Here is a 227,410-nt window from a genome sequence, read left to right as displayed (position 1 = left end):
GCGGGGACGAGACCGATGCCTGCGGTGTTGACGTAGATCCCGTCGCCGTGTCCGGCCTCCACCACCTTGGTGTCGCCGGTGGCCACCTCCACACCGGCGGTGCGCGCGGCCGCGCCCAGCGCCTCGGACACCCGCCTGACCACGTCCAGCTCGACGCCCTCCTCCAGGATGAATCCGCAGGAGAGGTAGGCGGCGCGGGCGCCGCTCATGGCGAGGTCGTTGACGGTGCCGTTGACCGCCAGATCGCCGATGCTGCCGCCGGGGAAGAACAGCGGCCGCACCACGTAGGAGTCGGTGGAGAACGCCAGCCGGGCACCGCCGAGGGAGAGGACGGCGGCGTCACCGAGCTGGGCGAGGAGCTCGCCTCCGAAGGCCGGGGCGAAGATCTGCTGGACCAGTTCGGCGGAGAGGACTCCGCCGCCTCCGTGGCCCATGACGACGCGGGGCCGGTCGCGTACCGGCGCCGGACACGTCCACCCTTCGATGTCCAGAGCGGGGACGGGGAGATCGGTGGTGTCAGACAACGGGGCTCGCCTCCCGGGCCGTCGTGGTGGTGGGCACGTCCAGACGTCGGTAGAGGTAGTAGGCGGCACAGGCGCCCTCGCTGGAGACCATGGTGGCTCCGAGGGGGGTGCGGGGGGTGCACAGGGTGCCGAAGGCCTCGCACTCGTGCGGCTTGAGAAGCCCCTGCAGAACCTCTCCGCTGCGGCACTCGGCGGGTTCCTCCGTCCGGATCCCGCCGACCGAGAAGCGGTGTTCGGCATCGTGGTCGCGGTACTTCGACGACAGCCGCCAGCCGCTGCCGGGAATCACGCCGATACCGCGCCAGGCCCGGTCGGTGACCTCGAAGACGTCCTCCAGCATGGCCCGGGCGGCCGGGTTGCCCTCCGGGCGGACGGCACGGGCGTAGGCGTTGTCGACGGTGTGCTCACCGCGTTCCAGCTGGCGGACGGCGCGGCGTACGCCTTCGAGGATGTCCAGTGGCTCGAAGCCCGTCACGACGATCGGGACACGGAAGCGTTCCGCCAGTTCCGGGTACTCCTCCACGCCCATCACGCTGCACACGTGCCCGGCGGCGAGGAAACCCTGTACCCGGCAGATCGGCGACGACATGATCGCCTCGATGGCGGGCGGTACCCGGACGTGGGACACCAGCATGCTGAAGTTGCGGATGCCCAGCTTCCGGGCCTGGTGGACCGTCAGGGCGTTGGGGGGCGCCGTCGTCTCGAAGCCGATGCCGAAGAACACCACCTCGCGGTCCGGGTTCTGGCGCGCGAGCCGCAGCGCGTCGAGCGGCGAGTAGACGACGCGCACGTCGCCGCCTTCCCCGCGGACCTGGAACAGATCCCGACCGGTGCCCGGCACGCGCAGCATGTCACCGAAGGAGCAGAAGATCACCCCCGGTCGGGAGGCGATCTCCAGCGCCTTGTCGATGACCTCCAGCGGGGTCACGCACACCGGGCAGCCCGGACCGTGGATCAGTTCGACCTCATCCGGAAGGAGTTGGTCGATGCCGTGGCGGATGATGCTGTGGGTCTGCCCCCCGCACACCTCCATCAGGGCCCACGGCCTGGTCACCGTGGCGTGGATGTCGTCAAGGAGCCGGCGTGCCAGCTCCGGGTCCTGGAACTCGTCGATGTACTTCACTTCCGCGCCTCCTGCACAGCGTCCTCGCCCGCCTCCACTGCCGCCGCCGCTTCCCAGGGGTCGCCGAACTCCTCCTGCAACATGCCGAGTTCGGCGAAGAGTTCGAGCGTCTGTCGCGCCGACTCCTCGTCCAGCCGTTGCAGCGCGAAGCCGACGTGGACGATGGCGTACTCGCCGACCTGGAGGTCGGGCAGGTACTCCAGGCACACCTCCTTGACCACTCCGCCGAAGTCGACGGTGGCCATCCGGGTACCGTCCCGGTCCTCGATGTCCAGCACTCTGCCGGGTACCGCCAGGCACATGGGCCTCTCCTCGCTGTGGGTCGCGCGTTGCTCAGTCGGTGGGAGTGGTGGCCCGGGCGGCCACCATCAGCTGGCCCAGCGCCAGGCCGCCGTCGTTCGGCGGCACCAGGTGGTGCCGCAGGACCGTGAAGCCGTCCTCGCGCAGGGTGGCGGCACAGGCCGAGGAGAGCAGCGTGTTGGCGAACACGCCGCCCGTCAGGGCGACCGTGTCCAGCCGGTGCCGCTCTCGCGCCAGTACGCAGATCCGGTGCACCAGGCCGGTCACGCCCCGGTGGAAGCGAGCCGCGACCGGGGCGGGCCCGACGCCCGCGCGCAGGTCGTCGACGATCGCCGCGAGTACGGGTGCCGGATCCGCCCGTACGGCGCCACCCCCGCCCGCCCGCACGTGGTGCAGGGCGAAGTCGTACGTGGTGGTGTCCTCGGCGGGTGCGCGCAGAGCGGCACCCTCCAGCTCGACGGCGGCCTGTGCCTCGTATCCGGCGCGGTGGCACACCCCGGCGAGAGACGACACGGCGTCGAAGAGCCGACCCATGCTGGAGGTGGGGACACAGTGCAGATTCCGCTCCAACTGCCGTTTCAGCAGGCGTAGTTCGTCGGGCGGGCAGGCGGCCGTACAGGCGAGGTCGGCCGACCAGTCGATCCCGGCCGCCATCAGGTGGGCCAGTGCCATGCGGTACGGACGGCGCACCGCGGCGTCGCCCCCGGGCAGCGGGACGTATGCAAGGTGCCCGAACCGGGTGAAGCCGTCATAGTCGGCGAGCAGGAACTCCCCGCCCCACACGGCTCCGTCGTCGCCGTGGCCGGTGCCGTCGAAGGCGACGCCGATCACCGTCCGGGTGCCGTCCATCCCGTGCTCGGCCATCGCGGAGGCGACGTGCGCGTGATGGTGCTGCACGCGTACGACGGGCCGGTGCGCCGCGTTCCGGTCGGCCCATCGGGCGGAGCGGTAGCCGGGATGCCGGTCGGACGCCAGGGTTTCGGGCTGTACCCCCGTGATGAACTCAAGCTGCTCCACGGCCCGTTGGAAGGCTCGCTGCGTGCCCAGGTCGTCCATGTCGCCGATGTGCGCCGACAGCCAGGCCCGGCGGCCCGCCCCCAGGCAGAAGGCGTTCTTCAGGTCTCCGCCGACGCCGAGAGCCGGCCGCACGGGCAGCGGCAGCGGAAGCGGAAGCGGGGCGTAGCCACGGGAGCGGCGGATCACCAGCGGCTGTCCGTCGCAGACGCGGACCACGGAGTCGTCGCACGGGACATGGATCGGCCGGTCGTGCGTCAGCCAGGCGTCGGCCAGGTGCGCGAGCCGTTCCAGGGCCTCGGTGTCGTCGGTGACGATCGGTTCGCCGGACACGTTGCCGCTGGTCATGACGAGGAGCCGGGGGCCGTCCGGGTCGCCGGGCAGACCGAGCAGCAGGTGGTGCAGGGGTGTGTACGGCAGCAGCACGCCGAGGTCGGGACTGCCGGGCGCGACGGCCTCGGCGGGCCGCGGGCCGCCGGCCGTGCACGACGCGTTCGTACGCCGCCTCATGAGGACGACCGGCCTGGCCCTGCCTTCGAGCAGGCTCCGCTCCTCGGGGCTCAGCCTCACGAGGTGGCGGACGTCGTCCGCGGTCCTGGCCATGACGGCGAACGGCTTGTCCCCGCGCGCCTTGCGGCGTCGCAGGAGTGCGACTGCCCCTTGGTTCGTGGCATCGCAGGCCAGGTGGTAGCCGCCCAGGCCCTTCACGGCGAGAATCGCGCCCCGGGCCAGCAAGGCGCGCGCCTCGGTGACCGGGTCCACCCCGTCGACCATCCGGGGGCCGGGCCGCCGGGCGACGAGCAGCCGCAGCCGCGGCCCGCAGACCGGGCAGGCGACCGGCTGCGCGTGGAAACGGCGGTCGGCCGGATCGGCGTACTCGCGGGCGCAGTCGGGGCACATCGGGAAGCCGGCCATGGTGGTGTGGGCACGGTCGTACGGCACGCCGGTGACGATCGTGAACCGCGGGCCGCAGTGGGTGCAGTTGACGAACGGGTGGCGGTGGCGCCGGTCCGCGGGGTCGGCCAGCTCGGCGAGACAGTCGGCACAGGTGGCGGAGTCCGGTGAGACCAGGGTGCGGGCCGGCCCGTCGGCGCGGGAGGTGAGGATCGTGAACCCGGTGCCGCCGACCGGAGGCGTCTCCCGGTGGTGGACGGACTCGACGCGGGCGAGCGGGGGGGCCTGGGCGGCGATCCGGTCGCAGAACCGGGCCACGGCCGAGGCGGTGCCCTCGACCTCCACGACGACGCCCTCCGGGGTGTTGGTCACGTGCCCGGCCAGGGCGAGTTCGGTGGCGAGGCCGTACAGGTAGGGCCGGAAGCCCACGCCCTGCACCACTCCCCGGACGGTGACCACGCGGCGTCGTGGGGTGTCCGCGGCGACGGCGGCCGGGGCCTGTGGAGCGCTCACGGGTGGGTGTGGGCCATCGTGCCGGTGGCCTCCGGGTGCGCGTGGGTGTGACCGTGGTGGGAGTGGGACCGGGCCATGACCGGTGCGTGGACGGGCGCGCCGTCCGCGGCCGCCATCGCCCGGTCGAGCAGCGCGCCGACTCCCTGTCCCCGGCGTGCCGAGGTCAGGATCACCTCGACTCCGGGGTTGACCTGCTCGATATTGGCGCGGAACGCGGCCTCGTCGAACTCGACGGCCTCCGCGAGGTCGCTCTTGGTGATCACGACGAGGTGGGCGAGGCCGAAGGCGGTGGGGTACTTGAGCGGCTTGTCCTCGCCCTCCGTCACGGAGGCGAGCGTGACCCTCAGCGCCTCCCCCAGGTCGTAGGAGGCCGGGCAGACCAGGTTGCCGACGTTCTCCACGAACAGCAGCCGGGTGTCGTCGGGCAACCACCCGTCCAGATGCCCGGCGAGCATCCCCGCCTCCAGATGACACAGTCCGTCGGTGAGGACCTGCTTGACCGGGACACCCGAACGCGCCAGGCGCGCCGCGTCGTTCTCGGTGGCGAGATCGGCGCTCAGCGCCGCGACGGGCACGGACTGCTCCCGCGCCCGCAGCAGTTCACGTTCCAGCAGCGCGGTCTTGCCGCTGCCCGGACTGGACAGCAGGTTGACGACCGCGGTGCCCCGGCCGGCGAGGTGAGCGCGCAGTTCGTGGGCGCTCGCGTCGTTCTTCGCGAGTACGGCCTGGCGCAGGTCGACGACACGACACATGGTTCAGCGCTCCTCGGAGATCGGTTCGCGGGTGGGTGCGTGCGTGGGCCCGCCGTCCACCCAGTGCACGTCGACGATCTGCAGTTCCCGGCCCGCGAGCAGCTCGGTGCCTGTCCCGTCGCAGACGGGACAGGTCAGCCGGGGTGGCATGCCGGCGGCCCATTCGTGTGCGCAGGGCGTGCAGCGGGCCCGCCCCGGCACCGCTTCGGTGACCAGTTCGGCGCCTTCCAGCAGGGTTCCGGCGCAGACCAGTTCGAAGCAGAAGGCGAGCGCGTCGGGTACGACGCCGGCCAGTTCGCCCACCTGCAGCCGTACCGATCGCACCGCCGTGACGTCACCGGCCCGCGCGGCGGCCTCTGCCACCTGGTCGACGACGGCGAGCGCGACGGACATCTCGTGCATGGGTCTCCGTCCTTCCGCGTCCTGCCTCAGGTCGGCCTTCATTAGAGGCGCGCGCCACCCGCTCGCCCGGCCAGGCACGCCGTCACCGGTCGGCAGGTACGCCGTTCGACGCAACCGCACGGCACACCGGTGGCGCCCGCGGTTCACATCCGTCGGATACGCAGGTAGCGCCTCAGGTCGGGGAACAGCTCAGCGCCGAGGGCTACCAGGGCCGCCAGGGCCGCTCCGCCGATGACGATCTTCTTCATCCTGTCTCTCCTCATGTCGAGATCCCACCGGCCGTGGCCCGCGGCGCGGACTCTCCCGGCTCCTCGTCGTGCAGCAGCTCCTCGATCAGCCGGACGGCCTCCGGTACGGCGTCGGACACCGGCGCGCTGAGCCCGATGCCCTCGTCCACCGAGGCCGGTTCGCAGCCGACGACCAGGACGCGGCGCGGTGGCTCGCCGCCGGTCCCGGCGCACAGGGTGCCCAGCAGCGTCAGGACGGCGTCGGGGGTCATCCGGTGGCCGTCCAGCGCGGGCGTGCCGGGCGAGGGGCTCCCGACGCCGACGTCGTGTTCGATCACGTAGAGCGTGCCGGGGGCTTCGCCGCGTGCCGTGGCGTCCACCAGGACGAGGGTGTCGTAGCCGTCCAGGAGCTGGTAGGCGAGATGCACTCCGCGCACCCCGATGTCCACGACCTCGACGTGCCCGGGCAGGTCGCGCCCGGCGAGCCGGCGGGTGGTCTCCACGCCGAAGCCGTCGTCCGACAGGAAGATGTTGCCGATGCCCGCCACGAGCGTCCTGGGGCCTGCCGGTGAGGAGGGGTTCATGCGTCGTCCTCCGCCAGGGTGACCTCGTCGGGCTGGAAGTACAGGAACCGTCCCTGCTCGCGGCGGATGTCGGCGCCCGGGTCGCCGTCGACGGTGACCGCCAGGTGCACCGCGCCGTCGACGTCGTGCAGCACCGCCTCGACCGTCGCGGTGCGGCCGTGCAGGAAGATGTCCTGCGCGTCGGTGCGGCGGCGGCCCGGGCGCAACTCGACGCGGTCGCCCTTGCCCACCCGTCGGCCGTCCACGACCACGTGGTCCCGCGCCGGGTCGAAGCCCGCCTCGCTCGCCGGGTCCCACCAGGGTGTGTCCGGCCGCTGCACGCCGTACTCGTCGGGGAAGCCGTCGTCCGGGGCGGCGGGGCCCCGGCCGGTCGCCTCGCGCAGACCGCGCACCGCCCCGTGCAGCCGCTCCAGGACCTCGGCCGGCATCGAGTCCGCCAGCTCGATCACGGCGGCCGCCCGCTCGTCGGTGCCCCGGGCCTCGCGCTTCTCCTCGTCGGTGAGGGCCGCGGTGCGCAGGGCGAGGATCTCGTCGATCTCGGTGGCGTCGTAGAGCGCGCCGGGACTCTCCGGCGCGATGGCCGGATGGTCCTCCAGGATGATCGGCGAGGACAGCACGAGGTCGGCGCTGCCTGTCTCGCCGGCGAGCACGGGCCAGGTGTGCAGGTTGCGGCAGGCGGCGACCGCGCCCTTCGCCCACTCCGGGGGATCGGTCATAGACAGGAACGATCCGGAGCTGAGGGCCATGAGGAGGTGGGTGGCCACCAGGGAGTGCGGCAGCGCCGCGTCCCGGTCGGCGCCACGGCCGTCGGACGGTGTCCAGTCGCTGGTGTTCTCGACGACGGCGGTCAGCCGCATGGCCCGGTAGGGGCCGTCGAGCTCGCGGGCGGACAGCCGGATCGTCCCGCTGATCTCCTCTGATCGCCGCAGGAGCCGGCCGACGGTGCGGCCGGCCGTGTCCAGGACCGGTTCGGTGTCCTCCCGGGCGGGGCGCCGGAAGGGATGCGTGACGCCGTCGCCGAGGAGGTCGTCCACCGAGGCGACCACCTCGACGCGCTCCTCGGCCCCCTCGTCCCAGGGCATCAGCACCCGGTCGTCGAGGTGGAGTTCGGCAACCGTGTCGAAGCCGCCGTCCGTGCGGGCCCGCTGCACCGTGCGCCGTCGGGCGTGCAGGAAGCGCACCTCGACCGACAGGGTCGCGCCGGCCCTCGGCTCCATCAGGCATTCGGTGTGCTGGAATTCGTGCTCCTCGCACTCGGCGCCCCAACCGGGGGGCACCAGCACCCCGAACTGCCAGCGCAGCCGGTTCTTGGCCGCCGAGGCGCGGTACGGGTAGAGCACGTAGCCCTCGAAGAGGACGGCGTCGGCCACCTGCCGGGCGAGGGCGAATCGCTCCTCCGTCTCGGACGCGAACGCGGTCACGGTCACGGATCCGTCCTTCCGGTGGTGCCGGTGAGCGCGCGCAGCGGGTCGCTCCGGGGCGGGTCCGCGCCGCCGCTGTCGTCGAGCAGGGCCTTGAGGGTCGCCTCCCAGGAGGGCAGCGCGCGCCGGGAGCGGTAGGCGAGGAGGGCGTCCATGGTGTCGCGCGGCAGCCTGATCCAGCCGCATCCGGGGAAGTGCTGCTCGACCATCTCCCGCCAGGTCGCGACCGGCATCCGGAAGACCGCCTCCCGGTCCCACGGGACCGGCTCGACCCGGAAACCGCCGGCTCCGGTGAACGCCGTACCGGAGAACAGCATCAGCAGCGGAACCTCGCCGCCGGTGAGGGCGGCGAGGTAACGGGTGGCGGCGATGTCCATGTCGTAGGTGCAGGGCACGACGAGGTCGGCTTCGGTCTCTCCGGTGAAGCCGGGGACCATGAGCGAGATCTGGGCGAACTGCACCGGCTGGAGTGTGCTGCCCCAGCGGGAGCGCTCGCCGAAGAGGTCCCCCAGCCCGTCGGCCTCGGCGGACTCGTAGCTGCGGCGGGCGGGTTCGATGCGGATCTGGCAGCGCAGCGCGAGGGCGTGCACGGGTGCGTGCACGGGCGTGTCCCCGGATGCGGTGACGCGCAGCCGGAAGACGAGGGTCGGTCCGGCGGCGTAGCGGTCGGCGCGGACGCCGGTGCAGGCGAAGGAGAACTCCGTCACGGGCGCACCGCCTCGCCCACCGGTCGGGCGCGTCGCATGACGTCCGCGAAGAACGCGTCCAGAGCGGCGCGGGCCTCGGCCCCGCCGTCGAAGCCCTGCCACAACAGGCGCATGCGGCCGACGAGTTCGTAGCAGATGTCGATAGGTACGAGGTGGCACTCGAAGCGGCCCTCGGTGCGGCGCAGCAGCAGCGCCTCCACGTCGGGTTCGAGCAGTTCGGCAAGGGGGCTGCGGCCGAGGACCGCCGTCCAGGTGGCCGGTTCGAGTTCGCTCTCGGTGGCTCCGGCCGGGCTCGGGTAGAGGGCGACGAGCCGGTCGAGCGCCGCGTTGCGGAACAGGAAGGCGACGCCGACCGGGATCTGCAACGCGTCCCACGCGCTCTCGTCGAGGCGGTGCCCGGGGTCGGTGAGGTAGCGGGACGGGACCGTGCGGAAGCGGCCCGCGGCGGCGCCGGGCTGTTCCATCAGCAGCGCACAGGCGGCGCAGGCGCAGACGAGGGCGCGTTTCTCGGTGTCGACCAGGTGGCGGTGGTCCGCCTCGGGCACAGCCACCGCGCACAGTTCACATCGCTCGGGCCGGGGCGCGCGCTCGGTGCGGAACTTTCGCAGGCCGGCGGGGCGCTCGTGCCGGGCGGGTGCCGGGGACGCGCTCATCGGGTCCTCGTCGGCGCCGGCCCGGTACCGATCTGGAGGAGGGCGGGCCCGGCGGGCTCGGTCTGTACGTCGACGGCCGTGACCTCCGGTGCGAAGCAGGCAAGGGCTGCCTGCGCGGCTTCCCGGGCGCCCGCGCCGGAGCCGCAACCACAGCCGCCGGCCTCCCGGGTCCGCAGGGTGAGGACGCCGCTCTCCTCGTCGAAGTCCACGAGGTCCAGGGCGTGTTCCTGGACGCTGTCCAGGGCCCTGGCGATGCGGGTGTCGCGGTCCTCGGGGTGCAGGTCGTGCAGGACGAGGAGGCTCGCGACGAGTTCGTCGCCGAGGAGGCCGGCGAGGGGGTCGTCGCCCGGGGCGGTGGACAGCAGGTGGAGGACGCGGGCCAGGCCGGAGCCGTAGAAGTCCATGAGGGAGCGGACGAGTTCCTCGGCGGCCGCCGCGGCGGCCGGGTCGCCGCTCGCGGTCAGCCGTTCCAGCACCTCCTCGACCCGGCGCCCGGTCTGTTCCGCGTCGACGGGGCGTGCCGCCGCCGGCGCGCTCATCCGCCCAGTCCGCTCAGGCCGGTGGGTACGTGCATCGACTTCACCGTCTTGCCGCCGCCGACATACATGTGGACGCCGCAGGGCAGGCAGGGGTCGAAGCTGCGGACGGCGCGCATGATGTCGATGCCCTTGAAGTTCTCCGGGGTGTTCTCCTCGAAGATCGGGGTGTTCTGCACGGCGTCCTCGTACGGGCCCGGGGTGCCGTAGGAGTCGCGGACGCTGGCGTTCCAGGGGGTGGGCGGGTACGGGTGGTAGTTGGCGATCTTGCCGTCCCGGATCACCATGTGGTGGGAGAGGACGCCGCGGACCGCCTCGGTGAAACCGACGCCGATGCCCTCCTGCGGCACCTCGAACTTCTCCCAGGTCTGGGTGCGTCCGGCGCGGACCTCCTCAAGGCCCTTCTCGGCGCAGTGCAGGGCGACTGCGGCGGCGTACGCCTGGAAGTAGGTGCGGGCGCGGTTGCGCTCCAGCGCGTTGGACCACTTCGGGATCTTCCACTCGAAGGTGGTCTCCGGCTTGGTCATCGTGCGCGGCAGGTTGATGACCACGCTGTGGCCGGTGGCCTTGACGTACCCGATGTCGACGAGCCCGGACAGGGCCGTGGACCACAGGCGGGCGATGGGGCCGCCGCCGGTGTCCAGGGCGAGGTGGTCCTTGCCGTCGAACCAGCGCGGGGACATGACCCAGCTGTACTTGTCGTCGAAGTCCCGCTTCTGCGGGGCGGGGATGGTGTGCTGGTTCCACGGGTGGCGCGGGTCCACCGGGTTGCCGAGCGGGTCGTGGGTGACGAACTGCTCCTGGCCCTGCCAGTCCTCGTAGTAGGAGCTGCCCAGCAGGATGCGGATGCCGAGGTTGATCTCGGTGAGGTCGTTGGTGACCAGCTTGCCGTCGACGATGATGCCGGGCGTGACGAACATCCGCCGGCCCCAGTCCGTCATGTTGGCGTAGGTGAAGTCGCAGTACTCGGGGTCGTTGAGCGCGCCCCAGCAGCCGAGCAGGACCCGCCTGCGGCCGACCTCCTCGTACCCGGGCAGTGCCTCGTAGAAGAAGTCGAACAGGTCGTCGTGCAGGGGCACGACGCGCTTCATGAACTCCACGTAGCGCATCAGGCGGCTGAGGTAGTCGGTGAAGAGCTGCACGGAGGCGACGGTGCCGACACCGCCGGGGTAGAGCGTGGAGGGGTGCACATGGCGGCCCTCCATCAGGCAGAACATCTCGCGCGTGTAGCGGCTGACCTGGAGGGCCTCGCGGTAGAACTCCCCTTCGAGGGGGTTCAGCGAGCGCATGATGTCAGCGATGGTGCGGTAGCCGTGCTCGGCCGCGTGCGGGGCCTCGGTGCGCTCGGCGAGTTCGAGGACGCCCGGGTTGGTCTCCCGGACCATCTTCTCGCAGTAGTCCACCCCGACCAGGTTCTCCTGGAAGATGTTGTGGTCGAACATGTACTCCGCGGACTCGCCGAGGTTGATGATCCACTCGCCGAGGTTCGGGGGCTTCACGCCGTACGCCATGTTCTGCGCGTACACCGAGCAGGTGGCGTGGTTGTCGCCGCAGATCCCGCAGATGCGGCTGGTGATGAAGTGGGCGTCGCGGGGGTCCTTCCCGCGCATGAAGACGCTGTAGCCGCGGAAGACCGACGAGGTGCTGTAGCACTCCGCGACCCGCTTCTGCTTGAAGTCGATCTTCGTGTGGATGCCCAGGCTGCCCACGATCCGGGTGATCGGGTCCCAGGCCATCTCCACCAGGCCGCTGCCGTCGCCGGCCGCCTTCGTCCTTGCCATCGTCTTTGCCGTGCCCTTCGTTGCGCGGGGGGTTCGGTTGTGGGGGGTGCACGAAGCAGAAGCGGGTCATTCGTAGTGGTGCGTCACCAGGGGGGCCGGTAACCGGTGGTGATCTTCCCTCCGGTACGGCGCCACTTGGGCTCCTTGTCCACCGTCTTCGCCGTGATCGAGCGCAGCCTGCGGACCACGGCTCCGTAGGCGCCGCTGGCCGTGCTGGAGACCTTGGCGCCGGGGGGCTCGTCCATGAACGGCATGAACTTGTCGGGGAACCCGGGCATGGTGCAGGCGATGCAGATGCCGCCGACGTTCGGGCAGCCGCCGATCCCGTTCATCCACCCGCGCTTGGGCACGTTGCACTTGACGACCGGACCCCAGCAGCCCAGCTTGACCAGGCACTTCGGGGAGTCGTACGACAGGGCGAACTCACCCTGTTCGTAGTAGCCCGCACGGTCGCATCCTTCGTGGACGGTGGCCCCGAACAGCCAGGTGGGCCGCAGCTTGTCGTCGAGCGGGATCATCGGAGCGGCGCCGGTCGCCTGGTAGAGCAGATACGTGAGCGTCTCGGAGAAGTTGTCGGGCTGGATCGGGCAGCCGGGGACGCACACGATGGGGATGCCGGCGTGGGACTTCCAGTCCCAGCCGAGGTAGTCCGGCACGCCCATCGCGCCGGTCGGGTTGCCCGCCATGGCGTGGATGCCGCCGTAGGTGGCACAGGTGCCGATCGCGACGACCGCCAGGGCCTTCGGGGCGAGCCGGTCGATCCACTCGCTGGTGGTGATCGGCTGGCCGGTCTCCGGGTTGTCGCCGAAGCCGCACCAGTAGCCCTCGGGCTTGATCGCCTCATTGGGGATGGAACCCTCGACGACCAGCACGAACGGGTCGATCTCGCCTCGCTCTCCCTTGAAGAACCACTCGATGAACGTGTCCGAGCCGCCGACCGGACCGCATTCGAAGTCGATGAGCGGCCAGTGGACAGCGATCTTCGGAAGCCCCGGCAGCGCGCCGAGGACGATCTCCTCGATGCTGGGCTGCATGGCCGCCGTCAGCGCGACCGAGTCGCCGTCGCAGCTGAGCCCCGCGTTGATCCAGAGAATGTGGATCGTGGGTGTCTCGTCGGCGGGCGCAGCGCCGTCGGTCTTCGCCGTCGCCTCAGTCATGGGACCGCCTCCTGGGGAGGTAAGGGATGAAAGCCTGCATTTCGGCCGTCGACCTTCTTCGTAGCAGCCGTCAGGCCGTGATGAGACGGCAGCGAGGGCCGTTCAGGTGACGTACTCGGCAGTGGGGACCAGGCCGGTTTTCGCAACCGCGGCCGGGCCGAGGTGCGGCGGGGTGCACGGTGGCCGCTCCTTGTGGACGAAGGAACGACGCAGAGCGTGATACGGGGCGTCGGGATCGTCGAAGGTCCGGCGCATCCGGGCGAGCTCCCGCTCACGGAAGCCGGCCAGCGGGGTCGCGCTCTGCAGCCGGTCCAGCTCGGTCTTCTTGGCGGCGATCCGTGACGCCGTCGCCGGCAGATCCGCCAGCCTGGCCGCCAGGCCGCCGACCTCTCGCGCGAAATCGTCGGGACCGCTGCCGACCAGGCGGTCGACGAGCCCGAGGCGCAGTGCGCCCGCCGAGCTCACCGGCAGAGCGTCACGCATGAGCCGTTCGGCCGTCTCGGGACCCACCCTGCGCGGCAGGGTGTGGGTCCAGTACTCCGAGCCGTGCAGGCCCATCAGGCGGTAGTGCGGGTTCAGCACGGCGCCCGTGCGGCACCACACCTCGTCGGCCGCCAGGGCGAGCATGACCCCGCCCGCCGCGGCGTTGCCCGCGATGGCCGAGACCACCAGCCGGTCCGTCGTCGTCAGGACCGCCTCGACCAGATCGTCGATGGCGTTGATGTTCGCCCAGGACTCGGCGGCCGGGTCGTCGGCCGCCTCGATGACGTTGAGGTGGATCCCGTTGGAGAAGAAGTCCCGTTCGCCGCCCAGCACGAGCACCGACGTGGGGCGCCCGCACGCTTCCCGGTAGGCGTCCAGCAGCCGTCGGCACTGCTCGGTGCTCATGGCGCCGCCGGGGAAGGAGAACGAGAGGAAGCCCACGTTCCCCTCCTCCCGGTAGCGGATGTCCGCCCAGGTACGGTGCCGCGCCCCGGGCAACAGGGGCGGGGCCTTCTCGGGCAGCGGCGGCAGCCGGTCACCCAGGGCCCGGACGGCCGGCAGTTTGAACGTGGGCGGCCGGCCGGGCCCGCGCCGGGGCCGCAGTTCGGGGATCCACACGGCGCCGTCCCGGGTGGCCCGGCAGACCGCCCCGGTCCGGGTCGCCAGCAACTCCCCGGGACGGCCGCGCAGCACGCTCTCGGGGTGACCGCCGTGCAGGTACCACTCGCCGCCGAGCAGCGTGTCCAGCACACCGGGCTGCGAGTCCGCCGCCCTCAGCTTGCGCAGGACGGTCCGCGTGGAGTCCTCGGCCCAGTCGATCCGCCGGACACTCTGGTCGAGGTAGGGACGCGGGCGCAGGCGCGCGTCGGCCGTGCCTGTCCTGTCCTGCTTGAGCGGTACGTGGGCGCCCCCGGCGAAACGCTCCACCGCGAGCAGGACGGCCTCGATCGCGGCGTCGGCGATCTCGCCCCGGTACAGATCGCTCTTGGACACCTCGGGAAGCCGGCACGGCACGGTGGCCCACACGTCACCGGCGTCCATCTCCTCGTCGGCCTGGAGGACGGTGACGCCCCATTCGTCGATGCCCTCGTGGATCGCCCAGTCCAGGGAGGACGGTCCGCGGTCGCCCACGGGCCCAGGGTGGACGACGAGGCAGGTGTGCGCCGCCCAGACCTCCCGGGGAATCGCCGACTTCAGCATCGGCGCCACGATGAGCTGCGGCGCATGCCGCCGCACGGCATCCGGCAGCGAGACGCCCGGCAGGGCGAGTTCCACCGCCACCCGGTGTCCACGGTCGCGCAGCTCGGCGTGGGCGCGCTGGGTCAGGCTGTTGAACGCACTGGCCAGGATCAGGATGTGCACGGCTGCCTCCGGGCGGACGAACGGCAGGCAGCGATGGCCGCCGACGCGATCCTCGGCCACGGCGGACCGCCGGGGCCGACGGCAGGCGGCGCGGTCATCCGAAAGCGGGTGCCGCTCCGCCGTCCGGCCTCACCGGCCACCGCCCGCGGCGGCACAGGCGGCCCCGCGACACCGAGTCAGCGGTGCTGAATGATCACCGTCGTCGCAGGCCGCTGGTGATGCGCTCCCACGGGGAGCGGGTGGCACCGAAATGGGTCTCGTGCGCCCAGATGTGCGTGCACGACCGGCACTGGAGGTGGAGCAGGCTGCCGACGTTGGAGAGGAGGTAGCGCCAGTGTTCGGTGCAGGTGCGTCCCTGCTCGCAGGTGGCGCACCCGCGACGGTCGTCGCAGTTCGGGCAGGCCACCCAGGCGCGACGCCCCACGTCTGCCTGCGGGTCAAGCGGCAGCATGGCCGTCCCCTCTCCGCGGCAGCACGCCGGCCGCGACCAGTTCGTCGTACACACGCTGCTGCTCCTCGCCGAGGCCGGAGTAGAGCAGCTCGTACGCCGCCTCCTCGCCGCGCAGTGCGGCGACGGGGTCCCAGTCGGGGCCGAGAGCGTCCAGGACATGAGCGCGCCGGAGCATTTCGTGTGAGCTCAGGTCGACGGCCAGGTCGACCGTGGGGAGGGCGTCGGGCCGGTCCGCCGCAGGCCTGCTCACCGCGGCGGGTTCGTCCGGGTCGCCGGGAAGGGCGCGGTCGTGGGTGGACATGGGACCGAACGTAGGTAAGCGATCCTCGCCCCGGCAAGAGCAGGTGGGGGACGTCACAACAGGCACGGGCGTCCGGGACACCCGGAGGCGGACCACCTCGGCCGGGTGGAGTGCGGCGAATTCCTCGCACCGCGGGGGTACGCCCCCGGGAGAGCGGCCCACGGCCGACCCCGACGAGGCCCGGTCGACGCACGACGGCGGTCGGCACCTCGTCGGACGACGCCCGCGGCGCCGAAGCCGGGGTGGGGGGTGTGGTCGCCCTCGACGGCATCGACGTCCAGCAGCACCGAGGACGCCACCTGCTCACCGCTGTCACCTGCTCACCGCTGTCGTCTGCCCACCGTGAGCAGGTGTCCGCTCGCGCCCAGCAGCGTCGGCTCCGACTCGATGCGGCGGGTCGCCGCAAGGACGGCCTCGCGGCGTTCCGGGTCGTCCAGCCAGCCCTCGACACCACCCATCAGCCAGGCGAGGCCCTCCAGGCCGTACTGGCCCTCCGGTACGAGACCGGCGTCGGTGAACTCGCCGGGCACCTCTGCGGGTTGGGCGAAGTAGGCGACGGTGAAGGGGCCATCGCCGCCGTGCCGGCCGTCGCTGCTCGCCGCGTCGGTGCGAACCCGCTGTTCCGGGTCGAAGTAGCGCTCCTCGCGGAGCAGGTCGTGCAGCCCCGCGTACCGGTTGATGGTGGCCGCCACGACCGGCCCGCCCGGCCGCACCACCCGACGCGCCTCGGCCAACGCCCTTACTCGGTCGGCCCGTTCGAGCAGGTGGTACAGGGGGCCGAGCAGCAGCACCGCGTCGTACGAGGCGTCCTCGTCCGGCAGCGACCGCGCGTCCCCGGACCGCGCGCTCACCCCGGGCAGCCGGGCGGCCTGTTCGACGTGCAGCGGCACCGGGTCGAGGAGGTGGACCTCGTACCCGTCCCGGGCCAGCCACTCCGCGTGCACCCCGCTGCCGCCGCCGACGTCCAGCAGCCGCGCGGGGGCCGGAGGCAGAACCCGTCGCAGCACGTCCTGCGTACGCCAGAACTCCAGCCGGCCGGCGGGTGCGCCGCCTTGTCTGAGGCGGGCGTCCTCCTTGCCGCGTGCGTAGTAGCCGAGGATGGCCTCGTGGAGGGCGGGGCTCTGCGGGCGCGTCGTCTCCGTCATCGCCCCAGGCTGCTGAACCGTGCGCGCGGCGTGCAACCGGTTATGCCCGGCGCGGGGCCACCAGCCCCGACTCGTAGGCGAGCACGACCAGTTGGGGAGGCCCGGCCCCGAGTCCGTCCACGAGTCCGCCGCGGCGCTCAAGGCCATGCCGTCCCGCTCCGGCACCGACCCCGACCGCGTCCGGGCGGTCCTGGAGGGCCGGGAGAACGCCGAGATCGAGCCGGTCACCGTGGAGACGGCATGGGCCGGGACGCGGCGGACGCGGTCGGCTTCGTCCTGTCCCGCGCATCCAGCGGCACGGTCCCCTCCGCCGGGACCACTGCGGCTCTTGAGGACTCCCTGCGCTCGTACGAGTCGAAGTACGGTTGCGGTTCGCGGGAGCGTCCGGCTCGTCACCGCGAACCGGCCGCGCCGAGTGCCCGTCGGCGCCGCGTCCGGTAACCGCGCGGGCACGGAGCGAGTTGACACTTCCGTCTCACAGGGACTCATGTGAGACTGGCGCCCCGTCCGCAGTGCGGACCTCCTCCGCACACCGTCCCCCACCGAAAAGTGTGCCGTGCGCGATTTTCCTCTGCCGCTCGCTCTGACCGCGCGTCTGTCCCCGGTCGTCGTGCTGGCCGCGGCCGGCTGGGCGCTGTCGTCCGGTCCCGCGGCGACGTCGGATGCCGGGCACAAGGAGGCGCCGAAGACCGGCACCCGGTCGGCCACCGCCCCCTCGACGACCGCGGAGTCCAAGGCGTACGCCGCCGCTCCCGCGCCGTGCGGCAGCATCGCCGTGAAGACGCTCAACTCGCTCGTTCCGGGTGCCAAGACGGCGGGCAAGGAGATCAGGTCGACGGACGCGAAACTCCGCCGCACCTGCTCATGGAACGCGCTCAAGGGCTACGACTACCGCTGGCTCGATGTGTCCTTCGAAGTGATGAACTCGGACACAGCGGCGCAGAAGTCGTACAAGGATCGAATTACGGACAAGAGTGGCGGAGGGGTCGTTCCCGGACTCGGTGACGCGGCCTACTCCGTCGTGAATCTCTCCACCGAGGACAAGCAGCAGACGCGCGAGGGCGTGGTGATCGCCCAGGCGTCCAATGTGCTGGTGGTCATCACCTACAACGGCAGCGACTTCGAGTCGAAGAAGGCGCCCGGCACGGACGAGATCAACAAGGGTGCCATCAAGGCAGCGAAGGAAGCGGTGGCGGCCTTGGAGGACGGCCAGAAGAGCTGACCGTCCTCCCGCCTTGCCAGGATCCGCTCAGGCCTCGATGCGGTCCTTGCCGCGCAGCAGCATCAAGACCACGTACAGCACCATCGAGGTGCCGAGGCCGACCGCCCAGCCGTAGTCGGCGAGCGGCTTCAGCGCCGGGAGCGGCCGTCCGTCGACCAGCGGCTTGAAGGTGGCGCCGCCGACGGCCAGGACACCGCCTGCCACGAAGGCGACGACGGCCCGCCAGTTCCAGCCGCCCTCGTACCAGTAGCGGCCCCCCGGGCGGTACAGGTCGACGAGGTCCAGCTTGCCCCGGCGCAGGATCCAGTAGTCGGCGATGAGGATGCCGGCGACCGTGCCGAGCAGACCGCCGACCAGACCGAGCCAGGTGAAGATGTAGCCCTGCGGGTCGGAGTACAGCTTCCACGGGAAGATCAGCACGCCGAGGACGCAGGTGACGAGGGCTCCGGCGCGGAAACTGACCTTCCGTGGCGCGACGTTGGAGAAGTCGAAGGCCGGCGAGACCAGGTTGGCCGCGATGTTCACGGACAGGGTCGCCACCAGCACGGTCACCAGCGCGAACAGCAGCCCGAAGACGTTGTCCGTCTTGGCGGCGAGCTGTACCGGGTCCCAGATCGTCTCGCCGTACACGGCCTGCGAACCGGAGGTGACGAGCACGGAGAGCAGCGCGAACAGGGTCATGGTCGTAGGAAGACCGAGGGCTTGTCCCCAGGTCTGCGCCTTCTGGCTCTTGCCGTACCGGGTGAAGTCCGGGATGTTCAGCGACAGCGTGGACCAGAAGCCGATCATGCCCATGAGGGAGGGCCAGAACAGCTTCCAGAAGTCTCCGCCCCAGCCGAGCTTGGAAGGCTGGTCGAGCAGCGGACCGAAGCCGCCGGCCTTGTTGCTCATCCAGATCAGCATCACGACGGCACCGACGATGACGAAGGGCGCCGCCCAGTTCTCGAAGCGGCGGATCGTCTCCATGCCCCGGTAGATGATGGCGACCTGGATCACCCAGAAGATCGCGAACGACAGCCACATGGTCCAGGCGTAGCCGCCCACGTGCGAGGTGTTGGCCCAGCTGTCGCCGATGAGCTTGCCGGCCAGGAAGTAGATCGCCTCACCGCCGATCCACGTCTGGATGCCGAACCAGCCGCACGCCACCAACGCCCGTACGACAGCCGGGAGGTTGGCGCCCCGGATGCCGAAGGAGGCCCGGGCGAAGACCGGGAAGGGGATGCCGTACTTCGGTCCCGCGTGGCCGGTGAGCAGCATCGGGACCAGCACGATCACGTTGGCCAGGCCGATGGTGAACACCGCCTGCTTCCAGTCCATGCCGACGGCGATCAGACCGGAGGCGAGGGTCCAGGAGGCCGTGTTGTGGGCCATGCCGACCCACAGGGCGGAGAAGTTGTACGTGGTCCAGGTGCGCTTCTCGACGGGGACCGGGAGCAGGTCCTCGTTGGCGTACGGCCCGCTGGGCAGCGGGGACCCCGGCGCGATCTCCACGCGCCCGTCGGCGAGGGTGACTTGGGCTGTCGGCGGTATGGCCGTGGGAGCGGTGTCGGTCATGGGCAGGCCAATCAATGAAGGGTGGGTCCGGAAAGGCCGTGCGGGGTCTCCGGCCCCTCCCCGGGGAGGGGAGGGGAGAACTGGAGTGGGGGGTGGGGAGGGAACTGAGCGGTGGGGGTCAGGAGTTGACCGCGGGGATGACCTTCGCACCGTACGCGTCGATCACGGCCTCCTGCGCGTCGTGCATGTCGTACACGGCGAACTGGTCGACGCCCAGCTCGCGCAGCGCGTTCAGCTTCTCCACGTGCTTCTCGACCGGCCCGATGACGCAGAACCGGTCGACGATCTCGTCGGGCACGAACTGGGTGTCGGGGTTGTCCGCGCGCCCGTGGTGCGAGTAGTCGTACCCCTCGCGGGCCTTGATGTAGTCGGTGAGTTCCTCGGGGACCTGGGCGGAGTGCTCGCCGTACTTGGAGACGAGGTCGGCGACGTGGTTGCCGACCATGCCGCCGAACCAGCGGCACTGGTCACGGGCGTGCGCCAGCGCCTCGGGCGAGTCGTCCTCGGTGACGTAGGCGGGGGCGGCGACGCAGACTCTGACGTCGTCGGGGTTGCGTCCGGCGGCGACGGCCGCCTCCTTGACCGCCTTGACCATGTACTCGGTGAGGTAGAGGTCGGAGAGCTGGAGGATGAAGCCGTCGGCCTCCTCGCCGGTCATCTTCAGGGCCTTCGGGCCGTACGCCGCCATCCATACGGGGAGTTCGGCGCCCGGCTTGATCCACGGGAACCTGACGACCGTGCCGCCGCCGAGGTCGGCCTCCTCGCCGCGGCCGAGGGCGCGGATCACCCTCATCGCGTCGCTGATGCGGGCCAGGGTGTTGGGCTTGCGGCCGGCGACACGCATCGCGGAGTCGCCGCGGCCGATGCCGCAGACGGTGCGGTTGCCGAACATGTCGTTCAGGGTGGCGAAGGTGGAGGCGGTGACCTCCCAGGTGCGGGTGCCCGGGTTGGTGACCATCGGGCCGACCGTCAGCTTCGTGGTGTTCGACAGGATCTGACTGTAGATCACGAACGGCTCCTGCCAGAGCACGGCGGAGTCGAAGGTCCAGCCGTACGTGAAGCCGTTGCGCTCGGCCCGCTTCATCAGGCTGACGACCTTCGAGGCCGGCGGGTCGGTCTGCAGGACGAGTCCGAAGTCCATAAGCGCCACTCCTAGTTGAGGTACTGACAGGTGGAGCGCGGGGTGTATACGCCGTGGCCGGCGTGTCCGGTGTACTCCCGCTCGTTGATGACGACTTCGCCGCGCGAGAGGACCGTCTCGACGCGGCCGGTGGTGCGCTTGCCCTCGTAGGCCGAGTAGTCGACGTTCATGTGGTGCGTCTCCACCGACATGACCTGCTCGGCGTTCGGGTCGTAGATGACGATGTCGGCGTCGGCGCCCGGGGCGATGGTGCCCTTCTTCGGGTACATGCCGAACATCCGGGCCGGGGCCGCGCAGGCGATCTCGATCCAGCGGCGGCGCGAGATGTGCCCGTCGACGACGGCCTGGTGGAGCAGGTCCATACGGTTCTCGACGCCCGGCAGGCCGTTGGGGATCTTCGAGAAGTCCCCTCGCCCCAGTTCCTTCTGGCCCACGAAGCAGAAGGGGCAGTGGTCGGTGGAGACGACCTGGAGATCGTTCGTCCTGAGCCCCTGCCACAGCTTGGCCTGGTGCTCCTTGGGGCGAAGCGGCGTGCTGCACACGTACTTCGAGCCCTCGAAGTCCGGCTCGGCGAGGTTGTCGGTGGACAGGAACAGGTACTGCGGGCAGGTCTCGCCGAAGACGGGGAGCCCCTCGTCGCGCGCCCGCGCCAGCTCGGCGACCGCCTCCATCGCCGAGACGTGCACGACGTAGAGCGGAGCGCCCGCGACCTGGGCGAGCCTGATGGCGCGGTGTGTGGCCTCGGCCTCCAGCAGGGCCTTGCGGACCTCGCCGTGGTAGCGCGGATCGGTCTCACCGCGCGCCAGCGCCTGCTCCACCAGTACGTCGATCGCGATGCCGTTCTCGGCGTGCATCATGATCAGGCCGCCGTTCTCGGCGGAGCGCTGCATGGCGCGCAGGATCTGGCCGTCGTCGGAGTAGAAGACGCCGGGATAGGCCATGAACTGCTTGAAGGAGGTGACGCCTTCCTCGACGAGGTGGTCCATCTCCTTGAGCGTCCCCTCGTTCACATCGGAGACGATCATGTGGAAGCCGTAGTCGATCGCGCAGTTGCCCTCGGCCTTCGCGTGCCAGGCGTCCAGGCCCTCGCGCAGGGAGCGGCCGACGCTCTGCACCGCGAAGTCGACGATCGTGGTCGTACCGCCCCAGGCGGCCGCCCGGGTGCCGGTCTCGAAGGTGTCGGAGGCGAAGGTGCCGCCGAACGGCAGCTCCATGTGGGTGTGGGCGTCGACGCCACCGGGGATGACGTACTTCCCGGTGGCGTTGATGACCCGGTCGGCGCTGAACGTCTCGGCTGCGGGCGTGCCGGAGGCGGCGAGGGCGGCGATGCGGCCGTCCTCGATCAGCACGTCGGCGTGGATCTCGTCGGACGCGGTGATGACGAGGCCACCGCGGATGACGGTACGGCTGCTCATGGCGCTCCGCTCGGTTGTGGTCGACAGGTGCGGGTCGTGTGTGGCTGTTCGCGCAGTTGCCCGCGCCCCTTCGGGGCGCGGGTGCCGCCGTCGGCTGTTACGGCGCCGTCAGCGGGGCGTACGCGTCGGGACGGCGGTCGCGGAAGAACTGCCAGCGGTCGCGGACCTCCCGCAGCTTGGCCAGGTCCAGGTCGCGGACGACGAGCTCGGTCTCCTTGTCGCTGGCCACCTCCCCCACGAACTGGGCCTCCGGGTCCACGAAGTACGAGGTCCCGTAGAAGTCGTTGTCGCCCAGCTCCTCGACCCCGACCCGGTTGATCGCGCCGACGAAGTACTCGTTGGCGACGGCCGCAGCGGGCTGCTCCAGCTGCCAGAGGTAGCCGGACAGACCCCTGGACGTGGCCGACGGGTTGAAGACGATCTCGGCGCCCTCCAGCCCCAACGCCCGCCAGCCTTCCGGGAAGTGGCGGTCGTAGCAGATGTAGACGCCGATCCTGCCGACGGCCGTGTCGAAGACGGGCCAGCCGGCGTTGCCCGGGCGGAAGTAGAACTTCTCCCAGAATCCGGGCACTTGGGGGATGTGGTGCTTGCGGTACTTGCCGAGGTACGAGCCGTCCGCGTCGATCACGGCGGCCGTGTTGTAGAGGACGCCGGGCTGCTCCTCCTCGTACATCGGCAGGATCAGGACGATGCCCAGTTCCCTGGCCAGCGCCTGGAAGCGCTTGACGATGGGGCCGTCCGGGATCTGCTCGGCGTACTCGTAGAACGCCTTGTCCTGGACCTGGCAGAAGTAGGGCCCGTAGAACAGCTCCTGGAAGCACAGGACCTGAGCACCCTGCGCGGCCGCGTCGCGGGCCGCCTGCTCGTGCACCTGGATCATCGACTCCTTGTCGCCCGTCCACGCGGTCTGGAACAGGGCGGCACGAATCACTCGGCTCATCGGGACCTCCGGTCGCTCGGTGTTCGAGAAGACTAGGAAGTCCGAAAACCGGCTTTGAGTTGCACGGTGTCACGCATACGGGCATCCGGCGTGCCACGGTGTCACCCTGTCCCAGACCCATGTTTCACCACCGTTTTCCCAGGTCGTGGCATGTTTCAGCCCTGTTGCGCATCGTGCGCGAGGAGTGCGATGTGCACCGAGGCGGCTTGTTCGAAGTCGTCGAGGTCGACCCCGAGCCGGCCCTGTATGGCCTCCAGGCGGCGATACAGCGCGGGCCGCGAGACATGGTGGAGCTGGGCGGTGCGGGACTTGTTGCGGCCGGTGGCGAGGTAGGTGCGCAGCACCGACAGCAGGTCCTCGTCGGCCGCGCACAGCAGCCCGTCCAGCTCCCGCTCGGCGAACGACTGCACCTGCGGATCGTCCCGCAACAGCCGGATCAGGCCGCGCAGATGTACGTCCTTGAGGCGTACGACGGCCGGGAGGTCGAGGGCCGCCGAGGAGTCCGCGACCGCGTCGGCGACGTGCTGGGCCTCGCGGAGCCCGGCCGGCACGTCGTCCCAGGCGATGCGTGGGTCGGCGGCGGCCACGACGGCCTTCGGCGACCCGGACTCGGTACGGAGCCTGGCCGCGAAGTGCGCGGTGAGCGAGGCGGCGTCCTGGTCGCGGGCGAGGCTCAGCAGCACGGCGGTGGCGCCGTCTGCCAGCTCGGCGACGAGACCGGGCAGACCCACCAGTCGCAGCACGCGGTCCAGTTGGGCCGGTTCGCCGGCCCGCACGACCAGGGGCACGAACGTCCGCCGGTTGACGGGCAGCCCGGCGGCCCGCGCGCGGGGCAGCAGCTGCCGTGCCGGTACGACCCCGCTGGCCAGGTCGGTGAGCAGGCTCTGGGCGGACTGCTCCTCCCAGGTGTGGGCCGAGTTGCCGCCGAGCATCCGGTGCAGGACGAGGGCCTCGGCGGCCCGGTCGGCGAGCAGGCGCCCGGTGGCCGTGTCGCCCCGGTAGCCGCACAGCATGATCTGGCCCCACCGCTCGCCACGCCCGCCGAGCTCGGCGCGGATCCAGCCGTCGCCCTCGTTGCCCCCGGCCTGCCGGGCGATGCGCTCCCAGTCGCGCAGTACGTCGTCCACCGCGGGCCGCTCCCCCGCCGTGGCGAGGACGCGGTGCGCGAGGTTGGTCACGACGACCGGGCAGGCACTGTGCTGGGCGATTTCGTCGAGGAGGCTCTGCAGCGGGGCACCCACGGTGATGAGCCCGGTCAGGGCGGTGCGCACGGACTCGGAGAGGCTGACGGCGGCGAACTTCCGCCGTACCAGCCGGGCTTGCACCTCTTCGGTCAACTCCGCGAAGGGGAAGGGCCGGTGGAGGACCACCATGGGCAACCCGCACCGCTCGGCGGCCCGGCGCATCGCGTCCGGCGGGGAGGGAAAGGCCCGCCCGAGGCCGAGCACGACGGCCGCTGCCTCCGCACGGTGCAGCGACCGGATGTACTCGGCCTGCTTCTCCTCGTCGCCGGCGAGCAGCACGCCGGTGGTGAGCACCATCTCGCCGCCGGTGAGCATCACTCCCACGTCGGGTGCCTCGGCCACATGCACCCAGCGCACCGGCCGGTCGAGCTGGCCCGCTCCGGCCACCACCTCGGGCTCCCCGGCGAGGACCCGTTCCAGGCCCAGCACCTGGCGCACCGACAGGGCGGGTTCGAGGGTCCCGAAGGTGGTGGTCATGGCGGACTTCCCTTGCTGGGCGGCTGCTACGTGAGGCTTCTCAGAGCGCGTTCGAGGATCGCGGCGCCCTCCTCGGCCTCGGCGACGGTGAGGGACAGCGGTGGGGCGACGCGCAGCGCGCTGGTGTTGTGGCCGCCGCCCTTGCCGATGAGCAGACCGTCCGCGCGAGTGGCCTCCAGCACGGCGCTCGCCGCCTCCGGATCGGCTTCGTCCGTCCCCGGCTTGACCAGCTCGACGCCGAGCATCAGGCCACGCCCGCGCACCTCCCGCACGTGCGGCACCTGCGCGGCGACCGCCCGCAGCCGCTCGATGAGCAGTCCGCCGACGCGTCGGGCGTTGCCCTGGAGGTCGTGTTCCAGCAGGTAGTTGAGGTTGGCGAGGCCCGCGGCCATGGTGATCTGGGTGCCGCCGAAGGTCGAGATGCTGTTGGAGTCGAGGCAGTTCATGATCTCGGCGCGGGCGACGACACCGCCGATGGAGCTGCCGTTGCCGATGCCCTTGGCGAAGGTGAGCAGGTCGGGAGGGCCGGCCGCGCCGTGTGCCTGCCAGCCCCAGAAGTTGTCGCCGGTGCGGCCCCAGCCGGTCTGCACCTCGTCGGCGATCCAGAGGATGCCGCGCTCGGCGAGTACCTCGCGGAAGGCGGCGTACAGCCCGTCGGGCGGGGAGGTGAAGCCGCCTACGCCCTGGATCGGCTCGGCGATCAGGGCGGCGGGTGGGCGGGTGTGGCCGAGGAGGTCCCTGAGGTCGTCGACGCAGGCGGCGATGAAGTCGTCGTCACTGAACGAGGCGTACGGGCCGCGGGTGCGGACGCCCCCGTGGACGTACAGGGTCTGCAGGGGCGACAGGGAGGTGGGCGACCAGCCGCGGTTGCCGGTGATGCCGACGGCGCTGAAGGAGCGGCCGTGGTAGCTGTTGCGCATCGCCAGGACCGTGTTGCTCTGCCGGTAGGTGGTGGCGAGGAGCAGGGCGGTGTCGTTGGCCTCGGTGCCGGAGGTGGTGAAGAAGACGCGGGCGTCCGGGATGCCGCTCAACTGGGCGATGCGCTCGGCGAGTTCGACCATCGGCCGGTTGAGGTAGAGCGTGGACGAGTGGAGGATCCGCCCGGCCTGCTCGCTCACCGCCTTGGTGACCTCGGGCAGCGCGTGCGCGGTCATCGTCGTCAGGATGCCGCCGAAGAAGTCGAGGTACTTGTTGCCGTCCGCGTCCCAGACATGCCGGCCCTCGCCGTGGGTGATCTCCAGCGGGTCCTCGTAGTAGAGGGCGAGCCAGTCGGGCAGTACCGACTTGTGGCGGGCGTAGAGGTCGGTCACGGCTGCACCAGCCCCTCGTAGGCGTCGGGTCGTCGGTCCCGGTAGAACGCCCACTGCTGCCGCACTTCCTCGATCACGTCGAAGTCGAGGTCGCGGACCACGAGTTCCTCTTTGCTGTCGCTGGCGGTCTCGCCGACGAACCGGCCGCGCGGGTCGACGAAGTACGACGTCCCGTAGAAGTCGTTGTCGCCGTACTCCTCCTGGCCGACGCGGTTGATCGCGGCGATGAAGTACTCGTTGGCGACGGCCGCGGCGGGCTGCTCCAGCCGCCAGAGGTAGGAGGAGAGTCCGCGGTGGGTGGCCGACGGGTTGTAGACCAACTGGGCGCCGTTGAGGCCGAGTTGCCGCCAGCCCTCCGGGAAGTGGCGGTCATAGCAGATGTAGACGCCGACCTTGCCGACCGCGGTGTCGAAGACGGGCCAGCCCGCGTTGCCGGGCTTGAAGTAGTACTTCTCCCAGAAGCCCTTGACCTGCGGGATGTGGTGTTTGCGGTACTTGCCGAGATAGGTGCCGTCGGCGTCGATCACGGCCGCGGTGTTGTAGTAGAAGCCGGACTGCTCGACCTCGAACACCGGCACGACGATCACCATGCCGGTTTCCCGCGCGAGCTCCTGCATACGACTCACGGTCGGGCCCTCGGGCACCGGCTCGGCCCAGCGGTAGTGCTCCGGTTCCTGGACCTGACAGAAGTAGGGCGCGTTGAAGACTTCCTGGAATCCGATGACCTTCGCACCCTGGCGGGCCGCCTCGCGGGCGTGCTCCTCGTGTTTCGCCACCATGGACTCGGTGTCGCCGGTCCAGGTGGCCTGGACCAGAGCGGCGCGTACGACGTTGGCCATGAGCTGCTCCTTCGGCGGGACGTCAGAGCCTCTACGCCCGTAGATGAGGCCGTAGAGGGATGAACGTAAGCCTCCGGGAGAGCCTTGCCAAGACCATCGCCGTTAACCCGCGGAGTCGATCACGTTTCGCACTCCTGTGGGTGAGCGGAGCGGCCGGTGGGAGGGGGTCTAGGGGCGAGTGGGGGAGTTTTGTCAGGCTGTGAAACCGGCGACCCGGAGGGCGTGCACCAGATCCCAGTGTCGCTCGTCCGAAACGCCCTGCGCAGCCTCCAGCAGGAGCGGTACGAGCGCCTGCGGGTCCGGTTCGGCGCTGCGGGCCGCCTCCTCGGGGGTGCGGACGCGGACGTACGCGTCGAGCAGGGCCCGCACCTCCCGGCGACGGCCCTCCGCGTCCAGCGCCAGGACGGCCTGCCCTATCTCGGTGGCGGGCCGGGCGACCCCCTGGCGCAGGATCTGTTCCGCGTCGGACCCGCGCCCGGCGGCGGCCAGTGCGTCCGCCGCCGCGACCAGCCGTGGCGCGGGCAGCGAGGCGGCCTCCCACAACAGGCTCGCCCAGTCGGCGCCGAGCCCGGCGCGCTGCAGCTCCGCGGCGAGCGACGGGAATCGGTCGGCGGGCCAGTGGGCGGCTTCGACGAGCAGCGCATGCGCCTCACCACTGCGGCCCTCGGCACGCAGCCGTACGAGCCCCTCGACGGCCCCGGCGACCTCACGCACCCCTGCCGCGTCCAGCGGCTCGCCCTTCGGCTCCTGCGGCCGCTGAACCTCCTCGGCACCTCCGGCGAACCGGGCGCCGCGCGGGGTGCGGCCACCGGCGGCGGCCGGCGCGGGCACGGGCGGCGCGGCGGTCGTCGGTACGACGACGGGCGCGGCCTCCTCCTCGACCATCCCGGCGAAGCGGGCACTGCCCCTACGGCGCTTGCGCTGTTTGGAGGCGGGGGGTTCGGCGGCGGCGGGTTCCGGGGTGGAGGCCTGCCGCTCGGCGGCGGTCCATGCCGGGGCGGTCTGTTCCCGTCCGGGTGCGCTCGGGCCCGCGGCATCGAATCCGGCTCGGCTCGGCGCGGCGCCCGGGGCCCCGGAAAAGCCGTCGTCTTCGTAGCCGTGGGCGTCGGCCGACTGCTGTGCGCCCGGCACCCGGGTGTCGTACGCACCCTGCTGCGCACCGGTGCCCGCAGGGTCGTACTGCCCCTGCCCCTGCCCCTGCCCCTGCGGGAATCCGGCGTCTCCCCTGTCGGTCCTGTCGATGCGGAACAGGGCCCCGTCCCCGACGCGGCCCCGGCGGACCGCCGCCGCCCGGGCGCCTGTCTCGCGGCTGTCCAACTCGGCCATGCGTGAACGCAGTTCGGAGCACCGGGCTGTCGCACGGTCATGGTCGTCGCGGGCCCAGGCCAGGTCGAGGCGGCAGGCGTCGGCCTCCTGCCGGGTGGCGGCGAAGGTGAGCAGCCGGCCCAGTTCCGCCTGGCGTTCGGCGGCGTACCGCTGTTCGCGGAGCATGACGTCGAGCCGGTCCCCGAGCGCGTCCCGGCCGCCGGGCCGGGCGTCGTACGCGGCGAGCGCGGCGGCGTGCATCCCGCGGACCTGCTCCTTCTCCTGGTTCGCGGCGGCCGGACCGGCCACGGCGGCGAGGTCCTGAAGGACCGCCTCCACCACGTCCCAGGGCGGCACTTCACGCCCCTCCAGACAGGCCCGCATGCCGTCGGGGTCGCGCTGCCAGAACACCGCGCACCAGCCGCCGCCCTGGTCCAGGCGCGCCAGCAGTCCGTTCAGGTAGTTCGCGAACTCCCGTACCCTGCCCGGGAGTTGATCCACAGCCATCGCCCAACTCCCGCCAGACCGGAGCACTCCGTTCCGTAGGCAACACCAGCGGTGTTACGGGCGTGCTACGAAGAGTTTTCGAAGAGCATGCAGACTGCTCATTGCGCGATCTTCACCGATGGGCGTCACACGGGCGCCGCGGCGCAGAGTTCGACCAGTGCGTCCATCGACAGGCCGAGCGCTCGGGCGAGCGCGGCGACGGTGAAGAAGGCCGGGGTCGGGGCACGCCCCGTCTCGATCTTGCGGAGCGTCTCCGCGGAGATGCCCGCCTGAGCCGCGACGTCCGCCATGCTCCGTCCGCCGCGGGCCTCGCGAAGGAGCCGGCCGAGCCGCTCGCCGCGTTCGCGTTCTTCCGGGGTGAGAGGGGTGCGCACCATGCCGTCATTCTAATACCGGTATAGTAATTGGCATGATGGAACTGAAGACAGACACATCGATCGACGCCATGTACGAGGCCGGACAGGTGGTCGGACAGGCCCTGACGGCCGTACGGCAGGCGGCCGACGTGGGCGTTTCGCTGCTGGAGCTGGACGAGGTGGCGCACGGCGTGCTGCGCGCGGCGGGGGCGTCCTCCCCCTTCCTCGGTTACCGTCCCTCCTTCGCCCCGGTCCCCTTCCCGGCCGTCGTCTGCATCTCGGTGAACGACGCGATCGTGCACGGCATCCCGACGAGCTACCGGCTGCGCGACGGCGACCTGGTCTCCGCCGACTTCGGCGCCGAACTGGGCGGCTGGGCCGGCGACTCGGCGATCAGCTTCATCGTGGGCGAGCCGCGCCCGGCCGACGTACGGCTCATCGAGACGGCCGAGCACGCGCTGGCGGCCGGCATCGAGGCGGCGGTCGTCGGCAACCGCATCGGGGACATCGCGCACGCGATCGGCACGGTCTGCCGCGCGGCGGGGTACGGCATCATGGACGATTTCGGGGGCCATGGCATCGGGCGCCGTATGCACGAGGACCCGCCGGTCCCGAACGAGGGCCGCCCGGGACGCGGCCTCGCGCTGCGACGGGGCATGGTGCTGGCCATCGAGCCGATGCTGCTGGCCGGCGGCAGGGACGACTACCACGCGGCGGCGGACGGCTGGACCCTGCGCACGAACGACGGCTCGCGCGCGGCCCACGTGGAACACACGGTGGCGATCACGGCGACAGGACCTCGCATCCTGACAGCCCGCTGATCCGGGACCGAACCCGCAGCCGGGCAGGGCCACCACCGATGTCCGCCCGTGCACGCAGGGCGCTCGACGAACCCCCCGCTGCCGGGCGGTCGCCGAAGATGCTCCCCACCCCCATCCGAACGACGGCTCGCGCGCGGCCCACGTGGAACACACGGTGGCGATCACGGCGATGGGACCTCGCATCCTGACAGCCCGCTGATCCGGGACCGAGCCCGCTGCCGGACGGCCGCCCGAGGTGCTCGACGAACCCCCGCTGCCGGACGCTCGCCGAAGATGCTCCCCACCCCCATCCGAACGACGGCTCGCGCGCGGCCCACGTGGAACACACGGTGGCGATCACGGCGATGGGACCTCGCATCCTGACAGCCCGCTGATCCGGGACCGAGCCCGCTGCCGGACGGCCGCCCGAGGTGCTCGACGAACCCCCGCTGCCGGACGCTCGCCGAAGGTGCTCCCCTCCCCCATCCGTGCGAAGGTGTTCTACGAACGCGCGCCCCCGGGTGTAACCGGCTCCCGCCCGGGTTACCCGATCCCGGCACGTCGATCAGCGAGGGCGTCCCCGGCCCGCGCAGGGACGCCGGATGGGAACGCCATGACCAGCGGCTTCAGCGGACCAGAAGGCTATGACCCCTTCGGAGAATTCCTCGCCCGCTTCTTCGGCGGCCCACGTCAGGGCCCCCGGCAGATCGACATCGGGAGGCTGCTGAGCCAGCCCGCCCGGGAACTGGTCCGCGGCGCCGCCCAGTATGCGGCCGAGCACGGCAGCCGGGATCTCGACACCCAGCATCTGCTGCGTGCCGCGCTCTCCAGCGAGCCGACCCGGAGTCTGCTCAGCCGGGCCGGCGCGGACCCCGACTCGCTGGCGTCGGAGATCGACGAGCGCTCCGGCCCGGCCCAGCACACGCCGGAGGAGGCGCCTGCGCCCACCTCTCTCTCCCTCACCCCCGCGGTCAAGCGTGCCCTGCTCGACGCCCATGACCTGGCGCGGGCGAGCGGGGCCGGCTACATCGGCCCCGAGCACGTCCTCAGCGCCCTGGCCGCGAACCCCGACTCGGCTGCCGGACACATCCTCAACTCGGCCCGTTTCGCGCCCACCGGGCCGCCCGAGGCGGCGGACACCGTCCAGAGCCGTGCCGAGCACTCCCGTGCCACGGGCACGCCCACCCTGGACAAGTACGGCCGCGACCTCACCGAGCTGGCCCGACAGGGCCGTATCGACCCGGTGATCGGGCGGGACGAGGAGATCGAGCAGACCATCGAGGTGCTGTCGCGACGCGGCAAGAACAACCCGGTGCTCATCGGTGACGCGGGCGTCGGCAAGACGGCCATCGTGGAGGGGCTCGCGCAGCGCATCGCCGACGGCGATGTGCCCGACGTGCTGATCGGGCGGCGGGTCGTCGCCCTCGACCTCACGGGGGTCGTCGCCGGCACCCGCTACCGGGGTGACTTCGAGGAACGTCTGAACAACATCGTCGGCGAAATCCGGGCCCACTCCGACCAGTTGATCGTCTTCATCGACGAGGTGCACACCGTCGTCGGCGCCGGAGGCGGCGGCGAGGGCGGGGCGATGGACGCCGGGAACATCCTGAAGCCGGCCCTCGCCCGCGGCGAGCTGCACATCGTCGGCGCCACCACGCTGGAGGAGTTCCGCCGGATCGAGAAGGACGCGGCGCTGGCCCGCCGCTTCCAGCCGATCCTGGTGCCCGAACCGTCCGTGCCGGACACCGTCGAGATCCTGCGCGGGCTGCGCGACCGCTACGAGGCCCACCATCAGGTCCGCTACGCCGACGAGGCCCTGGTGGCCGCCGTCGAGCTGTCCGACCGCTACCTCACCGACCGCCGGCTGCCCGACAAGGCCATCGACCTGGTCGACCAGGCCGGCGCCCGGGTACGGCTGCGGGCACGCACGAAGGGCACGGACGTACGGGCCCTGGAGCGCGAGATCGAGCAGCTGACCTGCGACAAGGACCAGGCGGTCGCCGACGAGAAGTACGAGACGGCGACTCAACTGCGCGATCGCATCGCCGAGTTGAAGGTGCGGATCGCGGACACCTCGGGTGGTGACGAGGCCGACGAGGGGCAGTTGGAGGTGACCGCCGAGGCGATCGCCGAGGTGGTGTCCCGGCAGACGGGCATCCCGGTCAGCAGCCTCACCCAGGAGGAGAAGGAGAAGCTGCTCGGCCTGGCGGAGCACCTGCACGAGAGGGTCGTGGGACAGGAGGAGGCCGTCGGCGTGGTAGCCGAGGCGGTCATGCGCTCCCGCGCCGGGCTCGCGAGCCCCGACCGGCCGATCGGCAGCTTCCTCTTCCTCGGTCCGACCGGCGTCGGCAAGACCGAGCTGGCCCGCGCACTCGCCGAGGCCCTGTTCGGCAGCGAGGAGCGCATGGTCCGCCTGGACATGAGCGAGTACCAGGAACGGCACACCGTCAGCCGGCTGGTCGGCGCCCCTCCCGGCTACGTCGGCCACGAGGAGGCCGGCCAGCTCACCGAGGTCGTGCGACGCCACCCGTACTCACTCCTCCTGCTCGACGAGGTCGAGAAGGCGCACCCGGACGTCTTCAACATCCTCCTCCAGGTGCTCGACGACGGGCGGCTCACCGACTCCCAGGGCCGCACGGTCGACTTCACCAACACGGTCATCGTGATGACCAGCAACCTCGGCTCCGAGGCGATCACCCGGCGCGGCGCCGGCATCGGCTTCGGAGCGGGCGGTGCCGAGGCCGACGAGGAGGCGCGGCGCGAGCAGATCCTCCGCCCCCTGCGCGAGCACTTCCGGCCCGAGTTCCTCAACCGCATCGACGAGATCGTCGTCTTCCGTCAGCTCACGGGCGACCAACTGCGCCAGATCACCCGCCTGTTGCTGGAGGGGACCCGCCGTCTGCTGCAGGCGCGGGGCGTCATGGTGGAGTTCACGGACCCGGCTGTCGACTGGCTCGCCGAGCGCGGCTACCAGCCCGAGTACGGTGCCCGCCCGCTGCGCCGCACCATCCAGCGCGAGGTCGACAACCGGCTGTCGCGGCTGCTGCTCGACGGCCGGGTCGGCGAGGGCGGCCGGGTGACGGTGGACGTCGAGGACGGCCGGCTGGCCTTCCGCACGGAGGACCTGCCGACCGCCCCCGAACTCTGATCACGGAGCCGGATGCACCACCATCGCCGAGCCGCCGCCCCGTCGTACCTTCTCGGCGGCGGCCAGCCACTTCCCGTCCGGCAGCCGCTGGACGCCCGTGGCCGCGCCGATCTCGGGGTTGAGGCCAAAGGAGTGCCCGATGGCCTCCAGCTGGGCCCTCAGGCCGCTCGCGCCGGTGTCGTTGTAGAGCGCGGGTTCGAGTTCCGTCCTGGCCGCGTTGCGCTGGCTGGCGCGCGGCGCGGCGATCGCTTCGACGAGCGGCAGGTGACGGTCGAGGAACTCGGTGAGCGTCTGCAGCACGGTGGTGATGATGGTCGCGCCACCGGGCGAACCGAGCGCCACCACAGGCTTGTTGTGCTGGTCGAGCACGATCGTCGGTGAGATCGACGACCGTGGCCGCTTGCCCGGCCCGGGCAGGTTCGGGTCGTGCACGGCCGGGTTCGCCGGGGTGAAGGAGAAGTCGGTCAACTCGTTGTTGAGGAGGAACCCGCGGCCGGGCACGGTGATCGCGCTGCCGCCGGTCTGCTCGATGGTGAGCGTGTAGGAGACGACGTTCCCCCACTTGTCGGCGACCGTGAGATGCGTCGTGTTCTCACCCTCGTACGTCGTAGGTGCCGCCGTGCCGGCCGAGCCGCAGGCCGCGGGATGCCGGGGGTCACCCGGCGCCATCGGGCTGGTGAGGACCGCGTCGTCCTTGATGAGGCACGCCCGCGAGTCGGCGTACTTCTGCGACAGCAGTTCCTTCGTCGGCACGTCCTCGAAGGCCGGGTCGCCGACCCAGCGCCCGCGGTCCGCGAACGCGATGCGGCTGGCCTCCAGGTAGTGGTGCAGGTACTGGACCTCACTCGCCTTAGAAAGGTCCGTCCGCTCCAGGATGTTGAGCGCCTCGCCGACGGTCGTGCCGCCGGATGAGGAGGGCGCGATGGAGTAGACGCCGAGCCCGCGGTACGAGGTCCTGGTGGGCGCCTGGAGCCGCGCGCGGTAGACCGCGAGGTCCTTGCCGGACAGCTTTCCCGGGCGGGCGTTCCAGCCCGCACCCGGGTCCACAGGCGGGTTGTTCACGGTGTGGACGATGTCCTTGCCCAGATCCCCGTGGTAGACCGCGCCGACACCCTTCTTCGCCAACTCCTCGTAGGTGCGAGCGAGATCGGGGTTCTTGAAGGTGGAGCCGACCGCCGGCGGCTGCCCGCCGGGCAGGAACAGCTTGGCCGTGTCGGGGAAGTAGCGGAACCGCGTCTCGTTCGAGGCCGTCTGCGAGCGGAAGGTGTCGTCGACGGTGAAGCCGTCGCGGGCGATTCGCTCGGCGGGCTTGAGGACCGTACCGAGTCCTCTGCTCCCCCATGTGTCGAGCGCGGTCTGCCAGGTGGCGGGCGTGCCCGGCGTGCCGACGCTCAGACCGCTGCTGACGGCGTCGGCGAAGGCGAGCGGCTTGCCGTTCTCGACGAAGAGGTCGGAGTCGGCGCTCAGGGGCGCGGTCTCCCGGCCGTCGATGGTGTGCACCGTACGGGACTTGGCGTCGTAGTAGACGAAGTAGCCGCCTCCGCCGACGCCGGACGAGTAGGGCTCGGTGACGCCGAGAGCCGCGGCGGTGGCGACGGCCGCGTCGACCGCGTTGCCGCCCTTCTTCAGGACCTCGATGCCGGCGGCGGAGGCGTCCGCGTCGACGCTCGAGACCGCGCCGCCGTAGCCGACGGCGACGGGAGTCTTGCCGACGGGTCTGGCCGCGGCACCGGGCGGCGCTGCCGCGCCCACCGAGACGACGGCGACCGAGACGGCCAGAACCGACAGTTTCCGTGCGGCGGAACGACGCATGCGCACCTCCAGTGAGGGACCGTCCGCGCAGCTTAATCCAACGACATGTTCTCGTCAGGAACGACTCGAACGGGGGTTTCCCTCGGCCCGCTAGCATGCGCGCCCATGAATGACGACGTGCGCAACATCGTCCTGGGGCTGGTCGCGGCCGGCATCAGTGCCGGGCTTGGCTGGGTGGCCCGCACTTATCTGTGGCGGCGCAAACTACGGCGCAAGCAGGCCTTCTTCGGACTGCCGGACAACTCCGAGTCGCTGCTGGTGGTGAACCGGGGCGCCGGCGGACCCGAGCTCACGGTGATGCGGTACGACGTGTTCGCGCTGCTCGAACTCGCCGCCCTGATCAAGGACTGCAACGCTCACGCGCAGATACTCCCGCACGACGCGGCTCGTCAGGGCTTCGGCGAGCGCACCGAGTTCTGCGTGGGTGGCCCGGCGTCCAACCGGCGCATGACGGCGCATCTGGCCTCGCTGCTGCCGGGGGTGCGGGTGAACGTGGACGCCGAGCCGGGCCCCGACCGCGGCGCCCTCCAGATCGGCACCGAGCGCCACCGTGTGGAACAGGGCAGGGAGGAGTACGCGCTCCTCGCCCGGCTGACGGTCGATCAGAGTCCCAACGCCCGTCCGGTCTTCCTCTTCTGCGGCCAGACCGCGATCACCAACCAGGCCGCGACCCGCTACCTCGCCCGCAACCACGAGCGCCTGGCCCGCAAGCACGGCAACAGCTCCTTCGTCCTGCTGCTGAAGATCGTCAACTCGCAGGCGTACGGCCCGGATGTGGTCGAGCTGGTCGCGGACGTGACGCGGGCGGCGCAGACGGAGTTGCCTCCAACCACCACAGCCGCGCGCAACTCCCACCGGGCCTCCTGAATTCATTCACACCACAACAATCGTTACTGCCACGTAACTTACCGACGGGTTACTTCCGGTAAGCGGCCAAGGTTACCGTTCGGTCACTTTGCACTGACACGAGTGAGGAGTGACCTGTGGGACACCATCGCAAGACCCTGCGCACGACGGCCGTGGGTGCCGTTTCCGCGACCCTGGTCGCCGGCGGCATCCTCGGGCTCGCGCCCACGGCGCAGGCGGCGAGCGCCGTCCGCTTCGTCGACATCACCGGCGACGACGGCATCACCCTCAAGGCGAACGTCACCACGCCCGCGGGGGCCGACGGCACGCGCCGCTACCCGCTGCTCGTGCTCCCCACGAGCTGGGGCTTTCCCCAGGTCGAGTATCTGGCCCAGGCCCAGAAGCTCGCGAACTCCGGCTACATCGTGGTCGGTTACAACGTGAGGGGCTTCTGGCAGTCCGGCGGCGAGATAGAAGTGGCGGGGCCGCCCGACATAGCCGACGCCTCCAGGGTCATCGACTGGGCTCTCGCCCACACCCCGGCGGACTCGAAGCACATCGGCATGGCGGGCGTCTCGTACGGCGCCGGCATCAGCCTGATCGCCGCCGCGCACGACAAGCGCATCAAGGCGGTCGCGTCCCTCAGCGGCTGGGCCGACCTGATCGGCTCGATCTACTCCGGCCGCACCCAGCACGTCCAGGCGGCGGCAGTGCTGGACGCCGCGAGCCTGGTCACCGGCCGCCAGAGCCCCGAGGCCCGCCAGGTCTTCAACGACTTCTACGCCTCCAACCTGACCAAGGAGCAGGACCTCATCAACTGGGGGAAGAAACGTTCGGCCGCTTCATATGTGGACCAACTCAACAAGAACGGCGCCGCGGTCATGATGGCCAACGCCTGGGGCGACACGGTCTTCCCGCCCAACCAGTACGCGGACTTCTACGAGAAGCTGACCGGCCCGAAGCGGCTGGAGTTCCGCCCCGGCGATCACGCGACCGCCGAGCTGACCGGGCTCTTCGGTCTGCCCAACGACGTCTGGACGGACACCGAGCGCTGGTTCGACCACTACCTCAAGGGCGAGGACAACGGGATCGACCGTGAGGAGCCGGTCCAGCTCAAGCCCCGTTCCACGGGCGGCTACGAGGGCTACCCGGACTGGAAGTCGGTCGCCGCGACCGAGCGGAAGATCGCCCTCGCCGGCACGACCACGATCCACACGAACGTCGACTCGGGGGCGGACGGCGGCATCGTCTTCCTGTCCAGCATCCTCGACCAGGTGGCCCAGCTGCCCCCGGTCGCCTCGATCCCCCTGCTGCCGCGCCGCTGGGCCGCCGTATGGCAGTCGGAGAAGTACGCCACGGCCCAGCAGATCCGCGGTACGGCCGAGTTGCACACCACGGTCACGCCGACCAAGGAGAGCGGCACCCTCGTCGCCTACCTCTACGACGTGGGGCCGCTCGGCCTCGGCAAGCTGGTCAGCAACGCGCCGTACACCTTCCACGGGCGCACGCCCGGAAAGCCGTTCAGCCTCGGCCTGGAGCTGTTCTCCACGGCCTACGACGTCCCGGCAGGGCATCGGCTCACCCTGGTGGTCGACACGGTCGACCCGCTCTACATCGAGCACAACCCGTCCGGCGCTCAGCTGACCTTCTCCTCGCCGGCGAACGACCCTTCGTACGTGTCGATTCCGCTGCGCAAGGAGTGATCTCCGGCTGCCGCCGGGCGGGTTCGGCTCTGCGGCTCAGTGCTTGAGGATCTTGGACAGGAAGTCCTTGGCGCGGTCGCTGCGCGGGTCGGTGAAGAACTCGTCGGGGGCGCGGTCCTCGACGATCCGGCCGTCGGACATGAAGACGACGCGGTTCGCGGCGGAGCGGGCGAAGCCCATCTCGTGGGTGACGACGACCATCGTCATGCCGTCACGGGCCAGTTGCCGCATCACCTCGAGAACCTCGTTGATCATCTCTGGGTCGAGGGCGGAGGTGGGCTCGTCGAACAGGAGCGCCTTGGGCTCCATGGCGAGGGCGCGGGCGATGGCCACACGCTGCTGCTGGCCGCCGGAGAGCTGCGCCGGGAACTTGGGCGCCTGGTCGGCGAGTCCGACGCGGTCGAGAAGCCGGCGCGAGCGCCTGTCGGCCTCCTCCTTCTTGCGTCCACGGACCTTGATCTGCCCCAGCGAGACGTTCTGCAGGACGGTCTTGTGGGCGAACAGGTTGAACGACTGGAAGACCATGCCGACGTCGGCGCGGAGTCGCGCGAGGGCCCTGCCCTCCTCGGGCAGCGGCTGTCCGTCGAGCAGGATCGTGCCGGAACGGATGGTCTCCAGCCGGTTGATCGTCCTGCACAGTGTCGACTTTCCCGACCCGGACGGGCCGATGACCACGACCACCTCCCCCTTGCCGACGGCGAGGTCGACGTCCTGCAGGACATGCAACTCCCCGTAGTACTTGTTGACGTCACGCAGTTCGATCAACGGATCGACGGCCATACGCAGCCCTACTCACTCTCAGCTGTGTCGGTTGCCGAAAACTATCCGGACGACAGTGCACTTACGTCACGACACGCACTTTTCGGGCATAAGCCGTATTTACGTCGATCTTAGGTCCCGGCCCTCACACCTCCGCGACCTCGCCGTACAGCTGCGAGAGCTCGGGCGCCCCACTGGCGGCCCACTCGTGTCCCGAGGCCACCACGTCGAACTCACGGCCGGAGGCCAGTCGTACGACGGGCTGGCCGCTCGGCCAGATCTCCCAGGCGGCCCCGGGCACGGTACGCACGATGACGGTTCCCAGGTAGAGGCCCGCGTCGTTGCCGAGCCAGTGCAGCACCTCGGCATCGTCCCGCCAGCGCGGCAGCAACTGGTCGAGCGCCTCCAACGAGGCCGCGGAGTCGTCGAGTTGGACGCCCGCACGGGACGCCTGGGAACGGAGCAGCTCACACTCGGAAAGAAGTTCGGCGATGCCCTCCGGGTCGGGGATGCCGTGCTTCTCATGCCGGTGGCCCAGAAAAGGGATCTTCATACCCCCAGCGTGTCATTCGCGCCACCGTGCGCACCACAGGCGCGCGGGCGGTCACTTCCGGTCGATTTCGCGCCGAGCCCGCGCATGGCTCGTTGACGAGTCCCTGCCGTCTCTCTAGCTTCGCGATGCGTCTTTCGTCCCACCGGTGAGCGGGAGGAGTCGACCGTGCGTCGACAGGTCCGGGGATTCGCGGTTGTCGTCGTCTCGTTGGCGTTCCTGGTGCCGGCCACATCGGCACGGGCCGACGGCAGAGGGGAACCACCGCCGCTGGAGCGGCTCTTCGACAACACGGCGGTCAGCGACGACGCCCGTCCGGGCGCCGCGGACTTCGACGGATCCGGTGCCTCCCTCTCGGCTCAGGACCTGACGGCCGCGGGCTGGACCTCCGGCCGCGCGGTCACCGTGCAGGGGGCCCGGCTGACCCGGCCGCACCGGGAGCCCGGCGAACCGGACAACGTACGGGCCGACGGACAGACCGTGCGCGTCGGCGGGCGCGGTGACGCGCTCGCCTTCCTGGTGGCGGGCACCGGCGGCGCCGACGTGAGCGGCACCGGCTCGGTGTCGTACCTGAACGGCACCCGGTCCGCATACCGGCTGACCGCCCCCGACTGGCGCACCGGCTCGCTCGCCATGAAGGCGGTGGCGCTGCCGCACATCAACACCCCCACCGGCCGCCTCGCCGAGCAGGCCAAGCTGTACGTCGTGACGGTGCCGCTCACTCCCGGGCGCCAGGTCGCCTCGGTGCGGCTGCCGCGGGCCGCCGGTCTGCATGTGTTCGCGCTGGCCGTACGGGGGCCGGTCCGGGGCTGGAGCGGCAGTTGGGCCGCGTCGACCGCCGGTCATGCGACCGTGGGGCCCTGGAGCGACCGGACGTTGCGGCTGGTGGTGCACACGTCGGTGGGCGGGCCACGGGTGCGGCTGCGGTTCGGCAACACGTTCGCGGCGACGCCGGTGCGGATCGGGAGCGCGACGGTGGCCGTGCAGGCGGCGGGGGCGACGGCTCGGGACGTGCCGGTGCCGCTGTCGTTCGGGGGCGCGGCGGGTGTGGAGATCCCGGCGGGGGCCGAGGTGTTCAGCGATCCGCTCACCTTCGCGGTGCCCGCGGACACGAACCTGCTGGTGAGTTTCCATCTGCCGGACACGGTGGCGGCGGCGCCCATGCACCGGCTCGCGGTGCAGCGGTCGTATGTGAGCGAGCCGGGCGACCATGCGGCGGACGGCTCCTCGGCGGCGTACACCAGGACCCTGACGAGCTGGCCGCTGCTGACCGGTGTGGACGTGGGAGGCGGGCCGGGGTCGGTGGTGGTGCTCGGGGACTCGATCACCGACGGCACCATGTCGACGCAGGACGCGAACCGGCGGTGGCCCAACGCGCTGGCCACCCGTCTTCTCCGGCAGGACGCGGTCCCGCGCTACGGCGTGCTCAACCAGGGCATCTCGGGCAACCAGGTGGTCACCGACGCCTACCCCGGTGACGGGGTGTCCACGAACACCGCCGGTGTGAGCGCCCTGCACCGGCTCGACCGCGATGTCCTCGCCCAGACCTCGGCGCATACGGTGATCGTCCTCGAAGGCGTGAACGACGTGCGGTGGCAGAACACGGCGGAGCGTGTCATCGCGGGGCTGCGGGAGATCGCGGACCGCGGGCACGCGCGGGGCCTTCGGATGCTGGCCGCGACGATCCTGCCCTGCGAGGGCGAGGCACGGTGCACGGCTGCCGTCGACGCGGAGCGCTCCGCGGTGAACGCGTGGATCCGGAGCGGCGGGGTGTTCGACGGGCTACTCGACTTCGACAGCGTGGTGCGCGACCCCGCTCACCCGACGCGGATGCTGCCCAGGTACGACAGCGGAGACCATCTGCATCCCGGTGACGTGGGGCTTGCCGCGATGGCCGGGTCGGTGGACCTGCGGGCGCTGGTGCCGTGAGCCACTGCGGGCCGGGCCCCCGGACCCCCGCCGGCCTCCGCCTCGTCATCGAACGCCGGACGGGCTGAGTCCGCTACACCTCCAGATCCACCACTACGGGTGCGTGGTCCGAGGCGCCCTTGCCCTTGCGCTCCTCGCGGTCCACGTATGCGTCGGTGACCGCCTTGGCGAACGGTTCGTTGCCGTACACCAGGTCGATGCGCATGCCGCGGTTCTTGGGGAAGCCGAGCTGGCGGTAGTCCCAGTACGTGAAGGGGTGGTCGTACTTCAGGGGGCGCGGGACGACGTCCGAGAGGCCGGCCTCGCGCAGGGACGCCAGGGCGGCGCGCTCGGCCGGGGTGACGTGGGTGAGGCCCTCGAAGGCGGCCGTGTCGTAGACATCGTCGTCCGTCGGCGCCACGTTGTAGTCGCCCAGGATCGCGAACGGGCGGCCGCCGGCCGCGTCGCCCGCGACGGCCGCCTTGAGGGCCTCGAACCACTGGAGCTTGTAGGCGTAGTGGGGGTGGCCCACCTCGCGCCCGTTGGGCACGTACACCGACCAGACGCGGACCGGGCCGCAGGTCGCCGAGATGGCGCGGGGCTCCTCGCCGCCCTCGTATCCAGGATCACCGGGCAGGCCCTTCACCACGTCCTTCAGGCCGACGCGGGAGAGCACCGCCACGCCGTTCCACCTGCCTGTCGCGTTCACCGCCGCCTCGTAGCCCAGCTCGCGCAGCTGGTCGAACGGGAACTGCTCCTCGGCCAGCTTGGCCTCCTGGAGGCAGAGCACGTCCGTGCCGCTGCTCTCCAGCCAGGCCAGGAGCCTCGGCAGGCGGGCGGTGATCGAGTTCACGTTCCAGGTCGCGATGCGCATGTCCCACAACCTACCGGGCGGGTCTGACAACCCGGCCCCGCCCGGGTCGCTCAGACCTCCGCCGACTCTCCCGGGGTCAGGCGCAGGTGCTGTGAGCCGCCGAGCGAGCCGATCTGGCGGTCGTAGATCGGGCGGGCGAGGTCGGTCAACAGGGCGTCGTGGATGTCGTAGGCACGTTGCGGCTTGACCTCGCGGACGTACTCGATGACCTCGGAGATCTTGTTCCAAGGGGCCATGACCGGGAGCATCAGTGTCTCGACCGGCTGATCGGGGACGGTGAGCGCGTCGCCGGGGTGGAAGACCTTGCCGCCGTCGACGAGGTAGCCGACGTTCGTGATGCGGGGAATGTCCGGGTGGATGACGGCGTGCAGCTCGCCGTGGACCTGGATGTCGAATCCGGCGGCGGTGAACGTGTCGCCGTGCCCGACGGTGTGCACGCGGCCCGGGAAGGCGGCCGAGAGCTGCTCCGCGACGGAGGCGAGGGTCCAGATCTCGGCGGCCGGGTCGGCCTCCATGGCCGCCCTCAGCCGCCCCTCGTCGAAGTGGTCGGGGTGCTCGTGCGTGACGAGGATGGCATCCGCGCCGACGGCGGCGTCCTCCTCGCTGAATCCACCGGGATCGAGGACGAGGGTCCGGCCGTCCTTCTCGATGCGGACGCAGGCGTGCGACTTCTTCGTGAGCTTCATGCCTCCATCCTGCCGCGATCCACGAGAGCCCGGGCATCTGAGACGGGTGCTTCCACTGCCCGGCTGACGATCACTCCGTGGGAGTCGTCTCCTCTTTTATGACCTGCTGGGCCACCTTGAACGCGCTGTTCGCCGCCGGTACGCCGCAGTAGACGGCCGCCTGCAGCAGCACCTCCTTGATCTCGCCGGGGGTGAGGCCGTTGCGCAGGGCGGCGCGCGTGTGGGAGGCGAGTTCCTCCAGGTGCCCGCTCGCGACCAGGGCGGTGAGGGTCACGCAGCTGCGTGAGCGCCGGTCGAGGCCGGGTCGGTCCCAGATCTCGCCCCAGGCATACCGGGTGACGAACTCCTGGAAGTCCCCGGAGAAGTCGTCCGCCTGTGCCAGCGCCCGGTCGACGTGCGCGTCGCCGAGCACCTCACGGCGCGCCTTGAGCCCTGTGTCGTAGAGGTCGGGCCGTCCCGTCATCTGCACGGGTACGGCGACTGCGGGCGCGATCTCAGCGATGGGGGCGGCCATGCGGGCAGGTTGCACCGGCGCGGCCAGGACCGGTTTGACCGGTGCCGCGGGGATGGCGATCTGGCCGGTGGCCGAGTCGAAGGCCGGCTGCCAGGCCGTGGAGAAGTGCCGGACGAGCAGGTCGGTAACGGCCGCGGGCTGCTCGACCGGCACCAGATGGGAGGCGCCGGGCACGACCGCGAGACGGGCGTCGGGGATGCCGGCGACCAGGGTGCGGGCCTGGGCAGGTCCGGTGACCCGGTCCTCGGAGCCGACCAGGACCAGGGTCGGCACACCGACGCTGCCGAGCTCGGCCCGTACGTCGAACGAGGCCAGCGCCTCACAGGCGGAGATGTAGCAGCCGGGGTCCGTGGTGCGCACCATCTGCACGGCCCACTCGGTGATCGCGGGCTGCGCGGCGGCGAAACCGCCGTGAACCAGCAGTCCGGAGACGTACGGGCAATGGGGTCGAGCCCGTTCGTCCGCACTATCACTCCGCGCTGCCGGAACTCGTCCGCCGTCCCGAAACGGGGCGATGCGGCGATCAGCGTGAGCGAGGCGATCCGCTCCGGGTGGCGCAGCGCCAGTTCGAGGCCGATCGCGCCGCCGAGCGCACAGCCCGCGTAACCGAAGCGCTGCACGCCGAGCGCGTCGAGCGTGGCCAGCAGCCGGGTGGCGATCTCGTCCACCGCACCCACCGGGTAAGCCGGCGCACCGCCGTGCCCCGGCAGGTCGAAACGGAAGACACGCCACTGCTTGGCCAGCTCGGGCACCTGGCGATCCCACATGTGCCATGTGGTACCCAGGGAGGGACCCAAGATCAGGACGGGAGCCTCTTCTGGCCCGTCAAAGCGGTATTGCAGGGTGTTCGACGGTGTCTCACTCACGCCTCAGACCCTCTCACGTATCACGAAATCTCACACAGCCCGGGGAACCCGGCGGCTCCTGACCCTCTCGGCGCGGCACGTCCGGCACTGCCGGAACCCTCGAGGATCCAGATACGAGTTCTCCGGCGTGTACGCGTGGCCATGGGGACAGTGCGTCCTCCTGGCTCGCGCGCTCTCCCAGTCCCTGCGCCGCAAAGCTTCCTTCTTCGGCACGGCTTCCAGGTGGTCCGGATTGCAGCAAAGCGTAAAGTGCCATCCCCAAGGATCAGCATGACGCACCTGGAAGCCCTCCGGAATCTCACCGACCAGCAACCTGAACACCACACGGTGGACAAGCTGTGTCTTTCCCTCGTAAGAGACCTGGCCGTAGCCTGACTGCGCCTTCCCGTTGCAGCTGCCGGTCCACAGCCAACAGCCGGTCACCGGGTCCACCTCGATCTTGGCTTCCATACGGTTGGGCAGGTCGCTCGGTCGGTAGGCCGCCCGGCTCACGCTTGCCCCTCCGTCGCAGCACCGTGCAGGCCATCCCACGTTGTGGCGGCTTCGCGAAGGTCTTCGACGTCCGGCTTCACGTACCACTTCTTGGTGGTCTTCACATTCGTGTGTCCGGCCCACCGCGCAAGGATGTGATCCGGCACGCCGTTGTTGGCCAGGTACGTGAGGCACGACGAACGAGCGTCGTAGAGACGGACTCGGCGGAGACCGAGGATTGCCATGAGCCGATACGCGCGTCGACGGAGCTGCTTGATCGTAAAGGCTGCTCCGGTCTCGTGCACCAAGACGTAGCCGGACTCTGCGTATGCCTCACCCAAAGCCAGCTTCTCCTTGGCCTGGAGGGCCTTGAACGACTTGAGAGCAGCCAGCACCGGAGCCGGCAACGGTAGTTCACGTTCACCGGCCAGGGACTTGGTGTCCTTCTCCACCACGTACCGATTGCCCATCATCGTCCGTGTGTTGGCTATGGTGATCGTGGCGTTGTCCAGGTCGACGTCTTCCCACCGGAGTCCGCAGACTTCAGCCGGACGTAGACCCATGAGGGACAGCAGGAGCGGAGCGTAGAGCCGTTCCCCCTTGATACCCTGCACGAACGCCTGAACCTCCTGGACGTTCCAGGGCTTCACCTCCTCTTTCTTCTTCCGTTCCTCCTTGCGTGCCCTTCGCGGAATGGTCACGTGCTGGGCCACGTTCATGGTCACCAGCCGACGCGTCACGGCTCGGTTGAGAGCGTCCTTCAGTCGAGCAACACTCATGTCCACGCTCGTCACTCCGAGCGGAGTTCCGGCCTTTCCGCCGCGTACGCGCCCGTGCTTCAGCGCCCAGTGCATCCACCCTTCTACGTCCTCTTCAGTGAGTTCCTGAAGACGGATGTTGCCCAACTTCCCCCGCACCCGGTCCAGTGTGATGCGGTAGTTGTAAATAGTGGTTTCTTCCAAGTCGTCAGCCTTCATGGCCAGCCACTGGTCGAGCCACTCATTCACGGTGAGCTTATTTGGCGGTGCGAGCGTCCCTTCCTGGTGACGGTTGGTGATGCGGGCATACTCGGCTTTCGCTTCCTTCAGCGTGCCGAATGTACGAGTTAGCTGCTTGCGCTTCCCGGTGGCGGGGTCGATTCCGACATCGACCACGAACCGGTACCGGATCTGCCCCTTCGCGTTCGGCGGCAACTTCTTGATCGGATCGGACAGGGTTACTCACTCTCCTTAAGGCCGTGAAAATGCCACATTGACGGAGGGCCGCAACGCTTCAGGGAAGGGACGCCGCGGCCATCAAGGCACCAGCAGACGGTGCCGTTCTCTACGGGTTTGCGGCGCCATTTACTGCATCCGCTACTGCTCCACCGCCAAGCGCAGCCGCATGCGAACGCCCTCAAATGGTCGTCACGATCGCCGGTTTGGCTAACCGGCGATCGTGGTCTATGTTTCGCCCCACGCAGCTCAGAAGAACAGCCAGTACGACGAGACACCCAGGGCCGGGAACACTGACACCCGGGCGACGTCTGGGGTGCGGCTCCGGGGTGGGCCGAGTGCGCGAAGACCGCTCGGTACCGGCGGTCCGCCGCGTAGCAACAAGCCCTCACCGAGCAGCCCGGCAGTGCGAACACAGAAAGTCATCACTGCGGAAAGGGCGCCACAGTCCTATCGCCCCTATGCCTCCGCGCGCCCAGGTCGCCAAGCGGATGGGGAGCAGGGAAACGGGCGGATCGGAGAGTCGCATTCGACAGGTGATGCTCCTTGTTCAGGGCCTCTACGAGGAGGCCGAGCAGCGTGAGATACCGGTGGCTAGCGTCGTGGTCGGCCTCCTGCCGACCCGAAAGCCCACCCCTCCAATGACCTGGTATTTCCGGGATGTTGTACGTTGACATGCTTCCGGAGCAGGTTCCAGTCTCTTCGGGCTCTTTCTCGTCTGCCGTGGGCGAAGTGAAGGTCTCCGGCAGATACTCACTCGCTGTTCGGGGCCTCGCTGCACATGTATCGACGCCTCAGCCGCGCCGCGGAAACGGGAAGCGGCAGTGCGCGAGCAGGGCTAGATACAGAGGAAACGCTGCGCGAGGCGCACCGGGTGCTGCCCGCGCTGACAAGCCGTCGCACCGTCCTGCTGACCTTGCGGCGCCCCTCGACGTTCCGGCCGCGCCTGGCACGGCCGATAGAATGTCCGGGCCCGGCCGCCACCCCGGTGCGGGGCCCGTGCCCGGCGAGAGGACCCAGCAGTGAGCCAGCACCGTTCCGCCCGTGCGGCGGTGTTCTCGGCCGGCTCCTGGGGTACCGCAGTCGCCAAGATCCTGGCCGACGCCGGCACCAACGTCATCGTGCACGCCCGACGGGACGAGATCGCCGAGGCGATCAATACGGTTCACCGCAACCCTGGTTACTTCCCGGACGTCGAACTGCCCGCCTCCCTGGCGGCCACGACCGACTCTGCCGCCGCGCTTCACCGTGCGGACTACCTCGTGCTGTCCATCCCCGCACAGTCCCTGCGGACCAACCTCGCTCTGTGGACGCCGCACATCGGGCCCGACACCCTGATCGTGTCCCTGATGAAGGGCATCGAACTGGGCAGCTGGGAACGGGCGAGCAAGGTCATCACCGAGGTAACCGGTGTGAGCGCGGAGCGGGTCGCGGTGCTGTCCGGCCCGAACCTTGCCCGCGAGATCATGGACGGCCAGCCTGCCGCCGCCACCGTCGCCTGTCCCGACGAGGACGCCGCCCGCCGCTTCCAGCAGGCGTGCCACACCTCGTACTTCCGGCCCTACACCAGCACCGACGTGATCGGCTGCGAGCTGGGCGGCGCGGTGAAAAACGTCATCGCCCTGGCGGTCGGCATCGCTTCGGGCATGGGCCTGGGCGACAACGCCTCGGCGATGCTCATCACCCGCGGGCTGGCCGAGACCACCCGGCTGGCTGTGGCCATGGGCGCCCACCCGGCCACCCTCGCAGGGCTTGCCGGCCTCGGCGACCTGGTGGCCACCTGCTCGTCCCCGCTCTCCCGCAACCGCACCTTCGGCACCCACCTCGGTCACGGCCTGAGCGTCGAACAGGCGACGGCCGCCACCCGGCAGACCACCGAGGGCGTCAAATCCGCCGAGGCGATTCTCGCCCTGGCTCATGCCCACAGCGTCGAGATGCCGATCACGGAAGTGATCTCCGCCCTGCTGCACGAGAAGGTCACCCTCGACGAGGCCGCCGCCGCGCTGATGCAGCGGCCCCCCAAGCCCGAGCGCTGACCCCCGGCGTCCCGGTAGGGGCGATCATCGACCACCTCACCCGCAGTGGCCGGTACGACCGGATCGCCGGACATGGCCGCGTCCTGTCCACGGCCCCGCCAGCTCTTCTCCGGCCTCGCCATCGGCACCTACTTCGCCTTCGCCGCCTGACATCCGCCCGGCCGGGGATCGAACCGGCCGGACGTCCCGGGACGTCCGGCCGACCACCGCCCGGCCCCCGCGCCTTACGTCATAGTCTGCCCAGCATGGATCTCACCATTTGGGCCCGTGACCTGGCCAGGTCTCTCCTCGCCCAGCCCCTGCCTCGTCGTTGGGCACACTCGCAGGGCGTTGCCGCAAGGGCCCAGTCCCTGGCAGGGATCCTGGGCGACGATGCGGAACTGCTGTGGGCCGCGGCCATGCTGCACGACATCGGCTACACGCCGTCACTCGCCACGACGGGGTTCCATCCGCTGGACGGCGCCCGCTACCTGCGCGACTGTTCGGCCGCGGACGAGCGCCTGGCACGGCTGGTCGCCAACCACTCGTACGCGCTGTTGGAGGCGGAAGCGCGCGGGCTGCAGGAAGAGCTGGAGGCCGAGTTCCCGATCCTCGACCACGCCGAGCTGGTGGATGCTCTCGTGTACTGCGATATGACCACCACTCCGGATGGCACCCCCACCACCGTGGATGCCCGGCTGGCGGAGATCCTTACTCGGTATGACCGCGACAGCATCGTCGGCCGATTCATCCGCCGAGCCGATGAGGATCTCCGAGCTGCTGTACACAGAGTTGAGGCCCGGCTGATCTTGGCAGAGCGGTAAGGAAGGCCCGGCGCTCAGTCAACGTGAGGGAATGTGCCGTCCAGGTAGTGGGCGATCTGCTTCCGCATGGAGTGGTGGATGTCGTAGGAGTCCAGTTCGCCGGGCAGGATCCAGCGGACGCCGTCGGCCTCGTCGTTGATCGTGGGCTCGCCTCCGACCGGCCGGCCGATCACGGTGACCTCGTACGCCTGCCGGATCTCCCCGTCCGTGTAGGCCACCACATGCTCAGGGACCGAATACACGCCGAGGAGCCCGGTGGGTTCGGCGTCGATTCCGGTCTCTTCCTTGCATTCCCGGACTGCGCACTGCGACGGGGATTCCCCTATGTCCATGGCTCCCCCGGGCAGAGCCCACTGCCCCGTGTCGCGGCGCCGCTGCAGGAGGATCGCCCCGTCCGCCTCCCGGACTACCAGCATGTTGCACGCCGGGATCAACGTGTTCGGCTTGGGTGCGTTCACGTCGTACCAGTACTCCGTACGTCCCATCGCAGGCCGCGCTCCTCACATGGACTCGGGTGACCAGGGCTTTGCAGTCTCCCAGACCGCGTCGAAGCTGCCGGCGTAGTGGTCGAACCAGCCGTCTTCCTCCAGGCGCCGCAGCTCGAACAGGGGGTTTGCGCTGGCGGGCTGCCCCCAGACGTGCGGGTTGACCAGGAGCACGTCATCGAAGCGGAAGAGGCTGTTGTAGAGGGTCGTGTCGTGGAGGCGCACCTCACACCCGGGCGTGCCGATCAGCTTGCGGTAGTAGGTGAGGGACGCCCTGATCTTTGCTGAGAGGGTGCCGCCGATGCCTTCTTCCTCGTCCCTGACGACGACCGCCTTGCCCGATGGGTCACCGAAACAGAGGCGAACCTGGACTCCGGCGTCGGCGCGCTCGGCAAGCATCGCCGCAACGCGCGGGTTGGTCTGCGCGAAGAACGTGCCGCTGAACACCAGTACGTCGATGTGTTCCTGAGCGGTCTTTAGGAGGCGGACCCAGGACTTCTGCGGGAAGCTCGCGCGGTTCGGAAAGGCAGCGACCAGTTCGGTCTGCTCGGTCGGCTGCCCCTGCGCCTCGTCCTCCTCAGGCGGCCACAGGTACGACATGTCCACACCGAGATGCTTCGCAACCGCCCATTGGTGCCGACGGAGTGGCTGTCGGCCGATGCTGATCCAGCGCTCCACCGTCTTGACATCAACTTGGCACGAGGCCGCGAGGTCCTCGGGGGTGATCTGCCGCTGGAGCATCACCGTACGCAACCGCTCGTTCACCATCGCATCCTCGCAGGACGTCCTGGGACGCGGCAAGATCTTGCGGGACGCCAGGACGTCCCACAAGGTCACTTTTAACAGGTAGTTCACGCTGCCTACCCTGGTCCCGTGCAGCGAATTGTGTTGTGGGACGTGGACCACACCCTTGTAGAAAACTCCGGTGTGAGCAAGGAGATCTACGCCAGCGCCTTCAAGGCACTAGCTGGGCGGGAGGCCGAGTTGCCTGCTCCCACGGAGGGGCGTACGGACCGGGCGATCATGCGCGAGATGTTCATCCGGCACGGTCTGCCGGATCCTGACTGGGAGCGGGCGCAGCAGGCGCTGGAGGAAGCCGGCCGCTGCAGCGAGGAAGATCTGCGACGGCGGGGTCATGCCCTGCCCGGTGTCGAGGACGCGTTGAAGGCACTCGCGGCGGACCCAACTATCTGTTCCTCGGTCCTCACCGGCAACATTTCGGCCAATGCCCACGTCAAGCTGCGTGCGTTCGGGCTTGATCGCCTGCTCGACATGGCTGTTGGCGGGTACGGCGAGGACAGCGACGATCGAGCGCGTCTCGTCGACGCCGCCCGTGCCCGTATCCATGCCGCCTACGGCATCCCTCTCCTCGCGCCGACCGTCCTGATCGGGGACACGCCCCGCGATGTGCGCGCCGCGCATGACGCCCAGGCACACTGCATCGCCGTCGCCTCCGGGATCCACTCGGTGGCAGAACTCCGCGCTGCTGGGGCCGACGTTGTCGTCCCTGATCTGACCGACACGGAGGGCTTGTTGACCCTCCTGCGGGAAGTCCTGACCTGAGTGGACGGCAGAGCTCCGGGACCAGAGATCGGTGGCCGGGTCAGGGGCGCAACGCGTAGCAGCGCAGCGTGTCCAGATCTTCGCTGTGGACCGAGGACCAGGACGCGGTCAGCAATTCGGCGTGCTGCGGGCTGATCCCGATGGATTTCCGTTCGTCCGGGAGGCGTTCAGCGAGCGGGGTGACGACCCAGAACGTCCCGCCGGGTGGGAGAAGGTATCGGATGCGGGCGAGGAAGGCCGCCTTGTCCTTGATGAAGGCGAACACCAAGCGGCAGGTGACGGCGGCGTAGCCCGCCTCCGGCAACGCTCGGATGTCCTCGGTCTCGAAGTCCAGCCGCTGAAAATGTGGACCGTCGGACGTGTCCTGCTCGGCCTGGGCGATCTCCAGCGCGGCGGAGGAACAGTCGATCGCTGTGGTGCGGTATCCCAGGTCACCATGCAGATACCGGGCAAGCACACCGTCGCCGCAGCCGACGTCGAGCGCGGGCCGGCCGTGGCCGGCGCCGAGGAACTGGCCGGTCACCTGCTGCTCGTCGAGACTGAGGCGGCGGTAGCGGCGCCCTGATGTCCACAGCGGATCCCAGTACGTGGCCGGGTTGTTGATCGTCACGGGTTCGCGGGCTCCTCGGTAACAGTCAGGGAAGCGGGGGCGACCGTGCCCAAGTCCCACACGGGTGAGTTCCAGAGCACAAGGAACGGGATGACCAAGGCCGCGGTGATGAGCGTGAGGGTGAGGCGGAGCCCTATCCACATGCCGAGGCCGCCAGCGGCGAGGGCGGCGAAGGGGCGAAGACTGAAGGCGAGCCACGCTCCGGTTGCCTGGGCCCGTCCTTGGAGTTCGTCGGGGGCGAGTTCCTGGCGGACCGCCCTCTGGAGTCCACCGTGGCACACCGCAGCGCCGGTTTGGATGACCATGCCGATGCCGATGGCGACATGCCCGCCAAGTCCGGGTCCGACGAGAACCAGAGGGATTTGGGCGAGTGGGTTGAGGGTGAGCGCTCCGAGCATCACCGGGCCTGGGCCCCAGTGTCGTTCCAGGGGCTGCCAGACGAGGGCGCCGAGGATGCCGCCGGCACCGCCGGCGCCCATGACGATGCCGAGGGCGGTCGGGCTCCAGTCCAGCTCGCGCAGCAGGTACAGCGACCAGAGAGCGCTACTGGCGGCCAGGACGACCTGCGTGATGCTCTGGCCCACCTCGGCGATCCCGATGGTCAACAGGGCTCGGCGGTCCGCCTGCCAGACCAGGCGCAGGGTGCTGCCCACCAGCGCCGGCACCATCCTGGCGGCCTGCCCGAATTTGGTGTCCAGTCGCGCGTACTCGTGGCGTACCCAGCCGAAGTCGTAGCGCAGCGCCCCGCCGAAGAGCGCGACCTCGGACCCGGAGACATTCTGTTCCCTCTTCCAGACCCGTTTCAGGAGCCGCTTCATCGCGCCTCCGATTCGGCCGGGATGGACAGGACGTGGGACGTGCCGTCGATCAGCACGGCCGGCACGCCCGAGAGAAGCGCGACGTGCGCCGCCTGGATGCGGCGGGAGAGGCGGTGCGGCAGCCGCGCGAGGGCCTCCTCGACGGGGAGGAACTCGGCAGCGCCGATCTCCCCGTCCGCGAAGCGCAGGGACTGTGTCTGCTGGTCGGTGAGGGGGCCCACGTGGAACACCGTGACCACCATGGCCCGCCCGTACCGGGCAGCGGGGACCTGGTCCAGGACGAGGAACCGGCCGATCGGCACGCCGGTCAGGTCGAGTTCCTCAGCCAGTTCACGTTCCAGCCCCTCGATCTGCGTTTCGCCCGCCTCCACCATGCCGCCGGGCATGTCGAAGCCGTCCTTGTAGGTCGGGTCAACCACGAGAATCCGGCCGTCGGCATCGGTGATCAAGGCGGTGCAGGAGGCCATGGGCGCCTCGACCTGGGCCCAGTACGCCCGTTGCTCGTCAGTGACCACGCGGTCAGGGCCGCCGACAGCCTGTTCGGTGGTGTCAGGTTCGCCGGACATGAGAGTCCTCCTCCAGGGCCGGAAAGGCAGTGCAGGACAGCGCGCCGGCAGGAATCCGGCACGAGAGTGCGGGTCAGGTGCGGACGTCAGGGCAGGAGGGCCGCCATGCCCGTGCTGGGGATCTCGATCGCGGCCTGGGGCGGACTCAGCGGAATTCCCCAGCGGGCTGCCGCCGTTCGGGCCGCGTACTCGGCCTGTTCGGCTCCGGCGCGTCCGAGGCCGAGCAGCTCACTCGCCTGCGCCGGGCTGACCAGCAGCCGACTGTAGGTGATGCCGGTCGCGACATCCGGTGCCGTCGGCCCCAGGGAGTCGATGCGTGCGATGTACCGTGCCCGGGCGTTCGCCCCGGTGCCTGGGCCGTAGACCGCACCGTCCGGATCGAGGAGGTAGCCGAGGTAGGCGGCATCGTGCAGGCGCAGAGCCGCCTCTTCGGCGGCTTCGCGCAGTGCTGCCGCCTTCGGCCCGTCGTCGTCCGTTTCGACCGTTCCGCCTGGCAAGACGACATGGCCGTCGCGCGGATCCACGAGGACGACGACCCGGCCGAGCGGGTCGAAGGCCCACACCCACGCTTGTTTCACGGGAAGGCCGGCAGCGGGCTCCATGGCCGGGTGCCAGGCGATGTCCTGGTAGCCGATCGCAATGCGCGGGACGACGTCCAATCGCTGCAGTGCCTGTCCGAGCCCGATGGTCTCACCGTCCTCCAGCACGGCGGGTCCGGCACGGTCGATCCGGGCACGCAAGGCAGCGAGCATGCGTCGCCTCTCGATCGGGCGCATCCGGCGTGCGGCCTGCGTCGGCGGAAGGAAGTGGAACGAGGTGATCTCGTTCTCGGGCAAGCGAATCCGGGCGATGTCGCTCTCCTCCAGGACGTCACCGTCCCATATGGAGACCGTTTCACCAGGAAAGCCATATACCGTTGCGTACTCCGGATTGGCTTTGCTGACCCAGTCGACTGCCAACAGTTGGTGTACGCGGACGGACAGCCCAAGCTCCTCGGTCACCTCTCGCACCGCCGCGTCCGAGGGCAGCTCCGGCTGGTCCACACCTCCGCCGGGCAACAGGAGCTTGCCCGGCCGGTACGCCGGATCGAGGACCAGGACTTTGCCCTCCGTATCGGTGAACAGCACCGCGGCACCGCCCCAGAAGGCCGCGCGTGAGCGCGCATAGTCCTGCGGCGCCATCAGTCCTGCAGGTTCGCGCCCGTCGTCAGCAGGCATCGGGCCACCCCACCGTGCTCGCGCTCTGACCCCGCTGAATGCAGACCAGGGCTTGGCGTGTGTAACGCAGAAGCTTCTCCGGCAGAGCCGAGAGCGACCACCATCGCAGCTCCGCACGCTTGTCCGGTTCCGCAACGTACGGCCGCCCGGCGTACTGCGTGGCGGTGAAGAAGATTTGGAGACGGCTCTCGCGAGTCTTGGGGTTGTGGTCATGGACGGTGTGCGCGAGCACCAGGTCTTCCTCGGCGAGGGCGATGCCCAGTTCCTCGCGAGCCTCACGGACCATGCCCGCGAGGAAGGATTCGCCCTCTTCGAGATGGCCCGCGGGGACGTGCCACCAGCCGTCGCACCAGGCGGTGCCAGCACGGAGGCCGAGCAGCACCCAGTCCTCCTGGACCAACACCAGGTGAAGCCCGATCACGGAGCGAAACGGCAACGGATTCTCCGTGCCGGCATGTCGCAACGGGCGGAGGAGGGCTGACAGTGCCGGAAGCGAAGAGGCGGCTTCCCAGAGGCGGGACCGCTGAAGAGCATGCGCCTCCGTCGCGAGCCAGAGCGCCGGTTTGGTGGGCGCAGGAACGGAGAGGGTTCCGTCGCGCGGGCGAAGCGCAGAAGCGGACGCAAACGGCATTACAGAGCCTCCCGGGGCATGAAGAATCCACTCCACCTGCCGCCTGTGACCGCAGCGACCCGGGTGCCCGTTGCCGGACTCCGATGAGTCTATCTAGCCTGCGCAGTAAGGGCGTTGGGCGAGGCCGTGTTGTCGCAGCTCCACTCGTTGTAGTAGTTCTTCGGAGTCTTCGGCGCGTCCTATCCAACCAGCAAGAGGTGCCACGGCTGCAGTTCTGGCCAGGCGTGCGTTCCCTCCTGTCCGAAACAAGCTGCTCCTCAACGCCGTCCAGCACACCAACGTCTTGGTCCCTTCCAGGTCTTGCCTGGCCCTCGCCTCCGGTACCGCAGCTCGCCGCGTTGCAGAGGCCCCTAGGTACGCCCAGTGATCGGGAGGGTGTGCTTCCGGAGAACCACCACCCACGACCGGTTGAGCAACGACGTCCGTGCGCGGTCCCGCTGTTCGGCAGCTGCGTCCCGGTCGTTGTCAGTGCCCGGGCGGAGAATCAGCGGATGGCCCTCGAACTGACGGCGGCCGGCGAGTCCGAGATCCTCGCCGCCGCCTTACGCGCGTACCTGTCCGAGACCCGATTCGCCTTCACCGGTCTGACGGGAAAGGAGGCAACCCTGTGCATCACCCGCGCAGTGGCAGGGTGGGCGAAGGCGTCAGGCTGGCGGAGCAGATGGGAAGCGCCAATGCGCTACATCGACCCGCCTCGCCAGATGAACGGGGGCTGCCGCATCTACTGGTCGCCGCCCTGGTCCGCCTACCTGGATCTCCGCCTGGTTCGCAAGGAGGCCCCTCCGGTCGCCGTGGAGATCGACCGCGAGGACGACAGCACCGCCGTGGACAAGCTCCGCGACGAGGCCCTCCGGGGGCGCCCCGCACTGTGGATCCGCTGGCACGGTGCCCTGCGTGCCGAACTCCCTGCCGGTGTCGCCCGCCTGCACCTACCGACGCGGTCCAGCCGCTCTCCCGTCCGGTACTCACTGACTCCCGCCACCAGCGCAGCGGCGATCGCCCTCGGCGAGGCCGTCACCCCCGCGGACCGAGCGGACGCCCTGCACCGGGACCAGCAGCGGATAGCGGAGGAGAAGCATGCTGCCGCCCTCCCCCGGGACCTCGGTCCCATTCGGTGCTAGGGGGTTTCGGCACAGTGAGGATTTTCAGCGTTGCCGCTCCAGGGTGAGGACGGCCGCGGCGATTGACGTCATTCGGTTCGGGCTGCACCGGGACCTGCGGAAGATCCTCCACGACTTCAGTCGGGCGATGCCACGCTCGACCGGGGCCCGGGCCGCGGAAAGCGCTCGGTTGACGGTTTGCTGGGTGGGTGTGAGGTCACGGCCCGGCGGGCGTCTGAGAGCTGTCGTCACCCATGGGCCGGCTCCCATGTAAGGCCCGGTCGGCGAGGATCGGGATGCCCTGGCGTTCGCAGATCCGGATGATGCGGTGGGTGCGGGCCGCGGTGAGATCGTGTGCGCGGCCGGGCAGTGCGGGCGAGATCCACAGCAGCTGACCGGCTGGGTCGGTCACCACCTGCACGTTCACCCCGTGCCGGCGGTGCTTGCGGGAGAAGTCGGCCCGGCTGTCGCCGACCCGGTCGCACTCCGCCAGGGTTCCGTCGAGCAGGACGCACTCCGGGTCGGACTCGCGCAGGACGCGCAGCAGGCCCGGGGCGCGGTCGGCAAGCAGGTCGACGACGGCTGCCGTGTTAGGCGTGGGCCGTGCCGACAGAGATGTCGAACCCGGCAGCGAGCTGGGCGAGAGTGTCGTGCCGGCGCAGGTACACCAGACCGACCAGCGCACGCTGGTGCGGTGGAAGCTTTGCAGCGGCGGTCACCCTCGCGGGTGACGATGAGCATGGTGACCCACTCGACCAGGGCGTGCGGCAGGTCGAGTGCGGCAGAATACGGAACCAACGCGGCTCCTGCGTCTGAGGGTTGAGACTTCGAACACCTCTCCCAACGGCACGCGAGCCTCGTGCGTTGCGGGCATCGATCCCGTCACCCGACCAGTGGCCACACTGAAAACGCTCAGTCAGCCACGACGGCGGGTGCGCCGGTTGCCATGAGCCTGCTGTCCGCGCCCCTCCGATTGCTGGTCATGAAGACTTGCTTCATCCTTGGAAGAGCAAGCGCCTTGCGCGGATGTTCCAGGGCTCGGTCATCTCCTTCTCACTGATGGCGAGCAAATCCTCTCTGAGCGATTTCGGGGTCGGAGGGTGGTCATGGGTACACCCAACTCAACTCAGTCAAGAATCGTGGTTTCAGGAGACGCCGTAGCTGATTGGATCATGGCGCGGCGCAAAGAAGATGAGCCACGGCGCACCACCGGGACCAAGTGGCAAGAACGACAGCAGAATGTTATCCAACAAGAGATACCCGGGGGTGCCCGTCTGGTTGCCATGTTGATCGAGGGGGCGCGGGATGGGGCTGACTTTCTTTCTTATACGAATGGTTGGAGTGAAATTAGTTGGGGCGAAGAGAGGATCAGCCATCACTATGCAATTCTTGGGCGTTTTCCAAAAAATGGAAGCATAACTGATTTCGAGAATGACGAAAACTTTTGCTGGCGAATGTCGGATGGCATAGGAATGACTAGGAGGCGCACGCCGTGTGCACACGATGATCGCGTTTGCCGGATAACCGATGAGCCCGATGAAGCGCATTTGATCGTACTGGTTGAGTCCGGGCTCAAGTATTTTGAGGATCATGATCTGCCCAAGGGAATTGACCGGGAGGATAAAGTCCCGTGGCTACTCGTAAAGCTGGGCGGGGATGGGATGCTGGACCGTAATGACAAACTGCACAGGGCTCTCACCCAACGCAGGGACAAGGTTATTGTCGTAACGACAGCAGACGACCTAAGGCGCGTCCCTGGGACGAAAATAAGCCGAAGCACGGCTTGGGATCTTGAGGCATCAGATTGCGCCAGAGTTTTCCGTACCCAAGATCGGCTTAACCAGTACCGATTTGTCGTTGTCTCATTTGGCCCAGCGGGTGCACTGCTATTTGACAGAGAGGCCAATGATGACGCCCGATTGAGGCTGTTTTACGACGCCTCAACAGTGGAAGGGTCGTCGGATTTCTGGCTCAATGGAAGAATGTGGGGGTACACATCTGCTTTGACTGCGGCGATTTGTCGCAAAATCCTGACTTCATGGGAGGGCGATGCATCTTTGGTGGTGGGTAATGCAGTTATGAACGATGGAGTACGGCGCGGCATCGGGGCAATGCAAAGAATTTATGACGCCGGATTCGGGCCCATCTCTGACGATGACGCCCTTTGCTTCCCTGTGGCAGAAGTAGGTGCCGCAATCAATGGCACCGCTAGCGGTCGCGTCGCAGAAGTGCCAGTGGACAGAGAGGCTGGAAGCTCCTGGACAGTGCTCAATGCTAGTCCGCGCCGTCTGGACGAAATCGCACACGAGATTGTTTACAAGGGCGTCGAAAAAGCACTAGAAGTCACGAAAGTTCCCCACCTCAAATACGGAAGAGTAGTCACAGTTGATCGGCGAGAGATCGAGAGCTACCAATCAGTTAGGTCGCTCGTTAAGGATTATGTCGAGAGGCGCGGGACCCGTGTCCGTAATTACTGGGAGATGCAACAAGCTAGGACGCCGGTACCCCTATCTATAGCAATATTCGGACAGCCTGGATCGGGTAAGTCTACGGCGGTTAGGGAGATTATAGGGTCCCTGAAGATCCAGGACAGGGAACTGAAGATTGAGGAGTTCAATCTTTCTCAATTCCGAGGGACTTCCGAGTTGATCGACTCCTTCCATTTGCTCCGCGATCACCGCCTGAGGGGACGTGTGCCTGTGGTCCTTTGGGATGAATTCGATACAGATTTTGATGGAACCCTAGGTTGGCTTCGTTACTTCCTGTCTCCCATGCAAGACGGTAGTTTTCAGCAAGGGCAGGCCGTGCATCCCATAGGGCGATCTGTTTTCGTATTTGCGGGAGGGGTTGCAAGTACTCTAGACGAATTTAAGAATCTAGGGAGTGCGGAGGAGTTCAATCCGGCGAAAGGCAGTACGGAGGAGTTCAAGCTGGCGAAAGGTCCTGACTTTTTGAGCAGGGTGCGTGGAACCATGGAGCTCCAGGGAATTGACAAGCGGGATGATGATCCGCTTTGGGTTCTTCGAAGGGCCATCTTGCTTCGCTCCATATTGCAAAGCGAAACCCATCTATTTGACGGGCATGAAGATGGGGTTAGCGCAATCGATGCAGACGTACTAAATGCCTTCCTGGGGGTCGAAAAATTCAGTCATGGGGTCCGCTCCCTGAGGGCCATCGTGGTGAATAGCTCACTTGCCGGCGAGTATTACTACTCCAAATCGAGTCTGCCGAATGAAACTCAGCTGAATCTTCATGTGAAGTCGGGGGAGTTTTATGCCGCCATGAAGGAGAAGTGGTACGAGAGCGTCTGAGAGCTGTCGTCACCCATGGGCCGGCTCCCATGTAGGCCCGGTCGGCGAGGATCGGGATGCCCTGGCGTTCGCAGATCCGGATGATGCGGTGGGTGCGGGCCGCGGTGAGATCGTGTGCGCGGCCGGGCAGTGCGGGCGAGATCCACAGCAGCTGACCGCTGGGTCGGTTACCACAGGCCCGGGGCGCGGTCGGCAAGCAGGTCGACGACGGCTGCCGTGTTAGGCGTGGGCCGTGCCGACAGAGATGTCGAACCCGGCAGCGAGCTGGGCGAGAGTGTCGTGCCGGCGCAGGTACACCAGACCGACCAGCGCACGCTGGTGCGGTGGAAGCTTTGCAGCGGCGGTCACCCTCGCGGGTGACGATGAGCATGGTGACCCACTCGACCAGGGCGTGCGGCAGGTCGAGTGCGGCAGAATACGGAACCAACGCGGCTCCTGCGTCTGAGGGTTGAGACTTCGAACACCTCTCCCAACGGCACGCGAGCCTCGTGCGTTGCGGGCATCGATCCCGTCACCCGATCAGTGGCCACACTGAAAACGCTCCCTACGTTGTTCTGCGGGACGCGGTGAGCCCCTCGTATGGTTCACCCACCCAGGGGTGCCGGGTGTGGTTCAAAACGCTCTGCCGCTGGTGGCTTTCAGTGATTGGCCGCCCGGTGCCCCACGACGACTCGGCTGCCAATTAGGAATTGCGAATGATCGCTGAGTAGGGAATCGACAGCGAGGTCGTCCGTCGGGAGGCACCAGCACCAGCCCTCACGGAGGCATCACATGGCCATGATCTGGGCCGGCATCGACGCAGGCAAGACCCATCACCACTGCGTCGCGATCGACGAGAGCGGCCACCGGCTGCTGTCCCGACGCGTCGCCAACGACGAACCCGAACTCCTCGAGCTCATCGCAGATGTCCTGGACCTGAGCGACGAGGTGACCTGGGGCATCGACCTGGCCGACGGCGGCGCCGCCCTGGCCATCACGATCCTTTTCAACCACGGCCAGCCGGTGCACTACATCTCGGGCCGGGCCATCCACCGCGCCTCCGAGAGCTGCCGAGGCGAAGGCAAGACCGACGCCAAGGACGCCGCGGTCATCGCCGACCAGGTCCGCATCCGACGGGACCTGCACCCCTTACGCACCGGCGACGAGACCGTCACCGACCTCAAGATCCTCACCGGCCGTCGCATGGACCTCGTCGCCGACCGCACCCGCACCGTCAACCGGCTCCGAGCCCACCTCACCGACATCTTCCCTGGTCTGGAGCGGGCCCTCGACCTGACCAACACCGGTCCGCTCGTGCTGCTGACCGGCTACCAGACCCCGGCCGCCATTCGCCGGATCGGGGTCAAACGGCTGGAGAGCTGGCTGCGCAATCGCAGGGTCGTTCGCGCTGACCGGCTCGCCGAGACAGCCGTCGAAGCGGCCGGGCGCCAGCACACCAGCCTGCCAGGGGAGAAACTGACCGCCCAGCTCGTGCACACCCTGGCGGCAGAGGTGACGGCCCTCAACCAGCAGATCACCGAGATGGACAAGGCGATCGAGGCCCGGTTTCGCGAGCATCAGGACTTCGAAGTGATCACCAGCATGCCCGGCCTGGGCGTGATCCTCGGTGCCGAGTTCCTGGCCGCGACCGGCGGCGACATGAGCCTCTTCGGCACCGCAGACCGCCTCGCCGGCTTCGGCGGCGTTGCACCCGTTCCGCGCGACTCCGGCAAGATCAGCGGCAACCTCCGCCGCCCACGCCGCTACAACCGCCGACTCCAACGCGTCTTCTACATCTCCGCGTTGTTCAGCATCCGTCACTGCGAGGACTCCCGCCGGTTTTACGAACGCAAGCGCGCCGAAGGCAAGCGCCACATCCAGGCCGTCCTGGCCCTGGCCCGCCGACGCGTTAACGTCCTCTGGGCCCTCCTACGCGACGGACGGCCCTACGAGGCCGTGCCTCCACTGCCCTGGCCGCTTGACAATCGGCATTTGGAATCAATGATCCGAAAAAAACGACCACAGTGCGCGTAGAGGAAAGCGCCGACGCGGGGCTCGACACGGCGACTTAATTGCACAGAACGTCGGCCTGGTGGCGCCACAGCGTGCTCTGGCCTTCCGCGTACGCGACAGTTCCCCGAGCAACGCCTCCGGGCATGGCCAGCGCGGGAAGTCACAGGGTAGGGATCGGTTCTTCCAAAGTGACCAAGGAGATCAAGCGATGCAGGCGTATCCGTCCTAGTAGCGGGCCTGGTTCCAGTGCCGACAAAAGGCCGTACCCGGGTGGGGTTGCGGCAGTAGGTTGTGCCGATGACCGAATCCCTGCCGCCCGGCGGCGCCGTGCTCGATGTGGACGAAGTGGAGGCCCGTTGGGCGGATGCCTGGCGTCCGGAACAAGTCGCTGAGCGGTTGGACGGGGTCGGCGCGCCCTGGTGCATCGCGGCAGGGTGGGCGCTGGATCTGTTTCGCGGGGAACAGTCTCGGCCGCACGGCGATCTGGAGATCGCGGTGCCCGCGGCCAGGTTCCCGGAGATTCGGCACCGCTTCCCCGAGTACGTGTTTGACCCGGTGGGTTCCGGGCGGGTCTGGTCAGGGGCGGGAGCCGAGGCGCTGGCGGCCACGCACCAGACCTGGCTGCGGGATCCAGCGAGCGGCCAGTTCCTGTTCGATGTCTTCCGCGAGCCGCACGAGGGCGAGACGTGGCTCTTCCGGCGGGACGAGAGGCTGCGGCTGCCGTACGACGCGATCATTGAGCGAACGACGGACGGAGTCCCGTATCTGATGCCGGAGTTGGTGCTGCTGTTCAAAGCCAAGGCGACACGCCCCAAGGATCAGGCGGACTTCGCCGGAGTTCTGCCGCTGCTGGGACGGGCGCAGCGGGATGTCCTTAGTGGGTGGCTGACGCTCGTACATCCCGGGCATCCGTGGCTGGAGGAACTGGCGGGGTGAGTGGCGCGGGCCGCACCAGTGGATGGCCAAGGACCATCCCGCCTGCGAGGACTGACTGACAGAGCACGTCCTGAAAGGAGGTCGCCCGTGCTCACCACTCGCGCACGTTCTCCGAGCTCGGTGCCGCGGTGGCACGAGGCGCGCCTTCTCGCTAGCGGCCAGCGAGGAAGCAGCGAAGCACTTGGTAGAGAGTGTCGGAGGTCGTCGCTCGATGCACGCCCGGCGTCACATCGGGCAGCGGCTGGGAGCCGACGAGTGCGGTACGGGTTCCGACCCTGTGGCCGGCGTTGATGTCGCAGGAGGAGTCGCCAACCATCCAAGATGCGGAGAGGTCGAGATCGAGCTCGTGGGCGGCTTGGTGGAGCATGCCGGGGGCGGGCTTCCGGCATGAGCAGACCCTGCGGTATCGGGGCACCGTGCCGTCCGGATGGTGGGGGCAGGCGTAGATGCCGTCGAGCCGGACCCCGTGTCGGGCGAGGAGAGCGCGGAGTCGGTGGTGCATCGCGTCCAACGCTGCCGTGTCTAACAGCCCCCGCGCCAGCCCGCTCTGGTTCGTGACGACAACCAGGGCGAAGCCAGCGTGCTGGAGGGCGCGCAATGGCAAGCCGATATCCGGCTGTAGGACCAGCTCGTCGGGGTGGGAGGGATAGTGGCGCGGCTCGGTGAGGGTGCCGTCGCGGTCGAGGAACACCGCCCGTCGGCGCGGCCGACCAGCGCCTGTTGTCGGGGCGGACGGCGCCGGTTCATTCTGTCTCACTGCTGCGGAAGGTCTCGAATAACCCGGCGGCGCGGGCTTCGATGGATTCGATTGAGATGGTCGGCCGGTTGGGCAGGGCCTTGTCGAGAGCGGTCATGTCAGCGCAGGTGAAGTACTGGTAAACGGCCGTGTCCGGGTTCGGTACCAGCTCGGCGAGCAGGGGTCGGCCGGTGGCCTCACGGTGCAAGCGGGCGCACCACTGCGCCACGTCTGCGAAGGACGTCGCGTAACCGCCACCGAAGTTGTAGACCCCAGCCGGCACCGGCGGCTGCTCGGCGAGCTGGACGATTGTGGCGGTGACTGTCTCGACGGGGATGTAATCGCGGGCGGCGGTCAGGGAGTCGTCGAAGACGCGGATCTGTCCAGTGCGGGCGGCTTGGCGCAGGAGTTGGGACAGGATCGAGGCCATCGGGCCCTTATCGGCTTCATCGGGGCCGAAGACGTTGGTATAGCGCAGCCCCACCCAGTCGAGGCCGGTGACGTGGCGGGCGCGCATTTGCTGGTCGAGGGCGAGCTTGGAGGCGGCGTACGGGTTGAGCGGCCCGGAGCAGCGGGAGAGGTCAGAGTCCGCGTCCTCGGCGATCGGTGTGCGGTGGTGGAGGGTGCCGTAGACGGAGTGCGAGGAGGCGTAGATCAGGCGGGCGCCGCCGGAGCGGCAAGCGTCGGCCAGCCGGAGCGGGCCGAGGGTGTTGGTCTCGTCCAGCTCAGGTCCGTGCGGAGCGCGGGTGTCGCTGATGCCGGCCTGGTGCACAACGGTGGCGTAGCGGCCCGCCGAGATCTCGCCGAGGAGAGCCGGGCAGGCGAAGTCGCCGCGCTGCCAGCGGGCCTTGCGGGCAAGGTGGTCGGGGGCTGGGCGCAAGTCGATGGCGGTGACCTGGTATCCAGCGAGGTGGAAGGCGTCCACTGTGTGTCGGCCGATGAACCCGGCAGCCCCGGTGACCAATACGTTGCCTCCGGGGATCATCGGGCACCTGCCTGTTGGGTGAGCTGGTCGATGCGGTTGGTGGTGGAGTGACCGTCCAGGTAGGGCACCACGACGACCTCGCCGCCCCAGCTCTCCACGAGGTCGGCTTCGGTGATCCGCTGGCCCGCATAGTCGCCGCCCTTGACCCAAATGTCGGGGCGGAGCTCGGCCAGCACCTTCTCGGGGGTGTCCTCGCCGAAGACGAGCACGCCGTCCACGCAGTCCAGTGCCTCCAGCAGCGCGGCGCGCTCGCGTTCACCGACGACCGGGCGGTCATGCCCCTTGAGCCGGCGGACGGAGTCGTCGCTGTTGATACACACCACCAGGACGTCTCCCAGGCGGCGAGCCTGGTGCAGGAGGGAGAGGTGTCCGGCGTGCAGCAGGTCGAAACAGCCGCCTGCTCCCACGACTTTCCCGCCGCGCGCTCGTACCCGCGCGGCCAGCTCCAGGGGCGCCGACGGGCCATCGGACTGCGGGACGTACAGGCTGGCGGGGCCGCCTGCTTGGACGTAGCTGGTCGCAGCCTCGACGGCCGCGGCCACGGCGTGTGACGGCAGCCGTCCGGCACCGAGCATCACGGCTGCGGTGACCGCCAGCTGGTCACCGGCCCCACAGGTGTCCCCAGCGGCCGGGCGGCCCGGGACGACCAGGGGGTGGGAGTCGGGGCCTGCAATCAGGACCGCGCCGTTGCGCCCCTGAGTGACGGCGACCTGCTTGACCGGCCACGCGGCCAGAAGCCGCACGCCCCGCCCGACGTCGTCGCCGAGCTCCCGCGGCCCACTGTCCCCCGTCAGGGCCTGGGCTTCGTCCGCATTCGGGACGGCCAGGGCCGTCCCCAGGACCGGCTCGGCCCCCTTGGGGTGCGGGTCCCACACCAGCGGGCAGCGGCGGGCCGCGTCGGTGAGGGCCTGGCGGAGTTCGTCGTGTGCGCCGATGCCACGCCCGTAGTCACACACCAGCACGGCCGCAGCCTCGTCCAGCCGGGCGCGGGCGATGTCCGCAAGCGGGCCGAGCCGCAGCGGGGTGGTGGCCGTGTCGAAGCGGAGCAGGGTGCGATCGGCGACGCGGATACGGGTCTTGACCGGGGTGGTGCCAGCGGCGGCCAGGTCGACGACCTCAACGCCTGCTTGGTCGAGCAGAGTGCGAACCCGGGCCCCAGCGGTGTCTTGTCCAAGACCGCACACCAGGGTGACGCGCCAGCCCGGCTCCCGGGCGGCCAGGACGGCGGCCAGTCCGGCGCCGCCCGGACGGTCGATGGCCTGCGTGTCGGCGATGACCGGTACAGGGGCCTCCGGTGAGAGGCGGTCGGCCGTGCCTGTGATGTCGCGGTCCAGCAGCACGTCACCAACCACCACGAGCCGGCGCATGCCGTCCAGCTGTTCATCGTTGGACGCGGCTGGCCCGACGAGGTGAGCGTCGATGGCTGCGCAAAGAAGGTGCACGGCCACCAGGTGGCACTCCTGGACAGTGGCGGTCTGCTCGGCGTCCACGCACACCGCCTGATCGCTGGCCTCGGCAAGCGGGTTCGGTGCGGGGCCGGTCAGCGCCCAGACGGTGAGGCCGAGTTCCCGGCCCGCCTGGGCTGCGGCGAGCACGTTGGGGCTGGCGCCGGAGGTGGAGATCAGGAGTAGGACGTCGCCGGGGCGACCGTGTGCGCGGACCTGCCGGGCGAAGACCTCCTGGGCGCCGTAGTCGTTGGCGATGGCGGTCACCGAAGAGGAATCTGCGTGCAGCGCGATGGCGGACATGGGCACCCGCTCGGCGCGGAAGCGGCCGACGAGTTCGGAGGTGAGGTGCTGGGCCTCGGCCGCCGAGCCGCCGTTGCCCGCGACGAGCAGTCGCCCGCCCGCGGGCAGTCGTCCGGCGAGGAGGCTGCCCCATGCCTGGAGGCGGGCGACATCAAGCAGGGGTAACGCAACGGCGAGCGCCTGTATGTGCGCGCGGCCCAGCTGGGGCACGATCAACTCCCTCGAAGGACAAAGTAGACAGCGTCGGGGCGGTTGCCGGGGTGCTGGCGCTCGCCGACCAGCGCCGGCACCCTGAGTGCTTAGGACGCGGCGGGCCGGTAGCGGGCAAACAGCGGGCCGTACGCGGTCAGTGCGCGGTCGCGCTCCAAGAGCGGATAGTCCAGGAGCTTGTCGACGATGCGATGTTCGGCGAGGAGGCGCTCGGCGTGCTGGAGCAGCACGGTGTCGCCGAGTTCGGTGAGGTGGACGCCGTCGCTCCACACGCCGCCTGCCTGATCGTCGGCGGGCAGGTGACGGGCGACAGCAGTGAACGGGGTCCACACGTCCAGGAACAGTGCGCCGTGAGCGGCGGCGGCCTTGCGGGCAGCCTCGTTGTAGCGGGCGAGTTCGGTGTTCATGGCGGCAACGGTCCCGGGGTCCTCGATCGGGCCGAAGGGGGTCTCGCTGATGACGACGATCTGCCGGGAGTAGCCGGTCAGCTGTTCCAGCATGGTGGTGATGTGCCGGGTGTACTCATCGAGGTCGACCGCCTCGGACAGCCGGTTCTGGAAACGACGCCAGACATCGTTGATGCCGCAGCCGAGGAACACGAGGTCGTAGTCGGTGCCGGTGGTCGCCCTGTCAGCTTCCACGAGGGAGGCGATGTCCCGGCTCGTGGCACCTCCCTCGCCATGATTGCGGATGTCGAAGCCGATGTGGGCGTGGGCGGCGCGCAGGGAGAGCGTGAGGCGGTGCACCCAGCCGCGCTGATGCCAGCCCTCGACGGTGACCTTGGAGCCGACCTCGGGCAGGTTGGCCTGGGTGGTCATCTGCGCGTTGAACGCTTCGAGGTGTTCCATGATGCTCGTCCCGAAGAACCCCACGGTCAGGGTGCGCCGGTCCTCGCTCGCGACGGGGGCGCCGTCGAAGTGGCGGCGCACTGCGGCCGGGACGCCGGCGGCGACCGTGTCGGGGGCGATGCTGTGTGCGACGACCGCGTTGGCCCCGACCAGGACGTTCGCCCCGATGCGGACGCCGCCGGTGACTGTGACCTTGTTCGACAGGGTTGCGCCCGGCTCGATGATGATCGGCGCGGCCTCGAATCCGGACGCCCACGGCACGAGTTGCCCGGTGGGCACGTTCGCGGCGGTGCGTACGCGGTGGTTGTGGTCGTGGAGGTCGACCATGTTTGACAGGGCCGCGCCGTCGCCGAGGCTGATGCCGGCCATGGCGGAGATGAAGGTGTGTTCCCCGATGGCGACGTCGTTGCCGATGGTGACGGTGGCGCCGCGGTGGACCTGGATGGTGGACCCGCGCCGGATGCAGACCCGGTCGCCGATTGTCAGGTGGGCGCCGGTGTCGAGCTCGATCACGAGGTCGTCGGGCAGGTCGCAGTCCTCGCCGAGGGTGAGCGCCGTGCCGTGCTGGGCGCGCAGCCGGTCGGCTGCCGGCAGTTCGGAAGGGGCAGGGGTGGTGCTGGTCATCGCGAATCGGTCCTGTTCGCTTGATGCGGGATGATGGCCACGGGGCCGGCCCTCAACCTACCGGCCGTGAACGGGTGGTGTCGGACAGTCAGTTCGGCTGCTCCTTGAGTACGAGGAACGGGCCGATGGCGAGTGCGTCCAGGGGGCTGGCCGCGAAGGTGGCGACTGCGTCGCGGGGGGTGCACACGATCGGTTCGGCCTCGTGGTTGAACGAGGTGTTCAGCAGCGCGGGCGGCCGGCCGGTCTGCTCGGCGAACGAGGCGAGGAGGCGCGCGTACGGGGCGGCGTCATCCCGGGCGACCGTCTGCGGGCGCAGCGTTCCGTCGGTGTGGACGGCGGCCGGGATCACCTGGTGCGCGGCCCCGGTCGCCTGCCGGGCGACGATCATGAACGGGTGAGGGGCGCTCGTACCGATCAGGTCGGCCGCAGCCTCCTGAAGGAGGACCGGGGCAAGGGGCCGCCACCGCTCCCGGTGCTTGATGCGGTCGTTTATGTGGTCGCGGGTCCGGGTGTGGTGGGCATCGGCGAGGATACTGCGCCGGCCGAGCGCACGGGGCCCGGCCTCCATGCGCCCCTGGAACCAGCCGATGGTGCGCCCGAGAGCCAGGTGCCCGGCCACCACGGTCGGCAGGTCGTCGCCGTGGTCGCGAAAGGCCAGGCCGTAGTCGTTGAGGGTCGCGCGGATAGTAGCTGGGTCGAAGGCGGGGCCGAGGGCGGCGGTGGTCATCGCCTCACCGGGCAGCGTCAGGTCGCCGCGCCGCACCGCGACCTCAAGGGCGGCGCCGAGGGCGCACCCGGCGTCCCCGGCGGCTGGCTGGACGAACAGCTCATCTACGCCGCGCAGGGCGGCAAGGCGGCCGTTGGCGGAGCAGTTCAGGCCGACCCCGCCCGCGACACACAGACGCCGGGACCCGGTGAGCGTGAGGACTTCGCGGGCCAGCTCGGCCAGGCACTGCTCCAGCAGGTGCTGCGCCGAGGCGGCAAGGTCGGCGTGCTCGGGCCCAAAGCCCGTGTCGGGCACGACGCGTCCCCCGCTGTAGGTGCGGGCGCGACGGTGGGGCGGGATGCCGAGGCCGGTGTACGCGGCGGCGTACGCGGCCTTCAGACGCCGGTAGTAGCGCAGGTCGGTGTACTGGTCCTCGACCGGTTCGTCGGGGCGGATCCCGTAGCGGGACAGGTCCAGGTGGTAGCCCCCGGCCTGGGGCGTGAGGAAGTCCAGCTGGTAGCGGTTCGGGTTGCCGTAGCCGGCCAGGCCCATGAGCTTGCCGGAGCTGGTCCAGTCCCCGAGCCCGAGGTGTTCGGCGACCGTCTCGTAGAACCAGCCCAGGGACTGGGAGAAGGGGAACTGGCGCAGGACCTTCAGCCCGCTGGTAGTGCCGTGGGCGAGGGTGGCGGAAATGCCGTCGCCGGAACCGTCGACCACCAGGACGGCGGCCTCGTCGAACCCGGCAGGGTGGAACGCCGAGGCAGCGTGCGCGAGATGGTGCTCGATCACGGTGACCTGCCGGGGCCGGTGATGGCCGAACAGGCTGGGGTCGAGGAGTTCGGCGATCAGCTCCATGTCCGTACACGTGTCGCTCGGCTCGGGCCAGGCGGGGTTGAACGCGATGGCGATCTCGTCGACCTGGTCGAGGGTGATGCCGGCCTCGGACAGGCAGTACGCCGCGGCCACCGCGCAGGAGCGGGAGTCCTTGTGGTGCTTGCGGCGGGAGAACCGCTCTTCCTCGGCGAAGGCCACGATGCGGCCGTCGATGACCAGACAGGCGGAGGCATCGTGGTAGTACGGGCCGCCCAGTCCCAGCACGGTTCCCAACGTGTGCTCCTCCTCGCAGTCGCCCAACACCCCACGGCGCGGGGCGGGTTCAGACAGTGGTCAGGTCAGGTGGTCGAGGGTGGCCTTGAGGACGGCCGGAACGTCGATGGTGTCCATGCAGCCGCCGACCCCGCCGCAGGCAACCTGGTGGGCGCACGGCGAGCACGCCAGCATCGAGCGCAGCGCGGTCACGTTCGTCACGTGCTTGGGGATGACCTCGGCACCGTTGCTCGGCCCGAGCAGCAGCACGGCCGGCCTCTTGTGTGCGAGCGCGAGATGGAAGCCGAAGGAGTCCCCGGTCACCACCGCGTCGACCAGGCCCGGCAGCGCGGCGGCCTCCTCCAGGCTGAGCGGCGCGTACGCCACCCGGGACTCGTCGGCACCCCGCAGCCGCAGGTGCCGCACCAGGGCCTCGCACGCGTCGCGGTCGCTCGGGCCGCCGAGGACGGCTAGCTGCGCCCCGTGGTCGACGAGGGCGTCGCCGAGCTCGGCCCAGTGCCGCGCCGGCCACAGCTTCGTCGGCAGCGACCCACCCAGATTCAGGCACACCCTGGGACCGGTCCGCTCCCCGAGAAGCCCGGCCGCGCGCCGCCGGGCGGCCTCCGGCACTTCCAGGACGTACGGCTCGCCCGCATACGTGTAGCCGGCGACGGCGAAGTACAGCTCCGTCCACGTCTGCTGGTTGCCGATCGTGCGGTAGTCGTTCCAGGTGTTCTGCCGGAAGAACTGCATCGCCGCCGCGCCCATCGGATACAGGACGTGGTCGGGGCCGCCGAAGGCGAGCCCCGCCTTGTGCCCGGCGTCGATGCGGTCGACCAGCGCCGCCGCGGACGGAGTCCGCTCGAAGGAGTACACCGCGTCGAAACGGCGCGACGGCAGCTGGGCGGCGGCCTCCCAGTCGTGGACGAGGACTTCGTCCACGTACGGGTTCATCCGCAGGATCGGCGCGCACGCCTCGTCCACCAGCCAGGTGATGTGCGCGCCGGGCTTCTCGGCGCGAATCCGCGCGGGAAGGGGGGAGGCGATCAGCATGTCCCCCAGCAGGCCGAGCATCACGATCAGGACCCGGTGGTCGACGGGGTCGTGATGCGGGCAGCCGTGGCACGGGCGCCAGTGGCGGCAGGGTCTCCCGCCGGCGAAGTGCCGGCAGTCCGAGTGGATCTCGAACGTGTCCACAATGTGCACGGGGCCAAGGAAGGCGCCCCGGACAGGGAGTTGCTCCGGACTCACACAGCACCCCCGGCTCCGACGGCCGCCAGAGCAACGCGCAGGACCTGCTCGTCGGCCCCGTCGCCCTGGTGCGCCTCCACCAGGGCGCGCGTGCGCGCCGCCACGGCGGCCGGGTCGCGGCCGTCGCGCAGCACGGCGGTGAAGATGTCGGTGAGCTCGTCGATCCCTGCCGCGTCCATCCCGGCCCAGGACACCTCCTGCAGGCCCAGGCGCAGCCCCGCCGGGGCGGTGATGTGCGGCAACGGGATCGCGTTGACGACGATCCCCGCCTCGAACAGCCGACGGGAGGCTTCCTCGGCGGCCAGCAGCGGGGCGATGTCGATCCACAGCTGATGGCAGTCGGTGAACCCGCCCTTCTCCCCGCACACCGTGAACCCGCGCTCGGCCAACCCCGCTCCCATACGGCGGGCATTGGCGACGGTGGCCGCCGCGTACGCGGCGCCGCAGGCGTCCATCTCGGCGGCGGCTACGGCCAGGGCGACGACGTCGGCCGGATGGTGATGGGAGACGAAGTGCGAGGCGTGCTCATCTAGCCGGGCCGCGAGCTGGGCGTCGTTGGTGGCCAGCAGTCCCTTGTGCGGGCCCGGGTAGGTCTTGTGGGTGGAGCCGCCGAGGCTGTCCGCGCCCTCCGCGAGCGGGTTCTGCCACGCGCCGCCCGCGATCAAGCCCAGCGTGTGGGAGGCGTCGTAGTGGATCAACGTGTCGGGGCCGACCACCTCGCGCAGCCCTGACAAGTCCACGGGGAACAGGCACATGAACGCGTCCAGGTACACCAGTTCCGGCCGCGGCTGGCCACCCAGCAGACGGGCGAGGGCGTCTAGGTCGAGGGTGGACGTGGCCGGGTCGACCGGCAGATCTTCCATCTGCAGGCCCAGCCGGGTACCGATGAAGCGGGTCGAGCCGTGCCCGCCGTCGCGCTCCGCCAGATTGAACGCCCTCGCCCCGGGGCAGGCCAGCGCGGAGAGCGCCACCGTCAGCGCCGAAACCCCCGACACCGGCTTGAGGTTCACGTGGCGCGCGCCCAGCTGCGCGCCGATCCGCACGGCCGCGGCACGCTCGATATCGACCAGATCCTGCCGTCCCGGCCACGCCCAGTTCTCGCCTCCGCCGTCGGGGCCGGGAAAGGCGTACCGCACGGCGGCCTCCGTCAGGTGCGGCACGCGGGCGGCCAGCGACAGCCCATTCTCGCTCGGCACCAGATGCAGCCGGTGCCGGGCAGCGTCGTGGTGGGCTGCCGCCTGCCGCAAGGCGGTAAGCGCGTCGGGCGGGGTGCGGGTCACGAAGCGATCTCCTGACGGTCGAGGACGAGCGGCACCGCCGTGAGTGGGGCCTTGGCCGGCCGGTAGCGGATCCGGCTGGGCGGCCCACCGGGCAGCCGCGGCACGCCCTGGTGAAGGACCGAGGCCATGACGGTGAGAGCCATCAACTCGGCGAGCGGCCGGCCCAGGCAGGCGTGCGCGCCGCCGCCGAACGCCCACAGCCGCGCCCCGCGGGCGTCGCCGTCCAGGAACCGCCGCGGTCGGAACGTATGCGGCTGCGGGAAGACCTCGGGGTCGAAGTGCCCGGCCGACGTGGAGTACGCCACCCGGGTACCGGCCGGGATACGGTAGCCGCCCAGGTCCACCGGGCACACCGCCTCCCTCAACGAGAGCAGGTTCGGCGAGTGCAGACGCTGAGCCTCGGCGAGAACCGCCCGCAAAACGGGCACGGCATCCCGCCGCGCCAGCACCTCCGGCGTAGCCACGGCCACGTGCGCCTCCGTCTGCGCGAGCACCGCGTGCTGCTGGTTGCCGGCCAACTCGACCAGGCACCAGGTGATCAGGCTCGCCGTCGTCTCCCTCGCCGCGATCAGCAGCGCCAACAGGTGATCCGGCAGCGGGCCCACCGCCTGTGACGCATCCGCGAACGCGGCCACCAGACCTGCCAACGCCGAGTCCGTACCAGGCTCGGCGACAGCCGCAGCCGCCCGGCGGGTGAACAGGGCGTGCAACCGCCGACGGGCTGCACGCCCCGCCCAGTACCGGCCGGTCATGAACCGGTCCCGTCCTGGCGGAGCGCCGGACCCGGCGACGAACGGCTCGAACACGGCGGCGAACACGGCCGCGTCCGCCGTCTCGGGAGCGATGCCGAGCAGTACCCGAGCGCTCAAAGAGCCGGTGAGCGCCCGCACCTCCGTGTACAGATCTCCCACGCCGTGCTGCGCCCACCGGGCTGCTATTGGATCCGTCACCTCCAGCAGGGCTGGCAAGTAGCCAGGCAGCGCCCGGCCCGACAGCGCCGGCCGCAGCCTGCGCCGGGCCTCTGCGTGCCCCTCACCAGTGAGGTTGAACAGGGCGCGGCCGAACAGGTCATGCACCAGCGGGGTGTTGAGCACCTCCAGACAACCGCGCTCGCCGGCGAACAGCTCAACCAGCCCCGCCCAGGTGCCCACCAGCACCGTCTCGTGCCCGTCGACCGCCATCCGAAAGACCGGCCCGTGCCGACGATGTCCTTCCTCCAGGGCCCCCAGCGGGTCCAGGTCGAAACTTCGCACCGTGTGGTGCGGGGGTAACCCGCAGGCCGCCGCGGCGGCCTGCTCAGACACCCGACCGCTCCAGAACGTCCAACTGCCGGGCCGCGCGGGCGGTGACGGCCGCGTGGTCGATCCCGGCCACCTCCAGTGGCGGCTTGCACGCGCAGTCCTCGGGCAGGTCGTCGGCCTCGCCCGTTTCTCCGAACCGCATCAGCGCGTCCACCACCTTGTCCGCGCAGACCGGGCAGGCGTCGGGGAACACCGACTCGAAGTCCGTCCCCCGCAGGTTCACGCACGCCACCCGCACCGCGAGCCGCTCATGGACCCGGCGGATCGCCTCCACCACGGTCCACAGGTTCGGCGGCGTGTACTGCCCGGCCTGCCACAGCTCCCACGCCACCGTGTTCCGCGACACCCGTGTCGGGCACAGCGTCATCCCCTGGACCCCGAGCCCGGTCAGGTAGTCGACCGACTGCACCACGTCGGTCACGGCCTCGCCGTCGGTCAGGAACGGCGGCTTGACCATCAGGTAGATCTTCGGATCCACTCCCAGGCCGGCCATCACCATCAGCGCTCGTTCGAAGGAGACCTGGGAGATCCGGGTGTTCACCAGCGTCTCGCGCACCAGCGCGTCTGCGGACTGCAAACCGATCCCGATCTCCAGCCGCACCTCGCCCAGGGCCTGGACGAACGGGGTCAGCGCTCGCTCGGTGACGAACTGCGGCAGCGACTCCACCACCAGCCGCTTCACCCCGGCCGCCGCGACCAGCCGGGCGATCTCCACCTGGACGTTCCGCGGGATCTCCCGTGGGGCGAAGAAGCTGCCGTCGTTGTAGAGGGAGAGCACCTCGTACGACGGCTCGCCCTCGGTCCGTTCCAGGGTGTGACGTACCTGATCCAGCAGACTCTCGCGCGAGGTCCCGCCGTGGATGCCGTAGTTGTTCAGATTGGTGAAAGGGCACATCGTGCAGGTCGGCACCGAGCAGCCGCCCGACATGACGATGACCTTCTTACGGCCGACAACGTCACCGTGCGGCAACCGGATCATGTCGTAGTCGACGAACCGAGGCTCCGCCGGCTTCTGCGTCCCCGAAGTGCGTAACTGTAAGGACAGATCACCGATCCGGCGACGCAGGTCCTTCACCGTCACCGGCGAGTCGAGCGCGTGCTCAGGCATGAGGAGCCCCCTTGATCCCCGGTCGATCAATCGGGCCTGCCCGCGGACCGGAAGCGCGGCGCAGCCGTCACGAATCCTCAGAAGAGCCGAAGATTCAATGCTTGGGAAGACGGCCTCGAACCGCCAGCCCATTGGGTGTGAACCGGACAGACGACAACACTGCGATACGCAACGCCCGCGCATCCGAATGTGGAGGACGCCGATGGCCTAGAAGTTGTAGCGATGGAGGAACACACGCTCGCCTTGAGGGTGAAGAAGGCACCGGCACACTCGACGAGTGAGCAGAGCGGATTCCACTGGGTAGCCGACGGTCCGCCGTGAGCGGCGTGGACAGCATGACGGGGCCTCCCAGGGGACGACGAATCAATCCACTTGCCGCCTATGACCGCGACGACCCGGGTGCCCGTTGCCGGACTCCGGCGAGTCTATCTGGCTTGTGCGGCAAGGGCCATGTGACGAAAACCGCCTGGCTCATCGGCGCACCGCTGCTGACCGCCGCCGTTGCCAGCGTCCGCGTCTGGCACATCGGCGGCACGAGCCGTACATCCTCAAGCACTACAGCGACCCTGCCCGTGCCGCCAACGAGGCCGCCGCTCTAGCCCTCCTCACGCACCACCGGGTCCCGAGCCCCCGCCTGCTGCACGCTGACATCGAAATGCAGCCGGCCTGGACCGCCCAGAGCGTCGTCCAGGCCGAGCCCGTCCCCGCCGACCGGTTCCTGGATGAACTCGCCGGTCCCCTCGCCGCAGTCCATGCCATCCCCGGAACGCACTTCGGGCGCCTCGCCGGAGCCACCCGCCACCACACCTGGCGCGACTACCTCCACGACCGCCTGAACCTGTACACAGCCACGGCACCCGATCTCGTTACCGTCGCAGCAGCCCTCCGCCAAGACCTCGACCGAGTGAATCTCGACATCGAGCACCGGCTGCTCCACCACGACCTTCAGCTCGGACACCTCGTCCGCGTCCCAGAGGGCCCACGTGTACTGCTGGACTGGGAACTCGCCGCTTTCGGCGACCCGACGTCCGACCTTGCCCGCCTCGCCGTACGTCTACGCCTGCTCTCACCTCAGCCCGTGCTCACCCACGGGCCCGCTCCAGCCGACCAGCGACGCCTGGAGCTGTACTGGCGTCTCCACCTCCTCGCCGATGCAGCTCTGGCCACCAACCCCGAAGTCCAGGCACACGCCCTGGCCCTCACCACCGGCACCATCACATGATGTGAAACCGCGGGCCCGCATCGGCCGTCGAGGCCGAAACGAGCCGCCTCGTAGCACACCGCGGGGCAGAATCCCGATGACCGTCCACGAAGGGGGATGATCCGAGTGCGACCCAGCCAACAGATGCGCGACCTCGGCATCGTCCAGTACGGCGCCCCCATCCTGGCCGAGCCCGGCCGCTCCTTTGGACTCCCGGACGAGCGGAAGCAGGCCGACGCCGTCGTCGGTCAACTCCTCGACGCCATGGAACGCATCCGCCGCGCACACGACTTCTCCGGCAAGGGCCTGGGCCTGGCCGCCCCGCAAATCGGCATCGACCGGGCCGCAGCCGTCGTCACGCCGCCCGGCGCCGATCCGATCACGCTCCTCAACCCTCGTATCACTTCCGCATCCGACGAGATGGACGAGAAGTTCGAAGGCTGCCTGTCGTTCTTCGACGTACGGGCCCTGGTTCCCAGGCCCCTGCGGATCACCGTCGAGGCGGTGACGCTGGACGGCAGCACCACGACCACGGTCTACGAACGGGGCGAAGCCCGGCTCATCGCGCACGAGATCGATCACCTTGACGGTCTTCTGCTGCTGACTCGGATACGGCCCGGAATGACCCCGATCCCCGTCGAGGAGTACCGCAAGACGGCCGAAGCCACCGGCCGGGCCTGGTCATATGAGTAGAAGAGGCAGGGCATCACCGTGGGCAGGCACGCCCGTCCCGGACCGCCGGACCAGCCGTCCAGCGCGGCCCCTAGCATCGACCCCGACGACCCACTCGCTCCCTACCACCGGCGCAGGTGTGCACCGATGGACGTCTACCGCCGACACCGGCCCGTCGGCGGCGGGGCCACCCACGTGCGGCCGGAGGAACCGCGGGTCCTGGAGCCCTGGGACGGCTTCGCATACGTGCCCGAAGGCACCGCGCCGAACCTCGCGGCCGCTCAAGCCTGGGCGGCCGGCGGACCGGCGCCGGGCGGGTAGGTCACCGGCTCGATCGGCCCAGGCAGAGCTGGGATCTCGGCGACAATCGCCTCGCTTCAGACACAAATCCGGACCATGGAAACGTTGAGGATTGGCCCGGCTGCAACAACCCGGCCGAACTGCGCATTCGGCTCGAGGAGAACGTGGAACTACTCGCAAAGCTCGCCGAGCCCCTAGCCGAGAACGAAGCCAGGATCCACGCCACATGCACCGAGTAGCTCGTCCGCAAGGAGTGCCTGTGCTACGAATCATGAGGCGTGGAGGATTGGCAGATGGGCTGGATAGTGTCGAGGTACGCCGACGAGGAAGGCAGGCCAGTTGCATGGCGGACGAGATCGTTGTCGCACAGACGACCATCGACGACGAGGACAAAGCGATGGTCCTGGCGCGAGGCGCAGTCGAGAACCATCTAGCCGCTGGCGCCCACATTGACCCGCCGTTGACCGCGGTCTACTGGTGGAAGGGAAGGATCGAAACCACCCGCGAATGGCGGATCTCATATAAGACGTCCTCCGATCGTCTGCCGGAGCTTGAGACTTGGGTGGCCCAGGAACACACCTATGAGGTTCCGGAGTGGGTCGTCCTGCCAATTGTTGGCGGGTCCGACGCCTACCTGTCGTGGGTGGTCGACGAATCGACCGCAAAGTAAGCCGGAGGATGAGCGTCCGGTTGCTTTTGACGACGCCGGGTTGTTCGCCGACCGGCCGACGTCCGCGTCTGAGCCACGGCATCGGGCGGCAATGCGGCTCCCCTTTTTGCTAACCCCAGGGTTCGGAAGGAGTCCTACACCGGCGTGGTGGACTGCCACTCTCGATCGAGGATCGCGTGCACTACGGAGTCCCGCCATCTGCCAGCTTTCAAAACGTGCTCGCGGATCACTCCTTCCTCAACCATCCCGACAGCCGCCATCGTCTTGGCCGAAGCGCCGTTAAGAGGAGACCGCGCTCCCCAAATGCGGTGAAGGCCCAAATCGTCGAAGCCGACGCTGAGCAGCAACCGCACCATCTCCACGCCGTATCCGACGCCCCAGGCATCTGGACGCAGCGCGAAGCCCGTGGTGGCTGCTCGCTGCTGATGCGGATCGGCAGCGAGACGGCCGAACCCGATCAGCTCGTTCGTGTCCCGTTCGATGACGGCGAGAGCGTATTCGTTGCGCGGAGTCGCCCTCGCCGAGGCGATCGACCTGGCCACCATCTGGGTCACCTCTTCACGGCTACGCTGTTCGAACGACAGGTGCTCCGTAGCTTCGGGGCTGCCGTAGATGGCCAGCACCGCATCCACGTCCTCAAGGGCGAGTTCACGCACAGCAAGGCGTGGGCCAGAACGTCCGACCGGATGCATGGAATACATCACATGATCCCTTTCCAGCTCCAGGGACGCGGCTCGGCACGGCCGCGCAGGCAGTCGACGCGGTACTGTGCCTCGGCTTGCCACACCGGGCGCGTTGCGGCGTGCTGGGCCGCATAGGTGGTCATGCGCAACTCACGGGCTCCAGCGAGGAGGTCATACCCCTCCCACTGTGTGACGTCCATGCCGTACGCAGCACAGAACTCGGCATACTCCGCTGCGGTGACAGTACCGGTCGTGGACACCTTGACCGCGATCGAGACCAGATCCCATTCTGGCGGCCCGACGGAGGCCCGCTCGAAGTCCAGCAGTACCGGCCCGTCCGTCGTACGTACGACGTTGCCCACCCACGCATCACCGTGTACGACACACTCGGGCAGGCCCTGGGGCCGGCGCTCCCACTGCTCGCGAAGTTCCGCATGCCGGTCCCGCAACCAGGCGCGATCGTCCTCCGACAGCGACGTGGCCGCCTTGATCCGCTCAGACACCCGGACGAACGGGTCCAGCCGGTCGAGCGGCAGGTCCGGCACCGGCAATGGGTGAAGTTGCTTCAGCAGCGTCACGACGTCCATGACGTTGGCGATCTCGTGCGGCGGGAGCTCGGCCCAAAAGGTCACGGGCTGGCCTCCGGCCTCGATGGGCTGCTCAAACGGCAACGCTCGCACGGCCGACACTCCGTTGTCGGCGAGCCACCGGGCCACGAGGACCTCACGCAAGGCTGCCTTCCACTGGCCAGCGCGGGCGATACGGACGATTACATTGCTGGCGAGACGCCAGATCTCATTCTCGGCGAGGCGGACAGGCTCGGCGCCTGCGGGGTCGAAGTCTGCAAGAGCGCAGGCTTCTTCTAATACGGCACGGGCGGGTACAGCCGAGATCGTCATATCAGCAAGGTAGTCGTGAACCGCTTGTGCTGGTGAGGGTTGCAACGCCTGACCAGCCTGGCGCCGGACTGCCTACTCGCCCTTGGGCTCGCCTGCGGCCAACCTCGGGCCGATCCGGGCACACCGAGCGGCGTAAGCCTGAAGATGCAGACTCTCGAATTCGGCTCGGTCCCAGTCCTCTGGCCGCACCTCCCCGTCCGGCCAGATGTACGCCAACCCGTTGCCGCCGGTCGAGAGAGCCACCTCCCGCAACTCGTACCGGTTGTCCTCGAACGAGTCGAGCAACGTCCATTCCTGGTCGGTCAGGTCGGTGAGCAAGAGGCCGGCCGCGGCGGTTCCGGGCGCGGCAACGAGTCCGGGATAGACCCGGCCTTCGAGCACGGCAGCGCGCCACCCCGGTGCGGAAGCAAGAATGTAGGCCGGTACTCGCCCCAACAGAGCTTCGAGGACGACAGCGAACTGAAGCGTGCCGTAAACGAAGAGCTCGCCAGGCGCATCGGAGAGGCGATCGAGACGGCTGGAAGGCCGGACCAAGGTCATGCCTGCAAGGTAGTCGTGATCCGGCGGCACGGGTATGCCGTCTCTTTCATGTGACAACGGAGGTGGCACGGTGAACCGGCCGCGCGTGGTTCGCTCGGGATGGGCGTCCCGTCCGGGAAGCCGCGCACAGCATGGCCAGCCGCTGGGCGGTACAGCTACAGGGTCTCACCGGGGATGGACAGGTACATCTCGCGGAGCGCGCTCAGCACAGGGTGAACAGTCGGCAGTTCCTTGTCGTCGATCGCCGACAGGGCGCGTACCCCGATGCTGGTGTTCGTCGCAAAGACCGCCGCCATACGCTTGGCCTGGTCGATGGTGACGGGGACAGTGCGGTGCTCAACGCCGTTGGCGTTCTTCTGAAGGAGGGCCATCGTCACACCGGGCAGCACGGGGGCCTGCGGCCACACCACAGTCCCGTTGCCATCGATGAAGGCAACGTTCCAGGTGCCGCCCTCGCTCACGAGACCGTCGCGGCCGACGAACAGCGCGTCGCCGAACCCCGCGCGCTGCGCTGTCCCACGGGCGTGCAGGGCACCGAAGAGACCGACGTGCTTCACCTCCGGCAGGTCGCGCTCGTACGGCACGCTCATGGCGCGCAGCGGCTCCGGGGGCAGGGCGCCGGCACCGCGCACCGACACCAGGATGTGCGGCTCGTCAGCGTCGGCCGGGTGTCCCATCTCGACCTTCGGGTCGTAGATCGTGACTCGGACGACGCACGGGCCGCTCTGTCCCTCCAGGCCCCGGCGGACGTACTCGCGAACGAGCGCGGTGTCCAGATCCGCGCCCCACACGGTCTTGCAGTCGCGTACGAGCCGTTCCATGTGCAGCCTCAGGCCCCGGATGCTGCCATCGCCATCGACGCGCATGGACGTGAAGTGACCGAAGTTGGTGAGTGCCAGGGGGAGCAAGTCGTCTGCGGACATGGGCTTTCCATCGAGAGTCGCCATGCCGCCCAGCATGTCAGGACCGTCCGCGCCTTCCTGGCCCTCACCGTCGGCTGAGTCTCGGCGAGCGACTGGAGGCCCCCTGCCGAGCACCGAGGGTCAACCCTTCTCTGCCCAGTAGTTCTCCAGCATCTCGCCAGGCCATGCGGGCTCGTGAACCGGGCCGCGCGGCCCCATCTCAATGAAGAACGGAGACAGGTCGTAAATCTTCGTACCGACCACGGCATCCAGGTCGGTCACCCGCAGACGGAGGCCGTCGACTCCCAACAGGCGGGGGAAGGACTGCGCGAGTTGATTGGGGCGCCGGTGATTGCGGTGCGCGAAGGTGCCTGTTGCCGGCCACTGCGGGTTTCCGCGCGGGCTGCGGGCGTGGTACTCGATGTCGCTCGGGGACGCTTGGTCGAAGTGCCACACGACCACCAGATGAGAGAATTCACGCAGGCCCTGCACTGAGTCGAGTGGAAACTCATCCTCATCGAGCTGAATTACCGACTCGATGCCACCCCAATAGTCATCAGCGACCTCCCTACGGCCCGCGACGACTTCCCCGATCGGATTGATCTCCAAGGTCATGGCCCCAGCCTTTCGACTCCGTCTCAACGACACTTGCAATCAATCTACTTGGGCCAGATACGCCGCCGCGCGGGCATCGAGCAAGCCTACCGCGGGGAGGCCGCGCTTCCGGTAGGGTGACAGAAGTTGTCGCATCTCGACGACCCTCTGCCGCGCACGGCCGGAGTAGATCCCGTCCTCCATAGCGTCCAGGACGCTGGTCCATATCGCGCAGGCTTCTTCGACGCCACCTTGTGCGATCTGCGTCGCGCCCATGTACCCGAGGGTCACCGCGTGCGTCTGCCGGAACGCAGTTCCACGCGTGCGCACTGAGCGCCGGAACTCCTTGATCGCCCGCTGGTGATCACCGAGATCCCGCAGTGTGCATGCGGTCTCGTGTGCCAACGACGCCTCGCCGAAGAAGAAACCCACAGCCAGTCCTCCCGCACCGACCACAGGTCCACGAAGTAAGAGAACCGTTTGCACGAGAGGAACGGGTCGGCATCGTTCGCGTACACCTCAACGTGGATGTCCAGGAGCAGCGAGCGGACGTCATGTGCGTCGGCGTGGGTGTAGCGCTTCAGGTCCTTCGACGGGACTGCTCGATCCAGCTCACGACCTCGGGCGCTCTGGTGCCCGTGACCTTGATGGTTTGCCGTGTTCTGGCGAGCGCGTGCCAGCTACGACTCTATGGCGGAGGTCCTTGCCGCCGTGAGCTGATAACTACGCTTGCCCTCATGGCGACTAACAGCGTGAGCGTTCGCACCCTTGACGGCCTGCACCTGGCGGGCACCCTTGTACGTCCCCAGAAACCGACTCCGTCGGCCGTGGTGCTTGTGCACGGCGGCGGCGTCACCCGCGAAGAAGGCGGCTTCTTCACGCGGCTTGCAGGCGGCCTTGCTGACGCCGGCATAGCCTCGCTCCGTTTTGACCTACGCGGCCATGGCGAGAGTGAAGGACAGCAGGAAGAGCTAACGCTCTCGACAATCCTCAACGACATTCGCATCATGCTTGCGCACGTCCGCAAAGCGACTCAGGCCGAACAAATCACGTTGCTGGGCGCGAGTTTCGGCGGCGGTATCTGCGCCTACTACGCCGCAAAACAACCGAGCGAAGTTACTCGGCTCGTGCTGTTCAACCCACAGCTGGACTATAAGCGGCGGACTATCGACAGTCGACCGTACTGGACAGATGACGTCATCAGCCAGGACGCCGCCCAGGAACTCAACGAGCGCGGCGCACTCCAGTTCACGCCGACGCTCCGCCACGGGCGGCCCATTCTCAACGAGGCGTTTTGGCTTAATCCCTATGAAGCACTCGCGGAGGTCCAAGCACCAACGCTCATCGTGCACGGCACGGGTGACACGCTCGTTCCGTACGAGTCCTCGCGCGTTGCTGTCGAGCAGTTCACGGCACCGGTTGACCTCGTGCCCGTTGAGGGCTCGCAGCACGGTTTCGCTGTCCACGATGACCCGCAATACTTGAACCCCAAGAGCCAGGAATACCAAGCCTTCGTCATCCGCACCGTGACCGAGTGGCTCAGGCAGTAAGCGAAGATGAGCGGGAGACCGCCGACACCGTCATCAGCCCACTCCTCGACGCCTCGGAACGGACCCGCACCGCGCACGACTTCTCCGGCAAGGGCCTGGGCCTGGCCGCCCCACAGATCGGCATCGGCCGGGCCGCAGCCGTCGTCCAGCCGCCCCACGCGGACCCGATCGTGCTCCTCAACCCAGGTATCACTGCCGCCTCCGACGAGATGGACGAGAAGTTCGAAGGGTGTCTGTCGTTCTTCGACGTACGGGCCCCGGCCCCCAGGCCCCTGAAGATCACCGTCAAGACGGTCACGCCGGACGGCAGCACCGCGACCACGGCCTATGAACGGGGCGAAGCCCCGCTCATCGCGCACGAGATCGATCATCTCGGCGGTCTTCTACTGCTGAATCGGATACGGCCTGGGGTGGCCCCAATTCCCGTCGAGGAGTACCGCGAGACGGCCGAATCCACCGGCCGGGTCTGGTCATACGAGTAGAAAACGCAGGGCACGACCGTGGGCACGCACGTCTCGGACCGCCGGAAGACATGTGAACCGCGTCGGTTCAGCGGAGATCGGGTCCGCCCGCCTCGGCGAGCTCGCCAAGCACACTGATCGCCTTGTCGGCGTCGTCTGGGACGTCCGGGCCGACATCAGGAAATGAACCGGATGCCTCCTCGTCGGCGAGACGCGGGTACTTCTCAAGGAGGAACCGCCGCCGGTAGGCAACCTCGGCGGCGTCGATGATCCCCTCCAGAGTGGTCCAGTTGAGGGTGCCCCCGACGAGGATGCCGACTGCGGGTACGGCCTTGCCGAGTCCCTCCTTGGTGAGCCGAAAGCCGAACGCCTTCGCGAACTGCGCGGAGACCCTGGCGACAACCGCCTCGTTCAGGGTCTTCCACGTCTTGCCGCGGAAGAGAGCTTGGGTGAGCCGCGAGATGTCAGCCATCGCGGCGTTCTTGGCGGTGGCCGAGCTCGCCGTCCCGGCGTTGACGACAGACATCACGAAGAGCTTCTCGGCAGGCTCTTCGGGGTCGTAGCCGTAAAACAGCGAGATCTGGCCAACAGCGCGGGACGCGAGTCCGAGGACGACTGCGGTATCAGCAGTAAAAGCGCCGACGATCGCACCTCCCGAAGGCGCTGCCGCGGCGCCAGCGGAGGCGGCGATGACGAACTGTCCTCCGGAGATCACCAATCCCGCGCCCGCTCCCGAGAGCGCTGCGCCGGCCGGATAGTACCAGCTCGCTGCTCGTCCACGGACAGCGTCGATCTGCTGGAGGTCGAGGCGGCGCAGGTCGGCCAGCGACGCAACGTCGTGCCCGCGCTTCTTATGGCGCGCCACCACCCGCTCAGAGGAGAGTCCCGCTCGCGAGACCCGTCCCACCGTCTTCCGGATGGACTGAGAAGCCGCGCCGCTCCAGTCCGGGAGGGCGTCGGCGGCTCCGCGAGCTCCGGCGCTGACCCTGTGAGCGCCCTTGGCAGCGATTTCCTGTCCACGCGAAACGGCCGATTGAGCCCGTGGGTGGTTCTCCAGATACTTCGCGGCACGCTTGCCGAGTTCCGCAGCGCCGGTGGCCACTTGCTCGCCACCGTTTCTCATCAGTCGTGACAGTGGGCGGCCCTTGAAACGTTGGATGTCACGCCAGGCCGCGAGCTCGTATTCCGAAGGGTCTGCCATGCCGCGATGGTAGTGGCCAAGTCCTCCACACAGTTCCGTAATGCCGCACACCGGTTCACGCGCACAAGGGGCTGTTGCACTGCGGGGCGGGTGGGTCGCGATCGCCATCCCACGCGGCACCCCTGCGCCTACCTCGTCCGCTCCGGCAGGACTCAGGGACGAACTGCTTCCTGTGACAGGCGGATCGGGTGCTTACCTGCCCTGGGTCGTAGAGGAGACGGCCAAGGGCTGACGACGGCGCGACGCGTTCGCTTCTTGTGCGAGTTCTGCCCTGGCTGACGCGAGCAGACGACACACCCGCAGGAAGCTTATGCGGCACTCCACTGAGCTTGGCTATCCTCGTTCATGAGCGTTGCAATGCGATGATTCAGCTGCCCTGCGGCAGCTTCATCGCCGTGGTCAGCTCTGCGAATGAAAGAGCCGAGCGTATGCAGGTCCCGAATTTCGCAAAGGACAGGGAGCCCTGACCAATTCCGAATGTCGTACCCATAACGAAGGCTGAATTCATCCAGTTCCCTGGCGCTACGCCCGAAACGGACACCCTGGAATGTGTTAGCCAAGTCGATTTCCCGCGGACCGATCGCGGCCTCGTCCCAGTCGCCAAGCCTGACGCTTGGAGCGTCCCACAGCGTGTTACCCGGGTACGCGTCGGCGTGTATATGACCATAACCGAGCGGAAATTCCAAACCCCGGTAAGCCTCCAAGAGTAGCGTCTGCCGAGCCGACAACCACTCTCGTTGCGGAACTGCCAGGTAGGTACTGAAGCTGAGGGTCACCTTCAGTGAGGAAAGGGGCTGAAATTCCGGCAGCTCGAAAGGCGGGGCCGGCAGATCGTGCAGCGACCTCAGCAGACTTCCTAGGTGGTGGGCTGCTGGCGTGCCCGACGCTGTCTGTGGGTAGTGCTGCCAGAAGGTGACGGCGTAGGGACCGCAAACCACTGGCTGGCGAACATCCGCAGGCTCCGTGGCTGGGAAGCCGTTCGCGACAAGCCACCGGGTGAGCAACACAGAGGTTTCAAGACGTCCCTGCTGCGCAGCGGGGCTGACGCGTACCACCACATCCTCAGCATCCAGTAGGAACACGGAGGTAGCGTGGTGATGAAGTGGCGTGAGGGACTTGTCTGGCAAGCCCGATGCTCGACAGGCGATACGGGCGGCGGACTCAGGAGAGACCGTCGTTGTCATGAGGCGATGACCTTCGCTCGGGTGTCGATGACCTGATAGCCGCGGGCCTCGTCTGCCAGCTCGCGGGCCCGTCGGCTGCGGGCGAATCGTGGATCCTCAAGAAGCCTAGCCACCCCATGCATGGCATCGCCAAGTTGACGGATACGCCGGTCTTCGGGCAGTTCGAGGATAGGTCGGAGCTGCTCGCCGGCACCCTCGACTTCGCCCGCGGCGATGCGTGCCGTCACGATATCGAGGCGCGCCAGCGCCTCATCGCCGTAGGACCGCAGCTCCTGCGGCCCGCTCTCATAGAGGCGGATCGCTGCGGTGGCATGTTCTTCTGCCAACCGGTGCTTGCCGAGCAGGGCGTAGGTGCCACCTATGTAGTACTCCTGCTTGGCCACCGGGAAGGTGAGCAGCCCACCAAAGCGAGTCAGGCCGCCGGGCTCTGCCCGAAGCTCGCGGGCTCGCTTGAGCTCATCGAGCGCGGCGATTGCTCTGTCTGAGTCTTTGACGCGAGCAGCGGTTCTGGCTTCGATCGCGGCGATCCTGGCCCGTGTCTCACCTCCAGACGCAAGCAGCATGGCCTGCTGTGCATAGTCCAGGGCAGCTTGTTGCCGCGGCGACCATTCCGCGAATAGGGCAGCTGTGCCTTTGACCCACGCCCGCAGATCATCGCAATCGGCGTGCTCCGCCAAGGTCCACGCCGTCTGGAGCTGAGCGATTGCGGCACCTTCGTCTCCCAGGTTCTGGGATGCGTGCGCTATTAGAAGGCAACTCGTACCGGCGAGGAGGAACAGCTCACGCGCCTGCCGAGGCGGCTGTCGACCTTTGAGTAGGGAGAAGATGCTGTCTCGTGTCGACAAGAGATCTTCGAATAGGGAGTGCAACGGAGCATGCACGTACTCGGTGGCAAGCCGGGTGACTTCGGCTTCCAGCTTTACGAGCTCAACATCACTCACATTGCTATTCGTGATTTCCTCAACGAACTGCAACGACTGCGCCGCAGCCCGCGCTGCGATATTACGAGCATCCGATGCCTGCCGCCCGCCTCCAGAATTTCCCTCGTTCAGGGAAGTACGTTCCGACGTGAGAGGCGTCGGCGCCGCCTGTTGGACGCCGCCTAGTGGTGCTGGAAGAAACGAGTCAGGGGCACCAATGCCATTGAGGAACTGCGCGACCTTTTCAAGGCTTGTTAAGCGCCGGCTCCCAGCTTCGAGCATTGACACGTGCCCCTGGCTCAGTCCAGTCATGAACGCAATATCATCCTGGCGCAGGCCGGCCGCTTTGCGAACGAGTCGGCTTACTCGACCGAATTCCCACGCCGCGATGGCGGCTTGAACTTCGGTCTCTCGCCACACTGTATCCGGAACGCGAGGGGCAGAGCAGGCAACGAGTCGCTGGCCGCGTGCACAGGTGGCGCATAGGGGCTCTTTGTTGTACTGGCTGAGACGGCAGCCACAGCCACCGCATACACGGCCGTGCTTCTGCATCGCGCCCCCGTTCCTCTTCCTGCACGTGACAGCGTATGTTCCACACGGCAGCGCCGATATCACTCCAGTGATATCGGCGGTCAAGGCCCGTGCAGGCCAGACCTGTCACGCATCATCAGTGGTCAGCATCTCGATGGCATCCAGAAGTTGAGGAAGGTCTTCAAGGCTGTCGAGGACGACGTCAGCTCCGGCGGCTGCCAGTTCGTCAACGCTGGTCTTGCCTGACGCGATACCTATCACGGCCGCTCCGCCCTCGAGTCCCGTGCGGACGTCCTCAAGGGAGTCTCCGATGATGACGGTATTGGAGCGCGTAAACGAAGTGCCGTATCTGCCTTGAGCGCGGCGCTGAGCCACCGAGACGAGAGCGGGGCGGTGATCGTCATCAGAGGAGTACCCGCCGATCTCGGTGTCGAGGAACCCTTCGAGTTGGAAAGCTCTCAGCTTCAGAAGCGCGTTGGGCTTGAGGTTCCCCGTCACAACGGTCGGCACGAGGCTCGCGTGCCCATGCACTGCCTTGAGGGCAGATACTGCACCAGGCAGAAGGACCCCGAGGCGCCGAAGATCTTGAGCGTGCGCCGCGAGTCGGTGCGGTAGGACGTCCACCATGCGCGGCAGCAGCCGGGGGACATCCGGCTCAGGGACGCCGTTCTCGAGGAGCAGCGACCGGATTGCGAGGGGCATGGTTACCCCTGTGCCCCTGGCGGGAAGCCGGTCCGCCGGCCGCCCGACGATCTCGGAAAAAGTCTCGCGGTAGACCTGCCGGTCGATATCGCCGACGTACAACAGCGTGCGGTCGATGTCCCACAGCACGAGAATGCGATGGGTCATGGTCAACTCCTGCTCCTGTTTCCCTGCATGGCGATGGCTCGCTCCAGGACGCCTTGAGCGTGGGGGCTTTGGTCCATCGCGCTGAGTTGGTCGAGCATGGTTTGAACGTGCTCGTTGAAGCGCACGGACTGAAGGTGCTCGGCGAGGTCGAGAGCCTCGTGTGCCACGGCACAGCCAGCTTCGAGATCGCCTTGTGCAGTGTGAGCTGTGGCAGCCCGCGACAGGAAGAGCCCCTTGGTTCGCTGGTCTCCAGGGTTGAGCGCTTTCATTGCCTCGCTGAAGCTCTCGGCAGCACGACGTGGATCACCTAGATCGAGGTAGCAGCTGGCGGCCTGGCCGTGTATCTCGCCTTCGTTGATCCAGTACAGCCAGTGCGGATCACGATCTGAGCGCCCTTGAGCACAGAGTTCGGCCGCGCGTCCAAGCGCGGCCAGTGCCGATTGACGTTCGCCGAGCTTCGCGTGTCCACGAGCCTGCCGCGTCAGCAACATGGCTTCGAGCGCCGGAGTGCCGAGATTCCCGACTGCCTCCCGAGCTCGCTGCGCCGCCGTGACGGCACGGGATGGCGCCCCTGTGGAGTATCCGTAGATGGCGATGTAGGAGAGGGCGCCGGCACCGAGCCGGACGTCCCCCGACGCCTTGGCCGCGCGCAGGGCTGCATACAGATACCCCAAAGTTCCGTCGCGGTCACCGGAGTCGAAGGCGAACCAGCCTGTCTGCGTAGCAGTGTCGGCAATGATGGCCGCGAGCTGCCGGCCTGTTGCCTCGTCGTACGAAGTGTCTTGTGCAAGGTGCTTGAGGAACGACAAATGCTTGTCGCCGAGTGTTTTGAGAGTACCGCTGCCAGCGGTCGCGTCCATCGTGCGGAGATGGTCCGTGGTGTGCTGGAGACTGCCGAGCAGTACTTGAGAGAGGCGGCTTCCCTCGGCCGCACGATGGAGTGGCTCCGCTTCGGCTGCATCCCACTGATTCACGAAGGCCGTCAGCGCCACGCCACCAGCGGCGAGGAATCCTCGACGGTGCATCGCGCTGCCCTCCATCGCTATATCCAATGCCGCCACCATACGGGCCGTGGTCCAAGGCAGGCTCGGGTCGGCATCACTGGGGGCCGGGACGGAACCATGCACGGATGACGGGAGCGGGGAGCGCGGCAGGGGGAGTGGGACAAGCTCGGCTGGGACAGAGAGACCCGACAGGAATTGGACAATTCTGTCGATATTTGTAAGTCGGCGACTGCCTGCCTCCAGCATGGACAGGAACGCCTGGCTCAGGCCCGTGAGTTGGGCCAAGTCGTCCTGCCGGAGGGAACCGCGCAGCCGGATCAAACCGCTGACTCGCCCGAAGTCCCACGCAACGAGCGCGCTTCGCACATCTGGATCGAACCAGACGTGCTCCGGGACTGTAGGCAGGTGCGGTTCCACAGGCCGAGACCGGGTGCATGTGAAGCACAACGGGCCAGCGTTGTAGTTGCTTAGCTCTGTGCCGCATCGGCCGCAACTTCGCTGTGACTGCTCCTGCATCTCGCGCCTCCCCCGCGTGAGCGCAACGTCAATTACTCCAGGCGGAGCCGGGATCACACAAGTGATATCACCCCCGGAATGTGCAGGTGGCGCCTTTCGCCGCCAGTCTTGGCAGCCCCCAGTGGCGGGTGAGCCCCCAGTAGGGCGTGAGTGGAGCAACCGACCAAGGCCCACGACAAGGACTGGCGATGCACTTCACAACGCAGCAGACCAACACCGCTTCCTCCATGCCGGGCAGCTTGTTAAACGTGCTGTCCGGCCCTGCGACGAGGCTGACACCAGGCGTTCGGAGTGCGGTCGGGCTGAACGTCGTGACCGACTGGCTGGCCCGACCCGAAGCTGAAGGATGCTCCCACCTGCCGCCTCGAAGTCGTGACCACGTACTCGAAGGGCACAGGGAGGCCGGCATGAGAATCGGCACTGGGGAACAGGTCTCCCCCACCGTTCAGGTGGAGTTCCCCGCGTCGGACCGGCATGCCGCTGACGTCCGGTCGCTGGTCAAGGACCACCTCACGGAGTTGGGCCTGGTGGACGCGATCAACGACACGGTGCTGGCCGCCAGCGAAGTCTTCGCCAACGCCGTGAAGCACGGCAGCTCTCATGAGACCGACACCGTCTTGGTGGAGGTCGAGTGCGCGACGAACGTGCTTCGGGTCGCCATCACCGACTCGTCGTGCGCGTTGCCGGTCCGCCGAGCTGCTGCTGGCTGGGACGTCAGCGGACGCGGCCTAGCACTAGTAGAAGCGGTCAGCGACCGATGGGGCGCAGATCTCGCTCAGGACGGCAGCGGCAAACAGGTGTGGTTCACCCTGGCGCGCTCTGCCCCCACGTGATCCACGACTAGCGCGCCCCGACTCAACTACACGATCGAGATCACAATGCCCCGTCCGTTACCTGCTTCCCCGCCTTCTTCCCAAACTGCAGATTCCTCTAGCGAGCTCGACTGGGCAAGCCAGCCTCAACGTCACTGCGTTGTCGGGACGTTCAGCTCCCATCCCGATCCGTCCAGCGGGACGTCCCAGGACGTCCCGGCCGGGTCCTGTGGGGCGGTACCGGTGTCTCCGCGTTCCCTGAACGATGCCCGTGTAGCTCACAGCGCTGTGTCTCCCCTGAACGAACCGCCCTTGTCGGCGAGTGGCGGCTCGAAATGCCTCGGCGGCTCCTCTTCGGGGGCCGTCGAGGCGACGCCCCGATCGTTAACTTCGAACCAGGCCAGTGGAGTTGCCCCTATGCCTCGCACCATGACCTCAGCCCCCACGGCCAGCGGTGGGCAAGCGGACGGCGCGTCCTGGCCGGAGGGCTCATTCCAGAAACTGGACCGTGGCCTGAGGGCCGTTCTGTCGACGCTGGTCCCCGGGCCGCCGCCTCTCGCGGTGCAGGAGACCCTTCATCGCGAAGTGACCAGACTGGTCTTTGCCGAGACTGCCTCCGTCAGCGAAGACCCGGACGAGCGACACGTGCAACTTCTCCTCATGCGTGGCCACTTGATGCGGCTGCTGGGAACAGTTGTTCCCGTCGATGCCAACGAGCCTCCCCTGGAAGACGATCGGCTGGTCGTACGCGTTCGTGCCCTGCTCGACGAGGAGATTCCCGGCGAAGCAGTGCGTGCGGCGTTTTTGCACCGGCGGATGTCCGAGGTCGGGCGGGAGTTGCTCGCCGTCCTTCCTCCTACCTGCGTTTCTGACGAAGTTGTCGATGGCTGGGGAAGGACTGTGTGCGCCGGGTTCGATTCGACGCGTATTCGCGAAGCCATTCGTGCGGCGAAGTCCTGGGAGCAGGCAGGGGTGTACCCGCATCCGCGCACCCTCGCGGCGGTCACACGAGCGCTCAGCGGCTACGTCACGACGCTCGTCCCCTACGTCTCGATCCATTTGGAATCGCTTTCCGCCGGGAGTCGCGGGTGGTCCGCATGCGGTGAGGCGATCGAGCGCTCGCAGGAGGCCCGCGACGTCGCTCCGGGCGAGGGGCTCAAGGCGGCGAGGGAGCACGCATTCCGTCTCGCAGTCCACACAGAGGCCCTGCTGCGCTACGCCGAACAGAACTGCGAGCGGGACGGTGAGTGACATGACCAGGTCCTATCGCGCGGCGCACCCTCTCCGGCTTCAACCGGCTCCAGCCTCCCCACCGAATTCGGGCTCACCCCGGAGAGACGAGCCGGCCACAGGGCGCATTCGACATGGCTGGGGACAGGCTCGCGCGCCCTGGGGCGCCGTCCTCCTCGCTGCCGCTATCAGCCTGCCCACCGTCTGCATCCTCGCCGACCTCGCCCTGCAGCTCTACCGCGGTTCGTAGCTCACGCCGCAACGAGCCGACCAGCGAAGTGGGCCAGCCCCGATATGACGACGACCGTGCCAGAACACCGAAGGAGTAGGACCATGCCGGCCCCGGACGAGCCCATCTCGCCGCCGCTTTCCCCTCAGGAGCGGGAGGCTCTGCTGGGCATCTCTCAGGGAAGGACGACCACAGAGACGGCCTGCGACATGGGAGTGTCCGACAGCACGGTCAAGACGTACATCCTCCGGATCGGCGGAAAGCTCGGAACCTCCGAGCGGGCGGGCATGGTGCACCTCGCCTACCGCCACGGACACTTGGACGTCCCCGGGCCCGTGGACTGCATCGTCGAGCTGCCGGAGGAGCAGCGCACCGTCCTGGCAGGGCTCGCTGGCGGAAAAACCGTCCAGGAGATCGCGGCCGTCGCGAAGCGTCCGCTGGACGACGTACGCAAGGACGCTCGACGCCTGCTGCGGGCGCTGGGCGCTTCCTCGGCCGCGCACGCCATCACGCGAGGATGGCAGTTCCGTCTCCTGGGCCCCGCGACCGGCCGTAACAACTCCGGAGACGTCGTCGCCATGGCAGGACAGGCATGAACGCCCGCGTCGAGGCCGACAGCCTGCGACCTGGCAGTGGCCACGTTCACCAGCACGCGAGGGACGTGTTCACCTGCGATCGGCGACAGGAGTTCGTGCCCCACGTGATCCGTACGCACCGAGGTGGTCGCTGGCGAAGGGTGGACCGCAGTAAGAATGCTGGCGAGTGGGCGAAGTTCGTCCATCGCTCCGAGATGCTCGTGTTCGACGTGGACGATGGTGGGGAGGGCGGCCCCGGCATCGTCACGGGAGTGATCCCGTCCAAGGAAGACGTTGCGGCGCGCCTGGCCGCGCTCGCTCCAGTGCCGGGGACGGCCGTTGCCGAGATCGGCACGGACTGTGGCTGGACGGCAGCCTCTCTGGAGCACCTTCTCCAGGGCGGCCAGGTGGTGACGGTCGCGGACACAGAACGTCTCGCCGATATTGCCCGGCAGCGTCTACGCCCCTACCCGCGGGTTCGGGTGGTCAGCGGGTCGCAGGCCGGGGTCTTGGGACCGGCGGGTTCGTTCCACGGGCTCCTGTCCCATCGTGCGGTACGCCGTGTGCCGTGGGAGTGGGTCACCCGGGTTCGCCCGGGTGGCCGACTGTGCCTGCCCGTCCGTACCGCTCTGGGCGGATCCAGCACGCTGCTCGTCCTGACCGTGGCGCGGGACGGTGCGTCGGCCAGCGGACGTTTCCATGCCGGACCGGCTCCGCAGACCGTGTGGCTGCGCGAGCACCGCCCTGGTGAGGGCACCCCCGTCGAGTCGCAGGGCAGCCCGAGGGCGTCGGAAGCCCTTGACCCGAGGGGGGCGCACGTACGGCCGGCGGCCCGGTTGTTCGCCGGCCTGCTTCGCCCTGACCTTCGAATGCAGGTGGTGCGCGGCGTTGCGCAGCTCGAAGGCGACGTTGCCGACCGCTTGCGTATTCATGACCACCAGGCGTCTCGGGCGGTGGTCTTCCTCCACTCCCCCCGCATCTACGAGTGGGGGCCGCGCGATCTCGGCTCCGATCTGTTCGACGCGCTCGATCAGTGGCACGCGGCCGGAGAACCAGAGGTTGAGCAGCTGGGCGTGACGATCACGGAGACCGAACACACTCTGTGGCTCGGTGCACCGGACGGTCCGTCGTGGCGTCTGCCCGAACTCCACACGATCACCGGCGAGGTGGAGCGGCATGCGACCTGACCATCCGATGCTCCTCCACCCCTCCGCAGCGATCGCCGAGTTGCAGGCACGGCCGTCGAGCGCCCGGATGCAGAACTACCTGCTCGGCGGGCGGGACCACTACATCGTCGACCGTGACGGGGCCCTTCGGGCGGCCGACCGCATGCCGTTCCTGGAGAACGCCGTCCGCCACGAGCGCCTGTACGCGCTCCTGATGGTGCAGGCCCTGGCCATCGCGGGCATCCGACAGCTGGTCGACTTCGGCTGCGGCCTTCCCCACGGCCCCACGCCGGTGGATGTCCTGACCCGCATTCATCCCGGCGCCCGCGCCGTGTGCATCGACAACGACGTGCTGGTGCACACCCATGCCGACGCAATGATGACGGCCAAGGCGCCCGCTGTCGTCGAGAGCCTGTGCGCCGACGTACGCGAGCCCGAGTCGATCCTCGCCTCCAGAGAAATTCTGGAGACGATCAACTGGCGAGAACCGGTCATCCTTCTCCTCGGCAGCGTGCTCCACCACATCGAGGACACCGCGGCGCAGCCCCTGACCGTCCTCGTCGACCAGTACAAACACGTTGCCGCCCCCGGCAGCGCTCTCGTCATCACGCACGCCACCGCCGACGTCTCGGGCAAACCCGTGCGCCGATTCGCCAAGACCATGACGGCGGCCGGCTGCCCCGTCCACCTGCGGACGAAAGAACAGATCGCCCAGCTGTTCGACGGCTGGCAACTGACCTCCCCGGGCCTGACCGCGCCACAGACACTGGCACTCGAATACCCGGTCCTGCCCCAGGCCGCGTCATACGCCGGCACGGCCCGAAAGGAGACCGCGCATGGCCGAGCTGTGTGATCAGCAGACCGGCGTGATCAAGCCGGTGACCAGCCAACTCCCCATGGTGTCCCGGCTAGAATCCGTGGCGTCCGGAAACGGGCACCCGGGCGTCGCGGTCACTGACGCTGGACGTCACGTCTGCACCCCGGAGATCCGCATGCCCCACACCCGCACGTTCTCGCGCGTTCCCGAAAGCCCCTTTGCGGGCTGGTTAGCCGACGCTACGCCCTGGTGCCCGGACGCGAGTCGGCGCCGGCCGCACCCGGATTTGGCAGGCCAGTGGTGAACGGGCAGACAGCCTCGCATCGGGGCGGGAACGACATGGCGCAGCGCCACCGGGAACCGGTCGACGTCCATCTCATCCTGCGGCGTGGCGGCGAGGTGCTGCTGAGCCGGCGGGCGGGCGACACCTACGCGTCGGGCCTGCTGCACATGCCCTCCGGGCACCTCGACGGAGACTTCGAAGACGTGGTCACCGGGCTGGTCCGGGAAGCCGAGGAGGAGCTGGGCGTCGTCATCCGGTCGGCCGATGTCCGCGTCGCGCTGGTGATGCAGCACCGCAGCCCCAAGGGTCACAACCGCACCGGCTGGTTCTTCGAGGTCACCCAGTGGGTCGGCGTCCCGCGTGTCGCCGAGCCGGACCGCTGCTCACAGCTGGACTGGTTTGCCCTCCATGACCTGCCCGACGACATGGTGGCGTACTGCCGGGCCGGCCTGGATGCGTACCGCAACGGGCACTCCTTCGCCCTGCACCTCCAGGAACCCGACGACCCGATCGCCTACGACGCGAACGGGCCAAGCCGTCTGCACCCCTTGCCCGCGCGGGCGCCGGACCCCTACGCCGTCGAGCAACAGCTGGCTTCTGCCAGCCGGCATCCATCGCCGAACCACCATGCCGTTGGCGCCGACGCCGGAGGCGAAGGCGCACGAGGCCCCGTAAGGAACCCCTCTGTGACCGATGTGGCCGAGGCCCCCGACGAGGCCACCCGGCTCCGCAACAAGGTCGTCGACCAGCTCAAGGAGGACGGCACGATCGTGTCACCCGCGGTCGAGGCCGCCATGCGCAAGGTGCCCCGGCACCTTGCCGTACCGGAGGCGTCGCTCAGCGACGCATACAGCACCTACAACGCCGTGGCCACGCAGGAGAACGAGCACGGCTATCACACCAGCTCGGTCTCTGCCCCGCAGATCCAGGCGATGCAGCTGGAGCAGGCCGACATCCGCCCCGGCGACAACGTGCTGGAGATCGGCACCAACGGGCCGAACGCGGCCTACCTCGCAGAACTGGTGGGATCCACCGGGCAGGTCACCACCGTCGATATCGACCCCGCGCCCGCCGACCGCGCCAGGCGGTTCCTCGCCGAGACCGGCTACACCGACGTCAACGTCGTCGTCGCCGACGCCGAGAACGGCCTGCCCGAGCACGCCCCCTACGACGCGATCGTGGTGACCGTCGGGGCCTGGGACATCCCGCCCGCGTGGACCGTCCAGCTCAAGGAAGATGGTCGGCTGGTCGTGCCCCTGCGTATCAACGGCCTGACCCGCACCTACTCCTTCGTCCGGCAGGCTGACCACCTGTTGGCCACGAGCGCTCACGTGTGTGGTTTCGTGGCGATGCAGGGCGCTGGCTCCCACGCCCAGCAGGCGATCCAACTGCCTGGGGACAAGGGCGTCACCCTGCGATTCGACGAGGGGCTGCCCACCGACCCGTCGCTCCTGGACGGCGTCCTGGACACTGCCCGCGCCGAGACGTGGACCGGGGTGACCGTCGCCAGCCAGGAGCCCATCGGCACCCTCCAGATGTACCTGTCCACGCAGGTCCCGGCGTTCTGCTTCATGTCCACCACCCCCGAGTTGGCCACCGGCAACATCGGCCCGACGGGCAGCAGCTGGTCCATGGTCGCCATCGACGGGCCGCACTTCGCCTACACGGTCGTGCGCCGCGACACCGAGAAGAAGACCGCAGAGTACGGCGTCCATGCCTTCGGGCCCGACGCGGCCGAGTTCGCTGAGCGAATCGCCGACATCTTCCGCACCTGGGGCGAAAAGGTCCGCGGCACGGACGGGCCGCGCATCGCCGTCTACCCGGCGGGCACGCCCGATGACCGGATCACCGGCGACCGGATCATCGACAAGAAGCACAGCCGGATCTCGATCTCCTGGCATCCGGCGTAGCCGCTGGGTGCAGGACGTCCTGCAACACCTGACCAGCAACATCGCACTGAACAGGAGGACTTGCTGTGACATCTGCTGTGACGACTTCTCGGCCGGCGCACGTGGCGGCGGTGCCGGGAGATCCCTTCGATCTGGACGTCACCGTCGTCGAATCTGGCCAACTGGTCGGCACGGTGGCCGCTTCTGATGGCGGCTGCCAGGCCACGTGCGGCAGCGGCGCCTGTATCTCCAGCGGTGCCTGATCACCCCACCAGACCCCCGACACGGTGACCCAACCGTGTCGGAAGCCGCCAACAGGCGGCACACACAGCGGCTTTGACCGCACAACCTCAGAAGGAGACACGCACATGGAGAACGACGAGTTCGACCTCGACATCAGCGTCCTGGAGTCCGGCGACGGCTCGGCCACGCTGGTCAACCTCACCGACGACGGCTGTGGCAGCACCTGCTCCAGCCCGTGCGCCACCGCCGTCGCCTGAGCACCCTCCGCTGAATCGACGAGTAGGGAGACCCCACATGGAGGCGAGCACGGTCAAGCAGCAAGCCAGCCCGCCTGCTGCACCGGTCGGTGACCCGTTCGACCTGGACGTCAGCGTCCTGGAGTCCGGCGATGGGTCCGCCGTCCTGATCAACCTGACCGACGACGGCTGCAAGCCCACCTGCAAGGGGTCCTGCGCCACCAACGTGGCCTGACCCGTCGCATCAACCGGTGCCGGTCCGCACAATGTGCGTTCGTCGTGCGGGCCGGCACCGCACGGACACGGAACAGGAAGGGCTCATGAACTCGAGGCACGAGGTGCTCTACCAGCGCGCGGACGTGGCACTGGTCAGGGCCGCCCGCCACACGCGGTTGCCGCTGCCACCGTGGCCGGACGTCACTGGCGACTCTCCGGGCCAAGTGCAGCAGTGGCTTACGTGGCTCCGTGCGGTGTGGGCCCTCGACGAGGTCTCGGATGCCGTTGAGCAGGCCAGTCCCTCGCTCGCACGCCACATGGACGCACTGTGCGCGACGACCGCCGTCCCGCAGGCCCGACAGGTCCGCCGGATGCTGGTGTCGATGATCCGGTATGTGCAACGGATGACCGGCCGCGCGACGCCGAACGGCCTGTTCGCCGGGATCGCGCTGGCCACCCTCGGGGAGCGACCGGAGGTGCACTGGGGCAGGGGGCACCGGGCCGTGGCCCGTGCGGACGCCGCCTGGGGAACGGAGGTGATCCGTCGCCTGGAGGCTTGCCCCGAACTGCTACGACGTCTCCCCGTGGTTGCCAGCAACACCTCGTTCGTCCGGGGGGACCGATTGATCGTCCCCTACCCTGCCCGGTCTCGAAGCACCGGCAAGCCGACGGCAGAGGTGTCAATCAGGTTCACCTCTGCGGTGCAGGCCGCGCTGGACGCTGCGCGATCCCCGATCAGGTACGACCTCCTCGCGGACAAGGTGCAAGCCGGGTTCCCCCAGGTTCCGGAGTCGCGGGTCAGGGAATTGGTCACGAGCCTGATACGGAACGGCGCACTCGTCAGCAGCCTGCACGCCCCTTCCGCCGTTCTTGATCCTCTCGACCACCTCGTACGGCAACTGGACGCCGTCCACGCCGACGACGTAGCGCCCGTGGCGGACCTGCTCACCGACCTGCGATCCGTGCGCGACACCGTGGCCCAGCACAACCAGGCCCTGACGCCAACGGACGGACGGCGCCTGCGCCGCGCGCTCTGCCAGAAGATGACGGAGGTCGCCGCCGCAGATCACCCGGTGGCGCTGGACCTGCGCATGGACTGCTCGCTCGTACTGCCCACCCAGGTCGCATGCGAGGCGGAGCAGGCGGCCACCGTACTGGCCCGCCTCACGCCAGCGCCGTTCGGCATGCCCGGCTGGAAGGAGTACCACACCCGCTTCTTCGAGAAGTACGGCATCGGTTCCCTGGTGCCGCTGCGGGACGTGACAGACCCCGATGCCGGGCTCGGCTTCCCCGCCGGCTACATGGACAGCGAGCCGGAGGCGCGCGAGACGCTGTCCAAACGGGAGCAGCGGCTTCTTGCCCTCGCCCAGGCCGCCGCTCTTGAGGGCCGCGACGAGATCGTGCTGGACGAGGACCTGATCAGCCGCCTTCAGGTCGGGGACCAGGACGGCATGCAGGTACCGCCGCACATGGAGGTCTCCTTCCGCGTCAAGGCCGCTTCGACCGACGCCCTTGCCCGCGGTGATTTCGCGCTCTGCGCGATCCACCCGTCACGCGGCATCGGCACCACGAGCGGGAGGTTCCTCGCGCTCTTGAATGCCGACGACCGAGCGCGCGCCGCCGCAGTGCTGGAAGGACTCCCCGTCAACGCACCCGGGGCGCTGCCGGCGCAACTCTCCTTCGCCCCGCTTGACCGAGCGGACTCCAACGTCAGCCGCGTTCCCGAGATGCTGCCAGCCGTCATCAGCCTGGCTGAGCACCGGACCACGGACGAACGCACCATCGACCTTGACGACCTGGCCGTCGGCTGCGATCGGCGCAGGCTCTACCTCGCCTCCCTCTCACGCAAGTGCCTGGTGGAACCGCACGTAATGCACGCCCTGGACCTACGGGCCCACACACCGCCCCTCGTCCGCTTCCTCGCCGAGATCAGCCGCTCCCAGTCCGCCGTCGTCACCGACTTCTCATGGGGAGCCGCCGCAGCCCTGCCCTACCTCCCGCGCGTGCGCTACGGGCGCACTGTCCTCGCGCCCGCCCGCTGGTTGATCCACGCCTCCGAGGTACCCGACCGAGCCGCGTCATGGGACGAGTGGCACACGGCCGTTGGCCGGTGGCGCACGCAACGCCGCGTGCCGGAGGCCGTTGCCCTGACCGAAGGCGATCAGCTTCTCCCGCTGGACCTCTCCGAGAGCGCCCACCGCGCCGTACTGCGCGCCCACCTCGCGACGGCCGAGACCGCCGTGCTGACGGAGACTTCCCCGGACCGAGGCGGCTGGTTCGCCGACCGAGCCCACGAGATCGTCCTCCCCATGACGGCCACCCGCGCCCCGAAGTGGCCAACGGTTCCCCCCGTCACCGCGGACCGCCTGCTCACCCGCGACCACGGACACCTACCCGGCACCAGCCCCTGGCTCCTGGTCAAGCTCTACGGACACCCGGAACGACACGCCGAGATCCTGTCCCATCACCTCCCCGGCCTCCTCGCCCAGTGGGAGACCCCACCGACATGGTGGTTCATCCGCTACCAAGACCCTCGACCGCACCTGCGACTGCGGATCGCCGTCCCCGCACCCACGCATGTGGGGCAGGCCGTCGCGCGAATCAGCGACTGGGCCGCACATCTGCGCCGCGCCGGCCTGGTGAATGACATGCAGTTCGCTACCAACTACCCCGAAACCGGGCGCTGGGGCACGGGTCCGCTGATGAGCCTCGCCGAAGACGTTTTTGCCGCCGACTCCCGTGCCCTCGCTGTGCAGTTCGCCCAGCCGAGCCGCACACACCCACGAGTCCTCGCCACAGCGAACTTCGTGTCCCTCGCCACCGCCTTCACCGGCGACGTGGACGAAGCGATGGAATGGCTGTCCAGATACGGGAAGATCACAGATCCGCGCCCACTCGACCGGCAGGTCCTTCCCGAAGCGGTCCGCCTGGCTGACCCGAGCGACGACTGGGCGGCCTTGCGGGCGCGCGCCGGTGGGGAGGCCATCACCGCGGCCTGGGCACAGCGAGACGAAGCCATCGCACGGTACCGGTCCCGGCTGCGCGAATCCGACCTCGATCCCCACCTCGTGCTCGATTCGCTCCTGCACGCCCACCACATCCGGGCCACTGGCATCGACAAGGGCGACGAGCGCATGTGCGTCCGGCTGGCCCGGGCCGCAGCCCTGGCCTGGACGGCACGGAGGGGGAACAACCATGGGCCTGCGTGAGACTGCCCGCCTCGCGGCCGGAGCCATCGCCGACCGGCTCGCCGCCCCGGACGACGTGCGCGACCTCGACCTCAAGCAGGGCTGGTGGCCACAATCCCTCGCGCACGGCGCCGTCGGCGTGGCTCTGCTGCACATCGAGCGCGCCCGCGCCGAGCAGGGCCCTTGGCAGCGCGTACACGACTGGCTCGCCTGCGCGGTCGACGGCGGAGCCGTCGGCGGAGCGGACGCCCACCTCTACTACGGAGCGCCCGCGCTCGCCTTCGCCCTCCACTCCGCCGCCGGCCGCCCGGGACGGTACGCCCGCGCCCTGAGCACACTCGATACACATGTCACGAACCTCGTGTGCACGCGACTTCGCGCCGCCCACGACCGCATGGACCACGGCGAGTTCCCCGAGCTGGCGGAGTACGACACGATCCGCGGACTCAGCGGCCTGGGCGCGTTGCTGCTGCATCGCGGCACCAACCCCGATCTCCTGCGGAACGTCCTCACCTACCTGGTGCGGCTCACCGAGCCGGTCAAACACGACGGCGAACTCCTCCCCGGCTGGTGGAGCCACCTTGCCCCCTCCGGCAAACGTTCCCCTGACTACCCGGAGGGGCACGCCAACAACGGCGTGGCCCACGGCATCGGCGGCCCCCTCGCACTGTTGGCTCTCACCGCCCGCAAGGGCATCACCGTGCCCAACCAGAACGAAGCGATCACACGCATCCTCAACTGGCTGGACCGATGGCAGCAGGACGGACCAGCCGGACCGTGGTGGCCGTACTGGATCACCCGCGACCAACTGCGCAGCGGCAAACCCGGCCCCGGTCCCTCCCGCCCATCCTGGTGCTACGGCACCGCAGGCTTCGCACGTGTCCAGCAGCTCGCCGCCCTCGCCACCGGCGACACGCACCGCCAACACCTTGCCGAGACCGCCCTCCAACAGGCCATGACCGACCCAGGCCAACGCAACGCCACCGTCGACCTCTCCCTGTGCCACGGCTTCGCCGGACTTGCGCACATCACGCAACTCGCCGCCGCCGATGCGATCACCCCCGGCCTGACCGAATGCCTACCCGACCTGCTCGCGCCGATCACCGAGACCGCCCCCGACACCCTCGTCCACATGCTGTGCAGCCCGGCCGACGGCGGAGACATCGGACTCCTCGAAGGGGCCGCAGGCACGGCGCTCGCGCTTCACGCCTTCTCCACCGAAGGCCCCTCCCTGTCCGGCTGGGACAGCTGTTTCCTGACCAACTGACCTGGAGAGACACACATGGCTCCGGAAGAATGGCCGCAGCGCGTGCTGACCTTCACGGCATGGGACCAAGCGGAGACAACGGCCGCACAGCACCTGCTGCCCCTGCTGGCCGCCAACAACGCCGAGCTGACCCACTGGTCGTTCCTGCGGAAGTTCCCCACCTGGCGGCTGCGATACCGCCCCGCCGGTCCTGCCGCGGCCAAGCGCCTGGACCTCGCACTGGATGAGCTGGTCTCGGCCGGCACCCTCGCCTCCTGGAAGCCGGGGCTCTACGAGCCGGAGGAAGCCGTCTTCGGAGGACCGGCCGCCATGGCTGCCGCACACCTCCACTTCCACGAGGACAGCCGCCACATCCTCGAACACCTCGCCCGCCAGCAGTCTGGAACGCCCGACCCACTCAGCCGACGGGAGCTGGCCGTCTTGATGCTCAGCGTGGCGATGCGCGCTGCCGGCCTCGACTGGTACGAGCAGGGCGACGTGTGGGCGAGGGTCGCGGCTGAGCGAGACGGCGGCATAGCAGCGTCCGACCGGGTGAGGGCATCCGTGCAGCGACTCATGACCGTCGACGTCAGCCCGTCCAGCAGCCTCGCCTGCGACGGCCGACTGGAGACGCTGACCGACTGGATCAACGCGTTCGACGCCCTCGGCCGCCGACTCGCCGACCTCCACCACTGTGGGGAGCTCCAACGCGGCCTGCGGGCCGTACTCGCCCACCACGCCATCTTCCACTTCAACCGACTGGGCCTCCCCCGGGAGGAACAGCACACCTTGTCAACACTCGCGAAAGAGGTAGTCATGGGAACGAGCGACAGCGCCGCGTCCACCCCCAGCACGACGTCACCGACCACTACGGTCAGCGACGTGAACAGTGACACCATCGAAGCCAGCGCCGCCGACCACCTGCGTACTCAGCTCATCGACCGATTGGTCACAGAGGGCTCGGTTCGCACGCCTCGCGTGGAGGAGGCGATGCGGACGGTACCCCGCCACCTCTTCGTCCCCGATGCCCCACTGGAGGCGGCGTACAGCAACGCGCCCGTCAACATCAAGTCCGACGACAGCGGCGCATCCATCAGCTGCGCCTCCCAGCCCGACATCGTGGCGATCATGCTCGAACAGCTGGAGGCGGAGCCGGGGCACAAGGTGCTGGAGCTGGGCGCCGGCACCGGCTTCAACGCGGGGCTCCTCGGCTATCTGGTCGGAGATAAGGGCCACGTCACCACCGTCGATGTGGACGACGACCTAGTCGAAGGCGCCCGCGCCGGACTCGTTGCTGCGGGCATCGACAACGTCGAGGTCATCCTCGGCGACGGCGCACTCGGTTACTCGCCGAACGCTCCCTACGACCGCATTGTCGCCACGGTCGGCGCCCACGGCGTCCCGCACGCCTGGCTCGACCAGCTCGCCCCCGGCGGACGACTCCTCACTCCGCTGCGCCTTCGCGGCAGCGTCTCGCGGTCGATCGCCTTCGAGCGGACCGAGGACGGCGCCTGGCGCAGCGTCGGCTCCGAGATGAACACCTTCATGCCGCTCCGACGCGGCATCGCGGACGACCCGCGCCGCTTCGTGAAGCTCACGGACGACGGCTCTGTGACCCTGGTGACCAACGGCGACCAGGTCGTCGACGCCGAGGCCCTGGCCCGCGTACTGGGCCAGACGCGCACCGAGGCATGGACCGGCGTGAACTTCCGGGGCCCGGAGTCGGCCGAGTGGCTGGAGCTGTGGCTGACCTGCACCATGCCAAACGGCCTCAGCCGGATGCCCGCAACCCGAGAGGCCATCGACCGAGGTGTGGTCACCGCCCCGTACGCGAGCTCCACCGCCGTGTTCGAAGGTGGCACGCTGACGTACCTCACCCGCCGCACGGCCCCCGAGAAAGCCCCGGACGGCGCCACCCTGTACGAGTTCGGTGTCATCGGCCACGGGCCCGAGGCGCAGGCCCTCGCCGACCAGGTCGCCGAGCAGATCCGCGCCTGGGACCGCGACTACCGCAGCCGCGAGGTGCGGTTCGAGATCCAACCGGTCGACACCGCTGCACTCGCACCGAAGCCTGGCCGCTTCGCGCTCGACAACGCACTCAACCGCCTGCTCATCGAGTGGCAGTGAGATGGACGCCAACCGGATAGCACAGCGGTTCCCGCTGGTCGCTCGTCCGCGCCCCGCGTGCCCGCCGCTCTCCGAGCGCGTCAAGGAGATCAGCACCCTGGCTGAGACCGCTCACCAAGAAGGCGGTCTCAGCCAGGGAGCCACAGCGATGAACAAGTCGGCCCTGATCGCCAGTGACTGCGGTCTTCCGAGCCTTGCACGCGAACTGTGCTGGCGCCACGCCGAGATCTACCTGCTCGCCCAGCCGTTGGGCGCGCAGGAAGCGCGGTATGCCTTGGAACCTCTCGTCAACCTTGCCCGTCTGCACATCCGAGATGGCGAAGGGGAACATGCCTACCGGCTCCTCGACACCCTGAACCGCGCGGTAAAAGGCAAGACTGATCTGCTCTTTGAGGATCACCTTGTATCGTTCCGGAACCTCACGGCCACAGCAGAGGATCACCGGACCGTGTGCCAGTGGCTGTGGACGGTGCTGCTGGGCGATGGAACGCGCGCGCTCGTCGCAGCCAAGCAATGGGACCGAGCACGGGCGCATGCTGTGCAGCACAAAGGAATTGGCCGTCGCCTATTCGACGGCCGCCAGGTGGAAATCGTGACGCGCTGCCTCGGGGGAGACCCAACCTCGGCACGCCGGATCATCGACGAGAGCACGCTAACCGAAACCTGGGAACACCCCGTTGCGGCATGTCTTACGGTGCTCTGCCTCATGGTCGGCGGAGGAGCGCCGGAGGGCGCAGGCGAGAAGATGACAGCGGAGTTCCTGAGTCTCGACACCGGGTCTGAACTGGCCGTCTTCCGCGCACGCGTTGGGCTGACAGTCCTCGACCTCTCCCCGTACTCCAGCCAGGCCGGGGTCGCCCGTCGCCTCGTGAACGACGCGGTGCGTTTCGGAGACGGGTACGTCGCGCGAGACGTCCTCTTGCACGCCGCTTGTTCCAGAGAGATGACCGCAGGAGAACAACGCAGGCTGACCGAGGCGGTCGGCTGCGCTGGGCTGGGATGCGGCGCTATGCCGCAGAAGCTGGAACGGGATCTCCTCGATGCCGTGGAGGTGAGCACGACAGCAGTTAGGCAACACCTCGTTGGCCAGCACTCTTCCTAGCCTCGCTTTCCAGCCCATGACCTCGCTCGAATGGAGACCCACCCTTGACTCCCGTCACCGATCCCGCCGTATGGCGGGACGAGCTCGTGAGCCGCCTCGTCGACAGCGGCCACCTGCGGACCCCGGAGGTCATCGCCGCGTTCCGGGGCACCGAGCGCCATCGGTTCCTCCCCGGTGTCGACCTTCAGAGCGCCTGCGTCGACGACGCCGTGGCGATCAAGCATGACGCGGCTGGCGCGATGATTTCCTGCATCTCCGCTCCCTCTATCGTCGCCACCCAGCTCGAACAACTGGGCGCCCAGCCCGGCCACAAGATCCTCGAAGCCGGGGCCGGCACCGGATACAACGCCCGGCTGCTGTCAGAACTCGTGGCTCTCGAAGGCCAGGTGTGGACCGTGGATGTCGACCAGGACCTCGTCGACGGCGCGCGGAAGAACCTCGCTCAGGCCGGGGCCGCAAACGTGACCGTCGCGCTGGGCGACGGCGCCGCCGGTCTGCCCGAGCACGCGCCCTTCGACCGCATCCAGTTCACGGTCGGTGCCGGCGACATTCCCGTGCGGATTCTCGACCAGCTCGCCCCCGGTGGACGCCTCGTCATCCCGATGCGGATTCGCGGCAGCATCTCCCGAAGCTTCGCGTTCGAACGCGACGGCCAGACCTGGAGGACGGTCTCAACCGAGATGATGACGTTCGTCCCCCTACGCAAGGGCGTCTGCGACGACGTCCGCACCACGGTCGACATGGCAGGTGAGGGCGACGTGCGCTTGGAGACCTACAGCGAGCAGAACGTCGACCGGGAGGCGATCCGCGCCGTCCTCGACCAGCCCCCGGCCGAGATCTACACCAACGTGAAGTTCCGCAAGGGCGACCCCTACCAATGGCTCTACCTGTATCTGGCATACGTGCTGCCGAACGGCCTGTCCCGGATGCCGGGATCCCGTACCGGCCTCGTCCCGAACTTCGGCTGGGGCTCGATGACCGCACTCGACAATGACACCTTGGCCTACCTCACGAAGCAGGAAGGCGATGACGAGCACGGCCATTTCTGGCAGATCGGGGTCATCGGCCACGGCCCGCGCGCCAGCGAACTTGCCGATCAGGTCGCCACCGAAATCAGCGAGTGGGATAAAAACTGGGGAAACAACTCACCCGAACCCAGCTTCCGCATGGCCGTCGGTGATGCCCGCGACCAACTGACAGCCGCCGAGTCACGCTTCGTTATGGACAAGCCCTGCAGTCGCCTCGTCGTCGACTGGCCGCGCAGGAGTTGAGCCGACGATGCCATCACAGCAATGGAGAGAAATTCAGCCCCGTTGATCAGCATCACCCGAGCCTGCAGCGCAGGGTTATTTCCCGTTCTGGGTGCCAACGCCCGTGTCCACCATGCATTTTTCACAGGGTTCTGACCTCAGAACATCGATTACTTCCCTGGTTTACCTGTAAAATCATTGAAGGCCGGAAACGGTCACCCGGGCGTCGCGGACATGACGCGAGACGACAAGTCTGCGCCCCCGGAGGACATCGTGCCCGCCCTGTTTCCCGCCTTAGCCGGTATGATGGCCCGACTCGGCCGCGCCCGGACCAATGCGGTCACCAGCTGTGCAGGCACGTCATCTTTCAGGCGCGCTGACGCCTCAAGTCCCGCAGCCTCGCGGGTCCTTGCCGCTGCCCCGAAGGGTAACGCGGGGTCCCTCGGACGCACTCGCCTGGCAGAAACCCAATTCCGTGAGCATCACTGTCTCCCTGGTTGTTGTGCTGGCCGTCATGGTGTGGCTGCTAATCCGCAAAGGCGGCCTCAAGGCCGGCCACGCAATAGCGGCCATGCTCCTCGGCTTCTATCTCCACGACAGCTCGCTCGCTCCGTCCATCAGCCGCGTCGTACAGAGTGCGGTCGAGACGATCAGCGAGATCCGCATATAGACCGGCCGCCGGGGCACCCCCGTGGGCCCTGGCCGTACGCCGCCTCCCCCGTCGGCTGCGGTCTGGAGCACGTACCCCGGCGGCCACTCCCACCCGAGTCCCGGCCTGCTCGCCGCGGTCCCCGCACCCCAAGCGGGTGCGCTGCTCGGCCGTCCCTTGCCGGCCATTCCCTCCTCCCCGTCAGGACCACGTTCCGCGAGGTCACCAATGTCTGATCTGTCATGCCCGCGACCCATCGGTCACCGACGTGGCCAGCGCCGGCGTGCGCGCGGCGCCGAGCCACTACGCACCGAGAAGGGCCTGCGCATGAGGCTGCGGCTTCTGGTGCTCGTGCCCGCCCTCCTGGTCACGGCGATCTCGTGTATGGCGGCTGTCGTCGGCACGACGGCGCGCGTCCATGTGGATGGCTGGATCATCGGGACGGTGGCAGGAGCCGCTGGCTTGGCCGTGCTGGTCTGCGCGGACTGGCTGGCCGTTCGCACGGCGGCTGAGCTGCATCGGCAGCGCAGCGAGTACAGCGATTCGGTGCATGGCTGGCTGCGGCACTTCCAGTCGGGTGTGGACGAGGGACGCAAGACCATCAGCGATGCTCTGGAGAAGCTCGACCGGGGCGAGCGGCCTTCCCCTCCCGACTTCGCCGCGGCACGGGCGAAGACCGAGGGCAACCCGTGGAAAGACACCGAGGCCGCTCTGTTCCAGCTGCACGCAGAAACGTGGCGGGCGGTGGTGAACGGGCGGCAGACGGAACTGACACAAGCGCTTGTCTATCTCGCCGGCGGCTTGACCCTGCTGCTCGTACGCGCGCTCGGGACCGTAACGGAGCTGACCAAGCAGGTCCAGGACCCGGACGTGCTGTATCGGGTGTTCGACGTCAACAACCTGCTCAAGCGCATGCGGCGGTCGGCCGGACGGTTGGCGGTCCTGGGCGGTGTGAAGGCCCGCCAGCTGAACCAGCCGATCGGGCTGGTGGATCTGCTGCGCGGCGCGTCAGGGGAAATCGAGAAGTACGCCCGGGTCCGCATGCACACGTCCACCCTGGATGTGCAGATACCGGGCTTCGCGGGACCCGACCTGATCCACCTGCTGGCCGAGCTGGAGGAGAACGCCACGCTCTGCTCGCCACCGGACAGCAAGGTCATCGTGCGCGCGACGAGGGTCACCGCCGGGCTGGCCGTGGAGGTCGAGGACCGGGGCATAGGAATGGCCCAGGGCGAACTCGACCGCTACAACCGGATGCTGGCCAATCCGCAGGACGCGGACCTGGCCGAGCAGCTGGCCCAGCGCCAGACCGGCCTGCTCGTCGTTGCTAAGCTCGCCCGCCGGTACGGCATCCACGTGCAACTGCAGAAGAACCTCATGCACGGCACCACGGCACTCGTAGTCGTGCCGGACAAACTCCTGCTCTGGCGGCACGAGTCGGCGGCCCTGCCGCCGGCTCAACCTGCCGCACACGGTGCTGCTGCACCGGCCCCGGAAACGGAATTCGCGGGGCAGCCTGGCCCCCGGCCGGCTGGCGGTCCCAGGCCCAGTCCCCCCGCTCCGGCCCCGGCAGGAACGGCGCCTTTGCCCTACCGTGCCGCGCGACGTACCCCGGCCCAGCACCCCGTCGGTTCGGCAACGATCACTGCCACACCACCGCCGGGCCCAGCACTCGACACGCGCCCCCGACTGCCGCAGCGGACACCACAGGCGACGACGGTCCATGAGCCTGCGGCCCCTACCGCGCCAGAGGCCGCACCCGCCTCACTGTCGACGCCGGATCCTGCCTTCGTCAGCAAATTCGCCCAGGGCGTCCACCGCGCGGAGCAAGCCGAGGCAGACGGCGTGGCGCAGCCGTCCGAGGAGAGCGCGAGATAGCCGCTGGCACCCGCCTCCCGACCACGTCCTTCGTGCCCGCCTTCATGCCTGGGCACCAGCCGTACAGCGTACGAAGATTCGGAGAATTCGATGACCACCGACTCGACGACAGTCAAGCCGGAAGAGATTGTGGACCAGCTGCTCAACGACCTGGCCCAGGTGCCGGATGTGACCGGAGTCCTGCTCGCCTCGCAGGACGGTCTGAGGCTGGCTCACGCAGGACCGGGAATGGACGGCACTCTGGCAGACCGCCTGGCCGCAGTGATCAACGGCATGTACTCGATCGCCAACGGTGTCGACGACGGCAAGGGCCGTGTCGAACAGGTCCTGGTCAGGAAGAACAACTGGATCCTGTTCATTATGAGTTCCGGAAGCCCGCCGGCCGTGGTGGCGCGGAACGCGGGACGTGACCCGGACAAGGTCGAAAGCGTGTTGGGCGTGCTGACCAACACGCGGGCGGACGAGGGTGCCGTCGGTTTTGCGATGGTCAACCTGATACAGCGGATGGGCGAGTTGCTGGCCACACAGGCACGCGTGGGCGGGACCCCTTCCGGTGACGGCCAGTGAGATGGCGGCCGCAAGCGGCCCGGCCTGGACCGTCGAGGACACCGAGGCCCCCAGCCTTTATGTCCTGACCGGCGGCCAGACCAAGCCCACACACGCCTTGCAGATCGAGACGCTGCTGTGGGCCGAGGGAGAACCGCCATCCGGCCAGCCACCAGAAGCCGAGCAGGCCATGGCGTTGTGCCGCAAGCGGCCCCTGGCCGTCGCCGAGATCGGCGCCCTGATCGGGCTGCCGTTCCAGATCACCAGGATCCTCATGTCCCGGCTGATCGACATCGGTGCTCTGAGCGCCGTGACCGCCGCAGGCTCCGCCGACCTTCCCGACGTTGCTCTCCTGAAGGCCCTTCGCGATGGACTCCTCAAGCTCTGACCTCGGACTCTCACGCCCGCTCACCGGCGCGAGGCCCACCTCTGTCAAGATCGTCGTCGCCGGCGGGTTCGGCGTCGGCAAAACCACCTTTGTGGGCGCCGTCTCCGAGATCACCCCGCTGCGTACCGAGGCCGTGATGACCGCCGCCTCCGAAGGCGTGGACGACCTCACGCTGCTGTTCGACAAGAAGGCGACCACCGTCGGCATGGACTTCGGCCGGATCACCTTCCCGCAGCTCAACACCATCCTGATGCTGTTCGGCACGCCAGGGCAGACCCGGTTCTGGTTCATGTGGGACGAGCTCACGCGAGGCGCCCTCGCCGCGGTCGTCCTCGTCGACACCCGCCGTCTCGACGAAAGCTTTCCCGCGGTCGACTACTTCGAGCGACTCGGACTGCCCTTCCTGGTCGCCGTGAACGAGTTCGACAATGCCAGCCGCTACGACCCCGACGAGGTCTCCTCCGCACTCGCCCTGCCGGCCACGGTTCCGGTCGTGCTGTGCGATGCCCGCAAGCGGGTGGACGCGGCCGGCGTCCTCGGCCGACTCGTCGACCACGCGCTCACCCGCTCGCATGCCCCCGCCAACCTCCTTCAAGGAGCACAGCTGTGAACCCCCAACCTCAATCCGACCTCCTGTCCGCCACCGGCCAGGACATCGACTGGCAGAGCCACCTGCCCGAATTCTTCGACCCCGCAGCTCCGCCCGTCGGCGCATTCGACGCATTCGCCCAGCAGGTCGCCACTGCGGCAGGCACTCCGTACGCGATGCTCAACTGGGTCGGCAGCGAGCAGTTCTTCCTCGGTCTTGCCAACCCCGCAGGGGGCGAACTGCCGGTGGTGGGCCGCACCATGCCGCTGACCCACGGCTTTTGCCCGCATGTCGTCCAGCGCCGGGGCTCGCTGGTCCTGACCGACGTCCTCGACTTCGACGAATTCGCCGGCAACCCGGTCGTCGACGAGATCGGGGTCCGCGTGTACGGGGGAGCCCCCCTCATCGACGAGCGCACGAACCATGTCTGGGGCACGGTCTGCGTGGTCGGCACCGAGCCGCGCGACCGCTCGGAAGGCCGCCCGCTGTGGGCCCTCATCGACCACTACCGCGACCTCTTCATGACCGAGTTCTACCGGCGCACCAGCGCCTAGCAGCATCCGCGCGCCCGGCCGCAACACCCGCGACCACCACCCCGAGGGGGAGACAACGATGCCCACGATGTCGTCCACGACTCCGGTCACGCCCGACTACGAAGCCCTGGTCCAGCAGTTCGACGAGTTCGCCGCTGCGGAAGTCGCCCCCCGAGTCCAGCGCATGGAGTCCTCCCCTCACGCCGTGGAACGCGACCTGGCCCTGCTCATGGCCGAGCAGGGATGGTTCGGCGCCACGATCCCGCGCCAGTACGGCGGTTTGCATGCGGGACATCTCGCCAAGACCCTCATGATCCAGAGCGTGGCGCGGGCCTCGGGCGCGGCCGGCGCCGTCCTGCAGGCGAGCCAGCTGCCCGTATCGATGATCATCCACTTCGGCAGCGACGAGCAGAAGGCCCTGCTGTTGCCCCAGATCTCCTCTGGGGACACGCTGCTGTCGATCGCGGTGACCGAAGAGGAGACCGGCAGCCATGTGCTCGGCATGGAGACCACCGCCCGCCGCGACGGCAGCGACTGGATCATCGACGGCAGCAAGGTCCACATCGGCAACAGCCACATCGCCCACGTCCACTGCGTCGTGGCCCGCACTGCCTCCGCCGAGAAGGCCGGCTCCCGCGCCCTGACCGCCTTCCTCGTCGAACACGACCGCGCCGGACTGACCGTCGAACCGCACCGGCCCGCCCTCGGCCTCCACGGCTTCAGCTTCGGCAAGCTCACCTTCGACGGCGTACGAATACCCGAAGCCAACGTGATCGGCGAAGTAGGCGACGGCAAAGACATCGCCTACAGCAGCAGCATCCTCTACGGCCGGCCCAACCTCGCCGCGGTATCCCTCGGCCTCCACGAAGCGATCATGGAATGCGCCGCCAGCTTCCTTGAGGGACGCCGCCGCTACAACGGCACCCTCGCCGACCTTCCCGTCCTGCGTGACCGGATCGGTGCCATGAAGTCCCGGCTGATGGCCTGCCGCGAACTCGCCCACCAGGCCGTACACATGCTCGACCACGGCCAGAGCTGCGACGGCGAACTCATCAACTCCAAGTACCTCAACCACAAATGGGCCGTCGAATCCGGCCAGGACGCCATGGAACTGCACGGCGCCCACGCCCTGCGAACGGACTACCCCCTCCAGCGGCTCTGGCGGGACGTTCAGCACAACTACTCCCCCGCCGGAACCGGCGAGGTCCAGCGCCAACGCCTAGCCGAAACCGAGCTCGGCGACCCTCCCATCCAGTGGTCCGAACGACTCGCCGCCAAAACCTCGCTCTTCCTCCCCACCAGCACAGCCGCCTAACTCCCAGGCACCCGCGCCCTCAAACACCACAACCAACTGCGGGGAACCCCGACCGCCTATCTGTCTCCAGAACCTGCCGCCTGTCCAAGCTCCACCCGTCGAGTGGAGCCTGCCGACAGCGCGGCTGACCGTGGAACAGATCACGCGCCACGACCTTCCCACCCCATCTCCCACTCAACCGACACGGAGCACCTCCATGACCAGCACAACTCCCGCCGTACGTACGACCGACACGGACGTGTCCGCGCTGTTGGTCGAGGCGCGACGGGAGCTGGACAGCATCGCGAACCGGGGCATCGTCTCCGCCCCACGTGCCGTCGCCGACACTCTCACCACACTGAAGGAGCTCGCCCCCACCCTGATCCCGCACGCCCGCACCCTCGCCGCAGCGCTCGGCGACAGGGAACGCTCCGAACTCCACGAGCTGATTGAGCGGACCGAGGCCCGCTCCAACTCCCGGCCGCGGGCGGACCTCGCGTACGAACACCTGCTGGTGCTGGTCAGCCAGTTACAGGAGCTGCTGCGCTGGCTGGAGCGAGCGCACGGCATCTCGTGTCGACGCACACAGGCAGCCGTCGCCAGGCGCCGCGGCAGCGAAGAATTTCATCCGGACCAACTGGGGTAACGGTCTGCACGTGGTGCCAATCGGCGCTCGTCATCGCCACCTTCGAGCTGCACGCCGTGCAACAGATCCTCAGCACCGCCGTATAACCGGGGCCGACGGGACGCGAAGACGCCCCTGCTGTGCCCCGAAGTCCCGGCTGGTTGCCCGCCTGACGCGGCGGGGCGGCGGGACGACAGGCCCTACCCGCTGAACGAGTGCCTTCCGATCCCTCTTCGACGACATCGAGGAACCGACCGACCGTGAATCAGCTCCAGACCTCACCCCCGCTGTTTCCGCACCAGCAGGAGGCCGTGGACATCCTGGCCAAAACCCTGATCGACTCCAGCCGGGTCACCGCAGTGATGGCGTGCGGGACAGGCAAGACGCGGGTGGGCGCCGAAGTCGCGGGCCAGGTCGCCGAGATCGGTTCCCGGCGCCGCCTAGTGGTCGTCCCCACCCTGGAACTAGTCCGCCAGACGATGATGGAATGGGCACACCAGCTCGGCCGACACCGGCTGGGCCGCATCATCGCGGTCTGCTCGGACCGCGAGGTCCTCTCCGCCCACCGCACCGGACTGCAGGACGAACTCACCAGCACCGAGGCCCAAGTCGCCAACGACGCCGCCCAGCTGGCGGCCCTCGCCAAAGACCCCGGGCCGCTCACCATCGCCTGCACCTACGCCAGCCTCCACATCCTGGCCCAGGCCCAGGCCCACCACCGCATGGCGCCTCCGGACATCGCCGTGATCGACGAGGCCCACCGCACCGCGGGCGCCGCAACCAAAGCCTGGGCGGCCATCCACTACGACGACATCATCACGGCGCGCCGCCGCCTGTATCTCACCGCAACGCCCCGGATCCTCGACGGCGAGGGCGAGGACGTCATCAGCATGGCGGACGAACGCCTGTACGGCCCGGTCGCCTACCGGCTGCCTTTCGCGACCGCCATCGACCTCGGCTTACTGGCCCGCTACCGCCTCGTGGTCCCCGTAGTCACCAGCAGCGAGGCCCACCAGCTGCTCGGCCGGGACGATGCCTTCCTGCGCATCGGCAGGACCGCCGTGGCCGCCCCCATGCTCGCCAAGCAGCTCGCCGTGCTGCGCGCCGCCCACGAGCACGGCATCAGGCGCATGATCACCTATCACGGCAGCATCGCCGAGGCGAAGTGGTTCGCCACGCTCCTGCCCCGCGCCCACGCTCTCCTGCCCCCCGACCAGCGCCCTACCGCCTTGGCCGCCGAGCACGTCCACGGCAACCAGACCGTCGCCCAGCGGCGAAAGGCGCTGGACCGGCTCGCCGGGCAGGAAGACGGCCTGATCGTCGTCTCCAACGCCCGCGTCCTGTCAGAAGGAGTCGACGTCCCTGCCGTGGACGCCGTCTGCTTCCTCAGCCCGCGAAGCACGATCGACACCATCCAGGGGACCGGCCGGGCCATGCGGCTCAGCGACCGCAGCCGGCCCAAAACCGCGACCATCATGGTGCCGGTCTTCCTCCAGCAGGACCAGGATCCCGAAACCGCGCTGAGCTCCACCCCCTTCGGTCCGGTCTGGCAGACGGTGCGGGCCCTCGCTTCACACGACGAGACACTGCACCAAGAACTCGAGACCGCCCGCCGCTCCCTCGCCACCCCCACCGCTACCGGAAGGGTTCGGCTCGGCGCCGGCACCGAAGGCGAGCTGCCCGACTGGCTCTCTTTCACCGGCATTCCCGTCCCTCCGGACTTCGCCGACGCCATCACCGTACGGACGGTTCGCGCGGCCACCACTGTCTGGCCCGAATACCTCCAGGCCGCTGAGACCTACCGGGCCGAGCATGGGGACCTTCGTGTCCACGAGGACTACCGCACCCCCACCGGACTGGGCCTGGGGCGCTGGATCGCGTACCTGCGCAAACTCCACCGGCTGGGCAAGCTCTCGCCTTCCCAGATCGAGGAATGGGAAGCCCTCGGGATGACTTGGTCAGTTCCCGATCAGAAACTACAGGAACTGATCCACGAGCTAAGGGAATTCAAGAGAGAATACGGCCACCTGGACGTCCCGAAAACCTACGTCGCCAAGAGTGGCGACCGCGAGTACACGCTCGGCCAGATATATGCCAGCCTGCGCACCTCCTACAGATACGGACAGGTGCCGAATGCCAAGGTAGCGGCACTCAACGCGGAGGGATTCATCTGGGACCGGGCCGAGTACGTCTGGAATCAATTCGTCTCAGACTGCCGCGAGTTCATGATCTGGAATGGCCACCTCGACATACCCCAGACCTACGTCCTGCGCGGTCGAAGCATCGGCCAGCAGGTTTCCGGATTCCGTACGCATCCGGACCGCCTAACTCCCGAGCAGCACAGAACACTCGACCGCATAGGCTTCGTCTGGGACTCGCTGCAATTCCGCTGGGACCTCCATATAAAGGCAGTCACCGAGTTCAAGACCGAGCATGGACACCTGAACATCCCAAGCAACTATGTGATCGAAAAGCCCGTCCTTCTTCGCCCGCGCAGCTGGATGAACACATGCGTCCAGAAACACCGGAAAGGGAAACTCATACCGGAGCGACATCAGCAACTCGTGGCCCTCGGAATGAAGTTCCCCGACTAGCAGGAGAGACGGTGCCAAGTGAAGATCTCCGCCGCGGACGCGCCAATGCCTAACCGGTCGGCCCGCCATGCTGATCAAGCCGCTCCGAGCTCGATCGCGCCCCGAACATGCCGTCATCCCACTCACCTCATCGGCCTCATCTGTATCGGCCATCGGTGTTTCGGCCACCGCCGCCATGTGGTGGACCCGCTTGAATCAACGGCCACGAGCGTGCGGACCGCGAGATTGGGCGGCTGGGAATACGACTCAAACACGTGCGTTCGAAGACGGACGTCGCGTCGTTGTTCCGGTCATCATCAGCCATCCCCCCAAGTCGGTGCTGGAGGTGCCCAGTTGCCTGTCGTTCAGGCTGCCCCGAATGAGCTCCCGACGGCCTCATGGCCGTTTGCGTCTGCCTCACGGTTTACGGACAGGGCGAGGGGAGGTGGCCGGTGAGCCCGGAGCCCGCCTCTCCGGCGCCTGATACGGCGGCGCCGCGCCGGTTGCCGCCTCCACCGCCTGCCGAGCTACGCTACGGCGGCCGGCACGCCAAGAATCCCCTGACAGACGCATCGTTTGCGCAAATGTGCCGGCGGCTCCCGTCGGTGCTGGCGCAGACCGCGCGGATGGCGTGGGTGATCGACCGGCGGGCCGTGCTTCTGCTGGCGAGCTGCCAACTGGCCATCGGCATCAGTGCCGCCGTTCTGCTCACCGCCACATCCCGTGCGATGCGCTGGATCCTGGCCAACGGCGAGGTGGCCGACCGGCTCCACCAGGCGCTGCCGGCCCTGCTGGTCATCACCTGTGCGTCAGCGGCAGGGCGGGTGGCGACCGCGCTGTCCTCATACGCGGACGGCCGGATCACCCCGCGGTTGACGACCGAGTCCGACTGCGCCCTGGTGGCGGCGGTGTGCCGGATGGAGGCCGCCGCGCGGGCGGAGGACGGCTGCGCGGACCGGCAAGAGGCGGCGGAGATGGGGGTGGTCCGCAGCCACGTGATGGTGCAGGACGCCACCCGGTTCACCGCCGCTGTCGTGCGTATGGTCAGCGCGAGCGGGGTGCTGTCGGTGCTGCACCCGCTCTTGCTGCCGCTGTTGCTGCTCGCCGTCGTCCCCGCCGGCGTGGGCGCCGTCCTGCACGCCCGTGTCAGCTACGAGACCCACTACGCCAACGTGGGCGACCGCAATGTTCGGCAGAATCTGCGCGGCTGGGCGACCAGCGTGAAGTTCACCGATGAGATCCGCGCCAACGGCATGACCTCGTACCTGGTGTTCTGGTACCGGTCGATCTCGGAGCGGATCGACGCGCGCACCCTCGCTGCGGCGCCGAAGATGTTGCGGATCGTGCTGGTCAGTTCGGCGATCGGCGGCATCTTCCTCGTCGCGACTTGGGCGGGGCTGGCCTGGCTGGCGGCAAGCGGACGGATCGAGCCGGCAATCGCCGCGACCGCGGTCGTCGCGGTGCAGACCGCGCTCGCCGCCCTCAGTCAGCTCGTCATCTACGGCGCAGCCATGTTCCACACCTCCCTCTACCTCGCGGACATGGGCGGCTTTCTCGACTACGCCGCCGAACGCGCTCCCAACCGGGGCGAGTTCACGCCGAGCCGGCCGGTGGAGGAGATCCGCCTGGACGAGGTCGTGTACCGGTATCCGGGCAAGGAGACTCCGGCCGTGGCGGGAGTGTCGCTGACGGTGCGCAGCGGCGAAATCCTCGCCGTGGTCGGCGAGAACGGCTCGGGGAAGTCCACCCTTACCCGGCTGCTCGCCGCCATCTTCCTGGCCGACAAGGGCATGGTCTCCTGGAACGGCCGCGATGTCGCCGACCTCGACCCCGACAGCCTGTGGGACCTGTCCGGGCTGGTGCCGCAGAACTTCGCGCAGTGGCCGCTGTCCGTCCGCGACAACGTCACCCTTGGCCAGCCCCGCGAGGCGGGCGACGACCTGGTGTGGCGGGCCCTGGAGGAGGTCGGGCTGCGGGACGCCGTCGAGGAACTCCCCGGCGGCCTGGACACGCTGCTGGCCCGGGAGCTGTGGGGCGGGACGGAACTCTCCGGCGGGCAGTGGCAGCGCTTGGCGTGCGCGCGGGCCCTGTATCGCAGGTCAAGCCTGCTGATCCTGGACGAGCCGACCAGTCAGATGGATGCCCGCGGGGAGCACGCCATCCTGGAAGAGATCAAGACCATCGCGGCAGGCCGGATCACGATCGTGGTGACCCACCAGCTGGTCAACACCAAGATCGCCGACCGGATCATTGTGATGGAACACGGCCGGATCGCCGAACACGGAACATACGACGAACTCGCCCACGGCGGCGGCCTGTTCGCCGAACTTCTGGCCCTGTCCACCGACCGCTGACCCAACTACGTCGCGCCCCGGCCCCCGGGGCTCGACGACCCCACCACTTGCCCGCCGTTCCGATGGAGGATTCCGTGACCGCATCAGCCGTTACCACGACCACGGCGGCGCTGCTCGTCAACGCGGACGGCCACTACCTGCTGCATCTGCGGGACGCCAACAAAAACATCAGCTGCGCCGGACAATGGTCCCTGCCCGGAGGCCATCCCGAACCCGGCGAAAGCCTCGACGACACGATCGCCCGCGAACTGATGGAAGAGGCCAGCCTGCACATCCCCGACCTCGTCCCGCTCGCCGTCGTCGAGGACACCGACGCCGACGGCCGGACCACCAGCCGGGTCCAGGTGTACACCGGGACGTGGGACGGCGACCCCGCCCTGCTGCCCCTCACCGAGGGGATCATGCTGCGCTTCACCGATGCCGAGCAGCTCCCGCATCTGACCATGGACCCCGGCACCACGGCCGTCATCCGCCATCACCAGGAGGCCCCACGCCCAAACGGTGGTGCCGCCGACGCGTTGCCGGTGCTGCGCCTACGCGATGCCGACACGAAGACGGTGCCGAACGTTATCGGCGTCCATCTGTACCTGGAACGGGACGGCGAGATCCTGCTCGGGTTGCGGCATCCCGACTCCGCCTACGCGCCCCTGGAGCACCACTTCCTGGCCGGTCACTGCGAACGGGAATCCGCCATCGCCTGCCTGATCCGGGAGGCTTGGGAGGAGGCCGGGTTGGTGATCAAGGCTGAGGACGTCGAACTCGTGCACGTCGTCCACCTCGTCGACTCCCCCGGCGCACAGCCGCGCCTCCAGCTGGTCTTCCGAGCCCACCGATGGCAAGGCGAACCCCGGGTCCTCGAGCCGGACAAGTGCGTCAGCTGGGGCTGGTGGCCCGCCGACGCTCTGCCGGAGCCGACCGTTGCCTACACCCGGGCCGCCATCGACGGCATCCGGCGCGGCCGCCTCTACACCGAACTCGGCTGGACCTGACCCTTGTCCTTTTCCTCTCGCCTTCTTGAGGAGATCGCCACCATGCCCAAACCCGCCCCAGCCGTGGACGACGCCGCCGCGGCGAGAGCCCGTGCGGCCATGGTCGCCCGCCTCCACGAGGCCGGGCATCTGCCCCCGGGCCAGGTGTCCGAGGCACTTCTGGCGCTGCCCCGCCAGGTACTGATGCCGCAGGCGTACGTACGACGCAGCGCACCGGACGAGACCCCACCACGCTGGGATCTGCTGGACTGGTCGGCGCCCGAGGACCGGGACGAACTGTTGCACGTGCTCTACAGCGGGGACAGCGTCGCCATCCAGCATGACCGTGAACCGCTCCTGGGCCGGGCGCGTGGCACGCTCTCGGGCGGGGCGATGACGTCCATGTCGAGCGTGACGGGGATGACCGCCGGGCTCCTGCAGGAACTGGATCTGGAGCCTAGGCAGCAGGTGCTGGATGTCGGCACGGGCGCCGCCGTGACCGCTGCGGTGGCCTGCTTCCTCAGCGGCGACGCCGGGGTCGTCACCATCGACCGCGACGAACACGTCACCTCGGCCGCCGCCACCCACCTCGCCGACCTCGGCTACCGGCCCACCGTGGTGACGGGAGATGGCAAGGCGGGCTGGCCCGACCGGGCGCCGTATGACCGGGTGTTCGTCTCGTTCGCCGTGCCTCGTGTGCCGTCGGCGCTGGTGGAACAGCTCGCGCCGCAGGGGTTATCGCTGGCGACTGTCGGCACCAGCTCGCCGTCGTGGCCGGGATTGGCTGTGATCACGAAAACCGCTCAGGGACGCATCGAGGGAGAGCTGCGGGCGGTCGAGTTCGGGCACCGCGCCGGGTGGGGCTGGGACCGTCTCTTCCTGTCCGCCGCGTTCCGCGAGGAGATGGCCACTGCCGAAGGTGTGACCGTACGCGGGCACCGCCTGCCACCACCCCGAGAGGCGCGTGGATTCTGGCTGGCCCTCGATCACCTTCGGCCTGGACTGGTCTGTAACTTCGGCGCCGAGCACCTTCAGATCGGCGCTCCGGAGTGCGGCTCCTGGGTGCGCGTGAGCCCGGATGGTGACGGCACGTGCTCAGTCACAGAGTTCGGGCCTCGCGGCATCTGGCACGAGATCGAAGAGATCGCGGCCCAGTGGCAGGCGGCCGGCGAACCCGACGCGTACCGGATCGAGTTCTCTGCGGACGGAAAGCAGTGGGCGGTCGCCGGATCCGGCCGTAACGAGCTGTGCTGGACGCTCCGCGACAAACGCCCGGTGAAAGGGGACCCGCAGTGAACACACCCGCCGATCACCCACCCATTCCGGCTCCGGATGGCGAAGATCTGCTGTTCGGCGCGGCGGCCGACGAGTACGCCCGCTTCCGGCCGGGTGTACCCGAGCAGGTTGCGTGGCTACTGGCCGACGCCGTGAAGGGCGTACCGGACGTGACGCTGCTCGACCTCGGAGCAGGCACCGGGCAAGTTGCCGCAGCTCTCCTCCCAGCGCTTCCCCGTATTACTCACGTGGATCTGGTCGACCCCAGCCGGGCCCAACTCCGTGAAGCCGTCGTCACCCTCCACCCTCTGTTGGGGAACCGCGCTCTGTCCTGCCACGAAGGCCCGGCCGACCAGTTCAACCCTCAACGGCCTCACTACGGGGCTGCCTTGATTACCTGCTGCCGGGCCTTCCACTGGATGAACCGCCCCGCCGTACTGGCGATGGCCACCCGGGTCGCAGCCCCGCACGCAACGCTCGCACTCATGGGTGACGGCAGCCTGTGGACCCACGAAGCCGACTGGACAGGCGCGTTGAAGGGCTTGATCCAGTCCTATCTCGGGCCTGGCCGCCGTATCGGCAGCTGCGGCACCTACAACCAGCCAAGCCGCCGTTACGAGGACGACCTCGCCGACTCCGCCTTCAGCGACGTCAGCCAGCACCTCTTCCGCTTCCCCCGGGCCTGGACGCCGCAGCAAGTGATCGGCTATCTGCGCACCACCTCGTTCGCCCGAGCCGACCTGTTCGCCGAGCGGCACGCCGAGTTCGAAGCGGAGGCGCTGCACCTGCTCGAAGGACACGCCGATGAGAACGGGCGGTTGACCGAGCAGGTCGAATTCACGGTGCTGCTGGCCCGCCGCCCGGGAGGAACCGCGTGAGCGGGCAGGCCGCCGCTGGGCGGTTCACACTTCCGGTCGACGTACACCTGATCCTGCTGCGCGACAGTCCCAAGGGCCAGCAGGTGCTGCTGACCCGGCGGGCCGGACCCGTGTATGCGGCCGGGATGTGACATCTGCCCTCTGTTCACTAGGCAAGCCAGCTGTCGCGTATCAGCTTGTCGAGTTTCGCGCATGGAGCGTATCCCTCCAGGGTGGTCGAGGGCATCACCGGCACATCGTGCTCGGTGAACGCCCGCCACAGCTGGGGACGGCGGAGCCAGCCGAGGTAGCGGGCCGGTATCCCGGCCGCTACAACAGCGGTGACAGGGCGTGGAACTGGGCTCCTGAGGGCGCGACGCTCAACTCAATACCCGGGATCGGCGCCAGGCTCTGGACCAGGTGCTCGGTGCCCTTCTCGGCGGTCGGCCGTCCCGCCTAACAGGGGCAACTGTCCGGGTGTGGCATTTTGAGCCCTCTACACGACGTGCATGAGATCACGGACTCCTGGATGGTCCTCGTACGGTTGCAGTGCGGCGGCCACCTCTCGGAGCCTGGACAGCACACGGGCCGATTCGACGCCATCGGTGAGGTGGGCCGCCTGCAGGGCCAGTGCGGTGCAGGCGTCGACGTCGCCCGAGACGCGATAGGTATCGGCCAGGTCAAGTGACGCGAGCATGTAGTCGCGGGGGTAGGCAGGGCCGGTCATGGCCAAGCGCTGCTTGAGGTAGGGCGTTGCGTCCTCTGGCTTGCGCGCGGCGAGCCAGGCGCGGCCGGTCGCTGCATCGAGCGCGTGTGGAGTGAGCCACTGTGACCACCAGGGCCCATCTGTGCCAGCGTCCTGGAGGAGCTCGTGGCCCCGGTCGCGTGCGCTGCTGAGCGCGTCGGTGTCGCCGCGGCGTCGTGCGGCGAAGATTTCCCGGTCGGCAATGACCGCGCGCACGCGGGGTGGGAGATCGCCGTGGGAGGCGACGTCGAGGAGTGTCTTGGCTTCCTGGTGCTGCCCAATCCAGGATGCCTGGTAGGCAGCCGAGGCCAGGAGGTTGTGAGCCGCGAAGCGGGCGGGGCCGGCCGGTCCGACCTCGCGGGCCAGGCGTAGTCCGGTCTGGTAGACGCGTTGCGCCTGCGCGTGGCGGTCCGCGTCGAACAGCATCCACCCGTACTGCTCACAGACCTCGATGAAGGCTGTGTGCAGGCGGTCGGCCTCGCCATTGCGGTAACGGGCGTTGATGACGACGCGGGCGACGCTCTGCCACAGTCCGTGCGCCCAGTCGAGATTGCTGGAGCTGCCTTCGGTGTCGTCCAGGTCGCGTAGCTCTTGGACGCCGTTTTCGATGCTGGCGACCAAGCGGAGGGAGAGGCGGTCGCCGCCTTGTGCGGCTCTCAGAGCCCCGCCGGACATGAGGAGTGCCAGGCCGGGCGCTGTGACAGCGGCACCGCTGAGGAGGGTACGGCGGTCCATGGAGTTGGGGTCTCCCTTGCTGATCTCATGGAGCAGGTCGGGCAAGGCGGCGTCGCCGGGGGTGTCCAGGTATGGGCGGACAGGTTTGTGCTGGCGGCGTCGTGGCCCGTCCCAGCCCAGTTCCTGGGCTGTTACGCGGCGTCTGGCTCGGAAGCTGAGGACGGCGAGTGCGTCCGCCTGATTGGCCTTGTCGGGGCGGACTGGCACCGGCCGGATCCACGGGTATGCGCTCTTGAGGTGCAGCGGCGATAACCCGCGACGGGCACGCAGTTCGTTGATTCGCGCGGCGAGTTGTTCGGGTTTCATCCCGAGCTGCGTCAGGAGGATGGCAAGTGGTGCTGCACCTACCGGCTGTGGCTCCACCACGGCACTCCTTCCGGGCGCACAACGCGTCTGTCGACGCTAGCGTGAGGCGCTCCGGAGTGGCACCTGGCGCGGGTGAAACCTGGTGTATGTACACCGAGTTGCGTGCGTACACCCCGTCCACCCCGTAAACCGCGCGGACGACTACTCCCCGGCCCCCGTTTGCGGTTCTCTGTCGTGCACCGAACGAGGAGCAAGGGGGAGGAAAGTGGATCAACCTACCGATTCTCTGCAGTGTCGCGGGCTCGACACCACGGGTACGGGCTGGACGCTCAGCGTCTGGAACGGCCGAGACCCCGCGCCATCATCGGCGAGTGGCTGATTAAGGATCGGCCGCCGACCGGGGGCTGCCCGGCTGGACTTGGCAGCCCGATCCCGTCCCTGTCCGGACGGTGGCGGATCTCCTGAACGCCCGGACCCCGATGTACCGGATCCGAACCGGAGTCGCCACCGGCGGGTGGGTCGACCGCTTAGCGGACTGGATCCACTGCCTGGAGCCCCATGCCATACCGGCGCCGGCGCTCACTCCATGAGCCTGCCCACGCCCCCTTGTCCTGCACCGCCGAACTGGCCGGGTCAGCGGCATCGCTGTGCCCTGCGCTTCACACCGGGAGGAAACGAAATGACTGCCACCGACGAGGCCGTGGCCTCTTCGCACCTGGCGCAGTCCCTGGCCCCGGTGACGGGCAGTTCCCCTCCCAGCCCTGGGCGGAGGTTCACCGCCACGGGCGGGGGGATGGCGCTCGACGACCGATGGCACGCCCAGAGTGCTCGTACGGATGCGCGGGCTGCTACCAGAGGTGACGTGGTCGGACCGTGCGCGAGCGGCCAGACCCGTTACCCGCGCTACTTCAGTCGGGCTGCCGGGCCTTACCTGTGGGATCTGGACGGGAGGCGGTACGTCGACTTCACCCTCGGGTACGGGCCCGTTGTCCTCGGGCACGCCGATGAACGGGTGACCGAGGCGGTGCTCGCTGAACTGCGCAACGGCAACTGCATCGCTCCGCTGTGGAGCCGTCGCCAGAGCGAGCTCACCGACCTGCTGACCTCGGTGGTGCCCGGCGCGGAGATGGCATACCTGCTCAAGACCGGGTCCGACGCGACGAGTACGGCGGTACGGCTGTCCCGGATCTTCACCGGACGCGACAAGGTGATCCGCTGGGGCTACAACGGCTGGCACGACTGGGCGGCAGGTATCCCGGCGGGCATTTCGGAAGGGACCCGCGCCGACACGCTGCTGTTCGAGTACAGCGATCTCAGTACGCTGCGTGAGGCGTTCGCCCGTCATCCCGGGCAGGTGGCGTGCGTGCTGATGATGCCGTTCGGCGACGAGACGGCTCCCGAGGGCCACCTGCAGAAGATCCGTGACATCGCGCACGAGCACGGGGCGCTGTTCGTCCTCGACGAGATGCGTTCGGGGTTCCGGCTGGGCCTGTCCGGTGCTCAGGGACTCCTGGGCGTCCAGGCGGACGTCAGCACGTTCAGCAAGGCCATGGCGAACGGGCATCCGATCTCCGCCGTCGTCGGGCGGGCCGACGTGCTGTCGACCTTGGCCCGCACCCGGATCTCGTCGACGTTCTACGCGGACCCCGCACCGATGGCCGCGGCACTGGCCACGATCCGGATCCTGCGTGACACCGACGCGTTCGAGCGGATGTGGAAGGTCGGCTCCGCCTTCCAGGACGGCCTGTCGGCGCTCGTCGACCAGCATCGTGTGCCAGCCCGGGTGGTCGGGTACCCGCCGATGCCGTTTCTTCAGTTCACCCACGCCGATCCGGTCATGCGCGAGCGGATGAGCACGGCCTTCGCCGCCGAGGCGGCGCAGCACGGGGTTCTGCTGCATCCGAGCCACCAGTGGTTCCTGTCCGCCGCACACACCGGCGAGGACATCGAGTTCGCACTGCACGGCTGCAACCAGGCGCTGTCCGCGCTCGAACCGGTGCTCGCAACGCAAGCCGCCTGATCAACGCCGAAGCGCCTCCCTTCGTCCCGGCGCGAGCGTGCCCGTCGGCGGTTGCCGCCGACGACGGCACAGATTCCTTCGCAACTCGCCGACGAGTTCGGCCGAAACTAGAGGAGACCACGAGTGACGACAACCCGGCTGATCGCGCCCTCCGACACGGAGCAGACGACCAGAAACCGGCTCATGGACCTGTTCGCCGAACGGCCGATCCCCGATGACGCGCTGCTCGACCACCTCGAAGTCTTCATGCGCCCGCAGCGCATCAACGAGATCCTCACTCTCGAACAGCTCTACCAGCAGATCCTCGGCGTCCACGGGATCATCGTCGAGTTCGGTGTCCGCTGGGGCCGCCACCTGTCCGTGTTCAACGCGCTGCGTGCCCGCCACGAGCCGACCAACATGTACCGGAAGATCGTCGGGTTCGACACGTTCACCGGCTTCCTCGACCCGGCCCCCCAGGACGGCGACTCCGACCGGGTCTTCGCGGGCAGCATGAGCGTCACGCCCGGCTACGAGAACTACCTGGAACAGGTCCTGCGCCTGCACGAGGCCGAAGCGCCGATGGCGCACATCCAGCGGTTCGAGCTGTGCAAGGGCGACGCTCCGGAGCAACTGGCCGCCTACCTGGAACGCAACCCACAGACGATCGTGGCGCTCGCCTACTTCGACATGGACCTGCACGATCCGACCCGCGCGTGCCTGGAGCTGCTGCGCCCGCACATGCCCGCCGGCAGTGTCCTGGCCTTCGACGAGCTGACGCACCCGGACTTCCCCGGCGAGACCATCGCGCTGAAGAACGCGATCGACCTCACCGGCCACCGCGTCCAGCGGTTTCCGCAGTCGCCGTACCCCGCGTTCGTGGTGCTGTGATGGGCGCCCTCACGCAGGTCCTGCGGTGGGCTGCCGATGCACACGACACCCCGGAGGATCAGGACTTCGACGACCGCGTGCTGCTCGATCTGATCGTGCAGCACGCGCTCAGCGGCCGTCTGGCCCGGCGCCTTCCCACCGGGCCGCAATGGCTGCGTGACCGGCTCGGTGGGCCCGTAGCGGCGATGCATGCCGACACCCTGGCGCTCGCCGAGGCACACATCCGTGCGGTCGATCGCATCGTGACAGCGCTCGGCGAGCAGCAGCCACCGCCGGTGGTGGTGAAGGGGATCGCGACCGGGCTACTCACCGGCCAGAAGCACCTGCTGCGGTGCGGGGACATCGACCTGGTCTGTGACGACGGGGGGCCGCTAATCGAGACGTTGACCCAGCTCGGCTACGAGCGCACCCGGGCACCGTTCCTCCACGAACTCGGCGAATTCACCCGTGCGGGCGTCGAGATCGACGTGCACGCCTACCTTCCGGTACCCGGGTACGGCGCGGTACGGCACGCGGACCTCACACCCCCGGAGCGGGGGACCTGGTATCAGCCGCGCCGCGCTCCCTCGATGCACCCGATCCGGCACGGCCAGCTGGTCGACGGCGGCACCGTCACGGTGGGCCGGGTCAGTGTTCCCGACCCCTGCCTGCTGACGATCGTGCTCTGCGCCCACGCCTTCTTGAACTTCACCAACATGTGGTCGCTGTCGCATCGCGCCAAGCCGTACGTCAAGTTGGCCGAGCTGGCCGACCTGCACGCCCTGGTCCAGCACGAGGCATTCGATACGCAGAGGTTCCTCGCGTTGGTCGCGGAGCTGGACGCGGGGGACGCGGTGAGCTGGGCGGGCTGGGCCTCGACCGTGCTCCTCGGGAGGAATCCACTGCCCGTACCGGCCGGCACCGGACCGTTTCCCCGCTGCCTGTGGTGGGACTTCTGGGCGCGGCTTCCGGTCGACGAGGAGGCGCTGCTCCTGCCCGACTGGTTCGACGCCGCCGCCGTGACCCCCCTGCTCGGAAGCCGGATCGAACTGGACACCGGCCGCCCGGCGCCGCCCTGGACGGTCGAGGTCCGCCGCGACGGCGACCTGGTGACGGTCATGGTCGGCCTGCCGGAATCGACCGACGCGGAGGCCGAGCGCGGCCGGGTCGACTTCGGAGCGATCGGGACGGAGTGGGTCCTGTCCGATGGACAGCTGACCGCTGTCGGCGGCCATGACACCTGTGACCTGCTCTCGGGACGTCGCGTCCGGCTGCGCTACCGCGTCGACCGTGCGGGCGGCAAGCTGCTGGTCGGCGTGGCCGAGCAGAACGCGTCCGGAGCGCTGCTGTCGGCCGTGCTGCTTCCCGCCACCTGGCAGACGTCGGATCGGGCGGGTGTCCGGTGATCCGCGCCGCTCAACTTCCCGGATACTCCTGGGACACGACCGGGCGGGTCGAAGCCAGTATCCAGGCCCTGATCGGTGCGCGGCTGGCGGAGCTGCCGGCGCGCGCCGCCACGGTGGCAGCCCGGCTGCGTGAGGTCACCGGGGACTGCCGCCTGGTTGCGGTCTACCTGCGGCCGGACTCGCCCGACGCCGTCGTGGGGCTGTGTGAACGCCTCGCGTCCACGCAGAGCGCTCGGGAGCGCGCCCGGTTGCATCACGAGATCGGGCGGCTCCGCTTCGCCCGCCCCGGCACGGCGGAGGTGAGCCTCACGGGCGACTTGGGACAGGTGCTGACGGGGGCCGGCGACCGTACCCGGGCCTACGTACCTGATCCCGGGCATCGGGACATGATCGGTTCCCTGCTGGACGACTTCGGCACGGGTTTCTCGGACTTCGTGGAGAGCCAGCACGAGGTGCCCGGACCGAACGCGCGTCTGCGCCAGGGCCTCGTCAAGTCGTGGCGTCTGCCCGACGGCACCCGTGTGATCAGCAAACGTGCCAACCCGGCCAAACCTGGCCGGTTCGCCCAGGAACAGTTCGCCTATCGCGCCATCGCCTCCCGGCTGGCCGGCCCGGTCACCTTCGGCCGGGACAGGCGCCTTCAGCTCGCACCCCTGCTCGCGACCATCCGGGACGGCGCATCCGGGCACGTCTACGCCATCTTGCAGTGGGTTCCCGGTGAGACCGCCGAGTCGATGCTGCTGGCACCGGGCGAGCACACGTCGCTGCTGCGCGACTACCGGGATCTGATGGACGCCCTGCTCGACCGCGGAATCCTCTGGGGCGATTTGAGCCCCCGCAACATCCTCGTGCACGGCCCCGTGCACCATCTCGTCGACTTCGAGAAGACACAGGCCCCGGGCGAAGCCCCCGTATCGCACGGGGACCGGGGCGCCTACTGCCGCGGTCAGATCGGAGTCGAGGAACTCGGGGTCCTGTGCCCCGAAGACGCGGTCCGCACATGCCTGCACGGCTACCTGGACCCCGACACCTGGGACGTCAACGCGCCGGGCCCGGTGCCGTTCCCGCCGCGCCCGGAGGTGACGGCGGTGCTCGCCGGGCGCGGCGTCACCGACCCGGACCTGGGCACCTACAACCGGACCGACCGACAGATCTGGCAGGTCCGATCACCCGACCTCGACCCCGTCACCGGGCAGCCCCGCTATCCGGGCCTGGTCAATTTCCGTGTCGAGCACTACCTGAGCTGCGCCGGTCGCACCGACGCGGACGACTACGACCGCAAGACCACCGAGATCCTGATCGCGGGCCGACGGCACGGCTGCTTCGACGACGCGCTCGGAGCCGTGGCCGACGCGGTGGACGAGGCGGAACGGCAGTTCGTCGTCGCCGAGGTCGCCGGGCTTCTCGCCGGCAACGACACCGGGCCCGTCACCGCGCCGCACGCGGCGATCCGCGCACTGGTGGACCGCATCGACGTCCTGGACACCGCCCGGCAGGATCCCGGCACCTTCCGGTCGGCCTGCACGGCCTTGGGAAAGGAAGGACGATGACGCAACCGCCCTTACTCCGGTCCGTGTCCTTACGCACGGATCAGGTCGTCCGTATCGGCCCGCTCACCCTGCGCATCGCCAGCGACCAGGCCGACTTCCCCGCGCTGCGCTACTTCAGCCGAGCCGCCCGGTTGCCGGTCGCCACCGTGCCCGACGTGGAACTGTGGTGCCTGTCGGAGGCCGATCCCGGCCTGCCCGCCGACACCACGGCGCGCGCCCTCAACTTCGCCTCCGGCTACTACGTGACCGACCATTTCGGGCCCCCGGTGCGCATGTCCACCTCGGGCAACCGGATCGTGCTCGTGGGGGACCACCTGGAACGGCTGGTCTGGCCGTACATCGTGAAGTATCTGCTCCTTCGCCACACCGCCACCACGGGTGGGCTCTTCCTCAAGGCAGCCGCCCTCGCCGTCGGCGACGGGGCGACGCTGGTCGTCGGCCGCGGTGGCGCCGGCAAGTCCGTCCTGGTCACCGGGCTGTGCCGCAACGGCGCGACGTACATCACCAACTCACACGTGGTCCTCGCAGACGGGGCCGTCCAGGGAGTCGCGAGCACCATGCGGATGCGGCCCGGCCCCTGGCTGGACCAGGCGGCGACTACGGCGGCCCTCGACCCGAGCGAGCGCCTCGTCGACCCGTACGACGTGTTCCCCCACCACGCGGGCGCCGCGATGCCGCTGCGCGCCGTATGGATCGCCGACTTCCGGGCCCCTGGCGAACACGACGTGCAGCAACTGGCCCCCGACGAGGCGGCCGGCATCGTCGAGCAGTTCGGCTTCGGGCTCAACGTCTACCGGCTCGAAGAGGACCTGCTGGACCTGTGCGGCGGCGACTACCGGGCCTTCTCCACCCAGTACGGACGGATGCGCGCGCAGCTGCTCGCGGCGGTCGCCAACTGCCCTACGTACCGCGTGCGCTCGGACGTCCAGCTCACCGCACACCGCGACCAGCTTCTCCAACTGCTCTGTGACGGAGGTACATCATGAGGGGCGCCCTCATCGGCTACGGCACCATCGCGACCGGTCACGCCATCGGATACCGCAACACCGCGGGCATCGACGTGATCGCCGTCGTCGACCCCACCCCGGCACGCGCGGGGGCCGCCCGCAGCGCCGGGCTGCGCGCATACGCCACCTACGAGGAGATGACCGACCGCGAGGCTGTCGACTTCGTCGACATCTGCACGCCGCCCAACAGCCACGCCGGTTACATCGAGCGCGGGCTGCGCGACGGTCTGCACGTGCTGTGCGAAAAGCCGGTGCTGATGCCGCGCGAGGGCCGCTACGACCGCGTGCTCGACCAGATCGCGGCCTCGGACAAGGTCTTCTACCCCTGCCACAACTACAAGTTCGCGCCCATCCTGACGGAGATGGAACGGGTCGTCCGCAGCCCCGGCTTCGGCGACGTCCTCAGTGCCCGCTTCCGCACCCTGCGCCAGGGCCACGCCGTCGGCGTCCCCGAGTGGAACCCGCACTGGCGGCGCGATCCGCTCATCGCCGGTGGCGGGATCCTCCGCGACCACGGCCCGCACAGCGTGTACCTGGCGACCCACCTGACCGGACGCACGCCGCTGGCCGTGTCCTGCCTGACCGGTTCCATGCGCCACGACGGGCACACCGGCACGGAGGACACCGCGAAGCTGATGATCCGGTGCGACGGCGACGTCCAGATCGAACTGGATGCGACCTGGTCGGCCGGCTACCGCAACAGCTACTACTCGATCATCGGCAGCGGCGGCTGGGTCACCGTGGAGAACGACGACGTCCAGTACAGCCTGAACGGCCAGCCGCACCGTGCGGCTCTGCGATCGAACTTCGACGACCCCAGGCACAGCGACTGGTTCGCCGCGATGTTCGCCGACTTCCTGACCAAGACACGGCACCCGGAACAGGCGGCACCGCTGCTGGCCGAGTCCTTGACGACCTCCCTGGTGATCGATGGCGCCTACGCCTCGGCCGCCGACGACGGCCGGTGGGTCGAGCTGACACCGGCGCGGGACCTGCTCATGGGCGTCGCGCGATGACCGCGCCGCGCGACGGCGGAAGCGGCCCGGTGCCACTCGACGACATCCGGGACTGGCTCAGCAGCCGCCCCGGCGAACGGACCGTCGTGCTCGCCACCGGCTGCTTCGACCTCCTGCACGCGGGACACCTGACGTTCCTGGAGGAGGCGAGCCGGCTGGGTGACCTCTTGGTCGTCGGGGTGAACAGCGACCAGTCGGTCCGGGACCTCAAAGGCCCGAGCAGGCCCATCGTCGGCGAACGCGAACGCGCCGTCCTCGTGGGCGCTCTGAGGTGCGTCGACCGGGTGTTCCTCTACGACGAGCCCACCGCCGACCGCCAGATCCGCTTCCTGCGTCCGCAGGTCTTCGCCACCGCGCGCGCAAGCATCACCGCGTACCCGAGTGAAGTGGCGTCCGCCGTCGAGGTCGCGGCACACGTACACGCGATCGACCGGATTGCGCCGTACTCCACGACCACGCTGGTCGACACCCTGCGAGCGAACCTATGACGGAGGAGGTCATCGCCACCGGCAGCGCCCCATGGATCCCGGTGCCGCATCTGATGGAGGTGGTCCCCGCAGACTTCTCCCCGCCCCAGCACCTGACCACCGCGGCCTTCGCCCTCGTATCCGAAGCTCAAGGCCGCCTGCTGCTGACGCACGTCAACCTTCCCGGCCGGGGCTGGGACGTGCCCGGCGGCCACATCGACCCGGGCGAGGACGCCCGGCGTGCGGCAGCGAGAGAAATCAGCGAAGAGACCGGGCTTCTCGTACCTTCCGAGACACTGACGCTGCTCGGATGGCAACGATTCACCTTGCACGAGAAGCCACAGGACAGTTATCCGTACCCGTTCCCAGTGTCGTACACGCTGATGTTCACCGCGCAGACCGGCCTCGCCGATCCGCCGGTGGCCCCACCCCGGGACTCGGAGTGCGGGCCTGCCGGATGGTTCACCCCTGCGCAAGTCCGGCAGCGGTGCGCGACCTGCACCTGGCTGCCGTTCCTCGCCCTGCTACGCGAGGCCCGGCACCCTGCCGACGTCTCCTCAGACTGAGAAGACTGAGCTTCCAGCGTCGGGCACGAGGAGACACCGATCGAGAAGGGTCACCTGCGTCTACGCCGGGCCGCTTGGGGAACGCTCCTCAAGCGGCTCGAAGCCCTCAGGCAGAGGGATCCCGAACCGCTGGCACAGCAAGGGCACGTCGTGGCGATCGACATCACGAGCCGGATAGCCGGTATGCCAGCGCACCGCCCACTCGGCCGACTCGCACCGCACTGCAGTTCCGGCAATCGAACCACGTCCGGCGAGGGCCTCAGCCGGAAAAGGACCGCCCTCCACCACGGATCCGTAATGCAGCGATCCGTCCGCGAGCGGCTCGTAGAGGTGCAAGTCGACCCGCAGCCGAACACCGTCGTGCAAGACGAAGTTCCACGGCCTGTCACCAGGCCACGGGAAGATCCGGTCGACACCAGCCTCAGCGAACGCGACGAACAACGACTCCAGATGGGCGGCCGGCGCCCATACGTCAAGGTCTGAATGTTCTCGCGTCTGCTCCCCGAGCAGCGCATCCACGCCCCACCCGCCGCCAACACACGCATCTACGCCGTGGGCGTCGAGCCGTTCCACAAGCGCAACTACATCCTTGGCTGACATCGAATAATGGCTCACCGCATCAGGGTAGAGGCTAGCCCGACCCCACATCTGGCGATCACTTCGGCTTCACCGGACTGGCTCCCGGGGAGAGACGCCAAGACCGCCTACGCCTCGTCGAGCCCAGCGGCGGATCTAGTGCCGCCTCAGGCAACGTTCGCCCTGTCGACGACCTTGCGTAGTCGTTCGTCGGCGGTGTGGTTGTTCCACCAGACGATGTAGCGGCGGATCATGCTGCCCTGCTGTAGACGACGGACGTCCTCGAGCATTCCGACGGACTCTGGGCGATCGTCTACGGGCCGTCCTACACACACGGCCTCCGAAGCCGCGACCGGCCCAGCCGGATCTGACGTGAGGCGGCCCGCACCCGTTCTGGCTGCCGGGCTGGGAGAAGTACCCCATCTTCCCTGTTGGATCGACGTGTTGAAGCGGATCGAGCAAGAGCGGATGCGTGCCAGGTCGGCGTACGTACTGAGCGCCGAAGGATCGCCGGGTGGCAGGGGATCGAGTGCCTGTTCTTCGACTTCCTGTGGCGGGAAGGCGCGGAGCTAAGCCACGGCCGACGATCTGTGGGACTTCGAGAACTGGCGGACCCAATCCCTGCGGAGTCCACGTCGGGTTGGTGGGGCGCGGCGGAACCGTGGGCCGGCCACGCTGATCCGTGAGCACGAGGGCGGCCCTCGGTAGGAACGGCGAGCGGGTCCTGATCCCGGCTGCTCGGACGAGGAACGCCCGGAGCAGCGAGGTCCGTTGAGCGATGTCCGTTGCCTGACACCGCGGGCCTTTCGCCGTTGGGCGCAGGTCGGGTTACTCGGGTACGGCGCGGACGGTGTGCTCTCACCGAGGTGTTGGCGGCGCCGGGAGCCATCTCGTGCGCCGCGAACACCTCGGATTCTGCTTCTGGGCTAGAAGGCTGCTGTCCGGTCTTCGCTGCGCGGGTCGATCACTTGGTGGCCGGTGTAGACGCCCGCGCGCGCCTCACGACGCCAGGGACGCGCGTAGGTCAGTGCCCATGTGGCGGCCTCGGCACTGTCGTCGAGGTTCACGACGGCTACCGATGGCGAGTCGTCCGCGGGGCACCGCGCAAGCCAGTCGCCGTTGGGAGCGACGATTCCGGACGGTGCGGTGGCGCTCTGCTGTGTCGGCCCTGACAGGCTGACCCAGTAGCTGTTCACCGCGGCGTGGCCTTGGGCTTGGGCGGCGGTGTTACCCGGGGTGCCGCTGGTGGAGAACAGGACGCAGTCGACATCCAGCTTCTCGTACTCTGCGAACAACTCCGGGTAGTGGATCTCCATGCCGAGCAGGCAGCCGAAGCGCACACCGTCGACCTCGAAGGTCACCGGTGAGACGCCCGGCGAGTACATGTACGAGACCTTCGTCTTCGACAGCAGGCGCTCGTCATAACGCGTGACGACCTCCCCGCGATCGGAGATGACATAGAGGCTGTTGTGCGGACGGTTCGGGCCGGTCAAGCGGTGCACCGACGGGATCACCGTCCACAACCGCAACTCGCGGGCCAGCTCGGCGATCGCAGCCAACTCCGATCGGAGCACGGGCCACTGGCACCGATCCCAGTCCGCCGGGCCGACCGCGTCCGGGCCATCGACGGACATGACAAGCTTGCTGGGAAAGCAGATCGCGCCTTCCGGAAAGTGCACGATCCTCGCTCCCTGAGCACTGGCCTCGCGCATCAGAGCACGGACCTCACGCCCACTTTCGCGCAGCGCTTCCACGTCTCGGGGGTCTTCGCGTACGGGGGTCTGCGCTACGGCGAGCCGCACGCTCTTGGGATTCCTTGCTTCCGACATGACGTCTCCTGATGGAGTCGGACGGAAGTGCCGCAGGGCGGACGTGTAGGACTCGCCGGTCTTGGCGGCGCGGGCACGCACCTGGTGCTTGAAGTTCCTACGGGCTGTCATCGCGGCCTTCCACGCCCTGAGCGAAGGCTCCCCAGCAACCTCGCCCGAGGCGATCGGGCTGCAACAACGACCTGAGACGCTGGTCCCTTTGCCTCCGATGGGAGACCGCGCTGGGGACGGTCGCGGGAGGTTCGGCGTAGGCCACGCAGTCGGTCATCATGCCGTCGCTCGCGGGCTCCGTCAACATCCTTCAACACGTCCAGCGCGCCGTCGCACGGCCGGCCGCTGGAGAGGAACACCTCAGCTCAACACACTGAACTTGACAGAGAAAGCAACGTGGGGCAAAGGGCAGGGCCCCGGCGGACACAGCACCTGTACGCGCAACTGATCCCCAACCAGGGCGGGCCGGACGCCGAGCCGCGGATCTGGATCACCCCGCCCCGGCACACTGTGCAGACCGTCGATGAGCTCGCTGACGTGATCAGTGCGGCCATCGCGCCCTATGAGCCGGTCAGATGCCCGGCGTGCTGATCAAGATGTGGCTGACCCGTCCGCCCCTGTCATCCCAGTAGACCGAGTCCAGCAAGCCCCGCTCCGTTGGGTGCCGTTGAGAGGACGGCGCGATAAAGAAGGCCGCGAAGAACCCAGGCCGGGGGCGACCCCGGCGCAGAACAACAACGAGTGCGCTCCTGCTGCATTTCGCCATTCACCATCGCGGGACCGCCGGTGGTGACCGCGGCGGTTCTTCGCAGGTGAGAGACACCCTGTCGTGAACCTCGAAGCGCTTCGGCGGGGCGGGACATTCCTGACCGCTCAGGAGTCGGCAGGTTCATCCGCCGAGGTCAGCAGCCCAGGCTTCCATCCTGGTGGGCTGACAGCTCGGAGTGGCGCGCCTGGCTTGATGACGGCCTGCCCCGGCTCGCTCTCGTCATGATCCATCAGTTCCTGTCAGTGCCCGCTGCTACACCATTTTCGAGGGACAGGCCGCGACCGCGGCTCGCATACGGGAGGGGACACCATGTCGAAGGCGCCGAACGGCTTCCACTACGTACGCGGTCACATTCGCCGCAATCCGAAGCCGGGCAGCGGGAAGCGGATGAGCGGCTGGATGATCGCCGGCCTTGCGGCCGGCATCTGGTTATGGGGGCAGATGTTCGGGTTCGGCGAGGCGAGTTCCACGACGCCGCCCGCTCAACCGCAGCCGGCCGTCTCCACTCCGGCCGCCCGCTGATGGGGCGTAAGCAGTTACGCCTTCGCCGCCCGCGCGGCGCGCTCGAGGTCCTCTCGGCCACTGTCGTGGCGCTGGCCGCCCTGGTCCTGACGTTCCAAATGGCCGCCGCGGCGGTCGGAGCGCTCAAGGACGCCTGGCCGTTCCTCTTGGCCCTGGTCCTGCTGGCGGGGGCCGCCGGGGTCTGGCGGATCGCGCGCACGGTGCACGGTAGACGGCGTGCCGCCGAGCGGCTGGCCACGCTGCGGATCACCCTGGCCGAGTTCGACGCCATGGACGACCGGCAGTTCGAGCACGCGTTGCGGGACCTGTTGGTCCGCGACGGCTGGTCGGCACGCCGCGTAGGCGGCAGCGGCGATCAGGCCGCTGACGTCATCAGTGACCACACGCACCTTGGCCGGATCGTCGTCCAGGCCAAGCACACCCGCGTCGGCGGGAAAGTGGGGTCCTCAGTCATGTACGCGGTGAAAGGGACGGCCGGCCCGGCCCACCGCGCCGACCACGCCGTCGTCGTCACCAACAGCACCTTCACCCGAGACGCCATGGCCTGGGGCGACCGGCACAGCGTCCACTGGGTCGACCGGAACAGACTCCGGCGCTGGGCGGAGACCGGCACCGCGCTGCACGAGCTCCTCGGGCTGCCCGCACGCTCCCGCCGTGCCCGGTTCAGGCGCGCCGCCTGACACGCCCCTCATCGTCAACGTCTTGGAGGTGTTGTGTTCGATGAAGACGGGTCACTCGACCCGCTGCTGAAGTTTCTGTTGTACGCCGTCCTTGCGCTGGCCATCGGCAAGATGGTGTGGGAGTGGCTCACGGACGACGTCAGCCGGTGGATCACCGTGGACCTGTGGGGGCTGATAGCTGATCACCCCTGGTGGACCGGCTTCATCGCCGTCGGCACACTGGCCACACTCACCCTCGTTACGAGGCTGCTGTCGTTCCGGTTCGGCGCCGGCACGTACACCTACGTTGGTGACGGCGAGGACTACGCGTCCACCGCCGCACCGGGCGAAGCCGTGGATCCGGATGTGTTGACCTTCAAGATGAAGCAACTCGCCGCGATGACCGCGACGGGCTTCGAGCAGGCGTGCGCCGATCTCCTAGCCCGTGACGGCTTCCGCAGGACACGGCGGGTGGGAGGCGCCGGAGACCTCGGCGTGGACGTCACCGCCCGCGACTACGACGATCGGCTCCTGATCTTGCAATGCAAGCAGTACCAGAACCCCGTCGGCTCGGGGCATGTGCAGAAGTTCAACGGCACGGCACGCCTCCACCACGGAGCCGATGTACCGATCATGATCGGCCTCAACGGCTTCACTCAGCCTGCGATCGACTTCGCCGCGCACCACGACCTCATCCTCATGGGCCGTCCCGAACTGAAGAAATGGGCCCACGGCCAGCACCTGTACGACGTCCTCGGTATCCCGAGCACGACGCAGTGACCCCAGCCGGGACACCTGATGCGGACATCGACTACCTCGACACCCTGAGCGCTGGCCGCGTGTGGTCCTACCGGGACGACCATCTCATCGAATGACCGTGCACGGGAGCCGGCCACGGGAGCAGAGAGAGGACCTATGACGCTCACCCGCGACCTTGACTCGACCACGGCCGCGCTCGACCCGTTTGGTGCCGACGCGGTAATGAGGGCCCTGCCCGAGGCCCAACGTCGCAGCCGACACCACCTGGCTGCGTACCCGAGCCGAGCGCCTCTCCCGGCACGCCGCCCCCGCCCGGGTGGCGCTACGGAACCTGGACATGATCACCGCTTCCCTCGCCCGCCACACCGGCAACGCGGTCCCGCCGGCCGCTGTCGAAGCGGCCATGCTGCGTCTCAGCGCTACGGCCGACGAGGTGCCCCGGGGGACGGTGTACTCCTACGCCACCCGCAACCCCCGGGTCCCCGGAGGCGTTCCTTCACCGACACCACAGGCGAGCACGTATTCATCGGCGAGAACACAGCTGACGCCCTCGCCGCCGCGTCCACGAGCGGCTGCGAGACTTCGCCGCTCGCTTGCTGACGGTCAAACGCACGCTGACACCGCACTACTTCACCATGGTCTCCTGCGCCCAACTTCCCGGGGGCGGTCAGTGACCGCGCATGCGTTGGTCATAGTCCGCCGCTGGTTCCAGGCCCATCGCGGCGCGGCGTTCATCGAGCCGGTCAGGGTCGGCAACGGGCTGCAAGCGCAGGTTCGAGCCGTCTGGGTCGTCGGTGTATTGCGTTCCGTACACCTGGGGTTCGCCAGCTGCGACCAGGACCCGGTCGGTGAGGTAGGCGAGCTGGCGTGGAGAGGCGTCTCCGGCCGCGACCGCAGCCTTCAGGAGTTCGAGCGCCTGGCGCTGGAAGGTGGGAGCGAGGTCGGCGTGTTGGGCAAGAAGCCACGCCTCCTCGGCTCCCTGCGCGCCCACTAACGCGACACCTGGCCAGCCGTGTTCGGCGATTACCTGCTTGAGCCAGGCGGTGTTTTCGGCGTCGATCCGGCACATCTCGCGTCCGTCACGAGTATTGGCCGCGACGCACCGTGCAGCTTGGTCTTGTTCGGCGCGGCGGTGGAGCTCAGCGGCGAGGTCGTGGTTCATCGTGTACAGATTGACCTCGTTCGGGACTTTGGACAAGGCAAGGGACCCAGGCACCCTCCGCCACTGGTCGCGAGGGGCGCGCGGGCATGGTGGAAGGCGCAGGTCATGCCGGGTGTGTGGCGTCGCCGAAGACGCGCACCGCGGTGGGAGGGACCTGGGCGGCGAGGGGCTGGGCTTCCTCAGGCCGGCCGGCGGCGGTGAGGACACGGGCGAGGTCATCGGACCCGATGGCCGGACCAACAGCGAGCCAGGCCACCGTTCCTCTCAGCCCAAGAGGTCGTCTTCCCCTGACTACGGTCACGGTGCTGTCCGACCGGTCCTGGGCTCGGCAGCACGCGGTGATCGCCAAGGACGCCGTCGCGGCGGCCCACGCAGTCCAGCTTCACCCACGGCGGGGAGAGCGTCCTGATGGGCAGCGGAACAAGGCGACGCTGTTGCCGCTGAGTCGAGCACTCGCCGGGCCCGTCGCCCTCTGGGGTGTCGCCTCCCCAGGCGAGAAGATTCGCCGTACCAGATCACGGAGTCGCGACCAATACTCCAGTGGTAGATCGTGATCTTGGTGTCTGACTGCCGTCGGCATAGGGCGACTCGCTTCAGGCCATGGGGCATCGGCCCTGTCAGATGATGGCGCTGAAGTACGCAGCTGCAGCGTCGATGAAGCGGTCGTGTGCCGCCCGTGCAGCGTCCTGCGCTGCGGTGAGTTCCTCGATGCTCGTGGCGGCATCGACCATGTTGTAGGTGGCGACAACCATCGCCTGTGCGGTGGCGTGGACAGCCGGGTCGGGCACGAGGAGCCGCAGCGCAACCAGGGGGCAGGTGATGGCGGAGCGGGTGATGTGAGACCTGGCTCGTAGTTCTTCCAGCTCAACGTCACTGACGCCGCGCAGCCGAGCCTCCCCACGCATCCACAAGGCCCGTCGGTGGTCGGAGTCGGCGGAGGCGAGTGTGGTCACCGCGTCGAGCCGGTCGCGGCGCAACTGCTCAGCGGCGGCCGCGCGCTCGGCGCGGCCAGCCGCCAGGTGTTGGAACGTGCCGGTGACAATCGATCCCAGGAGCGTCCCGATGACGGCAAGGACAGTGGCGATCATGAGCTGCTTTCTTGGCCGGGCACTTGGTCCGGGACCGGTGCAGAGACGGGTGCGGCCACCGTGATCATCGTGAGTTGTGTGGACTGACGATGAGACGGTGGCCGCAGGCCACAGCATAGATCCCGCCCGATGGCGGGAGGTGTTCGAGTGGCCATGGGACGGATTGCGGGCCGGTTCCCCCGGGCCGAACCCCGCCTCCGGGCCGGGCAGATGGTGCTGGGCCTGGACCAGCGTGGAGTGGGCCGGGGAGGCCGGCCCGCATGGCATGCAGCTATCTGCTGTGCCGGGCCGTCTGGGACGCCGAACGCCGTCCGCGATGACGTGCGTGAATACGTCTCGAGCATCTCCACGACGATGCCGCGGTGCTGGTCGTGGACGAGACCGGCGACCTGAAGAGGGGCAGCCATACCGTCGCCGTCCAGCGCCAGTACACCGGCAGGCCACAGTGCGGCAGTGTCTCCGGGAAGCGGTTGCTGGGTCACGGCGCCGAGAGTAGCGGGCGCCGATCGCCCACCGTCAGGCCGACGGCGGGCTGATCAGCGTGCCAGCTGGAACACGGCCGCGGCCACGATGGTGCCGAGAATTGTGCCCGCGATGACCTGGTTGCGTGTGTGGTCCCGCAGCTCGACCCGGGACCATCCAACAATGACGACCAGGAGGAACCCGAGGGCCATCCACGCACCGTAGGTCTGTACGAGCATCGCGCAGGCACCTGCCGAGACGGCCTGGTGCACGGAGATCTTCCAGACGAACGTGATCACGGCGAGGATCGCCAGGGTGACCAGCATCGACACGATGAGGGCGGTCATCGTCCGCGGGGCGCCTGCGGCGGCCATGAGAAGGATTCCGGTGGCCACGGAGAGCAGGATGACGGCCATGACGACCAGCCGTGCAGGCTTGGCCCCGACGTGTCGATCGCCCCAGTGGCCCTTCCGAATGCCGTACTTGATGAAGGTGATGGGAATGATGGCGGCGAAGAGTGCGCCGACCGCTCCCCAGGCGACGCCAATCCATTGCGCCGTGTGCCAGCCGATCAGGAGAGTGACGGCGATAATCCAGTTCTTCGGCTCAAGCCAGTCGGTGATGCGGCGCGCCAGTTTGGACTCCGCGGGGTGCACGTCAGTTGTCATGGGAGGAGTCCTTTTCCGGTCCGCCTGTCGGCAAATGCGCAAGCGCGACTTCCTGGCGGGTGAATTCTGTTACGACGGGTGAAGAAACGTAGGCGCGGGATACCGCGTGGAGCCACGCGAGTTCACTCGGCCGGTCCCTTCCAGTGACACCGAGGGGCGGGTACTCAACATCTTCAAGTTGGTTTCCTGTTCGAGCGGCACTAGCGGCCACGCGCAGCCAGGCGGCTTCTGTCACAGCATCAACTTCCTGCTCGCTTACGCCTTTTTGGAAGGCGAGGGCGCGAGCCCGCTCGCGGACATCTACGGACACGTATTCACGTAGCGCCAGGCACGCGTCCTCAATTTCGATGACGCATCGTTCAAGTCGGAAGCCGACACGCTGCTTTGGAACCGATGCGGAGAGCACCACGTGGGGAGCGGCGTCTGTCAGGCGCTTCCACAAAGGCTGGAGCCGCCTGAGCATGATCCAGGATCTGACGTACTCCACGGCCACGGAGAGCGGTGGCAGACAGCTGCCGAGCGCGATCGACAGAATCGCCAACTGCTTGAGTGCAGTGGAGATCTGGTACTCCAGCGTCGGATACCGGACTCCAGTGGCGAGGTCCAGCGTGACGAAGCCGACGCGCTGCAGGGCATAGAGGCTGCCGAGCAGCGTGCCGAGCCCCATGAGGCCGAGGCCGGCCCTGCCCAGGAGGGTGCGGCTGTGCCGGACGCCGCTGAGGAAAAGCCAGGTGGCGACGAACATGGCGATGCCGATGTACAGCGTGAAGACCGCCGTGTAGAGAACCGGGTAGATGGCGCGCTCGCCGTCGCCGACCCGTACTGGCCCACCTGGCATCCAGTTGGCCAGCGCATAGAAGAGGAGCATGAGGGGGAGCGTGGCTGCGATCGCTGCCAGCCTGGTGCGGCGGGCCAGGCCCTGAGGGCGGACGACGGCGACGATGAAGTCCAGGAGGAAGGCCGCGGAGGTAACGCCGAGCAGGTGCTTCAGCAGCGGAGTAAGGCTGGTGACGTCGGCGTTGTCGCTGATGGCGGCTTTGACGGCGGGCACCTCGAAGGTCATGGCTGCGGCCAGGGCCGCGAACGTGAGCGCAAGGCTCCGCTGCTTGTGGGAGTGACGGATGGCCGGCAGACGCCACAGAGTCACGAGCCACAGGGAGCCGGCGACGAGGGTCGGGGTGTTCATGAGCGGCGGTTCCTCCGGGGATGGACGAGGGCGTCGTCAAGACGCGTCATGGCGCCTGGCCGCCCTGGTTCTCGACCGGAGTGGGCCAGTTCTTCGAACAGCTCACCGAGGGACGAGGCAGCCATCTCAGCGTCGTACTCGGTCTCACTGTCGTAGCTGGTCCGGCCGAGCGCTGTGAGCACGGCCGAGGGGTCGACGCCCGGCGGCATGATCGACAGGAGCGACTCCACGACGCTCGCGTTCTCGCTGGCGTGCCCGAGGAGTAGGTGCGCCAATTCATGGCGGACTATTTGCGCGCGGTGCCGCTCACTTGTCGCCGTCACATGAAATATGTGATCTCCGCTGTCGAAGGAGATCATGAGACCGCACGGGGCGTTGACGCCCCCCAGGTCGGGCAGTTCGTGGAGGTGCAGCGGGCGCCCACGCTTGTCCGCCAACTGGCGGCATACTTCATCCACCGCGTAGGGGTCAGATATTTCGATTCCCCGCAGTTGCTCCTCGCACTGTCGCCTCAGCTGCGCTTCTTTTCGCGCATAGCGCCGATTGAACATGAACGAGATCCTTGCTGTGATCCCCGAGCAAGCGCAGTACGCAGTCCTTACTCGACTCTTACTCACCAGCACGCGAGAATTCCCCGCGGCCCAGCGGAGCTTTACACAGCCTCGCCGGGCGACCAAGAGGATCTTGAAGGCATATCCGTCAAAACGGGATAGCGGGTGAGGGAGGTCACGTTACTGAGGGATTGTCAGGCTTATCAAGGCCCTCTAGGCGACGCGCCTGTTCAATTACCGTCGTGATCATTTTAAGGCTGTCGGCCGAGAGTCCATTGGCTCGCAGGGCGAGCCCTCGCACCTTGCTGTCCCCCACGGCCGCGATCAGCTCCATAGAGGCCCGGATCTTTTCGGACTCCTCGGCGTCGAAGTCAGGGAAGAAGTATTGGGGCGTGACATTGAAGTGGCGCGCCAGCGCTTCGACGGTATTCACGGTCGGGTTCGGCTTGGCTCCGGAGCGTAGCTGCGAAATGGCACTCTCCGAGACAGTGAGGCCGTCCGCCTCGCCGGCCTCACGGATCGCGCGAGACACCTCCGCGTTGGTGTACCTCTTGCCCGTCGCCGGGTTCTTCACTGTTTCGAAGAGGTGGTTCAGCTTGTCGGCGAGGCTCAGCTGCCGACCGCCGGACGGCCTCGAGGGCACCTCCGCCGATCCGCTGGACTCCACCATCACCCGGCTCCTCCCATCTACGCCCTGAAGACCTGACGATACTCCAGTGTTGATGTGAGACCAACCCGCGAGACGGAACACTACGGTGTTGACAGGCGGGGATCACTTTGGCGTATGTTCCAGCCACGGCAACACCAAAGTGTTGCAACGTCGGGGGAGGCGGCAGAGCGCATCGCTCCCTGCGGCTCGCCATACCCCTAGGCCCGAGGACCGCTCATGAGGACCCGCCCCGCGTCGCGCTCGGCCGCGCGACTTCTACAGAGTTTAAGAACCAAGTCTGGATCTTGACGCAGGGTCGTGCGTATGTTCGTCGTCCGCCGGGCAGCCGGCCCGCACGACGAACGAGGAGAAGCGCATGCGCTCACTCCGGGCCTCGTAGGCCCGCATGACAGCGACGGCGTCCGAGAGGTGCGAACTCCCGGACGCCGAACGCTCAACGGCACAAACCGCCCCGGCAAGGGCGGAGATTGCCCACCATCACCACGCTGATCCCTTCCACGGGGCGCTTCAGCGTGGCAACACTGCAAAGGGGATTCTTGCATGCCTCCTGCCCTGCGCAAAAGGCCGAACTGCCTGGCCTGCGCGGCAGCCACCTTCGTCTCGGCGCCTTACCGCCCCGGCCCGGAGCACGCCATCACGGCATCGGAAAGCCGCCGGTCCTGCCTCGTGAGCGGGAGCGGCCGATGAGCAGTGAAGCCCGCGAGTGGGTGTGGGAGCACAGCTCCAGCCGGGGGACCGCGCGTCTGGTCCTGCTGTCGATCGCCGACCGGGTGGCCGACGAGCAGTGCGTCTCCTGGGCCTCGCTGTCCAGCCTGGCCAAGCGCACGCGCGCTTCCGTCTCCACAGTGCGCGAGGCCATCGACCGCCTGGTCCACGCCGGTGAGCTGGAGCAGCTCGACGACCTCACCGGCCCGCAGCGCAGCACCGTCTATCGCCTCCCCCTCGCCGCCAAGGCCGTGGCAGAGACCGCGGAGGACGAGGACGCCGACCATGCGCCCGAGGCCACCCTGACGCTCCGGATCTCGGCCCTGCGACGGTGCGGAATCCGCCCCCGTGAGGTGCCGGAATCCCCCGCGAGGGTCCGGAAACCGGCAGTACCGGAATCCGGCAGGTCCCGACGTAAATCGGCACCTCGACGTACCGGAAACCGGCACAGCGATGTACCGGAAACCGGCACACAGAACCGTAGGGAACCGGATTTGAACCGTAGGTACAGCAGTGGTGGTGCTGGCGTCATCTCGGCTGCCGAGTGGCAGATCGACCCAGCCACCCACACCTGGACCCGCCAGCAGGGACACCTCGACCGCCTCGGCGAGCAAGGTCTGCAAGCTGCCGACGCGAAGTGGCGTGCCCACCGGGCCGACTTCAAGCCGAGACCGGCGGATGCCTGGGCTGCCGACTGGCGCTCCTGGGTTGCCCGAGAGCACGCCCCGGGTCGCCCGAACCTCTACGCCGTCGCTGGCAAGGGCCCCGCCGTGCCGGGCGGCATGACGCGGGCCGAGGCCCACACCGCCGCCCTACTCGCCGCCCTCGACGAGCCGACCGGAACGGAGGGCTGACCGTGGACCGCCGCGAAACCGCCGCCCTGCTGGCCTACGTCGGCCGACTCGACCCCCGCACCATCCGCACCGACCAGGGCGAGGCCCGCGACCAGCTCGCCCAGTGGCATGAGCTGCTCGGCGACGTGCCGATGGCCACCCCGCACGGCTGGGACGCCCGCGTCGCCGCCCGCCAGCACATCCGCACCTCGCCATACCAGATCCTGCCCGCGGACATCGCCCGTCCCTGGGAGAGCTACCGGCGCGACCGCCTGGCCCGGCACACCGATCCCACGCCGTCCGTCGACCCGGACGACCAGGCCGCCTGGACCGCCGAGCTGGTCGGCACCCGCCGCGCCGTCGCCGCCGGCACCGCGCAGCCCGCGCAGGCCCGGGCGATCACCAGCGGTCGCGACGGAATCGACCCGAGGCTGGAGGCGCGGCTGCGGGAGATCGGCTCCTGCATACCGCCCGCCGCCCGAGCCGCCCTCGCGCCCTACCGGCCCGCCCGCGCAGCACGCGAAATGGCCGTCGCCCTGGGGCAGCCCGACGCCCTGAGCGTTCGCTGCGAGTGGTGCCTGGCCCAGCCCGGCGAGCCGTGTCGCCGCCGCCGGATCGGCCCCGACGACGGGGTACGTACCACTGCCCCGCGCGCCACCCCACATCCCGGCCGCCTCGACCTCGCCACCGCCCAGCAGGCCCAGCAGACGGAGCGGGCTCAACAGCCCGCGATGGCCTGACCGGCGCATCCGGGGCGTGCATCCCGTCCGATGCACCGCCTCCCAACATCACCGTCCCGCCCCCGGCTGCGGCGCACGCCCGCGCACCGCAGCCGGCACCCGACGCCGCGCCCGCCGAGCACCGCCCCGGTCGGCCGACGCGGCAGCACATCGGAGATCGCCATGCGCCACATCACCACCCACGACGCGCCGGCCACCGGCCTGCGCGGCATCGGAGACACCAGCTGGCACACCCGCGGAGCGTGCCACGGCATGGACGTCGAGGACGCCGACGCCGTCTTCTTCCCCGGGCCCCGGGACCACGAGGACATCGCCGAGGCGAAGGAGCTGTGCGGCTGGTGCCCGGTACGCCGCGACTGCCTCGACTTCGCCCTGGAGAACGTCCTCAAGGAGGGCGTCTGGGGCGGCCTCACCGAAGCCGAGAGGCGTCCCTTGCACGACGGACTGCCCCAGCGTCTCGACTACCGGCGCGTGACGGCCTTCTTCCAGGGACGCGACGTGCATCTGACCGAGGCCGAGCGGCAGGTCGTCATCGACCACGCCTACGTGCGCGGCTGGCGGCCCGACCGGCTCGCCGCCGCCCTGCAAATCAGCCACAAGCACGCCCGAGACCTGCTCCGGCAGGCCGCCAACAAGGTCTTCGACCGCGACCGCACCTACGGCGTGCCGCGGCCCAAGAAGAAGCGGAAGAAGACCACCACGGCAGCAGGCAGCCCCGCGCCCGCTGCACCCGGCACACAGCAGCCGATAGCCCGCCCGGCAGCGTCGACTCCGGCGCACGCCTCTCTCGGAAAGGCCGCATGACCCACCCCGTCCTGGCCCTCAGCGCCGCTCCGGACCTCCCTCTCCTCCTCGCCGCCGGCGTGCCCGCCGCCCTCGTGCTGGTGCTGGTCGCCTGGACGATCCGGCGCCGGGGTACGCGCCCGCAGAAACGTCTCGGCGGTCCGGCGGTCAAGGTCGCTGCCCTGGCTGCCCTCGGCTGCACCGCCTACAGCGCCGACACCTCATGGCGCTTCGCGGCCGACTTCCTCGACATGGCCGGCACCGCCGAGCGGGCCGGCATGTTCGCCGCGGCCGAGCTGGCGCTCTTCGCGACCGCGCTGATGGCACGCCAGAACCTGGCCACTCAGGGTGCCCCCGGCATGCCGGGCACCCTGGTCTGGGTGATCACCGGAGTGCAGGTGATCCCCGCCTACGCCGAGAGCGGTCCCATCGGCGGCACAGTCCGGGCCTTCGTCGGGCCGGTCATGGCGGCGATGCTGTGGCACCTCGCGATGGGAATCGAGCTGCGTCTTCGCACCCCGGGCGCCGCCTCCCACGGACTGATCGCCGTCCTGGGCCGGGAGGCACGCGAGCGGCTCCTGTCCCGCCTCGGCATCGCCGCGCGAGACCGCGACGCCGCACAGATCACCCGAGACCGGGCGACCGCCCGTGCGGTCGCCCTGGCCGCCCGCCTCGCCGAGCGCACACCCGAGCAGCAGCGGAGCTGGCGCGGCCGGCGGCTCACGCGGCGCCTGTCGAAGGCGGTCGGCAGGGCCTCGGTCGGCACCGACCCCCTCCAGCGCGCGAACCTGCTCGACCAACTCGCCGCCCGCCGGCACGCACTCGCGCTCGCCACGGTCCCGCTGCCCTCGCCCTGGTCCCCGGCGCAGAGCACCACAACGCCAGCCACGGTCCCCTTGCAGTCGGCCCCGAAAGCGCCGGTCCCCGTCCCCAGTCCCCACGGTCCCGACGAGTCGGACGGGGACCCGGGACCGAGCGATCCGAGGGGACCGGTCCCCGAGCTTGCGGACTCGAAGGCGTCGGCAGGCCCGGGGACCGAAGGCGAGAACGCGGGGACCGGTGTGGGGACCGAAGCCCTAGAAGCAGGCCCGGTCCCGGGGACCGGTCCCGCCAACCCGGAAGCCTCGGAGGGGGACACCCGAGGCGTGGGGACCGAGCGCCTGACGCGAGAGGTTCCTGCTCAGGGCCCTGATTCGCGTCGGGGACCGAACGCCGCCGAGTCGGGGACCGAGCCCACCGGGGACCGGGGACCGACCGACACCGACACGGGGACCGAACCCACCGGGGACCGGGGACCGACCGACACCGACACGGGGACCGAACCCACCGGGGACCGGGGACCGACCGACACCGACACGGGGACCGAACCCACCGGGGACCGGGGACCGACCGACACCGACACGGGGACCGAACCCACCGGGGACCGGGGACCGACCGACACCGACACGGGGACCGAACCCACCGGGGACCGGGGAGACCAGGTCCCTCTCCGGCGGAAGCCGACCGCAAAGACCAGGACGAAGAACAAGGGGAAGCGCGGCCGGTCCCGCACCCCTCAGACACAGCGCCCGCCACGCGAACTGGAGCAGTCGGTGGACCAGCTCGTCCAGCAGGTCCGCCCCCACGTCCCCACCCTGCTCGAACGGGACGGCAACGAGTCCGTCACCCGGGTCCAGCTGCGGGAGATCCTCCGCCGCGAGGGCCTGAAGGGCGGCCGGAACGACCGGCTGAGCCTCGTCCTCCAGGAACTGCGGAGCGACGACACCACAAAGACAAGGAGCACCGCCCGATGAAGACCTGCCACCAGTTCGACACCGTCCGTGCGGAGTACGAGCGAGAGATCGGCTTCATGCTCGCCCACTCCAAGCGGCACGAGGGCAGGCCGGCGGCGAAGTCCAGCGCAAAGCAGGCTGCCGCGACGAAGCAGCGGATGGCCCGGGCGCTCAGCAGCCACGTCGGGCGCTGCCCCGAGTGCGGCTGAACCGTCAAATCCCCAGCTCAACGCCCCTATCCGCAACGGGTGGCCCGGCTCCGTGCCGGGCCACCGCCCCGCTTAAGGAGGCACGCCGTGATTCCGTGTCCCCCTCGTCCATCCGAGCCCACCGCCGCCGAGGCCATCGCCTGGGCGGACGTCCTGGTCCGCCGGCGTCTCCTGCACGCCGCCGTCCTCACGCCGAACGGCCAGTGGCTCGTCCAGGACCGGCCCGACGGACCCGTCCGCGTCCTCATGGGACCGGCCGACGTCGTCACGCTGGCCGCGACCATCCAGGACCACACCCGCACCATGAGGCCCGAAACCCGATGACGAACCCCACCCCGAACGGCACCGCCCCGGAACTTGATCCCGACTCCAACTCGGTCTCGGGGCGAGCAAGTTGGGGCGGAAGCGTAGCTTCCGCCAACCCCGCCCCCAAGGGGGACGGAGAGGACCTGCACCGGGGGGCGCAGGTCCAGGAGGCTTCGACCGAGGGCGGATCGAAGCCGGGACCGGAGGAGAAGCCGACCGAGCGCCGCAGCCACCGCGAGCGCGCTATGCGCGCTCGTCAGCGTCCGCGTCAGCCGCGCGCCACGAAGCGCCTGCACCAGCCCAACACTCGTTTCAACGAAGAAGAGTTCGCGCTGATCAAGTCCGCCGCCGCCCGATGCAACCTGTCCGTCGCCGGGTTCCTCGCCCGCGCCGCGCTCGCCGCAGCCCGCGACCTCGATCGAACCAGCGCCGAGATAGCCGACGAACGCGAAGTGATCACAGCCCTGTTCGACAGCCGGCGTCGGCTCGGCTGGGCCGGCAGCAACCTCAACCAGGCGGTCAAGGCACTCAACTCCGGCGCGGACGCTCCCCAGCTCGATGCGGCCGTCGCCGCCGTACGGCGGGCCGCCGACACGGCGCATGCAGCCGCCACACGCCTGATCGAACGCCACGGCGCATGATCCCCAGCGTCAACAACGCCGGATCACGGACCTTCGGCCTCCTCAAGTACCTCTACGACACGGGCAAGTACGAGGACCACACCGACCCCCACCTCGTGGCCTCCTTCGACGGCATGGCCCCCGACCCCGGCCGCGACCCGAACGCCACCCTCGAAGACCTGCAGCAGCTCCTGGACCAGCCCGTGATGGCCCTGCCGAAGCATGCCCGCCCGGCCAAGCACGTCTGGCACACCTCCGTGCGCGCGACGGCGGACGACCGGATCCTGTCCGACGAGGAATGGGGTGAGATCGCCCGGCGGATCGTGGCCGCCACCGGCATCGACCCCGGCGACGGGCAGCCCGGCTGCCGCTGGGCAGCCGTACGACACGCAGACGACCACATCCACATCGTCGCCACCCTGGTGTGCGAGGACGGCAGCCGCCCCGACGACTTCCGCTCCGGCAAACGCGCGCAGGCCGAGTGCCGCCTCATCGAGAAGGAACTCCGCCTCCACCAGGTCGCCTCCGGCGACGGCACCGCCGCCCAGCGGCCCACCAGCGCCGAACGCCACAAGGCCGAACGCCAGGGTCGCGAGCGCACCGCCCGCGAGGAGCTGCGCGAGACGGTACGGCGCGCGGTGTCCGGTGCGAGGAGTGACGAGGAGTTCTTCGACCGGCTCGCCGCCGCCGGTCTCCTGATCCGTAAGCGCGCCGCGCCCTCCGGAGACCTCCTCGGATACAAGGTCGCTCTGCCCGACGACCTGAACAAGGACGGCGAGCCGGTGTTCTACCCCGGCGTGCGCCTGGCCCCCGACCTGTCGCTGCCCCGGATCCGGGAGCGCTGGTCCGGCGGCACTGGGGCCGAGCCGACTCCATGGAAGGAGGACATGGTCCGTACGGGGCCCGGTGCACCGGCCTCCGCCCGCCGCGGGACGGCATCGGCTGCGTGGCAGGCCGTGCTCATCGTCGAGCACGGCGACGATGCGGTCGCAGCCGCCCACATCGCCGCCGCCGGCGAGGTCTTGGACGCGCTCGCGAAGACCTCCGCCGCACACACCCGCCGTGAACTGCGAGACGCCGCAACAGCGTTCGAGCGGGCCTCCCGCTCCCACGTGCGCGCCGTACGCGGGCATGACCGCGCGCTGCGGCAGGCCGCCCGCGACCTCGTCCACGGAGGGCCCGCCCTCGGCCGTGGTGAGGACGGTGCCACCACCGCGATGGCGATCGACATGCTGTTCTTCCTCATCACCGCCGCCGCCCATTGGCACGCGAGAAAGGGCCATGCCCAGCAGGCCGAAGCCGCCGCCCAGGCGGCCGGGTATCTGCGCACCGCCTACCGGGCCGCCGCCGCTCAGCCGCTCGGCGTGCTCTACCAGCGAGGCCGACGTCTGAGCCGGCCGGTGCTCCAGCGGCAGACCGTGCTGCTGCGCGAAGCGCTGCCGGGGCTCGCGGAGCGGATCCTCGCCGAGCCCGGCTGGTACGCCCTGGCCGCGACCATCGCGGAAGCCGAAGCCGCCGGCCACGATCCCGCCGCTCTTCTGTCCGCCGCGGTCGGGCGTCGTGAACTCGACACCGCGGAGTCGGTGAGCGACGTGCTGGTGTGGCGGATGCGGCGGACGGCCGATCTGCCCGCCGACGCCTCGCCCCTGTCCGAGAGCGGCGCCGCTGGGGTCCAGCCCGCAACGCGCAGGACGGCACCCCACACTTCCGCGCCCGGCCGCGGCCGCAGCGGGGAGGAGACATCGGGCAAAGCCCGGTGAGCCCTGCCAGCCGGGGTGCAGCCTCAGCGCACGACCAGGAGCAGGCGCACCGCCACCGCCCCGCTCGCGTCCCACAGCATGGCCGTACGACACAGCGGACCCCGGCGGCGTTCAGGCCCGCGTTGTGGGTCACGGGCGCTGCGCACACGCAGGAGGAACGCAAGGGCGCAGGTGCGGCGACTCGAGCCAGTAGGCGACGCGAAGTTGGGCGGTCGAAGCCGACGTGGCGTGTTCGGGCACGCCGAGGGGACATCACTCATCCGCTCGGAGACACGCGCCGTGCCCACTCGTCATCCGCGCCCCCAGGAGGCGGAAAACGCCTGATGACCTGCCCGAAGGCGACTGTGGACTTTGTGAATTGAAACCGCCAGGGGCGTAAGGCACGATCATGAAGCGAGCAGGACGAGGCACAGGAGGACGCCAGGGTGTTTCAGCGAATACGCCGCCGGGCCAAGGAGCCCAGCGAGGAACAGCGCCGGTTCTTCGAGCTGTCGGCGCGGCTGCAGAACGAGGTCCCGCCCGGGATCGGGGTGCCGCCGGCCGAGCCGGAACACATCGAGCCGACCGCGGTGGTGGACGACTTCCTTCCGCCGGAGTTGCGGGTACCCAGCCACGACCAGGTCGACGGCACCATGATGCCGTGGAAGCAGCCGCTCGTCCTCGACGGCGAGATGGTCGCCTGCTCCGAGTGCGGCGCGTACCGGGACTGGCTCGTCCTCTCCACCCGCGACCAGATCTGGTTGCGGTGCCGGGTCGGCCACCAGCAACAGGAGACCCGCCTCGACACCGCCTGGTTCAACCGGAACCGCGGACCGGCGGACGCGACGCACGCCACGTTCGAGGAATGCCTGCGCCACCTCGGGCACTGACCCCCACTCCTACGACCCCACCGGGCCCGCGGGCCCGCACTGACCACCCGTCGCCTAGCACCAAGGGGTCAGTTCCGTCATGCGCCTTCGCGTCGCCACCACCGCCCTCGGCATCACCGCCGCCCTCCTCGCCGTGCCCGCCTGCTCCACCGACACCACCGGCACCAAGCCCGACACCGCCGCCTCCGCCCGTAGCGGGTCGCCGGCCGACACAACCCAGGCTGCTCCGCTCACGTCGGCCGCGCTGGAGACGCGCCTGCTCGACCAGAGCGACCTCGGCAGCGGCTACCTGCGCAAGCCGGAGCGCCCCGCCCAGCACGACGACGTCACCGTCATCGGCTGCCCGGCCCTGAGCGAACTGGGCGGCGACGCGGCCACCGGCGCCACGCTCACCTTCCCCCGCAAAGCGAAGACGGCCTTCACCTACGGCGGCGGCTCCTCCGAGATCTCCGAGGAGTTGTACAGCGACGGCGCGAACAAGCTGTCCGACGGCATCGGCCGGATCTTCGACGCCATGACCGGATGCCCTACCTACCAGGTCGTCGCGGGCGGCACCCCGATCGACATCGCTTCGCAGAAGCTGCCCGCGCCCCACGGCCTCGGTGACGAGCAGTGGAGCCAGCTCCTGACGTTCTCCGCCGGAGGACGGAGCACCGTGGTCAAGCAGACCGCGATCCGCGACGGCAGCCTGCTGCTGATCGTCTCCGGCTCCCCGGCCCTCGTCGACCACCACCTCGACAAGGCCCTCACCAAGGCCACGGCAGCCAGCTGACAGGCCCCGACACCACTGCTGCCCCCGACCAGGACGGTCGCGGGCAGCAGTGCTGTGCTTGTTCCGCTTTGACGGACACCAGTGCGATGGTCAGGCTGCGGTTCCGTACATCCACCGGCGAACCACGGTGTAACCGTCAGGAAGCTCGTTCCCCGTCAACTCCCTATACCTCGCCTTGGCCTCTTCGCTGGCGTGCTGCCCGGGAGGGAGCCTTCGGAGGAAGGGGTCGCGGTCAGGGGCAGGCGAGGACTGGCGAGGCTGCTCCGTAGCTTCATCGTCGGAGGCCGGTTCGTAATCCGCGATGTCCTCGACCTCATGCCTTGTGGAGCCCTGCCTTGCGAGGTAAGCGACCACGGCCAGACTTACGCTCAGAGTCACGCCGCCCATGACGCGGATCTTCGGCTTGTGCTTCGCGTACCAGCTCTTCGACTTCTCGTCAGAGGGCGCGGGCTCGCCATCTGCGGGAGTGCGTTCACCAGGCGTGGAGTCGTCCATGTGCACACATCTATCGGACCCAGCCGCTACCTGTCAGGCAATCAACCGACATCACCCGATCCGCTTCAATACACCGAGCAGACCCCCGCTTCACCGCACTTCCCCGCCTTGGGGCCGGAGACGATCACCGGTGCCGGGCAGGCCCGGCACCCTGTACTCGTCGCCCCGGTCGCCGTCCTCCGACTCGATGGCTCGCCCGAGCCCCGGAGGGAAATACCAGAAGCCCGGCCCCTGTTCGGGGACCGGGTTTCTTCCGTCTGGTTAGGTGCGCCGTCGATGGCTAGGCCGGCGCCCGCAGCAGTCGCTCCCGGGTGGCCTCGGGCAGCACCCGGCGCAGGACCGGTGCGGTCGAGCTGAGGGAAGTGGCGAAAGCTGCCACGAGGTCGTGCGGGGCGCTGGCTCCGAAGGAGGCCGCCCACAGGCAGGGGGCGCCGAGCGCGGGCTCGGCCCATGCCTGCCATCCGACTGGTCCTGGCTCGTCGGCCTCGGTCGTCAGGGCGCGCGGGTCGGCGTCCTGGATGAGGGGCGGTACCTCGCCGAGGCTGATGTGCGAGGTGAACGTCGGGTCTGTCGCTGCCGCGTCGGGCTGGTCGATGTCGCGGAGCCAGCCGTGTGCGGCTACGGCGTCGAGGACCAGTTCGGGTCCGGCGAACGGCACGGCGGGCTGGTCTCGGGCGTCGAGCGCGACGAGGAAGTCGGCCACAGCCTCGCCTGGGACGTCGGTGGTGAAGTAGCACGACCACGACGCGAGCGGGCTGCTGGTGTCCGCGCGGGCGGAGATCTGCCAGGCGATCGGCAGGTCTCCCAGGTGGAACGGCTCGTCCGCCAGGCTCCACTGCGCCCATCGGAGGGTGTCGGAGCTGATGTGCAGAACGGTGCTGCGCAGGACCTGGCGGTCCTGGGGTTCCTCGTCCGGCTCATGACGTCCGCGGACAATCGTCAGGCTCGTCCAGCCCAGACTGGAGAGCGTGTCGGCAACGCCGTCGTAGAGGCACCCGTCGTCACCGGCCAGATGCCGGGGGCCGACCCAGAACGCGGGCTGGCCGCCGGGCGGAATGGACGGGTCGGGCGGGAAGTCGGGGTACAGGGGCGCCTCCAAGGGGTCGGTGCGGGTCTAGTTGCCGCCGGCACGGCGGCGGGGGCGGCGCGGGGGTGCCTGGACGGGGCCCTGCCAGGTCAGGGCGATGGCGACCTCGGGCGGCAGATGTCCGAGCTGTGCGTCCTCGTCCCGCCCCTCGGCGAGGTAGACGACGGTCCGGCCGGTCTCATCCACGGACTGCACGACCTGCGCCAGGCGGTGCGCCATCGGAAAGAAGGGGTTCATGGCCTGTCGGACCGGAGTATCCCGGTCGCAGGCGGACAGCAGGTCGATGAGATCACCGACGGTCATCTCCGGGGTCGTCACGAACAGCCTCCTGGGGTGAGCGGAAACAGTGAGCGGCGAAAAGGGCGGGGCCCGACATCTGACCGGCCGCCCGGGCGAGAACTACTCGTGGGCGCGCTGTCGTACACGACGTGAGGTCTCCAGCACACGCGCCACGGCGGCGGCGACGATGTCGGCCGGCGTCTCGATGTCGAACGACAGGTGGTAACCACGCACCTTGGCCGTGCCGGACACAGCGATCTTCCATCCCTCACCGTCCGTACCGGGACGGCCGAGCGGGAACCAGCCGAGGTAGAACCGGCCGTCCTTCGAGCTGACGTGCACGTCCGCACGGTCGTCCACAATCAGGTGGAAGTCCTCTGCGGAGAACTGGTCCATCACCAGCGTGGGCTGGCCGGGTCCGAGCTGCCACTCACGCAGCCGCAGGGCTTCAACGGTGGTAGCGAAACCGGAGCCCACGGGCGCTACGGTCACGGGCAATCACCTCTCTGACCTGGGGTTTTTTGCAAGGTCGTCTAGGTTGACATGCCCTCACGCACGTTGGCCAGTCATTCCGCGATCTTTCCTGTCTGCCCCCGGCGAACTGCTGTCCTTGGACAGCGAATCCAGTCGTCCGCCCCGCGCTGACCTGCGGCGACTAACCTGATTGACAAGGGCGTTGGTGGCCTTCCCCGCTCACCAACGCTATGACCTGCGACGACTACGTTGGATGGCAAGGAACTCCACGGACCTGGTTCGATGTCGGCGGACAACTGCTTCCCCTGTGGCTATGTTCACCGGTCGGCACGATCGAGGTTGAGGGGATAGCCGACCGCCGCGGGTGCCAGCGCCGACTGCGGCTGGCCCGCCCCGACGCTGGCGGGCATCCTCCATGCATGTCCACTTCACCCATGGAGCGCCCCGTCGTTTACGTCGACGAGTCCGCCAACTCGGGCCAGAACCTCCTCGACCCGCACCAACCTGTCTTCACGGTGGCCGGGGTTCACCTCCCTGACTACCTCGCCGCCTCCATCGTCGACGAGGTCCGTGGGCAGCTCCCGCGCAATCTGCGCGAGCCGAAGTACACGTCGTTGGCGGGTTCCAGCGGCGGACGGAAGGCGCTGATGAACGCCTTCGCGCGCCTGCCCGAGGGGAGCGTGCGGACGTACCTGGTCCACAAGCGATTCATGGTGATGACCAAGATGGTCGACGTCATCGTGGAACCCATGGCGCACCGGGACGGCTACAACCTGTACGAGGGGAAGGAAACCCTCACCCTGGCGAACATGCTGCACCTGGCCGGCCCGGTCATGGGGGATGCGGACGCCTACGACCGGATGCTCCAGGCGTTCGTGAACTGGGTCCGGCAGAAGGCCACCACCGACGAGCTGTACGCGGCCATAGCCGCCCTCAAGACCTCCGTGCAAAGCCAGCAGTTCGCCGAGTACGTGGAGGTCCTGGAATACGGCCGGCCCGTCGCTGACGAGACCGCAGCGGAGATCGCATCCCAGGGGCATCGGGACGAGCTGGATCCGGCTATCCCAAGCTTGTACTGCCTCGCCACCACGTTCGGTCAGACCCTGGGCAAGTTCCGCCTGGTGCACGACGCATCGAAAGTAGTCGACCGCAACACCACCCGCCTGCACACCGTGCACTTCCTCCCCGATCCCGCGCGGCCGGGCGAGTTCATGAACCCCTTCATGGGCGGCATCGAGTTCGCGGACAGCAAGGACCACCCGCAGCTCCAGGTGGCGGACTGGGCTGCGGGCGCGACGCGCCAGTGGGCGCAGTGGATGGCAGGTGGCGGCGGGGACCAGTTCTCCCGCGGCCTGGAGCCGGTTGTCCGACCCTGGCTCATCGACGGCATATGGCCGGCTCCCGTGGAGGGCTCAGAGACATGATGGCGACGAGGGGTGCCTGCAGGATCTGAACAGGCTCCCCTGAAGTCGGAGTCGCCCTTGGACCACACCACCAGGAGGAACCAGTGTCATACCCGCAACTGCTCACCCCCGAGGAGAAGCTCGCCGACGCGAAGAAGCTGTTGAGCCTCCCGCGTATCGTCGTGATCTGCGGCTCCACCCGCTTCATGACCGAGATGAACGAGGTCGATCTGCGGGAGACCAAAGCCGGAAAGATTGTCGTCAAACCGGGCTTTGACATGAAGTCGCCGCACGAACTTTGGTCCGATCCTGGCGAGGCCGAGGCGCTGAAGGTTCGGCTCGACGATCTGCACCGGGCGAAGATCCGGCTCGCTGATGAGGTGCTCGTAGTCGGCGACTACATCGGAGACAGCACCCGAGCCGAAATCGCCTACGCCCGGTCGCTGGGCAAGCCCGTGCGGTTCACGCACCCCGAAGTCAACTTTGACGCCTGACCGCCCGCTGCCACCTCGACCACCAGGGCCGGCAGCCCGCCGCCTGACCGTCTCGCGGTGACTTCGGCCGCCACCCACCCCACACCCTCCGCAGGCACCCCCTGGCACTGTGGCAGCGGCGGTGGGGGCCGGACCGTCACAGGGCTCCGAAAATCAAAGTGATCACTTCCTGGTCTCCCCTACTCTGCCGGACACCGGCAGCCCCTCCTGACAAGGACGGTCCGATGACAAGCAACCCCGCCGTGCGCCCGGAGATCATCGACTTCTACAGCCGGTCCGACGAAGCCGCACGGCTGCAGACCACCGCCACAGGCACCCTGGAGTTCTCGCGCACCCGCGAGTTACTGCGCCGCCACCTCCCACCGGCACCGGCCCGCGTGCTCGATGTCGGCGGTGGTCCCGGAACGCACGCCCGATGGTTGGCCGACGACGGCTACACGGTGCACGTCGTGGACCCCGTCCCCAAGCACGTCACCCAGGCAGCCGCCATCGACGGCGTGACGGCCGAGCTGGGCGACGCCCGCTGCCTCACCGCCGCGGACAGGACGTACGACGTCGTTCTGCTTCTCGGCCCGCTCTACCACCTCCACGACAAGACCGACCGGATCTCCGCGCTGACGGAGGCGGCCCGCGTGGCCCGGCCTCGCGGACTCATCGCCGCGGCGGCGATCTCCCGCTATTCGCCCCTCCTCGACTACATCGCGACCACCGGTATCACCGAGTCCGCGATCCAGGACGGGGTCCGTGACACCCTGGCCCAGGGCCGCTACGCCGGACAGCGCGGCTTCACCGTCGCCTACTTCCAGACCTCCACCGAGCTGCGCGCCGAGGTCACGGAGGCCGGTCTTACCGACCCCAGCCTCTACGGAATCGAAGGACCCGGCTGGGTGGCGGTCAAGGCCATCGAGAAGTACACCAGCGCCAACCTCATGGGCACGGACATGTACGAAGCGGCCCTCGCCGCGGCCCGCATCGCGGAACCGCACGCGGCCCTCACCGATGCCTCTGCCCACATTCTCGCCATCACCGGGCCCTGACCGATCTAGGGTGTCGCCTCATGACGCTGCTGATCGTAGGTGGGTCCGGGTTCCTGGGCACCGAGCTGGTCCGGCAAGCTGTATTGGCGGGGCGCCCGACAGCCGCGACCTATACGACCAGGCCCGGCAGTGCTCCGGGGATTACCTGGCGCAGTCTCGACCTGCGGGATCCAGGGAGCGTGGAAGCGGTCGTGGCCGAGGTGAACCCTCGCGTCATCGTCAATGCGTCGAGCGGCGGGGCCGACTGGGCAGTCACAGCCGAGGGACCCGTCCGCCTCGCGATCGCCGCGGCGAAGGCCGGAAGCAGAATGATCCAGGTCTCCACCGACGCCGTCTTCTCCGGCAAGAGCCACGTTCCCTACGACGAACACTGCAGGCCCGACCCCATCACCCCGTACGGAGCGGCGAAGGCCGCCGCGGAAACGGTGCTGCTGCTTCATCCGGACGCCGTCGTGGCCCGCACCTCGCTGATCATCGGCGACGGCCAGTCCGAGCACGAACGCACCGTCCACGCACTGGCCACCGGCACCCGCGATGGCGTCCTCTTCACAGACGACTTCCGATGTCCGGTCCACGCGAGCGATCTGGCCGCAGCGCTCCTCGAACTCGCGTCGGGCGACACGACAGGCGTCCACCACCTCGGCGGGAACCAGGCTCTCAGCCGGCACGAGCTGGGCGTGCTCATCGCCCGACGCGACGGACTCGACGCATCGCGACTGCCCACCGGCCTACGGGCCGACAGCACCCTGCCCGGGCCCCTCGACATCCGCCTGGACAGCCGCTCGACACAGCGCAAGTTGCGCACCACGCTGCGCGGCGCGCACCAGTTCCTCGCCCCGGGACGGCCTCACCAACACCCTTGCCAATCAAGTTAGTCGCCGCAGGTCAGCGCGCAGGGCTTCGGCGAAGTCCGCTGACGTCTGTTTCGTGATCATGTGAGCCCGGGAAGCTGAAGGGGTCGGCTCGGGTTTCGATCGTCGTGGCGGAGGCCAGCGGCGATGTTGGTGACTCCGTCCCCCTACCGCCTACGCCGAAGCCCTGGGTACATGACGGCTGCGTGCAGGGCGGCCCGACCGAGCTTGCGCTCATTCCCTACAACTGGAAGCTCTACCGCGATCACGAACGACTCTCGGCTCCTCGGTCGACGCTGGCCCTGTCGGGAGCTGCGTGGCATTCGCTGCGCAAGTCGCGGATCTGGTGTCCTGCGCCGCAAGTTCGTCGAAGAAGTCCAGCGCGGTTCGGCGGAGAAGTCCCCTGCTGAGAGATGTGTTCGCTGTGGTGCCCGCCACGGGGCGCTCCGGAGTTCTTCGCCGGATCTCTGGCGCGGCATGCTAGAAGTCGTACAGCGCGAAGTCAGTAATCGGGCGGTACCCAATCCGCTGATAGAGGCCGTTGCTGGTGGGGTTGGCCAGGTCCGCAAACAGCAGGACCTCCGCCGCGCCTGCGGCTAGAGCGGCCCGGCTCACCTCGACTGTCGCGGCGCCGGCGTAACCGCGACCGCGCAGGTGCGCCGGGGTATAGACGGGGGCCACCCGGATCTGGCCCGCGACCATGGGCGTCCTGCCCGCCATGGAGACGGGGGTGCCGTCCGGGGTTTCCCAGAGCGTGACTCGTCCGTGGGCGATGCGCGTGTCCGCCCACGAGCTGTTGTCCGCAGAGGGGGTTCCTCCGATGTCGGTGACGAACTCGCGGTGCCAAAGCATGAGTTGCTCGCGGTCCTGCTCGCCCGCGACTCGCCCCCGGCCCTCAGGGAACGGTTCTGGTGGCGTGAGCGTGCCCAAGCGGTACAGGCGCTCCCGCTCGTGCAGCGTCGGTATCGCGCCCGTGCGCCGCTGCCAAGCCTCTGCGAAGAAGCTGGCGGTGTCGTGGTCCGCGTTGACGCCGGGGAGGGGATGGCCGAGGCCGGCTAGTTGAGCGGCGAGGCTGTCGGCCTCTTCGGGGGTGAGGGGGGTGAGGGTCAGGCGGCGGGGCGGGGTACGGAAGAAGGTCGCACGGACCTCGCCCGCCCGTTCCAGCAGGCCGAAGATGGGGGCGTCGGCGCCGTACGCGTCCGCCCCGCGCGTACGCAGTGCCTCGGTCACCGTCAGCGGGACGGTGTGCAGGGCGGGACGCGACTGCAGGAAGTCTCCGGCGCGAGCGAGAAAGTCGTCGAGGTCTTCGGTGAGGTGCCAGTCATCCGGACTCATGTCTCATGATCCCGCGTGCCGTCGGCGTGCGCCCGTGGTTTTCCGCTGGGAGGGGCGCGAACACGTCCGCCGTCGAGGGGGCTTCGGCGCCGACACCTCGCTGGACTTCTTCAACGCACTTGTGGGGCGGGACATTAGCTTGATCTTTGATCACGGGCATCGGACCAGGACGAGGGAAGGCTTTGGCCATGCCTGGCCACGTCGTCCAGCGCGTTCCTCGCCATGCCGAGGAACGCGTAGCGCACTGCTATGAATTCCATACCGGCCTCGTGCACGGTGTCACCCCCGTCGGCAGGGCCTGGTAACTCGCGTGCAAGTGTCCAGAGGTTTCGCTTCAAGGCGTCCGCCCCCTCAATCTCCCCTTCGAGACATCACTGCACGTCAGCGGGTGCTTTAGTGGACGGATACAAGCGGATTCCTCAGTCCCTTTCACCCAAGACACCACGCACCGCGCGGAGTTCCTCGCCGCTCGCTTTGCGAGAGAGGCCCCTCGACCCCTGTGCCGCTGGCGCCCGCTGGTGCTCCTCAGTCATGCTGCGGGAGCTGAGCCCCATGATCGGACGGAGTCACGCGTGATCGTCTTTGAAGTCTTCTCCGGTGAGCTAGTCGACGGGTTGAGCCGCCAGGCCGCCGAGGCCGGCATCACCGATGCGGCGATCGTCTCTTTGATCGGGGCCGCCGACTCCTTCACCGTCTCGACCATGCCCGAAGGCGACGCCCTCAAGGACAACATCACGAAGTACGACCTGCCCGGCGAGATGACCGGCACCGGCGAGATCCGCAACGGCTTTGTCCACCTCCACGTCGTCATGGGCGTCGAAGGCGACCGCGCCATCGCCGGACACCTCCACGAAGCCGTCGTCGGCACCCACTTCGCACGCGCCTACGCCATCCCCATCGCCTAATGCCTGTACCGCCCACCAGCGGCCGTCTGCAATGGATTGACGTCCCCCCGCCGCTGCGCGCTCGCCTCGAAACCGCCCTCGGCGCACCCGTCACCGACGCGGTCACCCCGGGCGGCGGCTTCGGCCACCAGCTCGCCGCCGCCCTCCGCCTGGACAGCGGCCGACGGGTCTTCGTCAAGGCCGCCCCCGACGACGACCCGCTCACTGCCGCCAACCTCCACGAGGCGGCCGTCCTCGACACTCTGCCGCGTGGCGCTCCGGCCCCGGACCTGCTGGGCATCCACCGCGCCGCCGACTGGACCGCCGTCGTCATCGCCCACCTCGACGGACCCCACCCGGACCTCTCTGCGGCCTCCGGCGACGCCGAACAGACTTGGGACCTGCTGGCCAAGCTCACCTCCAGCCCCGCCCCCGCGCCGTACACCGCGGCGGTGAGCGCCGTGCCCTCCACGGCGGCGGCCCTGCACGGCTGGGACGAGCTTGCCGCCGATCCGCCGGACGACCTCGCCCCCGCCGCCCGCGTCCACCTGCCGCAGCTCGCCGAACTGGAAGCGGCCTGGCCCGCCCTGGCCTGCGGCACCCGCATCGTCCACGGCGACCTGCGGGCCGACAACATGGTCCGCGACCACGACCAGGGTGTGACCTTCGTGGACTGGGCGCACGCCACCACCGGCCCGGCCTGCATCGACGCCGCTTCCCTCGCGCCGCAGCTCGTCCTCGCCGGACACGCGCCCGCAGACATCGCCCGTCTGCTCCGTGACCACCCCGCCACCGCCAGCAGTCCCGACACCACCACGGCGTTCCTCGCTGCGCTCACCGGCCACTGGCACCGCAACGCCCGCAGGCCCTCGCCCCCCGGCGCCCCCGGACTGCGCGCCTACCAACGCCGCGCGGCAGCCGCCGGCCTCGCCCTCCTCGGCTACCGCCTGCGTTGACACCTCACTCGTCACCGAGTTGCCCCCGTTGGACCTCATGGGGCTGACCGGTCGTGACGTGCGATGGCGCTCACCCCTCCTGCTTTGAGTGAGCGCCGTTCTCTAGTCCCTTTCACCCGAGTCACCAGTGCGCGTCGGCCGCCTCAATCGCAGAGCCGCGACAAGTGGTTCCCAGAGACCGTGGACCAGGTGGGGAACAACGCGGTGTGTCCGTTCCTGGCGCGGGTCAAGACGACGTACAGCAGCTCGGAGCCGGTCGGGTACGGCTCCCCTTCGGAGCCCTGGAACTCGTTGCTTCCGAGGAACAAGATCGTGGTGTCGGCTTCCCGGCCCTTGGTCTGATGGAGGTTCATGACCTGGATCCGGGCCTGCCAGGCTGTCCCTGCCCCGACCAGCGCTTCGTCGCGTGCGCGGAGAAGCTCCTGCCCGGCCGCAGCAGCGTCGACTCTGCTGCGGCCGCTGGAGTGACGGAGGGCGACGCGCGTGCGGCGGGCCCACTGAATCCAGGTCTCCTGGCCGCGGGGCGGCCCCGACCGCGTTATGGGCGTTTGATCGCCTCCGCGAGCCTCGCGACGTCGGGCCGGACCTGCGGCCTGTCTACTCCAGCAACTCTGATTGGATCCGGTTCCAGCTCGGCCGCGGGCTGTCGACCGGATGCACGATGGTGAGGAGGCGGCCTTCGAGGAACGCGTCGAGCCGGTCAGCCGTTGGAGAGTCCAGCCGGCGGCGCTGGGCCCTGTGGTCCAGGGGCAGGCGCTCTCCCAGGACGCCGAGCAGCACCTCGTGGCGTGCCGGGCCGACAGCATCGCCGCGGATCCACCGGCCACGGACCTCAACGCCGGAGAACGTACCGAGTGTGTCCTCACGGCCGAAGGACCGGTTCATGGCTGCTTCGACCAGCGGTTCGGCCCGCCTGATCGCCGCCTCAGGGTAGGCCCCGGCTCCATCGGCCGGACCCTCACCGCTGGACTCGGGTATGTCATCAGGCCAGTTCAGGAGGGGTTCCTCCGGTTCCAGGTTCGGGCGTCGGCGGGGATCGGGCCGGGGAACACGGAATCGCCAGGGAGTTGCGCCGCCCGGGGTGTCGATCCACCCAGTGCTGAGCCCGGCCGTGGCCGGGGAGTCGTCGGGGAGGAAGATGTCGACGTAGACGCCGCCCGTGCCGAGCCAGACCCAGCTCATGAAGTAGGCGTGATCGTCGTGGTCGACGGACCACTGCGCGAGCTTCTCCAAGCGGGTCTTCTGCGGCTGGGTGCCTTTGCCGGCAGGGAACATCTGCTGGTGGTCGCGGCGGCGGCCCCGCGCCTCTCCGGCGAGCGGACCGGCGGCAAGGTCGTACAGCAGGTCCGGCCGCACACCCTTCTTCACGTAGGTGCCGACTAGTTTCCCGGGCAGGACGTCGAAGCTCCTGAGCCCGTTGGCCCCTGGCTCCCAGTCGAAAAGGGCCTCGCTGACAGCGGTCATCACCCCAAGGCCGGTGCACTCGCTGACGAAGCGCCGGATGTGGAGGGAGCTGGAGTCGAGGGCGAGGCAGTCGACCCCGAGCGGGCCAGTACCCGGGCTGCCGGCGATATAGCTGAGCAGGAGGCTGATCTCGTGGTCGCGCACACGCTGATCGACCGTCTTGCGCAGGTCGCAGGCAAGGGCGTTGATGTTGACCACAGCAGCCAACGACACCGGCAGAGAGCCCTGCCCGATCTCGACGGCCTGGACAGCGTCAGCGCCAGCCATGCCCTTCTCAACCGTGAAACGCCACACCCGGGCACGCACCGTACTCATGGGGGAAGCCTATGGCCGCCATCCGCCGGTGCGGACCTCTGGCTCCGTAGGACCCCGCAACGCGCTGGTCTACGCGGCATCCCCGATCGACACCGGGTGCCGGACAGCCTTCTTCACGTCCATCTCGACCGAGACCCGGTCCTTGCCCTCCGCCTTTGCGTACGCCGTCACCTTCATCTGGAACTCCGCGGAGGCGTCGAACCAGGGCTTCCACGACTCCGCGCTGTAGGGCAGGTCCTTGACCGCGTCGTTCGCCTCGACGGCAGCGCGCTCCAGGTCGATCAGGTCATCGAACGAAATAGCGGTCACGTCGAAGGATCCTACGTCCGGCCACGGCAAGGCCGGTCCCTCCCGTCCGTGGTCGGCGAGCCGAACCAATCGGGTTGCGCGGCCCCCTTTCCCTGCCCGATCCTTCTAGGTTCGCCACATTCACATCTGGAGGGCCGCACCGGTGACCTCGACGACCAACGACCCCCTCGCCGCGCTCCAGGCCGTGGACCCGCGCGTCCTGCATTTCACGCCGTTCGGCCTCGGCGGACCCATGCGGCCCCAGGACGCCGCGGACTATCAGCAGCGCCTGATCAGCAACCTGGTCCTCGCCGACGACGTGGCACAGACGACCCGCCAGAAGTTCGAGCAGCTGTGCGCCGGCTACGCCCACGGCCTGTTGTGCTACGACCTGTTCACGCTGGTCTCGGACGCCGCCAAACTTACGCTGGAGCAGGCGCTGCGGGACCGGTTCGCCGCCCACCACAACGGCACCATCACCGCCCGGAACCAGGCAGGCTGCGAGCGCCAGATCGCCTACACCAGCTATGCAGACTTCCACGATCAGTACAAGAGGCTCCGCAAGCCCGAGATGCGGATGGGCAGTTCGAACACCTGGACCCCGTTCAACGGAATGCTCGACGGACTGCTGAAGTGGGCGCGGCGAGAGGGCCTGCTGCGTGGCCAGCGAAACCGCGGGATCGAGAGGGCGAAGAAGAACCTGCGGAACGTCACCGCCCACGGCATGTTCCACCTCCTCACTCCCGTCGACGTATACAGGGATCTGTCCGACCTCGCGGAGATCATCAACCATTTGTGGGGCCACGCGACACCGGGAGGCCGGCTCTACCCGGCACCGATCCCGCGCGACGTGGTCGCCATCCGGTGGAACACCACCACCGGCTCCGTGAGGGCCGGGCACGCAGCCCAGCTCGCCGACCAGCAGGAGCAAGAGGAGGAGGACGGATTCACCTTCGTACTCGTGCGCGCGGTCTTCTGGCCCGGGGAGCGAGAGGATCCCAATTTGATGGAGTACGACGCCCGGAACGCCACCACGCACTTTCCGGCGGAGTACCTGTGGGGCCCCGGCAGCCGCACGCAGGCCATCGCCTGGCTTGAGCAGGAAGCGCCCGAGCCGGACAGCTGCGACAGCCTGGACCAGGTCTTCGTGATCCGCGTCCACGACGACCGCATCCACCTTCCGATGTACCCAGGCGTCGCCGCGGCGCTCCTGCCCGCGGAGCAGCAGGGATCCTGGTACGCGGTCCGCGCCGACGGCCCGGCCGAGGTGTTCGCACACGCGCGCGCCGCGTCGACTGCCGCAAACGGGCATGACCGGACCGGAGAGTGCGAGCGGTGCCCTGTGGAAACCATCGCCAGCGGAGACCTCGTCACGGTCCTCCGAGCCGCGCGGGACGCCGGCGCCGACATCAGTCCGCTGACGACGCCCGACGTGCGCACCCCGTTCGCCGACCTGATGGCTCCCCGGTCGGTCGCCGCCTCGCCCTGACGTGAGAAGTCCCGCCCGGGTCTATCGCCGTCGGGGACGGGGGCGGGATGCCGTCGCTACCGCCATGGCCTCGGCCTGGTGGACGATGACGTTGACCGCGCCGTACGACCGCTCCACGTGCCCGTCCAGGAGGACGACGGAGGCTTCCAGCAGGATGCGGCGGAAGCGTTCCCGCACCGGTGGGGGAGAAGACGAGGCTAACCATGCCGCTCGCGTCCTCCAGTGCGCCGAAGGCGACACTGTTCGCGGTGGGCGGGCGCTGGAGGTATTTGGCAAATCCGCCGAGTTTGCCTCACAGCCGAATACGGCCGCCAGGCCGTGCCCACGCCATGGTGGATCCAAGGTCACCCGGTCCACGACGAGCAGCCCGGAGCCGACGTACTCAAGCAGCTCGCTGACTTCGCTGGTGACGGAGCCCGTCTCGGGATCGAGGAGGACCTGGGCGGTCTAATACAGCTCCTCCGACTCTTGCTCCATAGACCGGAACGCATTCCGGCCGCGGTCGAGGTGGACCCGGTAGAACGTCATCGACCCCACGGTGGCGTCCTCGACCGTGCACGCGGGGCACTCTACGGTGACGCAGTTGCCCGTGGCCGCCGGCCCCTGGCCTCCGTCGTGCGCACGCCGACGATGGAGGACGGACACACTCCACCGCTCCAGCGTGTCGGCCTGCGGGGTGTCCCAGAGCTCGTCGTCGTAGGAGATGCGCAGGTACAGGTCGGAGGGATCCCCTGGAAGCTGAGGCCGCTTACTCACCCGGCAAGGTCCTGCACGATGGCTTCAAGGACAGCACCCGAACCCTCGATGGGCGTGGGCATCACGACACCGATCACCGTTCTGTGCACGGCACCGCCCGACAGCAGCGACGGCTCGGGGTTCTTGGTCACGATCCGCAGGAGCCCGTGTCCGGGAGCCCCCTCGATCCGGTAGCCGGGTTGGAGGCGAGAGAGCCATCCGTGGTCCACTGCCACCGCGGCGCCGCGCAGCGCGCCGATACGCAGGCCGCGGGTCACCCAGGCCGACCAGGCGACCTCGCTCCAGTCCGCGCCGTCGGCCTGGTCAGGAATGACGTCTGAGAGGTCGGGGTGCTGCTCAGCCACCCAGCGCGAGGGCTGCGCTTTGCGGAGGACCCACTGCCCGTCCCTGCCGACCTCGGCAGGGTCGAGCCCTGGGGTGAGGCGCATGTCGAGAGCGACGTGGCCGTCGGTGATCCGGTCGCCGTGCACCCAGACCTTGTCCTTATTGACGACCCAGTCGCAGAGTCGCTCCATTGACGCTGTCACTCGTTGTGCTCCCAGGAGAGATCGTTGCCCTTCCACAGTAGGGCGGGTAGCACGGAAAGCCTCTCTCAGACGACCTTTCCGCCTGCGGCCGACGCGAAAGCCACGCTCCAGGCGAACAGCCCCGCGTGACCATCGCACGCGTAGAAGCGGCGGCCGTCATCAGAACCGGCGCAGGGCTCGAACCACAACACGGCGGTATGCCTTCATGAGTGGTGGTCACAGTCGTGGGGGTCGGTTATCAGATCCGCCAATCCCATGAGCGCGTGAGTCAAGCGTGGAGGCTAGCCGCCGACCGTACGTGCTGCGTTGCGGGTCGGGCGCGAGTGTGATGGTCATCCAGGGCGCCGCCGCCTCGCGGTAGCTGTGTCCGACCGGGACCAGTTCGGCGCTGCGGGTGAGGCTGAAGATCGTCACCATGATCATGTCCGAGCCGTCCGCGACAGAGGTGAGCTGGGTGCGGCAGCGCTGGCAGGATCCTCGGTGGAGAGTCGGCCAAGTGGAGAAGTAGGCCGGCTCTCCTGCCGGGCCCGTCCACTTCAGGGCGTCCCTGTGGAAACCGACCCAGGCCATCGCGGGAGAACCGGACAGGCGCGTGCAGTGCTCGCACGAGCACAAGTGGGGGTCGTCCGGAATACCGGACGCCTCGTACGCGTGATCGCCACACTGGCAACGCCCAGTCCACAGGTCTGGGACGACGATTCGTTCGGCCACAGGGACGGCTCCTTTGGTCCGGGAAAGCTGATACCGGCGGCAGTGTGCCGCACCCAGGCGACATCGCGCTGGCGTTCGACACCGGCCGACCCCCACGGGGTGGCGAGTCCACTCTTGAAAGCGAATATCCGTACGGGCCTTCACGGTTCGGCGTCCCTCTACGCAAGGGTCACGCGTGTGCGGCGGGTGGCGCCCCGCCTCCGTTCGCATCGGACACGCGCCCATGACAAAGCCCCCGGAATCAGTGGGTGAATTCCAGGGGCTTTGCGGAGGGCCGTGGGTGGGTCAGCTCGCGGAGGAGCCGTCGTCGGTGGAGTCGTCCGTGCGTCGGCGACGGGCCGCGAAGAGAGCGCCTCCGCCAGCGACGATCAGGACTCCGGCGCCGCCGATCAGCCACGGGGTGGCGTCGGCGCCGGTGTGCGCGAGCGAGCCGGAAGGAGCCGGCGACGCGGACTCGTTGGAGGTCGGAGTACCCGAGGCAGACGGCGCCGGGGTGTCCTCATCCCTGCCGGGCTTGTCCGGGGAGGGCTTGTCGCTTGGCTTCTCGGTGGGCTTGTCTGTCGGCTTCTCCGAGGGCGGCGGGGTGGTGGCGGTCTTGGCGTTGGTGACGGTCACGGTCACGGGATCGCCCGGCTTGGCCTTGAACGCCTTCGAGGGCTTGTAGATGTTGTAGCCGGCAGGTGCCTTGACCTGCTTGACCCAGAAGTCCGTGCCGGTACGGGAGTTGATGGGCAGCTTGCCGCTGGCCGTTCCGTCGGCGCCGGTGGTCAGCGTCAGTATGGTTTTGTCGCCGCTGCCGATGTTGACCGTGGATCCGGGCAGCAGCTTGCCGGTCTTGTCGTCCTTGCCCTTCACCAGGACCGAGGCGGCCTTGAACGGGTCGACGACCGTGAGCCGGGTGGCGTTGCCCGGGGTGACGATGACGTCCTGGTCATCGGCGGTGTCGTGAAGGCTGCTGCCGCTGGAGATTTCTTTGAGGCGGTAGACGCCCGGCGCGAGGTCGGAGAAGGTCAGTTTCCCCTGTGCGTCGGTCTTGCCCCGTCCAGCTTCTTGGCCGGCGGAGTCGAGCAGGAGGAACGCGGCGCCGAGGAGCGCGTCCCCGGCCGGGTCCTTGGTGATGATCTCGACGCTGCCCGCGTCCGGGGCCGGTGTCTCGGCGGAGGCCGAGGGGGTCGGTTCGGAGGGCTGGGCGCTCGCGGCCGGCGCCCAGGTGAGGGTGCCGGTCACCGCGACGGCGACGGCGGCGGATCGAACGAAGAGAGCGTGCACGAGGAGGAGGACTCCTTGGATCAGAGGGTGGGGAAGGTCATCGGGTTCGGCTGGCAACCGGGGCGGGAGGTGGCGGGGCGACAGGTGCGCTGCCGTGAGGCTGCTTGGGTGTCGTGGTGGCGATGTAGAGGGCGCTGCGGGTGTGGACGGGGACGTCCTGGACGGTGCGGTGCAGTGGCTCGGTGGAGATCAGCGAGGCGGTGAAGGCTGCGACGAGCGTGGTGGGCGTGCCGAACGAGAAGCGTGCCGTCCAGTGCGGCTCGCTGGGGTGTCCGCCCCAGGCCCGCCAGGCCGGCCCGCTGGAGCCGCTGATGGCGTAGCGGTGGCGTAGGCCGCCGAGTCCTTCCGGGGTGAGGAACGTTTGTGTGCCGTCGGTCTTGACGTCGTGGCTCCACCCGCGGGTGAGCAGCGGCACGTACGCCTCGTGCGGTGCCGTCTCGTCCCGGAACAGCCGGTCGTGGTCGCTGTGCCGGTCTTCGAGGTAGAGGTCGAGCAGTTCGGTGTGGACGTCGTGCAGCAGCTCGACGGGGGTGGCGGCGTCGAAGGTGATCCGCCAGGCCGGTGGGGTGAACGGGGCCCGGTGCGCGCTGACGGTCCACGTGCCCTGGCCGCGCTGGTCGGGCTGGGGGTCGTAGGTGGTCTGCAGTCGCAGGCACGGGCTGAACGCCGCGGCCGTGCCGTCGTCGGTTTGGGCGAACGGCCAGCCCTCGTCGTAGGGGAAGGCCCATGCGGTACGCGGGTCGACGGCGCCGGGCCCGGCGAGGTGGCGGGGAAGGACCTGCACGGTTTGGGCGGGGTCGAGGTTTTCAAAGGGGTGGCTCATCACGGGCAGGGCTCCTGCTGGAAGGGTGCGGAACGCGGGGCCTGGCCGTGGGGCGCGGCTCAGCGGGCGCGGGTGCCGCTGCGGGTGACCGGCGCGACGGGCGCGGTCTGCGCGGTCCGGCCTGCGGCGCGGCTCGGCGCGGACGCGGTCCAGGCGCCCGGGAACCAGACGGCGGTGTACTGCTCGATGGCGTCGCGCAGCCCGGTGGTGACGGCTCCCTCCCACGGGGGCCGGCCGGGGCGGTGGTACTTGTCGAAGGTGCCGTGCTGCTTGGTGTTCGGCCGGGTGTTGGTCGCTTCGTCGCGGCGGTGGAACGTGCCGTGGTCGAGGAAGCTGAGGGCGACGGCGTCGATCTCGCCGCGGGCCGGGTGGACGACCGCCAGGCGTAGGCCGCCGTAGGTGTCCGCGTGGATGGTGCCGGTGAAGTCGATCCGCAGCCGCAGCGGTGTGCCGGGGACGGGGGCGGCGAAGTACGTGTTGCCCACGACCGTGCTGTTGTGGAACGGGAGGCACAGCTCGGCGAAGAACTCGGGGGCCTGCAGGGACAAGAGGGGTCTCCGATGGGGGTCGGGCTGGTCCTATCGGCGTGGACGGGGCAGGGCCGGTCGGCTGGTGGTGCTCCAGCGCGGGACGCTGGCCGCGGGGAGCGCGGCCGGGCGGCGGGATGCGGCGGCCCTCCGCACGTCGAGCGGGGTCGGGGCCGGCGGTCCGGGCGGAAGGATCGGGGTGAGCTGGGCCATGCCCTTGATGTAGCTGAAGGTCTCCTCGCGCCACCGGGGCAGGGGAGCCGGATCGGCGACGCACTCGGTGATGGCGGTGAGCAGGGCGACGGGAGTGTCGGTGCTGGCCGTGGCGTACCAGACGGGCCGGTCGATGGACTTGCCCGCCCACATCTGCCACCGGGCGTCGCGTGTGGTCAGCTCGGTTTCCGGATCGAGGTCGCCGGTGGTGAACTCCAGGCCGGCGAACCCGTCGGGGGACTGGACCGCGAAGACGCCCCAGCGCGGGCGGTCGATCTCCCAGCCCTGTTTCAGCACGGGCACGACAGCCAGAAAGGGATCGTGCTCGTCGACCCCGGCGGCCGGCCTGGCGAGGTAGGCGTCCGGGCCACGCTCGTACGCCTCGGCGAGTGCGGTGGTGAAGGCGCGGACGAACTCGGTGGGGACGCGGTCGTTGAAGCAGACGCCCCACTCCGGCGGGCCGAACGAGTCCTTGTAGGAGTTGATGCGCCACAGCCCGTCGTCGTCTCCCTCGGGCAGATAGCCGAGTCGGACGCGGTGATCGGGCGCGGTGACATACACGTTGCCGAGGTCGTCGTGACGCAGGTCGAAGCCGAGCGCGAGCAGCGGTTCCAGAGCCGGGTCTCCGGTGTAAGTGCTGGCGGCGAGGTAGCGGGGGGAGACGTAGACGTCGCCGTCGATCTCTTCGGTGTCGGGCACGAAAGTCCTGAGGGTTGGGGCCGAGGGGTGAGCGGCGCGGTGCGCAGTCAGGAACCGGTGCTGGCCGCGAGGGCAGGCAGCAACTGCCGTTCCAGGTAGGCGGATTGGCCGGTGTAGTGGAGGGTGCGCAGGTCCAGCTGGGCGGCGGCCCGGCAGTTGTCCTCGCGGTCGTCGACGAACAGCACGCGTGCTGGCTCGGCGACGCCGGTGGCGGCCAGGGCGTGTTCGTACGCGGCCGGGTCGGGCTTGCACAGGCCCAGGCGGGCGGAGTACAAGGCGTCGTCCATCAGCTCGCGCCGCCAGACGGTGGCGTCCAGGACGTCGCTGAGGTGGGCCGGGGCGTTGGAGAGCAGCACCATCGGCAGCTCCGCGGCCCGGGCGCGGTACAGGACATCGAGGACGCACGGATCGGTGCGGGTCCACATGGCGGTGTCGGCGGCCCGCAGGGTGCGCAGCCACCGTGGGCCGGGGTGGTGTCCGAGGACCTTGGCCCAGTAGGCGAGATCGCTCAGTTCCCCTGCGTCGTATGCGTTGCGGGGAGCCCAGAAGGCGTCCTGGAACGAGGGGAGATGCCGGTCGGGCCACTCGGCGAGGTCGGCGAGACGGGTCCACATGGCGGTGCTGGGCTGGAGACCGAGGACTCCGTTGTAGTCGAGGATCAGGGCGTCCACGCCGGTCGGGGAGGCGGAGGTGCGGGTCAAGGGGTCGTTTTCTCCAAGGCTTTGGGTGCGAGCACGGCGACGCTTGCGGCGAGGAGGGCGGGCAGCAGCAGCGCGTGCGGCAGTGCGGTGACGGTGGTGAGAGCGCCGATGAGGGCGGGGCCGGCGAGCAGGCCGACGTAGCCGGTGACCGCGACGGTGGCGACCGCGCGGGGTCCGCCAGTGCCGGCGGCGGTGATCAGGCTGGGGATCGTGACGGACATGCCCAGGCCGAAGGCCGTCCAGCCGAGGAGGGCAGAGGCGGTGGTGGAGCCGGCCAGTCCGGTGGCGAGGCCGAGCGCGGCCAAAGCGGCGCCGGTGCGCACGACGGTGTCCGCGCCGAAGCGGGCGGTGAGCCGGTCTCCGGCGAGACGGCCTACGGCCATGGCGGCGCTGTAGAGGCCGTACGCCGCGGCGCTGGTCGCGGCTGTCGCGCCGAGGTCGTGCAGGTGGACGGAGGCCCAGTCGGCAGCGGCTCCTTCGCCCAGCAGCGTGGCGGCGGCAAGCGCGCCGAGCAGCCACAATCGGTGCCGGGACACCCTCCTCGGCTCGGGTGAGCCCGGTGCAGCACCGTGGTGGACGGGCTCGAGTGCGGGGCTGGCGACGGTGCGGGTGAGTCGCGTGGTCGCGCCTGCCGCAGCAGCGGCGCAAGCTGCCACTGCGGCGAACAGAACGGTGTGTGAGGTGTGGGCGGTGGTGGCGGCGAGTGCGGCGCCGAGGAGGGCGCCGAGGCTGTAACTCGCGTGCAGCCGGCCCATGATGGGGCGGCCGTGGACGTCCTGGCACCGGACCGCGGCGGCATTGGCTGCGACGTCAAGCACGCCGTGCCCGATGCCGAAGGCGAACGCCGCTGCCAGGAGGCTCTCCAGACTGGAGCAGAGCCCGAGGACGGCAAGACAGGCGGCGAGGGCTATAGCACCGCCGGTCAGCAGCGCGGGCAGACGGGCCGGGCGGGCGAGACGTCCGCCTGCCTGGAGTCCGGTGACCATGCCGAGGGCGGCGGCCAGCAGGACCAGGGCAAGCCCGGCGGTACTCGCCTTTGTCGGACGAAAGGAAAAAGTTCAGTTCCCGTGGCCCTGACCTGGGCACTGAACTCTTCTCTGCATAGAAGGAAGTAGCAACCCTCGCGCGGAACAGTTCAGTGCGCAGACCACGATCGCACCGGGCCGCCCACGGCACCAGCGGCTCTCGAGTCAGACTGGGGTCCAGTGCCCTTCTCGTCCAGCCATTCCAGCCCCCACAGCGTCAACGCCCTGGCGGCAGATTCCGGAACGCGATCGTGGAACTTCCGCCGGGCTTCGGTCACCGAGGCCACGCTCAGTCCTTCCCAGCCTCCGGCGTAGACAGGGGAGTCACGGGCTGGGCTGCCTGTGAGGGCTTCCCAGATCCACGCTGCGGCGTGGCGTTGCCGCTGGCGAGTAACGCCCATCCGTACTGGACGAAAGATCGAGAACAGGCTGTCATAAGGGACTTCGAGAAGTTCGGATAGCGCTCTCCGGCGAGCGGCGTAGTCAATGGCTCCTCGTTTCCGCAATAGATCGGCCAAAGTGCGAATTCCGCTCCAAAAAGCCTGAGAGTCAGGGATTCGCTGGGTAGTTTTTCCCCAATTTCCTTTGCGGCGCTGTGGGGCGTCTAGCGAGTCTTCGGCTTGGGCCCAAGTCTCTGCCCCGGCCAGGCGAGCGAGCGCGAGGGAACAGAAGTGCCTGCCGATGACAGGTGTGGTTCCGGGAAGGTGAACGGCCATGACGTTGCGGTAGTCATCAGCGTCTATCAGATTCGGAAAATGCCGGAACTCCAGGGCGACGGATGATCCAGTGGGAACGGCGCCGGCGATTCGTCTCTGGTGGGGAACGATCGCCGTCATCATGCGATGTAGTCCCGCCGGGTGCTGGATGCCGCGCAGCGGGTTGCGGCCACTGTGCCTGGTTTGCCGTTCTGCGGCCAACCTGCGCGCCCAAGGAGCAAGATGGCGTGCGCCAGCACCCCAGTCGGAGGCGTTCAGAATGGGTTCCGCGAGTGCGAGAGCGGCGGCAGCTTCGGACGCGGTGCCCGGCATCGCGCTGGCCCCACCGGGTACTGCGCGAGGGCTGAGTGCGCGCTGTGTGCGGACGGCGGCGAATGTGTCCGCGGCGAACCCGGGAAGTTCTGCGAGTTCGTCATCGTGGACGACCAGTCGCGCAGCTGCCGTCAGGTAGCGCAGAGCATCGAACCATTCGGCGCCGGAGACAGGCTCGCCGGCCAGCCGGGCCGCACCGCCGTCGGCAATGGCGAGCGCGCGCACTTGCAGATCAACCAACGCATGTGGGACCGAGAGAGTGGGGATGTCTGCGATCCGCTGGCGGCATACTTCCGGCTGGCTCGCTGCCACCGGGTTCGGCGAGCGGTTTCCGCATTCCTGCGTGTCCCGTGCGTAATGGGTCCCTGTAGGGAGACCTGTAGGCTTCTTGTTGCCGCCTCCGCGCCGCAATCTGACGCCGCAGGCAGGGCATATGTCGACGAGAAGGCACCGATGGACGGGACATACGGCTGCGATGCCCAGGCGCCACCACACCGGCCATACCCCACTCCCTGAAAGGCAATGTGGGCAGGCACGACTTTGGTAGGCCAGGAACCACTGGTGGCGAGTCAGACGAGGCAGGGTTGTTACGTCGTTTACGTCAAGACGCGAAAATTTGAGGGCAGTTCCGTCATATCGAGCAAGCTGCATCTGTCGCAGTGTTTTGGTGGTCAGCCCAGTCGTCAGCTGCAGGCCAGCCAGGCTGGCCGGTGTAAGGGTGACGCCGAAGAATAGCGGTCGCCTCATTTTCCCTGCCGAGCTGAATTCAAGTCCCAGTGCCCGGGCTGCGATACCCGGCGGCACGTCCAATTTGATCGCAGCGCGATCCACCCAGGAGTGGAACGCCTCGCCTTCCACAGGGGCGGGCACAACGGGAAGGCGGCGGAGCCGCGTCGCGTGAGCTGACAGCTGGGGGTGGTCGGCGCCCCGCCGTCGGGCAGCGGTGGGTCCCGCCAAGTGTGCGTTGCTCATGTTTAACTTGCCGCCACCTTCGATCCTACTGCGGCTTTCTGGCGGCGCTGCTGTACGACTCTCCGGTACGTGGCCTGGGCGTATTCGCTAATCTCGATGCGGTCCATGAGCTTGCGTGTGATCGCTTCCTCCCCGCTCATGACGGCTTCGATTGCGGATTCACGGAACAGATCGGTGAGGGCACAGATGCTGCCATCGGTGCGGTCGTAGAAGTAGGAACACAGCTTCACGAGTTGGCCAGGCCTGTGCCTGTACAGCACGAGAGTGTCCTCCAGTGCTTTGACGGTCTCCGCCCATTCGAGCTTTTCCTGAGCAATTTTACATCCGAACTTGCGGACCGGGTAGCGAGTGTTTCGTCCTGAGGTTTGGGTGGCCCGCGAGGCCGCCTGGCCTTCGAGGAACAGTCCGGATTTCTCAAGGTCGACGCCGGTGTAGACGAACGTTGCCGCGGTTTCGTTGGCGATGTATTTCAAGTGATCGTTGACCACTCGGCCCTCTTTTGCGGACATGTCCAAGAAGTGCACATCATCAATGATCACGAGCTCCGTGCCGACGTCCGACAGGACGGAGAGCACGTGGTTGGTGATGTCGGTCTGCGTATCCCGGCCGCGTTGCACCATGCCGAGGTAGTCGGCCAACAGTACCGAGAGGTCCTTGGGCGTGGCTCTGGCCGGAATGCTGAGATAGACGACGGGTGTGTAGTCGATGATCATCCCGTTGGATTCATAGCCGTCTTGAAACCGCTCCGGGTGCTTGCGGCGCAGCCGCCTCTCATAGCGGGCGGCAAACAACTTGACGAGGGTGGACTTGCCGACAGTGGGAGGGCCGTCGAAGACAAGGCCGGCTCTGGCCCCCGCAGCCCGCCGGGCGTTGGCCTTCATCCTGCGTCCCATCAGGTAGTGCAGACGCTTGACCTGGGAAGTGTCGATGATCGTGAGCGCACTGTGATAGTTGTCGCGATCCTCATTGAGGTCGTCCTTGCCGTCATCCGACAGCTTCAAGTACTCCTCGTACGGCGGCATGACGGGCTGCTCGGGGGCGCGACTATCGCGGTAGCGCCGCCATTCCTCCTTATTGCGGGGTTCGGCTAGGCCGGGGTGTCGGAAGGTGCTCACACAGGCTCCTAGATCGCGTCGGGGTCCCAGACATCTGCGGCCCTGACCTTGCTCAAGTCGAGGTCGCCCCATTCGCCGGGCTCTGTTTCCTCGTCCGCAGCGTCGGGCACGGCGGTCAGCGGAGGGTGGTTGTTGACGGGTGCGTCGTCGCGCTGCACGTCGCGGCTCTGCGCCGCCCCTCGGTGTGCGTCCCGCGTGTGACGCTTGCGGTCGGCAGCGGTCCAGGTCTCAGGCGCGTCTGTGCGGTTCTGCAGGTCGGTCAGAGCCTGAGCTACCGCTTCTTGGTCCTCGGGTGCACGGCCGCGCAAGGTGATGAGCCGTTTCGCCTCCCGCAGCGTGATGTCGGTGAACGGCTGGTGCTCTCCGAGCGCATGCGTCCAGCGCAGTACGTGCCAGCGGCCGTCGGAGGGATCAAGAAAGTAGGCGTGCAGCAGGTTCCGCGGGTCATAGCGGATGGGCCACAGTTCGCCGGGGTAGGGAGCCTTGGCCTTCCGGTAGCGGTACAGGATGTCGGCGTTGTACGTCAGGTGGTTCAGCTCGACCCCGTAGGGGTGGATTACGCGCTTGGCAATCGGCAGCAGCTCGAAGTACACGTTGGCTTCGCGGGGACAGTCCACGTAGCCAGCCGAGCCGAGCGCCATGGCGTACGCCTCGTTCGGGGAGACGCGCAGGTCTGGGAAGCCGTGCAGGGTGAGCCCGCGATGATGTCTGCGCTGGTAGACGGCGATGACGTACTCCGCGAAGAACTCGGTGAGTTCGTCGATGGTCCACCGGGCCTGCTCTTCGGCAGTGCGGCCGCGGTGTGCGACGTTGAAGCCCTTGTAGCCGGCTACGTGCTCGGCGAATTGCTCGCGGATGGTCTTGAAGAGTCTTTCCACGTTCGGCTTGTCAGTGGGTTTGAGCTTGCGCGCGTCCTGAAGGTCGATCTTCCAGCGGGTGCAGGCGCGCCAGACAACGTCGGACTTGTAGGGCTTGCCGTGGTCGTAGAGCAGCGTCTCGGGGTAGATGACCGGCCGAGCGGCGGCCTCGGCCAGACGCTCGTCCACGGTCAGCAGCCGCTCGTATGGGACGCGGAGCATCTGATAGCGCAGGGCATCAGACCAGCCGGGTCGCATCATTTCCGGCGTCATGACGTCGGCCAGCAACAGACCGATGTCGATGGCCTTGGTCCCCTCGGGCGTGAGCCGCCAAGCCAGGAGGGAACGGGTGGCCACGTCGAGGGCGATGGTGAGTTCCACGCGGATCGTGCTCGTGGTACCGGGGTCGTAGGCGAGGACGTCGAGCGGGGTGGTGTCGAGCATGACCACTTCGCCGGGGCGGGTGGCGATGACGTTGCCGAAGGGCCGGTCGGGCTGGTTCGCGGCCGAGGACCGCTGGTAGGCCGGGGCAGAGGGGCTGATGTCCAGCAAGTGGGCGACCGCGCGTCGTAAGATGTCCCGGCTCGGCAGCGCAACGGCACCGGCGCCGTGGTCGGCATCGAGACGGTTCTGAGTACGCCGGTAGAAGCGGTTGCCGATGGTCGCGGAGCTGTCAGCGCGTTCGGCGGCCGCCTGATCGCGAATGGCCTGGACCACACGTGGATCGAGGTTCCTCAAGGGGTTTGGCACGCGGGCCTTGCGCTTGTCCACGAGCCCCCAGAGACCGTTCTCCGCGCGCCGTGCCCACAGCTTCCACATCCACCGTTCCGTCACGCCGAGCTCCTGTGCCTTGGCCTGAACACGGACGACTTGGGGGAGCGCAGGATCGTATTGCGGGCGGGGCTCGTCCGCGGCAGCGCTGAGCGGGTCACCGGAGCGGTAGCCCGTCATGGCCTCCAGTAGATGGGCCTCTAGTTTCAGTGCGGCGTCCTTCACAGCTTTGTCCAGGCTTGCCAGGACGCCGGCTGGATCGGGGTGGGCATCGGCATCCATCAGTGCCGTGGGCGGCGGTTCGACCGCCGCACGGAAGCTGCTGTCAGCGAGCAGGACCGACAGCATGATGGTCTGCGCGCGGCCGTTCTCCGACCGCAGGCGCACGGTGGCACCGTCGAGCCCCGCGACCTGGTGCCGTTCCTCCTCGAACTCGATCCAGTCGGTGACGGCGAGCCGGTGGCTGCTCATGCGGGACTCCGTAGGTCTGCGGCTCGCACATGGGTGTGATCGCGCAGAGGGCGGGTCTGGTCGAAGGCAAGCCGGTGGTGCCACATGAGGTGGTAGATCACGGACCGCGCGAGTTCGGGCACGGGCTGGAAGCTCACCAAGTCGCCAATGGCCACGGATCTTTGGGCGAGTATTAGCAGGCGATCGACGAGAGCCTTCCCGGCCAACAGGGGCCGGCGGTAGCCGGCGAGCCAGGAAACGATGGCCCAGCGCAGCGCATCGGGTTCGCCCACCATGGCGTAGTCCCAGCCGATCCGCTGGCACAGCTCGGCTGTCCGACGGGCCTGGCAGATAACGGCGGGCACTGCCATACGCCCGTCTTCCTTCACGTCCAGCAGCAGCACCGAGCCGTCGCGCCGACGAGCGAAAAGATCTGGCGTGTGCCGCCAGGGGCCCTCAGTATCGTGGCCGTCGATGGTGAAGGGCTGGGCGCTGAATGAAACCACCTCAGGGGCGAAGTCGAGCAGCTTCATCCATTTCGACTCCAGGTACGACTCGTAGTCGATCATCCGGTCTGTCGTCGCCGACCAGTAGTGGCCGGGGGTGTGGTGTTGTCCTGCATGAGAGGGGATCTTGCGGGCGGGGAGTGCGTCCTCGAAGGTCACTGCGGCAGCCTGGGAGGCAGGGATGAGGCGTTCCGTGCCGCAGGGGTCGTAGTACTGGAGGAAAGTTCGGTCGGGAGCGGCGCGCACCGGTCGAAGCGTGCGTCTTCGCCGTGGGCTCATGAGATCCCCTTGTCGGAAAGGTGGGTCGTCCCCCAGACAACGAGGGCAGTAGCGGCTTGCGGGGGCAGACGGGTTTGGAAGCGCCACCAGCCCACGCGTATCGATTCCGCCGTGGCGTTACCCCATTCCTGCCTGTAGGCGGGCGCCTCGTGCGGATCACCACTGGTGAAGCGCTGCCAGATCCAGGCCGCAGCGTGGCGCCGTCGCTGAGGAGTGACGGACATCCCAAGGGGACGGAAGACAGGCGTGAGTACGCCCGCGGGGAGTTCACACAGGTCTGCAAAAGCAGCTCTGCGGGCGGCATAGTCGACCAGCCCGCGTTCCTGAAGACGTTCCGCCACCAGCGTCACCGACTCCCAGAACGCGTCCGCGTCGGAGATTCGCCGGACAGCCTTGGTGGCGGCACGTATGGCCTTGCCGCCGTCCATGTCCAATACCTCCGTGGCGCGCGGCCAACTGGATGCGCCCGCCGGGCGGGCCAGGGCCAGGGCGGTGAACCGCCTTCCCCACAACGGACTGGTTCCGGGCAGATGCGCGGCAACCAGCTCGCTGTAGTCCGCAGCATCAGTGAGATGAGGAACGTGACAGGGACTGATTCCCACTGGTCTGACGGCTGTGAGGGCGCCGACAACACGTGAGGAACGAGGAGCAACGGCAGCCATCATTTCGTTGATGACGGTGGGGCGGCGCATCTTGCGAAGCCGGTCTCCGACACCGGCGGCCCGTTGCAGGTCCGCCAGGCGCCGGGCCCATGGAGCCAGTACTTGTGCACCGCTCTCGAAGTTCGGGGCATCGAGGACAGCGGAAGCCAGCGCCAAATAGGCCATGGCGTGAGCGGCTGTTGCAGGCATTGCTCCGAGGTGACTCGCACTACCGCTGCGGATGGCCTGGCGCCGTCGACGGTCTTCTGCCACCGCTTGGGCCATGTAGCCCGGGAAGACGGAGACATCGGTCTCATCAGAGGCGAGACGGGCCATGGCTGTCAGCAGTCGTAGGGAAGCAAACCATTCGCTCGAGGAGACAGACGTACCTGCCACGGACCCTTCAGCTCCGTCTGCGATGGCAAGTACCCGCAGCTGGAGAACAGCTAAGGAGTCGTTCACGGCTACTGTCGGCATGTCCTTGTACTGCTGCGGGCACAGTCCGCCGCGGCGACCACCACGGGCTGACGGCCCGCCAGGTGGACGATTTGCCGCATTCACCGGGACCAGGCAGCGGAGGCCGCGAGAGCAGGCCACGTTGGTTGCTGTGGTTGCCGCGCCTGAGCCGGATGCCGCACGTGGGGCAGAGATCGATCAGCAGGCAACGGTGGACGGGGCATACTGCCGCGATCCCAAGACGCCACCACAGCGGCCATACCGGTCTCTCTGCAAGGCAGCACGGGCAGGCCCGACTTGACGTGGTCAACATCCATTCACGAAGAGCGACAAGCCGCATCGACGTCCGGTCGCTCGGCTCCAGGCCCGCGAAGTCGAGTGCGGTCCCGTCATACCGGGCGAGCTGCATGGCCTGAAGCGTTCGGACCGGCAACCCTGTCGCATCGCGCAGGCCGCTGAGGCTCTCAGGGGTGAGAATGACTCCGAAAAACACGGGCCGAGTGATTGCCGCGCCTTCGGAACACTCCAACCCCAGTGCGTGGGCAGCCCGGCCGGGAGGAGCGCTCAGCGTGCCCGCAACACGATCTACCCAGGAGGAGAAAGCCTCGCCGCTAACCGGCTTCGGGACGACAGGAAGCCGGCGGGCACGGGGTACGGCAACAGGACTACGCGCAGGCACTTGTGGGATCGTGTGTCTCGCAAGCACGTGCACTGCCGCCAATGCCGCCCCCTCCCACTTGCGCGTCCGTCTCAGGCTCTTTCGGCGGCCTCTCCTGACGAACGCGTGAACACCGGCCCCAGTAGGCCACTTGACGTTATTCATTCCCCGATGTCCACGACGAGAACCCGTCTGAGGTAGTGGCCTCGCACGCGGTGGCCGTCGCCTTTGAGGTAGACCATTCGGTATGGCGGACGAGGCGGTCAACCAATGCAGTCCGAGACCCCGCCTGTCAGTGATTCCCAATCAGGTTTGTCAAGGGCTGCGGTAGCGGACGGTGACCGCGTTATGCCGCTGCGGGGCCACGTTGAGGTGGCTCGACGGTGAAGGTCCGCTGGTCGCGTATGAGGGCCCACAAGACGTCGAGGCGGCGCCGGGCGAGGGCGAGGACAGCCTGCTTGTGCGACTTGCCCTCGCTCCTCTTGCGCTCGTAGAAGGTCCTGGACGTCGGACAGCACCGGGCGGCGACCTGGGCGGACAGGTAGAAGACACGCAGGAGGCGGCGGTGGTAGCGGTGCGGCCGGCGCATGTTGCCGCTGATGCGTCCTGAGTCCTTGGGAACAGGGGCCAGGCCGGCGATGCCGGCCAGGCGACGGGAGCTGCCGATGGCGTCCAGGTCGCCGCCGGTGCAGGCGATGAATTCGGCGCCGAGGAGTCTGCCCATGCCCGGCAGGCTGGTGATAGCCGCAGCGTGCGCGTGCTCGCGGAACCGCGCCTCAATCAAGGTGTCGGTGTGGGCGATCTCTTCGTCCAGGGCCATCACCGCGGCGGCCAGGGTGCGGACCATGGCTGCCGCGGTCCTTTCGCCGGGAATCACCGTGTGCTGGGCCTGTGCCGCCTCCAGCGCGGTGACCGCCACCGTCTGGGCGTTTCGCACCTTGCGGTTCGACAGCCAGCCGGCCAGGCGGGTCTGGCCGATCCGGCGCAGGGCCGTCGGCGTCTGGTAGCCGGTCAGCAGGATGAGCGCGGCCTTGGAGGTGCTGTAGTTGAAGGCGCGTTCCAGCGCGGGGAAGTACTCCAGGAGTTGGGCGCGAAGGCGGTTGATCGCGCGGGTGCGGTCGGCGGTGAGGTCGTAGCGGCGGGCGGTGAGGATCCGCAGGTCGACGGCGATCTCGTCCTGTTCCTGCAGAGGGTGCAGGTCGCGGCGCATGCGGGCCTGGTCGGCGATGACGTAGGCGTCCTTGGCGTCCGTCTTGCCGTCGCCCCGGTAGGAGCCGGAGGCGTGGTGGACGGTCCGGCCCGGGATGTAGAGGACTTTCTGTCCATGGGCGGCCAGCAGCGCGATCAGCAGTGCGGCACCGCCCGCGTTCAAATCGATGGCCCAGGTCACCGGCTCGCCTTCGCTCAACTCGAGGACATCGCCGAGCAGCTCGAGCAGGGCCGTCTCATCGTTGGCCACCCGCCGTGACAGCCTTCGCTCGCCTTCGGCATCGATCACCGTGCAGTGATGCTCGCTCTTGCCCGCGTCCGTTCCCGCCCACAGTTGCGGCACTCGTGCCTCCTCGAGGATCCGTGTTCCTGGTCCCGGCAGACGACCACGCCGACGTGTCCTTACGAAGCGATGAGGTTCGCGCATCCCAATGAGTGGCCGTGTCGTCGCGGGGCGCCGGGCGGCCAATCACTGAAAGCCACATCATCGGCATGAGCTTTTTGAGCCACACCCGGCACCTCTGGGCCTCCCGATCGTACGAATGAGCGGAACGGACCCGCCAAGAAGGTAAGGAGCGTTTTCAGCTCGGCCACTGATCGGGTGACGCTGGTGGTGTGCGCAACGCACGAGGCTCCCGTGCCGTTGGGGGAGGTGTTCGAAGTCTCAACCCAAAGGCACAGGAGCCGCGTTGGTTCCGTATTCTGCCGCGCTCGACCTGCCTCACGCCCTGGCCGAGTGGGTCACCGTCACCATGCTCATCGTCACCCGCGAGGGTGACCGCCGCTGCAAACTCCCGCCGCACCAACGTGCCCTGGTCGGTCTGGTGTACCTGCGTCGGCACGACACTCTGGCGCAGATCGCGGCCGGGTTCGGCATATCCGTCGGCACCGCCCACGCCTACACGGCCTCTGTCATCGATCTGCTCGCCGACCGGGCCCGGCCTGCTCCGTGCCCTGCGTGAAGCCGACCCGGAGTACGTCCTGCTGGACGGCACCCTCGCGGAGTGCGACCGGGTCGGCGACAGCCGAGCCGACTATTCCCACAAACACCGCCGACACGGGGTGAACGTGCAGATGGTCACTGATCCAGACTGCCAGCTGCTGTGGATCTCACCCGCACTCCCCGGCCGCGCCCACGACCTGACGGCGGCGCGCAACCACCGGATCATCCGGATCTGCGAACGCCAAGGCGTCCCAGTCCTCGCTGACCGGGCTTACATGGGAGCTGGCTCATGGGTGACGACACCCCTCAGGCGCCCGCCGGGCCGCGAGCTCACACCGACCCAGCAAACCGTCAACCGCGCGCTGTCCGCAGCCCGGGCCCCGGTCGAGCGCGGCGTCGCACGGCTGAAGTCCTGGCGCATCTTCCGCCGGTCCCGCTGCAGCCCGAATCGAATGACGTCAATTGCCGCTGCCGTCCTCACGCCGGAGCGGCAACGCTGAAAGAGCTCAATCACCCCGATCACGACCGACCGGCCAATTGCCCGTTACTGACCCACGCTCCTAGCCCTCGGCCTCGGCGGGGTTCTCCTCGCCCAGCTCGGCCCAGACCGTCTTGCCTTGCCTGGCATGGCGCGTTCCCCAGCGCTCGGCAAGCTGGGCGACGAGAAACAGGCCGCGTCCTCCCTCGTCGAAGACCCGGGCCCGGCGCAGGTGGGGCGTGGTGCTGCTGGCGTCGGACACTTCACACAGCAGGGAGCGGTCACGGATGAGCCGCAGGCGGATGGGAGGCCGACCGTAGCGGATGGCGTTGGTGACCAGTTCGCTGACCACCAGTTCGGTGGTGAAGTCGAGTTCCTCCAGTCCCCAGGCGGTCAGCTGCCGGGCAGCATTCGAACGGGCTCGGGTGACGGCTGCCGGGTCGGCGTCCACGTCCCAGGCTGCGACCTGGGTGTCCCCGAGGGCGCGGGTGCGGGCCAGCAGCAGGGCGACGTCGTCGTCGGCTCGGCCTGCGGGCAGCAGGGCTTCGAGCACGGTGTCGCACGCGGCCTCCAGCGAGGCGCAGGGCTGGGCCAGAGCGTGGCGCAGGAGGGTGAGGCCTGCCTCGATATCGCGGTCGCGGGCTTCGACCAGGCCGTCGGTGTACAGGGCGAGGAGGCTGCCTTCGGGCAGGTCGACCTCCGCCGCCTCGAACGGCAGGCCCCCCAGGCCCAGCGGCGGGCCGGGCGGGAGATCGAGGAGCTCGACGGTTGCGTCGCCGGTCACCACGGCGGGCAGCACGTGGCCCGCGCGTGCCAGGTAACAGCGGCCGTCCACGGGATCGTAGACGGCGTACAGACATGTGGCACCGATGTCCCCGGGCGCTTCCACGTCCGGGTCGGCCGAGACTTCGGAGGACAGCCGAATGACGACGTCGTCCAGATGTGTCAGCAGTTCCTCGGGAGGCAGGTCGATGTCGGCGAGGGTACGGACCGCGCTCCGCAGGCGCCCCATCGTGGCGGCGGCGTGGATACCGTGACCTACCACATCGCCCACCACCAGGGCGACCCGGGCGCCGGACAGCGGGATGACGTCGTACCAGTCGCCGCCCACACCGGCCTGGGCACCGGCGGGCAGGTAGCGGCAGGCAACGTCGACGGCGGACTGCTCCGCCGTACGACGTGGGAGGAGACTGCGCTGCAGGGTGACGGCCGTGGCATGGGCGTGCGTGTAGCGGCGGGCGTTGTCGATGGCCACGGCCGCCCTGGCCGCGATCTCCTGGGCGAGGATCAGGTCTTCGTCGTCGAACAGGTCGGGGTTGCTGTGACGGGAAAACCGCGCGACACCAAGGGTGGCACCGCGGGCGCTCAGCGGCACCACCAGCATCGAGCGGGTGGGGTGGCTGACGAAGGCATCGGCCGGATCGGTCGGCGCCGCCGTGTGCCGGGACGGCTGACCGGTGGCCAGGGCGCGAGCCGAGGGCGATCCGCCCGGGCAGGTGTGGCGCTCCCCCAGCCGAATCGTCGGCTCCTGACCGCCCCACGCCGACGACGCCTGGGCAACCCGGTGCAGTACGAGCTGACCCGCCGCCGGACTGCCGCCCCCGTGGACCACGGGGTCGAGCAGGTCGACAGTGACGAGGTCGGCGAAGTGACCGATGGCGAGATCCGCCAGCTCCTGGGTGGTGCGAGCGATGTCCAGGGTGGTCCCGACGCGTTTGCCGGCCTCGTTCACCAGGGACAGCCGCCACTGCAGTCGCCGGTCCCGCTCCTCCTGGTACGCCGTGACGCCCTGCTCAGATGTGTGGTCGACGTATCCGCTTGTCGCCAGCAGCCAGCGCGACGCCGCACTGATCAGCTCCGCATTCTTCGTCAGTCGCGGCATTTCCGCGAGCAGTCTGTCGAGGACGATGCGCTGACCGAGCCGGTAGGCCCGCAGCATCACACTGACGGGCGTACCGCGCCGCGCCAGCCGGCGTGCGCGTTCCATCTCCGCGGCCGGCGGTTCGATCTCGCTCGGCTCGATGCCGTATTGCAGGCCCCGCAGCACGCCGACGACGTTTTCGGTGACGCCCTCGGAGGTCCTACGGGCGAGATCCGGGTCGTTCCACAGTTCGGGAACCTCATGCCGCAGGCACCGCACCACGTCGGCGATCAGCTCGTCCGCCTTCGGTCCGAGCTCGCCGGCGACCCGGGACACAAAGCTGGCGGCCGTGTACTCCACACTTTCGACTCTACGCCGAGCGGGCGACCCGTGAGCGGTCCGGCGTGACGAGCTCCCGCGCGAGACGGCGCACGCCCCGGCCGTCCGCCGGACCGCGGCGTACCACACCGCCGTCAGGGCCGGCACGGCGGCGGGCTGGGCCCGCCCGGGCGGGCCGCTGTTACTCAGGTGGGCCACAGCGGCCGCGAAGCCGGACGCTTGCCAAGTCACCACAGAGCCGGGCGGACCATGCGGCGTTCACCACGGGCTTCCCGCATCTGCCGAAGCCGGGGGAACAAGCGGACCACGCCGGCGAGCCGACCGTCACCGAACCGCGGACGCACACACTCCCCGGCCACCACGATCCTCGGAGCCGTCTCGGCGGCCAGGTCGTAGGCCGCCAGGCAGTCATCCAGACCGGCGGGGAAGGGGTTCTCGGGCGCGAGACGGTATGCGCGGGAAGCAGCACGCGCGCGCCTGCGGCCAGCGCCACTTGAGCGCCCAGGAAGCGCGCCCCGGCAGCGGATCCGACCCGGAAGCCGCCCCCGTGCAGGTCGAGGATGACAAGGTCTTCGGGGGCGCCCTGCGGTGTCAGGAGCCACGATCCGGGCCGGAGTTCCGCGACCTCCTCATGGGTGGGCGACTCCCACCATTGGCTGGTACATGCCGGCGAACGCGTCCACCCCTCGCGTTCCGACGCGAGGCTCACGGGGCCGTTGGTCCGGGCCGACTCCTGATGCCACCCATCCATCAGGGCGAACGTGGCGCTGGGCATGGTCGTGCTCCTCACTGTCCCCCGAGGGGGCTTTCAATGGAATCGGCCACGGCGGCCGGACGTACCGGCGAGCCGATGGGAAAGACGTCAGACTCCGCACAGACGGGATAGCCGGTCACTCGAGCTCAGGAGACTTCGGTACCGGCGGCCAGCGTGGTGAACCGCCCTTCCAGGTCGGCCAGGAAATTCTCGCCGTCGGGCAGCATTCCGGCGATCGCCTGTACGGTGGTCCGGCCGGAGCTCCGGAGCCGCTCTCGACGAACTCTGCGGCCTCCGGGAAGTACGAGACGAGCAAGTCCTTGAAGACACGGACCGCATCTTCGCGGTCCATGAGTTCCCCCATCGTCATGTCCAGGGACAACGGTGCCCGCTCAACCGTGTGTGCCCCCAGCGCCACTGTCCACGTGTGCCTCCCGGAGCCCACCTCGATGACGCCCCTGCCGTCCGGCAGGACAACGTCGGCCGTGGTGTTCGGAGGGACGACGTGGCCTCCACGGTGAATCACGCCCGGAGAGCGCCCAGGACACCTCGACGGTGCCGTACGGCGTGTGCAGACGTGCTCCAGCCTGGGTGATACCGCCACCCGGAAGGGGAGCGATCCGCAGGCGGTGGTGTCCCGGCGCGGCGGGAGCCAGGCCGGCCACCGTACGGTGGCACGGCCCCGGGCGGACTTCAGCGGGCGAGCAGTCCGCGCAGAACCACCCTTTCCACAGCTGCGACGAGTTCCGTCACATGGGAGGCGTCAGCGCGGAGTCGGTCCGCGCGCCAGGAGAGGCCGAGAACGCCGTTCATGGCAGCCCACAACGCGGTGGCGGTGGTGACGGGATCGAGGTCGGCGGCGAGCGAGCCGTCGGCCACCCCGTCGGCCAGGGCGGCGGCGAGTTTGGCGTTCTGCTCGTCTACGAGCGCGGCGACCCGTTCCAGGGCCGCGGGTTCGTCCGGCGGCTCGGCCAGCAGGCGGAACTGGTGTGGGCGCTCGGCGGCGAAACGGACGTACGCGGCCGAGGCGGCCCTGATGCGTTCCACGGGGGTGCCCGGGGCAGCGTAGGCGTCGTCCATGTAGGTCCGGTTGTCCTCGAGTGCCCGCTCGGCAACCGCGATGAGAACGGCCGCGCGGCCGCCCACGCGGTTGTACACCGTCTGCACGGCGACATCCGCGCGTTCGGCGATGCCTTCCAAGGTGACCGCGTCGGGGCCTCCGGAGGCCAGCAGCTCCTCGGCGGCGTCGACGATGGCCGCACGGGTTGCCGCGGCCCGACGTGTCGTGCGTGTGACCTTGATTGTCATGGTCTCCGCTACTTTACGTGGTGCTTGAAACGGCCGGACCCCCTGGGCCGCTTCCTTCAGCCCGGAATTCAGCGGGAACCGGCCTGGTGGCGCTCATGCACCGCCGGGTCGTGCCAGCCCGACGCCGAGGCGAGGCCGTGGGCGCGCTGGACCGTCTGAGGGCGGAAACCGACACGTTCGAGTATCGGCCGGAACAGACCGGGAGCGTTCGCGGTCAGGGTGAGGGACCTGGGGACGACGACGCGGTCCGCACGGCGCTCGATGCCGCGGACGATACCGGCGATGACCTTCTCCAGCGGCACCATCTTCCACAACCCCTTGGAGTTGCCGCCCCAGAGGGCGTGCCCGGCCGGGTCCGCGGTCACGTCGTCCATCATCGGAGTGCGGAAGAACGTGGGGTGGGCGCTGCCGACACCGACACCCAGGTGGCGAACCTCCAGGCGAAGGCTGTCGCACATCGCCCACACGCCGGCCTTGCTCGCGGTGTAGGAGATCTGGAGCGGCGAGTGCACGAAGGCGGCCATGGAGGAGATCGCGAGGAGATAGCCGCGTTGGGCCTCGACGTGGGGCAGAGCCGCACGGAAGGTGCGCCAGACCCCGTTGAGGTTGACGTCGATGACACGTTCGTAGGCCGACGGGTCGATGGTCGCCATCGGGGCCATGGTGTCGATCCCGGCGCCTGCGATGACGATGTCGAGGCGCCCGAAGTGCGAGGCGGCCTCGTCCATGGCTTGCTGCAGGCCGGCGAGGTCGCGTACGTCGGCGTGCCAGCCACGGGCGACTGTTTCGTCTCCCAGGTCCTGCGCTTGGGCAGTGCTGGCCGCGAGGCTGAGGTCGAGCAGCGCGAGGTTGGCGCCGCGCCCGCGCAGGGCCTGGGCGAGGGCGGCGCCCAGGCCGCCGGTGGAGCCAGTGAGGACGACGGTGCGCCCGGCCAGGTCGTAACGGGTCATGACAACCTACCTCGGTGAGTCGGTCTGCGGGGACTTGCCTGTGGGGCGGGCGGATTCCTCGAGTCGGCGCAGGAGTCGGCGCAGTTCGGGGTGGCGTTCGGCGATGAGATCGGTGACGGGGTTAAGGACGCCGCGCAGGGCCGAAATCGGTACCCACCTGCGGGGGACCATGACACGGGCCGAGCGGTTCTCGATGCCGCGGACGACGGCGTCCGCGACGCGCGTGGGGGCGATGGCCTTGCCGAGCAGGGACGGGAAGGCGATCTCGCGCATGCGGGTGGTGATGTCGTTGCTTCCGAAGGCTGCCCCAGCGATGGGCGTGTGGACCCAGCCGGGGTAGAGGACCCCGGCGCTGGCGCCGTGGATGCCGAGTTCGGCGCGCAGGGCGCGGCCGAATTGCTCGACGCCGGCCTTCGACATGGCGTAGGGGGCGTTGGTCATACCGTTGAAGTAGGCGTACACCGAAGCGGTGACCAGGACGTGCCCGCGCGCCGCGATGACGTGCGGCAGTGCGGCGCGAACGGTGCGCCAGACGCCCAGCAGGTCCACTTCGACGACGCGCTCGAACATGGCCGGGTCGATGGTGGCGATCGCCGCCGGCGGATCGGCCGCGATCCCCGCGTTGGCGAAGACGACATCCAGGCCGCCGAACCGGTCGACCGTACGGTCCACCGCGTCGGCCAGTGCGGCGCTGTCGGTGACATCCACCGACAGCGTCAGTGTCCTGTCGCCGCCGAGGTCGCGGGCGAGGGCCGATGTGGCGTCGATGCCCCGGTCGGCGAGGACCACGTTGGCTCCGCGCGAGTGCAGCGTGCGGGCGGTGGCCGCACCGATGCCTCCGGCTGCGCCGGTGATGAAGACGGTCTTCCCCGCAATCGGGTAGGTGAGCATCTCGTACCTCTTTCAGGGTGTCGTGGGTCTCGGGGCTTCACCGGGTGCGGAGCCGATGGGGACGTGCCGCGTCAGGAAGGCGAGCTGGTCCGTGACAACGCGTTCGAAGGGCTCGCCGAGGTAGATGTCGAAGTGGCCGTCGGGGTAGAGGCGGATCTCGCCGCGCGGGGCCCTGCGGGCATGGCGCAGGGTCGGCCGCGCGGGGGCCACGCTGTCGTGCTCGCATACGCAGAACAGCACCGGGCATGCGATCTTCGCGGTCCGGCGGCCCGGCCGGTAGCGGAGGATGTCCAGGGCGAACCGCGCCGCAACCTGGTTAGAGAAGGGCACGTCGTTGGGCACGAGGGCCAGGTAGCCGGGCTCGGCGTCCGCAGCGGTCATCAACGCGGCGGATCCGGGCGGCCCCGCCGTCGCGACCATGACGGGAGGGCGCCCGAGGCGGGCGCCGACCATGTCACGGACCGCGCGGGCCATCACCTTCACCGAGGTGTCCGGGCGCATCGCCAGGGCAGAGGCGACACCGTCGGTGAACAGGCCCTGGGCGATGACGGCGGCGACGGCCGGGTCCTGGGCGGCTGTCGCCAGGACATGGCCGCCGCCGAAAGAGGTGCCCCACAGCACCACGCGCCGGGGATCGGTCTCCGGCCGGGAGCGCGCGTACGCCACGGCGGCCCGCCAGTCCTGGAGCTGTCGTCTGATGCTCAGGAGCTGTCGCGGCTGACCGCCGCTGGCCCCGAAGTGCCGGTAGTCGAACACCAGGCACGCGTAGCCGGCGGCGGCGAAACGCTCGGCGTACGCGTCCAGCCGCATCTCGCGGACCCCACCGAGACCGTGTGCCATGACCACCACGGGGCGCCGACCCCCGCCCTCGGGCAGGTACAGCCAGGCGTGACACTCGTCCGGCCCCGAAGGAAACGTCACATTCAATCGGTCGGTCATCGGACCTCCGTAACACGGCTCGCATCGTTGGGCTCGCGGATACTTGGAACTACTTCCAATGTTGGAAGTTAATCCAACATTGCGGGGCTGTAAAGCAAACCGACGGCAACGAACCCGTCACGTCTCCGCTGGGTTCTGAGCCACGCCCTACTTCAGCGCCGCACCGGGCGAAGAACGGCCGACGGTCCGTGCGCGGGGTGTGTCCGACAGGTGATCGCTCGGGGCCAGGCCGAGCTTGTGCCCTTTGTCGTGCCGAGGGGGCGGCGCAAGCTTGCCCGCTATTTTTTGGGGGGCGGACGAGGTTTGTGGGACGCAGCCCGCGAGGCGCGCCTGATCCCGCCGACGCTGCTGATCGACGTCCCCGACGACGCGGAGATCACCCGCGAGGAGATCTTCGGACCGGTGTGACCATCCACCCCTACGACGATCTGGCCGAGGCGATCGCGTTCATCAACGACCGTCCGGCCGCTCTGGCGGCGTATTGGTACGGCGAGGACGGCGACGACTTCCGCCGCTTCCTGCAGGACACCACCTCCGGCGGTGTCACCCGCAACGACGGGCTCCTGCACGCCTCCCTCAGCAACGCCCCGTCCGGCGGAGTGGGAGGCTCCGGCACAGGCGCCTACGGCGGCAAGGCTGGCTTCGACGAGTTCACCTACCGGCGCACCGTGGCCGCCCAGACCGGCCCCCAGGGGTTCACCGACGGGATGGTCGGCTCCGCGCTGCTGCCTCCGGAACTTACAGCCGGGATCGACCAGGCCATCACCGGGGTCGCCGTTGAAATTCGGACCCGACCGGCTAACCGATCTAGTCGGCGCATGAAGGCAGGGCCTCGCGGTAGCTCGGGGGTGTCGAAGCCAACCCCGGACCGGTCGCCGACCTGATCGAAGAGGCGGCCGAGGCAAGCGCCTGACAGCGGGTGGCCACCATGGTCATCACTGTCATCCGACCGTGCAAGCGCCGGCCGGCGATCGTTCCCACCTGGCTCAGCCCGCGAGTCTTCTGCGGTACTCGCGCGGGCTGAACCCGTGGCGGTCCTTGAAGGCGCGGGTGAAGTGCGAGGCGTCCTTGAAGCCGACGGCGTAGGCGATGTCCGTGACACTGCGGCCCGCCCGACCCGGGTCGGCGAGCAGCCCGGCGGCCCTGTCGATCCGCCGTTGCAGGATCCAGCGAGACGGTGAGGCGTCCTCGGCTCTGAAGATCGCGTGCAGGTAGCGGACGGAGATTCCCAGCGCTCGGGCGACCATGGCGGGCGACAGGTCGGGGTCGGCGATGTGGTCGTTGATGTACCGGCGGGCGCGGTCCATATGGGCTGCTCTGGGTACGCCGAGCCGGGCGCCTGAATCGGTTCGCTCGGACAGAGCTGTGGCCAGCAGCTCCAGCAGCGTGGCGCCGATGCGTGCCCTCGCGTCGGGAGACAGACCGGCGGAGTGGGCGGTCAGAGAGTGGAAGAAGGGCGCGAAGAGCGCGCCCACCCCGTGGTCGCCCGGCACCATGGTCGCCATCGCGTCCCGCGCCAGCGGGCAGTGCGCGTCGAACAGCGGCCTGGGCACCTTCAGCACCAGCAGTTCGAACGGGTCGGCGCAGACGATACGGCAGGGCCGGGCACTATCGTAGACGGTGAAGTCGCCTGGGCGCAAGACCGCGTCCCGCTCCTGCTGCGAGACCGTCACACAGCCCTGGACGGCCAGGTTGACCAGGAGGTCGTCCTCGCCCGATCTCCGGATCAGCGTCGGGGACCGGAACACCGTGTGGGGGTCGGAGACCACCCTCGCGACGCCCAGGTCTCCGAGCGTCTGGGCCGTGACCCTGCCCCGGAACCCGGCGGACGTGGGCTGCGGCACGTCCATCTCGTACTGGACGAACGTCGTGCAGACCACCTCACGCCAGTAGTCGAGCCGAGCTCGGCCTTCGAGTGGCGCCGTGGAGAAGTCGAGCGTCATACCGGTGCCACCTCACTGCGCACCTTCCGGGGACCCGGTCGTGGGTGCGCTCAGGTTCAAGTAACCGTGCGGCCTCAGTCAAGCCCCCGCCGCAGGTCGGACCGTACGTTCGCACCCACAGACCCACCCAGGCAATGAGGCAAGGTGACATGACTACGTCCGAAGAGATCATGGCGCAGTACGTCGCGACCGAGGCGCGCGTGGACCGCATGCGGGACAAGTACGCCTTGGAGGAGGGGTACATCAGCGAGGACAGCAGCCCGTGGGTGCCGTTCGTGCCCAACGTGTTCATCAAGCACCTCACCTTTGATGTCCGCGGCAGCAGCGCCGCCAACGTGCTGTGGGTGCAGGAGGGCGGCACGCTGGGCCGCCACCGGCATCGTGGCCCGGTCTCCGGCTACGTCCTCGAAGGCAGCTGGCGCTACCTGGAGTACGACTGGGTCGGGAAGCCCGGGGACTTCGTCCGGGAGAGCCCGGGGCGCAGCCATACCCTCTACTCCGAGCACGGGATGAAGACGATGTTCTGGCTCAACGGTCCGCTGGAGTTCCTCGACGAGGAGGACCGCGTGATGGAGACGGTGGACGTGTTCTGGTTCATCGATCACTACGAGAACTACTGCCGGGAGAACGGTCTGAAGATCAACGAACGTCTCTATCTCTAAGCACGCCGATGCTTTCCCGACCCTCGCCGACGACGCACCCGGTCAACCGCGCCAGCGGATCACTTCGGGGGCGGCGGCCACGGCGGTGACGTTGTCGGCAAGGGGGCGGGGCAGCAGGTCGTCGGCGGGGGTCAGACGGCGCAGCACGGTGTTGCGGTGAGTGAAGAGCCGCTCGGCGGTGCGCGTGGTGCTGCATTGCTCGCGGAGGTAGGTGTCCAGGGTCGGGCGGGTCTCGGCATCGGCGTGCAGGAGTGAGCATGCGCTGGGTGAGGCCCAGGTGGCTGCGGCGGAAGCCGTCGATGTCGTTTCCCGGTCGGCCCACCGATCAGCAAGTCACATGCCCGCAGGGGCAGGTCAGGGCGCGAGTTCGCCTCGCTGTCCGGTTGGCCCAGGAAGCTGGTTCGGCGAATCCCAGGCTGGCAGGCGCGCTCCTGGGCACCTCATCGCGCCGGTGGAGTTCAACTCGGCTGCACCGACGTGTGATTGTGTCGCTCACCGGTTCGGGAATGCGGCCGATCATCAGGAACGTGTTCGGCGGTATCCCTCGGACATGACGGACGCGGAGTGGGCCGTGGTCCGGCCGCTGCTGCCGGTGCCAGGCTGGCTGCGGGGGCGGGGCGGCCAGCCGGAGGCGTACTGCCACCGGGCGATGCTCGATGCGATCCGGTATCTCGTGGACAACGGGATCAAGTCGCGGGCGATGCCCGGGACTTCCCGCTGTGGGAGCGGGTCTATGCGTTCTTCCGTCGCTGGCGTGACCATGGTCTGGTCAGGGAGTTCCACGACCGGCTGCGCGCCCGGGTCCGAGAGCGGCTGGGCCGGGATGCGGAGCCGACGGCCGCGGTGATCGACTCGCAGTCGGTCAAGGCGGATGCCGTCGTCGGATCGGACAGCCGTGGCTTCGACGGCGGCAAGCTGGTCAACGGGCGCAAGCGGCACGTCGTGCTCGACACCCTCGGCCTGCTCCTGGCAGTGGTGGTCACCGCCGCGGATGTCGGCGACCGCACCGCCGCGAAGGTCCTGCTTGAGCACGTGGCCGACGCGCACCACCGGTTGGCCCTCGTCTGGGCAGACGGCGGCTACACCGGCAGCCTCGTCGAGCACTGCCTGGCCGCGTTCGCCCTGGTCCTGGCGATCGTCAAGCGCAGCGACGACATGCGAGGCTTCGTGGTGCTGCCCAGGCGGTGGATCGTCGAGCGCCTCTTCGCCCAAAGGACTCCGGGATGGGCGCTCGGTCGCAGGGAGGCGGTCGTGGTGGTCATGTCGGTACGGGTCCGTTCTCGATGGGGTGGGAGTTCAGGGCGGGCAACAGGGTGGTCAGCCCGCCCACACCCTCGACGGTGAGATGCGGGCGCTGCTCCGTGGGCAGCGTGGCGAAGTGGTTCGCCGCGTGGATGCCGGTGGTCACCGCGATGCCGAGAGCCCCGGCACGCCGGGCCATCGCCATCTCCAGTTCCGGGTCGTCTCCGACGACGGCGAGGTGTTGCGGGGCGACGCCCAGTCGGCGCGCGGCGCAACGCAGGCCGGTGAGTGAGGGCTTGCCCACGACCTGTTCGGTGACGCCCGTGACACTGCTGATCATGGCGCAGATGGCCCGGGACGTGCCCAGTGCTCGACCGTCGGCGCTGGCGAAGAACACCGACTGTGAGCTGCTGTACAGGGTGGCGCCTGCGAAGACGGCGTGGCAGGCGGCTTCCAGGTCGTCCATCGTGAACTCGCGGTACCAGCCGACGAGCACGGCGTCGGCTTCCGGCTTGCCCTGGGGCCCGACGATCTCGATGCCGGCTTGGCGAAGCGGCTCCTTCAGGCCGTCGCCGCCGAGCACCAGCGCGCTGCGGTGTCCCATGGCCAGGAAGTGGTCGACGGCGCTGGTCGCCGGAGTGAGCATGGCGTCGTCCGGCAGGTCGAACCCGATGCGGCGCAGCGTCTCGGCGTAGGCCGACGGAGTGCGCGTGGTGCCGTTGGTGAAGGTGACCCAGGGCAGGCCGCGGGCGGTGAGGTCGGCCGTGACTTCCAGGGCTCCGGGGAGGGGAGTGAGCCGGTGGTTGCGTCGGTCGCCCAGGACCAGCGTGCCATCCATGTCGAAGACGACGCCCCGGACGGCCCCCAGAGGGCCAGTCAGGTCGTCGATCTCATCAGCCGTTTCGGCGGTTGCGCAGGCGGCAGCCTCGTCAGACGGGTCGGCGGTCACGGTGCAGCTCCAGTCGGAAGTCGGGCCGGTCGAGAATCAGTTCGGGTGTCGCCGGGCGTGTCCGTAGGCCTTGGAGCAGGTCGAGCACCGGTTTGACGTCGGGGTTGTAGTGCCGTCGGGCCGGTTCGGCGGCCACCATGGCGTCCACCTGCTCGGCGGGCATGGTGGCCCGTAGGAGCAGTTCCTCGTCGCTGATGCCGCGCGGGAGGCGCCGGCGCAGTTCTGCGACGGTGGGCGGGGGCGGTTCGGCGGCGAGTTCCTTCGCTCGTGGCCGGCCCAGGATGCGCTCGGCGACCTGCGGGTCCACGGGGGCGGTGGGGCGGCCGAAGCGGCCCAGCACGTACCGGATCACCGGGTCGGAGACGTTCTCGTAGCGTTCGGTGCCGATGACGTTGTAGAGGGCCTGGGTGCACACCATCTGCGGGAACGGGGTGACCATGATGGGGTGGCCGAGTTCGGCGCGGACGCGGGTCACCTCCTCGATGACCGCGTCGAAGCGGTCGCTGAAACCGAGTTCGTCGAGCTGCCGGTGCAGGGTGGTCATGACGCCGCCTGCGACCTGGTGGCGCATGAACGCGGCGTCGTAGTCCCGGGGGCCACCGACGGGCAGCCCCTCGGCCGCCGCCAAACGGTCGAAGTAGTCGGCGACCACGCCCAGCAGCCGGTCGTCGACGTCCACGGTGTGGCCGATTTCGCGCAGATTGGCCACGACCTGCTGGGCGTTGGGCAGGGACGTGCCGCCCGCGAGGGCCCCGCAGGCCACCTGCAGGGCCTGTACGCCCAGGTCGGCGGCCTTGAGGTAGGTCAGGCCCGGCAGACCGATCGTGCAGTGGGAGTGCAGCTCCAGCGGTGTGCCGGCGAGGTTGCCCAGGACTGCCGGGATCAGTGTGGCGGCGCGTTCCGACGTCAGCAGCCCCCCAGGATCCTTGATGTAGACCCGGTCGATGTCCGGGCAGGCGGCCATCTGCGCCGCGAGCGAGGCGTAGTGGGCGTCGTCGTGGACGTCGCTGACCGTGAAGGTCAGTGCTCCGACGACCTCGGTGGCCCCAGCTGCTCGGATCATGCGGGCGGACTCGCGTACGGCGTCCATGTCGTGCATGGGGTCCAGGACGACGTACCGGGTGACGCCGTTCACCACCAGCCGGTCGTAGACCAGTTGCATGAACTCGGGATGGGCGACCTCCCAGGAGATGAAGCGCAGCCCGGTGCCGATGAACTGCAGAGGGGTGTTGGGCATGGCGCGGTGCGTCAGCCGTATCCGCTCCCACGGGTCCTCGCGGTGGGTGCGCACCGCCATGCCCATGTGGGTGCTGGAGGTGTAGTCGAGGGCGCGGAAGCCGACCCGGTCCAGGACCGGCGCGATCTGGAGGATCTTGCCGGTGTCGAGTCCGGTGGCGCTCCACAGGCTCTGGTTGCCGTCGCGCAGCGACACGTCGACGAGCTGGATGTCAGCCACGGCTGCTCCCTACTGGAAGGTCCCGCAGAAAGCGGGTGAACCAGGCGGTGTCCACGCCACCCTCGGCGAACTCGGCCTGTGCCAGCACCTCATGGTGCAGCGGGATGTTGGTGCTGACCCCGGCGACCGCACACCGGGCCAGTGCGGCGCGCAGCCGTGCCAGCGCGTCGGCGCGGTCCCGGCCGTGGACGATCAGTTTCGCGAGCAGCGAGTCGTAGTACGGCGGTACGCTCGCGCCCGCCTGGAGGTGTGTGTCGATCCGGATGCCGTCACCGAGTGGCCAGACCGCCTCGGTCACAGTGCCGGGGCTTGGCCGGAAGTCGCGGGCCCAGTCCTCGGCGTTGATCCGGCACTCGATGGCGTGTCCCGTGAAGCACACGTCCGCCTGTCCGAAGGAGAGCGATCGCCCCTCGGCGACGGCGAGTTGCTCCGCGACGAGATCGAGTCCGGTGATGGCCTCGGTGACCGGGTGCTCGACCTGGATGCGGGCGTTCATCTCCAGGAAGTAGAAGGTGCCCCGGTCGACGTCGACCAGGAACTCGACCGTGCCCAGGCCCCGGTACTCCAGATGCTTGCCGAGGGCCACCGCGGCACGGTGCATCTCCTCGCGCAGGACCGGGTCGAGAGCGGGCGCGGGCGCCTCTTCGATCAGCTTCTGGTAGCGGCGCTGCACGGAGCAGTCGCGGGTGCCGAGGTGGACGACGTTCTCGCCGTCCGCGATGAGCTGGACCTCCACATGCCGCCCGGTGGCGACGAAGCGTTCGAGGTAGACGCGGGGGTCACCGAAGGCGGCGCCCGCCTCGGCGACGGCCAGGTCGACGGTGGCGGCCAGGTCCGCCGGATCGTGCACCTGCTTCATGCCCCGGCCGCCGCCCCCGCCGACCGCCTTGATCAGCAGGGGGTAGCCGATCTCCGCGGCAAGCCGGGCCGCGTCGGCGGTGTCCGCAAGCGGCCCGCCGGGTACCACGGGCAGCCCGGCCGCCACGGCATGCCGACGGGCCTCCAACTTGTCGCCCACTGCGGCGAGTTGTTCCACCGTGGGGCCGATGAAGACGATGCCGGCCTCGGTGCAGGCCCGGGCCAGCCGCTGGTTCTCGGAGAGGAAGCCGTACCCGGGATGGATGGCGTCGGCGCCGGCGGTTTTCGCCGCCGTGAGGACGGCGTCCACGTCCAGGTAGCTGGCCGAGGGCGGGGCGGGGCCGAGGCGCACCACCCGGTCGGCCAGCCGTGCCGGTACGGAGTCGAGGTCGGCGTCGGAGGCGGCGAGCACCGCCTCGATGCCGAGCCGCCTGCACGTACGGATGATGCGCAGGGCGATTTCACCCCGGTTGGCGATCAGAACGCGTCGCAGGATCACGGCGCCGCTCCTGCCGCCTGTGTGTCGATGAACATGAGCACGGCACCCTGCTCGGCGAACTCTCCGTCGCCCAAGACGATTTCGGCCACCGTGCCGGAGGCCTCCGCGTACACGGAGTTCATCAGTTTCATCGTCTCGACGATCCCGACGACCGTGGTCTCGGTGACCTCGTCCCCGATCTCGACGAAGGGGGCCGCGCCGGGTTTCGGCGCCCGGTAGAAGGCACCGGGCAAAGGTGTACGGACCCCGGTCAGACCCTCGCGGGCGGGCTCAGTCTGCTCGTCCGCAGCTGCCACGCCCTGGACCGCGGGTACTTCACGGCCATCGACCAGCACCGGTTCGGCTGTCGTGCGCGCGGACTGTGTCCACGCGCCGTCGTCGCCACGGCAAAGCGACAGTTCGAACCGACCCGTGCGCAGATGGAGGCGGTCGACCTCCATGCCGTCGATGATCCGCAGGATGTCCTGGACGTCCTCGCCGGTCAGGTTCACTTCGTACTCCCACCGGGGCCGGAGCCCGCGCCGCCGAGCAGCGACAGCACGTGGTCGAACGCCCTGGCCTTCGGCGAGGCCACCGGGGCCTTCTCCCTGCTCGCCCAGACGGTCTCGGGACGGCTTTGGAGCAGGTAGATGTTGTGGCCGGGTACGAGGTTGCGGGAGATCGCCCACTCGATGTCCTGCGGTGCCCCGTAGTGGGACTCGACCTGCCGGCCGAGCCGTACGAGTTCGTGGATCTCCTCGTCGGACAGGCAGGGTTCGTCCCGGAGGTATTCCGGTACGTCCTCCTCCAGCACACCGGAGCCGCTGGGGTCCATCCGGTGCTGTCGCAGCTTCGCCGAGACGGTACGGGAGCAGATGTCCCCGGTCACCTTGCTGACCACGTACTTGTCGGGTGTCACGTCACCGCTGACGAGAGCGGACCCCAGGCCCCAGGACGCTTCCAGGGCGACGACCGAGCGGTCCCCGGTGAGCGGGCTGCGGGTGAACATGACGCCAGCGCAGCGCGGGTCGATCATGCGCTGGACGACGACGGCCATGGCGAGGTCGTGTTCCGGCAGGCCGAGGCGACGCCTGTAGCTGACCGATTCGACGCTGTAGAGGCTGGCCCAGCAGCGGCGGACGTTCTCGACGAGGGAGTCCTCGCCGCGCACCCACAGGTAGGTGTCCTGGAGGCCGGCGAAGCTGGCGTCCTCCGCGTCTTCGCTGGTGGCGCTGGAGCGTACGGCGACGGGGGCGGGCTCACCCGGGGTGTCGGACTCGCTGTCCAGGTCGCGGTAGCGGCCGCGGATCGCCGCCGCCACCTCTTCGGGCAGTTCGGCCGCCTCGATGCGCTCCCTGACGGGTGTGACCACGCGGGTGATCGCCTCGGTGTCCTCGGAGTCCAGCGCCTCGATGGCGGTGCGGATCTCGCCGTCCGGGTCGAGGGTGGCGAGGAAGGCTTCGAAGGCCGTGGTGGTGACGACGTAGCCGGGCGGTACGGGCGCGCCGGCGAAGGTGAGTTCGCCGAGGCTGGCGCCCTTGCCGCCGACCGTGGGCCGGTCCGTCAGCCGCAGTTCTGCGAACCGGTGGACATGGGGTGAGGTGTTCATTGTCGTGCTCCCCAGGCTCAGTCGAGGATGGTGACGATGCCGCGGTCGCCGTCCACGCGCAGCCGCTGGCCGGTGGTGATCCGCTTGGTGGCGTGGCCGGTGCCGACGACGGCGGGCAGTCCGTACTCGCGGGCCACGATCGCCGCGTGCGACATGGTGCCGCCGATGTCCGAGACGGCGGCCGCGATCTTGCCGAAGACCGGGCCCCAGCTGGGCGCGGTCACCGGACAGACCAGCACCTCGCCCTCCCGTACCTGGCCGATGTCGTTGGCGCTGAGCAGCACCCGGGCGGTGCCCTCGACGACGCCCGGCGAGGCGGCGAAGCCGCGCACCTCGTGATCGCCGTCCGCGGTCGGTGTGGACCAGGCCTGGATGGTCTCGGCGGTGATGCCCCACAGCATGCGGACCGCCGGGTCGTTGAGTACCTCGGGGACGGGGCCCAGCGCGGGCGGCGGGGACCAGCCCGCGAGGGCTTCCAGCATCCGCTTGCGCTCGGCGACCGTCTCGCGCACGTGTGCCGAGCCCACCGGCTTGCTCCCGGCCGCCCAGGCGAGCATCACGTCGGTCAGGGCCTGGCCGACCTCGGTGTGGTTCAGCTGGAAGACGTCCTCGGCGTCGGCCAGGACCCCGTGGTCATGGAGCAGCTCACCGAACTCGCGGACCTTGGCGAAGAACTTGGTGGTGAAGTAGTGCTCGCAGTAGAAGTTGTGGTCCTCGACGAAGGGGAAGACCACCCGGGCCAGGCCCAGCATCTGGTCGAAGGCGGCCTGCTCCTCCTCTCCGGCCAGCAGGGAGCGATACTCCTGGGCGATGCGCTCGCGCTCGGCCGTGAGCTGTTCGGTGGGGCGGTCGAGCAGCTCGCCCCTCCTGGCCTGGTCGACATAGCCGGGCAGCGCCGCGAACGGCACCGTGAGGTCGTCGTTCCAGCTGCGGTGGTGATGGTAGAAACCGGCGCCGGTCGACATGTTGAACCACGGCTCGCGCACGGCGTCCATCGCCTCCAGCCAGCTCCGGCCGCCGTCCCCGCGGGCGGCGAGCGCGGCCAGCACCTTGTCCGGCTCGCAGCCCTCGACGAAGAGATCGTCGACGCCGTACTCGACCGCCAGCTTCGCCAGCTTCTTCAGCTCGTCGTCCGGGCGGTAGAGGATGACGTCGATCCCCGCGACCATGCGGGCCACGTCCTGGTCGGGGATCTCCGGGAACGACGTCTTGCAGAACTCGAAGAACACGACGTAGGCGCCGTAGCCGAGCATCAGGAACTCGGAGTGGTGGTGCCACATCTTGGAGTACAGGTCGATCAGCCGGTGGTAGTTCTCCCGGACGTAGTGGTTCTGGGCCACACCCTTGGCCTGGAACACGACCTCCGGGTCCTCGAACTCGGGCAGCCGGGGCACCTCGATCCGTTGCACCTCGTCGATCAGCGCGGTGATGCGGGCGACCCAGCCCTGGTAGAGGTCGTCCCAGTTCTCGTAGTAGTACCCCGCCCGCTCACTGAACTCTGCGAGCCTGTGCTGGATCTCCTCGGGGTCGGTGACCGGATTGGCGGTGATGTAGACCCGGCCGTTGACGATGCGGTGCTCGATGCCGAGCGTGGTGGGGAAGACGAACATGCGCGCGGTGTTCGCGCCGATAGCGGTGTAGGGCGCCTCGGCAGTGATGGCGTCGAACGCGGGCATGGGCTCGGGGAAGTGCATCGCGTTGTAGAACCAGAACCGCTGGTCGTCCCCGGGCTGGAACCGGGTGTAGTACGGGTACATCGACGCCCAGCCTTCGGCTCCCGCGACGTCGGTCAGTTCCGAGGGCAGTGGGAAGAGGGGGGCGGGTCTGGCATCGTTCACGGGGCTCTCCAGGGTGTGCGGCTCAGGCGTAGGGAGCGGGGATCCGAGGGTGGTGCGGCTCAGACGGTGGCGGTGGCCAGGGGGTAGTCGCGCTGGGTACGGGCGTAGCGGGCGAGGGCATCGAGCGCACGCGGGTCGGCGACCGTGCTGGGGTCGGCCGCCTGTTCGACGGGGGTGCCGAGCAGGATGCGGCGCGCCGGTACCTCGAGCTTCTTGCCGGTCAGGGTGGTCGGGACGGCCGGGACCTGGATGATGCGGTCCGGTACGTGGCGGGGGCTGTACTCGCGGCGGAGTCGGTCCCGGATCGTCTGCTGGAGGCCGGCGTCGAGGGTGACGCCGTCGGTCAGGGCGACGAACAGCGGCATGAAGAACTTCTCGTCCGGCAGGTCGAGGCTGACCACCAGAGCTCCCGTGACCTGGTCGAGGGCTTCGACGACCCGGTAGATCTCCGCGGTGCCGATGCGAACGCCCTGCCGGTTGAGGGTGGCGTCGGCGCGGCCGAGTACGAAGCAGCCGCCGCGTGCGTTGACCTTGAAGAAGTCGCCGTGTCGCCAGGCGCCCGGGTAGTCCTCGAAGTATGCGCGGCGGTATCGCTCGTCCCCGTCCGGGCCCCAGAACGTGACCGGCATGGACGGCAGCGGCTCCGTGATCACGAGCTCGCCGACCTCGTCCACGACCTGGCGGCCGTGTTCGTCGTAGGCGTACGCGGCGACACCCAGCGAGCGGGCCTGCATCTCGCCGGCGTACACGGGCAGGGTGGGCACTCCGCCGACGAAGCCGGTGCAGCAGTCGGTGCCGCCGCTGCCGGTGGCGATCCACAGGTCCGCCTTGACGTTGCCGTAGAACCAGGCGGTGCACTGGGGCGACACTGGTGAGCCGGCGGGCATGACCGTGCGCAGGGCGGACAGGTCGTAGCGTTCGCCGGGGACGATGCCGGCCTTGGTCATGAGGTCGACGTAGGCGGGGCTGGCGCCGAAGAAGGTGGTCCGGGTGTCCTGCGCGATCCGCCACAGCACGTCCGGCTCCGGGTGGGCGGGGTTGCCGTCGTAGAGCACTGGGCAGGCGCCGACCAGCAGGGAGCTGATCAGGAAGTTCCACATCATCCAGCCGGTGGTGGTGAAGAAGAGCGGCCGGTCGCCCTCGCGCAGGTCCATGTGGAAGGTCTGCAGCTTCAGCTGCTCCAGCAGGATGCCGCCGTGCCCGTGGATGATCGCCTTGGGCAGTCCCGTCGTACCGGAGGAGAAGAGCACCCACAGCGGGTGGTCGAAGGGGACGTGCTCGAATTCGAAGTCTTCGGCGGGAACGGGCGGGTGGTCGAGGACCTCGTCCCAGCGCAGGCCGCCGACGGCCAGCGGCTCGTCGTCCCCGTCGTCGAGGACGGGAAGGTGGATCACCTGCTCCAGGCCGGGAAGCGCGTCGGCGATGCGGCGCACCTCGTTCCGGCGGTCGAAGGTCTTTCCGCCGTAGCGGTAGCCGTCGACGCAGAAGAGGACCTTCGGCCTGAGCTGGCCGAACCGGTCGATGACGCCTCGCGACCCGAAGTCGGGGGAAGCGCTCGCCCATACGGCCCCGACGGCCGTCGTCGCGAGCATCGCGATCGCGGCCTGGGGCACGTTCGGCAGATATCCGCAGACCCGGTCGCCGGGGCGTACGCCGAGCGCGCGCAGCCGGGTCGCCAGGATGCGTACCCGGCCCGCGAAGTCCTCCCACGGAAGGCCGACGGGAGCGGCGCTCTCGGAGCCGAACACCACGGCGTCGGCACCCGACCGTTCGTTGCGCAGGACGTGCTCGGCGTAGTTCAGCCGCGCCCCGGGAAACCACCGCGCCCCCGGCATGTCCCGGCCGTCGAGCACCGAGGAGTACGGGGCCGTCGACCGAATGCCGAAGTAGTCCCACAGGGCGCCCCAGAATCCCCCCAGGTCGGTGACGGACCAGTTCCACAGCTCGTCGTAGCCGTCGAACCGCAGCCCCCGTTCCCGGGACAGCCAGTCCGCGAACCGCGTGACATTGGCCTCCGCGACCTGCCGCGGGCCGGGCGTCCACAGCAGCTCGCCTTCGGCCACCACGGCGGCCCTGCCGGCTGCGCCGTGTGCCCGACCAGTGGCAGGGAAGCCCCCTGCTGCCTCGACGGTCATGTCGCCTCCTCGCGTCAGTGGAGGAACGGTCCCCGACGAGCCGGGACGCGAGCAACAGTTCCCTGCTAGCTTTTCACCTGGTGAAATCCGCTCTCCATCTCCGCAGGTGAGGGTCGTCTCATGCGGCAGTACCAGGTGAAAACGATCAGCTCTCTCGAGCGTGGCCTACAGGTGCTGAAGGCCCTGGAGGAGATGCGTGCCGCCAGCCTGCACGACCTGCACCAGGTCACCGGCATCCCCAAAGCCACCCTGATCCGCATCCTCCATACCTGCAACCAGCAGGGCCTGGTCTGGCAGCGGCTCGCCGACGGGGCGTTCGTCGCAAGCCTCAGACCCCAGAGGGCCCCGTACAACGACGTCGAGTGGCTCGGCGAGCTGGCGTCGTCGGTCCTGGAGGAGCTATGCGAGCGCGTGATGTGGCCGTCGGTGCTGACCGTGCCCCGGCTGGACTACATGGAGACGATCGACACCAACAGCCCCAAGGCGTACTTCGACGAGGTGGTCCCCGTCGCGCCCATCGGTTTCCGTTCGCACATGCTGCTCGGCGCCTCGGGCCGGGCCTACATCGCCTTCTGCGCCGAGCGGGAGCGGGAGGCGGTCCTGCGCCGCCTGCGCGAGCACGACGCTCCGGGCAACGCATACGCCCACGACCCGGGCTGGCTGCGGCGTCTGCTGGCGACCACCCGGTCCCGCGGATACAGCGTGCGCGCACCGGAGTACGACTTCGACGGTCGCAACTCGATCGCCGTACCGATCCGCCTGCACGGGGAGGTCCTGGGATGCGTCAACGTGACCTGGCGCAAGACGGTCATGTCCGCGCAGGAAGTGGCGCGGCGCCACCTGGACGACCTGCGGGCCGCAGTGCACCGGATCGAAGAGCGGGCTTCGGCGGCCGTCCCGCAGCGACACGGGCCCGGCGGCGACGAGATCTGAAGATGAGGAAAAGAGACCATCCGCCGTCTTCCAGTCTCCACCAGCCACCGGAACGGCTATGCGCCAGGCCTCTGTGGAGCAGCCGAGTGGTCCCTGCGACACTCACGCGGGCTGACGCAGTGCGGCTCTTTGAGGCGCGGGCGAAGTGTGAGGTGTCCTTGACGCCGACCGCGTAGGCGATGTCCGTGACACTCCGGCCCGTCCGGACCGGGTCGGCGGGCAGCCTGGCGGCGATGTCGATCCGCTGCTGCGCCCCGAACAGCAGCAGCACCCTGTCACGGGCGCGGTCGTCCTCGATCTCACCGCAGGTCCGCGTCGACCGAGCATCATATCGGATCCTCGTGCCGCTCGCTGAGCTCGGCGCTCTAGGGTCACCCTAAAGCGTGTTGCACGAGGTCGTGATTTTGCAGGTCAGGGCCCGATCGTGGCTGTTCTGATGGGACCTGTCCACCCCTCGGGGACAGGACCCCGGCACGCTTGTCCCGGTGCGCTACCGCAAGGTCGGTGCCTCGCGCCGCAACTACCGGTTCTCCGCAAACGTGCAGGTCATCATCGACGCCGACACCCGCCTGGTCGTGGCCGTGGCTCGCCCCGCCCCGGCAACAAGGCCGACGCCCACGTGTGGCGCAACTCCGGCCTGCCGGAGCAGTGCCGGGGCGTCACCGTGCTGGGTGACGGCGCCTACATCAACACCGGCCTCGTCGTCCCCGGTCATGAGGGTGCCGCTGGTCGGTTCCGTGATGATGCAGGCGTCACCGGTGTGGCCTCGTTCGAGGGTGCCGAACGCTCCGAGTCCGTCCTCCTCGCTGACGACGAAGTGCGCGGCCACCTGGCCGCGCAGCTTCGCGCCCGCGCTGCGTATCGCGGCCAGGGCTGCGAGGATAGCCACCACGCTGGCCTTCATGTCGCACGCTCCCCGGCCATGCACCACGTCTGCGCCGACCTGAGGACGGAAGGGGTCTCCCTCCCATTGCGCCAAGTCCCCGGGAGGGAGACCGTCGACATGGCCCTGAACAACCAGGATCGGCCCGTCGCCCTGCTGCTGCGTGCCTCCCACCAGGCCCCATGCCTCCGTGCGTGGGGCTTCGCCGCCCGGGAAGCGGGGGTGCGCACGCAGCTCGGGCAGGTTCATGGACCACAGGTCGACATCGAGATCCAGCCGCTCCAGGTGCCGGGCCAGGATGTGCTGCAGCTCGGACTCCGCGGCACTCTGGCTTCACGATCGTACAGTCGCCTCTCCTGTCAGGACGGGTGTCCGGCCACTGCCAGCCGCAGCGCGAGGTGGGTCTCCAGGGTCCGTTCGGCGGCCGTCCGTCCCAGCAGTTCCTCGGCCCGGCGCAGCCGGTAGACCACCGTGTTGCGGTGGACGTGCAGCGCCTCGGCGGCCCGCACGAGGCTGCTGCCCCGGTCGAGGTAGGCGAGCAGGGTGGAGCGCAGGTCGGCCGTGGCGCGGTCAGGGGCGGCGAGGGCGCCCAGCTCCTCCGTGACGAACCAGGCGGCGCGTTCGGAGTCGGTGGATGAAAGGGAGATCAGGGCCACCTCGTCGTAACGGGTCACCGGCTCGGATGGGCGGGACCGAAGGGCCGCGCGCCGGGCGTCGAGCGCGGCGAGGTGTGTGCGCCGGAAACCGGCCGGGCCGCGGGCGCTGCGGCCGACCGCGAGCCGGACGCCGGTAGCGCCGTCGACGCACGCCATGGTCAGCGCGCCGGCGTCCAGCGGGCGGGGCGAGGTGGCCCACGCCCAGAGCGTGGTGGCGTCCGCCTCGACACTGAGCAGGTCGGCGGCATGCAGCGCCACGGCGGCGGAATGCAGGGCTTTTTCGAGCAGGTGCCGGGCGTCTTCGGGGCGCGCACCGGCCCGGGACGCCGGCTTTCCGAGCCAGGCCACCAGGCCCAGGTGGTGAGCCGTCAGGTCCTTCTCCAGGACCCGGCCGGCCGTGGCGGCGTCCACGCTCTCGCCGTCCAGCAGCGAGCGGATCACACCCCGCTGGTCGGCCAGCCTGCGGGCGAGGAGCCGCCGGCTCTGGCCGAGGTGCTCGATGGTGATCGCGTCGGTCGTCTTGTCGAAGAAGTCATTAACCACTTCGGTCAGTTCCCGTGTCACCGGCGCGCGACGCGAGGCCGGCAGCAGGGCCTCGGCCTCGTCCAGCAGGGCCCCCGTGCACACCCGCCGTACGATCCGCAGCCCTTCGACGATCCTCTCGTAGGAGATCCCCTCTCCCGCCAGGTAGGCGGTGATGGCCACCTCGCCCGCGTTGAGCGAGAAGCTCCTGGCCCGGCCGCCGAGGGTCAGCAGGAGTTCCAGCACCATGTTCTCGATCGCGGGCGCCAGCCGGGAGGCGAGCGGCATGCGCCGCTCCTCGGGAATGTTCGGGAGCACCTCGCCCATCGCCTGGCGGGCCAGTGCCACCGCCCACCGGACCGGTGCGGGTCCGAGCTCCGCCACCACCGGCTCGGTCACCGCCGCGTCGCAGGCGGGCTCGTCGCCCGGTGGTGCGGACAACCCGAGGACGAGCCCCGACAGGAATTGCGCTCTGGCCACCAACACAGTCGTGATTGTACGAAACATACACGGGCCTTCGCGTTTTTGGATTCCCGGCCCAGTGACCGGGCCGGTACCCGGCTCGACGATCGGGAGCGCACCGCAGACGTACGGAAGGCGTCCCCCTGATGACGAGCACCGAACCGCAGCGCCCCACCGCCGGGGCCGGCTCCCAGCAGCCAGGCAACCAGTTCCTGAAGGGGCCGTTCGCCCCGGTCGACCAGGAGATCACCGTTCATGACCTGAAGGTGACGGGCACGATCCCGGCCGAGCTGAACGGCCGCCTGCTGAGGGTCGGCCCCAATCCGATCGACCCCGAGGACCCGGTGACGTACAACTGGTTCTCCGGCAACGGCATGGTGCACGGGGTCCGTCTCCGGGACGGCCGTGCCGAGTGGTACCGCAATCGCTTTGTACGCGACGACCAGGTCACCGCCAGCCGCGGCTGGCCGAAGACCCCCGGCCCGGAGGCCCCCGCCCCGGGTCCGGCCTATGTGGTGCGGCAGACGGCCAACACCAACGTCCTCTCCCAGGGCGGCCACACGTTCGCGTTCATGGAGGGCGGACAGCTCCCCTATGAGCTGACGTACGAGCTGGAGACGATCGCCCGCTCCAACTTCGAGAACACGTGGAACGGCGCCTGGACCGGTCACCCGCACCGCGACGCCACCACCGGCGAACTGCACGGTGTGGCCTACCGCTGGGACTGGAACTTCGCCCAGTACGTGGTGCTGGACATCGCCGGCCGGGTCCGCAGGACGGTGGACGTGCCGCTCGAAGGCCGTCCGATCATCCACGACATGGCGCTCAGCTCGCGTTACTGCGTCTTCTACAACGGCCCCGTCCAGGCCCATCCGGGCATGCTGGAGAAGGGCTACGACTTCCCCTACGCGTGGGACTTCGACCACCGTCCGGCCTGGGCCCTGCTGCCCCGAGAGGGCAGCGCCGACCAGGTCGTGTGGTGCGAGACGGAACCGGCCGCCGTCTTCCACATCCTCGGCGCCTTCGACCTGCCGGACGGACGGGTCGCGGTCGACGTGTGCAGCAACGAGCGTCTCTTCCACACCGACCCCACCGGTCCCACGGACACACCGTCCCGACTGGACCGCTACTTCCTCGACCCGGCCACCGGTCGCTGCACGGTCAGGCGGCTCGACGACACCCCGCAGGAGATGCCCCGCCTGGACGAGCGGCTCATCGGTGTGGGTGAACACCGCTACGGCTACTTCTCCTCGCGCGCCAAGAACGCCGACAGTGCCCTGCTCAAACAGGACCTGCTGCGCGGCACCTCCGAGTCGTACACCTACGGACCCGGCCGCTTCGGCATGGAGGCCGTCTTCGTGCCGCGGACCGCCGATTCGGCGGAGGACGACGGCTGGCTGATGACCTACGTCTCCGACCTCGCCAACGGCAACGCCGAGGTCCTGATCCTGCACTCCCAGGACCTGTCGGGCGGCCCGGTCGCCCGCATCCACATCCCGCAGCGCGTACCGCTGGGCTTCCACGGCAACTGGGTGCCCGACGAGGACCTGGAGGGCAAGTGACCACCCGTCATGAGGCGGTCATCCGGAGCACGCCCGCCGAGGTGACCCCGGAGCTGATCCAGGGCATGTGGGCATTGTTCGCGCGAGACCACCGGGAACGCGGCTACGACGCACCGGTGGTCGTCACCGACGAGTCGTACGGCACTCATCCGAGGCAGCGGCTCGACGTCCATCGGGCGTTCGAGCCGCCGGCCGGCGCGCCGGTGCTGCTGTTCGCGCCCGGCGGCGGCTTCGTCGCCGGGGACAAGGACACCGCCGGTTTCCCGTTCTACCGCCATATCGGCCGCTGGGCGGCGGACCGCGGGCTCGTCGCCGTGACCATGAACTACCGGCTCGCCCCGGAGCACCGATGGCCCGCCGGGGCGCAGGACGTCGCCGACGCGGTGGCCTGGGTGCGGGCGAACATCGCGGAGCACGGGGGCGATCCGGAGCGGATCGTGCTCGTCGGGCACTCTGCGGGAGCCGCCCACGTGGCCGGATACCTGGCCTGCCACGGCGGTACGCGACCCCGGGTGGCCGCGGCCGGCCTGCTGTCGGGCATCTACGACCTGCGTGAGCTCCGGCAGAACGAACTGCTGCGCTCCTACTACGGCTCCGATCCCGCCGAACTCCCCGCCCGCGAGGCGCTGCCCGGGCTGCGTGACTGCGCCATCCCGCTGCTGGCCTGTGTGGCCGAGCTCGACCCCCCGGACTTCCATGCCCAGGCCGAGGCGGTACGGGACTTCGTCTCCTCCTTCGTGCACGTCACGGGCCACAACCACATCTCCGAGATCGTCGCCCTCGGCGTCGACGACGCCCCGCTCGGCGAGCCGCTGCTGCGGTTCATCGAGGAATACGCCGTGAGGAGCACCGCATGAGCGCGATCCGCGCATCCGTCCTGGTCGGCGGCGAGGAGGTCACCACCGGGTTCGCGCCGGTGCTCAATCCGGCGCGGATCAGCGAGGTCGTCGGCGAGTTCGCCCTGGGCGGGGCCGGGGAGATCGACCTCGCGGCCCGCGCGGCGGCGTCCGCCTTCCCCGGCTGGGCCGCGCTGAGCCCGGCCGAGCGTGCCGCGTACCTGGTGAAGGCCGCCGACGCGCTGGAGGCCGAGGTTCCCGAGCTGGCCGCGCTGCTCACCCGCGAGGTGGGCAAGGTGCTGCACGAGTCGTACGGCGACGCGGGCGGCGCGCCCCGGCTGCTGCGGTACTTCGCGGGGCTGGCCGAGGACATCGCCGCCGCCGAGGAACCGGCCGAACTCCCTTGGCCGGGCCGCGCGGTGACCCGGCATGTGCCGATGGGCCCGGTCGGGGTCATCGCGCCGTGGAACACCCCGGTGTTCCTGGCGTTCATGTCGATCGGCCCGGCCCTGATGGCGGGCAACCCGGTGATCGTCAAGCCGCCGGAGGAGGCTCCGCTGGCCCTGAGCCGGGCCGTCGCGGTACTCGCCGACGCCCTCCCGTCCGGAGTCGTCGGCCGCGTACCCGGGCTCGGCCCGGACGCAGGTGCCGCGCTGTCCGAACATCCCGCCGTGCGGCGGCTGATGTTCACCGGCTCGGTCGCGACCGGGTCCCGAGTGCTGGCGTCCGCCGCGCCGACCATCAAGAACGTCACGCTCGAACTCGGCGGAAACGACCCGGCGTTGGTTCTGCACGACGCGGTCATCGACGAGGCGATGCTCCGCGAGCTGGTCGCCGGCGTGTTCGGCCTCAGCGGGCAGATCTGCTACAACGTTAAGCGGATCTACGTCCACCGCAGCCGCCTCGCCGAATTCACCGACGGGTTCACGGAGTTGGTCTCGCGGATCCGGGTGGGCGAGGGCAGCGACCCCCGGGCCACCATCGGGCCGGTCACCACCCGTGCCCAGTACCACCGCGTGCTCGCCCTGCGCGACGCCACCGCGGCCGCCGGCGCCAAGGTCACCGTCGTCGGCGAGCAGTTGGACCCCGTCGGCTGGAACGAGGGCTACTTCATCCTCCCGAGCGTCGTCACGGACATCGCTCCCGACGCGCCGCTGGTCACCGAGGAGCAGTTCGGGCCCATCGTGCCGATCCTGCCCTTCGACGACGAGGAGGAAGCCGTCCGGCTGGCCAACTCGACCGAATACGGCCTGGCCGCGTCCGTCTGGTCCGCCGACACCGACCGCGCCTGGGCACTGGCCCGCTGCCTGGAGGCCGGGACCGCCTTCGTCAACGTCCATCGCGTAGGCGCCTCGCCGATGTCCGTGCCGTTCGGCGGCATCAAGCACAGCGGCATCGGCCGCACCCACGGCCTGACCTCCGTCCTGGAGTGCATGGAACAGCAGGCCGTGGTCACCTACGACGACCCGTCGCTGCTGCCCGGCACCGACCACTGGAACACCCTGCTGCGCGCCGCGGAAGGAGCCGACGACCATGCCTGACTACGCACGCATCGCCACCGAGGAGGCGTTCGCTCCGCCGGAACTCATCGATCTGTGGCGGGACATGATCAAGCGGAACGATCACGGCGACCCGGGCTTCGACAGCCTGATGGGCTTCTACGTCAACCATCGCAGCGCACGCACCGACTTCATCCTCGAACGCCTCCCCGACCTCGGCGAGCGACGGCTGGCCGACATGGACGCCGCGGGCGTCGACCGCCAGGTCATCTCGCTCACCTCCCCCGGCACGCAGATCCTGCCGCGGTCCGAGGCGGTCGCCATCGCCGAACTCGCCAACAACCGGCTCGCCGAGGCGATCCGCAGCCACCCCGACCGCTTCAGCGGCCTCACCGCCGTCGCCCCACAGGACCCGGAGCACGCCGCCCGCGAGATCGAACGCGGCCATCGTGACCTGGGGCTGAAGGGCGTCATCATCAACTCGCACACCCACGGCGAGTACTTGGACGACCCCAAGTTCTGGCCCATCTTCGAGGCGGCCGAGGCCCACGACACCCCGATCTACCTTCACCCCAACACGCCTTCCCCCGCGATGATCGGGCCGCTGCTGGAGGCGGGTCTGGACGGCGCGATCTACGGCTTCACCGTCGAGACAGGCATGCACCTGCTGCGCATCATCACTTCCGGCGTCTTCGACCGCTTCCCACGCCTCAAGATCGTCGTCGGACACCTCGGCGAAGCCCTGCCGTTCTGGCTCTACCGCCTGGACTACATGCACGAGGCCACCGTCCGCGCCAAGCGCTACCCCGTCATCAAGCCTCTCCAGCGCAAGGTCAGCGACTACCTGCGGGAGAACGTCTGGGTCACCACCAGCGGCATGCCCTGGGCCCCCGCGATCATGTTCTGCCGCGAAGTCCTCGGAGCCGGCCGGGTGCTGTACGCCATGGACTACCCGTACCAGTACGCCCCGGACGAGGTCACCGCCCAGGACGACCTCCCGCTCGGCACCGCCGGGCTGAAGGCCTTCTTCCAGACCACCGCCGAGGATCTCTTCCAGCTCCGCTGAGCCCAGAACGCCCGGAGCCCGCACCAATTCCAAGGGACGACATGAAATACACCGTCAGCAGCATGCGCACTCCACCGGAGGGCTACGCCTGGAGCCGGTTCGGACAGCCCGAGTACACCGACTGGCTCGACGAGAGCATGTCCTGGAAGGACGCCTGCTACATCGGGGACTGGTCGTTCCTGTGGCAGCACCGGATCACCGGCCCCGACGCGCTCACCATGCTCGGCGACATCACCGTCAACACCCTCGCGAACTTCGCCCTCGGCCAGTCCAAGCACGCCATCCACACCAACCAGGACGGCAAGGTCATCCACGAGGGCATCCTCACCCGCTTCGGCGACGAGGAGTTCATGCTGCACGGCCGCGGTGGCTTCTGGGTCCGCAACTACCTGGGCACGACCGACTACGACGTCAAGGTGGAGCGGGACGACTGGTTCATCCTCCAGGTCTCCGGCCCCAATTCGGTGAAGCTCCTCGAAAAGGTCTCGGGCTCATCGAACCTGCGCGAGACCAAGTTCATGTGGGTCAACTCCCTGAAGATCGCCGACCACGAGTTGTACGCGCTGCGGCAAGGCATGGCCGGGGAAATCGGCTTCGAGCTCCAGGGCCCCATGGCCGCCAAACAGGACGTCTACGACGCCATCCTCGAGGCCGGCCAGGAGTTCGGGATCCGCAAGCTCGGTGCCCGCGCCACCATGATCAACCACCTGGAGGCGTGCTTCCCGACCATCGCCACCGACTACATCCCTGCCATCTTCGACGAGGACATGAAGAGCTACCGCGAGTTCTTCACCTCCTCCATGCCGTCCTTCGCGCAGCCGGCCTACATCGCCGGTTCCTACGACGGCGCCGAGATCAGCGACTACTACCGCAGCCCTGTGGAGCTGGGCTGGGCCCGCAACATCAACTTCGACCACGACTTCCTGGGCCGCGAGGCGCTGGAGGCGGAGAAGGCCGCGCCCCGGCGCGTCATGCGGACCCTGGTGTGGAACGGCAACGACGTGGCGGACGTCTTCGCGTCGATGTTCCGACCGGGCGAGCACTACCCGTTCATGGACATGCCCCGTGACCAGCGCGGCTTCATGTGGGCGGACAAGGTCACCGCCGGCGACGACCTCGTTGGGATCGCCACCTCCCGCGGCTACAGCTACTACTACCGGCAAATGCTCTCGCTATGCACTGTCGACGTCGCGCACAGCGAGCCAGGCACCGAGGTCACCGTCCACTGGGGAGAGCCCGGCGGACCGCAGAAGGCGATCCGGGCGACCGTCGCCGCCGCGCCCTACAAGCCCGACCGGCGCCGCGCCGACCTGCATCAAGCGTGACCCCGGAAAGGAACGGCGACCGTCATGGCCACCGCTTTCACTCTAAAGTTCGCCTGCGACGACCGGCCCGGCATCGTCAGCCGGGTCACCACGGGCCTCGCCGCGATCGGCGGCAACATCCAGGAGGCCAGCCACTTCAACGATCAGCTCACCGGCCGGTTCTTCTGCCGACTCGCCTTCACCGTCCCGGCCGGAGTGACCGAAACCACCGTCCGGGAGAACGTCTCCGACGGTCTCACCCAGCTGGCAGCCACTTGGTCGGTGACCGGGGACCGGTCCCGTATGCGGGTCCTCATCATGGCCTCGAAGCTCGATCACTGCCTCGCGGACCTGCTCTACCGGTGGCGTATCGGCGAGTTGCCGATGGATGTGGTCGGCGTGGTGTCCAACCATCCCCGCGAGGTCTACCAGCACATCGACCTGTCCGACGTCCCGTTCCATCACCTGCCGGTGACCAAGGAGAACAAGCCGGAGCAGGAAGCCAAACTGCTCGCGATCGTCGACGAGTATGAGGTCGACCTCGTGGTCCTCGCCCGCTACATGCAGATCCTGTCGGACGAGCTGTCCGCCAGCCTGGCAGGCCGCTGCATCAACATCCACCACTCGTTCCTGCCGGGCTTCAAGGGCGCCAAGCCCTACCACCAGGCGTACGAGCGCGGGGTGAAGCTGATCGGGGCGACAGCGCACTACGTCACCGGCGACCTAGATGAGGGCCCGATCATCGCCCAGGACGTCGAGCCCGTCACCCACCGGGACACGCCCGAGCAACTGGTCCGCAAGGGGCGGGACATCGAGCGGCGCGTGCTGGCCAGGGCTGTCCGCCATCATCTGGAGAGCCGAGTGCTCCTCAACGGACGTACGACCGTGGTCTTTCCGGACTGACGGTTCCGTTGCGGGCGCCGCCTGGAGCAGCGCCCGCAACAGTCCGTCCTGGCCTCCGAGCAACGGCAACGCGGTGCAGCCGTGCTCCTGGCAGAGGCGGTGGAAGGTCTCCTCCGTGCGACGTCGGCGACCATCCGCCTCGGGACGACATCGCCTTGCTGCTATCCCACACGGGCGCGGTGCCGCCGGAGAACGTCGCGACGTGGGAGTTCCCCGCGGACCCGGCCGTCGTGGCCGACGCCCGTGATGCGACCGCCTGCCAGCTCGCATCGTAGTGCGGGACACCGGGAGCATCCGAGCGAAACTGACGACTGCTGCGACGGTGACGACGACGTGCATCACCATCAGAGGCGGCACCCCAGGAGGCGCCGAGCCCGACGCGTCGAGAACTCCGGGGCTCCGCCATCGTGACGTTGCAGGTGAGGCGGGTGGCGTATTCACGCAGATCGCGGGCGGCTGCCGACGCTCTCGATCACCGGTCGTAAGTTGATCTCGAGGTGCGTCAGTAAGAGGAGCGCGCGCAGGAGGTCGGTGGCGCGGGCGGGGTCGGTGCCGAGCTTGGTGAGCGTGTGACTCGCCTTGACGTCGGCGAAGATGTGCTCGACGGGAGCGCGACCGGCGGCCAGGAGCCGGTTGGCGTCCTTCTGACCGTCGGTGAGCTTGCGCGCGCGGGTGGCCTTGTAGGCGGTGACGACGACCGGGGCGTCGGTGTTGTCATCCAGGTCGAGGAAGCCGAGGTCGGCCAGGGCGCCGAGGCCAGCGGCCCGCAGGTGTTTGAGGATGGGGTCGAGGCGAGCGGCGGTGATGTCGTGGGTGTGTCCGGGGCGGGCCGCGAAGATCCAGTTCAGGCGGCCCTGCTCGTCGGTCAGCGCGAGGAAGTGCAGGCCGTGACCTCGGTGCGTTCCCGAGTAGTTGGGCCGGTTGTCGCGTTCCGCTGCGGCGCACGGTGGCCACCAGGGTGCCGTCAATCAGGACAACCTCGCCGCCCCGCTTGGCGCTCGGGCAGTCGCCTATCAACCGGTTCGGACAGTCGGGACACCGAGGCCTTGGCGAACTCGGCGAGCACACTCACGGTGCAAGTCATCCGCGATATCCCGGTCCTCTAGAGCAGGCGGCAGACGGTGTCCGTGAAGTAGGGAGTGAAGCGGGTCATGACGTCAGGGTCGTGGCCGGCCACGACCCTGACGCCCTGCTGTTCCAGCTCCCGGATGCGGTCGTAGGCCCGGTACATCGCGGGCACGTCGGCCACGATCCCGAAGGGACGGTCCCGTTCGTACTCCTCGTACGTGTGGATCGCGTCGGAAGCCAGCGCCACGGTGCCGCCCGCCCCGCGCACCAGGACGACGAGCTGGCCGGGAGTGTGTCCGCCGACCTCCAAAAGCTCGACGCCCGGAGCCAGTTGATACGTCTCCTCGACGAGGGTCAGCCTGCCCGTCGTGCGCAGACTCGAGAGATGGCGGAGTTCCGCGGTCTCCGTGGGGATCGCGAAGTGCCCCCGGACCGCGAACGGCCCCTGCCAGAACTCGTGTTCGCGGCGGCTCATCACCACCTCGGCGGAGGGGAAGCGGGCGAGGTTGCCGATGTGGTCGTAGTGGGCATGCGTCACGACCACCGTGCGCACCGTCGACGCGTCCACGCCGAGTCGGCCCAGCAGTTCCATCGGATCGGCCAGGACCTCGCGTCCCCGACGCCTGCCTACCTCGGGGGCGAAGCCGGTGTCGACCACGATGGTTCCGGCGGGGCCACGGATTACCCAGAAGTAGTAGTCCATCGTGACGTCGTCGTCGGGCTCGCCGTATCCGGCGTAGTTCAGGTAGAAGGCGCTCCGCCGCAGCCTGTGACGGCCGAAGCGGACGGCGAAGGCCTCCCAGGAGTCAGTCACCGACGTGCGAGGCGGCGCGGATGCTGACACCGTGACGTGCCTCCAGCGGGCGGACGATCTCTGTGTGGTCGGCATCGGGCGCCAGTTCGGCAGCCAGTTCGCGCCAGCGTGCCTGCACCGCCTCGGCGAGCGGCAGCTCGACGGCCAGGTCCTTGCCGAGCAGAGTGGCGATTCCGACGTCCTTCGCCATGAGCGCCGCGGTGAAGCCGGAGTCGAAGGTCCCGGTCAGCACGAACTTGGGAAACTTGGCCTCGGTGGAGCCGCTGCGACCACTCGCCGAGTTGACTACGGCGAGTGCGGTGGCCGGGTCCATGCCGAAGCGTGTCGCGACGGTCATGGCCTCTGCGGTGATGAGCATGCTGCACGCCGACATCAGGTTGTTCAGCGCCTTGATGACGTGTCCGGCACCGACTGGGCCGACGTGCACGATCGACGAACCGAGCGGTTCGAGGAGCGGCCGGACCCGCTCGTACTGCTCCGCCGTCCCACCCACCATGAGGGTCAGCGTGCCGGCCACGGCACCGCCGACGCCGCCGGAGACCGGCGCGTCGACGAGTTCGATGCCCGACTCGGCCAGACGCGGGGCGAGTCGGCGTGTGCGGCCCGGCTCGGAGGAGCTCATGTCGATGATCCGCCTGCAGCGGGCGCCGGACCGCACGGCGGCGGCGATGCGCTCAGCGACCTGGTCCACGATGTCGCTGTTGGGCAGCATCAGGATGATGTCCTCGGCCGCGTCCGCCAGTTCGTCGACCGACGCCACCGGGGTCAGTCCGTCCGCCGCGAGAGCGACCCGGAGCCGTTCGTCGACGTCGTAGCCGTGGACGGCGTAGCCGGCCGAGACCAGGCGTCGGGCCATCGGGGCGCCCATCTTGCCGAGTCCGGCAAGGGCGGCGGCCCGCGTCTTCTCGGGCAACTCACTCATCTCCCAGCTCCGCGATGACCTGCTGCGCGGCGCGCGAGGCCTCCAGCGCGGCCGGGACCCCGCAGTAGATGGCCGCCTGGAGCAGCACTTCCTGGATCTGCTCCACGGTGCAGCCGTTGTTGAGCGCTCCGCGTACGTGCAGCCGCAGTTCGTCGGGCTTGCCCAGCGCCGTCAGCATCCCGATGTTGAGCAGGCTCCGGGTGGCCGGTTCGAGGCCGGGACGAGTCCAGACCGCTCCCCAGCAGTACTCGGTGACGAGGTCCTGGAGCGGCCGGCTGAAGGGGCTCGCGTTGGCGCGCGAGCGGTTGACGTGCTCGTCGCCGAGCACTTGACGCCGCATGGCGTCACCCGCGGCCAGCCGATCGGTCGTATCCATGTGAGCAGTCACGCCAGTGCCTTCCGGTCAGCGGTTCGATGGCAGCACGATAACCGAGACCTGGACTGAAAGCAGATAGCAGCTGTCAGACAAAGCGCGAAAGATGTCACCTAGCGGCTGTCGGACAGCTGCGGACCTCACGTATCCTCGGCGCATGACCGACATGCAGGTGCAACGACATGCCCCCATCCGCGAGCAGGTCGCGAACATCCTGCGGGACGCCATCGTCGATCAGCGGCTGACACCCGGGCAGCTGCTCGTCGAACGCGAGCTGTGCGAGATGACCTCGGCCAGCCGCGCCTCGGTGCGCGAGGCTCTACGGCAGTTGCAGGCCGAAGGGCTGGTCGAGTCGCACAACGGCCGCGGTACCAGCGTCACGGTCATCTCCACCGCGACCGCCCGGCACGTCTATCAGGTGCGGTCATCCCTCGAGGGACTGGCCGCCCGGCTCTTCGCCGAGCACGCGAGCGACCAGGACCGGGCCGCCTTCCGGGCGGCCGTCACCGAGCTGGCCGAGGAGACCGCGAAGGGTGCGGACGCCGCCGCTCTCCTGAAGGCCAAGTCCAGGGCGTACGACGTGTTGTTCCGGGGTTGCGGCAATCCCGTCCTGCACCAGACCCTGCAGACGCTCCAGCATCGCGTGACCCGGCTGAGGGCGCTGACTCTCGCCCAGGAAGGCCGGGCGGAGCGCAGCGCGGACGAGGTGACCGCGATCGCGGACGCCGTCGACGCACGCGACGGAGAGGCGGCCCAGGCCGCCGCCATGACTCATGTCGAGGAGGCCGCGCGCGTCATGCTCGCGGCCGCCGAGGGCCCGCCTTCGCACTGAGTCCGGAGCGGGGCCCTGTCGTGGCCCCTTGCACCCACCCATTGTCTGACAGCTGCTAGCTGTTCTATACATAGCCGAACGCATGAATCGTGAAGAAGGGTGCACCACATGACTTTCACAGTGGCGGGAATGCGCACTCCGCCGACGACCTACGCATGGAGCCGCTTCGGCGCCCCCGAGTACACCGACTGGCTCGACGAGTCGATGTCGTGGAAGGAGACCTGCTACATCGGCGACTGGTCGTTCCTGTGGCAGCACCGGATCAGCGGACCGGACGCGATCAGGCTGCTGGCGGACACCTCGGTGAACAGTTTCTCCGTGTTCCATCAGGGGCAGTCGAAGCACGCCATCCACACGAACCGCGACGGCAAGGTCATCCACGAGGGGATCGTCACCAAGTTCGGCGACGACGACTACGTCATGCACGGCCGCGGTGGCTTCTGGGTGAATTACCAGCTGTCCAAGGGTGGGTACGACGCGAAGATCACCCAGGAGGACTGGTTCATCTTCCAAGTGTCGGGTCCCAACGCGGTACGGGTGCTCGACCGGCTGGCCGGGGAGAACCAACTCCGGGACACCAAGTACATGCATGTCACCCCGCTCAGGATCGCGGGACACGACATTTGGGCCCTGCGCCAGGGCATGGCCGGGGAAATCGGTTTCGAGCTCCAGGGGCCCCGCGAATTCGGCGACAAGGTGCATGCCGCGGTAATGGAGGCGGGGCAGGAATTCGGTATTCGGCGGCTGGGCGCCCGCGTCACGATGATCAATCACCTGGAGGCCTGTTTTCCCACGATCGCCACGGATTACATTCCGGCGATCTTCGACGAGGACATGGCCGAGTACCTGGAAATCTTCCGGAGTTCGATGCCCGCTTACGCGCAGCCGGCATATATCGCGGGGAGTTTCGACGGCAGAGACATTTCGGAGTACTACCGCAGTCCTGTAGAGCTCGGCTGGGGCAGGAACATCAAGTTCGACCACGACTTCCTGGGGCGGGCCGCGCTCGAACCGGAGAAGGCGCAGCCGAGACGGGTCATACGCACGCTCGAATGGGACGCGGAGGACATCGAGGACGTCTATGCGTCACTGTTCCGGCCCGGCGCCAACTACCCGTTCATGGACATGCCCCGGGACCAGCGCGGGTTCATGTGGGCGGACAAAGTGACAGCAGACGGCGACCTCGTCGGCGTGGCCACCTCACGCGGTTACAGCTACTACTTCCGCAAGATGCTCTCGCTGGCCACGATCGAGGTGGCGCACGCGGACATCGGCACCTCGCTCACCGTGCACTGGGGCAATCCGGAGGGGCCTCAGAAGCCCATCCGCGCCACCGTCGCACCGGCTCCCTACAAGCAGGACCGGAGCCGGATCGATCTGCATTCCGCCTGAGCCCAGACAGCCATTGCGCCGCCAAGGCCCACCCTGCCCCGGGTGGGCCTTCGTCGTTGCGTCCGTCCGCCGTACCCGTCCGCGCCGCGGAAACGCGGCGGAAACAGGTAGCCGGATCAGGTAGTTCCCCGCGTTTACCCACCGGACCCCGCGCGGCAGGCTGCGACCACTTCGGAAAGAGGTGCTCATGCCTGGACTCACCGGCTCAGCCGCCGTGGCCGACCCGCGCTTCCGCTCGTGCGAGCGCGCGCTGTTCGGTCACCCAGGCGGCGATCTGGGCACGCGAGGTGAAACCCAGCTTGCCCAGGATGCGCTGGACGTGGCCTTCGGCGGTCCGGGTCGAGATGACCAGCGCGGCCGCGATGTGCTTGTTGCCCTGGCCGCCAGCCACCAGTTGCGCCACTTCCCACTCCCGCTTCGACAGCGCCTCCGGAACGTCCGGGGCGGAGACAGGGGCGCCTGCGGGCATACGGCGTCCGCCGGCGACGACCTCGGCCGCCTGAACCAGCGTCAGCGCCCTTCCCTCCTCGATCAGTTCGACGAAAGCGGCCCCGCCCAGCGCGTCGCGGACGTCGTCGACGCAGCCGCGCCGCAGTTCGTCGAGGACCGTGAACGCGGGGAAGCGGTGGGTCTCGGCGGCACCCATGAGGAGCGCGGCTTCCTTGTGGCGTCCCGTCGAGGCGAAGTACAGCGCGGCACTCTGCACACAGGAGCCCATGCCGAAACGGTCGTCGAACCGGCAGGCCAGCTGGGCACTGTGCTTCTGGGCGAGACGCGCGCTGAGGAAGCTGCCGTGCTGCCACTCGGCCAGTGCCGTCGTCCACTGGATGTAGCCGAAACCCCAGTTCTCGCTCGAGGCTGCGGGCATGGCGAGGAACTCCTCGCAGTACCCTCGGCCACGCTCCCAGTCGCCGTTCAGCGTCCAGGCCATGCCGAGCAGGCACAGCGTCTTGCCGGTGCTCATCCTGCTTCCGGACACCCGGAACGCGTCGAGCGCGAGGTCGAGCTTTGCGCAGGCGGTGGCGAGGTCGCGCTGGTGGATAGCCAGGAGCCCTTCGACGAACCGCAGATTTCCTGTGACGGAGGGGTCCGCGAGCTCGGCCGCCGTCGCGTTCGACGCTGCCAGCAGATCGTCGGCGCTGTCGCCACTCATGACGGCGAGATACGCGGCGACCGTGAGGGCCAGCGCGCGGCCGGGCGTCGGCTCGGACGGTGCGATGCCCAGACCTCGTTCCAGCCATGCGCGCCCCTCGGCGACCAGGCCGGTCATCACCCAGTGGTACCAGAGGGCCGCGGCCAGCCGGAACCCGTCCTGCGCCCGCTGCTTGTCCTCGAAGCAGTAGTCGAGCGCCGCGCGGATATTGGCGTGGTTGCCGCGGACCTGGCCGATCCAGTCCTGAGAGCGCTCGGTCAGCAGACCGTCGGAGGCCTGGCTCGCGAGCCAGAGGCACCACTGCACATGGCGTCCGCGCAGCCGGTCCCACTCTCCCGGCTCTCCCGCCCCGGTCACCCGTTGCAGCGCGTACTCGCGCAACAGACGGGGGAGTCGATACCACGACCCGCCGGTCCGCTCCTCACGGACGAGCACCGACTTGTCGATCAGGCCGGCCACGAGGTCGAGCACCCGCTCGTCGGAGATGACCTCGTCGGTGCACACGTGCTCGACCGCGGGGAGGCCGAACCGGCCGGTGAAGACCGTGAGTCGTTCCCACAGCAGCTGTTCCTCGGACGAGCACAGCGCATAGCTCGACTCGACCAGCGCCTGCAGCGTCCGCTGCCGCTGCGGAGCGCCCCGCTTGGCGGAGACCAGCACGCGGTAGGCGTCGTGGAGACGGCCGTCGAGTTCGTCGAGCGCCAGGACGTCGAGGCGATCTGCGGCGAACTCGATCGCCATGGGCAATCCGTCAAGGCGTCGGCAGATGCGTGCGATTGTAGCCAGCCGGGCGTCCGAGTCGACGACGTCGGCCCGCACGGCGGCAGCGCGTTCCACGAAGAGCGCCACCGCGTCGTATCCCATGAGTGCGACGGCCTCGGCTTCCGGCTCGTCCGCGGGCGGGACCGGCAGCGGGCCGACGGCCACCACGGCCTCACCCTCGACGTGGAACGGCCGGCGGCTGGTGCTGAGCACCTTGAGGCCGGGCGCGGCACGCAACAAGCTGGCGACGAGCCTCGCGCACGCGTCGACCACGCCGTCGCACCCGTCGAGCAGCAGCAACGCCTGCTTGGCACGGAAGTGGTCGGCCAGCCGGGCCTCCAGGGGGGCGCCGCCGTCGTCACGCAGCCCGAGGCCGAGCAGCACGGTGGACGGCAGGAGGGCACCGTCGGCGAGATCGTCGAGCTCGATGAGCCATGCCCCGTCGGCGAAGGAGCCGGACACCTCTGCGGCGACCCGACGGGCCAGCCGCGTCTTTCCGACACCCCCGGTGCCGGTCACCGTGACCGCGCGAAAGCGTTCCAGCGTTTTTTTCAGAGTGGGCAGCTCCGCCCGGCGGCCGACGAAACTCGTCACCTCGGCGGGCAGATTGCCTCGTTGCAGTCGTGCCACAGCCGCACCCTAACGAATTGTTTCGGACAGATGAAGAGCCGCAGACAAAAGAATCCGTCTCTCCGCGGCAACCTCGGTTACCCGGTTCACAGAAAAGGCCGGCGGACGCCATGAATTTCCGTGGCCCGAAGGGTTTGCCGATCACCGATCGATGTCTGGTGATGGGCATCGTCAACACCACGCCGGATTCCTTTTCCGACGGCGGCGACTGTCTCGACCCGACGCGAGCAGTCGAGAGAGGACTCGCGCTCGTCGCCGCGGGCGCGGACATCGTCGACGTGGGCGGTGAGTCGACCCGGCCGTCCGCGCGGCGCGTCCCGGAGTCGGTGGAGCTGGAGCGCGTCCTGCCGGTCGTGCGCGGCCTCGCCGCGTCCGGCGCCGTGGTCAGCGTCGACGCCATGCGCGCGCGGGTCGCGGCCGCAGCGGTCGAGGCGGGCGCCTCGCTCGTCAACGACGTGAGCGGTGGGCTCGCGGACCCCGACATGGCACCCGTCGTCGCCGAGGCGGAGGTGCCGTATGTCGCGACGCACTGGCGTGGAAACAGTGCACATATGCAGAAGCAAGCGCACTACGACGACGCCGTGGCGGAGGTGATGGCCGAACTCGGCGGACGCCTCGCCGTCCTCGCCGACGCGGGGGTCCACCCCGACCGCGTCGTGCTCGACCCGGGCCTCGGCTTCGCCAAGACCGCCGAGCACAACTGGGAGATCCTCCGCCGCCTGCACGAGGTGCGGGCGCTGGGACGTCCACTGCTGGTCGGAGCGTCACGGAAGTCCTTCCTGGGCGCACTGCTCGCGAAGGGCGGCCCACCGCCGCCGCCTCTTGAGCGCGACCGGGCCACGGCCGCAGTGTCCGCCCTGGCCGCGGCGTCCGGCGTCTGGTGCGTCCGGGTGCATGACGTCGCCTCCACCGCGGACGCGGTCCGGGTGGCGCGACAGTTCACACATTTCACATCCGCACATATCCATAGTTCATCCCTGAGAAAGGCACTGGCATGACGACGGTTCCCCGCGGGACGACCCCGGCCGCGCTCGACAAGGCGCTCGCCGCCTTCACCGCCGAACTCGGCGACGCCGCCGTGATCAGTGAACCCTCGGCTCTGCGCGAGTTCCGCGACCCCTACACCTACCGGGAGTCCGACGAGTTCGACGCCTCGGCCGCGCTGCTGCCCACCAGTACCGAGCAGGTGCAGGCCGTCGTCCGGATCGCCAATGAGCACGGGGTGCCGCTGTCGACGTTCAGCCAGGGCCGTAACAACACCTACGGCGGCCCGGCCCCGCGGCTGCGCGGCAGCGTGCTGGTGAACCTGCGGCAGATGAACAAGATCCTAGAGATCAACCACGATCTCGCCTACGCGGTCGTCCAGCCGGGCGTGCGCTGGCAGGACCTGTTCGACGGTCTGCAGAAGGACGGCGGCGACCTGTGGACCTCCATCCCGGACCTGGGATGGGGTAGTGTCATCGGCAACTCCCTAGAGTACGGCATCGGTTACACGCCGTTCGGCGACCACGCGCGCAACCTCTGCGGCCTCGAGGTGGTCCTGCCCGACGGGTCCCTGCTGCGCACCGGCATGGGCGCGATGGAGGGCAACCCGGCCCGGTACACCTACCCGCACAGCTACGGCCCCTCCTTCGGCGGGTTGTTCCAGCAGTCCAACCTCGGCATCGTCACCAGCGCGGGCTGGTCGCTCATGCGCCGCCCCGAGACCTACGCGGCCTGCTGGGCCCGCTTCCACGGCTACGAGACCCTCGGCAAGGTCGTCGACGCGCTGCGCGGGCTCATGCTCGACCGCACGATCGAGAACCTGCCGATGCTCAACCGCGGTGTGGAGATCGACGAGAGCGGCAACTTCTTCCTCGACCCCGACAGCGACGGCTGGTCGGCGCGCTTCGCCCTGTACGGCCGGACGGCGATGGTCGACGCCCAGTTCGCGGTGATCGAGGAGACGCTGCGTGCGATACCGGGGGTGGAGGTCGTCCGCCGCACCTTCGACGCCACGGACCTTGCCGGGCCCGCGAACCACGACGAGGGAGTCCAGCGCGGCATCCCGGACATGGACCTGCTCGACCCGAAGATGCTGCCCTACGGCGAGGTGACGGGCCACCTCGACTTCTCGCCGGTCGGCCCGTGCCAGGGCGACGCGGTGGTCCGCGCGGAGAAGCTCATCCGCTCCCTCTACGCCCGGCACGGCCACACCTACGTCAACGGCCTGTACCTCACCCCCCGCAGCGCGCTGCACATCAGCACCACCTTCTTCGACCCCCGCGACGAGGAGCAGACCCGCGGCGTCTACGAGGGGTACACCGACCTGGTCAAGGAGCTGGCCGCGATCGGCTACGCGCCGTACCGCACCAACCTCCAGCACATGGATCTTGTGGCGGAGCAGTTCGCGTTCGGCGACCACGCCCAGCGCAGGCTGGCCGAGACGATCAAGGACGCCATGGACCCGAACGGGATCCTCGCGCCCGGCAAGTCCGGGATCTGGCCGAGTCGGCTGCGCGACCGCGCCTGAATCACCGCGCGCGACCGCGCCCGAACCACCCTCATCGACAGTCAAGGAGGACCGTCATGTCCGTCGACGTAACCGAAACCGACGCCAAGGTCACCCGGCCGGCGCCGGACGCCGGCTTCCCGCAGTCCGCTTCGCCGACCCAGGACCTGGGGCGACTGCTCATCCGCTGCCCGGACCGGCCCGGGGTGGTGTCCGCCGTCAGCACCTTCCTCACGGAGGCGGGCGCGAACATCGTGTCGCTGGACCAGTACTCCACGGAGCCGGTCGGCGGCATGTTCCTGCAGCGCACCGCCTTTCGCCTGCCCGGGTTGAGCGCCGCCTGCGCCGAGTTCGAGCGGGAGTTCGGCGAGACGGTGGCGGCCGATTTCGGGATGGACTTCCGGCTGACGGAGGCGTCGAAGCTGAAGCGGGTCGCGATCATGGTGTCGAAGACCGACCACTGCGTCCTGGACCTGCTGTGGCGCAACCGGCGCGGCGAGCTCGACATGACCGTGGCGATGGTGATCAGCAACCATCCCGACCTCGCCGACGAGATCCGCCCGTTCGGTGTGCCGTTCATCCACACCCCGGCCACCCGCGACAACCGCGCTGAGGCCGAGCAGCGCCAGCTCGAACTCCTCAAGGGCAACGTCGACCTGGTCGTCCTCGCCCGCTACATGCAGATCATCACCCCGACCTTCCTCTCGGAGGTCGGAGCGCCCCTGATCAACATCCACCACTCCTTCCTGCCCGCCTTCATCGGCGCGGCCCCCTACAGGCGGGCTAAGGAGCGGGGCGTGAAGCTCGTCGGGGCAACCGCGCACTACGTGACCGAGGACCTCGACGAGGGCCCGATCATCGACCAGGACGTCGTACGGGTCAGCCATCAGCACACCACCGCCGACCTCGTGCGCCTGGGTGCCGACGTGGAGCGGGCGGTGCTGTCGCGCGCGGTGCGCTGGCACTGCGATGACCGCATCGTCCGGCACGAGAACCAGACCATCGTCTTCTGAAGCCCGCTGGGAGATACGACAGTGACAAAGCCGTCCACCGACGTTCTGGTCGTCGGCGCGGGTCCGGTGGGCCTACTCACCGCACTCGGGCTCGCCCAGGCGGGACTGAACGTGACCGTGCTCGAACGCGACTCCGCCATCGGCGACTCGCCGCGGGCCATGACCTATCTGTGGTTCGTCCTCGACGGACTGGCCGAACTCGGGGTCCTTCCCGACATGGAGCGCGAAGGCGTGCGCTCCCTCGACGGGCTGACCCTGCGAGTGCTGCGCACCGGCGAGGTCATCGAGTGGGGCAAGGTCTCGCTGGAGGAGACCACCGGGCGCCCGTACAACAACATCCACCTGGGCCAGGACCGGCTCGGCGAGATCACCCTGCGCCACCTTGAGAAACAGCCCGGTGTCTCGGTCCACTGGAACACCGCCGTCACCGGACTCGCCCAGAACGACGACGGGGTCCGCGTCACCGCCGACGGCCCGGACGGGCCCATCGAGTACACCGCCTCCTGGGTGGTCGGCACCGACGGCGCGAGCAGCACCGTCCGCAAGTCCCTGGGCCTTGGCTTCGACGGCATCACGTGGCCGGAGCGGTTCGTGGCGACCAACGTCCGCTACCCGTTCGACGCGTACGGGTTCAACGACGCCAACATGGTCGTCGATCCGCGGTACGGCGCGGTTGTCGCGAAGATCGACGACGAGGGCCTGTGGCGGGTGACGTACGCCGAGGACGCCGACCTGCCTGCCGAGCAGGTCCTGGAGCGGATGACCGCCTGGTTCGATGCCTTCCTGCCCGGCTCCAAGGATTTCGAGCTGGTGCATCACTCGCCCTACCGGCTGCACCAGCGGTCCGCCGAGCGGTACCGGGTCGGCCGGGTGCTGCTGGCCGGGGACGCCGCGCACGCCACCAACCCGACCGGCGGCCTGGGCCTGACCTGCGGCCTGCTCGACCTGTACGTGTTGTACCCGGCGCTGGCTGCCGTCGTCCGCGGGGAAGCTCCTGCCGACGTGCTCGACCGCTACGCCGAGGACCGGCGGCAGAAGTTCCTGGACATCGCCTCGCCCATGGCCAGCCAGTTCAAGCGGCTCGTCTACCACTCGACGGATCCGGCGAAACTCGACTCGGACCTGGCCGGGCCGCGCTCCGTCGCGGGTGATCCGGAGAAGGTCCGCGCCGCCCAGCTCGGCATGGCACAGCTGCGCTCCCCGCAGCTCGTTCCGGTGGAGGCGTCATGAGCCGGGGCTTTCGCTGGGTGGGAGGCAGCCGCACCGACACCCCCATGGGCAGAGGACTCAGCGGCGCGATGTACGTCGAGTGGGAGAAGCCGGAGGGGCCCGGCAGCTCCACCCCGGTCGTGCTCGTCCACGGCGGTGGCGGTCAGGGCACCGACTGGCTCGGCACCCCGGACAGTCGCCCCGGATGGGCCCCGCTGCTGGTCGAGCGGGGCCGGTCGGTGTACGTCGTCGACCGGCCCGGATACGGGCGCGCGGCAGGCACCGCCCCGGAAGGCGAGAAACGCGGACCCGCGCCGACGCTGGAGATGACGGCGGGGATCTTCGCCGCCGGCGCCGACCCCCGGCACACCCAGTGGCCGGGGCCGGGCGGGCCCGACGACCCCGCGGTCGTCAATCTCGCGGCGAGTTCTGCGAGCGTCCCGCTGGACCAGGCAGCCGCCCAGCAGCGGGACGGCGACCGGTTGATCGAACTGCTGGAGAGCATCGGCCCCGCCGTGCTGATCACCCACTCCCTGGGGGCACCGGCCGGCTGGCTGGCCGCCGCCGCCCGCCCGGACCTGGTCAAGGCCGTGGTGGCCCTCGAACCGCCGGGACCGCCCTTCCTGAACGCGCCGCAGATGGGCCTGTCCCTGGACTGGGGACTCACCTCCGCTCCCCTCCCCTACGAACCGGCCGTGAGCGCTCCGCAGGAGTTGCGCGAGGGGTCGACATGGACCGTTCCGGGGCTGCGGGGGCTGCCGGTGGCCGTCGTCGAGGCCGAGGCCTCGCCGCTGGGAGGGGGCGCGGGGGCCGTCGCGGACTACCTGCGCCAGGTGGGAGCGCGCGCCGACCACATCCGGCTCGCCGACCACGACGTGCGCGGCAACGGCCACGGCATGGTCCTCGAACTCAACAACCACGACATCCTCGACGTCGTCCTGCGGTGGCTGGACTCCGTCGGTCTCTCCTCATGAAAGGCGCTCCCATGCAGACCGCACAGCAGGACATGGCCGGACGGGTCGCCCTGGTCACCGGGGGAGGCGGCGGCATCGGCCGCGCCACCGCCCACGCCTTCGCCCGCCGCGGGGCACGGGTCGCCGTCCTCGACATCAACGGCGACCTGGCCGCGCAGACACTCAAGGAGATCAAGGCGATCGGCGGTTCCGCCGAGGTGTTCATCGTCGACGTGTCCGACGCGGAGTCCGTCGAGAGCGCCGTGGGCGCCGTGGTCGACCGCTTCGGCCGACTGGACTTCGCGCACAACAACGCCGGTGTGGAAGGCGAGGTGACCCGCCTCGCCGACGTCACCGAAGCCGACTGGAACCGTGTCATCGGCATCAACCTGACCGGCGTCTGGCTGTGCATGCGCGCCGAGATCAAGGCCATGAGCGCCAAGGGCGGCGCGATCGTCAACACGGCCTCCGCGTCCGGGCTGGTGGCGCGTCCGGGCGGCCTGTCGACCTAACGTTGCCAGCAAGCACGGTGTCGTCGGCCTGACCAAGGCCGCGGCGGTGGACTACGCCGCCGACGGCATCCGTGTCAACGCGGTCCTCCCGGGCCCGATCGCCACACCGTTCACCGAAGACCTGCCCCAGGAGATCAAGGACCAGCTCCTGTCCCTGACGCCGATCCGCCGGTTCGCGCAGCCCGAGGAGGTCGCCGAGTCGGTGGTGTGGCTGTGCAGCAACGCCGCCTCGTACTTGGCGGGCGCGGCCCTCGCGGTGGACGGCGTCGTCGTCGCCTTCTGACCGATCCCCCTTCGGAACCCAGCACGGCAGGAGGACGAATGAAATTCGCCATCGGATTCGCGACCATCGGAGCGTCGATGGAGCCGGGCGGGCTGGCAAGCCTCGCACGGACCGCGGAGGAACTCGGCTACGAGTCGATCTGGTCCGTGGAACATCCAGCCATCCCGGAGAACTACACCTCCGTCTACCCCTACAGCCCGACGGGCCGGATCGAGGCACCGTCGGAGGCTCCTCTCCCCGACCCCTTCACCCCGCTCGCGTACGCGGCAGCGGTCACCACGCGGCTGCGGCTGGCCACCGGGGTCTGCATCCTTCCGCAGCACCACCCGATCCAACTCGCCAAGATCTGCGGCACACTCGACACGCTCTCCCAGGGACGCCTGATGCTCGGCGTCGGGGTCGGGTGGCTGCGTGAGGAGTACCAGGCCCTCGACCGTGACTTCGACAACCGCGCGGCACGGGCGCGGGAGTCCGTGGCGGCGATGCGCTCGCTGTGGAGCGAGTCACCCAGCGAGTTCCACGGCCGGTTCTTCGACTGGCCGCCGATCTACTCCTCCCCGAAGCCGGTGCAGAAGGGCGGGGTCCCGATCCACGTGGGCGGCCACACCGAACTGGCCGCCAAGCGCGCCGCCCGCTACGGCAACGGGTTCTTCCCCGCCGTCCCCGGACCGGAGGCCATGGCGCCCCTGCTGGAGACGATGCGGGCCGAGTGCGACAAGCTCGGACGCGACTACGACGAGATCGAGATCAGCGCCGGCGCCACCCAGAACCTCACCGCCGACGTCGTACGCGGATACGAGGAACTCGGCGTCTCGCGCGTGTTCGTGGTTCCGAACGGCTCCTCCCAGGAAGAGGTGCGCGACGGGCTGGTCCGCTACGCAGAGACGGTCATGGCGGAGGTCGGCGCCGAGCAGCCCGAGGCGGTGGCGTCATGAAACTCGAGGAACTGGCCGACCGTCTCGAGATCATCGAGCTCTACGGCCGCTACGTGCACGCCGCGGACGCCAAGCGGGCCGACCTGCTCGACGAGGTGTTCCTGCCGGACTGCGTGATCGACTACACCGACGCCGGTCTGCCCGCCCCCTTCACCTGGGAGCAGGGCAGGGACGGTGGGTTCCTGACCGGCGAAGGCTTCGACCACGTCTTCCACATCTCGGTCAACCAGGTCATCGACTTCGAGGACGACGAGCGGACGATCGCGCACGTCAAGGCCAAGACGATCAACCCGTGGGCACGTCGCAACGACCAGGGCGAGGTCCGGGCCTTCCAGGTCCAGGGCTGGCACACCGACGTCCTGGTGAAGACCGGGAAGGGCTGGCGTTTCCAAAAGCGGCGGTGGACCACTGAGTGGGTCAGCGGCTGGTTCGGCGACGAGCTGCGCGTCTTCCGCGCCGCCGCAGAGATGATGGACTGAGATGGCCACCGCATCGGCGAGCAGCGCCGAACAGCTGCCCCGCGAACAGGCTTGGGTCATCCAGAAACCCTCGGTGGGCCACTACACGCCGGACTGCCTGCGCCTGGAGGAGCGGCCGCAGCGCCCCCTGGAAGAGGGCGAGATCCGGGTGGGCACCGTGTACCTCTCGCTCGACCCCTCATACCTCACGCAGTTGCGCCTGGGTGACGCGGCGTACGTCGTGCCCCTCGACGTCGGCGACGTGATGAAGGGCGTCGTCCTGGGTGTCGTCGAGGAGACGCGCGCACCGGACTTCGCGCCCGGCGACGTCGTCTCCGCGCTGGCGGACTGGTCGACGCATCCGGTCCTCACGACCGGTGCCGGAGGGCCGATTCCGCCGACCAGGATCGAGCGGCAGCCCGGGGTGCGGCTGAGTGCCCACCTGACCGTCTTCTCCCACATCGGCCTGGTGGCGATGATCGGGATGGGTGAGATCGCCAAGCCGGAGGCGGGCGAGACGGTCCTGGTCTCGGCTGCCGCCGGGGCGGTGGGGACGATCGCGGCACAGATCGCCCAGGCCTACGGCTGCCGGGTGATCGGGATCGCCGGCGGCGAGGAGAAGTGCCGGTTCCTGCTCGACGACCTCGGACTCGACGGTGCCATCGACTACCGCTCGGAGAGTGTGGACGAGGCACTGGGCCGACTGTGCCCCGAGGGTGTCGACGTGTACTTCGACAACGTCGGGGGCGAGATGCTCGACACCGTCCTACTCCACCTCGCGAAGCGGGCGCGCGTGCTGCTGTGCGGGGCGATGTCGCAGTA

The 227,410-nt window shown here is 69.0% G+C and carries 216 protein-coding genes and 16 pseudogenes (2 of these 232 only partly in view); 106 read left to right on the top strand and 126 right to left on the bottom strand.

All coding sequences use genetic code 11. The features are described 5' to 3' along the window. The 18 genes from hypE to ACYUED_RS38505 all read right to left on the bottom strand — a co-directional run. A protein-coding gene (gene hypE, locus ACYUED_RS38590) for a hydrogenase expression/formation protein HypE (protein ID WP_491289064.1) crosses the window boundary here: on the bottom strand, nucleotides 1-524 show its 5' portion. The gene continues 556 nt to the left of window position 1, outside the view; 524 of the gene's 1,080 nt are visible here — the first part of the coding sequence; it begins with the start codon at nucleotides 522-524; its stop codon lies beyond the left edge, outside the window. Further along, nucleotides 517-1,647 carry a hydrogenase formation protein HypD gene (gene hypD / locus ACYUED_RS38585; RefSeq protein WP_491289063.1) on the bottom strand — a complete coding sequence of 377 codons (1,131 nt, stop codon included), beginning with the start codon at nucleotides 1,645-1,647 and terminating at the stop codon, nucleotides 517-519. The genes hypE and hypD overlap by 8 nt, the downstream gene beginning before the upstream one ends. Then, nucleotides 1,644-1,949, bottom strand: a complete 306-nt coding sequence (locus ACYUED_RS38580) for a HypC/HybG/HupF family hydrogenase formation chaperone (protein ID WP_491289062.1) — start codon at nucleotides 1,947-1,949, stop codon at nucleotides 1,644-1,646. The genes hypD and ACYUED_RS38580 overlap by 4 nt, the downstream gene beginning before the upstream one ends. A 31-nt stretch (nucleotides 1,950-1,980) precedes the next feature. Then, nucleotides 1,981-4,368 (bottom strand): carbamoyltransferase HypF, encoded by a 2,388-nt coding sequence (gene hypF / locus ACYUED_RS38575; RefSeq protein WP_491289061.1) that lies wholly within the window; start codon nucleotides 4,366-4,368, stop codon nucleotides 1,981-1,983. Further along, nucleotides 4,365-5,120, bottom strand: coding sequence for a hydrogenase nickel incorporation protein HypB (hypB, locus tag ACYUED_RS38570; RefSeq protein ID WP_491289060.1), 756 nt, complete (start codon nucleotides 5,118-5,120; stop codon nucleotides 4,365-4,367). Before hypB ends, hypF begins: the two co-directional genes overlap by 4 nt. 3 nt (nucleotides 5,121-5,123) lie before the next feature. Next, nucleotides 5,124-5,522 carry a hydrogenase maturation nickel metallochaperone HypA/HybF gene (locus ACYUED_RS38565; protein WP_491289059.1) on the bottom strand — a complete coding sequence of 133 codons (399 nt, stop codon included), beginning with the start codon at nucleotides 5,520-5,522 and terminating at the stop codon, nucleotides 5,124-5,126. Nucleotides 5,523-5,665: 143 nt separating this feature from the next. Beyond that, nucleotides 5,666-5,770 carry a DUF6893 family small protein gene (locus ACYUED_RS38560; RefSeq protein ID WP_491289058.1) on the bottom strand — a complete coding sequence of 35 codons (105 nt, stop codon included), beginning with the start codon at nucleotides 5,768-5,770 and terminating at the stop codon, nucleotides 5,666-5,668. Nucleotides 5,771-5,781: 11 nt separating this feature from the next. Next, nucleotides 5,782-6,333 carry a hydrogenase maturation protease gene (locus ACYUED_RS38555; protein ID WP_491289057.1) on the bottom strand — a complete coding sequence of 184 codons (552 nt, stop codon included), beginning with the start codon at nucleotides 6,331-6,333 and terminating at the stop codon, nucleotides 5,782-5,784. Then, on the bottom strand, nucleotides 6,330-7,760 hold the full coding sequence (locus ACYUED_RS38550) for a hypothetical protein (RefSeq protein WP_491289056.1): 1,431 nt from the start codon (nucleotides 7,758-7,760) through the stop codon (nucleotides 6,330-6,332). Before ACYUED_RS38550 ends, ACYUED_RS38555 begins: the two co-directional genes overlap by 4 nt. Then, nucleotides 7,757-8,461, bottom strand: coding sequence for a DUF6084 family protein (locus tag ACYUED_RS38545; RefSeq protein ID WP_491289055.1), 705 nt, complete (start codon nucleotides 8,459-8,461; stop codon nucleotides 7,757-7,759). The genes ACYUED_RS38550 and ACYUED_RS38545 overlap by 4 nt, the downstream gene beginning before the upstream one ends. Beyond that, entirely contained in the window at nucleotides 8,458-9,114 is a 657-nt protein-coding gene (locus tag ACYUED_RS38540) for a DUF5947 family protein (RefSeq protein WP_491289054.1), read from the bottom strand. The genes ACYUED_RS38545 and ACYUED_RS38540 overlap by 4 nt, the downstream gene beginning before the upstream one ends. Further along, nucleotides 9,111-9,653: a NifU-related iron-sulfur-binding protein gene (locus ACYUED_RS38535; RefSeq protein WP_491289053.1), complete on the bottom strand. Its 543-nt coding sequence runs from the start codon at nucleotides 9,651-9,653 to the stop codon at nucleotides 9,111-9,113. Before ACYUED_RS38535 ends, ACYUED_RS38540 begins: the two co-directional genes overlap by 4 nt. After that, entirely contained in the window at nucleotides 9,650-11,431 is a 1,782-nt protein-coding gene (locus ACYUED_RS38530) for a nickel-dependent hydrogenase large subunit (RefSeq protein ID WP_491289052.1), read from the bottom strand. Before ACYUED_RS38530 ends, ACYUED_RS38535 begins: the two co-directional genes overlap by 4 nt. Nucleotides 11,432-11,514: 83 nt before the next feature. Further along, nucleotides 11,515-12,588, bottom strand: coding sequence for an NADH-quinone oxidoreductase subunit B family protein (locus ACYUED_RS38525; RefSeq protein WP_491289051.1), 1,074 nt, complete (start codon nucleotides 12,586-12,588; stop codon nucleotides 11,515-11,517). Nucleotides 12,589-12,690: 102 nt separating this feature from the next. Next, nucleotides 12,691-14,433: an enoyl-CoA hydratase-related protein gene (locus ACYUED_RS38520; protein WP_491294622.1), complete on the bottom strand. Its 1,743-nt coding sequence runs from the start codon at nucleotides 14,431-14,433 to the stop codon at nucleotides 12,691-12,693. 193 nt (nucleotides 14,434-14,626) lie between these two features. Beyond that, a complete protein-coding gene (locus tag ACYUED_RS38515) occupies nucleotides 14,627-14,884 on the bottom strand; it encodes a hypothetical protein (protein WP_491289050.1) in 258 nt (85 codons plus the stop codon). After that, entirely contained in the window at nucleotides 14,871-15,185 is a 315-nt protein-coding gene (locus tag ACYUED_RS38510; protein ID WP_491289049.1) for a DUF6400 family protein, read from the bottom strand. Before ACYUED_RS38510 ends, ACYUED_RS38515 begins: the two co-directional genes overlap by 14 nt. A gap of 320 nt (nucleotides 15,186-15,505) precedes the next feature. After that, nucleotides 15,506-16,330, bottom strand: a complete 825-nt coding sequence (locus tag ACYUED_RS38505; RefSeq protein ID WP_491289048.1) for a class I SAM-dependent methyltransferase — start codon at nucleotides 16,328-16,330, stop codon at nucleotides 15,506-15,508. Nucleotides 16,331-16,570: 240 nt separating this feature from the next. Between ACYUED_RS38505 and ACYUED_RS38500 the strand changes: the two genes are divergently transcribed. Together ACYUED_RS38500 and ACYUED_RS38495 are read left to right on the top strand one after the other, a co-directional pair. Then, nucleotides 16,571-16,771 (top strand): hypothetical protein, encoded by a 201-nt coding sequence (locus ACYUED_RS38500; RefSeq protein ID WP_491289047.1) that lies wholly within the window; start codon nucleotides 16,571-16,573, stop codon nucleotides 16,769-16,771. A gap of 115 nt (nucleotides 16,772-16,886) precedes the next feature. After that, a complete protein-coding gene (locus ACYUED_RS38495) occupies nucleotides 16,887-17,552 on the top strand; it encodes a hypothetical protein (protein ID WP_491289046.1) in 666 nt (221 codons plus the stop codon). 27 nt (nucleotides 17,553-17,579) lie between these two features. Here ACYUED_RS38495 and ACYUED_RS38490 read toward each other — a convergent pair whose 3' ends face one another. From ACYUED_RS38490 to ACYUED_RS38450, 9 genes are all read right to left on the bottom strand, one after another. Then, nucleotides 17,580-19,106: an NCS1 family nucleobase:cation symporter-1 gene (locus tag ACYUED_RS38490; protein WP_491289045.1), complete on the bottom strand. Its 1,527-nt coding sequence runs from the start codon at nucleotides 19,104-19,106 to the stop codon at nucleotides 17,580-17,582. A 118-nt stretch (nucleotides 19,107-19,224) separates the two neighbouring features. Beyond that, on the bottom strand, nucleotides 19,225-20,247 hold the full coding sequence (locus ACYUED_RS38485) for a TIGR03842 family LLM class F420-dependent oxidoreductase (protein ID WP_491289044.1): 1,023 nt from the start codon (nucleotides 20,245-20,247) through the stop codon (nucleotides 19,225-19,227). Between the two features lie 11 nt (nucleotides 20,248-20,258). Next, nucleotides 20,259-21,662 carry a dihydropyrimidinase gene (gene hydA, locus ACYUED_RS38480; RefSeq protein ID WP_491289043.1) on the bottom strand — a complete coding sequence of 468 codons (1,404 nt, stop codon included), beginning with the start codon at nucleotides 21,660-21,662 and terminating at the stop codon, nucleotides 20,259-20,261. Between the two features lie 97 nt (nucleotides 21,663-21,759). Next, nucleotides 21,760-22,602, bottom strand: coding sequence for a nitrilase-related carbon-nitrogen hydrolase (locus ACYUED_RS38475; RefSeq protein WP_491289042.1), 843 nt, complete (start codon nucleotides 22,600-22,602; stop codon nucleotides 21,760-21,762). A gap of 155 nt (nucleotides 22,603-22,757) precedes the next feature. Continuing rightward, entirely contained in the window at nucleotides 22,758-24,323 is a 1,566-nt protein-coding gene (locus ACYUED_RS38470) for a PucR family transcriptional regulator (protein ID WP_491289041.1), read from the bottom strand. A 26-nt stretch (nucleotides 24,324-24,349) separates the two neighbouring features. Further along, the gene (locus ACYUED_RS38465) at nucleotides 24,350-25,633 is read right to left on the bottom strand and encodes an aspartate aminotransferase family protein (protein ID WP_491289040.1); all 1,284 of its coding nucleotides are present in this window, start codon (nucleotides 25,631-25,633) and stop codon (nucleotides 24,350-24,352) included. Continuing rightward, nucleotides 25,630-26,472, bottom strand: a complete 843-nt coding sequence (locus ACYUED_RS38460; RefSeq protein ID WP_491289039.1) for a nitrilase-related carbon-nitrogen hydrolase — start codon at nucleotides 26,470-26,472, stop codon at nucleotides 25,630-25,632. Before ACYUED_RS38460 ends, ACYUED_RS38465 begins: the two co-directional genes overlap by 4 nt. Nucleotides 26,473-26,664: 192 nt before the next feature. Continuing rightward, nucleotides 26,665-28,284, bottom strand: coding sequence for a hypothetical protein (locus ACYUED_RS38455; protein ID WP_491289038.1), 1,620 nt, complete (start codon nucleotides 28,282-28,284; stop codon nucleotides 26,665-26,667). Nucleotides 28,285-28,409: 125 nt separating this feature from the next. Then, nucleotides 28,410-28,661, bottom strand: a complete 252-nt coding sequence (locus tag ACYUED_RS38450; RefSeq protein ID WP_491289037.1) for a helix-turn-helix domain-containing protein — start codon at nucleotides 28,659-28,661, stop codon at nucleotides 28,410-28,412. A gap of 32 nt (nucleotides 28,662-28,693) precedes the next feature. On the opposite strand from ACYUED_RS38450, the gene map reads away from it, so the two are divergent. From map to ACYUED_RS38430, 4 genes and pseudogenes are all read left to right on the top strand, one after another. Continuing rightward, nucleotides 28,694-29,461: a type I methionyl aminopeptidase gene (map, locus tag ACYUED_RS38445; RefSeq protein ID WP_491289036.1), complete on the top strand. Its 768-nt coding sequence runs from the start codon at nucleotides 28,694-28,696 to the stop codon at nucleotides 29,459-29,461. A gap of 118 nt (nucleotides 29,462-29,579) precedes the next feature. Beyond that, a pseudogene (locus ACYUED_RS38440) lies at nucleotides 29,580-29,660 on the top strand (type I methionyl aminopeptidase); the annotation flags it as partial. 94 nt (nucleotides 29,661-29,754) lie between these two features. Then, nucleotides 29,755-29,835, top strand: a pseudogene (locus ACYUED_RS38435) (type I methionyl aminopeptidase); the annotation flags it as partial. A gap of 218 nt (nucleotides 29,836-30,053) precedes the next feature. After that, nucleotides 30,054-32,588, top strand: coding sequence for an ATP-dependent Clp protease ATP-binding subunit (locus ACYUED_RS38430; RefSeq protein ID WP_491289035.1), 2,535 nt, complete (start codon nucleotides 30,054-30,056; stop codon nucleotides 32,586-32,588). Here ACYUED_RS38430 and ggt read toward each other — a convergent pair whose 3' ends face one another. Further along, complete coding sequence (gene ggt / locus ACYUED_RS38425; protein WP_491289034.1) at nucleotides 32,589-34,400, bottom strand: gamma-glutamyltransferase; 1,812 nt, start codon at nucleotides 34,398-34,400, stop codon at nucleotides 32,589-32,591. It lies immediately after the preceding gene. A 105-nt stretch (nucleotides 34,401-34,505) separates the two neighbouring features. Here ggt and ACYUED_RS38420 point away from each other — a divergent pair, with 105 nt between their 5' ends. Further along, nucleotides 34,506-35,267, top strand: coding sequence for a hypothetical protein (locus ACYUED_RS38420; protein ID WP_491289033.1), 762 nt, complete (start codon nucleotides 34,506-34,508; stop codon nucleotides 35,265-35,267). Between the two features lie 116 nt (nucleotides 35,268-35,383). After that, nucleotides 35,384-36,949, top strand: a complete 1,566-nt coding sequence (locus ACYUED_RS38415) for an alpha/beta fold hydrolase (RefSeq protein ID WP_491289032.1) — start codon at nucleotides 35,384-35,386, stop codon at nucleotides 36,947-36,949. A gap of 36 nt (nucleotides 36,950-36,985) precedes the next feature. Here the strand turns inward: ACYUED_RS38415 and ACYUED_RS38410 are convergent, their stop codons facing one another. After that, complete coding sequence (locus ACYUED_RS38410) at nucleotides 36,986-37,729, bottom strand: amino acid ABC transporter ATP-binding protein (protein ID WP_491289031.1); 744 nt, start codon at nucleotides 37,727-37,729, stop codon at nucleotides 36,986-36,988. Between the two features lie 124 nt (nucleotides 37,730-37,853). Beyond that, nucleotides 37,854-38,261, bottom strand: a complete 408-nt coding sequence (locus tag ACYUED_RS38405; RefSeq protein ID WP_491289030.1) for a DUF6278 family protein — start codon at nucleotides 38,259-38,261, stop codon at nucleotides 37,854-37,856. Between the two features lie 165 nt (nucleotides 38,262-38,426). Between ACYUED_RS38405 and ACYUED_RS38400 the strand changes: the two genes are divergently transcribed. Then, nucleotides 38,427-40,187, top strand: coding sequence for an SGNH/GDSL hydrolase family protein (locus tag ACYUED_RS38400; RefSeq protein WP_491289029.1), 1,761 nt, complete (start codon nucleotides 38,427-38,429; stop codon nucleotides 40,185-40,187). 73 nt (nucleotides 40,188-40,260) lie between these two features. On the opposite strand, the gene ACYUED_RS38395 is transcribed toward ACYUED_RS38400, so the two are convergent. From ACYUED_RS38395 to ACYUED_RS38375, 5 genes and pseudogenes are all read right to left on the bottom strand, one after another. Continuing rightward, a complete protein-coding gene (locus tag ACYUED_RS38395) occupies nucleotides 40,261-41,040 on the bottom strand; it encodes an exodeoxyribonuclease III (RefSeq protein WP_491289028.1) in 780 nt (259 codons plus the stop codon). A gap of 50 nt (nucleotides 41,041-41,090) precedes the next feature. Continuing rightward, nucleotides 41,091-41,726, bottom strand: a complete 636-nt coding sequence (locus tag ACYUED_RS38390) for an MBL fold metallo-hydrolase (protein ID WP_491289027.1) — start codon at nucleotides 41,724-41,726, stop codon at nucleotides 41,091-41,093. Nucleotides 41,727-41,796: 70 nt separating this feature from the next. Beyond that, nucleotides 41,797-43,106, bottom strand: a pseudogene (gene pcaDC / locus ACYUED_RS38385) (bifunctional 3-oxoadipate enol-lactonase/4-carboxymuconolactone decarboxylase PcaDC). 30 nt (nucleotides 43,107-43,136) lie between these two features. Beyond that, nucleotides 43,137-43,556 carry an HNH endonuclease signature motif containing protein gene (locus ACYUED_RS38380; protein ID WP_491294620.1) on the bottom strand — a complete coding sequence of 140 codons (420 nt, stop codon included), beginning with the start codon at nucleotides 43,554-43,556 and terminating at the stop codon, nucleotides 43,137-43,139. Between the two features lie 38 nt (nucleotides 43,557-43,594). After that, nucleotides 43,595-44,770 (bottom strand): site-specific integrase, encoded by a 1,176-nt coding sequence (locus ACYUED_RS38375; protein ID WP_307169345.1) that lies wholly within the window; start codon nucleotides 44,768-44,770, stop codon nucleotides 43,595-43,597. A gap of 1,043 nt (nucleotides 44,771-45,813) precedes the next feature. Between ACYUED_RS38375 and ACYUED_RS38370 the strand changes: the two genes are divergently transcribed. Both ACYUED_RS38370 and ACYUED_RS38365 read left to right on the top strand, forming a co-directional pair. Next, complete coding sequence (locus ACYUED_RS38370; protein ID WP_491289026.1) at nucleotides 45,814-46,827, top strand: NAD(P)H-dependent glycerol-3-phosphate dehydrogenase; 1,014 nt, start codon at nucleotides 45,814-45,816, stop codon at nucleotides 46,825-46,827. A 245-nt stretch (nucleotides 46,828-47,072) separates the two neighbouring features. Next, nucleotides 47,073-47,630 carry an HD domain-containing protein gene (locus ACYUED_RS38365; protein ID WP_491289025.1) on the top strand — a complete coding sequence of 186 codons (558 nt, stop codon included), beginning with the start codon at nucleotides 47,073-47,075 and terminating at the stop codon, nucleotides 47,628-47,630. A 14-nt stretch (nucleotides 47,631-47,644) separates the two neighbouring features. On the opposite strand, the gene ACYUED_RS38360 is transcribed toward ACYUED_RS38365, so the two are convergent. Together ACYUED_RS38360 and ACYUED_RS38355 are read right to left on the bottom strand one after the other, a co-directional pair. Next, on the bottom strand, nucleotides 47,645-48,115 hold the full coding sequence (locus ACYUED_RS38360) for an NUDIX hydrolase (protein ID WP_405745144.1): 471 nt from the start codon (nucleotides 48,113-48,115) through the stop codon (nucleotides 47,645-47,647). A gap of 15 nt (nucleotides 48,116-48,130) precedes the next feature. Continuing rightward, nucleotides 48,131-48,880, bottom strand: coding sequence for an XRE family transcriptional regulator (locus ACYUED_RS38355; protein ID WP_491294618.1), 750 nt, complete (start codon nucleotides 48,878-48,880; stop codon nucleotides 48,131-48,133). A gap of 108 nt (nucleotides 48,881-48,988) precedes the next feature. On the opposite strand from ACYUED_RS38355, the gene ACYUED_RS38350 reads away from it, so the two are divergent. Continuing rightward, the gene (locus tag ACYUED_RS38350) at nucleotides 48,989-49,678 is read left to right on the top strand and encodes an HAD family hydrolase (RefSeq protein WP_491289024.1); all 690 of its coding nucleotides are present in this window, start codon (nucleotides 48,989-48,991) and stop codon (nucleotides 49,676-49,678) included. Nucleotides 49,679-49,718: 40 nt separating this feature from the next. Here ACYUED_RS38350 and ACYUED_RS38345 read toward each other — a convergent pair whose 3' ends face one another. From ACYUED_RS38345 to ACYUED_RS38325, 5 genes are all read right to left on the bottom strand, one after another. Next, nucleotides 49,719-50,288: a class I SAM-dependent methyltransferase gene (locus tag ACYUED_RS38345; RefSeq protein ID WP_491289023.1), complete on the bottom strand. Its 570-nt coding sequence runs from the start codon at nucleotides 50,286-50,288 to the stop codon at nucleotides 49,719-49,721. Further along, nucleotides 50,285-51,106: an MFS transporter gene (locus ACYUED_RS38340; RefSeq protein WP_491289022.1), complete on the bottom strand. Its 822-nt coding sequence runs from the start codon at nucleotides 51,104-51,106 to the stop codon at nucleotides 50,285-50,287. Before ACYUED_RS38340 ends, ACYUED_RS38345 begins: the two co-directional genes overlap by 4 nt. Then, nucleotides 51,103-51,672, bottom strand: coding sequence for an NUDIX domain-containing protein (locus ACYUED_RS38335; protein WP_491289021.1), 570 nt, complete (start codon nucleotides 51,670-51,672; stop codon nucleotides 51,103-51,105). Before ACYUED_RS38335 ends, ACYUED_RS38340 begins: the two co-directional genes overlap by 4 nt. An 86-nt stretch (nucleotides 51,673-51,758) precedes the next feature. Next, nucleotides 51,759-52,889, bottom strand: a complete 1,131-nt coding sequence (locus ACYUED_RS38330; RefSeq protein ID WP_491289020.1) for an NUDIX domain-containing protein — start codon at nucleotides 52,887-52,889, stop codon at nucleotides 51,759-51,761. Next, nucleotides 52,879-53,325, bottom strand: coding sequence for an NUDIX hydrolase (locus ACYUED_RS38325; protein ID WP_491289019.1), 447 nt, complete (start codon nucleotides 53,323-53,325; stop codon nucleotides 52,879-52,881). The genes ACYUED_RS38330 and ACYUED_RS38325 overlap by 11 nt, the downstream gene beginning before the upstream one ends. A gap of 686 nt (nucleotides 53,326-54,011) precedes the next feature. Between ACYUED_RS38325 and ACYUED_RS38320 the strand changes: the two genes are divergently transcribed. Beyond that, complete coding sequence (locus ACYUED_RS38320) at nucleotides 54,012-54,641, top strand: hypothetical protein (RefSeq protein ID WP_491289018.1); 630 nt, start codon at nucleotides 54,012-54,014, stop codon at nucleotides 54,639-54,641. A gap of 24 nt (nucleotides 54,642-54,665) precedes the next feature. On the opposite strand, the pseudogene ACYUED_RS38315 reads toward ACYUED_RS38320, so the two are convergent. Then, nucleotides 54,666-55,418 (bottom strand): annotated as a pseudogene (locus tag ACYUED_RS38315) (transposase). A gap of 347 nt (nucleotides 55,419-55,765) precedes the next feature. Next, nucleotides 55,766-56,167, bottom strand: a complete 402-nt coding sequence (locus ACYUED_RS38310) for a hypothetical protein (RefSeq protein ID WP_329338733.1) — start codon at nucleotides 56,165-56,167, stop codon at nucleotides 55,766-55,768. Here ACYUED_RS38310 and ACYUED_RS38305 point away from each other — a divergent pair, their 5' ends adjacent. Further along, a complete protein-coding gene (locus tag ACYUED_RS38305; protein ID WP_491289017.1) occupies nucleotides 56,168-57,931 on the top strand; it encodes a P-loop NTPase family protein in 1,764 nt (587 codons plus the stop codon). It abuts the gene before it with no gap. Here ACYUED_RS38305 and ACYUED_RS38300 read toward each other — a convergent pair. Then, nucleotides 57,924-58,358, bottom strand: a pseudogene (locus ACYUED_RS38300) (helix-turn-helix domain-containing protein); the annotation flags it as partial. The gene ACYUED_RS38305 and the pseudogene ACYUED_RS38300 sit on opposite strands and share 8 nt — an antisense overlap. 344 nt (nucleotides 58,359-58,702) lie before the next feature. On the opposite strand from ACYUED_RS38300, the gene ACYUED_RS38295 reads away from it, so the two are divergent. Beyond that, nucleotides 58,703-59,944, top strand: coding sequence for an IS110 family RNA-guided transposase (locus tag ACYUED_RS38295; RefSeq protein WP_491289016.1), 1,242 nt, complete (start codon nucleotides 58,703-58,705; stop codon nucleotides 59,942-59,944). Between the two features lie 276 nt (nucleotides 59,945-60,220). After that, entirely contained in the window at nucleotides 60,221-60,859 is a 639-nt protein-coding gene (locus ACYUED_RS38290) for a nucleotidyltransferase domain-containing protein (RefSeq protein ID WP_491289015.1), read from the top strand. 151 nt (nucleotides 60,860-61,010) lie between these two features. Here the strand turns inward: ACYUED_RS38290 and ACYUED_RS38285 are convergent, their stop codons facing one another. The 10 genes and pseudogenes from ACYUED_RS38285 to ACYUED_RS38240 form a co-directional block, all read right to left on the bottom strand. Beyond that, complete coding sequence (locus ACYUED_RS38285) at nucleotides 61,011-61,550, bottom strand: D-glycero-alpha-D-manno-heptose-1,7-bisphosphate 7-phosphatase (protein ID WP_491289014.1); 540 nt, start codon at nucleotides 61,548-61,550, stop codon at nucleotides 61,011-61,013. A 52-nt stretch (nucleotides 61,551-61,602) separates the two neighbouring features. After that, nucleotides 61,603-62,580 carry an NAD-dependent epimerase/dehydratase family protein gene (locus tag ACYUED_RS38280; RefSeq protein WP_491289013.1) on the bottom strand — a complete coding sequence of 326 codons (978 nt, stop codon included), beginning with the start codon at nucleotides 62,578-62,580 and terminating at the stop codon, nucleotides 61,603-61,605. Next, a pseudogene (rfaE2, locus tag ACYUED_RS38275) lies at nucleotides 62,577-63,011 on the bottom strand (D-glycero-beta-D-manno-heptose 1-phosphate adenylyltransferase); the annotation flags it as partial. The gene ACYUED_RS38280 and the pseudogene rfaE2, both read right to left, overlap by 4 nt. Nucleotides 63,012-63,125: 114 nt before the next feature. Continuing rightward, a pseudogene (locus tag ACYUED_RS38270) lies at nucleotides 63,126-64,544 on the bottom strand (PfkB family carbohydrate kinase); the annotation flags it as partial. Nucleotides 64,545-64,627: 83 nt separating this feature from the next. Then, nucleotides 64,628-66,010: a GDSL-type esterase/lipase family protein gene (locus ACYUED_RS38265; protein ID WP_445034263.1), complete on the bottom strand. Its 1,383-nt coding sequence runs from the start codon at nucleotides 66,008-66,010 to the stop codon at nucleotides 64,628-64,630. A gap of 88 nt (nucleotides 66,011-66,098) precedes the next feature. Then, on the bottom strand, nucleotides 66,099-67,814 hold the full coding sequence (locus ACYUED_RS38260) for a carbamoyltransferase family protein (protein WP_491294615.1): 1,716 nt from the start codon (nucleotides 67,812-67,814) through the stop codon (nucleotides 66,099-66,101). A gap of 69 nt (nucleotides 67,815-67,883) precedes the next feature. After that, on the bottom strand, nucleotides 67,884-69,008 hold the full coding sequence (locus ACYUED_RS38255; RefSeq protein ID WP_491289012.1) for a glycosyltransferase family 9 protein: 1,125 nt from the start codon (nucleotides 69,006-69,008) through the stop codon (nucleotides 67,884-67,886). Between the two features lie 41 nt (nucleotides 69,009-69,049). Continuing rightward, complete coding sequence (locus tag ACYUED_RS38250) at nucleotides 69,050-70,333, bottom strand: PLP-dependent aminotransferase family protein (RefSeq protein WP_491289011.1); 1,284 nt, start codon at nucleotides 70,331-70,333, stop codon at nucleotides 69,050-69,052. Further along, nucleotides 70,330-71,637 (bottom strand): cytochrome P450, encoded by a 1,308-nt coding sequence (locus tag ACYUED_RS38245; RefSeq protein WP_119581073.1) that lies wholly within the window; start codon nucleotides 71,635-71,637, stop codon nucleotides 70,330-70,332. The genes ACYUED_RS38250 and ACYUED_RS38245 overlap by 4 nt, the downstream gene beginning before the upstream one ends. After that, nucleotides 71,630-72,742, bottom strand: a complete 1,113-nt coding sequence (locus tag ACYUED_RS38240) for an archaeosine biosynthesis radical SAM protein RaSEA (protein ID WP_491289010.1) — start codon at nucleotides 72,740-72,742, stop codon at nucleotides 71,630-71,632. The genes ACYUED_RS38245 and ACYUED_RS38240 overlap by 8 nt, the downstream gene beginning before the upstream one ends. A 655-nt stretch (nucleotides 72,743-73,397) precedes the next feature. Here ACYUED_RS38240 and ACYUED_RS38235 point away from each other — a divergent pair. The 4 genes from ACYUED_RS38235 (at nucleotide 73,398) to cutA (ending at nucleotide 75,585) form a co-directional block, all read left to right on the top strand. Next, a complete protein-coding gene (locus ACYUED_RS38235) occupies nucleotides 73,398-73,964 on the top strand; it encodes a phosphotransferase family protein (protein ID WP_332112914.1) in 567 nt (188 codons plus the stop codon). Between the two features lie 96 nt (nucleotides 73,965-74,060). Beyond that, nucleotides 74,061-74,636 carry a peptide deformylase gene (locus ACYUED_RS38230; protein WP_491289009.1) on the top strand — a complete coding sequence of 192 codons (576 nt, stop codon included), beginning with the start codon at nucleotides 74,061-74,063 and terminating at the stop codon, nucleotides 74,634-74,636. 126 nt (nucleotides 74,637-74,762) lie between these two features. Beyond that, entirely contained in the window at nucleotides 74,763-74,936 is a 174-nt protein-coding gene (locus ACYUED_RS38225; protein ID WP_240439411.1) for a DUF6087 family protein, read from the top strand. Between the two features lie 322 nt (nucleotides 74,937-75,258). After that, nucleotides 75,259-75,585, top strand: coding sequence for a divalent-cation tolerance protein CutA (cutA, locus tag ACYUED_RS38220; RefSeq protein WP_119581078.1), 327 nt, complete (start codon nucleotides 75,259-75,261; stop codon nucleotides 75,583-75,585). A gap of 134 nt (nucleotides 75,586-75,719) precedes the next feature. Here cutA and ACYUED_RS38215 read toward each other — a convergent pair whose 3' ends face one another. The 6 genes from ACYUED_RS38215 to ACYUED_RS38190 all read right to left on the bottom strand — a co-directional run bounded on the left by ACYUED_RS38215 (nucleotide 75,720) and on the right by ACYUED_RS38190 (nucleotide 79,635). Beyond that, nucleotides 75,720-76,277 carry a GNAT family N-acetyltransferase gene (locus tag ACYUED_RS38215; RefSeq protein ID WP_491294613.1) on the bottom strand — a complete coding sequence of 186 codons (558 nt, stop codon included), beginning with the start codon at nucleotides 76,275-76,277 and terminating at the stop codon, nucleotides 75,720-75,722. Nucleotides 76,278-76,285: 8 nt separating this feature from the next. Beyond that, entirely contained in the window at nucleotides 76,286-77,167 is an 882-nt protein-coding gene (locus tag ACYUED_RS38210; RefSeq protein WP_491289008.1) for a phosphotransferase family protein, read from the bottom strand. A 72-nt stretch (nucleotides 77,168-77,239) separates the two neighbouring features. Further along, complete coding sequence (locus ACYUED_RS38205) at nucleotides 77,240-77,707, bottom strand: gamma-glutamylcyclotransferase family protein (RefSeq protein WP_491289007.1); 468 nt, start codon at nucleotides 77,705-77,707, stop codon at nucleotides 77,240-77,242. A 155-nt stretch (nucleotides 77,708-77,862) separates the two neighbouring features. Then, on the bottom strand, nucleotides 77,863-78,654 hold the full coding sequence (locus ACYUED_RS38200) for an aminotransferase class IV family protein (protein WP_491289006.1): 792 nt from the start codon (nucleotides 78,652-78,654) through the stop codon (nucleotides 77,863-77,865). Nucleotides 78,655-78,750: 96 nt separating this feature from the next. Further along, nucleotides 78,751-79,224, bottom strand: coding sequence for a TrmO family methyltransferase domain-containing protein (locus tag ACYUED_RS38195; protein WP_491289005.1), 474 nt, complete (start codon nucleotides 79,222-79,224; stop codon nucleotides 78,751-78,753). 39 nt (nucleotides 79,225-79,263) lie between these two features. Beyond that, a complete protein-coding gene (locus ACYUED_RS38190; protein ID WP_491289004.1) occupies nucleotides 79,264-79,635 on the bottom strand; it encodes an NsdA family TPR-like regulatory protein in 372 nt (123 codons plus the stop codon). A gap of 305 nt (nucleotides 79,636-79,940) precedes the next feature. Here ACYUED_RS38190 and ACYUED_RS38185 point away from each other — a divergent pair, with 305 nt between their 5' ends. Beyond that, nucleotides 79,941-80,753, top strand: coding sequence for an alpha/beta hydrolase (locus ACYUED_RS38185; protein WP_491289003.1), 813 nt, complete (start codon nucleotides 79,941-79,943; stop codon nucleotides 80,751-80,753). Next, the gene (locus ACYUED_RS38180) at nucleotides 80,738-81,235 is read left to right on the top strand and encodes a peptide deformylase (RefSeq protein ID WP_491289002.1); all 498 of its coding nucleotides are present in this window, start codon (nucleotides 80,738-80,740) and stop codon (nucleotides 81,233-81,235) included. Before ACYUED_RS38185 ends, ACYUED_RS38180 begins: the two co-directional genes overlap by 16 nt. 67 nt (nucleotides 81,236-81,302) lie before the next feature. Here ACYUED_RS38180 and ACYUED_RS38175 read toward each other — a convergent pair whose 3' ends face one another. From ACYUED_RS38175 to ACYUED_RS38155, 5 genes are all read right to left on the bottom strand, one after another. Next, a complete protein-coding gene (locus ACYUED_RS38175; RefSeq protein ID WP_491289001.1) occupies nucleotides 81,303-82,415 on the bottom strand; it encodes an EcsC family protein in 1,113 nt (370 codons plus the stop codon). A 308-nt stretch (nucleotides 82,416-82,723) separates the two neighbouring features. Continuing rightward, nucleotides 82,724-83,599, bottom strand: coding sequence for a phosphotransferase family protein (locus tag ACYUED_RS38170; RefSeq protein ID WP_491289000.1), 876 nt, complete (start codon nucleotides 83,597-83,599; stop codon nucleotides 82,724-82,726). After that, a complete protein-coding gene (locus ACYUED_RS38165; RefSeq protein ID WP_491288999.1) occupies nucleotides 83,596-85,071 on the bottom strand; it encodes a helix-turn-helix domain-containing protein in 1,476 nt (491 codons plus the stop codon). The genes ACYUED_RS38170 and ACYUED_RS38165 overlap by 4 nt, the downstream gene beginning before the upstream one ends. Before the next feature lie 105 nt (nucleotides 85,072-85,176). Then, nucleotides 85,177-85,899 (bottom strand): HAD family hydrolase, encoded by a 723-nt coding sequence (locus tag ACYUED_RS38160; RefSeq protein WP_491288998.1) that lies wholly within the window; start codon nucleotides 85,897-85,899, stop codon nucleotides 85,177-85,179. 2 nt (nucleotides 85,900-85,901) lie between these two features. Further along, nucleotides 85,902-87,149, bottom strand: coding sequence for an NsdA family TPR-like regulatory protein (locus tag ACYUED_RS38155; protein ID WP_491294611.1), 1,248 nt, complete (start codon nucleotides 87,147-87,149; stop codon nucleotides 85,902-85,904). 677 nt (nucleotides 87,150-87,826) lie between these two features. Here ACYUED_RS38155 and ACYUED_RS38150 point away from each other — a divergent pair. From ACYUED_RS38150 to ACYUED_RS38010, 29 genes and pseudogenes are all read left to right on the top strand, one after another. Continuing rightward, nucleotides 87,827-88,252, top strand: coding sequence for an ATP-binding protein (locus ACYUED_RS38150; protein ID WP_491288997.1), 426 nt, complete (start codon nucleotides 87,827-87,829; stop codon nucleotides 88,250-88,252). Between the two features lie 408 nt (nucleotides 88,253-88,660). Then, on the top strand, nucleotides 88,661-89,482 hold the full coding sequence (locus ACYUED_RS38145) for a DUF6415 family natural product biosynthesis protein (protein ID WP_491288996.1): 822 nt from the start codon (nucleotides 88,661-88,663) through the stop codon (nucleotides 89,480-89,482). Nucleotides 89,483-89,794: 312 nt separating this feature from the next. Then, on the top strand, nucleotides 89,795-90,286 hold the full coding sequence (locus tag ACYUED_RS38140) for a LuxR C-terminal-related transcriptional regulator (protein ID WP_491288995.1): 492 nt from the start codon (nucleotides 89,795-89,797) through the stop codon (nucleotides 90,284-90,286). A 140-nt stretch (nucleotides 90,287-90,426) separates the two neighbouring features. Further along, entirely contained in the window at nucleotides 90,427-91,452 is a 1,026-nt protein-coding gene (locus ACYUED_RS38135; protein WP_491288994.1) for a protein-L-isoaspartate O-methyltransferase family protein, read from the top strand. After that, a complete protein-coding gene (locus ACYUED_RS38130) occupies nucleotides 91,442-92,284 on the top strand; it encodes an SAM-dependent methyltransferase (protein WP_491288993.1) in 843 nt (280 codons plus the stop codon). The genes ACYUED_RS38135 and ACYUED_RS38130 overlap by 11 nt, the downstream gene beginning before the upstream one ends. Before the next feature lie 303 nt (nucleotides 92,285-92,587). Beyond that, nucleotides 92,588-92,896, top strand: a pseudogene (locus tag ACYUED_RS38125) (NUDIX domain-containing protein); the annotation flags it as partial. A gap of 321 nt (nucleotides 92,897-93,217) precedes the next feature. Next, on the top strand, nucleotides 93,218-94,441 hold the full coding sequence (gene fxlM / locus ACYUED_RS38120; protein ID WP_491294609.1) for a methyltransferase, FxLD system: 1,224 nt from the start codon (nucleotides 93,218-93,220) through the stop codon (nucleotides 94,439-94,441). A gap of 65 nt (nucleotides 94,442-94,506) precedes the next feature. Then, nucleotides 94,507-94,683 carry an FxLD family lanthipeptide gene (fxlA, locus tag ACYUED_RS38115; protein ID WP_491288992.1) on the top strand — a complete coding sequence of 59 codons (177 nt, stop codon included), beginning with the start codon at nucleotides 94,507-94,509 and terminating at the stop codon, nucleotides 94,681-94,683. Between the two features lie 105 nt (nucleotides 94,684-94,788). Continuing rightward, the gene (locus tag ACYUED_RS38110; RefSeq protein WP_362873090.1) at nucleotides 94,789-94,920 is read left to right on the top strand and encodes an FxLD family lanthipeptide; all 132 of its coding nucleotides are present in this window, start codon (nucleotides 94,789-94,791) and stop codon (nucleotides 94,918-94,920) included. Between the two features lie 37 nt (nucleotides 94,921-94,957). After that, the gene (locus ACYUED_RS38105; RefSeq protein WP_491288991.1) at nucleotides 94,958-95,134 is read left to right on the top strand and encodes an FxLD family lanthipeptide; all 177 of its coding nucleotides are present in this window, start codon (nucleotides 94,958-94,960) and stop codon (nucleotides 95,132-95,134) included. 85 nt (nucleotides 95,135-95,219) lie between these two features. Continuing rightward, nucleotides 95,220-98,324: a lantibiotic dehydratase gene (locus ACYUED_RS38100; protein WP_491288990.1), complete on the top strand. Its 3,105-nt coding sequence runs from the start codon at nucleotides 95,220-95,222 to the stop codon at nucleotides 98,322-98,324. Beyond that, complete coding sequence (locus ACYUED_RS38095) at nucleotides 98,311-99,570, top strand: lanthionine synthetase C family protein (protein ID WP_491288989.1); 1,260 nt, start codon at nucleotides 98,311-98,313, stop codon at nucleotides 99,568-99,570. The genes ACYUED_RS38100 and ACYUED_RS38095 overlap by 14 nt, the downstream gene beginning before the upstream one ends. 15 nt (nucleotides 99,571-99,585) lie before the next feature. Next, complete coding sequence (fxlM, locus tag ACYUED_RS38090) at nucleotides 99,586-101,676, top strand: methyltransferase, FxLD system (protein WP_491288988.1); 2,091 nt, start codon at nucleotides 99,586-99,588, stop codon at nucleotides 101,674-101,676. A gap of 1 nt (nucleotide 101,677) precedes the next feature. After that, the gene (locus ACYUED_RS38085; RefSeq protein ID WP_491288987.1) at nucleotides 101,678-102,778 is read left to right on the top strand and encodes a hypothetical protein; all 1,101 of its coding nucleotides are present in this window, start codon (nucleotides 101,678-101,680) and stop codon (nucleotides 102,776-102,778) included. Nucleotides 102,779-102,822: 44 nt separating this feature from the next. Further along, nucleotides 102,823-104,049, top strand: coding sequence for a methyltransferase, FxLD system (gene fxlM, locus ACYUED_RS38080; RefSeq protein ID WP_491288986.1), 1,227 nt, complete (start codon nucleotides 102,823-102,825; stop codon nucleotides 104,047-104,049). A gap of 454 nt (nucleotides 104,050-104,503) precedes the next feature. Continuing rightward, nucleotides 104,504-104,698 (top strand): hypothetical protein, encoded by a 195-nt coding sequence (locus tag ACYUED_RS38075; RefSeq protein WP_491288985.1) that lies wholly within the window; start codon nucleotides 104,504-104,506, stop codon nucleotides 104,696-104,698. 363 nt (nucleotides 104,699-105,061) lie between these two features. Beyond that, nucleotides 105,062-106,555, top strand: coding sequence for an ATP-binding protein (locus ACYUED_RS38070; protein WP_491288984.1), 1,494 nt, complete (start codon nucleotides 105,062-105,064; stop codon nucleotides 106,553-106,555). Between the two features lie 90 nt (nucleotides 106,556-106,645). Beyond that, nucleotides 106,646-107,122 (top strand): roadblock/LC7 domain-containing protein, encoded by a 477-nt coding sequence (locus tag ACYUED_RS38065; protein ID WP_306947777.1) that lies wholly within the window; start codon nucleotides 106,646-106,648, stop codon nucleotides 107,120-107,122. Next, nucleotides 107,109-107,489: a DUF742 domain-containing protein gene (locus ACYUED_RS38060; RefSeq protein WP_491288983.1), complete on the top strand. Its 381-nt coding sequence runs from the start codon at nucleotides 107,109-107,111 to the stop codon at nucleotides 107,487-107,489. The genes ACYUED_RS38065 and ACYUED_RS38060 overlap by 14 nt, the downstream gene beginning before the upstream one ends. After that, nucleotides 107,470-108,099, top strand: coding sequence for a GTP-binding protein (locus ACYUED_RS38055; protein WP_491288982.1), 630 nt, complete (start codon nucleotides 107,470-107,472; stop codon nucleotides 108,097-108,099). Before ACYUED_RS38060 ends, ACYUED_RS38055 begins: the two co-directional genes overlap by 20 nt. Then, nucleotides 108,096-108,632 (top strand): GAF domain-containing protein, encoded by a 537-nt coding sequence (locus tag ACYUED_RS38050; protein ID WP_306947783.1) that lies wholly within the window; start codon nucleotides 108,096-108,098, stop codon nucleotides 108,630-108,632. The genes ACYUED_RS38055 and ACYUED_RS38050 overlap by 4 nt, the downstream gene beginning before the upstream one ends. Nucleotides 108,633-108,690: 58 nt before the next feature. Next, on the top strand, nucleotides 108,691-109,926 hold the full coding sequence (locus tag ACYUED_RS38045; protein WP_491288981.1) for an acyl-CoA dehydrogenase family protein: 1,236 nt from the start codon (nucleotides 108,691-108,693) through the stop codon (nucleotides 109,924-109,926). Nucleotides 109,927-110,122: 196 nt separating this feature from the next. Continuing rightward, nucleotides 110,123-110,551: a hypothetical protein gene (locus ACYUED_RS38040; RefSeq protein WP_491288980.1), complete on the top strand. Its 429-nt coding sequence runs from the start codon at nucleotides 110,123-110,125 to the stop codon at nucleotides 110,549-110,551. A gap of 239 nt (nucleotides 110,552-110,790) precedes the next feature. Beyond that, a complete protein-coding gene (locus ACYUED_RS38035; protein ID WP_491288979.1) occupies nucleotides 110,791-113,124 on the top strand; it encodes a helicase associated domain-containing protein in 2,334 nt (777 codons plus the stop codon). A gap of 563 nt (nucleotides 113,125-113,687) precedes the next feature. Then, nucleotides 113,688-115,457 carry an ATP-binding cassette domain-containing protein gene (locus ACYUED_RS38030; RefSeq protein ID WP_491288978.1) on the top strand — a complete coding sequence of 590 codons (1,770 nt, stop codon included), beginning with the start codon at nucleotides 113,688-113,690 and terminating at the stop codon, nucleotides 115,455-115,457. 74 nt (nucleotides 115,458-115,531) lie between these two features. Continuing rightward, nucleotides 115,532-116,446, top strand: a complete 915-nt coding sequence (locus ACYUED_RS38025) for an NUDIX hydrolase (protein ID WP_491288977.1) — start codon at nucleotides 115,532-115,534, stop codon at nucleotides 116,444-116,446. Between the two features lie 42 nt (nucleotides 116,447-116,488). Continuing rightward, nucleotides 116,489-117,721, top strand: coding sequence for a protein-L-isoaspartate O-methyltransferase family protein (locus ACYUED_RS38020; RefSeq protein ID WP_491288976.1), 1,233 nt, complete (start codon nucleotides 116,489-116,491; stop codon nucleotides 117,719-117,721). Further along, a complete protein-coding gene (locus ACYUED_RS38015; RefSeq protein WP_491288975.1) occupies nucleotides 117,718-118,578 on the top strand; it encodes a class I SAM-dependent methyltransferase in 861 nt (286 codons plus the stop codon). The genes ACYUED_RS38020 and ACYUED_RS38015 overlap by 4 nt, the downstream gene beginning before the upstream one ends. Further along, nucleotides 118,575-118,709: a hypothetical protein gene (locus ACYUED_RS38010; protein ID WP_269647814.1), complete on the top strand. Its 135-nt coding sequence runs from the start codon at nucleotides 118,575-118,577 to the stop codon at nucleotides 118,707-118,709. The genes ACYUED_RS38015 and ACYUED_RS38010 overlap by 4 nt, the downstream gene beginning before the upstream one ends. Before the next feature lie 74 nt (nucleotides 118,710-118,783). Here the strand turns inward: ACYUED_RS38010 and ACYUED_RS38005 are convergent. Together ACYUED_RS38005 and ACYUED_RS38000 are read right to left on the bottom strand one after the other, a co-directional pair. Further along, nucleotides 118,784-119,013 (bottom strand): annotated as a pseudogene (locus ACYUED_RS38005) (glycosyltransferase); the annotation flags it as partial. A 40-nt stretch (nucleotides 119,014-119,053) separates the two neighbouring features. Further along, nucleotides 119,054-120,403 (bottom strand): NsdA family TPR-like regulatory protein, encoded by a 1,350-nt coding sequence (locus ACYUED_RS38000; RefSeq protein ID WP_491288974.1) that lies wholly within the window; start codon nucleotides 120,401-120,403, stop codon nucleotides 119,054-119,056. Nucleotides 120,404-121,022: 619 nt separating this feature from the next. On the opposite strand from ACYUED_RS38000, the gene ACYUED_RS37995 reads away from it, so the two are divergent. From ACYUED_RS37995 to ACYUED_RS37960, 8 genes are all read left to right on the top strand, one after another. Further along, entirely contained in the window at nucleotides 121,023-122,363 is a 1,341-nt protein-coding gene (locus tag ACYUED_RS37995; RefSeq protein ID WP_491288973.1) for an aspartate aminotransferase family protein, read from the top strand. A gap of 123 nt (nucleotides 122,364-122,486) precedes the next feature. Beyond that, nucleotides 122,487-123,233, top strand: a complete 747-nt coding sequence (locus tag ACYUED_RS37990) for a class I SAM-dependent methyltransferase (protein WP_216825635.1) — start codon at nucleotides 122,487-122,489, stop codon at nucleotides 123,231-123,233. Next, nucleotides 123,233-124,618 (top strand): nucleotidyltransferase family protein, encoded by a 1,386-nt coding sequence (locus ACYUED_RS37985; protein ID WP_491288972.1) that lies wholly within the window; start codon nucleotides 123,233-123,235, stop codon nucleotides 124,616-124,618. Before ACYUED_RS37990 ends, ACYUED_RS37985 begins: the two co-directional genes overlap by 1 nt. Continuing rightward, a complete protein-coding gene (locus ACYUED_RS37980; protein WP_491288971.1) occupies nucleotides 124,615-126,168 on the top strand; it encodes a hypothetical protein in 1,554 nt (517 codons plus the stop codon). The genes ACYUED_RS37985 and ACYUED_RS37980 overlap by 4 nt, the downstream gene beginning before the upstream one ends. A 23-nt stretch (nucleotides 126,169-126,191) precedes the next feature. Next, the gene (locus ACYUED_RS37975) at nucleotides 126,192-127,154 is read left to right on the top strand and encodes a hypothetical protein (RefSeq protein WP_491288970.1); all 963 of its coding nucleotides are present in this window, start codon (nucleotides 126,192-126,194) and stop codon (nucleotides 127,152-127,154) included. After that, a complete protein-coding gene (locus tag ACYUED_RS37970) occupies nucleotides 127,151-128,191 on the top strand; it encodes a Gfo/Idh/MocA family protein (protein WP_491288969.1) in 1,041 nt (346 codons plus the stop codon). The genes ACYUED_RS37975 and ACYUED_RS37970 overlap by 4 nt, the downstream gene beginning before the upstream one ends. Continuing rightward, nucleotides 128,188-128,679 (top strand): adenylyltransferase/cytidyltransferase family protein, encoded by a 492-nt coding sequence (locus ACYUED_RS37965; RefSeq protein ID WP_107446607.1) that lies wholly within the window; start codon nucleotides 128,188-128,190, stop codon nucleotides 128,677-128,679. The genes ACYUED_RS37970 and ACYUED_RS37965 overlap by 4 nt, the downstream gene beginning before the upstream one ends. Beyond that, nucleotides 128,676-129,224, top strand: coding sequence for an NUDIX hydrolase (locus tag ACYUED_RS37960; protein WP_107446606.1), 549 nt, complete (start codon nucleotides 128,676-128,678; stop codon nucleotides 129,222-129,224). Before ACYUED_RS37965 ends, ACYUED_RS37960 begins: the two co-directional genes overlap by 4 nt. Before the next feature lie 60 nt (nucleotides 129,225-129,284). On the opposite strand, the gene ACYUED_RS37955 is transcribed toward ACYUED_RS37960, so the two are convergent. The 3 genes and pseudogenes from ACYUED_RS37955 to ACYUED_RS37945 form a co-directional block, all read right to left on the bottom strand. Continuing rightward, nucleotides 129,285-129,839: a nucleotidyltransferase domain-containing protein gene (locus tag ACYUED_RS37955; protein ID WP_240439549.1), complete on the bottom strand. Its 555-nt coding sequence runs from the start codon at nucleotides 129,837-129,839 to the stop codon at nucleotides 129,285-129,287. 128 nt (nucleotides 129,840-129,967) lie between these two features. Then, a pseudogene (locus ACYUED_RS37950) lies at nucleotides 129,968-130,066 on the bottom strand (transposase); the annotation flags it as partial. A 660-nt stretch (nucleotides 130,067-130,726) separates the two neighbouring features. Then, nucleotides 130,727-131,554, bottom strand: coding sequence for a carbon-nitrogen hydrolase family protein (locus tag ACYUED_RS37945; protein WP_491288968.1), 828 nt, complete (start codon nucleotides 131,552-131,554; stop codon nucleotides 130,727-130,729). Between the two features lie 1,144 nt (nucleotides 131,555-132,698). On the opposite strand from ACYUED_RS37945, the gene ACYUED_RS37940 reads away from it, so the two are divergent. Genes ACYUED_RS37940 through ACYUED_RS37930 form a run of 3 tightly spaced genes read left to right on the top strand, consistent with a single transcriptional unit; the run spans nucleotide 132,699 to nucleotide 134,350 of the window. Beyond that, entirely contained in the window at nucleotides 132,699-132,911 is a 213-nt protein-coding gene (locus tag ACYUED_RS37940) for a hypothetical protein (protein WP_491288967.1), read from the top strand. Further along, nucleotides 132,911-133,591: a restriction endonuclease gene (locus ACYUED_RS37935; protein ID WP_491288966.1), complete on the top strand. Its 681-nt coding sequence runs from the start codon at nucleotides 132,911-132,913 to the stop codon at nucleotides 133,589-133,591. The genes ACYUED_RS37940 and ACYUED_RS37935 overlap by 1 nt, the downstream gene beginning before the upstream one ends. 33 nt (nucleotides 133,592-133,624) lie before the next feature. Beyond that, complete coding sequence (locus ACYUED_RS37930) at nucleotides 133,625-134,350, top strand: restriction endonuclease (RefSeq protein ID WP_445034644.1); 726 nt, start codon at nucleotides 133,625-133,627, stop codon at nucleotides 134,348-134,350. 646 nt (nucleotides 134,351-134,996) lie between these two features. On the opposite strand, the gene ACYUED_RS37925 is transcribed toward ACYUED_RS37930, so the two are convergent. Together ACYUED_RS37925 and kilB are read right to left on the bottom strand one after the other, a co-directional pair. Further along, nucleotides 134,997-135,491, bottom strand: a complete 495-nt coding sequence (locus ACYUED_RS37925) for a DUF6624 domain-containing protein (protein ID WP_491288965.1) — start codon at nucleotides 135,489-135,491, stop codon at nucleotides 134,997-134,999. Between the two features lie 617 nt (nucleotides 135,492-136,108). Next, nucleotides 136,109-136,579, bottom strand: coding sequence for a plasmid transfer protein KilB (kilB, locus tag ACYUED_RS37920; RefSeq protein WP_445034645.1), 471 nt, complete (start codon nucleotides 136,577-136,579; stop codon nucleotides 136,109-136,111). 153 nt (nucleotides 136,580-136,732) lie between these two features. On the opposite strand from kilB, the pseudogene ACYUED_RS37915 reads away from it, so the two are divergent. Continuing rightward, a pseudogene (locus ACYUED_RS37915) lies at nucleotides 136,733-137,016 on the top strand (transposase); the annotation flags it as partial. A gap of 99 nt (nucleotides 137,017-137,115) precedes the next feature. On the opposite strand, the gene ACYUED_RS37910 reads toward ACYUED_RS37915, so the two are convergent. From ACYUED_RS37910 to ACYUED_RS37895, 4 genes are all read right to left on the bottom strand, one after another. Next, nucleotides 137,116-137,709 (bottom strand): phosphatase PAP2 family protein, encoded by a 594-nt coding sequence (locus ACYUED_RS37910; RefSeq protein ID WP_254076161.1) that lies wholly within the window; start codon nucleotides 137,707-137,709, stop codon nucleotides 137,116-137,118. Further along, complete coding sequence (locus ACYUED_RS37905) at nucleotides 137,699-138,895, bottom strand: MAB_1171c family putative transporter (RefSeq protein ID WP_491288964.1); 1,197 nt, start codon at nucleotides 138,893-138,895, stop codon at nucleotides 137,699-137,701. The genes ACYUED_RS37910 and ACYUED_RS37905 overlap by 11 nt, the downstream gene beginning before the upstream one ends. Continuing rightward, entirely contained in the window at nucleotides 138,892-139,446 is a 555-nt protein-coding gene (locus ACYUED_RS37900; RefSeq protein WP_445034647.1) for a secondary metabolite protein, read from the bottom strand. Before ACYUED_RS37900 ends, ACYUED_RS37905 begins: the two co-directional genes overlap by 4 nt. Nucleotides 139,447-139,621: 175 nt before the next feature. Continuing rightward, nucleotides 139,622-140,116, bottom strand: a complete 495-nt coding sequence (locus ACYUED_RS37895) for a helix-turn-helix domain-containing protein (protein ID WP_491288963.1) — start codon at nucleotides 140,114-140,116, stop codon at nucleotides 139,622-139,624. Nucleotides 140,117-140,799: 683 nt separating this feature from the next. Between ACYUED_RS37895 and ACYUED_RS37890 the strand changes: the two genes are divergently transcribed. From ACYUED_RS37890 to ACYUED_RS37845, 10 genes are all read left to right on the top strand, one after another. Beyond that, nucleotides 140,800-141,675: a helix-turn-helix domain-containing protein gene (locus tag ACYUED_RS37890; protein ID WP_491288962.1), complete on the top strand. Its 876-nt coding sequence runs from the start codon at nucleotides 140,800-140,802 to the stop codon at nucleotides 141,673-141,675. 2 nt (nucleotides 141,676-141,677) lie between these two features. Beyond that, nucleotides 141,678-142,394, top strand: a complete 717-nt coding sequence (locus tag ACYUED_RS37885) for a zinc finger domain-containing protein (protein WP_491288961.1) — start codon at nucleotides 141,678-141,680, stop codon at nucleotides 142,392-142,394. Nucleotides 142,395-142,556: 162 nt separating this feature from the next. Continuing rightward, nucleotides 142,557-143,198 carry a WhiB family transcriptional regulator gene (locus ACYUED_RS37880; protein ID WP_269655416.1) on the top strand — a complete coding sequence of 214 codons (642 nt, stop codon included), beginning with the start codon at nucleotides 142,557-142,559 and terminating at the stop codon, nucleotides 143,196-143,198. Beyond that, a complete protein-coding gene (locus ACYUED_RS37875) occupies nucleotides 143,195-144,970 on the top strand; it encodes a collagen-like domain-containing protein (RefSeq protein ID WP_491288960.1) in 1,776 nt (591 codons plus the stop codon). Before ACYUED_RS37880 ends, ACYUED_RS37875 begins: the two co-directional genes overlap by 4 nt. Beyond that, nucleotides 144,967-145,158, top strand: a complete 192-nt coding sequence (locus ACYUED_RS37870; RefSeq protein ID WP_445038321.1) for a hypothetical protein — start codon at nucleotides 144,967-144,969, stop codon at nucleotides 145,156-145,158. The genes ACYUED_RS37875 and ACYUED_RS37870 overlap by 4 nt, the downstream gene beginning before the upstream one ends. A gap of 87 nt (nucleotides 145,159-145,245) precedes the next feature. Beyond that, nucleotides 145,246-145,482, top strand: coding sequence for a hypothetical protein (locus tag ACYUED_RS37865; protein WP_445036628.1), 237 nt, complete (start codon nucleotides 145,246-145,248; stop codon nucleotides 145,480-145,482). Next, nucleotides 145,479-146,105 carry a plasmid mobilization protein gene (locus ACYUED_RS37860; RefSeq protein ID WP_491288959.1) on the top strand — a complete coding sequence of 209 codons (627 nt, stop codon included), beginning with the start codon at nucleotides 145,479-145,481 and terminating at the stop codon, nucleotides 146,103-146,105. The genes ACYUED_RS37865 and ACYUED_RS37860 overlap by 4 nt, the downstream gene beginning before the upstream one ends. Next, entirely contained in the window at nucleotides 146,102-147,844 is a 1,743-nt protein-coding gene (locus tag ACYUED_RS37855) for a relaxase/mobilization nuclease domain-containing protein (RefSeq protein ID WP_491288958.1), read from the top strand. The genes ACYUED_RS37860 and ACYUED_RS37855 overlap by 4 nt, the downstream gene beginning before the upstream one ends. Nucleotides 147,845-148,269: 425 nt before the next feature. Then, nucleotides 148,270-148,713, top strand: coding sequence for a hypothetical protein (locus ACYUED_RS37850; protein WP_491288957.1), 444 nt, complete (start codon nucleotides 148,270-148,272; stop codon nucleotides 148,711-148,713). Between the two features lie 79 nt (nucleotides 148,714-148,792). Further along, entirely contained in the window at nucleotides 148,793-149,485 is a 693-nt protein-coding gene (locus ACYUED_RS37845) for a hypothetical protein (protein ID WP_491288956.1), read from the top strand. A gap of 90 nt (nucleotides 149,486-149,575) precedes the next feature. Here ACYUED_RS37845 and ACYUED_RS37840 read toward each other — a convergent pair whose 3' ends face one another. The 4 genes from ACYUED_RS37840 to ACYUED_RS37825 form a co-directional block, all read right to left on the bottom strand. Continuing rightward, entirely contained in the window at nucleotides 149,576-149,980 is a 405-nt protein-coding gene (locus ACYUED_RS37840; RefSeq protein ID WP_061334554.1) for a hypothetical protein, read from the bottom strand. 280 nt (nucleotides 149,981-150,260) lie between these two features. Beyond that, the gene (locus ACYUED_RS37835; protein ID WP_491288955.1) at nucleotides 150,261-151,079 is read right to left on the bottom strand and encodes an SPDY domain-containing protein; all 819 of its coding nucleotides are present in this window, start codon (nucleotides 151,077-151,079) and stop codon (nucleotides 150,261-150,263) included. Between the two features lie 15 nt (nucleotides 151,080-151,094). Then, complete coding sequence (locus ACYUED_RS37830) at nucleotides 151,095-151,385, bottom strand: hypothetical protein (protein ID WP_061334550.1); 291 nt, start codon at nucleotides 151,383-151,385, stop codon at nucleotides 151,095-151,097. 81 nt (nucleotides 151,386-151,466) lie between these two features. Continuing rightward, nucleotides 151,467-151,838: an SPDY domain-containing protein gene (locus tag ACYUED_RS37825; protein WP_057608361.1), complete on the bottom strand. Its 372-nt coding sequence runs from the start codon at nucleotides 151,836-151,838 to the stop codon at nucleotides 151,467-151,469. Between the two features lie 401 nt (nucleotides 151,839-152,239). On the opposite strand from ACYUED_RS37825, the gene ACYUED_RS37820 reads away from it, so the two are divergent. From ACYUED_RS37820 to ACYUED_RS37805, 4 genes are all read left to right on the top strand, one after another. Continuing rightward, nucleotides 152,240-153,244: a DUF3800 domain-containing protein gene (locus ACYUED_RS37820; RefSeq protein WP_491288954.1), complete on the top strand. Its 1,005-nt coding sequence runs from the start codon at nucleotides 152,240-152,242 to the stop codon at nucleotides 153,242-153,244. Nucleotides 153,245-153,327: 83 nt separating this feature from the next. Then, nucleotides 153,328-153,717, top strand: coding sequence for a hypothetical protein (locus tag ACYUED_RS37815; protein ID WP_491288953.1), 390 nt, complete (start codon nucleotides 153,328-153,330; stop codon nucleotides 153,715-153,717). Nucleotides 153,718-153,941: 224 nt separating this feature from the next. Beyond that, nucleotides 153,942-154,754, top strand: a complete 813-nt coding sequence (locus ACYUED_RS37810; protein ID WP_491288952.1) for a class I SAM-dependent methyltransferase — start codon at nucleotides 153,942-153,944, stop codon at nucleotides 154,752-154,754. A 20-nt stretch (nucleotides 154,755-154,774) separates the two neighbouring features. Then, complete coding sequence (locus ACYUED_RS37805) at nucleotides 154,775-155,629, top strand: SDR family oxidoreductase (RefSeq protein WP_061334543.1); 855 nt, start codon at nucleotides 154,775-154,777, stop codon at nucleotides 155,627-155,629. Between the two features lie 456 nt (nucleotides 155,630-156,085). Here ACYUED_RS37805 and ACYUED_RS37800 read toward each other — a convergent pair whose 3' ends face one another. After that, nucleotides 156,086-156,940, bottom strand: a complete 855-nt coding sequence (locus ACYUED_RS37800) for a GNAT family N-acetyltransferase (protein ID WP_491288951.1) — start codon at nucleotides 156,938-156,940, stop codon at nucleotides 156,086-156,088. Nucleotides 156,941-157,512: 572 nt separating this feature from the next. On the opposite strand from ACYUED_RS37800, the gene ACYUED_RS37795 reads away from it, so the two are divergent. Next, a complete protein-coding gene (locus ACYUED_RS37795) occupies nucleotides 157,513-157,845 on the top strand; it encodes a PCC domain-containing protein (RefSeq protein WP_107308596.1) in 333 nt (110 codons plus the stop codon). Further along, nucleotides 157,845-158,780, top strand: coding sequence for a phosphotransferase family protein (locus ACYUED_RS37790; RefSeq protein ID WP_107446584.1), 936 nt, complete (start codon nucleotides 157,845-157,847; stop codon nucleotides 158,778-158,780). The genes ACYUED_RS37795 and ACYUED_RS37790 overlap by 1 nt, the downstream gene beginning before the upstream one ends. 143 nt (nucleotides 158,781-158,923) lie before the next feature. Here the strand turns inward: ACYUED_RS37790 and ACYUED_RS37785 are convergent, their stop codons facing one another. The 3 genes from ACYUED_RS37785 to ACYUED_RS37775 form a co-directional block, all read right to left on the bottom strand. Further along, nucleotides 158,924-159,133 carry a hypothetical protein gene (locus tag ACYUED_RS37785; protein WP_061334539.1) on the bottom strand — a complete coding sequence of 70 codons (210 nt, stop codon included), beginning with the start codon at nucleotides 159,131-159,133 and terminating at the stop codon, nucleotides 158,924-158,926. A gap of 244 nt (nucleotides 159,134-159,377) precedes the next feature. Further along, nucleotides 159,378-160,559 (bottom strand): hypothetical protein, encoded by a 1,182-nt coding sequence (locus tag ACYUED_RS37780; protein WP_491288950.1) that lies wholly within the window; start codon nucleotides 160,557-160,559, stop codon nucleotides 159,378-159,380. A 69-nt stretch (nucleotides 160,560-160,628) separates the two neighbouring features. Next, nucleotides 160,629-160,868: a hypothetical protein gene (locus tag ACYUED_RS37775; RefSeq protein WP_159059656.1), complete on the bottom strand. Its 240-nt coding sequence runs from the start codon at nucleotides 160,866-160,868 to the stop codon at nucleotides 160,629-160,631. 142 nt (nucleotides 160,869-161,010) lie between these two features. Between ACYUED_RS37775 and ACYUED_RS37770 the strand changes: the two genes are divergently transcribed. Further along, nucleotides 161,011-162,336, top strand: a complete 1,326-nt coding sequence (locus ACYUED_RS37770) for a hypothetical protein (protein WP_319673322.1) — start codon at nucleotides 161,011-161,013, stop codon at nucleotides 162,334-162,336. Between the two features lie 21 nt (nucleotides 162,337-162,357). Here the strand turns inward: ACYUED_RS37770 and ACYUED_RS37765 are convergent, their stop codons facing one another. The 18 genes and pseudogenes from ACYUED_RS37765 to ACYUED_RS37680 all read right to left on the bottom strand — a co-directional run bounded on the left by ACYUED_RS37765 (nucleotide 162,358) and on the right by ACYUED_RS37680 (nucleotide 178,872). Next, nucleotides 162,358-162,513 (bottom strand): hypothetical protein, encoded by a 156-nt coding sequence (locus ACYUED_RS37765; protein ID WP_210594862.1) that lies wholly within the window; start codon nucleotides 162,511-162,513, stop codon nucleotides 162,358-162,360. Nucleotides 162,514-162,783: 270 nt separating this feature from the next. Then, nucleotides 162,784-163,092 (bottom strand): hypothetical protein, encoded by a 309-nt coding sequence (locus ACYUED_RS37760; RefSeq protein WP_061334530.1) that lies wholly within the window; start codon nucleotides 163,090-163,092, stop codon nucleotides 162,784-162,786. Next, entirely contained in the window at nucleotides 163,089-163,607 is a 519-nt protein-coding gene (locus ACYUED_RS37755) for a hypothetical protein (protein WP_061334527.1), read from the bottom strand. The genes ACYUED_RS37760 and ACYUED_RS37755 overlap by 4 nt, the downstream gene beginning before the upstream one ends. Nucleotides 163,608-163,835: 228 nt before the next feature. Continuing rightward, entirely contained in the window at nucleotides 163,836-164,540 is a 705-nt protein-coding gene (locus tag ACYUED_RS37750; RefSeq protein ID WP_491288949.1) for a GFA family protein, read from the bottom strand. Between the two features lie 75 nt (nucleotides 164,541-164,615). Then, nucleotides 164,616-165,599 (bottom strand): SpaA isopeptide-forming pilin-related protein, encoded by a 984-nt coding sequence (locus tag ACYUED_RS37745; RefSeq protein ID WP_107446564.1) that lies wholly within the window; start codon nucleotides 165,597-165,599, stop codon nucleotides 164,616-164,618. 37 nt (nucleotides 165,600-165,636) lie between these two features. Then, nucleotides 165,637-166,422, bottom strand: a complete 786-nt coding sequence (locus ACYUED_RS37740) for an SPDY domain-containing protein (RefSeq protein ID WP_307047088.1) — start codon at nucleotides 166,420-166,422, stop codon at nucleotides 165,637-165,639. A 59-nt stretch (nucleotides 166,423-166,481) separates the two neighbouring features. Continuing rightward, nucleotides 166,482-166,970, bottom strand: a complete 489-nt coding sequence (locus ACYUED_RS37735) for a hypothetical protein (protein ID WP_107446562.1) — start codon at nucleotides 166,968-166,970, stop codon at nucleotides 166,482-166,484. A gap of 30 nt (nucleotides 166,971-167,000) precedes the next feature. Then, complete coding sequence (locus ACYUED_RS37730; RefSeq protein ID WP_491288948.1) at nucleotides 167,001-167,861, bottom strand: SPDY domain-containing protein; 861 nt, start codon at nucleotides 167,859-167,861, stop codon at nucleotides 167,001-167,003. 47 nt (nucleotides 167,862-167,908) lie between these two features. Next, nucleotides 167,909-168,562, bottom strand: a complete 654-nt coding sequence (locus ACYUED_RS37725) for an HAD family hydrolase (RefSeq protein ID WP_061334502.1) — start codon at nucleotides 168,560-168,562, stop codon at nucleotides 167,909-167,911. After that, nucleotides 168,559-169,593: pseudogene (locus ACYUED_RS37720) on the bottom strand (MFS transporter); the annotation flags it as partial. The gene ACYUED_RS37725 and the pseudogene ACYUED_RS37720, both read right to left, overlap by 4 nt. Nucleotides 169,594-169,697: 104 nt before the next feature. Beyond that, a complete protein-coding gene (locus ACYUED_RS37715) occupies nucleotides 169,698-170,927 on the bottom strand; it encodes a hypothetical protein (protein ID WP_491294850.1) in 1,230 nt (409 codons plus the stop codon). A gap of 141 nt (nucleotides 170,928-171,068) precedes the next feature. Then, a pseudogene (locus tag ACYUED_RS37710) lies at nucleotides 171,069-171,587 on the bottom strand (TniQ family protein); the annotation flags it as partial. A 2-nt stretch (nucleotides 171,588-171,589) separates the two neighbouring features. Beyond that, entirely contained in the window at nucleotides 171,590-172,702 is a 1,113-nt protein-coding gene (locus ACYUED_RS37705) for a TniB family NTP-binding protein (RefSeq protein ID WP_491288947.1), read from the bottom strand. An 8-nt stretch (nucleotides 172,703-172,710) separates the two neighbouring features. Then, nucleotides 172,711-174,717 (bottom strand): transposase, encoded by a 2,007-nt coding sequence (locus tag ACYUED_RS37700; protein ID WP_491288946.1) that lies wholly within the window; start codon nucleotides 174,715-174,717, stop codon nucleotides 172,711-172,713. An 80-nt stretch (nucleotides 174,718-174,797) separates the two neighbouring features. Then, entirely contained in the window at nucleotides 174,798-175,565 is a 768-nt protein-coding gene (locus ACYUED_RS37695) for a TnsA-like heteromeric transposase endonuclease subunit (RefSeq protein WP_491288945.1), read from the bottom strand. Continuing rightward, the gene (locus ACYUED_RS37690) at nucleotides 175,562-176,416 is read right to left on the bottom strand and encodes a hypothetical protein (protein ID WP_491288944.1); all 855 of its coding nucleotides are present in this window, start codon (nucleotides 176,414-176,416) and stop codon (nucleotides 175,562-175,564) included. Before ACYUED_RS37690 ends, ACYUED_RS37695 begins: the two co-directional genes overlap by 4 nt. Nucleotides 176,417-176,609: 193 nt before the next feature. Beyond that, complete coding sequence (locus ACYUED_RS37685; RefSeq protein ID WP_491288943.1) at nucleotides 176,610-177,485, bottom strand: TniQ family protein; 876 nt, start codon at nucleotides 177,483-177,485, stop codon at nucleotides 176,610-176,612. Between the two features lie 181 nt (nucleotides 177,486-177,666). Next, the gene (locus tag ACYUED_RS37680; RefSeq protein WP_491288942.1) at nucleotides 177,667-178,872 is read right to left on the bottom strand and encodes an IS110 family RNA-guided transposase; all 1,206 of its coding nucleotides are present in this window, start codon (nucleotides 178,870-178,872) and stop codon (nucleotides 177,667-177,669) included. Between the two features lie 346 nt (nucleotides 178,873-179,218). On the opposite strand from ACYUED_RS37680, the pseudogene ACYUED_RS37675 reads away from it, so the two are divergent. Next, nucleotides 179,219-179,972: pseudogene (locus ACYUED_RS37675) on the top strand (transposase). Nucleotides 179,973-180,032: 60 nt separating this feature from the next. Here the strand turns inward: ACYUED_RS37675 and ACYUED_RS37670 are convergent. The 7 genes from ACYUED_RS37670 to ACYUED_RS37640 all read right to left on the bottom strand — a co-directional run bounded on the left by ACYUED_RS37670 (nucleotide 180,033) and on the right by ACYUED_RS37640 (nucleotide 186,992). After that, entirely contained in the window at nucleotides 180,033-182,171 is a 2,139-nt protein-coding gene (locus ACYUED_RS37670; RefSeq protein ID WP_046915886.1) for an ATP-binding SpoIIE family protein phosphatase, read from the bottom strand. Nucleotides 182,172-182,377: 206 nt separating this feature from the next. Continuing rightward, nucleotides 182,378-182,752 carry an alpha/beta hydrolase fold domain-containing protein gene (locus tag ACYUED_RS37665; protein ID WP_233443827.1) on the bottom strand — a complete coding sequence of 125 codons (375 nt, stop codon included), beginning with the start codon at nucleotides 182,750-182,752 and terminating at the stop codon, nucleotides 182,378-182,380. A 544-nt stretch (nucleotides 182,753-183,296) separates the two neighbouring features. After that, nucleotides 183,297-183,569 carry an alpha-L-rhamnosidase C-terminal domain-containing protein gene (locus ACYUED_RS37660; protein ID WP_199813412.1) on the bottom strand — a complete coding sequence of 91 codons (273 nt, stop codon included), beginning with the start codon at nucleotides 183,567-183,569 and terminating at the stop codon, nucleotides 183,297-183,299. Between the two features lie 28 nt (nucleotides 183,570-183,597). Further along, on the bottom strand, nucleotides 183,598-184,212 hold the full coding sequence (locus tag ACYUED_RS37655) for a TetR/AcrR family transcriptional regulator (protein ID WP_046915887.1): 615 nt from the start codon (nucleotides 184,210-184,212) through the stop codon (nucleotides 183,598-183,600). Between the two features lie 68 nt (nucleotides 184,213-184,280). Continuing rightward, nucleotides 184,281-185,162 (bottom strand): SDR family NAD(P)-dependent oxidoreductase, encoded by an 882-nt coding sequence (locus tag ACYUED_RS37650; RefSeq protein WP_046915888.1) that lies wholly within the window; start codon nucleotides 185,160-185,162, stop codon nucleotides 184,281-184,283. Nucleotides 185,163-185,168: 6 nt separating this feature from the next. Next, the gene (locus tag ACYUED_RS37645; RefSeq protein WP_046915889.1) at nucleotides 185,169-186,053 is read right to left on the bottom strand and encodes a short-chain dehydrogenase/reductase; all 885 of its coding nucleotides are present in this window, start codon (nucleotides 186,051-186,053) and stop codon (nucleotides 185,169-185,171) included. 12 nt (nucleotides 186,054-186,065) lie between these two features. Continuing rightward, a complete protein-coding gene (locus ACYUED_RS37640; RefSeq protein WP_046915890.1) occupies nucleotides 186,066-186,992 on the bottom strand; it encodes an alpha/beta hydrolase in 927 nt (308 codons plus the stop codon). 210 nt (nucleotides 186,993-187,202) lie between these two features. Here ACYUED_RS37640 and ACYUED_RS37635 point away from each other — a divergent pair, with 210 nt between their 5' ends. After that, nucleotides 187,203-187,400 (top strand): aldehyde dehydrogenase family protein, encoded by a 198-nt coding sequence (locus tag ACYUED_RS37635; protein WP_107082347.1) that lies wholly within the window; start codon nucleotides 187,203-187,205, stop codon nucleotides 187,398-187,400. Then, complete coding sequence (locus ACYUED_RS37630; RefSeq protein ID WP_046915891.1) at nucleotides 187,397-187,876, top strand: aldehyde dehydrogenase family protein; 480 nt, start codon at nucleotides 187,397-187,399, stop codon at nucleotides 187,874-187,876. Before ACYUED_RS37635 ends, ACYUED_RS37630 begins: the two co-directional genes overlap by 4 nt. 102 nt (nucleotides 187,877-187,978) lie before the next feature. Here ACYUED_RS37630 and ACYUED_RS37625 read toward each other — a convergent pair whose 3' ends face one another. Beyond that, nucleotides 187,979-188,935 (bottom strand): AraC-like ligand-binding domain-containing protein, encoded by a 957-nt coding sequence (locus ACYUED_RS37625; RefSeq protein WP_491288941.1) that lies wholly within the window; start codon nucleotides 188,933-188,935, stop codon nucleotides 187,979-187,981. 149 nt (nucleotides 188,936-189,084) lie between these two features. Here ACYUED_RS37625 and ACYUED_RS37620 point away from each other — a divergent pair, with 149 nt between their 5' ends. Next, on the top strand, nucleotides 189,085-189,597 hold the full coding sequence (locus tag ACYUED_RS37620) for a 2,4'-dihydroxyacetophenone dioxygenase family protein (protein WP_046915892.1): 513 nt from the start codon (nucleotides 189,085-189,087) through the stop codon (nucleotides 189,595-189,597). Between the two features lie 42 nt (nucleotides 189,598-189,639). On the opposite strand, the gene ACYUED_RS37615 is transcribed toward ACYUED_RS37620, so the two are convergent. Then, a complete protein-coding gene (locus tag ACYUED_RS37615) occupies nucleotides 189,640-189,816 on the bottom strand; it encodes a helix-turn-helix domain-containing protein (RefSeq protein WP_189786291.1) in 177 nt (58 codons plus the stop codon). Between the two features lie 118 nt (nucleotides 189,817-189,934). Between ACYUED_RS37615 and ACYUED_RS37610 the strand changes: the two genes are divergently transcribed. Both ACYUED_RS37610 and ACYUED_RS37605 read left to right on the top strand, forming a co-directional pair. Next, nucleotides 189,935-190,444: a transposase gene (locus tag ACYUED_RS37610; RefSeq protein WP_306790921.1), complete on the top strand. Its 510-nt coding sequence runs from the start codon at nucleotides 189,935-189,937 to the stop codon at nucleotides 190,442-190,444. After that, a complete protein-coding gene (locus tag ACYUED_RS37605) occupies nucleotides 190,441-190,941 on the top strand; it encodes an IS5/IS1182 family transposase (RefSeq protein WP_050399384.1) in 501 nt (166 codons plus the stop codon). The genes ACYUED_RS37610 and ACYUED_RS37605 overlap by 4 nt, the downstream gene beginning before the upstream one ends. Here the strand turns inward: ACYUED_RS37605 and ACYUED_RS37600 are convergent. Genes ACYUED_RS37600 through ACYUED_RS37570 form a run of 7 tightly spaced genes read right to left on the bottom strand, consistent with a single transcriptional unit; the run spans nucleotide 190,856 to nucleotide 200,162 of the window. Continuing rightward, a complete protein-coding gene (locus ACYUED_RS37600; protein ID WP_046915487.1) occupies nucleotides 190,856-191,788 on the bottom strand; it encodes an HAD-IIA family hydrolase in 933 nt (310 codons plus the stop codon). The two genes, ACYUED_RS37605 and ACYUED_RS37600, sit on opposite strands and share 86 nt — an antisense overlap. Further along, nucleotides 191,769-193,244, bottom strand: coding sequence for an acetyl-CoA carboxylase (locus ACYUED_RS37595; RefSeq protein WP_046915486.1), 1,476 nt, complete (start codon nucleotides 193,242-193,244; stop codon nucleotides 191,769-191,771). The genes ACYUED_RS37600 and ACYUED_RS37595 overlap by 20 nt, the downstream gene beginning before the upstream one ends. Further along, nucleotides 193,237-194,601 (bottom strand): acetyl-CoA carboxylase biotin carboxylase subunit, encoded by a 1,365-nt coding sequence (locus ACYUED_RS37590; protein WP_046915485.1) that lies wholly within the window; start codon nucleotides 194,599-194,601, stop codon nucleotides 193,237-193,239. The genes ACYUED_RS37595 and ACYUED_RS37590 overlap by 8 nt, the downstream gene beginning before the upstream one ends. Next, the gene (locus ACYUED_RS37585) at nucleotides 194,598-195,092 is read right to left on the bottom strand and encodes an acetyl-CoA carboxylase biotin carboxyl carrier protein (protein WP_046915484.1); all 495 of its coding nucleotides are present in this window, start codon (nucleotides 195,090-195,092) and stop codon (nucleotides 194,598-194,600) included. Before ACYUED_RS37585 ends, ACYUED_RS37590 begins: the two co-directional genes overlap by 4 nt. Next, a complete protein-coding gene (locus tag ACYUED_RS37580; RefSeq protein WP_046915483.1) occupies nucleotides 195,089-196,189 on the bottom strand; it encodes a PEP/pyruvate-binding domain-containing protein in 1,101 nt (366 codons plus the stop codon). Before ACYUED_RS37580 ends, ACYUED_RS37585 begins: the two co-directional genes overlap by 4 nt. Before the next feature lie 17 nt (nucleotides 196,190-196,206). Further along, entirely contained in the window at nucleotides 196,207-198,027 is a 1,821-nt protein-coding gene (locus ACYUED_RS37575; RefSeq protein ID WP_050399385.1) for a PEP-utilizing enzyme, read from the bottom strand. Nucleotides 198,028-198,086: 59 nt separating this feature from the next. Further along, a complete protein-coding gene (locus tag ACYUED_RS37570) occupies nucleotides 198,087-200,162 on the bottom strand; it encodes an acetoacetate--CoA ligase (RefSeq protein WP_078907527.1) in 2,076 nt (691 codons plus the stop codon). A gap of 120 nt (nucleotides 200,163-200,282) precedes the next feature. Between ACYUED_RS37570 and ACYUED_RS37565 the strand changes: the two genes are divergently transcribed. Both ACYUED_RS37565 and ACYUED_RS37560 read left to right on the top strand, forming a co-directional pair. Beyond that, nucleotides 200,283-201,095, top strand: coding sequence for an IclR family transcriptional regulator domain-containing protein (locus ACYUED_RS37565; protein ID WP_046915482.1), 813 nt, complete (start codon nucleotides 200,283-200,285; stop codon nucleotides 201,093-201,095). Between the two features lie 470 nt (nucleotides 201,096-201,565). Further along, nucleotides 201,566-201,828, top strand: a pseudogene (locus ACYUED_RS37560) (transposase family protein); the annotation flags it as partial. On the opposite strand, the pseudogene ACYUED_RS37555 reads toward ACYUED_RS37560, so the two are convergent. Together ACYUED_RS37555 and ACYUED_RS37550 are read right to left on the bottom strand one after the other, a co-directional pair. Further along, nucleotides 201,804-202,305, bottom strand: a pseudogene (locus tag ACYUED_RS37555) (M20/M25/M40 family metallo-hydrolase); the annotation flags it as partial. The pseudogenes ACYUED_RS37560 and ACYUED_RS37555 sit on opposite strands and share 25 nt — an antisense overlap. 32 nt (nucleotides 202,306-202,337) lie before the next feature. After that, complete coding sequence (locus tag ACYUED_RS37550) at nucleotides 202,338-203,642, bottom strand: PucR family transcriptional regulator (protein ID WP_159026152.1); 1,305 nt, start codon at nucleotides 203,640-203,642, stop codon at nucleotides 202,338-202,340. Nucleotides 203,643-203,764: 122 nt separating this feature from the next. Here ACYUED_RS37550 and ACYUED_RS37545 point away from each other — a divergent pair, with 122 nt between their 5' ends. From ACYUED_RS37545 to purU (ACYUED_RS37520), 6 genes are all read left to right on the top strand, one after another. Further along, nucleotides 203,765-205,180: a carotenoid oxygenase family protein gene (locus ACYUED_RS37545; RefSeq protein ID WP_099970528.1), complete on the top strand. Its 1,416-nt coding sequence runs from the start codon at nucleotides 203,765-203,767 to the stop codon at nucleotides 205,178-205,180. Next, nucleotides 205,177-206,037 (top strand): alpha/beta hydrolase, encoded by an 861-nt coding sequence (locus tag ACYUED_RS37540; RefSeq protein ID WP_050399387.1) that lies wholly within the window; start codon nucleotides 205,177-205,179, stop codon nucleotides 206,035-206,037. Before ACYUED_RS37545 ends, ACYUED_RS37540 begins: the two co-directional genes overlap by 4 nt. After that, the gene (locus tag ACYUED_RS37535; RefSeq protein ID WP_046915480.1) at nucleotides 206,034-207,557 is read left to right on the top strand and encodes an aldehyde dehydrogenase family protein; all 1,524 of its coding nucleotides are present in this window, start codon (nucleotides 206,034-206,036) and stop codon (nucleotides 207,555-207,557) included. Before ACYUED_RS37540 ends, ACYUED_RS37535 begins: the two co-directional genes overlap by 4 nt. Further along, nucleotides 207,550-208,581 carry an amidohydrolase family protein gene (locus tag ACYUED_RS37530; protein WP_046915479.1) on the top strand — a complete coding sequence of 344 codons (1,032 nt, stop codon included), beginning with the start codon at nucleotides 207,550-207,552 and terminating at the stop codon, nucleotides 208,579-208,581. Before ACYUED_RS37535 ends, ACYUED_RS37530 begins: the two co-directional genes overlap by 8 nt. A gap of 62 nt (nucleotides 208,582-208,643) precedes the next feature. Further along, the gene (locus tag ACYUED_RS37525; protein ID WP_046915506.1) at nucleotides 208,644-209,906 is read left to right on the top strand and encodes an aminomethyltransferase family protein; all 1,263 of its coding nucleotides are present in this window, start codon (nucleotides 208,644-208,646) and stop codon (nucleotides 209,904-209,906) included. Nucleotides 209,907-209,930: 24 nt separating this feature from the next. Continuing rightward, the gene (gene purU, locus ACYUED_RS37520) at nucleotides 209,931-210,788 is read left to right on the top strand and encodes a formyltetrahydrofolate deformylase (protein ID WP_046915478.1); all 858 of its coding nucleotides are present in this window, start codon (nucleotides 209,931-209,933) and stop codon (nucleotides 210,786-210,788) included. Between the two features lie 437 nt (nucleotides 210,789-211,225). On the opposite strand, the gene ACYUED_RS37515 is transcribed toward purU (ACYUED_RS37520), so the two are convergent. The 4 genes from ACYUED_RS37515 to ACYUED_RS37500 form a co-directional block, all read right to left on the bottom strand. Next, a complete protein-coding gene (locus ACYUED_RS37515) occupies nucleotides 211,226-211,756 on the bottom strand; it encodes a transposase family protein (RefSeq protein WP_491288940.1) in 531 nt (176 codons plus the stop codon). Between the two features lie 134 nt (nucleotides 211,757-211,890). Beyond that, nucleotides 211,891-212,670 carry an N-acyl homoserine lactonase family protein gene (locus ACYUED_RS37510; RefSeq protein ID WP_189786275.1) on the bottom strand — a complete coding sequence of 260 codons (780 nt, stop codon included), beginning with the start codon at nucleotides 212,668-212,670 and terminating at the stop codon, nucleotides 211,891-211,893. Continuing rightward, a complete protein-coding gene (locus ACYUED_RS37505) occupies nucleotides 212,663-213,592 on the bottom strand; it encodes an NAD(P)-dependent oxidoreductase (RefSeq protein ID WP_046915477.1) in 930 nt (309 codons plus the stop codon). The genes ACYUED_RS37510 and ACYUED_RS37505 overlap by 8 nt, the downstream gene beginning before the upstream one ends. Then, nucleotides 213,585-213,968 carry a carboxymuconolactone decarboxylase family protein gene (locus ACYUED_RS37500; protein WP_046915476.1) on the bottom strand — a complete coding sequence of 128 codons (384 nt, stop codon included), beginning with the start codon at nucleotides 213,966-213,968 and terminating at the stop codon, nucleotides 213,585-213,587. Before ACYUED_RS37500 ends, ACYUED_RS37505 begins: the two co-directional genes overlap by 8 nt. 154 nt (nucleotides 213,969-214,122) lie before the next feature. On the opposite strand from ACYUED_RS37500, the gene ACYUED_RS37495 reads away from it, so the two are divergent. Next, nucleotides 214,123-214,797, top strand: a complete 675-nt coding sequence (locus tag ACYUED_RS37495; protein ID WP_046915475.1) for a GntR family transcriptional regulator — start codon at nucleotides 214,123-214,125, stop codon at nucleotides 214,795-214,797. A 108-nt stretch (nucleotides 214,798-214,905) separates the two neighbouring features. Continuing rightward, on the top strand, nucleotides 214,906-216,189 hold the full coding sequence (locus ACYUED_RS37490) for an aminomethyltransferase family protein (RefSeq protein ID WP_208921468.1): 1,284 nt from the start codon (nucleotides 214,906-214,908) through the stop codon (nucleotides 216,187-216,189). A gap of 205 nt (nucleotides 216,190-216,394) precedes the next feature. Here the strand turns inward: ACYUED_RS37490 and ACYUED_RS37485 are convergent, their stop codons facing one another. Then, nucleotides 216,395-218,734 (bottom strand): ATP-binding protein, encoded by a 2,340-nt coding sequence (locus tag ACYUED_RS37485; RefSeq protein WP_046915474.1) that lies wholly within the window; start codon nucleotides 218,732-218,734, stop codon nucleotides 216,395-216,397. 110 nt (nucleotides 218,735-218,844) lie between these two features. On the opposite strand from ACYUED_RS37485, the gene folP reads away from it, so the two are divergent. The 10 genes in view from folP to ACYUED_RS37435 are tightly spaced (at most 56 nt apart) and all read left to right on the top strand, a layout consistent with a single transcriptional unit that may run on beyond the window. Continuing rightward, nucleotides 218,845-219,732 (top strand): dihydropteroate synthase, encoded by an 888-nt coding sequence (gene folP, locus ACYUED_RS37480; RefSeq protein ID WP_046915473.1) that lies wholly within the window; start codon nucleotides 218,845-218,847, stop codon nucleotides 219,730-219,732. After that, nucleotides 219,729-221,246, top strand: coding sequence for an FAD-binding oxidoreductase (locus ACYUED_RS37475; RefSeq protein ID WP_046915472.1), 1,518 nt, complete (start codon nucleotides 219,729-219,731; stop codon nucleotides 221,244-221,246). The genes folP and ACYUED_RS37475 overlap by 4 nt, the downstream gene beginning before the upstream one ends. Nucleotides 221,247-221,302: 56 nt before the next feature. Then, complete coding sequence (gene purU, locus ACYUED_RS37470; protein ID WP_078907531.1) at nucleotides 221,303-222,238, top strand: formyltetrahydrofolate deformylase; 936 nt, start codon at nucleotides 221,303-221,305, stop codon at nucleotides 222,236-222,238. A gap of 21 nt (nucleotides 222,239-222,259) precedes the next feature. Continuing rightward, the gene (locus ACYUED_RS37465) at nucleotides 222,260-223,468 is read left to right on the top strand and encodes an FAD-dependent oxidoreductase (RefSeq protein WP_046915471.1); all 1,209 of its coding nucleotides are present in this window, start codon (nucleotides 222,260-222,262) and stop codon (nucleotides 223,466-223,468) included. Next, nucleotides 223,465-224,421 (top strand): alpha/beta fold hydrolase, encoded by a 957-nt coding sequence (locus tag ACYUED_RS37460; protein ID WP_063778527.1) that lies wholly within the window; start codon nucleotides 223,465-223,467, stop codon nucleotides 224,419-224,421. Before ACYUED_RS37465 ends, ACYUED_RS37460 begins: the two co-directional genes overlap by 4 nt. An 11-nt stretch (nucleotides 224,422-224,432) precedes the next feature. Then, nucleotides 224,433-224,912: an SDR family NAD(P)-dependent oxidoreductase gene (locus tag ACYUED_RS37455; RefSeq protein WP_306790945.1), complete on the top strand. Its 480-nt coding sequence runs from the start codon at nucleotides 224,433-224,435 to the stop codon at nucleotides 224,910-224,912. Nucleotides 224,913-224,958: 46 nt separating this feature from the next. Further along, nucleotides 224,959-225,195, top strand: coding sequence for an SDR family oxidoreductase (locus ACYUED_RS37450; RefSeq protein WP_306790946.1), 237 nt, complete (start codon nucleotides 224,959-224,961; stop codon nucleotides 225,193-225,195). A gap of 38 nt (nucleotides 225,196-225,233) precedes the next feature. Beyond that, nucleotides 225,234-226,130, top strand: coding sequence for an LLM class F420-dependent oxidoreductase (locus ACYUED_RS37445; RefSeq protein ID WP_046915469.1), 897 nt, complete (start codon nucleotides 225,234-225,236; stop codon nucleotides 226,128-226,130). Continuing rightward, entirely contained in the window at nucleotides 226,127-226,609 is a 483-nt protein-coding gene (locus ACYUED_RS37440) for a nuclear transport factor 2 family protein (RefSeq protein WP_046915468.1), read from the top strand. The genes ACYUED_RS37445 and ACYUED_RS37440 overlap by 4 nt, the downstream gene beginning before the upstream one ends. 1 nt (nucleotide 226,610) lies before the next feature. Beyond that, nucleotides 226,611-227,410, top strand: partial view of an NADP-dependent oxidoreductase gene (locus ACYUED_RS37435; RefSeq protein WP_050399393.1) — the 5' portion only. Its footprint extends 289 nt past the window's final position; the window shows 800 of its 1,089 coding nt (coding positions 1-800); its start codon is at nucleotides 226,611-226,613; its stop codon lies off the right edge, out of view.

The organism is Streptomyces sp. DF42 (genome assembly GCF_058267695.1).
The sequence above is the reverse complement of the archived record's forward strand: the minus strand, read 5'-3'. Positions and strand labels throughout refer to the sequence as shown.

Coding starts and splice junctions, on each gene's coding strand:
- ACYUED_RS37570 (WP_078907527.1), bottom strand. CDS start 200,162: ATGACCGTCGAGGCAGCAGGGGGCTTCCCTGCCACTGGTCGGGCACAC.
- ACYUED_RS37500 (WP_046915476.1), bottom strand. CDS start 213,968: ATGGATACGACCGATCGGCTGGCCGCGGGTGACGCCATGCGGCGTCAA.
- ACYUED_RS37490 (WP_208921468.1), top strand. CDS start 214,906: ATGACTTTCACAGTGGCGGGAATGCGCACTCCGCCGACGACCTACGCA.
- ACYUED_RS37960 (WP_107446606.1), top strand. CDS start 128,676: ATGACGGAGGAGGTCATCGCCACCGGCAGCGCCCCATGGATCCCGGTG.
- ACYUED_RS38045 (WP_491288981.1), top strand. CDS start 108,691: ATGCCCACGATGTCGTCCACGACTCCGGTCACGCCCGACTACGAAGCC.
- ACYUED_RS38410 (WP_491289031.1), bottom strand. CDS start 37,729: ATGGCCGTCGATCCGTTGATCGAACTGCGTGACGTCAACAAGTACTAC.
- ACYUED_RS38095 (WP_491288989.1), top strand. CDS start 98,311: ATGGGCCTGCGTGAGACTGCCCGCCTCGCGGCCGGAGCCATCGCCGAC.
- ACYUED_RS38295 (WP_491289016.1), top strand. CDS start 58,703: ATGGCCATGATCTGGGCCGGCATCGACGCAGGCAAGACCCATCACCAC.
- ACYUED_RS37800 (WP_491288951.1), bottom strand. CDS start 156,940: ATGAGTCCGGATGACTGGCACCTCACCGAAGACCTCGACGACTTTCTC.
- ACYUED_RS38230 (WP_491289009.1), top strand. CDS start 74,061: ATGATCCGAGTGCGACCCAGCCAACAGATGCGCGACCTCGGCATCGTC.
- ACYUED_RS38470 (WP_491289041.1), bottom strand. CDS start 24,323: ATGACCACCACCTTCGGGACCCTCGAACCCGCCCTGTCGGTGCGCCAG.
- ACYUED_RS37845 (WP_491288956.1), top strand. CDS start 148,793: ATGCGCCTTCGCGTCGCCACCACCGCCCTCGGCATCACCGCCGCCCTC.
- ACYUED_RS38335 (WP_491289021.1), bottom strand. CDS start 51,672: ATGTCCGGCGAACCTGACACCACCGAACAGGCTGTCGGCGGCCCTGAC.
- ACYUED_RS37860 (WP_491288959.1), top strand. CDS start 145,479: ATGACGAACCCCACCCCGAACGGCACCGCCCCGGAACTTGATCCCGAC.
- ACYUED_RS38365 (WP_491289025.1), top strand. CDS start 47,073: ATGGATCTCACCATTTGGGCCCGTGACCTGGCCAGGTCTCTCCTCGCC.
- ACYUED_RS37870 (WP_445038321.1), top strand. CDS start 144,967: ATGAAGACCTGCCACCAGTTCGACACCGTCCGTGCGGAGTACGAGCGA.
- ACYUED_RS38340 (WP_491289022.1), bottom strand. CDS start 51,106: ATGAAGCGGCTCCTGAAACGGGTCTGGAAGAGGGAACAGAATGTCTCC.
- ACYUED_RS38225 (WP_240439411.1), top strand. CDS start 74,763: ATGGACGTCTACCGCCGACACCGGCCCGTCGGCGGCGGGGCCACCCAC.
- ACYUED_RS37610 (WP_306790921.1), top strand. CDS start 189,935: ATGCCCGCAGGGGCAGGTCAGGGCGCGAGTTCGCCTCGCTGTCCGGTT.
- ACYUED_RS38235 (WP_332112914.1), top strand. CDS start 73,398: ATGCAGCCGGCCTGGACCGCCCAGAGCGTCGTCCAGGCCGAGCCCGTC.
- ACYUED_RS37940 (WP_491288967.1), top strand. CDS start 132,699: ATGTCGAAGGCGCCGAACGGCTTCCACTACGTACGCGGTCACATTCGC.
- ACYUED_RS38155 (WP_491294611.1), bottom strand. CDS start 87,149: ATGCTGGAGGCAGGCAGTCGCCGACTTACAAATATCGACAGAATTGTC.
- hydA (WP_491289043.1), bottom strand. CDS start 21,662: ATGAGCAGCCGTACCGTCATCCGCGGTGGCCTCGTCATCACCGCGTCC.
- ACYUED_RS37455 (WP_306790945.1), top strand. CDS start 224,433: ATGCAGACCGCACAGCAGGACATGGCCGGACGGGTCGCCCTGGTCACC.
- ACYUED_RS38065 (WP_306947777.1), top strand. CDS start 106,646: ATGACCACCGACTCGACGACAGTCAAGCCGGAAGAGATTGTGGACCAG.
- ACYUED_RS37875 (WP_491288960.1), top strand. CDS start 143,195: ATGACCCACCCCGTCCTGGCCCTCAGCGCCGCTCCGGACCTCCCTCTC.
- ACYUED_RS37790 (WP_107446584.1), top strand. CDS start 157,845: ATGCCTGTACCGCCCACCAGCGGCCGTCTGCAATGGATTGACGTCCCC.
- ACYUED_RS38105 (WP_491288991.1), top strand. CDS start 94,958: ATGGAGGCGAGCACGGTCAAGCAGCAAGCCAGCCCGCCTGCTGCACCG.
- ACYUED_RS38330 (WP_491289020.1), bottom strand. CDS start 52,889: ATGCCTGCTGACGACGGGCGCGAACCTGCAGGACTGATGGCGCCGCAG.
- ACYUED_RS37580 (WP_046915483.1), bottom strand. CDS start 196,189: ATGAACACCTCACCCCATGTCCACCGGTTCGCAGAACTGCGGCTGACG.
- ACYUED_RS37740 (WP_307047088.1), bottom strand. CDS start 166,422: ATGAGCCACCCCTTTGAAAACCTCGACCCCGCCCAAACCGTGCAGGTC.
- ACYUED_RS37970 (WP_491288969.1), top strand. CDS start 127,151: ATGAGGGGCGCCCTCATCGGCTACGGCACCATCGCGACCGGTCACGCC.
- ACYUED_RS38515 (WP_491289050.1), bottom strand. CDS start 14,884: ATGCTGCCGCTTGACCCGCAGGCAGACGTGGGGCGTCGCGCCTGGGTG.
- ACYUED_RS37640 (WP_046915890.1), bottom strand. CDS start 186,992: ATGACCGACCGATTGAATGTGACGTTTCCTTCGGGGCCGGACGAGTGT.
- ACYUED_RS37820 (WP_491288954.1), top strand. CDS start 152,240: ATGTCCACTTCACCCATGGAGCGCCCCGTCGTTTACGTCGACGAGTCC.
- ACYUED_RS37655 (WP_046915887.1), bottom strand. CDS start 184,212: ATGACAATCAAGGTCACACGCACGACACGTCGGGCCGCGGCAACCCGT.
- ACYUED_RS37880 (WP_269655416.1), top strand. CDS start 142,557: ATGCGCCACATCACCACCCACGACGCGCCGGCCACCGGCCTGCGCGGC.
- ACYUED_RS37895 (WP_491288963.1), bottom strand. CDS start 140,116: ATGGTGGAGTCCAGCGGATCGGCGGAGGTGCCCTCGAGGCCGTCCGGC.
- ACYUED_RS38170 (WP_491289000.1), bottom strand. CDS start 83,599: ATGACAACGACGGTCTCTCCTGAGTCCGCCGCCCGTATCGCCTGTCGA.
- purU (WP_078907531.1), top strand. CDS start 221,303: ATGTCCGTCGACGTAACCGAAACCGACGCCAAGGTCACCCGGCCGGCG.
- ACYUED_RS38485 (WP_491289044.1), bottom strand. CDS start 20,247: ATGGACTTCGGACTCGTCCTGCAGACCGACCCGCCGGCCTCGAAGGTC.
- ACYUED_RS37525 (WP_046915506.1), top strand. CDS start 208,644: ATGCGCACTCCACCGGAGGGCTACGCCTGGAGCCGGTTCGGACAGCCC.
- ACYUED_RS38490 (WP_491289045.1), bottom strand. CDS start 19,106: ATGACCGACACCGCTCCCACGGCCATACCGCCGACAGCCCAAGTCACC.
- purU (WP_046915478.1), top strand. CDS start 209,931: ATGGCCACCGCTTTCACTCTAAAGTTCGCCTGCGACGACCGGCCCGGC.
- ACYUED_RS38210 (WP_491289008.1), bottom strand. CDS start 77,167: ATGACGATCTCGGCTGTACCCGCCCGTGCCGTATTAGAAGAAGCCTGC.
- ACYUED_RS37620 (WP_046915892.1), top strand. CDS start 189,085: ATGACTACGTCCGAAGAGATCATGGCGCAGTACGTCGCGACCGAGGCG.
- ACYUED_RS38560 (WP_491289058.1), bottom strand. CDS start 5,770: ATGAAGAAGATCGTCATCGGCGGAGCGGCCCTGGCGGCCCTGGTAGCC.
- ACYUED_RS37685 (WP_491288943.1), bottom strand. CDS start 177,485: ATGAATAACGTCAAGTGGCCTACTGGGGCCGGTGTTCACGCGTTCGTC.
- ACYUED_RS38430 (WP_491289035.1), top strand. CDS start 30,054: ATGACCAGCGGCTTCAGCGGACCAGAAGGCTATGACCCCTTCGGAGAA.
- ACYUED_RS38145 (WP_491288996.1), top strand. CDS start 88,661: ATGACCTCAGCCCCCACGGCCAGCGGTGGGCAAGCGGACGGCGCGTCC.
- ACYUED_RS38420 (WP_491289033.1), top strand. CDS start 34,506: ATGAATGACGACGTGCGCAACATCGTCCTGGGGCTGGTCGCGGCCGGC.
- ACYUED_RS37750 (WP_491288949.1), bottom strand. CDS start 164,540: ATGCGAACGGAGGCGGGGCGCCACCCGCCGCACACGCGTGACCCTTGC.
- ACYUED_RS38100 (WP_491288990.1), top strand. CDS start 95,220: ATGAACTCGAGGCACGAGGTGCTCTACCAGCGCGCGGACGTGGCACTG.
- ACYUED_RS37805 (WP_061334543.1), top strand. CDS start 154,775: ATGACGCTGCTGATCGTAGGTGGGTCCGGGTTCCTGGGCACCGAGCTG.
- ggt (WP_491289034.1), bottom strand. CDS start 34,400: ATGCGTCGTTCCGCCGCACGGAAACTGTCGGTTCTGGCCGTCTCGGTC.
- ACYUED_RS37440 (WP_046915468.1), top strand. CDS start 226,127: ATGAAACTCGAGGAACTGGCCGACCGTCTCGAGATCATCGAGCTCTAC.
- ACYUED_RS37475 (WP_046915472.1), top strand. CDS start 219,729: ATGACGACGGTTCCCCGCGGGACGACCCCGGCCGCGCTCGACAAGGCG.
- ACYUED_RS37505 (WP_046915477.1), bottom strand. CDS start 213,592: ATGAGTGAGTTGCCCGAGAAGACGCGGGCCGCCGCCCTTGCCGGACTC.
- ACYUED_RS38565 (WP_491289059.1), bottom strand. CDS start 5,522: ATGCACGAGATGTCCGTCGCGCTCGCCGTCGTCGACCAGGTGGCAGAG.
- fxlM (WP_491288988.1), top strand. CDS start 99,586: ATGGCTCCGGAAGAATGGCCGCAGCGCGTGCTGACCTTCACGGCATGG.
- kilB (WP_445034645.1), bottom strand. CDS start 136,579: ATGATCGCCACTGTCCTTGCCGTCATCGGGACGCTCCTGGGATCGATT.
- ACYUED_RS38150 (WP_491288997.1), top strand. CDS start 87,827: ATGAGAATCGGCACTGGGGAACAGGTCTCCCCCACCGTTCAGGTGGAG.
- ACYUED_RS37910 (WP_254076161.1), bottom strand. CDS start 137,709: ATGACAACTGACGTGCACCCCGCGGAGTCCAAACTGGCGCGCCGCATC.
- ACYUED_RS38460 (WP_491289039.1), bottom strand. CDS start 26,472: ATGGCCAACGTCGTACGCGCCGCTCTGGTCCAGGCCACCTGGACCGGC.
- ACYUED_RS37890 (WP_491288962.1), top strand. CDS start 140,800: ATGAGCAGTGAAGCCCGCGAGTGGGTGTGGGAGCACAGCTCCAGCCGG.
- ACYUED_RS37625 (WP_491288941.1), bottom strand. CDS start 188,935: ATGACGCTCGACTTCTCCACGGCGCCACTCGAAGGCCGAGCTCGGCTC.
- ACYUED_RS38240 (WP_491289010.1), bottom strand. CDS start 72,742: ATGCCTGAGCACGCGCTCGACTCGCCGGTGACGGTGAAGGACCTGCGT.
- ACYUED_RS38185 (WP_491289003.1), top strand. CDS start 79,941: ATGGCGACTAACAGCGTGAGCGTTCGCACCCTTGACGGCCTGCACCTG.
- ACYUED_RS38200 (WP_491289006.1), bottom strand. CDS start 78,654: ATGGCGACTCTCGATGGAAAGCCCATGTCCGCAGACGACTTGCTCCCC.
- ACYUED_RS37695 (WP_491288945.1), bottom strand. CDS start 175,565: ATGAGCCCACGGCGAAGACGCACGCTTCGACCGGTGCGCGCCGCTCCC.
- ACYUED_RS38395 (WP_491289028.1), bottom strand. CDS start 41,040: ATGCGCATCGCGACCTGGAACGTGAACTCGATCACCGCCCGCCTGCCG.
- ACYUED_RS38530 (WP_491289052.1), bottom strand. CDS start 11,431: ATGGCAAGGACGAAGGCGGCCGGCGACGGCAGCGGCCTGGTGGAGATG.
- ACYUED_RS38140 (WP_491288995.1), top strand. CDS start 89,795: ATGCCGGCCCCGGACGAGCCCATCTCGCCGCCGCTTTCCCCTCAGGAG.
- ACYUED_RS38500 (WP_491289047.1), top strand. CDS start 16,571: ATGGGCCGGGACGCGGCGGACGCGGTCGGCTTCGTCCTGTCCCGCGCA.
- ACYUED_RS37785 (WP_061334539.1), bottom strand. CDS start 159,133: ATGAACCTCCATCAGACCAAGGGCCGGGAAGCCGACACCACGATCTTG.
- ACYUED_RS37985 (WP_491288972.1), top strand. CDS start 123,233: ATGGGCGCCCTCACGCAGGTCCTGCGGTGGGCTGCCGATGCACACGAC.
- ACYUED_RS37900 (WP_445034647.1), bottom strand. CDS start 139,446: ATGTTCAATCGGCGCTATGCGCGAAAAGAAGCGCAGCTGAGGCGACAG.
- map (WP_491289036.1), top strand. CDS start 28,694: ATGATGGAACTGAAGACAGACACATCGATCGACGCCATGTACGAGGCC.
- ACYUED_RS37780 (WP_491288950.1), bottom strand. CDS start 160,559: ATGAGTACGGTGCGTGCCCGGGTGTGGCGTTTCACGGTTGAGAAGGGC.
- ACYUED_RS37995 (WP_491288973.1), top strand. CDS start 121,023: ATGACTGCCACCGACGAGGCCGTGGCCTCTTCGCACCTGGCGCAGTCC.
- ACYUED_RS37935 (WP_491288966.1), top strand. CDS start 132,911: ATGGGGCGTAAGCAGTTACGCCTTCGCCGCCCGCGCGGCGCGCTCGAG.
- ACYUED_RS38555 (WP_491289057.1), bottom strand. CDS start 6,333: ATGAACCCCTCCTCACCGGCAGGCCCCAGGACGCTCGTGGCGGGCATC.
- ACYUED_RS37545 (WP_099970528.1), top strand. CDS start 203,765: ATGACGAGCACCGAACCGCAGCGCCCCACCGCCGGGGCCGGCTCCCAG.
- ACYUED_RS38310 (WP_329338733.1), bottom strand. CDS start 56,167: ATGCGCTTCATCGGGCTCATCGGTTATCCGGCAAACGCGATCATCGTG.
- ACYUED_RS38160 (WP_491288998.1), bottom strand. CDS start 85,899: ATGACCCATCGCATTCTCGTGCTGTGGGACATCGACCGCACGCTGTTG.
- ACYUED_RS38390 (WP_491289027.1), bottom strand. CDS start 41,726: ATGAAGCTCACGAAGAAGTCGCACGCCTGCGTCCGCATCGAGAAGGAC.
- ACYUED_RS38265 (WP_445034263.1), bottom strand. CDS start 66,010: ATGACCAGCACCACCCCTGCCCCTTCCGAACTGCCGGCAGCCGACCGG.
- ACYUED_RS38540 (WP_491289054.1), bottom strand. CDS start 9,114: ATGAGCGCGTCCCCGGCACCCGCCCGGCACGAGCGCCCCGCCGGCCTG.
- ACYUED_RS37690 (WP_491288944.1), bottom strand. CDS start 176,416: ATGCCTGCAACAGCCGCTCACGCCATGGCCTATTTGGCGCTGGCTTCC.
- ACYUED_RS38130 (WP_491288993.1), top strand. CDS start 91,442: ATGCGACCTGACCATCCGATGCTCCTCCACCCCTCCGCAGCGATCGCC.
- ACYUED_RS38580 (WP_491289062.1), bottom strand. CDS start 1,949: ATGTGCCTGGCGGTACCCGGCAGAGTGCTGGACATCGAGGACCGGGAC.
- ACYUED_RS38535 (WP_491289053.1), bottom strand. CDS start 9,653: ATGAGCGCGCCGGCGGCGGCACGCCCCGTCGACGCGGAACAGACCGGG.
- ACYUED_RS38360 (WP_405745144.1), bottom strand. CDS start 48,115: ATGGGACGTACGGAGTACTGGTACGACGTGAACGCACCCAAGCCGAAC.
- ACYUED_RS38455 (WP_491289038.1), bottom strand. CDS start 28,284: ATGGCTGTGGATCAACTCCCGGGCAGGGTACGGGAGTTCGCGAACTAC.
- ACYUED_RS38195 (WP_491289005.1), bottom strand. CDS start 79,224: ATGACCTTGGAGATCAATCCGATCGGGGAAGTCGTCGCGGGCCGTAGG.
- hypB (WP_491289060.1), bottom strand. CDS start 5,120: ATGTGTCGTGTCGTCGACCTGCGCCAGGCCGTACTCGCGAAGAACGAC.
- ACYUED_RS37810 (WP_491288952.1), top strand. CDS start 153,942: ATGACAAGCAACCCCGCCGTGCGCCCGGAGATCATCGACTTCTACAGC.
- ACYUED_RS37495 (WP_046915475.1), top strand. CDS start 214,123: ATGACCGACATGCAGGTGCAACGACATGCCCCCATCCGCGAGCAGGTC.
- ACYUED_RS38525 (WP_491289051.1), bottom strand. CDS start 12,588: ATGACTGAGGCGACGGCGAAGACCGACGGCGCTGCGCCCGCCGACGAG.
- ACYUED_RS37925 (WP_491288965.1), bottom strand. CDS start 135,491: ATGAACCACGACCTCGCCGCTGAGCTCCACCGCCGCGCCGAACAAGAC.
- ACYUED_RS37565 (WP_046915482.1), top strand. CDS start 200,283: ATGCGGCAGTACCAGGTGAAAACGATCAGCTCTCTCGAGCGTGGCCTA.
- ACYUED_RS38510 (WP_491289049.1), bottom strand. CDS start 15,185: ATGTCCACCCACGACCGCGCCCTTCCCGGCGACCCGGACGAACCCGCC.
- ACYUED_RS38030 (WP_491288978.1), top strand. CDS start 113,688: ATGTGCCGGCGGCTCCCGTCGGTGCTGGCGCAGACCGCGCGGATGGCG.
- ACYUED_RS38040 (WP_491288980.1), top strand. CDS start 110,123: ATGACCAGCACAACTCCCGCCGTACGTACGACCGACACGGACGTGTCC.
- ACYUED_RS37840 (WP_061334554.1), bottom strand. CDS start 149,980: ATGGACGACTCCACGCCTGGTGAACGCACTCCCGCAGATGGCGAGCCC.
- ACYUED_RS37650 (WP_046915888.1), bottom strand. CDS start 185,162: ATGACCCGTTACGACCTGGCCGGGCGCACCGTCGTCCTCACTGGCTCC.
- ACYUED_RS38205 (WP_491289007.1), bottom strand. CDS start 77,707: ATGACCTTGGTCCGGCCTTCCAGCCGTCTCGATCGCCTCTCCGATGCG.
- ACYUED_RS37645 (WP_046915889.1), bottom strand. CDS start 186,053: ATGCTCACCTACCCGATTGCGGGGAAGACCGTCTTCATCACCGGCGCA.
- ACYUED_RS37965 (WP_107446607.1), top strand. CDS start 128,188: ATGACCGCGCCGCGCGACGGCGGAAGCGGCCCGGTGCCACTCGACGAC.
- ACYUED_RS38450 (WP_491289037.1), bottom strand. CDS start 28,661: ATGGTGCGCACCCCTCTCACCCCGGAAGAACGCGAACGCGGCGAGCGG.
- ACYUED_RS38405 (WP_491289030.1), bottom strand. CDS start 38,261: ATGAAGATCCCTTTTCTGGGCCACCGGCATGAGAAGCACGGCATCCCC.
- ACYUED_RS38110 (WP_362873090.1), top strand. CDS start 94,789: ATGGAGAACGACGAGTTCGACCTCGACATCAGCGTCCTGGAGTCCGGC.
- ACYUED_RS38320 (WP_491289018.1), top strand. CDS start 54,012: ATGGCCCTCGAACTGACGGCGGCCGGCGAGTCCGAGATCCTCGCCGCC.
- ACYUED_RS38070 (WP_491288984.1), top strand. CDS start 105,062: ATGGCGGCTGTCGTCGGCACGACGGCGCGCGTCCATGTGGATGGCTGG.
- ACYUED_RS38020 (WP_491288976.1), top strand. CDS start 116,489: ATGCCCAAACCCGCCCCAGCCGTGGACGACGCCGCCGCGGCGAGAGCC.
- ACYUED_RS37445 (WP_046915469.1), top strand. CDS start 225,234: ATGAAATTCGCCATCGGATTCGCGACCATCGGAGCGTCGATGGAGCCG.
- ACYUED_RS37530 (WP_046915479.1), top strand. CDS start 207,550: ATGCCTGACTACGCACGCATCGCCACCGAGGAGGCGTTCGCTCCGCCG.
- ACYUED_RS38290 (WP_491289015.1), top strand. CDS start 60,221: ATGACCGAATCCCTGCCGCCCGGCGGCGCCGTGCTCGATGTGGACGAA.
- ACYUED_RS37460 (WP_063778527.1), top strand. CDS start 223,465: ATGAGCCGGGGCTTTCGCTGGGTGGGAGGCAGCCGCACCGACACCCCC.
- ACYUED_RS38280 (WP_491289013.1), bottom strand. CDS start 62,580: ATGATCCCCGGAGGCAACGTATTGGTCACCGGGGCTGCCGGGTTCATC.
- ACYUED_RS38085 (WP_491288987.1), top strand. CDS start 101,678: ATGGACGCCAACCGGATAGCACAGCGGTTCCCGCTGGTCGCTCGTCCG.
- cutA (WP_119581078.1), top strand. CDS start 75,259: ATGGCGGACGAGATCGTTGTCGCACAGACGACCATCGACGACGAGGAC.
- ACYUED_RS38215 (WP_491294613.1), bottom strand. CDS start 76,277: ATGCATCCGGTCGGACGTTCTGGCCCACGCCTTGCTGTGCGTGAACTC.
- folP (WP_046915473.1), top strand. CDS start 218,845: ATGAATTTCCGTGGCCCGAAGGGTTTGCCGATCACCGATCGATGTCTG.
- ACYUED_RS38055 (WP_491288982.1), top strand. CDS start 107,470: ATGGACTCCTCAAGCTCTGACCTCGGACTCTCACGCCCGCTCACCGGC.
- ACYUED_RS38165 (WP_491288999.1), bottom strand. CDS start 85,071: ATGCAGAAGCACGGCCGTGTATGCGGTGGCTGTGGCTGCCGTCTCAGC.
- ACYUED_RS38505 (WP_491289048.1), bottom strand. CDS start 16,330: ATGACGGAGACGACGCGCCCGCAGAGCCCCGCCCTCCACGAGGCCATC.
- ACYUED_RS38475 (WP_491289042.1), bottom strand. CDS start 22,602: ATGAGCCGAGTGATTCGTGCCGCCCTGTTCCAGACCGCGTGGACGGGC.
- ACYUED_RS37755 (WP_061334527.1), bottom strand. CDS start 163,607: ATGGAGCGACTCTGCGACTGGGTCGTCAATAAGGACAAGGTCTGGGTG.
- ACYUED_RS37855 (WP_491288958.1), top strand. CDS start 146,102: ATGATCCCCAGCGTCAACAACGCCGGATCACGGACCTTCGGCCTCCTC.
- ACYUED_RS38380 (WP_491294620.1), bottom strand. CDS start 43,556: ATGGAAGCCAAGATCGAGGTGGACCCGGTGACCGGCTGTTGGCTGTGG.
- ACYUED_RS38175 (WP_491289001.1), bottom strand. CDS start 82,415: ATGGCAGACCCTTCGGAATACGAGCTCGCGGCCTGGCGTGACATCCAA.
- ACYUED_RS37535 (WP_046915480.1), top strand. CDS start 206,034: ATGAGCGCGATCCGCGCATCCGTCCTGGTCGGCGGCGAGGAGGTCACC.
- ACYUED_RS37905 (WP_491288964.1), bottom strand. CDS start 138,895: ATGAACACCCCGACCCTCGTCGCCGGCTCCCTGTGGCTCGTGACTCTG.